The 230,686-nt window shown below is 47.0% G+C and carries 191 protein-coding genes (2 of these 191 only partly in view); 133 read left to right on the top strand and 58 right to left on the bottom strand.

The window, feature by feature from the left end; all coding sequences use genetic code 11:
• Window positions 1–789, top strand: the 3' portion of a protein-coding gene (locus tag MHI52_RS30565) for a malate:quinone oxidoreductase (protein WP_076252082.1). 717 nt of this gene lie to the left of the window's left edge; only the last 789 of its 1,506 coding nucleotides appear in the window; the start codon falls outside the window, past its left edge; the stop codon is at window positions 787–789.
• A 241-nt stretch (window positions 790–1,030) separates the two neighbouring features.
• Here the strand turns inward: MHI52_RS30565 and MHI52_RS30560 are convergent, their stop codons facing one another.
• Window positions 1,031–4,111, bottom strand: coding sequence for an ATP-binding protein (locus tag MHI52_RS30560; protein ID WP_164783232.1), 3,081 nt, complete (start codon window positions 4,109–4,111; stop codon window positions 1,031–1,033).
• A 177-nt stretch (window positions 4,112–4,288) separates the two neighbouring features.
• Here MHI52_RS30560 and MHI52_RS30555 point away from each other — a divergent pair, with 177 nt between their 5' ends.
• The 8 genes from MHI52_RS30555 to MHI52_RS30520 all read left to right on the top strand — a co-directional run bounded on the left by MHI52_RS30555 (window position 4,289) and on the right by MHI52_RS30520 (window position 17,491).
• Window positions 4,289–5,425 carry a response regulator gene (locus MHI52_RS30555; RefSeq protein ID WP_076320146.1) on the top strand — a complete coding sequence of 379 codons (1,137 nt, stop codon included), beginning with the start codon at window positions 4,289–4,291 and terminating at the stop codon, window positions 5,423–5,425.
• A 177-nt stretch (window positions 5,426–5,602) separates the two neighbouring features.
• Window positions 5,603–9,859, top strand: a complete 4,257-nt coding sequence (locus MHI52_RS30550; protein ID WP_405158201.1) for an S-layer homology domain-containing protein — start codon at window positions 5,603–5,605, stop codon at window positions 9,857–9,859.
• Between the two features lie 339 nt (window positions 9,860–10,198).
• On the top strand, window positions 10,199–12,307 hold the full coding sequence (locus MHI52_RS30545; protein WP_405158200.1) for a TerD family protein: 2,109 nt from the start codon (window positions 10,199–10,201) through the stop codon (window positions 12,305–12,307).
• Between the two features lie 169 nt (window positions 12,308–12,476).
• Window positions 12,477–13,349, top strand: coding sequence for an AraC family transcriptional regulator (locus MHI52_RS30540; RefSeq protein ID WP_340028022.1), 873 nt, complete (start codon window positions 12,477–12,479; stop codon window positions 13,347–13,349).
• Between the two features lie 353 nt (window positions 13,350–13,702).
• The gene (locus MHI52_RS30535; RefSeq protein WP_405158199.1) at window positions 13,703–15,328 is read left to right on the top strand and encodes a rhamnogalacturonan lyase B N-terminal domain-containing protein; all 1,626 of its coding nucleotides are present in this window, start codon (window positions 13,703–13,705) and stop codon (window positions 15,326–15,328) included.
• 32 nt (window positions 15,329–15,360) lie between these two features.
• Window positions 15,361–15,870, top strand: a complete 510-nt coding sequence (locus MHI52_RS30530) for a hypothetical protein (protein ID WP_339284866.1) — start codon at window positions 15,361–15,363, stop codon at window positions 15,868–15,870.
• Between the two features lie 211 nt (window positions 15,871–16,081).
• Window positions 16,082–17,032 (top strand): SMI1/KNR4 family protein, encoded by a 951-nt coding sequence (locus tag MHI52_RS30525; protein ID WP_405158198.1) that lies wholly within the window; start codon window positions 16,082–16,084, stop codon window positions 17,030–17,032.
• An 84-nt stretch (window positions 17,033–17,116) separates the two neighbouring features.
• On the top strand, window positions 17,117–17,491 hold the full coding sequence (locus MHI52_RS30520) for a helix-turn-helix domain-containing protein (RefSeq protein WP_047840975.1): 375 nt from the start codon (window positions 17,117–17,119) through the stop codon (window positions 17,489–17,491).
• Window positions 17,492–17,551: 60 nt separating this feature from the next.
• Here MHI52_RS30520 and MHI52_RS30515 read toward each other — a convergent pair whose 3' ends face one another.
• A complete protein-coding gene (locus tag MHI52_RS30515) occupies window positions 17,552–18,622 on the bottom strand; it encodes an SDR family oxidoreductase (protein WP_405158197.1) in 1,071 nt (356 codons plus the stop codon).
• A gap of 248 nt (window positions 18,623–18,870) precedes the next feature.
• Complete coding sequence (locus tag MHI52_RS30510) at window positions 18,871–19,368, bottom strand: DinB family protein (protein WP_036671799.1); 498 nt, start codon at window positions 19,366–19,368, stop codon at window positions 18,871–18,873.
• Window positions 19,369–19,543: 175 nt separating this feature from the next.
• Between MHI52_RS30510 and MHI52_RS30505 the strand changes: the two genes are divergently transcribed.
• From MHI52_RS30505 to MHI52_RS30490, 4 genes are all read left to right on the top strand, one after another.
• Window positions 19,544–20,701 carry a response regulator gene (locus tag MHI52_RS30505; RefSeq protein ID WP_036671798.1) on the top strand — a complete coding sequence of 386 codons (1,158 nt, stop codon included), beginning with the start codon at window positions 19,544–19,546 and terminating at the stop codon, window positions 20,699–20,701.
• Between the two features lie 3 nt (window positions 20,702–20,704).
• Window positions 20,705–23,842: an ATP-binding protein gene (locus tag MHI52_RS30500; protein WP_405158196.1), complete on the top strand. Its 3,138-nt coding sequence runs from the start codon at window positions 20,705–20,707 to the stop codon at window positions 23,840–23,842.
• Between the two features lie 168 nt (window positions 23,843–24,010).
• The gene (locus tag MHI52_RS30495) at window positions 24,011–25,330 is read left to right on the top strand and encodes an ATP-binding protein (RefSeq protein ID WP_405158195.1); all 1,320 of its coding nucleotides are present in this window, start codon (window positions 24,011–24,013) and stop codon (window positions 25,328–25,330) included.
• A complete protein-coding gene (locus tag MHI52_RS30490; RefSeq protein WP_405158194.1) occupies window positions 25,302–26,195 on the top strand; it encodes a response regulator in 894 nt (297 codons plus the stop codon). Before MHI52_RS30495 ends, MHI52_RS30490 begins: the two co-directional genes overlap by 29 nt.
• Window positions 26,196–26,303: 108 nt before the next feature.
• On the opposite strand, the gene MHI52_RS30485 is transcribed toward MHI52_RS30490, so the two are convergent.
• Window positions 26,304–26,921, bottom strand: coding sequence for an NUDIX hydrolase (locus tag MHI52_RS30485; RefSeq protein ID WP_405158193.1), 618 nt, complete (start codon window positions 26,919–26,921; stop codon window positions 26,304–26,306).
• Window positions 26,922–27,133: 212 nt separating this feature from the next.
• On the opposite strand from MHI52_RS30485, the gene MHI52_RS30480 reads away from it, so the two are divergent.
• Window positions 27,134–27,502 carry a DUF4180 domain-containing protein gene (locus MHI52_RS30480; protein ID WP_127550181.1) on the top strand — a complete coding sequence of 123 codons (369 nt, stop codon included), beginning with the start codon at window positions 27,134–27,136 and terminating at the stop codon, window positions 27,500–27,502.
• A gap of 64 nt (window positions 27,503–27,566) precedes the next feature.
• A complete protein-coding gene (locus tag MHI52_RS30475; protein WP_405158192.1) occupies window positions 27,567–28,691 on the top strand; it encodes an SGNH/GDSL hydrolase family protein in 1,125 nt (374 codons plus the stop codon).
• Between the two features lie 139 nt (window positions 28,692–28,830).
• On the opposite strand, the gene MHI52_RS30470 is transcribed toward MHI52_RS30475, so the two are convergent.
• Window positions 28,831–29,397, bottom strand: coding sequence for a dihydrofolate reductase family protein (locus tag MHI52_RS30470; RefSeq protein ID WP_036671789.1), 567 nt, complete (start codon window positions 29,395–29,397; stop codon window positions 28,831–28,833).
• 69 nt (window positions 29,398–29,466) lie between these two features.
• Here MHI52_RS30470 and MHI52_RS30465 point away from each other — a divergent pair, with 69 nt between their 5' ends.
• The 4 genes from MHI52_RS30465 (at window position 29,467) to MHI52_RS30450 (ending at window position 32,643) form a co-directional block, all read left to right on the top strand.
• Window positions 29,467–30,375: a YafY family protein gene (locus MHI52_RS30465; RefSeq protein ID WP_036671788.1), complete on the top strand. Its 909-nt coding sequence runs from the start codon at window positions 29,467–29,469 to the stop codon at window positions 30,373–30,375.
• A 60-nt stretch (window positions 30,376–30,435) separates the two neighbouring features.
• Entirely contained in the window at window positions 30,436–31,362 is a 927-nt protein-coding gene (locus MHI52_RS30460) for an oxidoreductase (RefSeq protein WP_405158191.1), read from the top strand.
• 271 nt (window positions 31,363–31,633) lie between these two features.
• The gene (locus MHI52_RS30455) at window positions 31,634–31,903 is read left to right on the top strand and encodes a CD3324 family protein (RefSeq protein ID WP_076252047.1); all 270 of its coding nucleotides are present in this window, start codon (window positions 31,634–31,636) and stop codon (window positions 31,901–31,903) included.
• A gap of 185 nt (window positions 31,904–32,088) precedes the next feature.
• A complete protein-coding gene (locus MHI52_RS30450) occupies window positions 32,089–32,643 on the top strand; it encodes a hypothetical protein (protein WP_339284849.1) in 555 nt (184 codons plus the stop codon).
• A gap of 49 nt (window positions 32,644–32,692) precedes the next feature.
• On the opposite strand, the gene MHI52_RS30445 is transcribed toward MHI52_RS30450, so the two are convergent.
• Complete coding sequence (locus MHI52_RS30445; RefSeq protein ID WP_405158190.1) at window positions 32,693–33,553, bottom strand: GNAT family N-acetyltransferase; 861 nt, start codon at window positions 33,551–33,553, stop codon at window positions 32,693–32,695.
• Between the two features lie 288 nt (window positions 33,554–33,841).
• Here MHI52_RS30445 and MHI52_RS30440 point away from each other — a divergent pair, with 288 nt between their 5' ends.
• From MHI52_RS30440 to MHI52_RS30420, 5 genes are all read left to right on the top strand, one after another.
• Window positions 33,842–34,414, top strand: coding sequence for a hypothetical protein (locus MHI52_RS30440; protein WP_340983875.1), 573 nt, complete (start codon window positions 33,842–33,844; stop codon window positions 34,412–34,414).
• A gap of 265 nt (window positions 34,415–34,679) precedes the next feature.
• Window positions 34,680–36,821, top strand: a complete 2,142-nt coding sequence (locus tag MHI52_RS30435) for an ATP-binding protein (protein ID WP_405158189.1) — start codon at window positions 34,680–34,682, stop codon at window positions 36,819–36,821.
• Between the two features lie 4 nt (window positions 36,822–36,825).
• Window positions 36,826–37,524, top strand: coding sequence for a response regulator transcription factor (locus MHI52_RS30430; RefSeq protein ID WP_036611725.1), 699 nt, complete (start codon window positions 36,826–36,828; stop codon window positions 37,522–37,524).
• A gap of 409 nt (window positions 37,525–37,933) precedes the next feature.
• On the top strand, window positions 37,934–38,743 hold the full coding sequence (minD, locus tag MHI52_RS30425) for a septum site-determining protein MinD (protein ID WP_036611723.1): 810 nt from the start codon (window positions 37,934–37,936) through the stop codon (window positions 38,741–38,743).
• 464 nt (window positions 38,744–39,207) lie between these two features.
• The gene (locus tag MHI52_RS30420; protein WP_405158188.1) at window positions 39,208–46,287 is read left to right on the top strand and encodes an InlB B-repeat-containing protein; all 7,080 of its coding nucleotides are present in this window, start codon (window positions 39,208–39,210) and stop codon (window positions 46,285–46,287) included.
• Between the two features lie 72 nt (window positions 46,288–46,359).
• Here MHI52_RS30420 and MHI52_RS30415 read toward each other — a convergent pair whose 3' ends face one another.
• On the bottom strand, window positions 46,360–46,509 hold the full coding sequence (locus MHI52_RS30415; RefSeq protein WP_127550199.1) for a helix-turn-helix domain-containing protein: 150 nt from the start codon (window positions 46,507–46,509) through the stop codon (window positions 46,360–46,362).
• A 106-nt stretch (window positions 46,510–46,615) separates the two neighbouring features.
• Window positions 46,616–48,484, bottom strand: coding sequence for an AbfB domain-containing protein (locus MHI52_RS30410; RefSeq protein ID WP_340983879.1), 1,869 nt, complete (start codon window positions 48,482–48,484; stop codon window positions 46,616–46,618).
• Window positions 48,485–48,729: 245 nt separating this feature from the next.
• Between MHI52_RS30410 and MHI52_RS30405 the strand changes: the two genes are divergently transcribed.
• On the top strand, window positions 48,730–50,142 hold the full coding sequence (locus tag MHI52_RS30405) for a DKNYY domain-containing protein (RefSeq protein WP_340983880.1): 1,413 nt from the start codon (window positions 48,730–48,732) through the stop codon (window positions 50,140–50,142).
• A gap of 79 nt (window positions 50,143–50,221) precedes the next feature.
• Here MHI52_RS30405 and MHI52_RS30400 read toward each other — a convergent pair whose 3' ends face one another.
• Both MHI52_RS30400 and MHI52_RS30395 read right to left on the bottom strand, forming a co-directional pair.
• Complete coding sequence (locus MHI52_RS30400) at window positions 50,222–51,667, bottom strand: DEAD/DEAH box helicase (RefSeq protein ID WP_127550206.1); 1,446 nt, start codon at window positions 51,665–51,667, stop codon at window positions 50,222–50,224.
• A 222-nt stretch (window positions 51,668–51,889) separates the two neighbouring features.
• Window positions 51,890–52,246 carry a hypothetical protein gene (locus MHI52_RS30395; RefSeq protein ID WP_340983881.1) on the bottom strand — a complete coding sequence of 119 codons (357 nt, stop codon included), beginning with the start codon at window positions 52,244–52,246 and terminating at the stop codon, window positions 51,890–51,892.
• Between the two features lie 337 nt (window positions 52,247–52,583).
• On the opposite strand from MHI52_RS30395, the gene MHI52_RS30390 reads away from it, so the two are divergent.
• A complete protein-coding gene (locus tag MHI52_RS30390) occupies window positions 52,584–53,273 on the top strand; it encodes a hypothetical protein (RefSeq protein WP_340983882.1) in 690 nt (229 codons plus the stop codon).
• A gap of 144 nt (window positions 53,274–53,417) precedes the next feature.
• Here the strand turns inward: MHI52_RS30390 and MHI52_RS30385 are convergent, their stop codons facing one another.
• Window positions 53,418–55,712: a 5'-nucleotidase C-terminal domain-containing protein gene (locus MHI52_RS30385; protein WP_340983883.1), complete on the bottom strand. Its 2,295-nt coding sequence runs from the start codon at window positions 55,710–55,712 to the stop codon at window positions 53,418–53,420.
• A gap of 261 nt (window positions 55,713–55,973) precedes the next feature.
• Between MHI52_RS30385 and MHI52_RS30380 the strand changes: the two genes are divergently transcribed.
• A complete protein-coding gene (locus tag MHI52_RS30380; protein ID WP_036611704.1) occupies window positions 55,974–56,936 on the top strand; it encodes an endo-1,4-beta-xylanase in 963 nt (320 codons plus the stop codon).
• A gap of 137 nt (window positions 56,937–57,073) precedes the next feature.
• On the opposite strand, the gene MHI52_RS30375 is transcribed toward MHI52_RS30380, so the two are convergent.
• The 3 genes from MHI52_RS30375 to MHI52_RS30365 all read right to left on the bottom strand — a co-directional run bounded on the left by MHI52_RS30375 (window position 57,074) and on the right by MHI52_RS30365 (window position 61,715).
• Window positions 57,074–58,234, bottom strand: coding sequence for an MFS transporter (locus MHI52_RS30375; protein ID WP_036671768.1), 1,161 nt, complete (start codon window positions 58,232–58,234; stop codon window positions 57,074–57,076).
• Between the two features lie 312 nt (window positions 58,235–58,546).
• Window positions 58,547–59,887: a glycoside hydrolase family 30 protein gene (locus tag MHI52_RS30370; RefSeq protein ID WP_340983884.1), complete on the bottom strand. Its 1,341-nt coding sequence runs from the start codon at window positions 59,885–59,887 to the stop codon at window positions 58,547–58,549.
• Window positions 59,888–60,197: 310 nt separating this feature from the next.
• Entirely contained in the window at window positions 60,198–61,715 is a 1,518-nt protein-coding gene (locus MHI52_RS30365; RefSeq protein WP_340983885.1) for a leucine-rich repeat domain-containing protein, read from the bottom strand.
• 380 nt (window positions 61,716–62,095) lie between these two features.
• On the opposite strand from MHI52_RS30365, the gene MHI52_RS30360 reads away from it, so the two are divergent.
• The 7 genes from MHI52_RS30360 to MHI52_RS30330 all read left to right on the top strand — a co-directional run bounded on the left by MHI52_RS30360 (window position 62,096) and on the right by MHI52_RS30330 (window position 68,167).
• On the top strand, window positions 62,096–62,986 hold the full coding sequence (locus MHI52_RS30360; RefSeq protein WP_036611691.1) for a diacylglycerol kinase family protein: 891 nt from the start codon (window positions 62,096–62,098) through the stop codon (window positions 62,984–62,986).
• Between the two features lie 147 nt (window positions 62,987–63,133).
• Window positions 63,134–64,051 (top strand): aldo/keto reductase family oxidoreductase, encoded by a 918-nt coding sequence (locus tag MHI52_RS30355; protein ID WP_076213731.1) that lies wholly within the window; start codon window positions 63,134–63,136, stop codon window positions 64,049–64,051.
• 272 nt (window positions 64,052–64,323) lie between these two features.
• A complete protein-coding gene (locus MHI52_RS30350; protein ID WP_091012369.1) occupies window positions 64,324–65,706 on the top strand; it encodes a transcriptional regulator in 1,383 nt (460 codons plus the stop codon).
• A 243-nt stretch (window positions 65,707–65,949) separates the two neighbouring features.
• The gene (locus MHI52_RS30345) at window positions 65,950–66,120 is read left to right on the top strand and encodes an aspartyl-phosphate phosphatase Spo0E family protein (protein ID WP_017691550.1); all 171 of its coding nucleotides are present in this window, start codon (window positions 65,950–65,952) and stop codon (window positions 66,118–66,120) included.
• 99 nt (window positions 66,121–66,219) lie between these two features.
• Complete coding sequence (locus MHI52_RS30340; protein ID WP_036611682.1) at window positions 66,220–66,600, top strand: GntR family transcriptional regulator; 381 nt, start codon at window positions 66,220–66,222, stop codon at window positions 66,598–66,600.
• The gene (locus MHI52_RS30335; RefSeq protein WP_405158187.1) at window positions 66,597–67,472 is read left to right on the top strand and encodes an ATP-binding cassette domain-containing protein; all 876 of its coding nucleotides are present in this window, start codon (window positions 66,597–66,599) and stop codon (window positions 67,470–67,472) included. Before MHI52_RS30340 ends, MHI52_RS30335 begins: the two co-directional genes overlap by 4 nt.
• Window positions 67,469–68,167, top strand: coding sequence for a hypothetical protein (locus MHI52_RS30330; protein ID WP_405158186.1), 699 nt, complete (start codon window positions 67,469–67,471; stop codon window positions 68,165–68,167). The genes MHI52_RS30335 and MHI52_RS30330 overlap by 4 nt, the downstream gene beginning before the upstream one ends.
• A 161-nt stretch (window positions 68,168–68,328) precedes the next feature.
• On the opposite strand, the gene MHI52_RS30325 is transcribed toward MHI52_RS30330, so the two are convergent.
• The 3 genes from MHI52_RS30325 to MHI52_RS30315 form a co-directional block, all read right to left on the bottom strand.
• Window positions 68,329–68,847 (bottom strand): hypothetical protein, encoded by a 519-nt coding sequence (locus MHI52_RS30325; protein WP_405158185.1) that lies wholly within the window; start codon window positions 68,845–68,847, stop codon window positions 68,329–68,331.
• Window positions 68,848–68,897: 50 nt separating this feature from the next.
• Complete coding sequence (locus MHI52_RS30320; protein WP_405158184.1) at window positions 68,898–69,671, bottom strand: isocitrate lyase/phosphoenolpyruvate mutase family protein; 774 nt, start codon at window positions 69,669–69,671, stop codon at window positions 68,898–68,900.
• A 78-nt stretch (window positions 69,672–69,749) separates the two neighbouring features.
• Window positions 69,750–70,802, bottom strand: coding sequence for a bifunctional transcriptional activator/DNA repair enzyme AdaA (locus MHI52_RS30315; RefSeq protein ID WP_133386327.1), 1,053 nt, complete (start codon window positions 70,800–70,802; stop codon window positions 69,750–69,752).
• Window positions 70,803–71,106: 304 nt separating this feature from the next.
• Between MHI52_RS30315 and MHI52_RS30310 the strand changes: the two genes are divergently transcribed.
• Together MHI52_RS30310 and MHI52_RS30305 are read left to right on the top strand one after the other, a co-directional pair.
• Window positions 71,107–71,484 (top strand): LysM peptidoglycan-binding domain-containing protein, encoded by a 378-nt coding sequence (locus MHI52_RS30310; protein ID WP_340983888.1) that lies wholly within the window; start codon window positions 71,107–71,109, stop codon window positions 71,482–71,484.
• A 405-nt stretch (window positions 71,485–71,889) separates the two neighbouring features.
• Entirely contained in the window at window positions 71,890–72,462 is a 573-nt protein-coding gene (locus MHI52_RS30305) for a hypothetical protein (RefSeq protein ID WP_143781493.1), read from the top strand.
• A gap of 354 nt (window positions 72,463–72,816) precedes the next feature.
• On the opposite strand, the gene MHI52_RS30300 is transcribed toward MHI52_RS30305, so the two are convergent.
• Window positions 72,817–73,734, bottom strand: coding sequence for a phosphatidate cytidylyltransferase (locus MHI52_RS30300; protein WP_076252010.1), 918 nt, complete (start codon window positions 73,732–73,734; stop codon window positions 72,817–72,819).
• A gap of 96 nt (window positions 73,735–73,830) precedes the next feature.
• Here MHI52_RS30300 and MHI52_RS30295 point away from each other — a divergent pair, with 96 nt between their 5' ends.
• Window positions 73,831–74,385: a hypothetical protein gene (locus MHI52_RS30295; protein ID WP_076252008.1), complete on the top strand. Its 555-nt coding sequence runs from the start codon at window positions 73,831–73,833 to the stop codon at window positions 74,383–74,385.
• A 91-nt stretch (window positions 74,386–74,476) separates the two neighbouring features.
• Here the strand turns inward: MHI52_RS30295 and MHI52_RS30290 are convergent, their stop codons facing one another.
• Window positions 74,477–74,938, bottom strand: a complete 462-nt coding sequence (locus tag MHI52_RS30290) for a VOC family protein (protein WP_340388083.1) — start codon at window positions 74,936–74,938, stop codon at window positions 74,477–74,479.
• A 161-nt stretch (window positions 74,939–75,099) separates the two neighbouring features.
• Here MHI52_RS30290 and MHI52_RS30285 point away from each other — a divergent pair, with 161 nt between their 5' ends.
• From MHI52_RS30285 to MHI52_RS30270, 4 genes are all read left to right on the top strand, one after another.
• Window positions 75,100–75,534: an Lrp/AsnC family transcriptional regulator gene (locus MHI52_RS30285; protein ID WP_036671743.1), complete on the top strand. Its 435-nt coding sequence runs from the start codon at window positions 75,100–75,102 to the stop codon at window positions 75,532–75,534.
• A gap of 3 nt (window positions 75,535–75,537) precedes the next feature.
• Window positions 75,538–76,695 carry a glycerate kinase gene (locus MHI52_RS30280; protein WP_405158183.1) on the top strand — a complete coding sequence of 386 codons (1,158 nt, stop codon included), beginning with the start codon at window positions 75,538–75,540 and terminating at the stop codon, window positions 76,693–76,695.
• Window positions 76,696–77,200: 505 nt separating this feature from the next.
• The gene (locus tag MHI52_RS30275) at window positions 77,201–80,800 is read left to right on the top strand and encodes an S-layer homology domain-containing protein (protein ID WP_405158182.1); all 3,600 of its coding nucleotides are present in this window, start codon (window positions 77,201–77,203) and stop codon (window positions 80,798–80,800) included.
• A 354-nt stretch (window positions 80,801–81,154) separates the two neighbouring features.
• A complete protein-coding gene (locus MHI52_RS30270; protein WP_405158181.1) occupies window positions 81,155–84,697 on the top strand; it encodes a DUF4073 domain-containing protein in 3,543 nt (1,180 codons plus the stop codon).
• Between the two features lie 226 nt (window positions 84,698–84,923).
• Here MHI52_RS30270 and MHI52_RS30265 read toward each other — a convergent pair whose 3' ends face one another.
• The gene (locus tag MHI52_RS30265; protein ID WP_076320388.1) at window positions 84,924–85,496 is read right to left on the bottom strand and encodes a GbsR/MarR family transcriptional regulator; all 573 of its coding nucleotides are present in this window, start codon (window positions 85,494–85,496) and stop codon (window positions 84,924–84,926) included.
• Window positions 85,497–85,694: 198 nt separating this feature from the next.
• On the opposite strand from MHI52_RS30265, the gene MHI52_RS30260 reads away from it, so the two are divergent.
• The 7 genes from MHI52_RS30260 (at window position 85,695) to MHI52_RS30230 (ending at window position 92,919) form a co-directional block, all read left to right on the top strand.
• Window positions 85,695–86,570, top strand: coding sequence for a carbohydrate ABC transporter permease (locus MHI52_RS30260; protein ID WP_036671737.1), 876 nt, complete (start codon window positions 85,695–85,697; stop codon window positions 86,568–86,570).
• 113 nt (window positions 86,571–86,683) lie between these two features.
• The gene (locus tag MHI52_RS30255) at window positions 86,684–87,475 is read left to right on the top strand and encodes a carbohydrate ABC transporter permease (protein WP_235431493.1); all 792 of its coding nucleotides are present in this window, start codon (window positions 86,684–86,686) and stop codon (window positions 87,473–87,475) included.
• Between the two features lie 37 nt (window positions 87,476–87,512).
• Window positions 87,513–88,886 (top strand): ABC transporter substrate-binding protein, encoded by a 1,374-nt coding sequence (locus tag MHI52_RS30250; protein WP_340983892.1) that lies wholly within the window; start codon window positions 87,513–87,515, stop codon window positions 88,884–88,886.
• A 95-nt stretch (window positions 88,887–88,981) separates the two neighbouring features.
• Window positions 88,982–89,752 (top strand): HAD family hydrolase, encoded by a 771-nt coding sequence (locus tag MHI52_RS30245; RefSeq protein WP_405158180.1) that lies wholly within the window; start codon window positions 88,982–88,984, stop codon window positions 89,750–89,752.
• Window positions 89,749–90,087, top strand: coding sequence for a multidrug efflux SMR transporter (locus MHI52_RS30240; protein WP_083684565.1), 339 nt, complete (start codon window positions 89,749–89,751; stop codon window positions 90,085–90,087). Before MHI52_RS30245 ends, MHI52_RS30240 begins: the two co-directional genes overlap by 4 nt.
• Window positions 90,087–91,181, top strand: coding sequence for a metallophosphoesterase family protein (locus MHI52_RS30235; RefSeq protein ID WP_405158179.1), 1,095 nt, complete (start codon window positions 90,087–90,089; stop codon window positions 91,179–91,181). The genes MHI52_RS30240 and MHI52_RS30235 overlap by 1 nt, the downstream gene beginning before the upstream one ends.
• 280 nt (window positions 91,182–91,461) lie before the next feature.
• Window positions 91,462–92,919: a carboxylesterase/lipase family protein gene (locus tag MHI52_RS30230; RefSeq protein ID WP_405158178.1), complete on the top strand. Its 1,458-nt coding sequence runs from the start codon at window positions 91,462–91,464 to the stop codon at window positions 92,917–92,919.
• A 161-nt stretch (window positions 92,920–93,080) separates the two neighbouring features.
• Here MHI52_RS30230 and MHI52_RS30225 read toward each other — a convergent pair whose 3' ends face one another.
• Window positions 93,081–94,232: a VanZ family protein gene (locus MHI52_RS30225; RefSeq protein ID WP_339190609.1), complete on the bottom strand. Its 1,152-nt coding sequence runs from the start codon at window positions 94,230–94,232 to the stop codon at window positions 93,081–93,083.
• Between the two features lie 235 nt (window positions 94,233–94,467).
• Between MHI52_RS30225 and MHI52_RS30220 the strand changes: the two genes are divergently transcribed.
• The 3 genes from MHI52_RS30220 (at window position 94,468) to MHI52_RS30210 (ending at window position 96,978) form a co-directional block, all read left to right on the top strand.
• Window positions 94,468–94,809, top strand: a complete 342-nt coding sequence (locus MHI52_RS30220; protein WP_017691576.1) for a zinc ribbon domain-containing protein YjdM — start codon at window positions 94,468–94,470, stop codon at window positions 94,807–94,809.
• 153 nt (window positions 94,810–94,962) lie between these two features.
• On the top strand, window positions 94,963–95,775 hold the full coding sequence (locus tag MHI52_RS30215) for a class I SAM-dependent methyltransferase (RefSeq protein ID WP_405158177.1): 813 nt from the start codon (window positions 94,963–94,965) through the stop codon (window positions 95,773–95,775).
• Between the two features lie 141 nt (window positions 95,776–95,916).
• Window positions 95,917–96,978, top strand: a complete 1,062-nt coding sequence (locus MHI52_RS30210) for an LLM class flavin-dependent oxidoreductase (protein WP_017691578.1) — start codon at window positions 95,917–95,919, stop codon at window positions 96,976–96,978.
• Window positions 96,979–97,110: 132 nt separating this feature from the next.
• Here MHI52_RS30210 and MHI52_RS30205 read toward each other — a convergent pair whose 3' ends face one another.
• Window positions 97,111–97,770, bottom strand: a complete 660-nt coding sequence (locus tag MHI52_RS30205; RefSeq protein ID WP_405158176.1) for a TetR/AcrR family transcriptional regulator — start codon at window positions 97,768–97,770, stop codon at window positions 97,111–97,113.
• Window positions 97,771–98,019: 249 nt separating this feature from the next.
• On the opposite strand from MHI52_RS30205, the gene MHI52_RS30200 reads away from it, so the two are divergent.
• Window positions 98,020–98,835: an SDR family oxidoreductase gene (locus MHI52_RS30200; RefSeq protein ID WP_074092771.1), complete on the top strand. Its 816-nt coding sequence runs from the start codon at window positions 98,020–98,022 to the stop codon at window positions 98,833–98,835.
• A 22-nt stretch (window positions 98,836–98,857) separates the two neighbouring features.
• On the opposite strand, the gene MHI52_RS30195 is transcribed toward MHI52_RS30200, so the two are convergent.
• Both MHI52_RS30195 and MHI52_RS30190 read right to left on the bottom strand, forming a co-directional pair.
• A complete protein-coding gene (locus tag MHI52_RS30195) occupies window positions 98,858–100,165 on the bottom strand; it encodes a VWA domain-containing protein (RefSeq protein ID WP_405158175.1) in 1,308 nt (435 codons plus the stop codon).
• A gap of 104 nt (window positions 100,166–100,269) precedes the next feature.
• The gene (locus tag MHI52_RS30190) at window positions 100,270–100,734 is read right to left on the bottom strand and encodes a DUF4385 domain-containing protein (RefSeq protein WP_036612288.1); all 465 of its coding nucleotides are present in this window, start codon (window positions 100,732–100,734) and stop codon (window positions 100,270–100,272) included.
• 96 nt (window positions 100,735–100,830) lie between these two features.
• On the opposite strand from MHI52_RS30190, the gene MHI52_RS30185 reads away from it, so the two are divergent.
• From MHI52_RS30185 to MHI52_RS30170, 4 genes are all read left to right on the top strand, one after another.
• Window positions 100,831–101,298 carry a DUF1877 family protein gene (locus MHI52_RS30185; protein WP_036612285.1) on the top strand — a complete coding sequence of 156 codons (468 nt, stop codon included), beginning with the start codon at window positions 100,831–100,833 and terminating at the stop codon, window positions 101,296–101,298.
• A 135-nt stretch (window positions 101,299–101,433) separates the two neighbouring features.
• Complete coding sequence (locus MHI52_RS30180; protein ID WP_268745229.1) at window positions 101,434–101,562, top strand: hypothetical protein; 129 nt, start codon at window positions 101,434–101,436, stop codon at window positions 101,560–101,562.
• Window positions 101,563–101,770: 208 nt separating this feature from the next.
• Window positions 101,771–103,279 carry a copper amine oxidase N-terminal domain-containing protein gene (locus tag MHI52_RS30175; protein WP_340907489.1) on the top strand — a complete coding sequence of 503 codons (1,509 nt, stop codon included), beginning with the start codon at window positions 101,771–101,773 and terminating at the stop codon, window positions 103,277–103,279.
• Window positions 103,280–103,503: 224 nt separating this feature from the next.
• Entirely contained in the window at window positions 103,504–104,289 is a 786-nt protein-coding gene (locus MHI52_RS30170; RefSeq protein ID WP_076251972.1) for a glucose 1-dehydrogenase, read from the top strand.
• A gap of 131 nt (window positions 104,290–104,420) precedes the next feature.
• On the opposite strand, the gene MHI52_RS30165 is transcribed toward MHI52_RS30170, so the two are convergent.
• From MHI52_RS30165 to MHI52_RS30155, 3 genes are read right to left on the bottom strand one after another with little or no spacing between them, the layout of a single operon-like run.
• Complete coding sequence (locus MHI52_RS30165; protein ID WP_235193849.1) at window positions 104,421–104,879, bottom strand: GNAT family N-acetyltransferase; 459 nt, start codon at window positions 104,877–104,879, stop codon at window positions 104,421–104,423.
• The gene (locus tag MHI52_RS30160) at window positions 104,876–105,796 is read right to left on the bottom strand and encodes a D-alanine--D-alanine ligase (RefSeq protein WP_340907487.1); all 921 of its coding nucleotides are present in this window, start codon (window positions 105,794–105,796) and stop codon (window positions 104,876–104,878) included. Before MHI52_RS30160 ends, MHI52_RS30165 begins: the two co-directional genes overlap by 4 nt.
• Window positions 105,797–105,808: 12 nt before the next feature.
• Window positions 105,809–107,260 carry a PLP-dependent aminotransferase family protein gene (locus tag MHI52_RS30155; RefSeq protein WP_340907486.1) on the bottom strand — a complete coding sequence of 484 codons (1,452 nt, stop codon included), beginning with the start codon at window positions 107,258–107,260 and terminating at the stop codon, window positions 105,809–105,811.
• A 672-nt stretch (window positions 107,261–107,932) separates the two neighbouring features.
• Between MHI52_RS30155 and MHI52_RS30150 the strand changes: the two genes are divergently transcribed.
• Window positions 107,933–108,289 (top strand): nucleotide excision repair endonuclease, encoded by a 357-nt coding sequence (locus MHI52_RS30150; RefSeq protein WP_036612270.1) that lies wholly within the window; start codon window positions 107,933–107,935, stop codon window positions 108,287–108,289.
• Between the two features lie 208 nt (window positions 108,290–108,497).
• Window positions 108,498–109,244, top strand: coding sequence for a Bax inhibitor-1/YccA family protein (locus tag MHI52_RS30145; protein ID WP_036612268.1), 747 nt, complete (start codon window positions 108,498–108,500; stop codon window positions 109,242–109,244).
• A gap of 167 nt (window positions 109,245–109,411) precedes the next feature.
• On the opposite strand, the gene MHI52_RS30140 is transcribed toward MHI52_RS30145, so the two are convergent.
• Window positions 109,412–110,098: a 4'-phosphopantetheinyl transferase family protein gene (locus tag MHI52_RS30140; RefSeq protein WP_405158174.1), complete on the bottom strand. Its 687-nt coding sequence runs from the start codon at window positions 110,096–110,098 to the stop codon at window positions 109,412–109,414.
• An 81-nt stretch (window positions 110,099–110,179) separates the two neighbouring features.
• Window positions 110,180–111,049 (bottom strand): arylamine N-acetyltransferase, encoded by an 870-nt coding sequence (locus MHI52_RS30135; protein WP_405159436.1) that lies wholly within the window; start codon window positions 111,047–111,049, stop codon window positions 110,180–110,182.
• 286 nt (window positions 111,050–111,335) lie between these two features.
• Here MHI52_RS30135 and greA point away from each other — a divergent pair, with 286 nt between their 5' ends.
• From greA to rlmN, 3 genes are all read left to right on the top strand, one after another.
• Entirely contained in the window at window positions 111,336–111,812 is a 477-nt protein-coding gene (gene greA, locus MHI52_RS30130) for a transcription elongation factor GreA (RefSeq protein WP_047840913.1), read from the top strand.
• Between the two features lie 283 nt (window positions 111,813–112,095).
• A complete protein-coding gene (locus tag MHI52_RS30125; RefSeq protein ID WP_405158173.1) occupies window positions 112,096–113,451 on the top strand; it encodes a sodium-dependent transporter in 1,356 nt (451 codons plus the stop codon).
• A gap of 179 nt (window positions 113,452–113,630) precedes the next feature.
• A complete protein-coding gene (gene rlmN / locus MHI52_RS30120) occupies window positions 113,631–114,725 on the top strand; it encodes a 23S rRNA (adenine(2503)-C(2))-methyltransferase RlmN (protein WP_405158172.1) in 1,095 nt (364 codons plus the stop codon).
• A gap of 169 nt (window positions 114,726–114,894) precedes the next feature.
• Here the strand turns inward: rlmN and MHI52_RS30115 are convergent, their stop codons facing one another.
• The gene (locus MHI52_RS30115) at window positions 114,895–115,335 is read right to left on the bottom strand and encodes a GNAT family N-acetyltransferase (RefSeq protein WP_405158171.1); all 441 of its coding nucleotides are present in this window, start codon (window positions 115,333–115,335) and stop codon (window positions 114,895–114,897) included.
• Window positions 115,336–115,520: 185 nt separating this feature from the next.
• On the opposite strand from MHI52_RS30115, the gene MHI52_RS30110 reads away from it, so the two are divergent.
• The 5 genes from MHI52_RS30110 (at window position 115,521) to MHI52_RS30090 (ending at window position 120,509) form a co-directional block, all read left to right on the top strand.
• Window positions 115,521–115,961 carry a MarR family transcriptional regulator gene (locus tag MHI52_RS30110; RefSeq protein ID WP_339807184.1) on the top strand — a complete coding sequence of 147 codons (441 nt, stop codon included), beginning with the start codon at window positions 115,521–115,523 and terminating at the stop codon, window positions 115,959–115,961.
• Between the two features lie 101 nt (window positions 115,962–116,062).
• A complete protein-coding gene (locus MHI52_RS30105; protein ID WP_405158170.1) occupies window positions 116,063–117,172 on the top strand; it encodes a glycosyl hydrolase family 8 in 1,110 nt (369 codons plus the stop codon).
• A 128-nt stretch (window positions 117,173–117,300) separates the two neighbouring features.
• Entirely contained in the window at window positions 117,301–118,176 is an 876-nt protein-coding gene (locus MHI52_RS30100) for a diguanylate cyclase domain-containing protein (RefSeq protein WP_405158169.1), read from the top strand.
• A 155-nt stretch (window positions 118,177–118,331) separates the two neighbouring features.
• On the top strand, window positions 118,332–119,627 hold the full coding sequence (locus MHI52_RS30095; protein ID WP_405158168.1) for a glycosyltransferase: 1,296 nt from the start codon (window positions 118,332–118,334) through the stop codon (window positions 119,625–119,627).
• A gap of 153 nt (window positions 119,628–119,780) precedes the next feature.
• Window positions 119,781–120,509 (top strand): class I SAM-dependent DNA methyltransferase, encoded by a 729-nt coding sequence (locus MHI52_RS30090; RefSeq protein WP_405158167.1) that lies wholly within the window; start codon window positions 119,781–119,783, stop codon window positions 120,507–120,509.
• 198 nt (window positions 120,510–120,707) lie between these two features.
• Here the strand turns inward: MHI52_RS30090 and MHI52_RS30085 are convergent, their stop codons facing one another.
• Window positions 120,708–121,490 carry an ABC transporter ATP-binding protein gene (locus tag MHI52_RS30085; RefSeq protein ID WP_307415615.1) on the bottom strand — a complete coding sequence of 261 codons (783 nt, stop codon included), beginning with the start codon at window positions 121,488–121,490 and terminating at the stop codon, window positions 120,708–120,710.
• A 78-nt stretch (window positions 121,491–121,568) separates the two neighbouring features.
• Window positions 121,569–122,792: an MFS transporter gene (locus MHI52_RS30080; protein WP_405158166.1), complete on the bottom strand. Its 1,224-nt coding sequence runs from the start codon at window positions 122,790–122,792 to the stop codon at window positions 121,569–121,571.
• Between the two features lie 117 nt (window positions 122,793–122,909).
• Between MHI52_RS30080 and MHI52_RS30075 the strand changes: the two genes are divergently transcribed.
• From MHI52_RS30075 to MHI52_RS30035, 9 genes are all read left to right on the top strand, one after another.
• Entirely contained in the window at window positions 122,910–123,713 is an 804-nt protein-coding gene (locus MHI52_RS30075) for a helix-turn-helix domain-containing protein (protein ID WP_036612226.1), read from the top strand.
• Window positions 123,714–124,070: 357 nt separating this feature from the next.
• Window positions 124,071–124,988, top strand: a complete 918-nt coding sequence (locus tag MHI52_RS30070; RefSeq protein WP_036612224.1) for a sugar ABC transporter permease — start codon at window positions 124,071–124,073, stop codon at window positions 124,986–124,988.
• A gap of 29 nt (window positions 124,989–125,017) precedes the next feature.
• The gene (locus tag MHI52_RS30065; protein ID WP_036612222.1) at window positions 125,018–125,899 is read left to right on the top strand and encodes a carbohydrate ABC transporter permease; all 882 of its coding nucleotides are present in this window, start codon (window positions 125,018–125,020) and stop codon (window positions 125,897–125,899) included.
• A 68-nt stretch (window positions 125,900–125,967) separates the two neighbouring features.
• Entirely contained in the window at window positions 125,968–127,563 is a 1,596-nt protein-coding gene (locus tag MHI52_RS30060) for an extracellular solute-binding protein (protein WP_036612220.1), read from the top strand.
• Between the two features lie 40 nt (window positions 127,564–127,603).
• Window positions 127,604–128,572, top strand: a complete 969-nt coding sequence (locus MHI52_RS30055; RefSeq protein ID WP_405158165.1) for a LacI family DNA-binding transcriptional regulator — start codon at window positions 127,604–127,606, stop codon at window positions 128,570–128,572.
• Between the two features lie 84 nt (window positions 128,573–128,656).
• Entirely contained in the window at window positions 128,657–129,769 is a 1,113-nt protein-coding gene (locus MHI52_RS30050) for a glycoside hydrolase family 88 protein (RefSeq protein WP_339196075.1), read from the top strand.
• The gene (locus MHI52_RS30045) at window positions 129,766–130,830 is read left to right on the top strand and encodes a pectinesterase family protein (RefSeq protein WP_155985090.1); all 1,065 of its coding nucleotides are present in this window, start codon (window positions 129,766–129,768) and stop codon (window positions 130,828–130,830) included. Before MHI52_RS30050 ends, MHI52_RS30045 begins: the two co-directional genes overlap by 4 nt.
• Window positions 130,831–131,207: 377 nt before the next feature.
• Window positions 131,208–132,779, top strand: coding sequence for a chitinase (locus MHI52_RS30040; RefSeq protein WP_036612215.1), 1,572 nt, complete (start codon window positions 131,208–131,210; stop codon window positions 132,777–132,779).
• 1 nt (window position 132,780) lies between these two features.
• A complete protein-coding gene (locus tag MHI52_RS30035) occupies window positions 132,781–134,880 on the top strand; it encodes a glycosyl hydrolase family 18 protein (protein ID WP_036612212.1) in 2,100 nt (699 codons plus the stop codon).
• A gap of 154 nt (window positions 134,881–135,034) precedes the next feature.
• Here MHI52_RS30035 and MHI52_RS30030 read toward each other — a convergent pair whose 3' ends face one another.
• Both MHI52_RS30030 and MHI52_RS30025 read right to left on the bottom strand, forming a co-directional pair.
• Window positions 135,035–135,892 (bottom strand): aldo/keto reductase, encoded by an 858-nt coding sequence (locus MHI52_RS30030; RefSeq protein WP_405158164.1) that lies wholly within the window; start codon window positions 135,890–135,892, stop codon window positions 135,035–135,037.
• A gap of 196 nt (window positions 135,893–136,088) precedes the next feature.
• Window positions 136,089–137,303, bottom strand: coding sequence for an MFS transporter (locus tag MHI52_RS30025; RefSeq protein ID WP_405158163.1), 1,215 nt, complete (start codon window positions 137,301–137,303; stop codon window positions 136,089–136,091).
• Window positions 137,304–137,467: 164 nt separating this feature from the next.
• On the opposite strand from MHI52_RS30025, the gene MHI52_RS30020 reads away from it, so the two are divergent.
• From MHI52_RS30020 to MHI52_RS30010, 3 genes are all read left to right on the top strand, one after another.
• On the top strand, window positions 137,468–137,863 hold the full coding sequence (locus tag MHI52_RS30020) for a helix-turn-helix domain-containing protein (protein ID WP_017691613.1): 396 nt from the start codon (window positions 137,468–137,470) through the stop codon (window positions 137,861–137,863).
• Complete coding sequence (locus tag MHI52_RS30015; protein ID WP_017691614.1) at window positions 137,860–138,537, top strand: TIGR00266 family protein; 678 nt, start codon at window positions 137,860–137,862, stop codon at window positions 138,535–138,537. The genes MHI52_RS30020 and MHI52_RS30015 overlap by 4 nt, the downstream gene beginning before the upstream one ends.
• Before the next feature lie 134 nt (window positions 138,538–138,671).
• Entirely contained in the window at window positions 138,672–139,133 is a 462-nt protein-coding gene (locus tag MHI52_RS30010) for a MarR family winged helix-turn-helix transcriptional regulator (protein ID WP_036612197.1), read from the top strand.
• 144 nt (window positions 139,134–139,277) lie between these two features.
• Here MHI52_RS30010 and MHI52_RS30005 read toward each other — a convergent pair whose 3' ends face one another.
• Window positions 139,278–140,252 (bottom strand): aldo/keto reductase, encoded by a 975-nt coding sequence (locus MHI52_RS30005; RefSeq protein WP_405159435.1) that lies wholly within the window; start codon window positions 140,250–140,252, stop codon window positions 139,278–139,280.
• Between the two features lie 112 nt (window positions 140,253–140,364).
• On the opposite strand from MHI52_RS30005, the gene MHI52_RS30000 reads away from it, so the two are divergent.
• Both MHI52_RS30000 and MHI52_RS29995 read left to right on the top strand, forming a co-directional pair.
• A complete protein-coding gene (locus MHI52_RS30000) occupies window positions 140,365–141,408 on the top strand; it encodes an LCP family protein (RefSeq protein ID WP_315370848.1) in 1,044 nt (347 codons plus the stop codon).
• A gap of 189 nt (window positions 141,409–141,597) precedes the next feature.
• Window positions 141,598–144,186, top strand: coding sequence for a DUF2339 domain-containing protein (locus MHI52_RS29995; protein WP_405158162.1), 2,589 nt, complete (start codon window positions 141,598–141,600; stop codon window positions 144,184–144,186).
• A gap of 379 nt (window positions 144,187–144,565) precedes the next feature.
• Here the strand turns inward: MHI52_RS29995 and MHI52_RS29990 are convergent, their stop codons facing one another.
• A complete protein-coding gene (locus MHI52_RS29990; protein WP_165980318.1) occupies window positions 144,566–144,721 on the bottom strand; it encodes a hypothetical protein in 156 nt (51 codons plus the stop codon).
• A 233-nt stretch (window positions 144,722–144,954) separates the two neighbouring features.
• Here MHI52_RS29990 and MHI52_RS29985 point away from each other — a divergent pair, with 233 nt between their 5' ends.
• On the top strand, window positions 144,955–145,626 hold the full coding sequence (locus tag MHI52_RS29985; RefSeq protein WP_047840896.1) for an FHA domain-containing protein: 672 nt from the start codon (window positions 144,955–144,957) through the stop codon (window positions 145,624–145,626).
• Between the two features lie 26 nt (window positions 145,627–145,652).
• Window positions 145,653–146,231, top strand: a complete 579-nt coding sequence (locus MHI52_RS29980) for a class I SAM-dependent methyltransferase (protein ID WP_405158161.1) — start codon at window positions 145,653–145,655, stop codon at window positions 146,229–146,231.
• A gap of 231 nt (window positions 146,232–146,462) precedes the next feature.
• On the opposite strand, the gene MHI52_RS29975 is transcribed toward MHI52_RS29980, so the two are convergent.
• The 3 genes from MHI52_RS29975 to MHI52_RS29965 are packed head-to-tail and all read right to left on the bottom strand — an operon-like array spanning window position 146,463 to window position 150,303.
• Entirely contained in the window at window positions 146,463–148,784 is a 2,322-nt protein-coding gene (locus MHI52_RS29975) for a carbohydrate-binding domain-containing protein (protein WP_405158160.1), read from the bottom strand.
• A gap of 27 nt (window positions 148,785–148,811) precedes the next feature.
• Window positions 148,812–149,492, bottom strand: a complete 681-nt coding sequence (locus MHI52_RS29970) for a DUF4956 domain-containing protein (protein ID WP_100528189.1) — start codon at window positions 149,490–149,492, stop codon at window positions 148,812–148,814.
• Window positions 149,485–150,303 carry a polyphosphate polymerase domain-containing protein gene (locus tag MHI52_RS29965; protein ID WP_253504198.1) on the bottom strand — a complete coding sequence of 273 codons (819 nt, stop codon included), beginning with the start codon at window positions 150,301–150,303 and terminating at the stop codon, window positions 149,485–149,487. The genes MHI52_RS29970 and MHI52_RS29965 overlap by 8 nt, the downstream gene beginning before the upstream one ends.
• 253 nt (window positions 150,304–150,556) lie before the next feature.
• Between MHI52_RS29965 and MHI52_RS29960 the strand changes: the two genes are divergently transcribed.
• From MHI52_RS29960 to MHI52_RS29950, 3 genes are all read left to right on the top strand, one after another.
• Entirely contained in the window at window positions 150,557–151,234 is a 678-nt protein-coding gene (locus tag MHI52_RS29960; protein WP_036612327.1) for a response regulator transcription factor, read from the top strand.
• Complete coding sequence (locus MHI52_RS29955) at window positions 151,234–152,583, top strand: sensor histidine kinase (RefSeq protein ID WP_405158159.1); 1,350 nt, start codon at window positions 151,234–151,236, stop codon at window positions 152,581–152,583. The genes MHI52_RS29960 and MHI52_RS29955 overlap by 1 nt, the downstream gene beginning before the upstream one ends.
• 114 nt (window positions 152,584–152,697) lie before the next feature.
• Window positions 152,698–153,009 carry a hypothetical protein gene (locus MHI52_RS29950; RefSeq protein WP_051447261.1) on the top strand — a complete coding sequence of 104 codons (312 nt, stop codon included), beginning with the start codon at window positions 152,698–152,700 and terminating at the stop codon, window positions 153,007–153,009.
• 741 nt (window positions 153,010–153,750) lie between these two features.
• On the opposite strand, the gene MHI52_RS29945 is transcribed toward MHI52_RS29950, so the two are convergent.
• A complete protein-coding gene (locus MHI52_RS29945; RefSeq protein WP_036612166.1) occupies window positions 153,751–154,518 on the bottom strand; it encodes an SDR family NAD(P)-dependent oxidoreductase in 768 nt (255 codons plus the stop codon).
• A 195-nt stretch (window positions 154,519–154,713) separates the two neighbouring features.
• Between MHI52_RS29945 and MHI52_RS29940 the strand changes: the two genes are divergently transcribed.
• Window positions 154,714–155,352, top strand: a complete 639-nt coding sequence (locus tag MHI52_RS29940; protein WP_036612163.1) for a TetR/AcrR family transcriptional regulator — start codon at window positions 154,714–154,716, stop codon at window positions 155,350–155,352.
• Window positions 155,353–155,585: 233 nt separating this feature from the next.
• Here MHI52_RS29940 and cobA read toward each other — a convergent pair whose 3' ends face one another.
• From cobA to nirB, 4 genes are read right to left on the bottom strand one after another with little or no spacing between them, the layout of a single operon-like run.
• Entirely contained in the window at window positions 155,586–156,356 is a 771-nt protein-coding gene (cobA, locus tag MHI52_RS29935; protein ID WP_405158158.1) for a uroporphyrinogen-III C-methyltransferase, read from the bottom strand.
• Window positions 156,353–157,234, bottom strand: a complete 882-nt coding sequence (locus MHI52_RS29930; protein ID WP_405158157.1) for a formate/nitrite transporter family protein — start codon at window positions 157,232–157,234, stop codon at window positions 156,353–156,355. Before MHI52_RS29930 ends, cobA begins: the two co-directional genes overlap by 4 nt.
• A 37-nt stretch (window positions 157,235–157,271) precedes the next feature.
• Window positions 157,272–157,589, bottom strand: coding sequence for a nitrite reductase small subunit NirD (nirD, locus tag MHI52_RS29925; protein ID WP_036612155.1), 318 nt, complete (start codon window positions 157,587–157,589; stop codon window positions 157,272–157,274).
• Between the two features lie 16 nt (window positions 157,590–157,605).
• Window positions 157,606–160,047 carry a nitrite reductase large subunit NirB gene (gene nirB / locus MHI52_RS29920; protein WP_253504183.1) on the bottom strand — a complete coding sequence of 814 codons (2,442 nt, stop codon included), beginning with the start codon at window positions 160,045–160,047 and terminating at the stop codon, window positions 157,606–157,608.
• A 590-nt stretch (window positions 160,048–160,637) separates the two neighbouring features.
• Here nirB and MHI52_RS29915 point away from each other — a divergent pair.
• The gene (locus MHI52_RS29915) at window positions 160,638–161,231 is read left to right on the top strand and encodes an ANTAR domain-containing response regulator (RefSeq protein ID WP_100528196.1); all 594 of its coding nucleotides are present in this window, start codon (window positions 160,638–160,640) and stop codon (window positions 161,229–161,231) included.
• 18 nt (window positions 161,232–161,249) lie between these two features.
• The gene (locus MHI52_RS29910; protein WP_405158156.1) at window positions 161,250–162,326 is read left to right on the top strand and encodes an anthranilate phosphoribosyltransferase; all 1,077 of its coding nucleotides are present in this window, start codon (window positions 161,250–161,252) and stop codon (window positions 162,324–162,326) included.
• Between the two features lie 41 nt (window positions 162,327–162,367).
• On the opposite strand, the gene MHI52_RS29905 is transcribed toward MHI52_RS29910, so the two are convergent.
• Together MHI52_RS29905 and MHI52_RS29900 are read right to left on the bottom strand one after the other, a co-directional pair.
• Entirely contained in the window at window positions 162,368–162,880 is a 513-nt protein-coding gene (locus MHI52_RS29905; RefSeq protein WP_026081401.1) for an acyl-CoA thioesterase, read from the bottom strand.
• Window positions 162,881–163,090: 210 nt separating this feature from the next.
• Window positions 163,091–163,714, bottom strand: coding sequence for an acetate uptake transporter (locus tag MHI52_RS29900; RefSeq protein ID WP_036671640.1), 624 nt, complete (start codon window positions 163,712–163,714; stop codon window positions 163,091–163,093).
• Window positions 163,715–164,149: 435 nt separating this feature from the next.
• Here MHI52_RS29900 and MHI52_RS29895 point away from each other — a divergent pair, with 435 nt between their 5' ends.
• Entirely contained in the window at window positions 164,150–164,326 is a 177-nt protein-coding gene (locus MHI52_RS29895) for an aspartyl-phosphate phosphatase Spo0E family protein (RefSeq protein WP_017691636.1), read from the top strand.
• Window positions 164,327–164,499: 173 nt separating this feature from the next.
• On the opposite strand, the gene MHI52_RS29890 is transcribed toward MHI52_RS29895, so the two are convergent.
• A complete protein-coding gene (locus tag MHI52_RS29890) occupies window positions 164,500–165,429 on the bottom strand; it encodes a response regulator (RefSeq protein WP_405158155.1) in 930 nt (309 codons plus the stop codon).
• Window positions 165,430–165,758: 329 nt separating this feature from the next.
• Between MHI52_RS29890 and MHI52_RS29885 the strand changes: the two genes are divergently transcribed.
• Window positions 165,759–167,195 (top strand): alanine/glycine:cation symporter family protein, encoded by a 1,437-nt coding sequence (locus MHI52_RS29885; protein ID WP_405158154.1) that lies wholly within the window; start codon window positions 165,759–165,761, stop codon window positions 167,193–167,195.
• 145 nt (window positions 167,196–167,340) lie between these two features.
• On the opposite strand, the gene MHI52_RS29880 is transcribed toward MHI52_RS29885, so the two are convergent.
• Window positions 167,341–167,799 carry a methyl-accepting chemotaxis protein gene (locus MHI52_RS29880; RefSeq protein WP_223200021.1) on the bottom strand — a complete coding sequence of 153 codons (459 nt, stop codon included), beginning with the start codon at window positions 167,797–167,799 and terminating at the stop codon, window positions 167,341–167,343.
• A gap of 662 nt (window positions 167,800–168,461) precedes the next feature.
• On the opposite strand from MHI52_RS29880, the gene MHI52_RS29875 reads away from it, so the two are divergent.
• Window positions 168,462–169,154 carry a Crp/Fnr family transcriptional regulator gene (locus MHI52_RS29875; RefSeq protein ID WP_047840885.1) on the top strand — a complete coding sequence of 231 codons (693 nt, stop codon included), beginning with the start codon at window positions 168,462–168,464 and terminating at the stop codon, window positions 169,152–169,154.
• Window positions 169,155–169,290: 136 nt separating this feature from the next.
• On the opposite strand, the gene pepT is transcribed toward MHI52_RS29875, so the two are convergent.
• The gene (pepT, locus tag MHI52_RS29870; RefSeq protein ID WP_405158153.1) at window positions 169,291–170,529 is read right to left on the bottom strand and encodes a peptidase T; all 1,239 of its coding nucleotides are present in this window, start codon (window positions 170,527–170,529) and stop codon (window positions 169,291–169,293) included.
• A gap of 488 nt (window positions 170,530–171,017) precedes the next feature.
• Here pepT and MHI52_RS29865 point away from each other — a divergent pair, with 488 nt between their 5' ends.
• A complete protein-coding gene (locus MHI52_RS29865) occupies window positions 171,018–171,209 on the top strand; it encodes a 2-hydroxymuconate tautomerase family protein (protein WP_017691642.1) in 192 nt (63 codons plus the stop codon).
• A 48-nt stretch (window positions 171,210–171,257) separates the two neighbouring features.
• On the top strand, window positions 171,258–172,292 hold the full coding sequence (locus MHI52_RS29860; RefSeq protein ID WP_017691643.1) for an NADH:flavin oxidoreductase/NADH oxidase: 1,035 nt from the start codon (window positions 171,258–171,260) through the stop codon (window positions 172,290–172,292).
• 310 nt (window positions 172,293–172,602) lie between these two features.
• Here MHI52_RS29860 and MHI52_RS29855 read toward each other — a convergent pair whose 3' ends face one another.
• The gene (locus MHI52_RS29855) at window positions 172,603–173,370 is read right to left on the bottom strand and encodes a class I SAM-dependent methyltransferase (RefSeq protein ID WP_405158152.1); all 768 of its coding nucleotides are present in this window, start codon (window positions 173,368–173,370) and stop codon (window positions 172,603–172,605) included.
• 227 nt (window positions 173,371–173,597) lie between these two features.
• Between MHI52_RS29855 and MHI52_RS29850 the strand changes: the two genes are divergently transcribed.
• The 8 genes from MHI52_RS29850 to MHI52_RS29815 all read left to right on the top strand — a co-directional run bounded on the left by MHI52_RS29850 (window position 173,598) and on the right by MHI52_RS29815 (window position 185,506).
• Window positions 173,598–174,026, top strand: a complete 429-nt coding sequence (locus tag MHI52_RS29850) for an SRPBCC domain-containing protein (protein WP_405158151.1) — start codon at window positions 173,598–173,600, stop codon at window positions 174,024–174,026.
• Window positions 174,027–174,263: 237 nt separating this feature from the next.
• The gene (locus MHI52_RS29845) at window positions 174,264–177,359 is read left to right on the top strand and encodes an ATP-binding protein (protein ID WP_405158150.1); all 3,096 of its coding nucleotides are present in this window, start codon (window positions 174,264–174,266) and stop codon (window positions 177,357–177,359) included.
• A gap of 95 nt (window positions 177,360–177,454) precedes the next feature.
• A complete protein-coding gene (locus tag MHI52_RS29840; RefSeq protein WP_405158149.1) occupies window positions 177,455–178,618 on the top strand; it encodes a response regulator in 1,164 nt (387 codons plus the stop codon).
• 27 nt (window positions 178,619–178,645) lie between these two features.
• A complete protein-coding gene (locus MHI52_RS29835) occupies window positions 178,646–179,992 on the top strand; it encodes a cryptochrome/photolyase family protein (protein WP_405158148.1) in 1,347 nt (448 codons plus the stop codon).
• 281 nt (window positions 179,993–180,273) lie between these two features.
• Window positions 180,274–181,446, top strand: a complete 1,173-nt coding sequence (locus MHI52_RS29830) for an acyltransferase (RefSeq protein WP_405158147.1) — start codon at window positions 180,274–180,276, stop codon at window positions 181,444–181,446.
• Window positions 181,447–181,829: 383 nt separating this feature from the next.
• The gene (locus tag MHI52_RS29825; protein WP_405158146.1) at window positions 181,830–183,431 is read left to right on the top strand and encodes an HNH endonuclease; all 1,602 of its coding nucleotides are present in this window, start codon (window positions 181,830–181,832) and stop codon (window positions 183,429–183,431) included.
• A gap of 292 nt (window positions 183,432–183,723) precedes the next feature.
• The gene (locus tag MHI52_RS29820) at window positions 183,724–184,359 is read left to right on the top strand and encodes a TVP38/TMEM64 family protein (protein WP_245838419.1); all 636 of its coding nucleotides are present in this window, start codon (window positions 183,724–183,726) and stop codon (window positions 184,357–184,359) included.
• 67 nt (window positions 184,360–184,426) lie between these two features.
• The gene (locus tag MHI52_RS29815) at window positions 184,427–185,506 is read left to right on the top strand and encodes a DUF1835 domain-containing protein (RefSeq protein WP_340983952.1); all 1,080 of its coding nucleotides are present in this window, start codon (window positions 184,427–184,429) and stop codon (window positions 185,504–185,506) included.
• A gap of 277 nt (window positions 185,507–185,783) precedes the next feature.
• Here MHI52_RS29815 and MHI52_RS29810 read toward each other — a convergent pair whose 3' ends face one another.
• A complete protein-coding gene (locus MHI52_RS29810; protein ID WP_340983953.1) occupies window positions 185,784–186,302 on the bottom strand; it encodes a cupin domain-containing protein in 519 nt (172 codons plus the stop codon).
• A 152-nt stretch (window positions 186,303–186,454) separates the two neighbouring features.
• On the opposite strand from MHI52_RS29810, the gene MHI52_RS29805 reads away from it, so the two are divergent.
• Window positions 186,455–187,456 (top strand): NAD-dependent epimerase/dehydratase family protein, encoded by a 1,002-nt coding sequence (locus MHI52_RS29805; protein ID WP_340983954.1) that lies wholly within the window; start codon window positions 186,455–186,457, stop codon window positions 187,454–187,456.
• Window positions 187,457–187,621: 165 nt separating this feature from the next.
• On the opposite strand, the gene MHI52_RS29800 is transcribed toward MHI52_RS29805, so the two are convergent.
• Window positions 187,622–187,798, bottom strand: a complete 177-nt coding sequence (locus MHI52_RS29800) for a CsbD family protein (protein ID WP_074092719.1) — start codon at window positions 187,796–187,798, stop codon at window positions 187,622–187,624.
• 192 nt (window positions 187,799–187,990) lie between these two features.
• On the opposite strand from MHI52_RS29800, the gene MHI52_RS29795 reads away from it, so the two are divergent.
• The 12 genes from MHI52_RS29795 (at window position 187,991) to MHI52_RS29740 (ending at window position 202,553) form a co-directional block, all read left to right on the top strand.
• Complete coding sequence (locus tag MHI52_RS29795; RefSeq protein WP_405158145.1) at window positions 187,991–188,923, top strand: hypothetical protein; 933 nt, start codon at window positions 187,991–187,993, stop codon at window positions 188,921–188,923.
• A gap of 37 nt (window positions 188,924–188,960) precedes the next feature.
• Window positions 188,961–190,760 (top strand): RNA polymerase sigma factor, encoded by a 1,800-nt coding sequence (locus MHI52_RS29790; RefSeq protein WP_405158144.1) that lies wholly within the window; start codon window positions 188,961–188,963, stop codon window positions 190,758–190,760.
• A 690-nt stretch (window positions 190,761–191,450) separates the two neighbouring features.
• Window positions 191,451–191,897, top strand: a complete 447-nt coding sequence (locus MHI52_RS29785; protein ID WP_017691658.1) for a DUF1641 domain-containing protein — start codon at window positions 191,451–191,453, stop codon at window positions 191,895–191,897.
• A gap of 24 nt (window positions 191,898–191,921) precedes the next feature.
• Window positions 191,922–193,103: an NAD(P)/FAD-dependent oxidoreductase gene (locus MHI52_RS29780; protein ID WP_036606574.1), complete on the top strand. Its 1,182-nt coding sequence runs from the start codon at window positions 191,922–191,924 to the stop codon at window positions 193,101–193,103.
• A 317-nt stretch (window positions 193,104–193,420) separates the two neighbouring features.
• On the top strand, window positions 193,421–194,065 hold the full coding sequence (locus tag MHI52_RS29775) for an SDR family oxidoreductase (protein WP_127550365.1): 645 nt from the start codon (window positions 193,421–193,423) through the stop codon (window positions 194,063–194,065).
• A gap of 55 nt (window positions 194,066–194,120) precedes the next feature.
• Window positions 194,121–194,876, top strand: coding sequence for a response regulator transcription factor (locus MHI52_RS29770; protein WP_074092716.1), 756 nt, complete (start codon window positions 194,121–194,123; stop codon window positions 194,874–194,876).
• Window positions 194,873–196,249, top strand: a complete 1,377-nt coding sequence (locus MHI52_RS29765; RefSeq protein WP_405158143.1) for an ATP-binding protein — start codon at window positions 194,873–194,875, stop codon at window positions 196,247–196,249. Before MHI52_RS29770 ends, MHI52_RS29765 begins: the two co-directional genes overlap by 4 nt.
• A 78-nt stretch (window positions 196,250–196,327) precedes the next feature.
• Window positions 196,328–197,128, top strand: coding sequence for a PepSY domain-containing protein (locus MHI52_RS29760; protein ID WP_405158142.1), 801 nt, complete (start codon window positions 196,328–196,330; stop codon window positions 197,126–197,128).
• 232 nt (window positions 197,129–197,360) lie between these two features.
• Window positions 197,361–197,996, top strand: a complete 636-nt coding sequence (locus MHI52_RS29755; protein WP_084650299.1) for a PepSY domain-containing protein — start codon at window positions 197,361–197,363, stop codon at window positions 197,994–197,996.
• Window positions 197,997–198,356: 360 nt separating this feature from the next.
• Complete coding sequence (locus MHI52_RS29750; protein WP_405158141.1) at window positions 198,357–199,865, top strand: RICIN domain-containing protein; 1,509 nt, start codon at window positions 198,357–198,359, stop codon at window positions 199,863–199,865.
• 233 nt (window positions 199,866–200,098) lie between these two features.
• The gene (locus MHI52_RS29745; protein ID WP_036606587.1) at window positions 200,099–200,884 is read left to right on the top strand and encodes an ABC transporter ATP-binding protein; all 786 of its coding nucleotides are present in this window, start codon (window positions 200,099–200,101) and stop codon (window positions 200,882–200,884) included.
• 1 nt (window position 200,885) lies between these two features.
• A complete protein-coding gene (locus tag MHI52_RS29740) occupies window positions 200,886–202,553 on the top strand; it encodes a hypothetical protein (RefSeq protein WP_405158140.1) in 1,668 nt (555 codons plus the stop codon).
• A 630-nt stretch (window positions 202,554–203,183) separates the two neighbouring features.
• On the opposite strand, the gene MHI52_RS29735 is transcribed toward MHI52_RS29740, so the two are convergent.
• Window positions 203,184–204,398, bottom strand: a complete 1,215-nt coding sequence (locus tag MHI52_RS29735) for a Leu/Phe/Val dehydrogenase (RefSeq protein ID WP_405158139.1) — start codon at window positions 204,396–204,398, stop codon at window positions 203,184–203,186.
• 346 nt (window positions 204,399–204,744) lie between these two features.
• Here MHI52_RS29735 and MHI52_RS29730 point away from each other — a divergent pair, with 346 nt between their 5' ends.
• The 3 genes from MHI52_RS29730 (at window position 204,745) to MHI52_RS29720 (ending at window position 207,980) form a co-directional block, all read left to right on the top strand.
• Window positions 204,745–205,260, top strand: a complete 516-nt coding sequence (locus MHI52_RS29730; RefSeq protein WP_101313505.1) for a DUF2179 domain-containing protein — start codon at window positions 204,745–204,747, stop codon at window positions 205,258–205,260.
• 289 nt (window positions 205,261–205,549) lie between these two features.
• Complete coding sequence (locus MHI52_RS29725; protein ID WP_076251881.1) at window positions 205,550–206,977, top strand: hypothetical protein; 1,428 nt, start codon at window positions 205,550–205,552, stop codon at window positions 206,975–206,977.
• 325 nt (window positions 206,978–207,302) lie between these two features.
• Window positions 207,303–207,980, top strand: a complete 678-nt coding sequence (locus MHI52_RS29720; protein ID WP_076251879.1) for a hypothetical protein — start codon at window positions 207,303–207,305, stop codon at window positions 207,978–207,980.
• A gap of 75 nt (window positions 207,981–208,055) precedes the next feature.
• Here the strand turns inward: MHI52_RS29720 and MHI52_RS29715 are convergent, their stop codons facing one another.
• The 3 genes from MHI52_RS29715 to MHI52_RS29705 form a co-directional block, all read right to left on the bottom strand.
• Window positions 208,056–209,132, bottom strand: coding sequence for a substrate-binding domain-containing protein (locus tag MHI52_RS29715; protein WP_076251877.1), 1,077 nt, complete (start codon window positions 209,130–209,132; stop codon window positions 208,056–208,058).
• Window positions 209,133–209,270: 138 nt separating this feature from the next.
• Window positions 209,271–210,455: a glycosidase gene (locus tag MHI52_RS29710; protein ID WP_076251875.1), complete on the bottom strand. Its 1,185-nt coding sequence runs from the start codon at window positions 210,453–210,455 to the stop codon at window positions 209,271–209,273.
• Window positions 210,452–211,642, bottom strand: a complete 1,191-nt coding sequence (locus MHI52_RS29705) for an AGE family epimerase/isomerase (protein WP_076251873.1) — start codon at window positions 211,640–211,642, stop codon at window positions 210,452–210,454. The genes MHI52_RS29710 and MHI52_RS29705 overlap by 4 nt, the downstream gene beginning before the upstream one ends.
• 224 nt (window positions 211,643–211,866) lie before the next feature.
• Here MHI52_RS29705 and MHI52_RS29700 point away from each other — a divergent pair, with 224 nt between their 5' ends.
• The 10 genes from MHI52_RS29700 (at window position 211,867) to nikE (ending at window position 222,934) form a co-directional block, all read left to right on the top strand.
• Window positions 211,867–213,180: an ABC transporter substrate-binding protein gene (locus MHI52_RS29700; RefSeq protein WP_047840861.1), complete on the top strand. Its 1,314-nt coding sequence runs from the start codon at window positions 211,867–211,869 to the stop codon at window positions 213,178–213,180.
• Window positions 213,181–213,375: 195 nt separating this feature from the next.
• Complete coding sequence (locus MHI52_RS29695; RefSeq protein ID WP_017691677.1) at window positions 213,376–214,263, top strand: carbohydrate ABC transporter permease; 888 nt, start codon at window positions 213,376–213,378, stop codon at window positions 214,261–214,263.
• A 2-nt stretch (window positions 214,264–214,265) separates the two neighbouring features.
• The gene (locus MHI52_RS29690) at window positions 214,266–215,099 is read left to right on the top strand and encodes a carbohydrate ABC transporter permease (protein WP_076251871.1); all 834 of its coding nucleotides are present in this window, start codon (window positions 214,266–214,268) and stop codon (window positions 215,097–215,099) included.
• A gap of 268 nt (window positions 215,100–215,367) precedes the next feature.
• A complete protein-coding gene (locus tag MHI52_RS29685) occupies window positions 215,368–216,405 on the top strand; it encodes a glycoside hydrolase family 130 protein (RefSeq protein ID WP_076251869.1) in 1,038 nt (345 codons plus the stop codon).
• Window positions 216,406–216,410: 5 nt separating this feature from the next.
• Complete coding sequence (locus MHI52_RS29680; protein WP_101313569.1) at window positions 216,411–217,352, top strand: glycoside hydrolase family 113; 942 nt, start codon at window positions 216,411–216,413, stop codon at window positions 217,350–217,352.
• 293 nt (window positions 217,353–217,645) lie between these two features.
• Window positions 217,646–219,280, top strand: a complete 1,635-nt coding sequence (nikA, locus tag MHI52_RS29675; RefSeq protein WP_076252219.1) for a nickel ABC transporter substrate-binding protein — start codon at window positions 217,646–217,648, stop codon at window positions 219,278–219,280.
• A gap of 75 nt (window positions 219,281–219,355) precedes the next feature.
• Complete coding sequence (nikB, locus tag MHI52_RS29670) at window positions 219,356–220,300, top strand: nickel ABC transporter permease subunit NikB (protein WP_076251867.1); 945 nt, start codon at window positions 219,356–219,358, stop codon at window positions 220,298–220,300.
• Window positions 220,297–221,127 (top strand): nickel ABC transporter permease subunit NikC, encoded by an 831-nt coding sequence (nikC, locus tag MHI52_RS29665; RefSeq protein ID WP_036606611.1) that lies wholly within the window; start codon window positions 220,297–220,299, stop codon window positions 221,125–221,127. The genes nikB and nikC overlap by 4 nt, the downstream gene beginning before the upstream one ends.
• A gap of 39 nt (window positions 221,128–221,166) precedes the next feature.
• Entirely contained in the window at window positions 221,167–221,973 is an 807-nt protein-coding gene (gene nikD, locus MHI52_RS29660; RefSeq protein ID WP_405159434.1) for a nickel import ATP-binding protein NikD, read from the top strand.
• Between the two features lie 160 nt (window positions 221,974–222,133).
• Window positions 222,134–222,934: a nickel import ATP-binding protein NikE gene (nikE, locus tag MHI52_RS29655; RefSeq protein ID WP_405158138.1), complete on the top strand. Its 801-nt coding sequence runs from the start codon at window positions 222,134–222,136 to the stop codon at window positions 222,932–222,934.
• 477 nt (window positions 222,935–223,411) lie between these two features.
• On the opposite strand, the gene MHI52_RS29650 is transcribed toward nikE, so the two are convergent.
• Both MHI52_RS29650 and MHI52_RS29645 read right to left on the bottom strand, forming a co-directional pair.
• Complete coding sequence (locus MHI52_RS29650; RefSeq protein ID WP_405158137.1) at window positions 223,412–223,990, bottom strand: NAD(P)H-dependent oxidoreductase; 579 nt, start codon at window positions 223,988–223,990, stop codon at window positions 223,412–223,414.
• A 311-nt stretch (window positions 223,991–224,301) separates the two neighbouring features.
• A complete protein-coding gene (locus tag MHI52_RS29645; RefSeq protein ID WP_405158136.1) occupies window positions 224,302–224,892 on the bottom strand; it encodes a TetR/AcrR family transcriptional regulator in 591 nt (196 codons plus the stop codon).
• Between the two features lie 172 nt (window positions 224,893–225,064).
• Between MHI52_RS29645 and MHI52_RS29640 the strand changes: the two genes are divergently transcribed.
• From MHI52_RS29640 to MHI52_RS29615, 6 genes are all read left to right on the top strand, one after another.
• On the top strand, window positions 225,065–226,036 hold the full coding sequence (locus MHI52_RS29640; RefSeq protein WP_405158135.1) for a phosphotransferase family protein: 972 nt from the start codon (window positions 225,065–225,067) through the stop codon (window positions 226,034–226,036).
• Window positions 226,037–226,054: 18 nt separating this feature from the next.
• A complete protein-coding gene (locus MHI52_RS29635) occupies window positions 226,055–227,053 on the top strand; it encodes a glycosyltransferase (protein WP_282319943.1) in 999 nt (332 codons plus the stop codon).
• 53 nt (window positions 227,054–227,106) lie between these two features.
• The gene (locus MHI52_RS29630; protein WP_074092695.1) at window positions 227,107–227,391 is read left to right on the top strand and encodes a hypothetical protein; all 285 of its coding nucleotides are present in this window, start codon (window positions 227,107–227,109) and stop codon (window positions 227,389–227,391) included.
• Window positions 227,392–227,504: 113 nt separating this feature from the next.
• Window positions 227,505–227,666, top strand: a complete 162-nt coding sequence (locus MHI52_RS29625; RefSeq protein ID WP_405158134.1) for a hypothetical protein — start codon at window positions 227,505–227,507, stop codon at window positions 227,664–227,666.
• A gap of 98 nt (window positions 227,667–227,764) precedes the next feature.
• Window positions 227,765–229,846, top strand: a complete 2,082-nt coding sequence (gene abc-f, locus MHI52_RS29620) for a ribosomal protection-like ABC-F family protein (RefSeq protein ID WP_405158133.1) — start codon at window positions 227,765–227,767, stop codon at window positions 229,844–229,846.
• A 392-nt stretch (window positions 229,847–230,238) separates the two neighbouring features.
• Window positions 230,239–230,686, top strand: the 5' portion of a protein-coding gene (locus MHI52_RS29615) for a hypothetical protein (RefSeq protein WP_127551550.1). The gene runs 20 nt beyond the window's last position; 448 of the gene's 468 nt are visible here — the first part of the coding sequence; its start codon is at window positions 230,239–230,241; its stop codon lies off the right edge, out of view.

The raw sequence follows: 230,686 nt of genomic DNA, 5'->3' as shown, positions 1-230,686 counted from the left end.
TTCATCGGCGCGGGCGGCGGAAGTCTGCATTTGCTCCAGAAGACGGGCATTCCGGAAGGTAAACATATCGGCGGATTCCCGGTCAGTGGGATCTTTATGGTGTGCAAAAATCAAAAAGTCGTGGAACAGCATCACGCCAAAGTATATGGCAAGGCTTCGGTAGGGGCTCCGCCGATGTCGGTTCCACATCTGGATACTCGTTTTATCGACAATAAAAAGTCGCTGTTATTCGGGCCGTTTGCGGGATTCTCACCGAAGTTCCTGAAGACGGGTTCCAATGCCGACTTAATCACGTCTGTTAAGATGCATAATCTGCTTACGATGCTCGCAGCAGGTGTCAAAGAAATCTCTTTGACCAAGTACCTGATCCAACAACTGATGTTATCCAAAGAACAACGTATGGCAGAATTGCGTGACTTTGTTCCGGGTGCGAAGAGCGAGGATTGGGATATGGTTCTGGCGGGGCAGCGTGTGCAGGTGATCAAGGATACCGTTCAAGGTGGCAAGGGAACGTTGCAATTTGGTACGGAAGTGGTCACGTCTGCAGATGGAACGATTGCTGCTTTGTTAGGTGCATCACCAGGTGCATCCACCGCGGTTCAGGTCATGCTTGAGATTCTTCAGCGGTGCTTCCCGCAGCATATGGAGGCATGGGAGCCAAAGATCAAGGAAATGATTCCTTCCTACGGCATATCCCTTGTGGAGAACTTGGATCTTCTCAAAGAGGTTCATTCTTCAACAGCCAAGGCACTGGGATTATCGGATGAAAAACATGTCCTGCACGTATAACGTTTAGCTTATTGTGTTAGATCATAATGAAGTCATAGAAAAGAGAGCTAAGCCGGGTCGAAACCCGTGCTTAGCTCTCTTTTGGTTTATTTGGTATGTCAGAACCTGAACTTGAGCTTGAACTTGAACTTGAACATATCCGCTATCACAGCGCTCCCCGTAGACCTTACACAGAGCAAACGGATATGGATCGAATAATATGCCGCTGTAGAGTTATAGAACGATCTTAATGCTCAGGCTCTCAACTGCGGTCCAAAGGGATGACAAAGGAAACTTTCGTACCTTGGCCCGGCGAGCTGACGATGGTCAAACCTTGTCCGTACATCTGGGTCAACCGGCGATGTGTATTGGTTAATCCAATGCCTCCAGTTCCACCGGGACCTTTCTTGGGCCACGCTAGTGCCCGTTCGATCTGCTCGGGCTGCATCCCCACACCGTCATCCTCGATCTCAATCAAGGTGGACGCTGTTTGGTTGATGATTCGGATATGCACGGTTCCACCCTCAACTTTGCTGAGAATACCATGTCGAACAGCATTCTCAATGAGCGGTTGAATGGTGAGTGGCGGCAGTGATAGATCAAGATCATCGGGAATATCCCAGATGACGTTCAACCGATGCATGAATCGTTCTTTCTCAATGTAGAGATAGGCGCGGGAGAGATCCAACTCATGAGTGACCTCAACCATTTTCTCCGAATTAACAAAATGAAAACTGGTCTGAAGGTACTCGATAAAAGCATCGCCCAGTTTCTGCATTCGCTCCGTGTCCATCTCACTAAGAACCATGATTGAATTGAGCGTATTAAAAAGAAAATGGGGCTGAATCTGTGCTTGTAAGTAAGCAGCCTCCATGCGCAGTCGCTCATCAATGGATTGTTTCAGTACGATCAGAGAACCGATGCGATGCCTTAATTCAACGGCATCCACGGGCTTGGTGACATAGTCCGTAGCACCGGCCATGAATCCGGCGTATACATCCGCTGGCTCGTTACGGGCCGTCAGCAACAGGATGGGAAGCTCGGATACCGAATAACGCTTGCGTACGTTCTCGGTCAGTTCATAACCGGACATATGAGGCATCATGACATCGGCAATCAGTAAGTCCCAAGGCTCCTTATCCAATAATTCAAGTGCCTCAAGCGCCGAGGCCGCGGGTTGAATATGATACGGTTCATTCGCAAGCATGGAGATCAGTACTCGCAGGTTTACAGGATCATCATCGACGGCAAGAATTCTTGCGGCAGTCTTATCTTGAGAGACGGTCTGCTGCTGCGGCTCTGCAATCGCAATTTCATCGAAGCTGTGAGCGTCCCATTGCTGCTCAGTCTGGTCCGATAACGATGCGGTGTCTTCCCGTGGAAGCGAGATCTGGAAGGTCGATCCTTGCCCAGGTACGGATTGCACGGTGAGTTGGCCGCCATGGAGTTCGGTGAGCTGCCTGCTGATATTGAGACCGAGGCCGATTCCTCCGCTTAAACGGGCCTCTGGGGTCCCTTGTTCATACGCCTCGAATATTCGCTGTTGTATCTCCTCACTCATACCAACACCTGTATCTGAAACTTGAATCAAGACGTACTCTCCATGTTCCCGAACGGACACGGTAATGGTACCCTCATCGGTAAATTTGAGCGCATTATGCAACAGGTTGTAGAGCACCTGAACAAGTCTTCTCTCATCGGCTTGAATCAACGGCAGTGATTCTGGAATATCCACCTGCATATGGATGGGCTTGCCCTCTGCCATGAATCGGAACATACCGATCACGCCTGGAATGACAGATGCAAGAGATAAAGGTTTCTTCTGAAGCGTAATACGTTTTTCCTTCAAACGAATGACATCCAGGAGGTCATCCACCAGTTGGGACATGCGTCGGCCGATGGTAACTAACAGCTTCATGTCTTCTGCCTGCTGCCCACCTGATTTACGACGTTCACGAACCGCGATGCTCTCGGCGATATTGATGATCCCGTGCAGCGGTGTACGCAATTCATGAGCCGTATTCACAAGAAACTGATCCTTCTGGCGATCCTCTTCTTTGAGCTGTTCGTACAACTTCTCGATCTCACTTGAATTGCGGAAGTATTTTCTGAACCAATAGGCGGAGAAGCCAAACATGGCCGCAATCACATCGATCGGATAATACACGTTGGTAATTTCGCTATGTGAGTTCACAATTCCCCATAACACGCTTGATAGGCTGCTAGTAGCCGCAAAGAGCAAAAAGCTTGCGTCCCTTCGTTTCTCGGCTGCCATTCGGAAGAATAGGTACACAGACCAGCCGATGGCAAACAGATAAAGGAAATCAGAGAGCCCAATCTCAAGTACATGATAGATCAGGGTCACTGGTGCGACTAGCAAAAATAAACAGTAAACGCCAAGCACGCTGGCATAGATGCGGAACAGTTTACGCCATTGTAGACTATGGGAGAAGCTTTTAGCCATTTGTAAAAGAAAGAATGCGAACAACGGATAGGACAACGCTTTGGCCTTAACGATCCAAGTGAAGTTGAGTGGAATCCAACTTAATAACAGATTGTCATGGTCGGAAGCGACCGTTAGGGCAGCTACCAGCGTTAGCATCGAGAACGTCAGAAGAGCTCGTTCCTTTCGGATAAATAGAAACATGACAAAAGCGTATAGGCTGTGCAAAAGCAGTATAGCGAATGTAATCTTTTGCAAGTCAATGGATAGTCCTCGTTCACTTCCAATGGCTTCTGGAGAACCAAAATAGAGAGAGCGTGTGATCCCTCCGCTATAAGGATCGTCAAAATTGGCTGTCTGCACCAAAAGATTGAGTTCGGTAGAACCGTCAAGCACATAGGAAGTTGTAAATGCAGTCCTTTCTGGTCGATAGGCTTCGGCATGAGTGGCAGGTTGGCCGAATTCGGCAACAATGGTCCCGTTCATCTCGATAATCGATGATGTCTGGATTTTCTGAGCCCAGAGAGAGACTTCCTCCACAGATGGATCTAAAAGTATGCGAAGATGGTATGTCCCATATCCAAACGACGATGAGGATTGTGGTAATGCATCACGCCAGTCACCGGGAACTTGAATCGGTGTGGATGGGTTATCCGCTATTTTCGCGTCACGATTAGAGATTAACGTCTGGGGATAAAACTCCCATTCTCCATCCAGGGATATGGGTGAAGTGTTGGCGAGGTCCCAGCCTCGAAGGTCTAACAAGCCTTCAATGGGTTCAGGATGTGCGGGTATAGTGAAAGTCTCGGACCATATCCAGCGAAAGCCAAGCAAAATAGTCAGGAATAGAATCGACAGCACTACATATCGGGGTATCTTTTTATAGGTTATTGGTTTCATGGCAGACTTTAGTTTTCGACAGTTTACTTCAAATTCCTGCATGCCCTCTGCCAAAGATGAACATTTTTTTGAATACCGGAACATAGATTCTATATTTAAATGATAGCGGTCCCACGTCAGGATTTATGGTAAAATTATAGATTAAAGGGTGATCAGTGAGCCAGAGGAGTTGTGCATATGAGAGTGATTTTGGTAGATGATGAATATCTCGCTCTGAGCAGGTTGAACAAACTGTTGCAAGAGAGAGAGGATTGCGAAGTTATCGGCTCTTTTCTGACGGCACAGGAAGCCATAGATCAGATCGAAATTCATCTGCCGGAAATCGTCTTCATGGACGTTCAAATGCCGGGGATGAACGGGATCGAGGCGACCGAACGTATCCATGAGGTTTCTCCTGGAACAGAAGTTATTTTCACAACCGCATATAACGAACATGCACTGACAGCCTATGGGCTTGAAGTGCTGGACTATATTATGAAGCCTGTAACGCGTGACCGTTTGGAAAAAACGATGAAGATGTATCAACGCCGAACGGTGTCAGCAAGTCTGAATATAACAGAAGGGCCATCCATGTTGATCCGTTGTCTGGGGATGCTCCAAGTCCAAGTGCACCCAAATGAGCCGCCAAAACATATGAAGTTCAGAACAACCAAGATTAGAGAGTTATTCGCCTATTTGCTCCACCATCGGAACAAACCGATTAAGCGGGATACGCTACTTGAACTGTTGTGGCCAGAGTTGGATGAGCGGAGAGGTATATCCAATCTGCACAGTGGGATCCATCGCTTACGCAGCATGATGAACGAATTCATGGGTGAGGACAAGATGGTCATTCGTTATCAACAGTTTGGTTATCTATTGGAAACGGGTGAATTCAGGATTGATGCGGAAGAATGGGAGAGCCGTCTTAACCGATTGCCTCTATTATCTTCGTCTACAATAACTGAACATCGGCAGACCTCAGATCAATATGAAGGCAAATATTATGGCGAGGACGATTATGTATGGGCTGAGTTGGAGCGCCAGCGATTGCATGCACTCTGGCGTAACCATGCCATGCAACTCGCACAATATTACATTGATCTAGGGCAGAATACGGAAGCACTAACGCTATATTACCGGGTACAGCAATTCGAACCATCATTGGAGGAAGTCGGACTGGCCTTAATGAAGACCTACGATCGATTAGGCAATAAAGATCCTGTGGTCGCTCAATATAATCAGTTGGTTATCGCTTTAGAACAAGAGGCAGGTATACGCCCTGGCCTAGAAGTTGAGTTATGGTACCAACAATGGAAAAATTCGAATAGTTAATTGGAAATATACAGCCTTGCAGCTTCATTTGCAAGGCTGTTTTTTGTTGTATTTGTTAGCGAGGAGTCTGGTAAGAGTTTGGTAAGAGGCTATGTGTAGAATAAGCAAGATGAGGGTAGATATGATGTTTTGAGTCAGTAAGCAGTCCAAAAATAACATATTAAGTAGGAGGAAACTATGTACACAGCAAAAATCCGGAAGAAACCATGGCAAAGAATTTCCATGCTGGTTCTTTCCTTTATTCTAGCGATTGGAACGTTGCCCATGAGTTTGGCTCAAGCGGAGGCGACTAACCAGACTCCTGTTGGTCCGGGCGGAGTTGGATCCCCTTCACTATGGCTACGACCAGAGCGGGTAAGCGGAGTTGCCAGCGGCGAAAAGGTGAGTATCTGGGAAGATCAAGGCAGTAAAATAAACAACGCAACCCAAAGTACGGAAGCTAATCAACCGACCTATTGGGATGATAAAAATCATAATATCAATTTCAATCCGGTATTGGAATATAACGGCACGAGTAGTTTTATGAATCTGGATGTAAGTAAGCTTCCTCAAGGGAAGAGCCCCAGATCGATCATTACCGTTAGCAAAACCAATAAAACGGGAGGCCTCAATTATATTATTTCATGGGGAGTACAAACAACGAATGCTTATACGGGTATGGGGATGCTTCAAGTTGACGCAAGGGGCGGCTTGACGACATTTAACAGTGACAGTAATCAGACTTTATACACTCCCGACAAGTTTATGGGAACGACATTCCCGACCGAGCTATTTGTTACTTGGACAGGTGGGGACACTGGAACGAATATAGCTAGATTGTACAGTAAAATGGAGCAGGTACAGGAACTGGGTGGTTGGGGAAAAGATAATGCTAAGGCATGGAATACTGGTAACTCGGACGGAGCTTTAGTTGGTAAGCTAATTCCGGCAACTGTGGAGAATAGTGGATATTGGCAGGGTACGATTGAAGAAATCATCGTATTTGACCATGCTCTGACGGACGCAGAACGCCAAAAAGTCAGCACATATTTGGCGATCAAATACGGCTATACGCTTGATCAGACGACAGCAAATTCATATGTCGATTCAAACATGGCTACGATCTGGGATGCCCAGGAGAACGAAGTCTATACCCATCGGATTACAAGCATCGGTCGAGATGATCAGAGCGGATTGATGCAGAAACAAGCCAAAGCGCAGGAAGAAGATTCGATATTGACGATTGCATTAGGCAACAGTATCGAGGATACGAATTCTGCTAATGAAAATAAAATAACAGAAAATTCTTCTTTCTTTACATTCGGTGACAATGGGGAGAAAAATACCGATTTCGTAACACCGATTACTAATGATAAAGAAAAACTGCTTATGATGAAGCGTATCTACAAAATACAGAAATTAAACTGGACTGAAACACAGATTACACTTCAACTAGACAAAAAAGGTGGCTCGACGGAGTTGCCTCGATATCTAGTAATTAGTGATGATGCAAAATTTGATGCTCCAAAATCGTTCTATTTAATTGAAAATGGCCAAGTAAGCATAAATACCTCCAATTTTGGTCTGAATTCATACTTTACGATAGCAGAAGTTGCTGCTCCTTTGACGGCGCCAGACATCACACTGATCGACGATGAGTTGAAATGGGAAGCAGTTGAGCATGCAGATAAATATGAAGTAACGATTGAACTGGAAGACGGCAGGAAGCGGACGGTGGAAGTAACCGAAAAGGCGCTTAACCTGTCGCAATTGGTACCATCGCTAGAAGTTGGCACCTACAAAGTGACAGTAACAGCGAAGACGAACAATCCAGCCTACTCAGATTCAGAAGCATCAAATTCGAAAAGTTATGTTGTTATTGATAAGGCGAAATTGAAAGCCAAAATCGATGAGATTAACGGTAAGATCGAAACAGGCGAACTGGACGAAGAGGAGTACACACCAGCGAGCTGGACAGCACTGGATAATGCAATGAATGAAGCAGAGCGAGTGTTGAATGAACCGACAGCGACTCAAGCGCAGGTAGACAAGGCGCTTTTGGATCTGACAGATGCAAGAACGGGCCTAATCCCTACAACATCTGTACCCGTTGTAGATAAATCAGTTTTGCAAGCGAAAGTAACTGAAATTACAGGTGAAAGCCTGGAAGAATCAGCTTACACGCCAGCGAGCTGGACAGCACTGGAAGAGGCAAGGAACGAAGCAAATCGAGTGTTGAATGAACCGACAGCGACTCAAGCGCAGGTAGACAAGGCACTTCAGGATCTGACAGATGCAAGAACAGGCCTAATCCCTACAACATCTGTACCCGTTGTAGATAAATCAGCTTTGCAAGCGAAAGTAACTGAAATTACAGGTGAAAGCCTGGAAGAATCAGCTTACACGCCAGCGAGCTGGGTAACACTCAAAGATGCGATGAATGAAGCAGAGCGAGTGTTGAATGAACCGACAGCGACTCAAGCGCAGGTAGATAAGGCACTTTTGGATCTGACAGATGCAAGAACGGGCCTAATCCCTACAACATCTGTACCCGTTGTAGATAAATCAGTTTTGCAGGCGAAATTAACTGAAATTACAGGTGAAAGCCTGGAAGAGTCAGCGTACACACCAGCGAGCTGGGAAGCACTCAAAGATGCGATGAATGAAGCAAATCGAGTGCTTAATGATCTGACAGCGAATCAAGCGCAGGTAGACAAGGCACTTCAGGATCTGACTAACGCTAGAACGGGACTTACCAAAGTAATTGGTACAGATGAGTCTACGTTGCAAACACTGGTCCCTTCCGTGGGAAGCTTGTCTCCGGCTTTTGATCCGGCGAAAGACACGTACACCATCTCTGTGCCGAATAGCGTATATCAATTCCAGCTCACGCCAACGGCACTTGATCCACATGCGAAGATTGAAATAGCTGTTGGAGATGGAGAATGGAACGAGGTTTCAAGTGGCAGTGTAAGTGAGAATCTACCGCTTCAAGTCGGTGGGAATAAGATCGTTGTTAGAGTAACCGATTCACTTGGAAATGTTACGGCGTATAAAATCAACGTGACTAGAGCATCCAGTGACAATGGTAACAATGGTGGAGGCAACAATGGCGGCGGTGGAAATACGGGAGGTAACGGCGGAAGTACACCAGCACCAGCACCTACACCTGCGCCAGTACCAACGCCAACTCCGGCACCCGTGAAGGATAATTTGGAAACAACTCGGGATGGTAACCATCAACCATTTGCTACATCCAAACCATCTGACAACAAAGAAACATTGGTTCAAGTTGATCCAGCCAAGCTGAATGTTGCCATGTCACAAGGCACAGGCCAGCAGTTCGCCATTCATTCACCGAATGATGGGGATATGAAGGTGGACGGTTTAACCCTCGATACACTGAAACAATTGGTGGATCAAGGTTCCAAACTAAACATTAGCAATCCGCTGGCAATCTATCCGGTACCTGGCGGTAAAATGGACGTGAATGGTGTGTCCAGACAGCTTGGTAATGCAGCGTTGAATGATATTGATGTCCATGTTGATATCGCACGTTCCTCGGATGCTTTGATTGACAGCGCTGAGACAAGAGCCGCATCCCAAGGATACGAGCTACTTGTCACACCGGTTGATCTGGATCTGACGTTTACGAAAGATGGACAGACCGTGCGATCCGGCCAGCTGAACGGTTATGCACCGAAGTATATTGCACTTCCGGAAGGTATCGATCCGAACCGGATTACTACAGGCGTAATCATTAATCCGGACGGTAGCATCTTCCATGTACCAACGGTTGTCACTAAGATCAGTAGTCGTTACTACGCACTCATTAATGACTTGCGTAGCAGCGGAAGTTACTCGGTCATCTGGAACCCGCAGGATTTTGAAGATGCCAGATCCCATTGGGGTAAAATTGATGTGAACAACATTGCTGCAAGACTGGATTTGCAGGGTAACGGAGATAACACATTCTCACCGAACCGTCAGGTTACTCGTTCTGAGTTTGCCGAGATTGTTGTGCTTGGACTGGGCTTAATGCGTCAGGATGCACCACAGAATCTATTCCCTGACGTTAACGATTCGGCATGGTTCCGCTCTGCGGTAGCCCTTGCAAACGAATTCGGTATCGTTCGCGGTTACGATAATGGGAACTTCAACGGTAATCAGGAAATCACACGTGAGCAAGGATTTGCTATGGTTGCTCGTGCCTACCGTCTGATTGAGCCGGAAGCGGTAATCAGCCCGGATCAGATGAACTCTGAACTGGAACGTTACAGTGATGCAACGGATGTATCGAATTGGGCCAAAGAAGATGTAGCCCAGTTGATTGCAGCCGGAATCATCCAAGGTAATGGGCCGGAGGTGCTGAGTCCAAAGACCACGATGACTCGTGCCGAGGTTACTGCATTGATTGCAAGAATGTTGAAAGTAACAAACTTGATTGATCAATAAACACAATCTAAAATGAAAAGCCTTTGCTGACATTGGGGGTCGGCAAAGGCTTTTTTCTATTTTTATTAAATTCTTAAATCCATGTCGTAATACTTTCGCCCTGTTGGCAGATCGTGGAATCTGAGATGATGGGTTCACCAGAGGTTCGGGTGACAAACTTTGAACTGCTGGCCTTCAGGCTATTGCGATCCTTCCTTCTACAATCATTGGAGATCATAGGGTCGCAGCTCTCCTGAAGATTTTATTTCAGAGAGGAGGCGTCCAGGCTATCACATTCCTTCCTTCTAACCCTAACCTTCCACGTTATATAGGGATGTGGCTTTCCTGGACTCTTTTATCATGAACAATACAATCTATTTGCGCAGAGCAAACAAACTCATTATCGAATCAAACGAAGGGAAGCAACAGTTGCCGAAGACATATCTGGCGACTGTCCTCAAAAATATTGAAGCACTCGGATACACCTTCTCGGATGAGCTAATGCAGGCGATGCGGCAGCTGTCCAAGGAACAATTTGAAGCAACATATATTCAACTGGTGGCTGATCTAAGAGTCATGGTCGGCGCACATGTGAAGTACACACCGATGTATGCAGGATTCCCAATGCAGGTGATGCAAGCAGATGAGGCCGAGTTATATCTCAATGCGATTATTCATTATCTGACCAACCTGACTGTGGTCTATCCGGATCAACCATCTGTGGAGCGAATGCCTTTGCTGGAGAAGACGGACTTGAAAGTCATTGGACTGGGAAACCAGCAAGCATTCCAGACACTCATCCGTCAGATCATTGAAGCAAAAGGTTCCATCTCGGAAACAGACAAGGCCGATATCGACACGGTATTGGAGCATGCAGACCCGGAAGACGTGGATGCGCTATTACCCACTGAGATTCCGTTCAAAGAAAATGTGGGCTTTGTGGTCGCCTCGCTGTTGAAGCATGAAAAAGCGAACATCGACCGGATCGGTCCGTATTTCAAAACGGCAAGTGATGTCCTGCGTCTGGCTGTTGCCTGGTCCGATGGTGATGTTAGCCTCGCTGCGGCTTCTCCCTTCCGGAAATTCAAACGCCGCGAGAGACGCCTTTTGCTCGGATTATTGGAGCAGTGTGGCTCCATGACGGAGGATATGCTCCGCTATAAAGATCGCTGGATTCGCCTTGGCGAAATTCTGCATCCTTCGGAATATAAGCTTCGGTATCCGCGATGCGAAGAAGCCTTTGATATTTTGCGTAATAATAAGCCTTACTCGACCTTCAACGGAAGTGTGGAGCTTGCCTTCCAATATCGGAATGTCTGGAGTCTGATTGATCTGTTGTCACAGCATCCAGGTGAATTTGCGAGAAGATTGGATCACTTGCTGCGGATGACCGAAGATGAAGCGTATGTACTGCTGGCATTTGGTGAGGTACTGGAGCAAGTATCTACCCCGGTGTTATTGCAGGTAAGACAGCATTTTGCCCACCGTAATGAACCGCAGGATTTGCGTGTCTTTTTCCCGAAAGGCAATGTAGCCAAAGCTTTTGCTGTTCCGAATGAGCTGCCAGAGATCAATGAAGCCACGTGTCAGAATGTCGTGCAATTGTGCGAACAGGCATTGGTAGAGCGCTTCGCTGCCCTTGCCCCGCTTGGAAAGACTTATGTCGATCCGCAGCTTCATGATTATCTGGTGCCCTTTTCCCAGAGATCGGCGAGCAAGGCTCTGCATACTATCGTTCGTGGAAGCCGTGTGCCGATGGCAGAGGGTGATACCATTCGTTTCTTCAACTGGTGGAGAGAGGGGGACGTGGATGGAAAGTCTACAGGGCGTGTGGACATTGACTTGTCTGCGGTGATGTACGATAAGGACTGGAACTATGTGGAGCATATTTCCTATACGAATCTGCGATCCTCTAACTATAAGGCTGTCCATAGCGGAGATATCGTGACTGCACCTAACGGAGCAAGTGAGTTTATTGATCTGCATATTCCATCCATCGTGGCTTATGGTGGACGATATGTGGTGGCAACACTGCTTTCGTTCACCAGTCATCCGTATTGTGATCTGCCGGAATGTTTTGTAGGGTGGATGATGCGGAAGAAGCCGGGGTCTGGCGAGATTTTCGAACCGTCTACCGTAGCGAACAAAATCGATATTACCGCGGATACGCAGATTGCGATCCCTGTCATTATGGACCTGGTTGAACGTACCGTCATCTGGACAGACCTGGCGCTGACAAGCCATCCGGATTACTACAATAATGTGGAAGGCAATCAAAAAGGTATGGTCCTGATGGGCAAAGCACTAACGACTTTACGCAAACCCGATCTGCATGACTTGTTCATGCTCCATGCCAAAGCTAGAGGAGAGCTGGTGGATACAATGGATCAGGCGGATACAATCTATTCGGTCGATCAAGGTATTACACCCTATGATATCGAGCAGATTATGGCGGAGTATCTGGTTTGACCTGTTTGACTTGACTACTGGTGATATGTGAATATCAAGGTTAGAAAAGAGTAGCTGATGCTGCTCTTTTTTTCTGGTTTAAATGCAAAGAGCCTACAGAATGGTGCAGGTAATGTCGGATGCAAAGAGAATGACTTTGCTAAGCTTAAATTAACGTGGGAGGGATGATATGGATACGCTGAGGCGGTTAAATGAAGCCTTGAATTATATTGAGGAGCATCTGATGGATGTCGTGGACATGAAGGAGATTTCCCGGATTGCCTGCTGCTCGGAGTATCATTTTACACGCATGTTCTCTTTTCTTAGTGGTGTAACACTCTCGGAATATATTCGACGTCGCCGCTTGACATTTGCAGCCATGGAGTTAAGCCACAGTGACAGCAAAATCATTGATATTGCACTAAAGTACGGGTATACATCGCCGGATTCTTTCTCGCGTGCTTTTCAAAGCATGCATGGCACTACGCCCTCCGAAGCGCGTAACCATGGTCCATCCCTTAAAGCCTTCCCACGGATGACATTTCAACTGACCATTCAAGGAGGAAGCGAAATGAACTACCGTATTGAAGATAAAGAGGCGTTTCGAATCGTGGGTATTCGTAAAAGGGTGCCAATCGTATTCAACGGGGTAAATCCGGAGATCGCGGCGATGTACCAGAGCCTTACACTGGAATTGATTGATTCGATCAAGGGGGCATCAAACGTCCAACCTCTGGGCTTAATCAGTGCTTCAGCCCATTTCAGTGAGGGACGGATGGCGGAACAGGGAGAACTGGATCATTACATTGGTGCAGCTACGACAAAAGAGACGCCTGAAGGACTGGAACAGCTGGAGGTTCCTGCTTCAACGTGGGCTGTATTTACTGTCGTTGGCCCGTTTCCAGGCACGCTTCAGGAGGTGTGGGGCCGGATCTACGCGGAATGGTTTCCTTCATCGGACTATGAGCTGAGTGAGGGCCCGGAAATGTTATGGAATGAGCACAAGGATGTTACTGTAGAGCAATATAGAAGTGAGATATGGATACCTATTCGGAAGAGATGATACTGTCTCTAGCTTAGTATCTGCGGGCGCAGCTTTTTGAAGCTGCGTTTTTTGTTTTCAGAATTTGCTATCGGATGTACGAGCCGTTTTCATTGCAAATATATGTAATATAATGGTATTATTTTATTGGAATTGTAAGAATACTTGGATGTAGAAGAGTGATTTAAAAAGGGGGTGGCGAGATCAGGTTTACATGAAGTGATGACTCTATTCTATACGCACGCAGACATAAACATTCCATTGATTATGGACGGGCTCACATAGCAGACATATCGATATGAGACGGAAGTGTCAGTTATTATACATTATTATGTAAGCGCTTTATTAAATGAGTTCCAAGGAGGGAATTACTCATGACCAAAAGTATAGTGAGAAAGGCGCTTGGTTTGTTTTTAATCATCGTTATGATCGCAACAGCTGTTGTATACCCTGCATCTACTGGACACGCGGCAACCATTAATGTGACCGATAACGGCTCCAGAATTGAAGTAAACACCGGATCAGGATTAGTCTATGTGGTGAACAAAACCAATGGGGATATTATATCGGCCAAAATGAACGGTACAGAGCTGAACAGCAACAAAGGATCACATATCGGCTCAGGTTTGGGCTCCTCTGCCAATGTGACGTGGAATACCTCTCCTTCAGGATCAACCGTGTTAATTACGGTATCCACAAGCACACTAACTCACTATTATGCTTCACGTGGTGGGGAGAATATCATATACATGGCCACGCATATCACGGCTCAACCTTCGATCGGGGAGCTGCGATACATTTTCCGTGGTAATGGTAGTGTTTTGACAGGTGTTCCGGCGAATTCAAACAACAGGGGTAACACCGGAGCGATTGAAAGTCAGGATGTGTTCGGGTTTGCCAATGGACAGTCGGCCTCCAAATATTATGGTAATGATCAGGCCAAAGATTTATCCGTTCGTGGAGTTACGGGGAATGGCGTCGGTGTATTTATGGCCTACGGCAATCGGGAAAAAAGCTCTGGTGGTCCATTCTTCCGCGACATCCAGTTCCAAAGTGGAACAGAGACGGAAGTATATAACTATATGAACTCGGGACATGCACAGACGGAGAATTGGCGCCTGGGTCTACATGGGCCGTACGCTTTGATCTTTACAACCGGAGGTACGCCAAGTGTACCCGATTTCAGCTGGATGTCTGGTCTGAATCTGCAGGGTTGGGTATCCAGTCGGGGGAACGTAGTGCTTAATGGCCTCTCCGGGATGGATACAGGATATGCTTACACAATTGGGTTCGCTAATAGCAATGCCCAGTATTGGGTGGGGACGTCTTCAAGTGGGGCGGCCGCCAAATACAGCATGATCCCGGGCACGTACACTATGACAGCTTATAAGGGAGAACTGGCCGTATATACGGAAACGGTTAATGTCACGGCAGGGCAAACGACGACACTGAATACACGTACGATCAACAATGACCCAAGTAAAGCCTCTAACATCTGGCGAATCGGCAACTGGGATGGTACACCACGGGAGTTGCTGAATGGACAGACGATTCCGATCCGTCACCCTTCCGATAGTCGCAACCCAAGCTGGGGACCTGTCACCTATGCTACCGGTAGCGCGACCAATCGATTCCCGGCAATCCAGTTCCGTGGTCAGAATTCTCCAACCACAATAACGTTTAATTTGAATGCATCTCAAGCGGCATCTTCTCATACGCTCAACATCGGTATTACCGCAGCTTACAATAATGGCAGACCGAGTGTAACGGTTAATGGACATGCTTTAACCAATCCTGCTGCATCTTCACAGCCCAAATCTCGTAGCTTCACCATTGGTACGTATCGTGGGAACAACACAACCTTTAGCTGGAATGTTCCAGCATCCTACTTCGTCAATGGTTCCAACACTATCACGATTACGCCGATCAGTGGTTCCAGTGACTTGGGTAACTGGTTAAGTGCAGGTTGGGTCTACGATTGTGTTGAGTTGTTGAATTAAATTGCGAATGCAATGTAAGAGCAGGTGAAGATATGATCCGTAATAAAACATATTGGATGGTACCGGTCTTCATAGGGTTGATTATTTTCTTAATGGGATGTACTTCCTATTCTAATGTTTCATCTGCTTCAATTAAGGCGTATAAGCAAAACATCAAGCAGGAGTTTCCGAAAATTCGAGAGACGAAGATTCGTTATTCCACTCCACGGGTGGAATTTGCCTACATTGTGAAAAAGCAGTTGGGAGAAAATGAGGTAGGACGTCTGTTTGTTCAGACCCGAGATTTCATGACCAGCCCATCATTTCAAAATGAAGTAGTCAATGGAGAGTATAAGGACGAAAATCCGAGTTGGGGCGATCCGGAACTGGCGATTACAATTACCGTTCGTGGTAATGATGTGACAGCCTATCAGTTTACGTGTAAACCGACGGAATCAGATTCCGACACAGGTGCAGCAGAGTATACGGAATGGTACGTCCAGACAGCAGGTGATCCAGAAAGTAGGCCTTATTCAGTCCCGAACAACGAGGACGACACATAAATATTATTAATTTTCTGCCAATGATTCTTAGGTAAAGTAGTCCGAGTTGCATGATCAAACATAGTGGGTGTCATCCAAGTCGTCTGAATGAACTTGGATGACACCTATTTGATTTAAATTTGCAGGCAGTCCATTGCTGGAGATGGTGATCCGGATAGTGGTATAATTTTCAATACGTAATCATGAGTGAATGAACGGGGAGGAAAAGAGAATGAGAGACGATCTGTTGGTTCAATTGCAAGAGTGGCATGAAGAAGATGAGTTTCAGGAAATTGTAGATGCAATTCAAGCAATTCCTGTGAAAGAAAGGGATTATGAGCTGGTTAACCATTTGGGAAGAGCGCTAAATAACCTGGAAAGGTATGAAGAAGCGGTTGAACAATTCCTGACGGTTGCTAAAGAGGGCACAGGCGACCCACTTTGGCATTATCGGATTGGACTGGCTTATTATTATCTGGAGCAATATGCGCATGCCCAGCAAGCGTTCGAAAGAGCGGATCAATTGGAGCCTGAGGATGAAGATACGCTGGAGTTTCTGGAATGGATTCGAAGCAAAATGGAGGAGCCATCCGAATCTGAATCTGAAGTTGAAACGGATCCAGAGGCTAGTGAAGAATTCCGTGTACCCGTTGACGTTGCAGCGACCCTTCCAACGGTTCCCAGACCGGAATCAGGCAAATTCTGGAACGATAGTGAGCAGGCACTGGAGCATTATGTGTCCAATCCGCCAAGTGATGGTCTCATTGACTCTGTGGAGGAGCAATTGGTGTTCCGACTCCCTGTCTCCTACATTGAGATGATGAAGCTACATAACGGTGGCGTTCCGTACAATCGTTATTTCCCTGTAGCGAATACAGATACAGGAGCTACGGATTATGTTGAAATTGAAGGCATACTGGGCATTGGCCGTGAGAAGCCTCGCACATTAGCCGGTGCACAAGGTAGCTGGACTTTGATTGAACGTGAAGGCTATCCGGAGATTGGTGTAGTCATCGCAGTTTCTCCTTCGGAGTCGGGGGTTGTCATGCTCGATTATCGTTCATTCGGTAATGATGGAGAACCTGAGGTCGTTTATGTGAAGAGGGAGAATCCCAAAGAGACCATTCTGCTGGCACCGAACTTTGAGACGTTTATCCAGGGATTAATGACCCCGGAGGTTTAGAATTCGAATTCCTTAAACTGTTTGTGCAAAAACACATCATTCGTTTAGGAGGTACTTTTGTCTGGAAGGGAGACAGAAGGTGATATGGAGGAACCGCTCAAAGTATATAACACCGCAGTGGAAGCTTTTCTTGAAGTAATCGGGGGGAAGTGGAAGCCTGTTATTCTATTCCATCTTACCTTTGGCAAGAAACGTAATGGTGAGCTGATGAAACTGATCCCTGCGATCACTCAGAAAGTGTTGACTCAGCAACTTGGTGAACTAACGGAGGCGGGGGTTATTGTCCGTATTTCCCATCACCAGGTCCCACCTAAAGTGGAGTATGAGTTAACAGCGTATGGATGGAGTCTTAAAGAGATTCTTCATCTGATGTGTAGGTGGGGCGATATACACGTGGAGAATGTATATGGTGATCGAGGAAAAATTCTGTTTAAGCCGCCAACTACTACTGACCGTTGAGGGACTTATATTAGCCGATTCTGGAATTCAGGAATCGGCTTATTTTGCATTTTATTTACTTTACGGAAGGATTTTGCGATCACGTAGATTTCTGAAAATATCCATAAACATAGTCTCAGTGTCAATGAAATCATGGAATCCGAAGCGGCGAGCTTTGGAACCATCTGCGAAGAAATCGTAATCCCACGAGAAGACAAAGTCACCAAATGCCCATGAAGAGACATCGTCATAAGGGGTGTTTATCAAACCATACTTTTCAATCATGGAATTCCAAAGATTTTTTTTATCTGCCATCACTGTTGCAAGTGAAAGGGGCAGTGGAGGTGCTGGTTCCAATTCGAAAAACGCAGCGATTTTGGGCCATAGCTCATTCCAGCGAAACAGATCACCATTGGTGATATTAAATGCCTGATTGGCACATTGCGGATCGGTTGCTGCCCATACGGTTGCATGAGCCAGCAATGTTGCATCAGTCATTTCAAGAAGCGAATGATACGCTCCTGGTTTCCCAGGGAATCGAAGTGGCAAGCCAAGCTCCTTGGAGATAGCCGCATACACGCCAATAACCATGGCAAGATTCATTGGATTACCCAGGGCGAATCCACATACCACAGACGGGCGAAGGGCTGACCAGGTCCAGCTGCTTCCGGGTTGCCGATCTTCGAGAAACTGTTGCTGATCGACATTAAATTCAGGGGGCATATGATATGCGTCCGTTTCTTTGGCAGGTGTTTTGAAAGGACCCAGATGTGCGCCGTACACTTTATAACCTTGCATTAGGCTAATATGTTGGAGATTTGGAGCGATCGGTTCGATGGTATTCACCACATTGGCGAGCATCGCCAGGTTGGGCTGTACCAATTCGGCCCAAGTTGGGCGATCCTGATATGCGGCGTAGAAAATATGCGTAACGGTCGTTAAATGACTCAGTTTGTCTTGTGTGTCTACTTCGTTCAGTAAATCAGCTGATATATAACGTAACCTAGGGGCATCTTCCCCTCCGCGGCGAGATACACCAATGACATTCCATTGCGGAAGTGTCATCAGATAATCAATAAGGTTCCTTCCAATGACGCCTCCAGCACCAATGACAAGTGCGGTGTAACGGGTAACGGATTGTTCGGGTTTCAATGGACATGCTCCTCTCTTCTTCTGTTCATATTGTGGGTCAGAAAAAGAAGGATGAGAAGTACGCACCTCAAAGTCATATACGTACTTTGAAGTAATATATGAGCCTGGAGCAGGATATGAGCGTTATAATTGGCACTTCAAAGGAGGTTAATTACCTATAACCACAAGAAGCTGTAAAAGGAACAATTGTCCTTTCACAGCTTAGATGTGTCTGTATATTCGTTCAATAGATCTGTTGAAAATATGGTTTACGCCGGATATCCGCCACCTGGAGGCGGCCATGCGCCGTAGAAGCGACGTAGCAGAACAATCTCCCCTAGATGGTACGAGTTATGGGAGGCGATATTGCGCAGAAGTCCTGCTTTAGTTTCACCCGGGAAATAGAGCAGTGGATCATCTAATTGTGCAGTTTCTGCAATGGCTACGGCTTGATCAACTCCATCCAAGAATGCCTGAATATCTGCCTTCCACGTCGCTTCGTCCTGTGGACCCTTCTCTTCAGGCCAGCTTTCACTCACGTTAGCAGGGAGCTGTGGCTTGCGTCCTTCCAAGTGTTCGAGCATGAATTGCTGCCAATAATGCATATGCTTCACCAACTGATAGATCGTATATGGCATGGCATCGTGCGTACGAGCAGCAAGTGTGACATCGATATCGGGTAGAGCACGGGCGATGCGGATATGACCGCGTTCCCCCACTAATGATTTGACAAGGGCTTGCCCAAAGCTTTGATTAACATCTGACATATGGAACCTTCCTCTCTTCCAAGACCGGATCTGATAACCTGTCTTCTATTTAGTATTATACAATTAAATTGCTAAAAATTAAAAATGGATAACGAAGAACGCTAAATACTTAAAATGCCTATGATATAATAGTGAAAATAAATCTCAAGACCTCAGGGTCGAGGAGGAAGCTCCTGTGAAAGTGATATTGGTTGACGACGAACGTCTAGCGTTGATAGGCCTTCAAAAATCACTAGAAAAAGAAGTAAGCGGCATTGAAATTATCGCTACATATATGAATCCAACAGAGGCTGTGGCGGGTATTGTGGAGCACCGTCCTGATGTTGTATTTCTGGATATTCATATGCCGGAGATGGATGGTATGGATCTGGGAAGACAGATTCAGGCGGCAACACCGGGCACCGAAATTATATTTGTGACCAGTTACGATCAATATGCGGTGCATGCTTTCGAATTACAGGCTTTGGACTATGTGATGAAGCCGATCCAAAAGGATCGATTGAAGCAGACGGTGAGCCGCGTAAGAGAGAAACTGAGCGTAAAACGCGAGCAGCGGTCAAAGGATACAAACGTACCTTTAATTTGCTGTTTTAATCAGATTCAGTTTAAGCTTCCAGGCAAGGATGTTCAGGTGGCCAAATGGCGTACAAGCAAGGCGCAGGAGCTGTTTGCATACTTGCTTCACCACCGGAACCAGGTCATCCATCGCAGTGTTCTGCTGGAGCTTCTGTGGCCGGGAATGGAAGAGGAGAAGACGACACATCAACTCTACACTGCAATGTATCATGTCCGCCAAACCCTGAAAACTTGCAATATGGATATGATCACGATTCAGAGCGGGCACCTGGAGGCAGGCTATCGACTCGAATTGGGTGAGGCTCAGTTGGATAGTGAGCAGTGGGAACGGGAAATCAGGCAATGGAAAGTCATAGACGCAAGTACCGTTCATGCCTATGAGCAAGCGCTTCATCTATATAAGGGTACCTATCTTGGCAATTATGAATACATGTGGGCTGAACCTGAGCGGGAAAGATTACGCTATCTGTGGCTATATCATATGAGACAACTAAGTCTGTATTACCAGCAGCATGGGCTGGCGGAGAAAGTGGTCGAGAGTACACAACGTATCCAGCATATGCTTCCGGATGAAGAAGAAAGTTATTTTATGCTAATGAAGTTATATGATGAAATGCACAACGATCTCGGTGTGGAGGAGCAGTATCGTCTCTTAACCACCAGAATGGAGCAAGATTTGGAGATACCGATCAGTGAGGATATTACTGAATGGTATCAGGACTGGAAGCTCGGTTTAACCAAAGTCATGAAAAAATAATTAATGAAATTACTTCAAACGAAACGTATGGACCGTTACAAATATTTGATCATCATGCTAATCATTTTTGGAGTGTTAATTGGCATGCGCTCGGTATGGTCGGAGCTATTCCACACAGTAGATGAGCATCGCGCCGTTAACGGGGTGCTTGATTTGAGAGATGTGGATCTGGATCAGTCCCCTGTCATGTACTTGAATGGGGAATGGGAACTTTACCCGGATGAGTTGCTGACCCAACAAGATATTGCGAAGAAGAATGGCGGTGCGAAGAGTGTTCAGGTCCCAGGAGACTGGGGGAGTGCACAGAATCAGGAACAAGAGAGTTCGTACGGTTACGGAACATATCGATTGCGCATTTTGACAGATCCACTTCAGACGCCGGTAACCTTCTGGTTCAAGGGAATCCGAAGTTCATCCGAGATCGAGTTGAATGGAGACGCGGACGGGGGTATGGGTGAGGTCTCCGCGGATAGCAGTACATATATACCCCGAAGCACTTCATATACAGCGACCTATGATCAGGAAGGAACAACCTCCATTGAACTATTGGTTCGTGTAGCCAATTACGATAGCCCGTATATGGGCGGAATTAGCAAACCTGTTCGCTTTGGTTCACAGGCAGCCGTTGATTTTTCGCGTTGGTATTCCATTGGTTTTCAGATGCTCACCTTTCTGGTTCTGCTCCTCCACGGCATGTATGCCTGTATTCTTTACGCATTTAATCGACAGGAACGTTCCTTGCTGGTTGGAGCCGTATTAACTTTATCTGTTGGCATCACGGTTACGATGGGTCATGACAATATATTGATGTTATGGCTTCCTATTAATTATACCTGGGGCATTAAAATTCGATTGATCTCATTGTTGCTGCAAAATGCTTGTATCCTTCTGTTATTCCAGAGATTAACGATGGTTCATGTACGAAAGGCATGGCTACAGTGGCATGTTGTCATGACCTTGATCTATACGGCCGTGATTGTGGTGATGCCCATTCATATTACATATGCCATGATCCATTACAACGTCATTAACCTATTCTTTCTTGTCTCCATGATCTGGTTTCTATACATCGTCGGAACGATGATCTTCAGGAAACAGGCGGACCGGGATATTGTTTTTCTGCTGCTTACTGCAGGAGGCATTACATCCAACCTGATATGGAGTGTGGCCGAGACAGCCAAAGATGTGACAACTGTCTATTATCCTATCGACATCATCTTTGCGATTACGGGCTTCTCTGCCTATTGGTTCAAGAAATACTTCAGGAATGTCAGGGAGAATATGAAGCTGAATACAGAGCTGCAGAAGGGCGACAAAATTAAAGATCAGTTCTTGGCGAATACATCGCATGAACTGCGGACCCCGTTGCACGGGATCATTAACATCGCTCACAACGTGATCACCCGAGAGAAAAACAGGTTGGATGAACGGAGCCTGGAGGATATGGAGTTGCTGATTACGATCGGTCGACGGATGTCACATCTCCTTGGTGATCTACTGGATGTAGTCCGGCTGAAGGAGCACCGCATTGAGTTACGTCAGGGGCCTCTTTCCATACAGTCGGTTGTGCCTGGCGTTATCGCCATGCTGCAATTCATGGCAGAACGAAAACCGGTTTGCCTTCATATGGAGATTCCAGAATCGTTCCCTCAGGTCATGGCTGATGAAGAAAGGCTTGTTCAGATTTTGTATAATCTACTGCATAACGCGCTTAAACATACAGAGGAAGGAACGATATCCGTAAGTGCCGAAATTCGTGAAGGACATGCTCTGATTCATGTGACGGATACAGGCATTGGCATGGATGAGGATACACGGATGCGCATTTTCCTCCCGTATGAACAAGGGTCGTATGGAATCAGTGATGGACAAGGCATCGGGCTTGGACTGAACATCTGCAAAGAGCTCGTAGAACTGCACGACGGGGCACTTACGGTTCACTCGGAACTCGGAAAGGGCTCGGTATTCAGCTTCGATCTACCACTCGCGGATGAAGCCGCCGATCAGGCTCAGTCGCAGCTACCTCTAATTTGGGAACAGGCCGCGGAGATGATGGAAGATGCACCTAGCGGATTCCTGTTACCCCGCCAAGGTATGGGGGACGCGGAAGCCTTGGCGACAGCAGAGATGGCTCCGTTGTTAAAAGAGGGAAGAGCTACCATTCTGGCTGTGGATGATGATCCGGTGAATCTGGATGTGTTGGTCAGCATCCTTTCGACGGAACCATATGATATAACTACAGCAGGTTCGGGTCAGGAAGCGATGGAATTGCTCGGCACACGTCAGTGGGATCTGCTCATTACAGATGTGATGATGCCTAATATGTCCGGATATGAGTTAACCCAGAAGGTGAGGGAACAATTCTCAATGTCTGAGCTTCCTGTGCTGCTGTTGACGGCACGAAGTCAGCCGCCAGATATCTACACGGGGTTTGCATCGGGGGCCAATGATTATGTCACGAAGCCTGTAGATGCGGTGGAACTAAAATATCGGATACGTGCATTGACCATGCTAAATCAGTCTATCCAAGAGCGCCTGCGCATGGAGGCCGCGTATTTACAGGCTCAGATTCAGCCTCACTTCCTATTCAATACGTTGAATTCACTTATGGTTTTAAGTGATATTGATACAGAGCATATGCGGAAGCTTGGCGATGCTTTTTCATCTTATTTACGGATCAGCTTCAACTATCTCAACACAGGGGAACTGGTGAAATTATCATATGAGCTGGAACTCGTTGAAGCCTATCTTTTTATTGAAAAAACACGATTTGAAGATCGATTATCGGTGGTATTAAACGTAGAGCCGGACCTTCCGTTGCTTCTCCCGCCGCTATCCATTCAGCCTTTAATTGAAAATGCCGTCAGACACGGACTATTAAGCCGCAATGTAGGCGGTACGTTATGCCTATCCATCACTCGTCATGAGGGTTATACCCGTATTGAGGTGAAGGATAATGGCAAAGGCATCGAACCGGAGAAGGTTGCAGAGCTGCTACATGCTACCCCAGGAGGAAAAGGTGGAATAGGCATTGTGAATACAAACCGCAGATTGCTTCAACGGTATGGTCAGGGATTATCGATCGTAAGTGAGCCGGGTGAGGGAACGATGGTATCATTTGATATTCCGGATGAGGTATAAGGAAAAGGCCGCAGAAGTGAAAACTTCCGGCCTTTTTGTTTTGCTTGCGTGTTCATTCCCTGATTTTAATTATTTCTAATGCTTCTTTCATATGTTAGTATATTTAACATTAGAAGCGCGGGTTCCGGCATTGGGCGCTAAACGTTGTTATAGTGGGTGAAGAGATCGATGCGCAATTGGGTCAAAAATGAGAATGTGCAGATGACGGCCATTGCCTTTACCACTGCGGTAGGGGCGCAATTCAAGATAAATCCATTCCGGGAAGATTACTTCCGAATCGGGCTGGGGGTTAGCATCCTTTTATTTCTGCTGATGATCATGCCACACTTGTCTTATGTGAAGACAGGAATCCTGACAGGCATCGCGAATTTGCTGTTTCAGTCAGCAGATCTCATCAATCATGTACAGACGGTGTCTATACTGGAAAGCATGCGGGACAATCTGGGGGCAGGTGTGTATTATGTGGTCTTTGCCTATGGGCTTAGCAAATTCAAGCATCGATTCCATGAGATGCAGCCTCTTCTGCTCGGCGGGTTAATTACATGTATCGATTTCTCCTCTAATCTTGTTGAGCTGCTTTTTCGCGGAATGTTAAGCGGGACCAATATCTTTTATATGAAAGAATGGTTGTATCTGCTTGTGGTAGGTGGTCTGCGAAGTTACTTTGTGATTGGGCTATATAACAGCATTGCGGTGAGGCAGATGCGGCTCTTACATGCAGAGCAGGAGAAGCGGATGGAGCAGATGCTGAGTGTGAACTCGGGTCTGTATGGCGAGGTCTTTTACCTGAAGAAAGCGATGAATACGATCGAAGGCATTACAGCTGACAGCTATGATCTATATCGCGATCTCCGGGAGCAGGACATGAACCAATACAGTCAGCGCACGCTGGGCATCGCTCAGCAGATTCATGAAGTAAAGAAGGATTCACAACGCATTCTGGCAGGTCTGCTGAAGCTGTATGATAATGAAAAAGCGGTCAACATGAGCCTGTCTGAAGTGCTGAACTTTGCCAGCAAAGCAAACCGAAAATATAGCGAAATGCTTCATAAGCAGGTCGAGATCGATATTGAGCAACAGTATGATTGTGAGTCTCCGTATTACATTCCTCTTCTCACGGTAATGAATAACCTGATTGCCAATGCGGTAGAGGCGATTGAGCATGATGGGACGATTCGAATTCGTGTGTATGAGCAGGAAGGGGACGTACATTTCGTCGTTATAGATAATGGCAAAGGCGTACCCGAAGCCAAACGGGATATCATCTTTGAACCGGGCTACACAACGAAGTTCAATGAAGTCGGCATTGCCGCGACGGGCATTGGCCTGTCCCATGTACGTGATATCGTTCAGTCGTTGACGGGACAGATCACAGTGGAATCGGCGCCTCTGGGAGCGAGAGGGGCTACATTTCGTATAGCTATTCCCAAGATGAATTTAATAAAGGGGGCCGATGTCGATGACACTTTCTATCATGATCGTGGATGATGATGTGGTGAGTCGTAGCATGCTGCATGATATCATTGAATCCTGTGGTATCGGTGAGCTTGCGGGCATGGCTGAGGGCGGTATAGAAGGCGCACGGATGATCATGGATCTGCGTCCTGATGTGGTGTTGATTGATCTGCTGATGCCGGATCAGGACGGAATTGAGACGGTAGCGAAGCTGAAGCAATGCGGTTATACCGGTAAATTCATCATGATCTCTCAGGTGGAGAACAAGGAGATGGTAGGGGAGGCCTACCAGAACGGCATTGAATTCTTCATTCATAAACCGATTAATCGGGTGGAAGTGGAGCATGTGCTCAGCAAAGTGAATGACCAGTGGAAGTATGAACGTTACGTGCTGGAGATCAAGCAGTCGATGGCCCGACTGAATCTGGTGGAAGCGCCGGCCCCTGCCCAAGGTCGTACGGTGCGAGATGCGGCACGAAGCATTCTAATGGATCTGGGGATCATCGGAGAAAGTGGTAGCAAGGACATCATTGCGCTCATGGAGTATGCGATTGATCAGAAGCAGGTCGCGGAGTGGCCGCCGCTGAAGGAGTCCTATGAAGCGGTTGCCCAGACTTATAAGTCTACGCCCAAAGACGTGGAGAAAGAGAGCAAGGCGATGGAACAGCGCATTCGCAGAACGGTAATTGCCGCGTTAACAAACATGGCCTCGATTGGACTCAACGATTATAGCAACCACAAGTTTGAGCATTATGCGCCCCTCTACTTTGACTTCCAGGATGTTCGAATGAAGATGAGAGCCATGGAAGAAGATCAGGCAGGCGACAAAGGCAAGGTTAATATCAAAAAGTTCCTGCATGTGTTCTACATGGAGACGCTTGAAAAGATGAATAACTGAGGCATCATATGCCTCTGTCTGTTGGAGGATATGAAAACCCGGGAAGGTGACCATCGGCGGTGTCGAGGTCACTTCACCAAAGACGGGCAAGCTGAAGGGGTTATTATTTTAATCCATAATGACTTCTTTATCTGGCTGTTCAAGAAATTTGAACATGATTTTAATTTGTTCCAGCGTATTTCTTTCCAATGATAATTCAGGTAAAGCGTCGATAGCAAAAAAATCAACTGCGCTGGTTTCTACACCTGTTTCCGCATGCCCTCCCACAATGTCACAGCGGATAAACATCTTATATACGTGATAAGGCTCAGGTGGGTGTCCATGGAATTTTTTGTCCAATACCGCTAACAACCGCATCGGCACAACATCAAAACCGGATTCTTCTTTAATTTCTTTCACAGCTACTTCTGATGGTGATAGGCCGATGTCACTCCATCCCCCTGGTAATGCCCATGCGCCATCTATTTTCTCTCGAACCAAAAGCACTTTGTTTTCCCTGAAAACAACACCGCGAATATCGACTTTAGGCGTTGCGTAACCTGAATCACTTGCAAATGTAAGTGATATTTTCTCTTTGTTAACAGAAGTATAGTTACTTAAGATATCAATACTAATGCGCCTCAATTCCTCATATCGCTCGATATCATAAACATCCTTGGCATAGGTTAAACCTGTTTGTGAGATAGCTTGAATCTGTTTTGCCCATTCTAGCCACTTTGTGTCCATGGACACCTCTTTTCTTCGCAAGTCACGAGATTTAGTTCAGTTAGGAAATAACCCCATTATATCATATGAATTACAGTCCATAACTACTAAGAAAGGACAACTCGAGGTTAGGGAATCACGCTAATGATTGAACGCACTTTACGATTATTGCTTTTTATTATAAAACTGCGAGATATTATAAAGAAACGATGTCCAGAGGAGGAGAAAGTGAAATGAACATAACTATTGATCAGCAAGGTAATTCCAAGGTCGCCATAATTGAAAGTAATGGCATCGTCATCAACAATGCTCAAGATGCACTGGATTTGATGGCTTCGGTAAGGTATAGCGATGATGCTGATAAACTCATTATCGACAAATCGAACATCACGGAAGAGTTCTTCGAACTGAAAACCAAGCTTGCAGGTGAGATTTTGCAGAAGTACGTGAACTATCATGTTAAGCTTGCTATTGTGGGAGATTTCGAAGGACATAACAGCAAGAGCCTGAGAGATTTCATCTATGAGTGTAACAATGGCAAGCATGTTTTCTTTTTGAAAAACAAAGATGAAGCGCTTCAAAAGTTGCATAATATCAGTTAAGCGTACATCCGAGGCATGTAGAGAGCCTGCTTATAATCTGAACCAAACGTAGGAGGTTTGCACCGTGATATCTAATGAGAATTTAAAGGTATATGCTCTGCCTGAGATCGGAAATCTTAAAGTGCATGGCAGAACAACTGGAGAGCGATCGCCGTTGACGTTATTTTGGACGGGGAGTGCAGTTGAACTCAATGTACAGGGCTCCGAACTATGGGTTGAAGTAGAGTCGCAGTATGACATGTATGAGTCATGGATCAGCATTCTGATCAATGGTGTTCCGGTGAGCAGACAGATGTTAACGGCGGAAAGGTACTGGGTCTGTGTATTCCGAGGTATGAACGCAGATGTTGTGAAGAATGTACGGATCGTCAAAGATGTTCAAGCGATGAGTGGTGACCCGGGTTGTGCCTTGCAGATTCATGCGTTGAAATCCGATGGAGCGTTCCTGCCTGTGCAGGAAAAACCGTACAAGATCGAGTTCATTGGTGACAGTATTACATCTGGCGAAGGTGCGATCGGAGCGAAAGCGGAGGAAGATTGGATTCCGATGTGGTTCAGCGCCATACATAATTATACGTTTATGACAGCAGAGGCATTGAATGCGGAGTATCGGGTCATCTCGCAAAGTGGCTGGGGTGTGCTGACAAGTTGGGATAACAATCCAAAGGGGAACATCCCCGAGTATTACGAACAGGTCTGTGGCTTACTTACTGGTGAACGTAACGATGCGCTAGGCGCAGGAGATCAGCATGATTTTAGTTCCTGGCAGCCGGATGTGGTAGTCGTGAATCTGGGTAGCAATGATGGGGGTGCATTTCAGTCACCGGAGTGGAAAGCCCCCGAAACGGGCAAGGTGTACAAGCAGCGTTTGAATGAAGATGGTACTTATCATGAAGAGGATCTGGCTACTTTTGAGAAAGCGGTGGAACAGTTCCTGTTCAAACTTCGGAAAAACAATCCGGCGGCACATCTCGTATGGGCTTATGGCATGCTGGGTTTTCCTATGATGCCTGCCATCTACCGCGCGGTTGATACGTATACAAAGGGGGCAGGAGATCGTAAGGTCTCAATCATCCAGCTTCCTGATACAACCGAAGAGACGGTAGGTGCGCGCACCCATCCAGGCGAGTTATCTCACCGTAGGACGGCAGAGGTGTTAGCGGAATATGTACGAGGAATGATAGGATAACTTGATACTTGATACTTGATACTTGATACATGGTAATGGAAAGACCACTCTTTCATGAACGGGTACCCCAATGGTTAGATGGTGTCTAACTTGATGAGGTCCCTTCATCATAAGAATGGTCTTTTCCCTTTCTACTTATCTAGACATTCGAAGCTGTATCCGCTGTGCCGCTGTTCTGTACCTCATAACGAATCGAAATGATCTGTCCAAGTGTCTGGGTTCGGACCATTTTGAATTGACTTGGCACAGTGCCTGTCGGGAATAAGGGGATGCCTTCGCCAAGAATCTTGGGAATGATGGCGACTTCAATCTCGTCCAGTAATTTTTTTGCTAACACAGCTTGAACCAATATGCCGCCACCCACAATCCACACATCTCCATCAGAAGTTTGTTTTAACCGGGGAATGAGCGTATCTACCTCCTCGGTTGTAAACTGTACATGCGGAGCGGGCGGCTGTTCCGAGCGGGAAAGCACATACGTTGGGCGATCCGCATAGGGAAATTCTTCGGAAAGTGTGAGCACCTCTTCATACGTATAACGTCCCATAACAACGCTACCGATTGTTTTATAAAATGCAGCATACCCGTTGTCTCCACCATCACCCTCCACATCAAATAACCAATCGACCGAACCGTCCAGTCTTGCGATATATCCATCCAAACTCATAGCAATGTACAAAATTGTTTTGTTATCAGACATGTTCATCGCTCCCTTCTAAAATGTATGATACACTTTAACTATGACAAAAGTTGACGTAGTTAGGATGTTGAATAAATGAATCATCGGAAATTGGCGATCATGCGCCTGATGGATTCCAGACAAAAGTTCACTGCCCGGGAATTGGCAGAACGGTTCGACGTATCGATTCGTACGATCCAGCGAGATCTGGATGCATTGCAGGCGCTGGGTTTCCCTTTGTACACAGAAGTTGGCGTGAACGGAGGATACCGGGTGTTGCCCAATCGGATTTTGCCACCTCTTCAACTGACACAGCAGGAGGCATTAGGGCTGTTTATGATGCTGGAATATCTACAGCAAGTACCGGATTTTCCATATGGATCAATGCGTGAGCATCTGGCTGAGCAATACTTCTCTACTTTACCCGAAGATGTACAGGATCTCATTATGCGAATGAGAGAGCATATCACCTTTGTCCAGCACCCCGGTGGGCATTCCGAGCCTTTAACAACAGTAATATTGGGTGCAGCGGTAGAAAAGAGAGAAATCGAATTTATGTATCATGCCCGCAGTGGCCCTAAAAAAGTACAGGTCTTTCCCTATGGCATCTACTATGAGCAGGGACATTGGTACATGCCAGCCCGGAATAAGGATCGTGTATTGTTGTATCGGGTGGATCGCATGCAGCAGTTGGTTGTTATGGAATCAGTGGATAAATCTGTTCCAAGTCTAAAGGCATGGCTAGCTGCCAAAGAAGATAGAGCAAGCGTAGAAGTGGTGCTGCAATTCACGGAATTTGGAGCAAGGATTGCTGCGTCAGATGTGTTGTTCAAGTCAGTTGAAGGCCATGAGTGGCGCGGACTGATTCCGCCTGAAGAGTTTTCTTTTACAGCACGAAAGTTACTCTCCTATGGGCCGGAAGTGAAGGTGGTGTCTCCGCTCGAACTGCAGCAGCAGGTTAGAGGGATGCTGGAACGGAGTTTAAGCCAGTATGGTGGGGGATAAGAGCTTTCAAACGCTGGATATTAGGGTATCAAGGAAGAGATAAGAAAGGTGTGTAGACAAATGAGCGAAGTTTGGACTAAAGACATCATCCCGACTGTATCCGATAAAGTAGTGATTGTGACAGGTTCGAACGGCGGGTTAGGGTATGAAACGGCATTAGCGTTAGCTGAAAAAGGCGCAAAGGTTATCATTGCAGTTCGTAATATGGAAAAAGGTGAAAAGGCAGCTAATAAAATAAAGTCGTCTGTGCATGTAGCTGGAGAGGTAATCGTTATGCAGCTTGACCTTAGCGATTTAGCTAGTATCCGTAAGTTCGCAGCCGCTTTTCTTGAGCAATACGATTCGTTGTCCATTCTCGTTAATAATGCAGGAATTATGAACCCTCCATTCCAGTTGACGAAAGATGGCTTTGAATTGCAGTTTGGTAGTAATCATCTAGGCCATTTTGCGCTTACGGGTCTACTATTGCCTCGATTGATCTCTACTCCGAAATCGAGAGTTGTCACTGTAAGTAGTATGGCAGCTCATAATGGTGCGATTGATTTTAATAATTTAGATGGCTCCAAAGGATATAATCCCATGAAGTTCTACAGTCAAAGCAAGCTAGCCAATCTGATGTTTGCGAGAGAGCTGCAGAATAAATTTAATTCCGCCCATATTGATTCCATGAGTATCGCCGCTCATCCAGGAATTTCGCATACCAATCTATTTTCCTTCGGTTCGGGGAAACAGACCAATATATTCATGCGCAGTCTTTTGAAAATCATTAGTCAACCGGCACATATGGGGGCATTACCTACCTTATATGCTGCAGCAGATCCGACGATCACGGGAGGGGAGTATATTGCTCCCAGTGGTATGGGCGGCACCAAGGGCTATCCCAAGAGCGCTAAGATCATCGAAAAATTATATGACGCTAACATTTCAAACAAGCTATGGAGCGTATCAGAAGAATTAACAGGGGTATATTACAGATTCAACGTGTAGATTTTGCTATTAAGGAAAGTAAACCTTATTATGGTATAGACAGTTAAAAGTTCTTCAGCACGAATAAGATTAACTGAATGGGGGGCTACCATGATTCGATTCATAAAAGGTTTCACGACCCGCTCTATGCAGAGTCCATGTGATGAACAACGGCGGTTGTTTGCATAGAGCCTGAAATCCACTTCCGCCATATCATTATAGTGCATATCCAATGCGTTCATCGTACGACTCTGCTGCCTTAAAGATTTTAACTTTTAAGGAGTGGAGCAACGTGAAATATATTAATGCGGATACAATCTTCCCGGAAGAATTACTCAAAGAAATACAGCGTCATATCTCCGGAGGCCTGATCTATATTCCAAGGCCCAAGGATGCTCATAAGAAGTGGGGCGAGAATTCGGGTGGCAGAAGGGTTGTCCAGGAGCGGAACGACGAGATCCGCCAGCTTTTTGCTGCCGGAACAACCATCGATCAGCTTGCGGACCAATACTGTTTATCCATCGATAGCATCAAGAAAATTGTGTATTGCAAAAAGGGATGAAACTATAAAAGCCATGTTCGAGCAATCGAATGTGGCTTTTTCCTGTAAGAATAAAGAATAGTTATTAAAGCTTTTTTACATATTCGAGGTTGTTAATTACGCGTACAATTCATTTGACGGTACAAGGATATGCGTTGAGAGTTCTTGAAAATAACTCCTTAAATCATCTGGTAAGGTTGGTGAATATGAATAATATGAATATAGAAGTGAAATTAACGAATAAAGACGAGGCGTATGTGATTAAAAATATGTACCCGCTATACCTTCATGATCTATCCGGACATTATGGTCTGGGTGGAGAGCATACCCCGAACGAACATGGCATTTTTGAGCCAAGTCCTGATTACAAAACGTTACAGGATCAGTATGATGTACAGAATATTTGGTGGGAAAAACCGGAGTGTCTTTATCCGTTCCTTATGATTGTGGATGGCATACCGGCAGGTTTTGCGTTCATAGCTACTCCGCCATATTGTTCACAAGGCACGAATTTCTTTGTACATGACTTCTTTCTGATGCAGCCATTTCGAGGTGTAGGCGTTGCTGAACACGCGGCATCGACGATCTTCGGCATGTTTAGAGGAAACTGGGAGTTGTTCACCAATCCATCGGAGAACAATAAGATTGGCCAATCTTTCTGGCGGAAAACAGTGAATAATTATACCAAAGGTAACTATCGGGAGATGTACGGGCAAACGTTCGATGGTTATAAATTGATTTTTCAATTCTCCAATATATAAAAAGAGAGACCGTCTCCCTTTGCGGAAAACGATCTCTCTCTACTGCCTTTTATAAACTACCGTTGAAATAGTGATACTCAGAATTTACTTCAAAACCAACACTGCGGTACAGATTCAAAGCACGTTTGTTCTCGGTAACAACGGATAAGCGAATATCTGTGTAACTTTGTTTCCTTAGGAGATCAACCAGGATGCTAAGCGCAGTGCGCCCCAGTTTCTGTCCCTGATAAGCAGGCAAGATACAGAAGTTATGAATAAATGCGGTTGTTGCATTAATGGAGTTGACCCGTACCAGCCCAACAGGCAGTTGATTCTGCCATGCAATATAGGTGACTCGGCTGGGTTCATTCGTTTGCATAAAGTACTCGCGTGTCCAGTCCTCCGAATCTCCAAAGGCTTGGGAGGAGCAAGTGACCATAAATTCCATATCCTCGGCTTCTGCCAAGGACAACGTTAGTTCAGGAGGCTCCACAACCGAAAGGACCTCATTCACAAGTTGCATCGAGTACTCCGCACGATCATAAATGGCTCCGAGGGATTGGGCAGTATGAACACCCGGAGATAATCCCTGAGGAACGCGATAACTGAGTTGGTTGATTCCCTGTGGTTGCATGTCTAGGAGGGCTCGTTTCAGTAAGTGGCGAAACACACCTTGGCGACGAAAATGCGGATGTACGATGGCATTAATATTCCCGGTTACGCCGTCGGATGGATACCAACTGAGGAGTCCTACCAAATCACCGTGGTGATAACAGAGGAGTGCATGGTCTCCGTCTTTTTTGCTAATATGGTCAAGGTCTGCCTTTAGATGGACGGAATCCAGTTGTTTACATTGTTGTTCGAGCAAAATAATAGTATCAATCTGTTCCTTGGAATCATAGATCATAGGAACGACTTGATAAGTTGACATAGCTTTCACACCTTCATTGTTGAAGGAAACACGCAGTTATTGGACCCGCAGGCGCTATCCTTCGAGAGTTGGTCCAGTTGTAATTTTGATCATCATTATTATCTCCTCCAAATCAGTTCACGTTGACTATAACACAACCTATGATGAAGATGACACCCAATGGATGTAATTCACTGGGTGTCTGTTCAGATACGCCCAATAACTGGACATTATATCCTATTGAAGGGATAATTGAGAGTAATACTGACGAGAAAGGAGTTGATCACCTCGCGTAAGTTAGCTTATGTGATGAGTACGTTGTTTCTTTCATCTGTCATGATAATGGGGTGCACCCCATCTGAGTCAGCCGAGAACGTTAAAGAGACCATTCCACCAGCGACGAATCAGCCGAGTATTGTGAGCAATCAGAAGGCGTCAGCCATAGATGAGCAGCAGGCCCTCGAAATGTCGCTGGATTATAAAACAACCGAACTGACTGTTGATTATAAGGACTATGAAGATACGTTAACTGTGGAGGGTCTGCTGGCTAGAGCAGAAGTAATCAGACCATTTTTGACAGAAAGGAATTTCGAATCCAATATAGATGCGCGATTTAACAAGATTCCTTTACGTGTAGCAGACAAAGAGAAGGCTCTGCTGCATCCTGAAAATATACAAACCAAGATCAAAGATAGCAAGAGTGACTGGATTCTGGTGGAGTACACGCTAGATCTGAAATTTACAGACGAGAACGGCAAGGAGTTCAAGTCCATTCCGCTATCGGGCGATATCACCTTTTTGCAGGATCAGGGAGAATGGCGCATTCAGGATGATACGTACAACATGAAGCCCTTCACAGAAATCATTAATAATTCACTATAATGCATGAGTCACCTGTGAATCTGGCACATACAGATTGTGCTCGAATTATCCATTGCGAATAAGATCCTTCATATCAGTATGCACTTCAAAGTGCGTACTTTTTTTGTGGTGGCTTGCCCAGCTAAGTGCGCGCCAAAAGGGTCTCATCGTGATGTTAGCTATTGACTCCTGCTAGAAATTTGCAGGGTAAATTTCCTGTAATGATGATATTATTTGGATGATCAACTTACTTATTGCGCTCTTGTAGAATGGGGTTGGGTTCATCATGAGGGAGATTCTCCGAGTCGGTTCTCGTAAGGTTTGGTTGTATATCATTGCTGCTGTTGTTGGTTTGGTTACAGGCTATGTCGTCCTCTCTTCGCCGGACTCTCCTAGACTCCAAAGTGAAGAAGGTATTCTGGATTTAACGCAGGCTCAACTTAGTACGAATCCGCAAAAACTAACAGGGAAGTGGGCGTTCTATTGGCAAGAACTGCTGTCGCCTGAGGATATGCGGGTTCGTTCGGCAAGGGAAGGAAATCAGGACCACTGGATTAACATCCCAAGCTCCTGGCTGGGCTACCCGTTAGAAGGTCAGCGGCTGAGCGGTACAGGCTATGCAACCTTTGGACTGGTCGTTCATCTAAGCGAACAGGATCGAGATGAGATGCTTGCTCTGCGGCTGCCTAGCATTTTTAATGCGTACAAATTATGGGTCAATGGCGAGCTGCTGGCAGAAGTTGGTGAGGTTGGTCAGGACAAGCACAGCATGACCCCGCAACTGGAAACAAAGCTGGTGTATTTTCAGCCTGAAAGCGACACGTTAGAGCTGGTCATGCAAGTCTCCAACTTCCAACATCATCGGGGCGGCATTACCAAGAATATCGAGCTGGGTGGCAGTAACGTACTAACGACCAAGACCAATCTGAATCTTGCCAGGGATATGTTCATCACGGCAAGTTTGCTAGTGATCGGTTTGTATAATCTGCTGTTGTTCATGCTGCGACGTAAGGATAAAGCTCCGTTATATTTTGGCCTGTTTACTGTACTGCTTGGTATTCGATCCTTGTTCAACGGCGAGCTTATCTTTACACAATGGTTGCCTCATTTTCCTTGGGAATTGCAGTTCAAGATCGAATATCTGATTCTTTGCCTCAGCGGTTATATCATCACCATGTATTTTGATTGTATTTTTCCGAATTATGTGTCGCGATGGTTTCGTCTTGGCACCCGGATCGTAACTGGTGCATTCTGTATCCTTGTAGTGGTAACCCCTGCAATTATATATACAAAATTTTTGCTGGTAATCGGTGTGATGGTAGTTCTACATATGATTTATCTGATGATCGGGCTGGTTCAGGCGGCTGTGCGACGTATGGAGGGAGCGCTGATCTTCCTGCTGGTGTCGGTGGTTACTTTGGTCACGGTTGTCAACGATTTTTTGTATTTTAACGGATGGTCGCTAGTTGGAAATACATCTCCGCTTGGCTTATTGATATTTACGATCGCGCAGCTGATTCTGCTGTCTTCGCGATCTACGAGGACGGCATCGAACGAAGAGAGAATTACACGTGAATTACAGGACGTTAATGACAAGCTGATTGAAATGAATATGAATCTGGAACAGACCGTTCAGGAGCGAACACAGGCCTTATCTACAGTGCATGATGATCTCCAAACCTCGTATGACCGACTGCTTCACTCCGAGCAAGGGAGGAAGAAGCTTCTTGCTTATATTACGCATGATCTGCGTATGCCGTTGTCCAGCATGCTTGGATATGTAGAAGCTATACAGGACAGGGTCAAGCCGGAACGCAATGAGCAATATCTGAAGTACATCCGGGAGAACACGATAAGGATTAACCGTATGATCGAGGAGTTATCCTTCTTGTCGCATTTGGAGACCGGACAGGTCTCGTACCGAATGGAGCCGATTCAGATGATTCCTTTCTTGCATGGTTTTTTTGAACAATATGAGTTGGTAGTGCGAGACGCAGGATTAGACTTCATACTGGATATCGGAGATACCGAGGATAGACGATCTATTTTGCCAGTTGTCGAGATGGATGCGAAAAGAATAGAACAGGCCTTATTTAATCTAGTATCCAACGCCATGAAGTTCACCTCCAGCGGGGGGCTGGTGCGTATTGCACTAGTTGTGGAAGTGATGAATCATGCTCGCTATGCGACCATTAGCATACAGGATTCTGGCATGGGGATTCCTCCGGATCAGCTTGAGCAAATCTTCGAACGTAATTACAGATATGATCGGCCGGGAATGGGCATAGAGGGCAGTGGACTGGGGCTTGCAATTTGCAGGGAAATCGTACAAGCGCACGGAGGCATGGTTCGAGCGGAGAGCGACGGCAAGATGGGGGCGACATTCTATGTAACGTTTCCTTGTACGGTGATTGAAGGAAAGGGGTGATGAGATGGACACGCACAAAATCATGATCGTTGATGATGATCCTCATATATGCGAGATTGTGCAGGTGTATTGTGATAGGGAGGGATTTGTCTCCACCTGCAGTCATAGCGGGTCAGAAGCGATGGAGCTGCTTACATCGTTTGAGCCGGATTTAATTATACTGGATATATTGCTGGCTAATGAAAACGGTATTGACTGGTGCAGGAATGCGCGTAATCTCACCAGTGCGCCGATTGTGTTTCTGAGCAGTCAAGAGGAAGACGAAATAAAAATTAGCGCATTATCCTATGGCGGGGACGATTATGTGACCAAACCGTTCAGTCCGGGAGTGCTCATGGCCAAGATCAAGGCTCACCTTCGCAGAGTGTCGACGGGTAGAAGGGAACAACTGCTGGAGTTACCGGGTTTGACACTGGATTTCTACACGCAGTCCGTCAACATGGGGAGCATACCTATCTCTTTATCGAAAAAAGAATTCAGTCTGCTGTCCTATATGGCACAAAACGTAAATCGTGTCGTCAGTGTTGATACGTTGTTTCAAATCATCTGGGGAATGGAAAGTCTGGAGGATACAAGAACGGTTGCTGTACATATCAGTAATTTACGCAAAAAAATTGAGTCTGACCCTGCCGACCCCGAGCGAATCATTACGGTTCGGGGGAGCGGATATATGCTGGTTTCTAACAGTACGTCACAAGCATGAATATAGCAGTAAGGGTGGTAGTCTATTATAAATGGGAAAATGGCGTTGGAGCAGTACCTGACGCTATTGGCCCATTTTTTGTTTTTTCCACTAGCTTCATAATCGACTCAAGATATTGAATTCCTCAACACCAGTCTGCGCTTCTCCATCCTCGTCAAAATGATGTGCCATCTCTCCGAAGAATTAAACGATCCAATACGCACGGATTTAAAGTTTTCTTTAGGTTTCTCAAGTAGGATAATCCATCATGATAAAATCACTGTGGTCGATATAACGACATATTTCATCAAATTGTACCTGATTATTAGCTACGAGGACGTTACATTCAAGCCGGATCAAACGATAATACGTGAAGAAATGGTTGTCTTGCTGTCCCGCATTAGTACTTGAAGAGAAGGAAGTGGCTCCGATGGCACGAGTTATATGTATCACATCAGGGAAAGGTGGAGTTGGCAAGACAACGGTCACGGCTAATCTCGGGACTGCCCTTGCCTTATCGGGGAGCAGCGTTTGCCTGATCGATGCTGATTTTGGATTGAGAAATCTGGATATTCCGCTTGGTTTGAGTAATAGGGTAAGGTATCATATTTCTGATTTTCTGACGGGTCAATGTGCTTTACATCAAGTGATCGTCAAAGATAAGCGAATCAGTACCTTGTCCTTTATCTCCTGTAGTAACGACGCGGTGCATCACGATGATCCGCAAGTTTTTGGCGAGGTTGTACAGCAAATAGCCCAGGGCTATGATTATGTGCTGATCGATTCGCCGGCAGGCATTGAAAATGGATTCTGGAATGCGGCTTTGGCAGCAGATGAGGCTATTGTCGTTACTACACCTCATCGTACATCGCTTCAGGACGCGGATCGCGTAATCGGATTATTAGAAGATATGATTCCGGCTCCGCCACAGCTCATCATTAATATGGCCGACGGACAGGAAGCCCGTTCGGCAACGGTAAAGATGCAGGATATTATCGATATTCTCAATATCGGTGTGATTGGCGTGATCCATGCCGATGTAGAAATTATACGTTCCGTACATAAGGGCATTCCGATTGCGCTTAATCCCGAGTTTGAAAGCGGGCTGCGCTTCAGGCATATCGCCCACAATGTGGCGAAGAATCAGCAGGAGCCTTTTATCTCATTGAAACCCAAGAGGCATATTAGTGTTTTTTCACTTCCTCCAAGACTGCGTTGGGGGAAGAACAGTTCGTTATAGTCGCTTCTGGTAGATGAATCGTTGAGAAGAGAATCATCTGGAATGGATTGCAGACTAGCTTAAGAATTCATGAAAAATAGTGGTGTGGGAGTTACCTTCCCTACGCCGCTATTTTTTGATGTCATTGATGTTCTCACTTGCGAGTGGTTGCTTACTTAAAGTTTTCTTTATAATTCACAAGCGCCCCTATCTCGCATGATAAAATACGGAAGAAAAAACGACATAATTTGCTGTGTCGGTGTCACAATTCGACTGTAACTGATCAGAAAGGTCGGTGAACGAATTCAATCTGTAAATTTTTTTCGCTTGATCTCCGCGTGTCGAGCGAACTGACTTGCAGGAGACCAATGATCCCGATCTGGGTCAGTGGTATCCGCTATTAGTCTGGCTTTGTTGATTAGCTTGATTAGAAACCAATTTTGGATGGTCTTAGTTTGATCTATACATAGAAGGGATGAATGAAAGTGAAGAAAGTAAGACAGGGATGGAAGGTGAGCCGGCAGATCCTAATGTGGATGCTGGTGATCAGCTTAATAGTTTCTGCCGTGCCCCTATTACCAGCGCAATCGGCAGTAGCGGCTGAACTGCCGATGCAGAAGACAAAAGTAATCACATCCACTGGATTCCAGGATGTGAGTCACACCGACTGGTTCTATGATGCAGTCGTCCATGTGCAGGAGAAGGGCATATTCAGCGGAACGAACGCGAGTAGCTTCTCTCCTAAGGGGACAATGACACGTGCCATGTATGTAACGGCACTTGGACGGATGGCCGGAGTCGATGTGGGGGCGTACTCCACTTCGAGCTTTGCCGATGTACAGGCGGGCAGCTGGTATGCGCCATATGTCGAATGGGCGGTTAAGAAGGGAATTACCGATGGCACGGGGGATCGGAAATATTCGCCGGATGCTACCGTATCTCGGGAGCAAATGGCGACGATGACGTTGCGGTATTTCGAAAGCGAACAGATCCCTTATCAGACCGAGAATCCGGTCACGACAGAGCCGGGCGATCTCTCGGATGTATCGCCTTGGGCGGCTGACGCGGTCATCAAGCTGTGGCAAGCCGGTGTGTTCACCGGGGACGAAAAGGTTAACTTCAATCCGCGTGCGCAAGCGACTCGCGCGGAAGCAGCGGTTCTCTTCATGCGCAACAACGCGGTTGTAGAGGCGTGGAAAAATCAGAATCAAAAGCCGGTGACACCGACATCGCCAGTGACACCAACACCGACATCGCCGGTGACATCAACGCCAACACCGTCACCCGGCAGTAATAGCGGTGGCGGAACGCCTGGAGACAACGAAAGTAGCCCTGGCGCCGGTTCCACTGCGTATACGCTCACGTTTGAGAGCAACGGAGGCACGGCAGTTGCTGCGCAGACGGTACGAAAAGGCCAGGTGCTAAATAATCTACCTGCTCCAACAAAAGAAGGATATATATTTCAAGGGTGGTTTGTGGATAGTGATCTTTCACTCATCTTCGCAAGTGGCACTACCTTGACTGCGGATACGAAGTTGTATGCGAAGTATACTGATAGCATAGATCGTGCCGTACAGAGCGTACCAAGCTATTCGGTACTGGATGTCGCGCCGAACTTCACCATTAAGGTGCAGGATTCATCGGGCAGTCTAACGGAATCCCAGGTCAAAGAGGGGATGAACTTCGTGGATACGGCGAATCCCGAATTCGAAGGGGTTACCGTCTCTGGCGGGAACGGAGTTTTCACGGTATCGTCAGCAGCCGAAAATGGCAAGTTCGTTGAAGGTAACACATATCAACTTACGTTGACGGATGACAGTTTGTCCTTCCAAGGCCAAGACGCGACGACAAGTATTTATGTATTTAGCGTTGCTAAACAAGAAGTCATGAATGTTCCGCTCAATCCGAACATGATCTACATTCCGTTCACGGATGTCACGGATATGGTGATAAATGGAGCAGATGTCGATTCGCCCGCGATTTCAGTCGTTACTACGACGGTAGGCGGCGAAAATGCACTCGCCGAAGTGAATGCGAGTAGTGGAACGTTCAAGTACACCGGAAGCACTGGCACGGTGATTCAAGTCGGTGATACCGTAGCCATCTATGAGGGAGTTAGTCCCAAACTGCGCACAGTCGAAACGACTGGTGAAGACGATGGTGATGTGGCCTATGTCCAGATCACGTCAGTAGATGCAAGTGTCTACACTTATGATCACGCAGATGCCAAACAAGTGTTGCTCAAGCCAGATGTGCTACCGGTGAGCGTAGAGGCAGATACGGATGGAGATCCCAGTAACCATTCCATCACGGTCGATCATACCGCGATGAACTACAGCGACGGCCTGTACGAGCCCTTTGGTTTGGATCAACTGACCACGGTCGATGTGGGAGACTTTATCGGGTTCTATGAAGGTGAATTCGCCGAAGAAGGTTCTAAGGTAACCGGTTATGGACGTATTACGTCGATTACGCCTGAGGCAGAGATGGACGTCATTACGTATACCGATGCCACCATTGAAGATATTGAAAATGTCTTCAACATCTATCAGAAGCAAGCAATTGATGGCGAAGATCTGTTTTCGAAAGAACAGATTGCACAGCTCGAAGAGCAAATTGAGCAGCAAGCGAGAGACAGCGGATTCGTCAATGAAGCCGCGGATTATCTGTCTGACATCGCCATGGAGACAAAGGAAATTCAGGAGATCAAGGCTCAGTCCTCCCTAGCGTCCGGTAAAGGGAGCCGGGTAAGTGTGGAGAAGCTGACCGTTGTTGCTTCACTCGGCACGAGGCTGAAGAATATTGACGGCCGAACCTCAGGCGTAAGCGCTACATTACAAGTGGGTGCCGATATTGTTGTCAATATCAATGAAGACAGCGATCTTGTCATTCATATGACGGGTACATTCGTGCAGGAGATGAGCCTAGACCTCGGTATCAATGGGGATATGAAAGGGCACTGGCTGAAAAAGTGGGGAATTCCTTACTGGTACAGCATTGATGATTATGTAATTACGGCGAATCTGGATGCTTATAGCTATACCGGGATGAACATCACCGCAGAGATAGCTCTTGTTGAACACGATAAGTTAAATGATGCACTGAATGACTGGGTGGGCGAGAAGAACGCAGGCAGGTTGGGAAAGGTTCAGAACATTGCGACACAGATTAAAGCGGTAATGGCGGGTGTGCAGGATACTGCCGTAGATGCGGAATCATTGAAGGAAAAGTATCAAGAGATGTTGGAGCAAGACACGGAGTGGGTTCCGTTAATCAAGAAAGAGCTTTTTGAAAAGAGCGTACGCGTGGCTTTAGGTATTGTGGAAGTCAAATTTGAAGCGGAGTTTGTGGTCAGCGCCCAGGTGAACCTGACGGTGGGGGCAGATTTCTACTATAAGATGGCCAAGCGCTACTCGGTTAGCTTGCGCGTATTGAGTTTCAGTGGTTCGAGCAATACGGTCAGCTTGCCGGGAGACGGAGATTACCAATTTACCTTCTATGTGATGGGGACGATCGGTTTACGAGCTGGTATTCATATGGAGGTCAAAGCGGGGATTGGAAGCGTCAAGTTGAATAGTATCGGGCTTGCTGTAGAACCCGGTGTGTATGTGAATCTTTGGGGCTACTTCTATTATCAATTGAAGAATATTAGCGGGGTGAAGACCACGAAGTCTTTAGGTGCCCTGTTCGTCGAGATTGGCATCTATTTGGAGGTCGAACTCGGCGCTCAATTAGGAGATGGAGCGCTCTCAGGTGGAGTGGAGCTGGTCGATGAAGAGTGGCCACTGTATACGATTGGAGAAGAACAGAACGTCTACGACTTCGCCTATCCACAGGATAAGTCGCTCAAAGTGAACATGGCGGGTTCTGCTTCATCCATCGCTGTACCGGAGTTGTGGGTCACGATGAATACCTTTGATTTGAAGACAGGCGATACGGATGAACAGGCGTATGATCGCTCGAATTTCGATATTCAGGTGGACAATCCAAACTTCAAGTATGACGCAGCAAACGGGATGATTGAAGTGGTGGACAAGAACATTCAGGTGAGTGATGGCAATCTGGTTATCACCTGGAAGGGGGCACCGGCGTCGTTCATGTCCGAGCCACTCAAGCGTACGATTCAGTTAAGCTGGCTTGCCAGAGTGGGTGACTACATCCTTCAGCTGGATCCACAGAACAGCGGAGTGACCCAGGTTGTGGCGGCTCCTTATAACGCGCCAATCAGCGTGGTCACCCCGGTATATCCAGGATACACCTTTGACGGCTGGTATACGGCCGCTTCCGGCGGCACGAAGATCACGATTCCGAACCGAATGGCTGCGGAGGATCGGAAACTGTACGCGCACTGGATTGCGAACAAGAATACGCCGTATACGGTTGAGTATTATGTGCTAGACCCGAACAGCAGAATACAGGCTCCGCCTGTGGATACTGAAAATAGGACTGGAACAACGGACACAGAGATTCGAATTAGCTCCGACAGGTTTAAGGAGCAGGGCTATGCGACCGGAACGGTAAGCGGCGTATTAATCAAGGGAGACGGCTCGACAGTCGTAAGAGTTAATTACTATCCCGAGAATCGAAAGATGACCTTCGTTGGGGGTTATGCCGGTGCGCCCCAAATCTCGCTAACGGAAGCCGTTGGCAAGAACATTGCTGCTCGTATACCTGTGCCGACAAGGCAGGGATATACGTTTGCCGGTTGGTCGCCAGAAGCTCCAAGTACAATGCCGATTGAGGATACTACGTATACAGCGAAGTGGACGGGGAGAGAGGGTACGCCTTATCAGGTCGTGTACTTGCTGCAAAATATCGGAAGTGACACCTATACGGTTGCAGATACGGAATCGTATCGTGGAGTTACGGGTACCGAGGCGAATTTGGCGGATGTCAAGCCGAGATCCTATGATGGCTTCGTGCGGGACGACAGCATTTCGGTACTGACGGATCTAATCACGAGCAACGGCAAAACGGCGTTGAAGGTATATTATAAGCGTGATGTATACCAAATGACGGTTGATTATAACGGTTCTGGGGCAACAAATAAAACGGATAATGTTCCTTTCGGAGCGACGATGCTGTTGCGTCTAGGCACTCCGACATGGCAGGGATATAGCTTTACGGGTTGGTCGCCAACGCCTCCGACCACGATGCCTGCTGAAGATGTCCAGTTTACCGCTCAGTGGGCAATTAACGACTACACTGTAAATTTCGACAGTAACGGTGGGTCCGAAGAAGTGCCGGCTCAGACTGTAGGGTTTGGCGCCACGATTAGTACGCCGACTGAACCGACGAAAGATGGTTATGTATTCGGCGGTTGGTACAGTGATAACACGTTGACGAATGCTTACGACTTCGCTGCAGCGGTGACGGCGGATCTCACACTGTATGCGAAGTGGCTGATCCCTTACACGATAAGCTTCGAGAGTAATGAAGGATCGGTAGTAGATGCCCAAACAGTGAATGAAGGCGTCAAGGCTATGGCTCCTGCCCCTCCGACGAAAGACGGCTATGTGTTTAGCGGCTGGTACAGCGATAGTGAGCTAATGAACGCCTACAATTTCACGACTATGGTGGTTACGGGAGACCTGACATTGTACGCGAAGTGGACGGTATATGTACCGATTACCTACACTGTAACTTTCGAGAGTAACGGCGGATCGTTGGTCACAGAACAGACTGTGAATGAAGGTGCCGTGGCTACTGCTCCTGGCGCTCCGATGCTGGAAGGGTATACGTTCGATGGCTGGTATAGCGATAGCGAATTGATAATACCTTATGGTTTCACGGAAGGTGTAATGGCGAATGTGATGCTGTACGCGAAGTGGACGAAGAACAGCTACACAGTGAGCTTCAACAGTAACAACGGATCATCGGTGAGCAGTCAGTCCGTGAGTGAAGGTGACACGGCAACAGTTCCTGACGCACCGACCCGTGCAGGGCATGTATTTGAAGGTTGGTATAGTGAAGCAGGTCTGAATGAAGCCTACAGCTTCACGACACCTGTGATGAATAACCTCACATTGTATGCGAAATGGACGGCTATTTACACGGTCACCTTCAACAGTAACGGCGGATCACTGGTGGCTGAACAGAATATGCAAACCGGCGGTAATGCTACGGAGCCTGCCGTACCGACGAGGGACGGTTACGTGTTTAACGGTTGGTACAGCGACGCTGGACTGAATGAAGCCTACAGCTTCACGACATCGGTGACGGGTAACCTCACGCTGTACGCGAAGTGGACATTTAACAGCCGCACGGTGGACTTTGACAGTAACGGTGGAGCAGCAGTAGGTAGTCAGACGGTGGTTACTGGCGACAAAGCTGTGGCACCTGCTGCGCTGAAGTGGGCAGGGTATCGATTTGAAGGTTGGTATAGCGATCGCGATCTGGAGAGCGCCTACGACTTCATGACGCCGGTGACGTCAAACATCACGCTGTACGCGAAGTGGACGATGACATCTTGGCTGCAAGTGGGTGACGAGCTGGAATTGAATAGCAAATCCAATATCGTCTTCGACAGTCAAGGGACGCCTTACATGGCTTATATAAAGGACAATAACGAAGTATCTGTGGTGCAATATAAGGGAGGCACGTGGCAGCCCGTTGGCAATCAAAGCGATCTTGAAAAAGCGGGAGGATTGGGGAGCTCAGCTATATCTATCGGAATAGACAGTAAGGACAAGATTTATGTTGGTTATAAGAATAGCTCAGGTAAAGTAAGCTTTAAGAATTACAATGATGAACATAAGTGGTGGAGACCATTAACTGCTTACCCTGATTTTTATTGGAATGACGGAAAGAACAGTAGAAAAGTGGATACAGTTAAAGACAGCTTCTTCATTACCTTTGATAAGGATGATAATCCTTTTCTGATGTTTAGAGGTGTTTTGGTCGGTAACGCTGCAGAACCGTCAATGCTCATGTCATGGAGTTATCATCAAGGTAGTGGATGGAAACAAGAAGCGAGACTAGAGGCATTCGCAGGTCTAAGAGCCTTCCTCGCACCATTACCAAACAACGGCATGTATTTATTTGCTCCATTCAGGTCATCTAGTATCCCTGTGGCAACAGGATATAGCTTGGCAGATGGATCATGGAAACAATTAGATCCTAAATTATATTCATATCGAATAACTCCGAATATGGATGCTGCATCTGCGCTTGATCCATCTGGCGTACCTTATATGATCTATCTTAGCAACTCCAATGGTGTTGAAATGTGGAAATATCCGCACTCGACTCCGTCAGAAGATACGACATGGGAAAAGGTGAATACTTCCGGATTCTCGGTCGGTACATCTCAAGAAGGAAGCATGGATATGGCCTTTGACAGCGAAGGAACGCCTTACGTTGCTTATCGAGATGCAGCAGACGGCAACAGGGTGACTGTGTTGAAATATGAGAACATGGATTGGAGACCGGTAGGGTCTGCCGGATTCTCCAATGATGACGCTCTGGAGCTAGATATTTTCATAGACAGCACTGACCACGTTTATGTGAGTTATAAGGAACAAGGTAAAATGAACGTGATGAAGTTTGATCCTAATTTCAAATAACTTTTATAGATCAACTGGCAGAAGAGCCTACTCCCATCGGAGTAGGCTTTTTTGCATATATTACATAACTCACTATATTTCATGCAGCGTTTGTGTCTCTGGGAAGTTATGCACACCCCATTTGCAGATTTCCTCCAGAATGGGCATTAGACTTTTATCTCGGTGGGTTAAGTAATACTCCACTTTGGGCGGGGGTTGATCGTACTTGACTCGTTTTATCACACCTTCACGTTAACCGCTTCTTCAGTTCTGAACCCTGAAAAAACGGCCTTTCCCAAGATTTAAATTGTAGGTGTAGGTGGCTAATCCTCATCTCCAATTATTTTGCTTAGAAATTGGTTCGCCCAAACGTGGCATCACTCTTCACTGTTGAGCTGCTGGATGCATTGATGGCATCGAGCTGTAACACGTAGTCATAATGACGGATGTAATATCCGGGCTGACTGTACGATTGAAGGGATACTTTGGTGCTATCAGCCCAACCAGGACTGCTTAGGAACGTAGCATCTCCCTTATAGGCGGAGGTGTCGGCATAAGCTTCAAGTACAATTTTATTGCTGGTGTTGCGCTTCAAGAAGTAGCCTGGGAAGTTGATGGACTCCAGTGAAATTCCCGTGGAGCTGGCAAGGCCTGGTACGACGCGGAACTGTGAATCCAGAACAGGAGAGACGTTGGCATCCACGCGAGCGGTGTAATTGGCATGGCGGATGTATCGATCCGGAACGTTGTGTGAACTGAACCGGCTGTAACCTGTGGCTTCAGGTGTTGCAGGGCCCAACATTTTGACCTCGTGCAGGGTTGGGGTGTACCAGTTCCCCGGATTATTCCACAAGACGGCGTTCACTATATTGATCCGTACATAACGGGCAGTGAAATGCACGGCATCCGTGGTGAAGCCATAGGTCAGATTATTGGTGCGATCCAAGGTGGAGTAATTAACTCCATCTTTGCTAATTTCAATTTTGTATTTGTAGTACCCTTCGGAACCTTTATACATAAACCAGGACGTGTCGATCTCGGTGATCGTCTTTGGTGCGCCGAAGTCCACCTGCCACCAGGCAGGCCAGCTATTGGAGGAAGCCACCCATGAAGTCTGGTAGTTGCCATCATTGACGTTGGATGCAGACGAGCCGGAGGCTGTGGAGCTGGCGGTAGCTGTTTTGCCTTGTGCATGATTGACGAGAGCAGGCGGTGTTACCGCACCCGTTACTGCGTCGATATTCCACGTTGTATACCACTCCAGTGATGCGGTTCCGTTCGAATCATTCAAGGTTAGCGGCAGCCAGATATGTTTGTGCTCTCCGAGGTTCATCGGATTCCAGCGATCCCCCATGTAGATGTAGGATGTGGTGTTGCTGCCTGTAATCGTGGCAATATCATGAATCTGCGAGCCGAAGGCAGATGGATTGCCATATGGCGTAAGCGCAGTCCATGGACCCGTCATGGAAGTTGCTGTAGCATAAGCACCCTGATTCGGATACCAGCCAGCGGCTTGGGAGGTGAAGAGGTAGTAACGGTTTCCTTTTTTCACAACAGCAGGTGCTTCACGGTAGGCGTTCTCGAACAGCCAGCCCTCGAAGGACTGTATTCCGGTGTAACTTGCATTCATTTTAAAAATAGCCATCGTATCATTGGCACCGCCATTTTTGCGTGAAGCAGTAACCAGATAACCTGTGCCATCTGTATCAACAAAGACGGTCATGTCACGGGATTCATAATTCAGCGGGCGGAAGCTGCCCTCATAGGTGAATTTGCCATTCGGGGTATTGCTTGTTGCGACCGCTACACGCCCGAGGTTGTAGTCTGTACCGTTCTCATAGTGTGCCCAGAGCACATACTGATTGGTGGAGGCGTTATAGATGACTTTGGGGCGTTCGATCTTACTGGAGGCCAGCTCGGTTGCGGAATCTTTCGTCAGGATGGCATTGCTGAAAGTCCAGTTCTTCAGATCAGTGGAGGTGTAGACGTTCACGCTGTCAAACCTGCCGCCCACCGCATGTTCACCGTACAGATAATACGTCGAGCCTACCTGCAGAATGTTGCCACTATTCGCATGGATGGGGTTGCCTGCGGTATCGAGCCAATCGGTACCGTTGGTTATTGTGACACTTGCTGCGCTTGTCCGTTCAGGATGAAGTCCAAACAGGGTGAACGTGAGTGCAAAGACCAGAAACCAGACCGCTTTCCTGTTACCCATTACATACACCTCCCGAAAGATATCAGATTAAATGTAGCGCTTTCATTTATATTGTAGTTGGGTCAGACTCTTTTTCAAGTGAACAATCCATCCATTGCTGAACAAACCTTCATTTCATCGTGGCTGAGCGGTGAGAGCGGAGGAAATGTTCCTAAATATCAAGTACGATGATGTGGAGAGGATCAGGTACACACGTTAAAATAAAGCTAGACTGAATTCACATCATGGTTGGAGGGTGGACCGTCATGAACAAGTTTATTGTAGATGAAGACCTTCAGGTGATATTGCATAATGACGAGGATGGAACGAACACTCCGATTAAGGGAGGCATTACTGCTCAGGATTTTGAAGTCATCTCTACGTATCAAAAGGGATGGTTGACCTTCGCCTATCTGCGTGATCGTCAGGGAATATGGTGGTTCAATGCTCGCAAGAACAAGGCGAGTTTGTTCAGCAAGGATACGGAAGCTTTCCGTGTGATCGATGAAGATTACTGCTGCGACTCACAGTACGTATATCTGGAAGATCAGGTCGTGCCTGACTCCGATCCGGAAAGCTTTCGGCTATTGCCGGATACGCCCTACTTTGCTCAGGACCAACATTATTTATATGTGAAGAGCAACACGCATTTTCATCTATTTGAGGATATAGATACGAATGCTGTAATTGCTCATCATGACTATTGCACCGATAAAGACCATTTGTTCCATATGTCCAGTTCTCTTCGCTATGCAAATGGGGAAAAGGATGAGGTGAGGGCATGGCTGCAAGAACATCATCCCGACGTACCTGGCTGGTGGCATGATCATTATGCCCACAGTGCAGAAGGTGCTACGCTGCTCAAAGGCAATTGGGTTGAGACGCAGTCGTCCATTTTTTATAGAACAGAATGGGGCGATACGTATCGTCGAGAAGCGAAAGGTGTATTCAACCTTGTTCGTGGAGCAGACGGGTCTACCTTTGAACCGTTGGACGAGCAGTTTGCACGGGACCGGGAACGTGTTTATTTTCAGTGGCGTACTGTAAAAGGAGCAAACCCGGATACGTTCCAGTCACTAGGTGGACCCTTTGGTCGTGATGGCAAACATGTGTATTACAATGGTTACCGTGTGGATGGAGCTGACGCTCAGCATTTTGAAGCTTATGCCGGGACGGAGCATCTTGGACTTTCCAAGGATCAGCAACATGTGTATCGTGCCGAGGTTGTTCGGACAAGTCAGCCCTTCGGTCATCCGGACGATGTGCTTCAGATCATTAAGGGGGGAGACGCAGCGACTTTTGAGTTAATAACGCCTTCCGGCAGTTGGGCGGTGGATGCCAATCGTGTGTATCTATGGGGTAAACCAAATAAACATATGGATCGAGTCAGCTTTACACATCTATTTGATGCGGATCCCCAGAGTTGGGCCACGGATCAGAATGGTCTGTATAATGCCAATGGAAACCGCACGGTAAAGGGTATGAGCGGTAGTACATTTGTCATGCTGAATCAATATTGGGGTAAAGATGAGCGTGTGGTGTTCAGCTTTGTGACGGGTGGGGTTTATAAGTCGGGAGATGCAGCGACGTTTATGGTTACGGATGATATCGGGGGCGCCGAAGATGCGCTATTTCGGTATACGGTGGAAGGCGGTACAGTGCGGAAAAAGAAGAGGTAATGAAAAAAGGGATGGTAGACTTAGAAAAGAGTCCACTATCCCTGTTTGAATTTCTAGTTATTTGACCGTGTTTAGCAAACTATTTATGACCTTTGCGAACCTTAAGCTGCATCTTTTTGATCGTTATGTTTTGCATGAGCTCCAGTACGAGAGGGCCTTTGCCGTTCAGGATCTCTACATCCGTTACATTGTCCTGAATGGTAATGATCCCGATGTCTTCTGCGGTTACCCCTTCGAGCTTGGCGATGGTACCTACAAAGTCAACGGCACGAAGTTTCTTCTTCTTGCCTCCGTTGAAGTTCAGCTTCATGATCTGTTGGTTCAGCTGTTCACGCTTGTCTTTTTTGCGTTCAGGCACAATCTTCAATCGTTTCTCAAAATCTTCTCTGCGGCGATCTACAGCTTCTTCAGAAGGTGCTTTTACAACAGGGATTTCGAATCCAATATAGGATTCAATCTCGGCGAGACGTCTGCCATCTTTCGGTGTAATCAACGTAATGGCTTTACCTGTTTTGCCTGCGCGACCCGTACGGCCTGTACGGTGAACATATCCCTCTTTTTCCAAAGGAATATCGTAGTTGATGACATGGGTAATATTCGTGATATCAATACCACGTGCGGCTACATCCGTCGCGATCAGATAGCGGAATTGTCCGCGTCGGAATGCGTTCATTACTTCGATCCGCTCATCCTGCTCCATACCACCATGGATACGATCTGCTGGGTAGTCAAGATCAGCCATAACCCGGAACAGTTTATCCACATTCTCCTGCGTACGGCAGAACACAATGCAGCTATCCGGATTTTCCACAATGAACAAGTCTTGAAGCAGTGCGGTTTTGTTCACCTCGGGTACGTTAATCACAGCATGTTCAATCGTGGCTGTTGTCAGTCCACTTGCCTTGATCTCGATCTCTACCGGTTTGTTCATGTATTTGCGTGACAGCTTGGCTACATCTTCAGGGAATGTAGCGGAGAACAACATCGTTACTCGCTCCTGCGGCAGTTTCTGAATGATGGACTGTACCGTCTCAATAAAGCCCATATTCAGCATCTCATCGGCTTCGTCAATGACGAGATACGCGATCCGTTCGAGTGGTAGCGTGCCTCGTTCGATATGATCCAGTACCCGACCTGGTGTACCAACAGCCACGTGGGTTCTTTGTTTTAACTCTGCTTTTTGGATATGAAAAGGGGACTGTCCGTATAGTGCGGTTGCTTTAATACGCTTAAAGCGGCCGATATTCGTAATATCTTCGTTAACCTGCAAAGCCAGTTCCCGGGTTGGTGTAAGAATCAAAGCCTGTGGCTTATTCTCATTCCAATCCACCAGCTCACAGAGCGGAATGCCGTAAGCAGCTGTTTTACCACTACCTGTCTGTGATTTGACCACAAGATCCTGATTCTCTAGTGCTACCGGAATAACTTTGGTTTGAACCTCGGTTGGTGTCTCATAGCCCAGACTGTCCAGTGCTTTTACGATCTCTTCACCAAGTCCATAATCTTTAAATTGTTGCTCGCTCATCGTTTACCTCTTTTGCGTTAGTTTTTGTACAATTATTGCACCGTACATTTATCGTATACCTCTTCATTATACTCTATATGCAGGCAGGCTAACGGAGTAAATGCTTCAAGTGTGTAAATTGTTTTCATCATTTCCGATTTTAGTAGCAACCACCCGTTGCTGTTCGTATGTGTATCATAACGTTCCACGTGAAACGAAATGTATCGGCGTATATGCTTGGTGTTAATGAATGACCATCTTCACAGCCGTGGTTTGGGGAGGGTAAGATTGATTGATAAATCCACCGATCCACACTTCTGCACTTCGACCAACGAGTGTCTCATCCAAAGAGACGGTGACAATCTCTTCTTCGATGATGAGTTCGGCGTCCTTGCTGAGCGAGACCCAAATCGGTCCAGAATCAACACCGCCATCTTCTTTATTCTCGATGAGTACCTGACCTCTTTCTTCCTCAAAATCCGTAATAATTCCTCGTACATGTGGCTTCTCTTTCCCTTGTTCCTCGGATTTATCTGCGCATCCGAGCGTTAGCAGAAGCAAGATAAACGGGAATACGAATAATCTTCGTAAAATGGACATCGAGTTGCTCACCTCCTTTTTAATACATCTATAAGTATGGACGGTCTTAGAGACATCAAAGTTCCTTTACATCAATGGAATAAAGAACAAAAATCACTCCATTGAGGCTGGAACTGGAAAATGGGATATGGTAGCATATGGGTACCCGTAAAAAAGCTATAGGATAATCAATCGTATATTACACGTATGTCGCTAGTCATGAAAGAATTTTTATAATAGTGGTACTTTTATATACTACGTATTACCCGGCCGGAGCGAGTACAACCGAAATTTTAATGGACTGCACAGACATGGATGTCTGTGTTTTATTTTTTTATCAGGAAAAGGGGGATAAGATATGCCGCGAGTCAAGATGACATGTTGGTTGTTAAGTATCGTACTGGCTCTGGTCAGCCTATCCGGGTGCTCGTCCCCTTTTTACGAATCGTTTAATGCCGCAGGGAGCAGGTTATCCTCTGATCGAATGAATGAACTCCGCAAGGAATATCCGCTATCCACTGGCGTCCCCGCGACGATTAACATGAGAGAAGTTAGCTTCAATGAGGTCATGGCGTTTGGGGATGGGATCGTTGTGGCGGAGGTCGTGAAGGTGTTGCCGAGTTTTCGTGTGGAGCTATCGACTAAACCCGGTACGCCTGAACGAAAGGTGGCTGATAAGGATAGGGCTAATGGAATCACATCCTACCAACCTGAATTCATCTCTTATCAGGTGAAGGTAAATGAAGTAGTAACAGGAGATGATGTACCCGAGGATACTTTTTTATTTTACAACGCTGACTTCGCAGGTGTGGAGCCTGAACTTAAACCAGGTATGAAGATTATCGCTGTAGTCAAAAAGGGGACGACCGGAGAACAGCAGGGAGGATATTCATTCACTCGCTACGGCACGTACTATATTGTCGATGATGACTACGTACTTGCCGCCTACGAGGGGGAATCGGAGGAATTGCGTGATTTTATGGAACAAACGAATGGCATCCAGCTGGACGCTTTTATGGATAAAATCAAGAACCAACCACAAGGCTAAATGACTTCATTCCCCTAGAGCAGTAGAGGAAGGGCCATACGCATAACCATTCGTTTAACATAACAAAGGGCGATCCCGACCATGATATTCATGGGAGAATCGCCCTTTTTCTTTTTCGTTAAGCGTGGTGCGTCACGATTGTATCTATTTCAAAATACTTACATATTTCCCATATACAAATGCTACACGTCCATCCAGCTTCACTTTTACCCAGCCATACTTGTCTGTACTGATCACCTCAAGCAGGGTGCCCTTTGGTACCGCAGCAACGACCTTCGCTTTGGATGAAGCGCCAGTGCGTACGTTCAGGTAAGACGCTGTAACCTTGGCTTGTTTGCCTTTGGTGACAGTTCCTGGTTTACCCGTGCTTGGTGTGGATGGTTTACCAGGTTTCGACGTGCCTGGAGTTGGTGTTGGTTTTGGTACTGTTGGCGTTGTCGGCTTCTCAGGTGTAGGAGTAGTTGCTCCCTCACCACTACCTACTGCTTTGCGAGCCTTGTTCAGCTGTTGATAGAATGCTCCCTTGTTTTTCACGCCTGCGAATTGTGTTGCACTCACATCTGCTTTGGCAGATAGTGTATCAATCTCTTCTTGAGTCACCGCATCCAAAATGTTAATGGAGGCAATGTTGGTGTACTTGCCATCTTCCGTTGTTGGCACAGACATGATGCCATCGTTAACTAACTCCACCACATCTGCACGTTCCGGTGCAGTCAGGTCTACGCCGGTGATTTTCCAGTTGCGTTGAATCTTCGGTTCGTAGACACCTTCCATGACATCTTTCAGATAGGCGATGGACAGGTTGCGAATCGTACCTTGAATCTCACCAAATGCCGAGGCGTCCTTGGAGGACCAGAGTTGCTTGAACTTACGCCCTTCCATGGCGCCACCTTTGGCAATCAGCGCTTCCATCCGGTAGGCATTCATACCGAGCTTCAGCGTATCGTCTTCTTTGACAACTGATCCATTGCTGTACTTGAGATTTGTAATCCGACTACCGTATGGCTTGGTCAGGTCAATCTCATATGTTACGCCGCCGAAGAAATCATCGGTGCTGTATTTGGAAGCACGTCGTTTCGGATCAAAGCTGACGGTCACATCACCCGGGCGTGTGGAGTTGAAGTACCCCGCAGACCACTCCATATAATCCATTAGATCGCGTCCGGTTACTTCATATACGGTCACTTCACCAAAGGTGTATTGGTAGTTGAATGCAATATCCTTTTTCTTGATCGGGCCTACATCCAGCTTGGCTTTGTCGTTATCAATCTGATGCGCGACCACATCGGCATCACTGTAATGCAACATCACTTCGGTGAAAAAATCAGACAAAGGTGTTTCCTGGATCTGCACCGCAGGTATACCCTTAATCTCATCAGCAGGGACCAGGTTCGTTCCTTTCAGTTCAGCCACTTCAATGTTGGCATCGGCACGAGCGAACTCGTGGAATGGGTGCAAAGTCTCTTCCAGCGCAGGATCGGAGACTTCATACGTTCCGTCTGCTGCTTTTACAGCGAGTGCTTGAGCTTCTTTGCTTTTCAGCACAACTTTGTCGCCGTCTTTTTCAAATGTCAGATCGATTCGTGAAATATGTGAGCCATATTTATTCGGTTCGGAGATCAATACGCCGTTAACCGTTTGGGATTCAATCAAAGTATGCATGTGTCCGGCAAAAATGGCAGCCAGCTCCGGGTTGGCATTGGCGATATCCGTCACTCCGGTTCCCGGATTACCGTTCTCGTTGTCCAATCCCATATGCATGAGTCCAACCATGACATCGACTTTGCCTTTCAGCTCAGCAATAGCCTTCTTGGTCTCTTCCACAGGATCTTTGACGATGATGCCGTCCAGGTGATCCGTACCTTTTTCAAATTCGGTAATCATAGGTGTGTTCATTCCGATAACACCCACTTTGATTCCGTCTTTCTCGATAATCGTATAGGCAGGCATGTAGCGGTCGCCGTTTTCTTTGAAAATATTACCCACGAGAGGCTGTCCATTGAATTGGGAAGAGATTTTCTCCAGTACGTCCAGTCCAAAGTTAAACTCATGGTTACCCATAACCCATGCGTCATATTTCATTTCGTTCATTGCAACCATCATGGGAGATTGAGGTTGATCATTAAACAACTCAGCCGAGTTATCCTGAATCATGTCTCCTGCATCCAGCAGGATCGTATTGGGATTCTCCGCACGGACTTTTTTCACAATGGTGTAGAGCTGTGTCATGCTACCGGTTGGGTTTGGACCGTCCAGAGCATAGTCCCACGGCATGAATCGACCATGTATATCCGATGTACCCAGCAACGTAATCTTGGTCTCCTTGTCTGCCTCAGTAGCCTGAACCGGAGTGGAAGCAAAAGGGGCGAACAAAATGGAGGCACATAAGAGGAAAGATAAAGGCCATCCGGCGAAATGTTTCGTTGAAATTTTGCGCATGTTGTAATCTCCCTTGTTATCTAGTGTGTGTAAAGATATGTATCATTTCATACTAGATAAACATCTGGTGAATGTAAACTCCAATGTAAGAGTTATGTTGGATTTAAGAGAGTGAATCTATGAATAACTTCAGAAAAAGCATTTAAATCTATTTTTTTACAATAAAATACTATAATTTGACAGGTGTTAAAAACCAAAATTATCCAGTAAAATGATGTTTGTAAGCGCTTTACAAAAAATGAATTCTAAGGAGGAAAATCATTGATTAAGTCTAAGTGGTTCAAAACAGTCGGCTCACTGGCATTGGTAGGGATTCTCGCTGCTTCTGTTGCGGTTGGTAGTGTGAGCGCTGGTCTGGCGAAAGGTAGCAAATTTCTGGGCAATATTATTGCCAACCAGGTTCCTTCGAATTTTAGTCCATATTGGAATCAGGTAACTCCGGAGAACTCTACCAAGTGGGATGCTGTTGAAGGCACACGCAACGTGATGAACTGGGGCCAGGCGGACATGGCCTACAACTATGCTAACAACAACGGATTTCCGTTCAAGTTCCATACGCTCGTATGGGGAAATCAACAGCCAAATTGGATTAACAGTCTCTCAGCCGCAGATCAGAAGGCTGAAGTGACACAATGGATTAAAGCGGCAGGACAGCGGTATTCGAAGTCTGCCTTCGTTGATGTGGTGAATGAACCTCTGCATGCGAAACCATCCTATCGCAATGCTATTGGTGGAGATGGGGCAACGGGTTGGGATTGGGTTATCTGGTCATTCCAACAGGCGAGACAAGCCTTCCCTAACTCCAAATTGTTAATTAATGAATATGGTATTATCGGTGATCCTGCTAAAGCGGACCAATATATCCAGATTATCAACCTTTTGAAAAACAGAGGTCTAGTTGATGGTATTGGAATCCAGGCGCATTACTTCAATATGGACAACGTTTCTGTGAACACAATGAACACGGTACTGAACAAGCTTGCGGCTACAGGGCTACCAATCTATGTATCCGAGCTGGATATGACAGGTGACGATAATACACAATTGCAACGTTATCAGCAGAAATTCCCTGTGCTGTGGAAACACTCTGCTGTTAAAGGTGTGACGCTGTGGGGTTACAACCAGAATCAAACCTGGCAGGCTGGCTCTCACTTGGTCAATAGCAACGGTACAGAACGTCCGGCTATGCAATGGCTGAGAAATTACCTGGCGAACAATCCTTAAGCGTGCGTTTTGACGAGTCGGAGCATCCTTTGTAAATCCGGTAATCATATAACACCAAATAGCGCCTGTTCCACATGTTAAGCATGGGAACATGGCGCTTTTTGTGTTAATGCTTTGTCTCAACAGTGTTCGGCAATTTATGGTGCAGGGAAACATTTAATTTTAATCCAAATCAAGACAAAAGCGATCAGCGCAAATATCATTCCGCTCCAGATCAGTTGATGTATTCCCAGGTTTGCGATGAACCATCCGCCGATAGCAGTACCCAGGGTAATACCGAGGTTGGAAAAGGATACATACAAGCTGTTGCCGAATTCAGGCGCGTCCTGCGCTTCAGCGGTTAACCAGGTTTGGCTTACAATTAATCCTCCTGAATGCACGGATGCCCAGAGGATGACTACAATAACCATCCACATGAAGTGGGGACCGGCCCAATAGACGAGTGCGTAAGCTGCTACATACAGAAGGGGGAACATGAGGACAGTGCGGACCACGCTCTTACGCAGAAACTGTCCAAACCCCAAATTTCCGATGATCATGACGACACCAAAGACGGTCAGCATGACACTGATCCATGATCCGCTCATGTGGGTGACCTGTCCAAGATACTCGGCGAAATAGCTGTACACGGAGAACATGGCGGCGAATATAAAAATGACTGCGGCAACATTCAGCCATAATCCAGGTTTGCGCAGAATACCGAGCTGCTGGCCATAGGACATCTTTTCCTTCACGGGCATCGAGGGTAGCCAGATCCATATGCCGATCAAAGCGACCACACTGACCATCGCTCCAAACAGGAAGGCGATTTCGAGGGATAGGCGTTCAGCAAGATACGATGTGAGTGGCACGCCAAAGGCAAAGCCCGCGGTAACTCCGGTGAATACTTTGGCGACGGCCTGACTGCTTTTCTCTGCTGGTACGAGTTGGGCACTGGTGACCAGGGCTACGGAAAAGAAGACGGGATGGAATAACGCGGGAATGATACGGAAGATAAGCATGGTATCAAATGTTGTGGCGTAGGCATAGACCACGTTTGAAATGGCAAACATCAGCACAGCGGCTAAAAGGATAATTTTGCGATTCATCCCGGATGCCAGCAAGGTGAGAAAAGGGCCTGCTATGGCTACAACCAGCGCAAATATACTGACCAGCCAACCTGCCTGTGCAGCCGAGATGCCGAATTTATGCGCAACCTGAGGAAGTACCCCCACGATTCCCATTTCTGTTGTAATAATCCCGAATACCCCGAGTGCCAGCATCAAGATAAGGAGTGGATTGACCTGTTGTGATTTCATGCAAAGCGTACCTCCATTAAATTTAAATATACAGAAAAGTAGATATAATATGCTGAAATGAGCCTGCCTTGCCTCCTATAATATGATGGACATGAGAGTAAGTTCTCTGGATTACATTATATCTAGATTTATAGATTTGTAAATATAAAAAGTGAAACATCATATCTTTAAGTCGTCTTCTGCTTGTGTTCTACAGGAGTAATCATGCTGACAATAAGCATGGTCTGGCCCATAAAAAAATAGCGACGGCCCGGGGAATCCTTGGGGCCTGACGCTATTGATATCCGCGTTTTTAACGATGTGTTGGATTAGTTATTTCGGTTGAATAACCATGCTGTTGAATGAATCGGCTTCCAGCTCCATGTGTAGGGTCTGTCCTTCTTCAAGGGTTAGATACAGGTCACGACGGTCCTGGAATGGATTGTTGATGACAATCACGAGACTGTTATCCGGGTTGCGGAAAGCAACGGATTTCCCGCTCCATGCGCCAGACAGGCCGACTCTTCGAGCACCAGGAACAATATGATGCGCGAAGTGTTTCATCACATAATACTCGGGGTTCCGAGTAACCTCCCTATTGTCCGGATCTACAGTGATCATGGAGTTCTGCTCCCAGCCCCATGTGCTGCGGCCTTTGGGTTCCAGAACCATGTTCCAGTAGATGTACGCGTTCACTCCGTTGCTGAAGTAGTGCTGGTAGAGGTTATATACATATTTGGCATAGTTCCATGAGTTGTTGCCATCACCGCATTCGTTCTCAGTCTGCATATAACGTAGCTCCGGATAACTCGCTGAGGTACGTTGAATCGCATTTTTGCCTGCCCACTGATATCCAACACCTTTGATATAGGAATAGGCTTTTGGATCACTCAGGACAAGCCCGGCGTACTCATCGAAGTCATTTGTTTTTTTCTTGATTAATTCCTCCCATGGATCAGGGGCATTGATCGTTCCGAGCCAGATTTCCGTATCCAGACCGTGTTGGTCAAAAGCCGGGCCCAGATAATCGCCGATAAACTCACGAAGCTGCTCGCCTGTCCACATGCAAGAAGGAAATTTCTGATCTGCAATCACTTCGTTCTGTACATGCACCTGATGGATCGTAATGCCTGCGTCACGGTAAGCCTGTACAAACTTTACGAAATACAGGGCGTAGGCCTCCAGAATATCTTTCTCCCAGCGCAGTGTCCCATAGTTATAGGCTTTGGGCGACTTCATCCACGTTGGCGGACTCCATGGCGAGGCGAAGAATTGCAGGTTCGGGTTATAAGTCAGAGCTTCCTTGATGTAGGGAATCAGGTATTTGAAATCACGTTTGATCGAAAAATGTTCCATGGCCACGTCGCCGTCTACCTCGTTGTGGCTATACCACTGCTCTGCATAATCATTTGCGCCGATCGGCAGGCGACAGATGTTAAACTTGTGCTCGCCCTCGGGATGGAAAAGAGAGTGAAATACCTCATGGCGCTGCTCCTCATTCAAATGGGACAGAGCCATATAACCAAGCTCGTTGAAACATCCGCCAAACCCTTCCACAAGTTGGTGCTGTTCACCCGTCATTTTTAAGTTAGCGCTTTCATTAGTTGGCACAAAAGGCAGCTCTCTCCACGGGCTGTCTTGGGTTGTGGAATAACCAGTGAGCGTGAATGTCATGTGAATTTCCTCCTCGCTTGAACCTCAGTTGTCATATATATTACGTTCAGTATAACAACTCCCACGGCAAAAGAAGATATGCTAAACCGTGTGAAATTTACCCTAATCGAAGATGGAGTATCACGAGTTCGTATTCGCATAGACAGATCGTATGCTGTATTTGCTTGTGATCGGCGATGTCCATATACCATTATCCAATGTCTTAACACAACTGTCATAACACAACAAAATCCCCGCTGATTATTCAGACGGGGACTTGCGCTATGTTTCTCATATTCTCTTATGGCTGTAAATGAACGTGAGACACAACTTAAGGCTGTACACTCTCACCATGCTGTTTATTTTCAAAAATCAGAATCGTTTTGCTGCTTCCGATGTAACCAACAGAGGTATTGAATTGCTCCGAGATGAAGCGAACCGGTACAAAAGCTTTACCATCTTTCATCAGAAGAGGAGCATCATTGATCGCAAGTGTATCATTCACGACAACTTGTTTGTTACCCACGCTCCAGCGGATGGTCTTATCATTCTGTGTGATCACAGCTTCGCGCGTACCGCTGTTCCAGTTCACACGGGCGTTTAACTGCTCCGAGACAAAACGCAGAGGCACATAGGTCCGGCCTTCATCGATAAAAGGTGCAGCATCCAGTGCGTAAGCACGATCCCCAACATAGGCGGTGGTAGACCCTTCGATTAGACGCTGAAAGCTGCCCTGGGGCGTTCGTTTCTGCTCCCGCACATTCATCCGATTCAGAAGCTGCATTGTATGACTGCCACTCACAACATCCAGATAATTGTTCTGCACCGTGAGTCCGGCAGGCTCAACCTCTGAGACAGACGTCTGAATAGCCGAGGATAACGAGGTAGACGCCGAGATATCCTGTATAACATTTGTCGCTGACTGATCACGGGTAAACGTAAAACCTGCGATCGGTGTCAGATCCCACACCCGGTTGTTGGATAATTTCAACACGTCCAGGCTGGAAAGCTGCCGTAAAGGTTCCAGATCATAGATCTGATTGGACTCTGCATTCAGCTCTGTCAGCCCAGTCAGTTCCTCAAGCCCCTTGAGATGCTGTACTTGGTTACCAGAGATATCAAGTGTCCGAAGGCGTGTCATATGCTCCAGTGGTGTCAGATCCGTGATTTGATTACCTGCCACATTCAGATTCCGCAGTGTATTTGGCAATTCAGCCAGTACGTCCAGCGTCTGAACCTGGTTGTTTGCTACATTGAGTTGTTGGAGCCGGGTTTTACCCATGAGCGGTGTCAGATCGTTAATCGTATTGTTCGAGATCTCAAGCCACTTCAGTGCATCCGCATCCGAGAGGGCCGCAAGACTGGCAATCTGGTTACCACTGGCGTGGAACGTATGTAATCGGTTGAACCCACGTACAACCTCTATGGAAGAAATGGAATTGTTGCTGATATACAGCCGTCCCAAGTCTTTTAATTCAGTAAGTGCATCTATGGATGTAATGTAATTATTGCGAACATCGATCTCGCGAAGCTGGGTTAGGTGCGCCAGCGGTGTGAGATCCTCAATCTCATTCCCATATAATCGGAGGTGAGTCAAATTGGTTGCATATTCGAGACCGGACAGGCTGTGAATACCTGCATTGCTCAGATCTACCACCTCAAGCTGCTCCAGATCCGTTGAAGTTAATGGCATATCCAGAGGTTTGTTCAGGATTAACTTCAGTCCGTCTTCCAAAGCGGGATCTTCAATGATTCCCTCGCCCAAGTCCGTAGTTGTGTAAGCCATGGCTTGCCCCGATGCCCCGAGACTCAGGATGAATACTAGAAATAATAGCGTCATTCTTCTCATTGCATGCATTCCCTCCGATTTTTAGAATTATAAAATAATCCGAACAGATTGAGTTAGTTAAGTATAGTATCTACACGATAACAGCGACCGGAAGGTTGTTCTGCCCACGGAGTGTTCAGTGTGAATTGAAGAGTTTAACATATACAGGTTCGGCTCAAAGCACATCTATAGTTATTAACCCGTCAACGGGAAAAAGGAACAAGGAATTTCGTAATGGGTATTTCTCTACTTCTATTCTATATGAAACAAACCCTGCTCTGCACTCTTCAGAGACATGTTTATCAAAAAAAATAAAACATCTCCCGCAGACCCTATTCAACCCACCCTTGAAAAGGGTAAAGATGAAGTAAAGATGCCAATTTGGAGGGGAAGATGTGAGTATGCGCCAAGCCATGATCATTAGTAATCCATCGTCAGGTAAGGAAGAGGCCGAGCAGTATGTGTCCCAAGTCAGAGAAATTCTGGAGTCACAGCAGTATGAGGTGGTGGTTAATGAGACGGCCGGGGAAGGTGATGCCACCAACTACTGTCTGAGCGCCTGCAAAGACGGCTGTGATCTGGTCATCTCCATCGGAGGCGACGGTACGCTGCATGAGACGATTAACGGCATGATGGATCAGGATCATCGTCCCCGATTAGGCGTTATACCGCTAGGTACGGTGAATGATTTTGCGCGTGCGCTGAATATCTCGCTTGACCCGGAAGAAGCCATTAGGCAGTTACGTTCGAATCAGACCCATATCGTGGATCTGGGGAAAATCAATGATCGCCTGTTTGCCAACGTTGTGGCTGCAGGTTCTTTGGCAGAAGCTTTGTTCTCCGTATCCTCGGAAGAAAAGTCGAAGTTGGGATCATTCGCATATCTCAAAGAAGGCTTGAAAGACCTGGTGAATACACCAGCCAATCATCTAACCATCGAATATGACGGACAGCTCTGGGAGGGGGAATCGCCACTTTTTCTGGCGGCGCTGACCAACTCGGTCGGAGGATTCGAGAAGTTGTCCCCGGATGCAGAGGTGGACGATGGTCTGATACATTGTTTTGTTGTTCGTAATATCAGTGTGTTCAACAGTCTGACCCTGGGCACCTCCCTGTTATTTGGTAGTCTGAAAGACCATAAGGACGTGGACTATTTTACAGCCAAAGAAGTTCATGTTCGCTCAGACGAAGCCATTCGCACTAATGTAGATGGGGAAGAAGGTCCTGCCCTGCCGATTCATATCCGTGTCCTGCCAAGGCATATTGAGGTCATTATACCGGAAGAAGTATAGTTTATTCTTTTGGATCTATAGGCTGGAATGAAGAACCTATCATTTCTCCATATGAATGTAGGATAAAGCTATTGAAACCGATTGCAGATATATGTCACAATCAAAGGTAAGATACACGATAATATTCGAATATGGAGGGAAAACATCTTGAGAACGATTAAATTGGGCAGCAGTGCACTAGAAGTACCTGTAGTCGCGGTGGGCTGCATGCGGATTAATTCACTAGACGGTAAGGAAGCCGAACATTTTGTTCGTTCTGCAATGGAGGTTGGCGCAAATTTCTTTGACCATGCCGACATTTATGGTACAGGAACATGTGAGGAGATCTTCGCCGAAGCAGTACAGATGAATCCCCAAGTTCGTGAAAATATGATTCTTCAATCCAAATGCGGTATCCGCAAAGGCATGTTTGATTTCTCCAAAGAGCACATCCTGAATTCGGTGGATGGTATCCTTCAACGTCTGAAAACGGAATATCTTGACGTTCTGCTGCTGCACCGTCCTGATGCATTGGTTGAGCCGGAGGAAGTGGCTGAAGCCTTTGATCAACTGGAGCGCGAAGGTAAAGTGCGTCACTTCGGGGTATCCAACCAGAATCCGAACCAGATCGAATTGTTGAAAAAATACGTGAAACAGCCACTGGTAGCCAACCAGTTGCAGATGAGTATTACCAATACCACGATGATTGACAGTGGCATTAATGTGAACATGGAGAACGATGCCGCGGTTAACCGTGACGGTAGCATTCTTGATTACTGTCGTCTGCATGATATCACCATTCAGCCGTGGTCTCCGTTCCAGTACGGATTCTTCGAAGGTGTATTCCTGGGTAGCGACAAGTTCCCGGAATTAAATGCAAAGATCGACGAGATTGCTGCGAAGTATGACGTGAGCAATACAACGATTGCAATCGCATGGTTGCTTCGTCACCCTGCGCAGATGCAACCTGTGACAGGCACGATGAATATTGAACGTCTGCAAGACTGTGTAAAAGCAGGAGATGTTCATCTCACGCGTCCAGAGTGGTATGAAATTTACCGTGCGGCAGGTAATATACTGCCTTAAATTCAAGTTATAGTGAGCATGATGACTGCTGAGTCAGTTGAGAACACGAGCCCGTAGATGGCTCGTGTTTTTTGTCTATTTTCAGGTTTGATGCCAGACGTGTTTCCGATATAAAATAAGGATAGGATTGTCCGTTTTAAAAAAGGATTAAAATGGTTTTAATACAAATTAGTTGAAAATATTATATTGACCGATACTTTCTAATTACATATAATTACTTTTGCATACCGATAATCCCGTTTATGTTTTTTATTTTGGAGGGTGGTGTTCGTTTGGAGTCGACAACCACGATACGCGATCACTTGGAAAGTTATCTGAAGCGTGAACAGATGTCCATTAGTCATTTTTCGGAAACGTCAGGGATTAATTCGGGTACGCTCAGCAATATTTTGAATAAAAATCGGCCTATTGCCATGCAGCAGTTGGATCGCATTACTTCCGCCATGAGACTGGAAGAAGGTTACTTCTATGAGTTATACATAGACGAGTGTTTTGTACACGCGACCCCGGACTGGCGAAGACTGGGACCCTTCCTTCATCGCTGTGCCGAGTTGGACAAGTTGGACTGTATTGAAGAGGTTATTCGTCTGATGATGGATAATCTATCCTATATTCCTTTGTTATTTGATGTGGCTGAAGAGTTCTACCAAGCGGGTAAATTCAAACCGGCCATTCTTCTATATGAAAACATTGCTGAAAGCGAGAAAATGCAACATTCCGAGCGGCTTGCACTCTGTCAGTATCGACTGTTCCGGTTGGGACTGACTAATGATCAGCAGCGGAATCTGATTATCGCAGCCCGGTTCGAATATTATGTGGATCGGCTGGATGAGCGCTATCAATTGGATGCGCTTAACGAACTAATTAATGCATTTGCATCACTTCACAGATGGAGTAAAGTTCAGGAACTATCTGAAAAGCTGAAGGTGAAAGCAGCCATCCATTATGAGATGAATGGCCGAAGGAAACAAGAAGAGACCAAACGACCTATCGTTTTTTATATTATGTATGCGTATTTAGCCTGTGGAAGTGCCCACTTCCACTTGAACAACTATGAAATGGCATTGAAGTATGTTGCATTATACTCCGATTACAGTTGGGTGAAAGAGCCTGAACCTGAAGAAAAAGTGGTTATTCATCAGTTTCAGGAATGGGCTGAGGGTAATCGTTATATATATCAATTAATGGCTGGGCAGTTTGAAGTATTACCTGACTACCTCGCGTATATCTCAACGAAGGAAAATGAGATATTTCCAGCGCTTTGTGATATTGTAACGGCTGCTAACCGTTATGATATGAACATAGATCATGTACTCAATCAATATGAGCCATACTTCACTTATCATGAACAGAGAAATCGGATTGGGAAAGTAAGCAAGCAGGTAACCGATGATCGCTACGTTCGTCTTTTAGCTGGATTAGGCACGTATTGTCTTAAAAAAGACAGGTTTGTGGAGGGGTTAGATTTTGTACTGAACAGCTTGAGATTTTCTATTGAAATTAGCGATGGACGAGGTATGCTTAGAGGTGTCGGACTGTTTGAGCAATACAGGGAATATGCGTCTGACACAGCTATACAGCAGTACAAAATCTTGATTGGTGAGGTGCAGAAACTCAATGAAGAGAAAGCTGGCTTTGCTGATAGTTACATGTAGTATAGTGGTGAGCATTGTAGCTCCTGTTACTGGACCTGTCCCGACTGTGGAGAATCCAGACCCTTCAATTTACCGAACAAATGATCACGGTTTAGGGACATAAGCCTGAACCACTGGACGCTTCTGAATTCATTTCAGAAGCGTTCTTTTTTGTGTATCAAAGTGGAAGAATAAGTATGTCGTATCTCACATGCGCTTATGATTGGCATAATACACTAAAATATGACAAAAAGGAGGAATACTATGGATCGCCTGGATTTGATATCACGGATCGAAGATGCCAGACAGTTGTTATATCGCATGCATATGGAATACGGCAGTCTGCTTCATCCGGAAGTGATCCAGCAATCCGTAGTCCTGGACGGTCTTATTAATCAATACAACAGAGCCAAGGTAGGAAAGGCGATGAATTAAGTTCGCCTATTTACATTTGCGTCTTTGTATACTATAGTTAGTTACATGAGTAACTAACCGACTAACTGACTAATGAATACGTATGAAAGTTGGAAGCACATGAAATCGACTTTGGATGAATCTCAGCCTATTTTTCATCAGATTGCCACGATGATTATGGACGATATTGTGGAAGGCAGATTGAAGGTGGAAGAACAGGTTCCCTCAACCAATGAACTGTCACGCTTCTACAATATCAATCCGGCTACAGCCCGCAAAGGACTGCAGGAACTCGTGGACAAGGGGATTATATACAAACAGCGAGGTGTTGGAATGTTTGTTGCAAAGGGAGCAAGAGAAGCATTGCTCGTTGAACGGAAGCAAGATTTTTATGAAGAATACATCAAGCCTTTACTTGAAGAAGCCAGACGGATTCACATGAATGAAGACATGATCATTGATCTGATTCGCGGCAAGAAGGATAAGGAGAGTGAGTTATGATTCATATGGAGCAGGTCAACTACAGCTACCAGAAGACGCCCGTTCTGAACCAGGTTACGCTACATGAGAGTGAGCCAATCATTAGTGCGATCTGGGGAAGAAATGGAGCGGGGAAAACAACACTGATGAGTTTACTTGCAGGGCATAACCGCCCGGACAGTGGAACCGTTCAGATCATGGGTCAAGACCCCTATAATAATCTGGTTGCCCAAGAGCATCTGTGTTACATCCAGGAGAATCATCCCCTGGGGAAAAACTGGACAGTTAGTGACATGGTTCAAATGGGACAATATTTTCATCCGCAGTGGAATCAGGATTTGGCGGAACGTTTAATCGATGTGTTCGAACTACCGACGAAGAAAAAGATCATTAAATTTTCGAAAGGCATGAAGACTGCTGCCCAGATTATATTGGGTCTTGCCAGTAATGCAAAGATAACCATTCTGGATGAGCCCACCAATGGGCTCGATGCTGAGAAGCGTAAATTCTTCTATAGTGCGCTACTGGAAAGTTATGAAGATAACCCGCGTCTGATTCTGATATCCAGTCATCATATTGAGGAGATTCAGCCTTTATGTGAGTCCCTTATCGTTTTGCAAGCCGGAGAGGTGTTGTTAAATCAACCGATGGAAGAGATACGCGAAAAAGGAGTTCTTCTAACAGGGGGAATTGATGATATTAACCGAGTTACAGCAGGTGTTAAAGTTATAGAGTCTTCCCAGATGGGATCGACTGTAAAAGTGATGATTGATGAGCCCTACTCGAAAATGTGGAAGGATATCGCTCATTCACAGGGGCTTTCCATTGAGAAAGCGACATTACAAGATTATTTGGTTAACAGGACCCGTAATCAAGAGGGGGTTAAACCATGAACGCAGTAAAAGGTACGAACCGACTGATTCGCGATGATATGCGTTTGTTTCTGAGCATATTTTCATCCATCGCTCTAATGCTCGCCGTTGTATATCTGGCCATTGGCTTCATATTTGATGTCTCGTATGCTACGCAACTGTTTGGTCCCATGTACGGAGGGATATGTGCGTTTGCCATCGGGGGAATTATTACACTGTTTCCGGTTGCGATTGGTATGGGCAGTACACGAATTCAATTCATGAAATCCTTCTATATGAACTCGGTATGGATGGTTGCAGGCACCATGGTCATTCTGCATGTGGCGTATTTCCTCATACACCTGCTTCAGGAAAAAGGAATTGTTGACGTAACCCTTTATCAACCAGGCATGTTGTATTCAAACAAATATCATTTTTTATCCTACCTGTGGATCGATCTGATGTGCGGCTTTCTCGTACTGGGAATCTCTGTCTTCCCAACGGTTTGTTGGATGCGCTTAGGGATGCGTAACTTCTTCATTATGTTCTTCGGGGTTGGCTTGGTCTTTACGCTGATAATTACATTGGGCGATCTTGGTGAGTTGATGTTGTGGATTGCTAGGATCAATCGCATGACATTGTTCACCGTTCTGGGATGCATTGGTGGTGCGCTACTTCTATCTACGTACCCGATGATGAAGAATGCGCCGCTTACCATGAAATCCAAAAAAGACTGACAGGAAACAGTTATAAAGGAACTGGGCAAGGAATCTAAGCGAAATCTCCGAAATTAGAAAACACGAGTGCGAACACGCCTCGTGTTTTTTGTATCATCCTAAATCATTGGATTTACCTATTCAACAATCTTTATACGCAATTCCAAATGAAGGTGCATCCCTTAAGCTTGAGCCTGCGGTTTGAATCCTTCGTCTTTGAGGTACTCGCCGGCTTCGCTACGTGACTCAAAAGCCATATCCAGATTATCACCGGAATACACATACCACATGTCATCTTCGTATTTTAAAGTCAGCGTATGTCCATCTTCATCGATCCACGTTCCGCCACCCGTAGAGATTGTAGACAATGCAGGAGCAGCAGCCTTTACTTGTACTGGCTCTTGGAATTCAACTGCGTTGGGATTGTGAGACATCGCTTGGATCGTTTCATCTAACAAGGTGCGCAGATCTGCTTCGGAGTAATCACGAATATTGACGAATCCTTTAGCATCGGTCTCATAGTTAGGCAGTAGTCCTGCATAGATATAACCGTTTCCGTTAGGGTGAATATGGAGAGCAACAATTTTTTTATCATACGCACTATCCTCGTAGTGGAAATTAACTCGACCGAGAGAAACATCTTTGCGTTGCAGTTGGGGATACGATTGTAACACTTCTAGCTTTTGTTCCACGTTAAGCATAATTGCCTCCTGTAAATGTTCAATAGAGGTGATTATAACATGCCCTCCTGTTAATTTCCCGATAAAATGTTTCTCCCCAGTTCTTTTAGGTGTTCCATAACTTGCAGATAGGGATATGGCCCGTAACTTACACGTGCTACACCCAGTGTGGCAAGCTGTTTTGGTGAAGGCTCAAGAGACGTAACCATGACGTTAATTGGCAGCGGTGAACGCTCACACAATTCCTGAATCAGTTGGTGATCCTGCAAACCGGGTACAAACAGACCACTGGCTCCTGCATCTGCATAATGGCTCGAACGTATAAGTGCTTCCTCCAGGAGAGAGTGGTTATGGTGTTCAGGTGCATGTTGCAGAAAAATATCTGTGCGGGCGTTAATGAACAACGGGATGCCTGCCTGCTGCGCAGCTTCCCGGGCGGCGGACAATCTCGGGCATTGCTCCTCCACAGTGTACAATCCCAAGCCAGCGGGAAGTTGATCTTCCATGTTGATTCCTACAGCACCATGATCGATGACTTGCAGGATATTTCGCTTCACTTCTGACACAGACCTCCCATACCCTCCCTCTATATCGATCGTTACAGGCAGATCCACGCTCGCTGTAATCCGTGAGAGATTGGCAAGCACCAGATGGAATGGCATGGCTTCACCATCGCGTTCACCGTGGGCCGCAGCAACGGACCAGCTTCCGGTAGCAATGGCCGTTGCTCCAGCGGATTGGATGGCTTGTGCGCTTCCGGCATCCCATACATTGACCAGAACAAGTGGTTTTCCTTTCACATGGTATTGTTGGAACAACGCTGCTTTTTCTTCTAAGGTACTCATATTATGTTGACTCTCCTTTGTTATATCATGCATTCCTTTGGACATTTGATACGTACTTCATTACTTCATTTCTGTTTTTCAGCTACCCTGTTTTTGTTTCTCGTGAGTCAACAGCCAGTTTTTGCGAGTTAATCCTCCGCCGTATCCGCCCAACTCACCACTGGCATTGATTACACGGTGACATGGAATCACAATCGCAAGCTGATTGGCCCCATTCGCCTGTGCCACAGCTCGGCAAGCAGTCGGTTTTCCCAGTGCATTTGCAATCTCTTGATATGACCTCGTTTCACCAGCCGGAATGGCCAGCAACTCGTCCCACACACGCTTTTGGAATGGTGTTCCTAAACAGAACAACGGTGTGTCGAATGCTGTCCGAATACCTTGAAAGTACTCGTTTAGTTCACGCTCAATGGACTGGATGGGAGCTGTAGTGCCGGGTACAATCGCTGATTTGGTTCGTTTGCGCAGACGCTCAACTTCGCGTTCCAGACCTCTGCGGTCCACAAATTCCAGTAAATATAGCGACTCCTCATCAGCAATAGCCATCATCGGGCCGAGGCGGGTGTCAATCCAGGACGCTTTTAGGATATGTCCTTCATCGACTTGTGTAGGGGCGGCACCCATGATCCGCGAAAAGGCATCGCGGAAGCCGCTACTTGATTCATATCCAGTAGATAATTGGCTATCAATCACGGTGCGGCCGGAGCGAATATTTTTCAGGGCAAGACCCATGCGTCGGGCGCGAGCATATTCGACAAAGGTCATGCCGAACCGCTTCTTGAACTGACGGCGCGCCGTGGATTCATCGATGGAGAGGGCCTTGAAATCCTGTCCTTTCCAGCGTTTCTCCGGATTTTTCTCCACAGCTTCCACTAATATGCGAACGACATCGGATACTTGGTTAGGGTGAGAAAGTGGACGACAGCGCTGGCAAGGGCGATAAGAGGCCAGAAGTGCCTGTTGAGCCGTCTCATAGAATTCGCAGTTTTCGAATTTTGGCTTTCGCGCAGGGCATGTGGGACGACAGAACACACCTGTGGTTCGGACTCCAACATAGAATAAACCCTCGTATTCCGAATCCTTGGCCACAAGCGCCTCGTAATATTGTTCCTTCAGATCAGCAGAAATCATGGGGGCACGTCCTTACTCATTAGAATCTTTATCTATACCTATTATAGAAAAACGTTGCAGCAAGCATCGCCGAAAATCAGGCATGAATATTGGATAAATTGAATCTGATATAACATTGAAATTCGGTTGTTCAGAATTTGTTTAGAGTTCACTGGTAGTATAGACCTATCAGGATAGGGTGACTTAGGCAAAGATACCTATATAGTGAAAAAGTGAGTTATTGATCATTCATTGTTATAGGAAAAATACATAGGTAAACATGAAATTAAAGATTAGCGGAATGAAAGTCTGGAGGTCGACTAGAATGAGATATTCTACGTACAAAAGTATTTATGAATCCGTTTATACCAAAACGTCCGAGTCCCGCACCATGTATGTTAAAGGTCAATTCATGCAGCGTGTGAAGACGCCAACCTGGCTAATGAAGATCGTCACTATAACTCTAATTATAATCATAGGGTGTAGTGCTGTATTCACTGCATTTGCCGGGGATGAGCAATTGTTGTCGGGGGACCAGATCGTTGTATCTCAGGGAGATACACTGTGGGGCATTTCATTGGTACATAAACCTCAGCAGATGGACACTCGTGTGTATGTAGAAGCGATCAAGAAAGTGAACAAAATCGAGCATAACGCCATTCAGATTGGACAAGTGTTGGTCTTACCTGGGTTTGATCGATAAAATAAACGGTGCATGACGTCATGAACAGAGTTCCTTTTTTACTCATCGAGGTGCAGTTACATGCTGAATTTATTAATCATTTACATATAATGGAGCTTCATGTGGGACGATATGGTGTAGTGATTAATAAGTGGCGTGCTATATAAGTTGAACTAAAGAATATTTACACTGACACTACGATGACAGAATAACCTTCCAATCGCTGTTATCCCCAGATTTTTTGATTCCCTTTTCTTAAAGGGAAAATCCGGGGATAGCGTATGCTTCCGATGCAGCTTTCTTTTAGAAAGCTTTTAGGCGAACGCTTCGCTTTTTCAGGTTTTTTCTGTCCTCTCCGTTATCGTGTAAATGATTAGTTCAACTGATATAGATATATGTGCTGTAGATAGATGAAGGGAGAATTAGATGATGAAAATAAATATAAAGAAATCTGCACTTTGCATGTCTGTGCTCTGTATTTCGCTATTCGTCAGTGCCTGTGGCACTAGTGGTGAATCGGTTCAGGAACATGCCTATCCGCAATCGAAGCAACCCGTAGAGGAAGCTGGAGAAAACTCTGTACCGAATGCGGATGCGAAGAATAACAATAGCCAAGGCAGTGCCAGTGGTGATGAGGGCAAGCCTACAGCTCAATCGGAATCCACTGAACCGTCTGAGAAGATTGATATCGTCATTGACCAGTCGGAGAAACCGAGCGAGGGTAACAGCTTTGATTTTGGAATTAAACAGGTTCCGAAGGGGTATACACTAACGGAGATGCGGTGGACGTCTAACACGGTGACGATTGTGAATTCACTACAGGAAGCCATTGAACATGGTGGAAATGGAGAAGATGGCTTTTACTTTAGCGGCAATGGACAATTCTCCGGCTTTATCTATTCGGATGAGATGAAGGGCGAGCGGGGCAAAGCGACATTTGTCTTCACAAATGATGAGGGGAACGAAATCATGTCCGAAAAAGAAATTACGTTGAAGTAGCGTAGGCATATCATGAAGGCTCCATCTAGAGCCTGTTGAACAGGAAAAGCAGCCACTTGGGCTGCTTTTTTTGACATACATAATTACAAGATCACCGATCTATCTGTCGCTACATCTATAAAGATTGAACTGAAGATTTACACGAGAACGTAGAGGACAGAAACAATCGGAAGAAGCGGAGCTAAATGCTTTCTAAAGGAAAGCTGCTTCGGAAGCATATACTTCGCCTTTATCCCCGGATTTTCACCTTTATAAAAGTAATTAAAAAAATCGGGGGTAACAGCGATCTGAAGGTTGTTCTGTCATCGGAGTGGCAAGTGTAAAAATTACTTTTTAGTTCAATTTATATAGTTGCTACATAAAGTCAAAGAAATAACGGACCACGTGGAACATAACCGGCGAGGTATAGGTCAGGCTATCGACCCGGCTCAGGTAGCTTTTTTTGAGCGAATCGAACTTGTTGTCATCTCCAATTAACAGATCGCGCTTCAGTACAGACACCGTCAGACTACCGAAGAATCCAGCCAAACTGATCAACACCCCGATGAACAGCGAGAATTTCCAATCAAATGGCGTCAGGTAGGGATGGATGAAATAAGACGTAGCTGTCGTTACAATAAACGCACACGCGAACCCTTCCCAGGTGACAAATGGATTGGCGGTAGGCACCACTTTTCGTTTGCCCAGATAGAGAGAGACCAGATAGTGCACCACATCATTAAGCTGTGTTAGCACGACCAAGAACAGCACCAGCTTGGAGCCGTACTCCGGTGAGGCAAATGGGAAATAGGCCAGGTGGCTCAGCCCAAACACCATCAGCATTAGTCCCCATTGTGTGGAGCTGACACTGCGCAGGAAACCGACCGTACCTTTGTTGATCAGACGTGGCAGGGGCAGCACCAGGAACACATATAGGGGAATAAACACGATAAACATGCCATACCATCCAATATAGATCCAGTAGAACTGAACCGGAATCGCCAGATACGCCCATAGGAACAGCCTGCGGTCGGCTTTGCGTGTACTGCGAATCATGGAGAAGTATTCTTTGAGTGAGAAGAATGCAAGCACCATGAGGGAGATGAGGGACACAATGGGGTTAAAAAGGGTGGCGAGGCAGAAAATCACAAACATACCCCACCAGGTTTTGATTTTTTGGCCGATGCCTGAATAGTCTTTGCTTGGCTGAAGCTTTGCAATAATTTTGTACACGATATGTATCACAAGTAAAGCTGTGAAGATTAACGTTAGTGTAAAGAGTGAACTGCTCACGTACCAATCACCTGCTTATTCAAAGTAAGATTCCATTGTAGGGTACCTATGTTATTATGAAGGAATAGTGCCAACTTGATAAGGGGAAATTTTGCTATGACAGATGAACGCTCCATCTATATCCTGCTTACGAATACAGGAACGCTGTTTACCAAGGTTATTCAGAGCTATACCCGAGCGCCATATAATCACGCATCGATCTCATTTGACCGGGAGTTAACCGAGCTGTACAGCTTCGGCCGCAAGCATCCGAGCAATCCGCTGAATGGCGGGTTTGTGAAGGAAAATATTCAGACAGGTACATACAGCAAGTATCCCAATACCACATGTGTCATATACAAGCTTCAGGTGACGGATCGTGAAGTGGAAAAGATGAAACGTGTGCTGCACATCTTCATCCGAAGCCGCCAGAAATATATGTACAATCTGCTCGGCGTGATCGGCATTACACTCAAGGAACCGGTGGAGTTCAGCAACTCCTACTTCTGCTCCCAATTTGTAGCTGAGATTCTGCAGCGTTCGGGAATCAAACTGTGGAACAAGCTGCCTGCGCTGGTGACACCGGATGATTTTCGCCAGAGTGAACGATTGCAACTGGTTTATGAAGGGAAACTAAGTGAGTATACGCTGGGGAATGCAGAGCAAGAGTAGGGTAGGTGTGTGTGCTGGTGCTTGCCAAGCAAATCCAATCATGAAATAGCCTGCTGCCACGGATAACGAGGCAACAGGCTGTTTGTGTACTTCATGTAGATGATGGTGAGGATCGGTCGAAATTAACCTCTTCAAGGAATTCGATCACTTCACCATTCGGACTGTGGACGAGCGCATTTCTAACCCGAAGTGCAGGTTCGCCAAGCGATATCCAATCCGGTTCAACGTAAGCCTTGGCTCCATAGGCGAGCGCTCGCTGATAGATATCTTCTACATCATGCACGTAAAAGGCGAAATGTAACAGTGCGCCGTGCCGGACCGCTTCAGGCGAGGTGGCAGGTTCACCCTCGGCGGGAATGACGGCTTTTGGATCAAATACCTCAATACAGGTGCGCTGATCCGGAGAGATCAGCATACATGCCTCGGTAATGTGGAAGGAAGGCAAACTCCAGGAGTGACCGACCTTGAATCCCAATACTTTTGTATAAAACGCCAGAGTATCTTCGTAATTACGAGCCTGAATGGCTACATGTGCAAGTCCAATAACACTCACATTACATCGCTCCTTCTTCAGATTGTATTCTAAATTATAGGGTTGATAACGCATTGGAACCATACAATATCAAAGGATATAATGAGATAAAATCTAACTATTTTTAGCTAATTTATCAGGGAAACCTTATTAAATAAGTCGACGACTCGGAGGTCTTGCAAATGGAACACATGATAGATGAAATCGATCAGCAGATTATGCGCTTGTTGCAACATCATGCACGTATCCCCGTTGCACAGATAAGCAAAGAAATTAACATGTCCCAACCTTCGGTTAAGGAAAGAATTCTGAAACTGGAGGAGAGAGGTGTAATAACGGGATATTCGACCATCTATAATCTAGCCCAATTAAACCGTGGAACGACGACGTTTATTTTGCTTAAAACAGAGCATTGCGACGAGTTGGTCCAGTTCTGTGAACAGGCCATCGAAGTCACGGACGTTTATCGGATTAGCGGTGAGTATAACTACCTGATCAAGGTACAGACGGCGTCCATTGAAGAACTTGCCGAATTTCAGGATTCACTGGTGAAGCTGGGACCCTCCAAATCCCATATCAGCATGAAAAATATTATGGAAAACCGTGTTCTCCTTTAAGATATGAGAGAGACAAGAGAGAAGACATTTGTTCTGGCACCGGATTCGTTCAAAGAAAGCATGACAGCAAAAGAAGTATGTATGGCGATGGAAAAAGGTTTGCGTAAAATATATCCGACGGCACGCTATATTCATGTACCTATGGCAGATGGTGGGGAAGGTACGGTGCAGTCCCTTGTGGACGCTTCCGGCGGCGTCCTTCACCAGCACGAGGTGAGCGGACCATTGGGGCAGACAGTCACTGCACAGTATGGCATTCTGGGTGGCGGAACAACGGCGGCCATCGAGATGGCATCGGCCAGCGGCATCCACTTGGTTACCAAGGAGACCCGGGACACGCTCCGGACGACAACTTATGGAACAGGCGAGTTGATTCGCGCATGTCTTGACCTTGGCATACGCAAGATCATCATTGGCATTGGTGGTAGTGCGACCAACGATGGTGGGGCTGGCATGGCTGAAGCGCTTGGTGCGAAGTTTCTGGATGCAGAGGGTCGTCCACTTGCGCGTGGTGGCGGGGTTCTGGATCAACTGGCTCAGATTGATGTATCTGGTCTGGATGAGCGTTTGCAGGAAGTGGAGTTCATTGTGGCCTGTGATGTGACCAATCCCCTATGTGGGGAGTATGGCGCATCAAGGGTGTTTGGACCACAAAAAGGGGCTACCCCAGAGATGGTTGAACAGCTGGATGCGAATCTGTCCCATTATGCAGATGTAGTGAAACGGCAGCTACACAAAGATATCCGAGATGTACAAGGAGCGGGAGCGGCTGGTGGATTGGGCGCAGGACTCTTGATTTTTACACAGGCTGTATTACGTAAAGGGATTGAGATTGTCATTGAATATACTGAGTTGCGTAAAAAGTTGATTGCTGCGGATGTGGTATTTACGGGTGAAGGCGGTATCGACTTCCAAACGAAATTTGGCAAGACCCCCTATGGTGTTGCTCGGGCAGCCAAGGAAGCAGGTAAACCTGTGATTGCCCTTGCAGGTTGTGTGGGCGAAGGGATTGACACCCTCTACGCGGAAGGCATCGATGCCATATTTGGTATTGTGCCTGGGGCAGCAGATCTGGATCGACTATTGCGAGAAGGCCCGGAGAATGTGGAACGTACCGCCGAGAATATTGCAAGAGTACTGAAGCTGGGGTTGCTTTCTTAGGTCAGTGACCATCTGGATCGTATAGGGTCGGATTGCGGATTGAAATGTGATGTGACAAAGACGGGATACGGATATGCCTGATATCAGGTGATCTGTCTCTCGTCTTTTTTGCTGTGAAGTTCCATTGTATAGTTGTCGTTCAAGTCGCGTCGTTCGCGTTATTTTTACCCTTGAAGGCACAATGAAGAAATTGCACATACAGTTACGTATCTGATGACCAATACGTTCACGACGGGCAGCACATTGTATGTGGATGGCGGGTACACCTTGATTTAAGAGTCGGAGCTATATAGGTCCCGAAGAATACTTTTTTTAAAATAAAATGATGAATTTTGGCGAAAAAAAATTGAGATCTATCCTATTTTTGTACTACAGGGTGGATCTTTTTCCTTTTATTTGCTCTTTTTGTTTAGATTCTGTTTATCGCAGTGCACTACAATAGGCCTTACGTATCAGATGGATTGAATTTATATGTAAAAAACATGAGACAGGGAGGATCAAGTACATGAATTACAGGAAAATAATTAGTTTGATGCTCATTATGGTGTTAATAGCTCCATGGTTGGCACCAGCAGGGAAGGTTAGTGCAGGTGGCTCAAGCCCTGTGCCAGGCAAAAATGGATTAATTACTGTCAAGCTTACTGATGATAATAACATAGAGGTGCGTTGGGGCGCTGGTTTCTCTGACACCACTGAAACTCGTAACCTAAAATATCAGGTCTTTGTTTCTAATACTTCTAATCTGAACAACATGACAGAGATCAGGGACAATCTAGAGTATGGAGATGAGGATTGGGTGTTGGGTTCAACATCTAATGACGATACGTTCTTCAAAATATTTCAAGGTTTAGATACCAGCGAAACGCTCTATTATAATGTGATGGTTGTAGATCAAGATGATATGGAAGCCTCCTATCAGATGAAATCATTCAATCCGAATACACTGCTGAGTCCGTTGGAGCAATTCAACGATGTTAAAGAGAGAAAAGTTTTGGATAATTACACCGATTTTATACCAGAAGTAATGGAGCTGTTTAGTAACAAAGACTTCTTAGCTGATCCCGATTTTGAATCGTTGTCTGAGGATGAGCAATATGAGATTGCAGAGTACATGTTAAAGGAGTCAAGCCCACCAGCATCTAGTAGATATGAGAGTAAGGAACAAGTCCAATATGTAGTGCAATTAGCCTTGCAAGCTCGGAATCTTCCTCGAGAAATTGGTGGACTTGACTCCAGAGAAGTCCTTGATGCATTTTTTAATAAACAAGCAGAGAGACTACAGCTACAATTTCATAACCAGGAAGAAGATAATGAGTACTATGAACGTATCCACTATTATCTTGATTCCTCTGAAATTGAAAGACGTATGGCAGCTTTCAGATATGAGGGTAAACTCACCAGAAATCTTGATATTTCACAAATACTCGATTATACAAAATCTGCATTGGAAGACACCCCTTTTATTAACAAGGTAACAACAGTAGAAGAGATGGTGAACAAGTTAATAAATATGTTAGAAATTCAAGAAGATATTGAATCGTATAATTCCAAAGAAGAAAACCAAGAAAAACCACTTGGAAAATTCCCTTTGGATGTTAGCAAATTGAATGATCTTACTTCCGAAGAACAACAAGAATTGGCAGAATATATGCTTAGTGAAAGACCACTTGGTGGATATGCAAGTTTTGAAGAAATTCAGACTGCATTTAATAAATTTTTCCCTGATGATAACGAAAGCGATCCATTGACTGTCTTAAATACTGCAAAAACTAATGGTAATATAGCGGCTATGCGTGTAGCTATGGAAGATCCTGAACTGGGTATTACTCTGCCTAACGGATACGGTGCTTTGTCTTTGCAGGTTAGAGATTTCATTGCGGGATTCCTGATCGACTATGTAAATAAAGATTACAAAAACAAAGAACAGGTCCAATATATGATTGAACTTGGTGTATTGGCACAATCTGTTTGGGAGCAGAGGGAACTCAGTGTTCTTAGGAATAAGCTGGATCTGCTCGCTCAGCAATTAGTAAATGGACCTAATCACTTTAATGACCAACAGACATATGTGTTACGTAGCATTGGACAACAACATTTGGAACGTAGCAAAGTAGATAAAGGTGTACTGGCATTCAATTACTTGCATCTAGTTGCATTCGAAAGGTTGGAAGGAGTGTCTAAAGGGGATATTGTTGAGCCTGATATTGTCCTGAATCTCCTCTCTATGCCTATCGATTCATTTGAGCAAGCTACCTCTATACCGCGAATGGATCAATGGCTTGATAAGGCAATGAAAGATCAGATTAAAGGTGAAGCGTTCTTCAGCAAGTACAAATTTAATCTTAGAGGCGCTCTTGATTTATCCAAAAGAGCAGAACTTAGTCCTGAAGGCCAGAAGGAATTGGCTGAATGGGTCCTAAATGAACAAGACAGTTACGAGGATGTTGGGAATCTACAAAATGTATTTAATCGATTCTTTACGGCTCCTAATGTGAAGGGGAATGACATCAATAACACCCTAACGGGCTTGGACAGCACGATGGAGATTTCTTTTGACAATAAGCTGCACTGGATTGATGTTGCCTTCATTCAAAAAATGGACCTTAGCGGCAACAAAACGGTATGGGTTCGTTACAAAGCAATCAGCGATGAACTGCCAGGCCGCGCCGTGAAGTTTGTCTTTACACAGAATGGTGATAGCAGCACAGATAATGGCAATACGCCAACGCCTAACCCGGGTGGTAGCATAGGTGGAGGTTCGTCCACGACTACACCAGTAACGTCTACACCTGCACCAACAACGAAACAAGAGCAGATCGTGGTTGATGTTAATGGAACAAACGGTACCAACCTGACCAAAACGCCAATCACACGTACAACCGAAACCAACGGCACGATCAAAGATCTTGTGAAAATGACCGAAGCCATTGCCAAGGAATCGGTGGAAAAAGCGAAGCAATTGAATATGAACACCGCACGCATTGTTATTCCAGACACTAAAGATTCCGTGTCCGAGACACGTATTGAACTTCCTAAAGCAGCGGTAAAAGAACTAAATGATGGTTCACTGAAACTTGAAATCTCCACTGAAAATGTAGTGATCTCCGTTCCGACGAATTCCATCGCCGGATTCGATCAAGACTTATACTTCCGCGTTGTACCTTTGAAAAAAGAATCGGAGCGCAAAGAAGTCGAAGAACGTGCGAAGAAAGAGCAATTGATTCAACAAGTTGCTCCGAATACGAATGTTCGTGTACTGGCTCGTCCGGTAGAGATCGACACGAATATGCAGAGCCGCGAAGTGACACTCACGCTGCCACTGCGTGACAGTCTGCCAACCGATCCGGCTGCTCGTCAGCAAGCATTGGACAACCTGGCGATCTATATCGAACACAGTGACGGCACAAAAGAATTGATCCAAGGCAAATTGGTGAAACTCACGGATAATAGCGAAGGCATCGAATTTACCGTAACCAAATTCAGTACGTTCACCCTCGTTGTTGTGGATGGACTGAAAGCTTCACAAAGTACACATCAACCGTACATCCAAGGTTTTGGTGCAGATTTCCGCCCGGATGCATTCGTAACACGTGCACAGATGGCAGCCATGCTGGCTCGCAATCTTCCAACTGAAGCGGCAGCAGGTTCCGTGAGTAGCGTGAGCTACAAGGATGTATCTGCGACACACTGGGCAACAAGTGAGATTCAAAAAGCGCAATCCGCTGGCATCATGAACGGCATGAGCAACATTCAATTTGCACCGGAAGGCTCGATCACCCGTGCACAGATGGCAACGATTGCGTATCGGTGGATGCAGCAACAAGTGAGTGCAACGACCGTGAATGGTCCAGCAGTTTCCTTCACAGATGTATCCGCAGACCTGTGGGCAGCAGATGCGATTGCATACGTGCAATCTGCTGGCCTGATGGTTGGTTACAACGATGGTACATTCAAACCCGATAGCAAGCTGACGCGTGCTGAAGCGGTGAAAGTGTTGAACGTACTGTTCAACCGCCCCCCACTAACTGGCGCAGCTACGCCAACGTTCAGTGATGTACCAGATACACACTGGGCATATGCAGATATTGAAGCTGCAGCGCAGTAATAATATCTTTGCAAGATTAAGAGGCTTACAGCAGGCAGTTTAGTTATGAGCAAGCTAATAAAGTAGAACAAAGAAGGCCACCCCAAATAGGGTGGTCTTCTTTGTTCTACTGAAATTCAGGGGAGTATATTCTAAGATTTGATTAAACTCGCGGTATATATTTTTATAGGTCTTAGATAATATATCTCAAAATAAAAATGTTGAATAATGACGAGAAAAATGAGTATTTTTACTAATTATATCTAAATAAATGGTTTTAAACCCTTTTATTTGCTCTGTTGTTCAGAATCCGTTCAGAGTTGTGTACTACAATAGGCCTATCTTAGAGAAGCGAGATTAGGGAGGAAAGAAAAGATGCAATACAGAAAAATAATGAGCATGTTGCTCATTTTGGTGTTGGTAGCTCCATGGCTGGCACCAGCAGGAAAGGTAAGTGCAGGAGGATATACCAATCCAGGGAACAATGGCCTAATTACAGTGAAAGGTGTAGATGACAACTCGGTTGAAATTAGTTGGACATACGCCTATTCCGATTCTACTTCCCCGCCTGATTTATATTATCGGGTTTTCTTATCTGACGAACCGAATCTAATAGACGCTGCTACAATTAACGGTCACACAACCGATTATTCCTATAACCGTTGGATTCAGGGTTCGGAATCTACAGATGGTACTTTTCACCAACAAATTACGGGTTTAAGCGATGGTGAGACCTATTATTTCAATGTAATTGTTCAGGATAGATACAGTATGGAAACTGCTTATCAGATGCAATCCATTAAATTTACTACACCGCTGAATGGATTCAATAACTCTATTGGTCAAAACTTTGATGCAGCTAAAATAACTGAACTGTTCGAAAATGAAAATTTTATCACTACGACGCCGGATTTTGAATCTCTTCCCCTGGAAGAACAGAATGCACTGGTAACATTAGCGGGACATATGAATGAGCCTGTTAATGCGTATCAGAGTAACAGTGAGGTTCAATTTTTGGTAGATTATATTCAACAAGGCATTTCAGTATCGAAAGTAAATGAATTGTCCGATGTCCAAGAAAGACTGACTGCTTATTACGACAAATCTCTTATTTTTGCAGCGGCGGTTAGTCCTGAATATCTGAATATGATGAAACCGATGCTAGATCGATATCTTCTAGCTTCTGATCTGGAACAGAATGTATTGGCATTCAAAATTAAACTACAACGAATTGCTAATAATTCATCCCTTGAAGAATCAGTTATGAATCTTTCTATGGCATCGAGCCAAATTATCAATTTCACGAATGCCTCAACACAAAGTGAAATGATTAATGCGCTAATGGATTTATATCAGCTACAAGAACAAGCAGAGGCGTTTAAAGGCACAGATAAAGAGACCCTCGTTGGTACATTCCCGCTTGATTTTAGTAAAATGAAAAGCATTTCCTCCAACATGACTGAAATGGAAAAGCTTACTGACTGGATGCTGTTGAAAAAGCCGGGTAATGGCTATTTAACATATAAATCCGCGCAAGAAGCATTTGATGAGTTCTTTGGCACTCCTGAGAAGCAATCGCTGAAGCAGCTGAACGCAGCGATAGTTCTCAAGGATAAAGTTACAGTGTTATCCATATTAAAAAATACAGATCTGCTCAATCATCCTGGAGCGTTTAGTGAGCTAACAGATCAAGAACAAAAGACAGTTGCTGCTACGTTAGTGCAGTTGACTCCGAGATCGGGATCTTACAATGGAGATCAGGTTCAATTTATTGTAGATATAAGTATCAATATCCTTTTGGGGTATCGGTTAGATTACCGAGATATGGCTTCTGCATTAAATAACATTTACGATCAGGTCATTGCAAAGGGTGCTAATCTGTTTTCTGAAGAAGAGTTTGAACAGTTCAAGAGAGCAGCAGATTTTTATCTGAAAGCTAACCAGGCGGATCAGCAGTTAATTGCTTATATTGCGAAGTTCACTTCTGTTGCAATGGACACTGAATCGTCTGTAGGTCTAATGTTTACGCTATCTGAAGAGTTCCCTTCAATTAACCAAGCAGAGACAGCGAGTGAGATATTAAATAACTTGAATTTGTACCAAATGCTTCAAATGCAGTACCAAATACTTTTAGCCAACAATCCAGAATTAAGTCTTCAGGAATCCCCTCTGAAGTTTGACCAGATAGTAACATTATCAACGAATGCGGAACAGCAACAACTCGCAGAGTGGATGCTTAGTGAACGACCTGATGGAGGATATGAAAAAATTAAAGATATTCAAAGAGCATTTGACTTGTTCTTTGCTCCCCCAGCGCCTAAAGTGACTGCTGATGATACAGCCAATGTGGTTATCGGTGCAGATGAAACGATGGAATATTCCAAAGATAATGGGGAGACTTGGAATAAATTTACCAATACAGATCGATTTGAGGGCAACCAAATAATTGTGGTTCGTGTAAGAGCCAAAGGCAACACACCGGCATGGAAATGGACAACACTTACGTTTACATCCAATACTCCAACACCTAATCCTGGCGGAAACACTGGTGGCGGCGGCGGATCTACGGCGCCTGTAACAACTACACCAGTAACCTCTACACCTGCTCCAACAACGAAACAAGAGCAGATCGTGGTTGACGTTAATGGAACAAACGGTACCAACCTGACCAAAACGCCAATTACCCGTACAACCGAAACCAACGGCACGATCAAAGACCTGGTGAAAATGACCGAAGCGATTGCCAAGGAATCTGTTGAAAAAGCGAAGCAATTGAACATGAACACCGCACGCATTGTCATCCCAGACACCAAAGATGCCGTGTCCGAGACACGTATTGAACTGCCTAAGGCAGCGGTGAAAGAACTGAATGATGGTTCACTGAAACTTGAAATCTCCACTGAAAATGTAGTGATCTCCGTTCCGACGAATTCCATCGCAGGATTCGATCAAGATTTGTACTTCCGCGTCGTTCCACTGAAACAGGAATCGGAACGTAAAGAAGTCGAAGAACGTGCGAAGAAAGAACAGTTGATTCAACAAGTTGCTCCGAATACGAATGTTCGTGTATTGGCTCGTCCTGTAGAGATCGACACGAATATGCAGAGCCGCGAAGTGACACTCACATTGCCACTGCGTGACAGTCTGCCAACCGATCCGACTGTGCGTCAGCAAGCATTGGACAACCTGGCGATCTATATCGAACACAGTGACGGCACAAAAGAATTGATTCAAGGCAAATTGGTGCAACTCGCGGATAACAGCGAAGGCATCGAATTTACCGTAACAAAATTCAGCACGTTCACCCTCGTTGTTGTGGATGGACTGAAAGCTTCACAAAGTACACACCAACCGTACATCCAAGGATTTGGTACAGATTTCCGTCCAGATGCATTCGTAACGCGTGCACAAATGGCAGCGATGCTGGCTCGTAATCTTCCAACTGAAGCAGCAAGTTCCACGAATAGCGTGAGCTACAAGGATGTATCTGCGACACACTGGGCAACAAGTGAAATTCAAAAAGCGCAATCCGCTGGCATCATGAACGGCATGAGTAACACCCAATTTGCACCGGAAGGCTCGATCACCCGTGCACAGATGGCAACGATTGCGTATCGCTGGACGCAGCAACAAGCGAGTGCAACAACCGTGAATGGTCCAGCAGTTTCCTTCACAGACGTATCCGCAGACCTGTGGGCAGCAGATGCGATTGCATACGTGCAATCGGCTGGCTTGATGGTTGGATACAACGATGGCACATTCAAACCGGATAGCAAGCTGACACGTGCGGAAGCCGTGAAAGTGTTGAATGTATTGTTCAACCGCACACCCCTAACTGGCACAGTTACGCCAACGTTCAGTGATGTACCAGATACACACTGGGCATATGCAGATATCGAAGCCGCAGCGCAAAAGTAATATTTTTAAAAGAAAAAAGGGGTCATTAACGCAGTAGCATATGGAAAAGAGAACCCCTAATGACGGATAGGATATGACGATACAATAGATAGAATAAAAAAAGAGCTGTTCCAAAAGCCATACATTGGCTAGGAACAGCTCCTTTTTGCGCTTTAGTGTGACTTAACATTGGTCTAGGTTGGTTAGCGCTTGATCACCCATTAGTTATTCTGTTTACGCAGTTGTACTACTCTTTATCGGGCGTGTGTGAAGCATTCTCGTAAAACTTACCATCCCGCAACTGATCCACGAATCCTTGTAACCAGACGTAGTATTGCTCCGCATGTTGGAGTTTGTGCAGATCACGCAGTGCATCATCTCGATCTTCAGAAGAGGTATGTTCCGAAAGGATCATTGCCGACAGGTCAGGAATGACCTCACGAATGCCTTCTAACATGACATCTACTTCCCGTTGGAGCTTGGCCCCGAAGAAATTCTGGAACGTACGATAGAAGTCGGTCTCAGCCAGATATTGATCCTGGCGCTCCTTCTTTTCCTCCAGTTTATAGATCATCTGTGATTCTGTAAGCGAACGAACCGCATAGCTCATGTTGCTCTTGCTCATATTCATCGAGTTTTTCATCTCTTCAAGTGTCATCGGTCGATCCTCAAAATACATGATGCCGTACAATTTGCCAAACGTATGATTAACCCCATATAGATCCATCGTATTGGCGATGGCCTCAATGACTCTCTCCCTCAGCGCATGCCGATCAGGTAACGAAGAATGATTCGGGTTCCCGGCGGTTTCTTTTCCCACAATGTCACCTCTGGTTTATGATAGCGTTCCCACTAGCTGCCTCATATTTTACATGACTTGCTCCAATTTTAACATAAGCCGGAATTAGAATTTTCAATACGAGTGTACAATCAATTTTGTACAGAATAAATATAAAGCTGATTATACTCAAAAATTCCCAATCATTAAAGAAAAATTGGACAGTAAGGAGTGGGGGATTTGCGTTTAAAACTATGGAGGGAGTCTGAGGCGGTACTATTCACGCTGCCAGCTCTAATCCCATTGCTGATCTTCTGGCTGGGACCTCTGGGATATATCGTTTATCTCAGTTTCACCGATTGGGACTTCATGAGCCCGGACAAGTTGTTTGTTGGTTTGGACAATTACAGTTATCTGCTGACAAACTCTGAATTCTATCGATCATTGAAAGTCACCTTGTTATTCGGACTTGGAAGTGTAATCCCAACTATTGTGGGCGGATTGGCACTTGCGATGCTCATGAATAGCAAGATCAAATCATCCGGCATCTTCCGGACGTTACTGTTCTCACCTTGGGTCACCCCGACAGTTGCGGTGTCCATTGCGTGGTCCTGGATCTTTGAGCCCGAAGTGGGACTCGCTAATCTTATGCTGGGCTGGGTAGGCGTATCTCCGATCGGCTGGTTGCGTGACGCGGACTGGGCATTGGTTGCTGTTCTGATCGTCACGCTCTGGAAGTCGATTGGGTGGGCAATGGTATTTTATCTCGTTGCGCTACGAAATCTACCTTCCGATCTGCTCGAAGCAGCTTCAATCGATGGTGCAAACGGTTGGGATAAGTTCAGAAGTATCACATTGCCGCTGATCTCACCAACAACATTTTTTCTCTCGATTATTCTTACAATCCAGTCCTTGCAAGCCTATGACCAGATCAATGTCATGACGCAGGGTGGACCGGCGGGATCAACGAGAACGTTACTGTACATGTATTACCAGTCTGCATTCGAATCCTTTAACGTAGGTGAAGCTTCGTCCATCGCCGTTGTGATCATTCTGATCTGCGTGTTGCTGTCGGGAGTATCCTTCCTGCTTGGCAGACGTCTGGTGCACTACTAATGACAATGACATTGCCCAACAAAAAGTCTAAACGGATGAAGCGCAAGGAGTTGCAGAACGTGTCACAACCGAATTTTAAAATAAGTAAATTAATCCGCTACCTTCTGTTAGCCATGATCGCGCTGGGTACAGCCTTTCCTTTCTATTGGATGGTCATTAGCGGGTTCAAAACCAATGATGAGATCTGGCAGTTTCCGCCGACCTTCTGGCCGGAGACGTTCCTGTGGAGCAACTATGTGGATGCCTGGAATGCGGCACCATTTGCCCGTTACATCCTGAACAGTACCGGGGTAGCCTTAGCCATCTGTTTATTTCAGATCGTCAACTCCAGTATGATGGCGTACGCCCTGACACATATGAAATTCCGTCTCAAAGGTGTACTGACATCCCTGATTCTGGTGGGTTATATGATACCGAGTACGGCTGTGTATCTGCCTAGTTACTTGGTGCTTAGTGAGCTTAATCTGCTGGATTCCTACACCGGCTTGATTGTATCCAACTGTGTCAGCGTGTTCTCGATCTTCCTGATCCGGCAGGCGTTCATGCAGGTATCTCATGAATTGGTGGAAGCCGGACAACTGGACGGTGCATCCCACTTCCGGATTCTCTGGACGATTATTACGCCGCTTGTTCGCTCAAGCTTCGCCGTGATGGTGCTGATTACGTTTATTGAACAGTACAACAACTATTTCTGGCCTATGCTCATCACCAAAGACCCTGATTTACAGCTGGTATCGGCGGGTCTGCGTAGCTTCTTTGTAGAAGGCGGGGCATATGGACTTGCTTGGCCACAGATTATGGCTGCGAGTGCCTTCACCATCGCACCTCTACTTATTCTCTTCCTGTTCACCCAGAAGACGATCATGCAGAGCGTGAATATTACGGCTGGTGTGAACAAGAACTGATATGCACTACCATTCAACTAAAACGGGAGGAACAACAATGAATTGGAGTCAGACAAGCATGACATGGAAGAAGAGATTGAGGTTGAACTGGAAGGGTGGCATGTCGCTGGTACTCGCGACCAGCTTTGCGCTACTGACAGCTTGTGGAACACAAGCACCCGCAGAATCAGGCACGACGGCTGCTGCCAGTGGAACCGAAGCTCAGGCGAAAGATCCGGTGGAGATTGAGTTCTGGTATGGTCTGGGTGGTAATCTGGGCGATAACATGAAAAAGACGATTGATGCGTTCAACGCCTCCCAGAACGAAGTCGTTGTAAAAGGGATTGTACAAGCAGATTACACGGAAACGGAACAGAAGCTGCAAGCAGCAATTGCTTCCAAGAAGGTTCCAGCCGCTGTACTCAGCTCCAATATAGACTGGGCACGCAAAGGATATTATGCACCCATGGATGAGATGATTGCAGCTGATCCGAATTTTAAGAAAGACGATTTCATTCAGACATTCCTGAACCAGGGACAGGTGGATGGAAAGCAATACTTTTTGCCAATGTACGGTACAACTCAGATCATGTATTACCGTATGGATACGTTCAAGGAGAACGGAATCGACCCAGCAACTCTGACGACATGGGAGAAGCTGGCTGAGGCGGCTGCGAAGATGAGCAAACAAGAAAATGGCAAGACCACCTTCTACGGTTGGGAACCGATGTGGGGTAGAGACAATATGATTGATGCCGTGCTGGGTAAGGGCGGACAGATTCTTAGCGACGATGGCAAAACCGTTATGATCGACTCTCCGGAATGGATCGAGACATGGGACTTGTTCCGTAAATGGATTAACGAAGACAAGATTATGGGCATTCATTATGGAGGTCAGGGCTGGGAGTACTGGTACAAAACGATTGATGATGTGATGAAAAATAAAGCAGCAGGTTATACCGGATCTAGTGGTGACCAAGGCGACTTGGACTTTAGCGTAGTCGCTGCGATGCAACAACCAGGCTGGGAAGGTATTGGTGAAGGAAAACCGGTAGCAAGTGCCATTTCGGCAGGTATTCCGTCAGCTGCAACGCCTGAACAACAACAGGCAGCATACAAATGGCTTACGTATTTCTCTGAAACTTCGAACACAGCTTCATGGTCCATGAACACCGGATATATCGCAGTACGTCAATCGGCCCAACAAGATCCAGAGTTCATGAAATTCAGTGAGGAAAATCCACAGATCACCGTACCACTGCAACAGGCAGCTCACGCTTCGGCTCCATTCCAGGATCCAACGGGTGGCAAGATCAATGATGCATTGAAAGATGCAGCTGATCAGGTACAGATCAATAATATGCCAGCAGAACAAGCGCTGAAGGAAGCGAAAGAGAAAGCACAGAAGGAACTGGATAGGGTAACGAAATAAGAAACGTATATAGGCAATTGACTCACGCGATAAGGGCGGTACATGCTGTACCGTCCTTTCCGTTCATACAAGATCGCAGACAAGGAGTTTAACCAATGCAAGATGAAACGTATGTGGATGGATTACCCAATCCGATTAAAGCCGTTTTGTTCGACAAGGACGGGACATTACTTGATTTTACGGGCATGTGGGGGTTCTGGACCGATTGTGTGTTGAACGATTTCAGAGAACAGTTAGCGACCAGAGGACTCCGTATCGACACAGATGAATTCCCACAGATCTGGGGTACATTCCACGATGATCAAGGCCGAATGAATGGGTATGATGTGCGGGGCCCGCTTGCGATGGGCACGATGGATGAAGTGTATGCCGTGCTGACGTGGCATGGATATCGTGCGGGTCTCAGCTGGGCGGAATCCAAGATTATGGTCCGGGAGTGTTTGGCGCGAGCGGAGGAAGAGATGGAGCAGCATCGTCCGGCACATCCGTTACCGGGTGTTCGAGAATTCCTTGAACAGTGTCGTACCAAAGGCATGGTTATGGGTGTAGTGACGGCAGATGATACACCAAGTGCAATTAAACATTTACAGTGGATGGGACTGGATTCCTTTTTTGACGTGGTGATGGGTACAGATCTGGTGGAACGGGGCAAACCTTTTCCCGATATGCTTCTGCTTGCCTGTGAACGGTTAGGTGTATCTGTACAGCATACTGTGGTCATTGGAGATACGGACGGAGACATGGAGATGGCACGAACCGCTGGTGCGGGGTACAGAATTGGGATTGGAGAACCGGGAAAAATCCGCTTGGCGGATAGAACGATTCAATCCTTCCATGAATTGCTGAATGGTGGGCTGAATCGATGACGAACAGTCACGCCTACTTGGGCTGGGTACTGTTGGCACTGGCTATCGGGCTGGAGCTGAGCGCTACCATTTTGCTAAAAGTATCGGATGGGTTCTCGCGGTTATGGCCTTCGGTGTTGATGTTTGTCTGTTATGGCGCAAGCTTTACGTTTCTTAACTTTGCAGTGAAGTATATGCCGCTGGCTGTAGCTTATGCGATCTGGTCTGGCGTGGGCATTACGCTTATTGGTGTTGTAGGGCATTACTTTTTTGGTGAACGTCTACGGCTCACGTCGATGGTATGGATCGGTTTTATTCTGATTGGCATTATTGGACTGAAATGGAGTGATTCTTGATGAAAAATGAACATACACCGGAGCAACCTATTGTTAGCTTCCAGGTCATTACGGACACACATGTGCGAGATGAGGCAGACCATATCCATAACCAGCATCTGGATCAAGCATTAGCCGACATAGCTACATTCAGTCAGGGAAGCAGCGGGATTATGCATGTGGGCGATGTGACGGATCGGGGGCTGCCGAGCGAATATCGTGAGTTGCAACGCATATGGAAGCAACATGCGGAGAGTTTGCCGGACATCCGGTACACGGTAGGTAACCATGATATTGGAGCCGTGGTATGGCAAGATCCGCCGATCGTTTTGCTAGAGATGAAAGAAGGTGAAGTAGCCGAGTTGTTGGAGCAGGAAGCAGATATGGAGCTGGTCATAAAACAAACGGCTGCTGAATCAGCTGCACTGATTGAGCAACTATCCGGCGGCACATATACGTTGTCTGCTGTAACTTCAGAGCAGGAGGGCCAAGACGGGGGACCGATCTCTTCAAGAGTGGACCCCATTACAGTCGCAGGGTTATGGCAGCGTCGATTAAGTGATTTTGAAGGGACAACAGGCATGAAGGGCGCATACCACGATCACTGGATTGATGGGTATCATTATATTTTCCTGGGCACCGAGCAACCTCACCCGAAGGATTGTGATATGTCGGCTGAACAATTGGAGTGGCTGGATGCGAAATTGTCTGAGCGTGCAACACTAGATCATCCCATCTTCCTTTTCTTACACCAGCCGCTTATGGATACGGTAGCAGGATCGATGAAGGAACAAGGCTGGTATGGTGTGAATCAGGATGCGGAACTCAAGGCCGTTCTGGCCAATTACCCGCAAGTGATTCTCTTCTCCGGTCATACCCATTGGCAACTGGAAGCACAGCATACGATGTACGATGGTGCAGGCCACATGCCAACCATGTTCAATGCGTCGTCTGTAGGTTATCTATGGACGGATCAGGATGAACATCTGGAGGGCAGCGAAGGTCTTCATGTGGAGGTTTATAAGGATCGAGTGGTTGTAAAGGGGCGGAACTTTGTTACGAGCGAATGGATTGAGGGTGCTGAATTTACGGTAAGTTATCCTGTAGAAGGGTAGTTATTTGGGTGGTAAAAAGGAAAGGGTTACTCTAAGGGTCAATGCCATTAAGACAAGTTAAACCTGATGACATTGCTCAAAGGGTGGCCTTTTTGGTGTCCATCTTAAGGATATGTATCAGATCATCCACCTCATAAAGTTCCACGTGAAACGTAGCAGGGGAGGCTAGAGTTGGGTAAAGTTGTAAATAGGTATGACTACAAACTATACTCAAATAAGTACACATGATATGCACGTACTCGTTAATTTAACCTATTTACGGAGAGGAAGTAGAAGCGGCATGAGAGAACTTCACGTTCAAACGACATATGGTACCGTTCAAGGCGAACTTTTGCACGATGCAAGCGTATGGAAAGGCATTCCCTATGCGAAACCCCCGGTAGGTGAGCTGCGTTTCAAGGCTCCGGTACAGCCCGAGTCATGGGATGGAATCAGACAGGCCAATCAATTTGGACCTGAGAATATACAACCACGAAATCATCAACCAGAAGGCCAGACAGAAATTCCGAATGAGTCAGAAGATAGTTTATATCTGAACATCTGGGCACCTAAGGAAAAAAGAGCAACACCACTGCCGGTCATGGTATGGATTCACGGTGGTTCCTTTGTAACAGGTTCAGGTAGCCAACCGATGTATGATGGTACACAGTTAGCGGTTCGGGGGGACGTCATCGTTGTGACGATCAACTACCGATTAGGACCTTTGGGTTTCCTGCATATGGCTCCATTAGGTGATTCATACGTATCCAATGCAGGTCTGCTGGATCAAGTTGCGGCATTACAGTGGGTGAAGGATAATATCTCTGCTTTTGGTGGTAACCCGGATCAAGTTACGGTGTTCGGCGAATCAGCAGGTAGCATGAGTATTGCAGCACTGATGGCGATGCCAGCGGCCAAAGGACTGTTCCAACGTGCCATTATGGAGAGTGGTGCATCCCAGTTCATGCCGGCAGAGCAAGCCTCAGCGTTGCGGGAAGGGATGCTGAAGATTCTTGGGGTGGATCGGGACAACCTGCAGAAGTTAAATACAATTCCTGTAGAGCAGATTATTGCAGCGGGTGAAACGGTCAAACAGCAGAGCGGTGCAGGCATGGCAATGTTGTTCCAACCTGTGTTGGATGGTAATACACTACCACAGATGCCACTTCAGGCAGTGAGTGAAGGCTCAGCGCAGGATATTCCGGTGCTGATTGGTACGACATTACACGAGGGTGCACTGTTCATCCAGCCACATGTGCCTTTTTCAAAAGAAATCGATATGGTTCAGGGCGTAGACTTTATGACACCAGATCTGGAGAACCGGGTAGCCATCGCGGATAGTTATCCAAAAACGGCAGATGGACAAGCCCAAGTCATGACCGATATGTTCTTCTGGCGTTCAGCGCTGCAATATGCTGCGGCACAGCAGAAATATGCCCCGGTGTGGATGTATCGATTTGATTGGGTGATGCCGGAACATCCCTTGTTAAAAAGAGCGATTCATAGCATCGAAATGTTCTTTGTGTTTAATACACTGCATGTCCTCAAATTCATGAATGCAGAGCCGGATGAAGCTGCGGCGGCACTTGCCCTCAAGGTACAGGATGCCTGGATTTCCTTTGCCAAGAATGGTCAACCTGAAGTTGCAGGTGTGAACTGGCCTGAATATGAGCAGGATCGTGCGACACTAATCTTCAACCATGAGATTGAGATCGTACATGATCCGGATGCAGCCAAGCGAGAGCTGTTAGGGTTATAATCCAGGTGGGTTAATGTGTATAAATACTCTGAAAAACTGCTATGCGCCCGATCAAAAGAGGACGTTCATCTCATAATGAACGTCCTCTTTTTGTAATCCGGCTGAATAATAAGCAGAACGTAAGCACTGAAGAGGTACATTGTGCCGTTATACTCCAAACATTATTTACGAGAGGCACGTGTGCGGGACACCTCATCGAAGTAGAAGGAACGTTTTCCACGGGAGAAGAGCACGATCAAGACATGAACAAAGAGCACGGCGTAGACTAACATATAGATACCGAATGTCCCCAAGGAGATCCACATTTGATAAGGCTGAAGCATAACATCCTGATGACCTGAAAAAGCATAATCGTTGACCAAGCGAATGATCGTAACGAGCAGCCATGGAACATAGAGTGCGGCAAATCTTTTGAATAACGATTCACTTGTAGGTGTGCCGGTCTGACGATTCACATAGCGGAATCGCAAGATGGCCGAGCCTGGAGTTACCCCATTTCGCACCCAAGGTATGAAGAACAGTACAATGACCATAGCAATGGATGTACTTAGGGCATCACTGATCACATCAGACGCTGTGAAGATCGATATCAAATTCGAAAGGAAGACAACAATGATTCCATCAATAATTAACGCGAGCAATTGAGGCATAGTATACACTCGGTTTTGCTCCACGATCTGTTCACTCTTCGCCTGAATGCTTGCACGTGATGGGAATAAAGCAAGCAGGATGGGCGCTGTGAAAAATCCAATGACTGCTCCCGAAGTATTCAATAACAGATCATCTACATCGAAGAGGCGGTAAGGACAATTATAATACCCGTAGAAGCCGGTGATTTGAGTGATCTCGAAGAATAAGGAAAGCCCGAATCCGCCAAGCAGGGCGTACTTCCAGAATGATCTCTTTTGAAAAAAATAACGAATATATACACCCAGCGGCATAAGAAGCAGGACGTTAAATAGAACTTGCAGAAAGGCTCTGCCCTGAATCATGCTGAGATAGCTGGAAGGCTGGGTCCATACAATGGGTGTTTCCTTCATGATGTCTTTGACAAAAGTGAATGGAACCAGATTGTAGTAGATCGTGTCAGCGGCTTGCTGCGCACAGGTATCTCGCGTAGTCGGAAACGGCAGAATGACGAGGCAATAGGCGGCCAGAATATAAAAGATAAACGAAAAGCTGATACCAAACCGTGACCAGCTGAAGAAACCGTCTTTACGATACCCATAGATCAACCACGGCACCAGCAAAAACATGGCCGCAACAACAAAGATCAAAAAAGCCATTTGCACAGGGAAAACATATGAGGACATGAGTAGGAACTCCTTTGGTATTAAATATAATAACATTCATAGAGACATTAAAATTCATGTATGTGTAGTGCGTATCTATTAGTTACATCATAAGTAGTTACCCTTAAAGTGAGGGATGCATGAACCTTAAATTTGGTTTAAATCCATCCATGCAGTGACCAAGCGTATGGAATATACCGTCGAAATCCCGTATACTTGCGGGAATGCCAATCGTAGAATGGAGAGTTTAATACATATGTCTAATTTGCCTAACTGCCCCAAATGTAATTCAGAGTACACGTACGAGGATGGTAACCTGCTGGTTTGCCCGGAGTGCGCGCATGAATGGTCTTTGGAAGCAGACAATGATAACGCAGAGGATGCAAAAGTAATCCGCGATGCCAACGGAAATGTGCTAAGTGATGGCGATACCGTTACCGTCATTAAAGATCTGAAGGTAAAAGGTAGCTCGCTCGTGGTCAAACAGGGCACGAAGGTAAAGAATATCCGCCTGATTGATGGGGATCATGATATTGATTGCAAGATCGACAGCTTGGGTGCGATGAAGTTGAAGTCTGAGTTTGTGAAAAAGATATAAGATCAGATTGAGAAACGTTCTGTTCCGCATTCAATGGGAATTGAACGTTTTTTGTTTGACAGGGAATATTTAGTAGATATATACTGGTTGGAATTTAATTTTTTTGAACATGGATGAGTAGTCTACATATAAGAAAAGGCAGGTGTCAGAGCGATGAAAAGAGATCACATTATTGAATATTATTCCGGGTTTGATGAGTGGGGCAGACTGGAGCGGGAACCAATTGAATTCATCATTAACATGCATTACATCAGGGAACATCTCCCCGCTACTGGTTGTATTCTGGATAATGGCGCAGGACCAGGAAAGTATGCCATGGAGCTTGCGAAGCTGGGGTACAAGGTCACTTTATCGGATCTGACACCTTCCTCTGTGGATACTGCGAGGCAAAAGGCTCAGGAGTTTGGTTTGACACAACAATTCGATGGATTCCATGTTCTCGATGCCACTTCGCTCTTCGGTATGGCTGACGAGACGTACGATGCGTCCCTCATGCTGGGGCCGTTATATCATCTGCAGACAGACGAAGAGCGCACGGCTGCTGTACAGGAGTTGTACCGTGTGACCAAGCGAGGGGGCGTGGTGTTTGTAGCCTTGCAAAGCCGAATGCGCATGAGTATCAATTCGTTACAATCTCCGCAGCATTGGAAACCAAATGATAACATGGCAGCCATCCGTTCTTTTGTAGAAAAGGGTATATTCGATCATCAGGATCAAGGACGATTTACGGGAGCATACTATTTTAATATTCAGGACGTTACACCCTTCATGGAGCAACATGGATTTGAAACCGTTGATTTGATTGGTTCATCCAGCCTTAGAGCGATGTTTACGGACGAGCAGCAGCAATACTGGAAAGAGCGTGGCGAGTATGATGAACTTATGCAATATATGATTGAAGCCGCCAAAGACCCTTCCATATTGGGAATCTCGTCTCATTTGCTGTACATCGGGAGGAAGAAATAAACATAAATGTGCCCTCTGGAAACAGGGGGTACTTGTGTTTTTCATCAAAATAGTTCAATATTAAGATACATAACAAAAGGTGATCTACTTACAATAGGTAAGATGAACGACGGATCGCTTCATAACAGGGAGGAACAGACAATGGAAATCGGAATTAGTACATTTGTGGAGACGAATCCGGATGTAAAAACAGGAGAACTTATCAGTCATGCGCAGCGTATTCGGGATGTTGTTGAAGAGATTGTTTTGGCAGATCAGGTGGGTCTGGATGTATATGGCGTGGGAGAACATCATCGTGCTGACTACGCCGCTTCATCACCAGCTGTCATTCTGGCGGCCGCAGCTTCACAGACCAAGAATATTCGCTTGACGAGTGCGGTAACCGTGCTGTCATCGCATGATCCGGTACGGGTATATCAAGATTTCGCGACACTGGACGGCATTTCGAACGGACGTGCAGAGATTATGGCAGGGCGGGGATCATTTATCGAATCGTTCCCATTGTTTGGCTATGATCTGAACGACTACGATGAGTTATTCGATGAGAAACTGGACTTGCTGCTCAAGCTGCGTGATTCGGAAAAAGTAACCTGGGAAGGCAAACACCGTCCTTCCTTTAACAATCTGGGCATCTACCCACGCCCGGTACAGGAAAAGCTTCCGGTATGGATTGGCAGTGGTGGTAATCAGGAATCCGTCGTTCGTGCAGGATTGCTCGGTTTGCCATTGGTGCTTGCCATTATCGGTGGTCGTCCGGTGCAATTCGCACCACTGGTGGAGCTGTACAAGAAAGCAGCTGCACATGCGGGACATGATGCTTCCAAGCTGACTGTTGCTTCTCACTCTCACGGCTTCATTGCCGATACAACAGACGAAGCTGTGGAGAAATTCTTCCCGCCAGCGCAAGCGGTCATGAACATACTGGGTCGTGAACGTGGATGGGGACACTACAGCCGTGCGACATTTGATGCGGCGCGCAGCCTGGAAGGTGCATTGTATGTAGGTGATGTGGATACCGTAGCTCAGAAAATTATTTACCTACGCAAAGAAGTTGGGATTACACGCTTCATGTTACACACTCCCCTCGGCACCATGCCGCACAACGAGGTCATGAGAGCGATCGAACTGCTTGGTAAAGAAGTCGCTCCAATCGTGCGTAAAGAAATTGCACGTTGGGAAGCTGAGAACGAAGAGGCACGTTAATCGACTGAAACCGTTACGGAACTAGATAAAGTCAACCAAATAAAGGAGCATGCCCTAGGCGTATTACGCCAATGGGGCTGCTCCTTTTTCGTTTATCTTCTGAAAGTATCTAAAACAGCACAGATGTAATGCTTATCCATTCGCAGATGTACTCACAAGGGAGTGTATAACCATCGACAACGTATGATCATAGAGGGTTTTGGCAGCTTCTTCGCTCTCAATATGGCCTCCCAAATACAGATGAATAACACCGTGTAAGGGAGCCCAGATCATCCGAACCGCAAGCAGGGGATCTTGCACCTGAAGCATTCCCTGTTCAATCGCCATCTCCACCAAAGCGGACACTTGCTTCAGTGCAGTTGCTGTTCCCTGTAAGGTCTCTCCATCTGGTTTGAATTCGGAAAAAGATCCTCCAAACATCAGCTGATAGAAGCTGGATTGAGAAATGCCGAAGTCCCAGTAGACGTAGGCCAGATCACGGAAATATTGTTCGAACGATGCCTGCCGGGGGATAGTTTCAAATCGCTGGGCCATGAGGGAGCATCCCTCTAGATACAGATGTTTTGCTAACCCTTCTTTTTTTCCGAAGAGGTTATATATGATTTTGGTGGAGCACTCCATGCGTTCAGCTACACGGCGTACCGTGACGGCTTCTGGTCCATGCTCTTGCAGTAAAGCAGCAGCAGCATGCACAATATTTTGCCGCAGATTATCCGAGTGCTGCAGTCTGGCTTCCTGAAAGGTTGTTACCGTATGTGCAGATTCCGTGGAACCCGAATTAAGATCCTTCATTGATTTCATCCTCGTAACCGTATTGTTGTTGAACAGAAACTACGTTTCCTTTTCTTAAGGTCATTCTACTGTTTTACGCCAGACAACGTCAATTTAATCCGAGTTTAGTAAGTAAGCACCCCGTTCTAGATTCAAATCTAACAAATGTATTTGACAGCGTCATGGGTTTTGGTTACGATGATTCTATACAGAAACAGTGTTTCCTAATGAAAACGAGTGTTTAAATTATACACAGAGGATGGATGAGAGATGATAAAGGAACAGCATCAATGGGTACTTATTACAGGTGCTTCTTCAGGTATTGGGGAAATTTTTGCCCTCGAGATGGCTTCCAAGGGTAAAAATATTGTGCTGGTGGCCAGAACAGAATCCAAACTGAATCAATTGGCAGAACGTATAGAACGTACATATCAAGTAAGGGCTGAGGTAATCGTATCGGATCTTTCCGAAGTAGAGGCACCTCAGAACGTATATGAGGAATGTCAGAATCGGGGAATACACATCGATATGCTGATCAACAATGCGGGATTTGCTACCCATGGATGTTTTGAACAACTGGATGGTTCCCGGCAACAGGAGGAGATTATGTTGAACGTGCTCGCCTTGACAAACATGACACATCTTTTCTTGCCAGGTATGTTACAGAAGAAAAATGGTGCTGTCATTAATGTATCGTCGACGGCTGCCTTTCAACCTGATCCGTATATGGCTGTGTATGGAGCGACAAAGGCATTTGTACTTTCTTTTACAGAGGCATTATACGAAGAAAACAGGAAGCGTGGCGTTCAGTTTTTGGCACTATGCCCAGGCTCAACCGAGACTTCGTTCTTTGATGTGGTGGGTGCTGATGAAGCCTCGGTGGGCAAACGTGATACACCTGAGCATGTCGTGGCCGTAGCCATGAGAGCACTGGAGTCAGGCAAACCTTATGCTGTGCCAGGGGCCAGGAATTATTGGACAGCACAGTTCACCCGCCTCATACCACGCAAGTCCATGTTGCGAATCGTAGGAAGTATGCTCCGTCCACGTTCCGAGGGTGTTAAACCAGAAAAAGTACAAGCCTGATTAGGGGTATAGGGTAAAAGCTTTAGGCCAAAATGCCTTTGGCCTGAGCTTCCTTTATCCAACCTGGAAATTCAGTGAGGAGACGATCGTACAATTCTTCATCGCTGATCTTGGAGATATCGTCGAGAGCAAAAAAGTCAGCATTATCGATGAAACGTCCAGTCATGTCATCGAGTTTCTCAAGGATACCGTAATTGGCTTGTCCCAGGCCAACAAATTGCCAGAACAGGTTTTTGGTTGAACTTTCGGTAATAAGCCGTATGATTTTCCCTTTTTGACTGACTCCACCATCGCTAAAAAAGATAATATACGTTGGAATCTTCACATCGGGTTCCTCGATCGTGTATTTGCGAATGACATCCTGCATCACAGGGGGTTCGTTATTGGTACCGCCTTTGCTTCCCAGCGTATATGTGCGTTCAATATAATTCTCGAAATCCCTGGCGGTGACGCTAGGTGCACGCAAGAAGTCTTTGGCGAAGAACCAGACGTCCAACTCTTCGTTATCATCAAAAGCGGATGCAATCGCCAGGATACGCTCGAAGGCTTCTTGCACGATGCCTTTACGATACAGATGGTACATGGAGCCTGATGCATCAAATACGACAGCAACACGTGCCTGTATAGGTTCGATCTTTTTCTTTTGCAGAGACAGGTTTACTTTACGCTTGAGGAGATCGATCTTGGTCAGGTTAAGCGGCGGATGAATCGTGTTTGGTGCAGCAACAGGTGCCAAGACTTCTGGAGAGGCGGCTGCCACTTCAGCTTGTGCCGTGAGAAGAACTTGTTCGGCTTCCGAGGTGTCGTTACTCTCAATTTCAACACCGAAGGACTCTGCCAGCGGCTGCAATCCACCAAAGAAACCTCGTCCAATCGCACGAACTTTGAACCCGTCACGATACTTATAGATTTCAATGAAAATAAGTGCTGTTTCCGCAGTGACCTGGGTGATCTCATAGGTGATCTGCTGGGAACCCGCTTGTACAATCGCCTGACATGCCTGAACATCGGCGAAAGTCCCTCCCGCATCCAGAGTAGCCGTAAACACACATTTTTCCACAGGGGCCTGCCGTAATTTATTCGTATCCAGTACAAAAGAGGATTTCAGTTCCTCTGCCTGTTGCAGAAGTACACTTTGATGGGGATCGGCCGTCTGATTATAAAATACAAAATAGTCGTCAGATGGGACTTTTCCCTCTTCATTCACCATAAAGCAGCTAACATCCAAGGGAGAAGGAGATGATGTACATTGAATGGTTACCTGAAGTTGGGTGGATTCGTTGATACTGATATTCTGGCCTGTGTTTAAGTGGATGAACGAGTCTGTCATAATCGGATGCGCCTCTCTTCTCCAATATAATGGTTGAAAATGTACAGTAACAAGATCGATTCTGAGACAAATGTTTCCATAAGTCAATCTTTTCACCGTTGATCCTACGCCTCATCAGACTCGTACTTTTCACGATGTTCCTTCTTCATCCTCACATAGTCCGGATCGGTCTTGGCGATCTCCCATTGCGCTTTGAATATGGCCGCGGCTTCTGCCTTCACCTTATCATTCTGATAGGGCAAGATTGAGCCATCCTCCTTTGAGTATTTGCGTCCTCCTTTGTGATTTGTATACCGTCTGGCCCGTGTATAACCCATCTGGAGAAATTTGCGTGCCATATCCATACCCACGAAATCTCCCTTTTTCTTATAGTCCAAAAATAGCTCATAGATCTTCTCCGATGACTCCGTCGCAATCTCGGGTGTTTTGAACCGCCAGTGTGGCAGAATCTCGCCTTTGTACGGCTCTACCATCAGCACACCCTGCTCGCCCCGGCCTACGGTGTACAGCTCAGGATGTTTGCGCAGATCCAACTCATCATAATTGAGACTGTAATCAAATTTTTTCATGTATACACCCTCCTTGATAGGGATTACCCCGATTCTGAACCAACAAGCACGGTTAATGGGGAACAATAGAAGGAATTACACAGGAGGGGTAGCGGTATGGGAATGTCCGGCAGATATCTTGTGGTAACTGAGGAGCTAGTTGAATTCATCAAGTCAGGTGAGGTTAGTGTGCATGATTGTGCAGTGGATCTGGATATCGATAAAACGTGGCAAATGCTGCAGTTCACGCTGAACGGTAACTTGGTAGAAGGGGAGCCGCCCCTGGGATATGTTGTGCCTCTCGCAGGTGAGCAATACGTGGGAAACTATTCGGATATGGATCTGTTTTTGCTTAGTAACGAGCAGGTGCTGGAAGCCTACATGGCACTGGAACAGCTCACACCGGAAGAATTAAAGGAGCGGTATAGCCTTGACCATATGATCGCTGAAGGCGTCTATCCTGTCATGGAAGATTGGGACGCGGAAGAGACATTTCAGGAGATCGTTCAGACTGTGGATGATGTCCAGGCCTTGTTTCAGGCCACGGCTGCAAGTGGGAACGGGATCATCTTTTATGTTTTCTAAATGAGCACTAAAATTATGATGGGAATTCTATGGCCGACACTGAGGCAGGTTTGAACTACGCCTATTCGGGTTATTGATAGACACAAGGCTCAGGCCTTGATGACATGACAATCCGGTAGAGAGAGGGAATGCGATATGACACAGGATCAGAACGAAGAGAACAAAGCGATTCAAGAGGACGAGCCGGATCAATTCGAGACTCCCGCAACTGCGGAAGATGAAGAAACGGATGAGAAACTTGCAGAAGATCAGGAGAAAGAATAACTCCCAGCATTGCACAATGAAGCAGGATGTTTTATCGAAACATACGATATGCTGAAATATAGATAGACCAGAGGTCGGACATGTTCCGGCCTTTTGGTTTATTTTTTTGCGTATCCGTTTACAAGAATTACCTATACCTTCATAATGGAAATGAACCATATTTTTCTAAGGAGGAGTTCATATTACGAATCGGAAGTTAGTCCAATGGATGGCAGTGCCACTAGTACTTTTAATGGTTGTTCTTACAGGATGTCAGGCTGTGGGTGGAGTAGACGTTGGCAAAGCAATGGCCAATGGCGCGAGTATCAAGTCCGGTGAATCCAGACAATCCATGAATATAAACATAGAACCGGCTAAGGAATTTGCTACAGAAAAAGACCTTGAAATGATCGAACTTATTAACTCCATATCCCTGGATATTGATCAAGCCAAAATGAAAGATGCGAAGACAGCATCGATCAAAGGTACACTGAGCATGGAGGGAACAAAGTTACCTTTCCACGTGTCCATGAATGAGTCCCAATTGGTCATTGATCTGGACGGAGCCCAAAAACCGCTGTACATGTCTCTGGATACGTTCCAGGATGCACAGGCGCTTCCGATGGTAGATACGAAGGCTCTGGAGAAACAACTCGAGGAAATTTCCCCGAAACTGTTCTCTTTTGTCCTGAAGCATCTGTCCAATCCGAAGAACATCTCCGTAACACCGGTACAGGAATCCGTGAATGGCGAAGCACTTAGCCTCTCCAAGCTGCATCTGGAAGTTAGTGGTGAAGAGATGCTTGCCATGGTTAAACCGTTCCTGACGAGTATTTCGAAGGATGAGCAAGGACTGAAAGATCTGATTGGCGATCTGTACGATGTGTTCTACCCTGTACTGGAAGCAGTGAATGAGGTAGAAGGTGGGGGAGACGACACGCTGAATTCGATCGTTCCTGAATCGAAAGATGAAGCCGTTGCGTCTCTGTATGCCATCATCAAAGTAGGACTGGACAGTATGCTGGTCAATTATGATCAGGAGCTGAACAACCTGTTGAATGAGACCCCTGAATTCAAAACGGTCTTTGGCACAGAAACCAAACTGAAATTGGACTTCTATCTCGACAGCAAACTGGATATTCGCAAGCAAAACTTTGAACTGAAAGTAGCGCTGCCTGCTTCTGAGGATCTGCCGGTAAAATCTGTAACCGTAAGTGGAGACAGTGAACAGTGGAATATCGGTGGCACAGTTGCAGTTGATGAAGTGGATGTATCGGGTGGCGTTATGGATCTGATGAAGGATGATATTACGCCTGGACAGATGCTGCGCAATTTTGATTCCAATTCACTCGCATACCAATTGCTGAAAGATGAGGCTGGGATCACGAGTAAAAGTGTAGTGCTCTTCCCGGATGATGAATACGCTGGGGCGATCACTGTGAAGAACACAACATTTGTACCGCTTCGCTACGTGTCTGAAGAATTGGATGCTGAAGTGAAATGGACCAAAGGCTCGAACCAAATCGTTGTCATTGACGACATCACTGGTGATGAGATTGTCCTGACCGTAGGTTCCAAGAAGGCAACCGTTGCTGGTAAAGAAGTGACTATGGTGGAATCCGCCTATGTAGGCAAGGACGGCAAGACGTATGTGCCGCTGCGCTTTGTGGCTGAATCCCTTGGAGCTACTGTAGATAAGGAACAAGAAACAGGCTGGATCTACATTGACCGTCCTTAATTTCTTATGACTTAAAATAATGAAATGCATGGGGAGTGCCTCTAGTAGAGGTGCTCCTCTTTGTCATTTCGTACCAGGTCAGAGGAATGGCAGGGCCCATACGGAAGAATACTAATCCGGTTGAGATGATGGTTGTAACAGATCCCCGTTAGATTAGAGCAAATGAAGAAATGGGTATTTACGTATGGAGGATGTCAAAAACAGCAAAGGGAGGTCTATGGATTATGACTGAACGATTTGCGGGTAAAGTGGTACTGATTACAGGCGGTGGCTCCGGTCTTGGACGATCAGCTGCTGTGGAAGTTGCACGTGAAGGGGCGAAGCTTGCCCTAGTGGATGTGAACATGAAGGCGCTGGAAGAGACCAAGCGTGTGATCTCGGAAGAGGTACAGCATGCCGAGTTTCTGTTAATTGAAGGTGACGTATCGGACGAAGAAGCTGTGAAGAAGTATGTTAGTGATACGGTCAATGAATTTGGGCGTATCGATGCATTTTTCAACAATGCAGGCATTGAAGGCAAGCAAAACCTGATCGAGAACTACGAGACGGAGATGTTCAATAAAGTTATCGATATCAATCTGAAGGGTGTATTTTTTGGGTTGAAGCACGTTCTACCTGTGATGAAAAAACAGGGAGAAGGCTACATCGTGAACGCGTCCTCTGTTGGAGGGATTCGCGCCGTGCCAAACCTGGTTGCCTACGGAGCGAGCAAACATGCCGTAGCCGGCATGACCAAAGATGCAGCGATTGAATACGCCGAGCATGGGATCAGCGTTAATGCAATTGCACCCGGAGCCATTCTGACAGATATGGTTATCGGCTCGTTCAAACAGATCAATCCGAATGACTGGGAGTCAGCATCCAAAGAGTTCGTGAAGGACAACCCGGCGAAGCGCTTGGGTGAACCGAAGGAAGTAGGGCGTCTCGTTGCCTTCCTGCTGTCCGGTGAAGCACCGTTTATCAATGGAGCCATTATTCCGATTGATGGTGCGCAGTCAGCCAAATATTGATCCCATAATCATCAACAGCACATCAATGCGACATAGATATATACTGAAGAACGCCCTTTTTCGCCAATGTGCGGATTGGGGCGTTCTTTTTTTGGTTTGATATTCAAGGGGCGTATCCCGTATCCGGCAGGTTAAGTGTGCTGTAGAATCTGCGGCTTTTTGCTAAAGCCGGTACTCCCGGCTGTAAAGCCCATCTGGCGATAGAATTCATGTGCAGCTTCACGTTCTGGGCGATTGCCACTGTTCAGAGACAAGGAATCCACGTTATGCGTGGCTGCCCATTGTTCGGCTTCAAGAATGAGCTGACGGCCGATGCCTGAGCCCCTGAACTGGTCGTGTACAACCAATGCCAAGATGCGGCAGTGTCTTCCGTTTTTTTCATACATATAAGAAGTCTGTAATCCGATCAGTCCAACTACGCGGCCTCGTGCTTCAGCAACCAGTGTAGTAAAGTTTGCGTCCGCAGAGATATGGGTATAGCGCTCTTCCATCTCGGCGTACGTGGTGGGATAACCAAGTTGGTCCATCAGAATGACCATATCTTGCAGATCGGTAGTGGAGCTATGTCTAATCGTTACATCCAGGCTCATAATGTTGTATCCTCCTTGGGTCTTTCCTTCAACGAAAGTTCAATAATGGTATCCAGCAGCTCTGCAAAAGAAATGCCTGCAGCAGCTGCACTTTTGGGCAGCAGACTGTTACGGGTAAGACCCGGCAGCGTGTTCACTTCAAGCACATACGGCATGCCCTCCCGAATCATCATATCCACGCGAGCGTAGACGCTACATTTGAGCACCTGATAACAGGCCAAGGCCGCAGCTTCGACGCGATGGTGAAGGTCCATAGGTAATTGCACAACCTTCTCATCGGCCCCGTGGTCATCATATTTGGAGGCATAATCGAAAAACTCGGCGCTCGAACGAATGGAGATCACCGGCAGCATCTTACCATCCAGAATGGCACAGGTAATCTCCTCACCTTCGATATACTGTTCAATCATGACCGTATCATCCCAGGCGAGGGCAGCCTCTACAGCAGTTGGCAGGGCGGAAGCTTCCTTCACCACTTGGGTACCGATGCTGGAACCGCCTGAATTGGGTTTGACCACCACGGGGTACGTTAATTGTTGAACAGCAATAGAGGACAGTTCCTCCATATGGCTCACTCGCAGCCATTCTCCAGTAAGTACACCTGCATGCTGCATGAGCTGTTTGGACATGTCTTTATCCATACATACACTACTTGCCAGCACACCACAGCCTGTGTAGGGAATACCCAGAGATTCTAATGTGCCTTGGACCGTACCGTCTTCGCCGTATTTTCCATGCAGGGCAAGCAGTGCCACATCGATCCCCGCTGACTTGTCGATTAGATCGCGCTTGGTATTCAGCTCGATGGGTACAACCTCGTATTTGTCTTTATTCAGGTTTGCAATCATCTCCTGTCCGGTGAGCAGGGAAATATCCCGCTCTGAAGATGTACCGCCCATAATCACGCCAACTTTCATGTGAAATCCTCCTTATCTCATTTGAGCTGCTGTCTCGCCAATGATGCGAATGCCTTTACGTATATTCTCATCGCTGACTCTGGAGAAACCCAGACGCATCGTGTTTACACCCTGACCGGGTTCCAGATAAAAGGTATCCCCAGGTGTGAACGTTACACCTTTCACTTTACAGGCTTCCAGCAGTTCACGGGTTCTGTATTCGGACGGGAACTGCACGAACAGATGCAGACCACCCGCACCGGAAATCCGGCACATTGGCAGATGCTGCTTCAGGCAACGCACAACCAATTCATATTTTCGCTTATACTCCGTGCGAGCACGCTTCAAATATTTCTCGAAATTACCGTTGCTCAGATATTGATACAATAATGATTGGTCCAGCGTGGAGGTATGGATGCTGCGTGCCCGTTTCATACTCTCCAGATAATCAATCAGCGCCGCATCCGCAATAATCCAACCAACTCGTAGGCCTGGAAACAGGACTTTGGAGAAGCTGCCCAGATACACCAGTCCATTGCCTTTGCCCATGCTGGCGATCAGGGGAGAGACATGCGAACCGGAATATCGCAATTCTTCGTTAAAACCGTCTTCAATGATCGGTACCTGATACTTGTTCATCAACCGGATGATCTCTACCCGTTTCGCAGGGGACGTCACAATCCCGGTTGGATTGTGATAAGATGGCACGAGATATGCCAGATCATATGGACTTGCCTCAAGTTCATGTTCCAGTTGCTTCAAGTCCAGGCCATCCGGCTCCATGTTCACACCGGTCAGTTGAAACTGGTGCAATTTTAGATTTTTAATCGCCGTGTGGTGCGTTGGATTCTCGCATAGCGCTTTTCCGCTTTTTTTGCGCAACGCTCCAAGCACCAGGTCGAAACCTTCCGTGAATCCGTTGGTGATCAGAATGTCCTTGCCACGGAGGTCAACACCTTTGTTCTCCATATAACGTAGTAAATAGTTCATCAGCGGTCTGTATCCTTGCGCATATCCGTAATTCAGCAGTACTTCGCCCTCAAGTGACATGCGATCCAGAAAAGCCCGTTTCACGTTGTGCAGATCAAACAGCTTTTCATCCGGTGCTATGCTGGTAAACGATATCTCACCGCGCTCTGCTCCGGAGCCATGCTTCATCAGATCGTACTGCTCTGCCTGAATTGCATACTCGCTTACCTCTGTCGTCCAGTCCAGTTCCCAGCTCGCCGCTGCCTCAGGTGTTTTGATGGAGGCACTGACGTAATTGCCCTTGCCTTTGACTGCATAGATCAGACCTTCATCTTCAAGCTCGGCATAAGCGAGCAGGACCGTGCTGCGACTAACCTTCATGAGTGTACTGAGTTCACGGGTCGAGGGCAGCTTTTGTTTGGCTTGCAGGCCGCCTTTGAGCATCAATCGCTTCATATAATCTTTGACTTGTATATATACAGGGCGGTCCTCCGTCAGTTGCAGATCGGAATACATCCCATCACTCCCTCTACTGGTATCTTGCCATATTATAAACCCCGCAGAAAGAACCACGATACCTCTGTTTCCCTGAGCGTGTGGTTGGTTGTTCGCACAAACGCAAAAAAGCCCTGGCAGTATGCCGGGGCCTGGTGGTGAAACTTGATCCATTTTCTATAGTACTGCTGCTATAATTTCTACAGTTGTATTGCATGACTAGTCTCTCTAGGATCGATAGCTATCTGACCTTCTACGTGTGTCTATTAACTTCAGTACGACTATAATTGCAGGCTTTCTAGGTGATACATAAAACTACAGTGAATCATGAATCTAGGTCTTTCTAGGTTTGCTTGCTGCAAGGGTCGATTAGATGATGAATCCACAATCTATAAGCTAGGGTTCTTGCTAACTGTACTCTTGTCGTGATCACGTAACAGAATTCAGCATGAAAAAGATATTCAATCATAGGGTACAATAGACGGAGGTAGATATAAAGACGTATGTCTCAGTGCCCAATTTCTTCCTCATACCCCTATAGTACCACTTTGAATCAGGGAAGTTAACCTTTTTTTTGAAATATTTGTCGTAATAGCGAAAATTGCGTGAATTGTACTTCATATAGATTGAAATGGTGTCCCTTTATAATATGTGATAGGATGAAAACCTATAGATAATGAGGAAGTGAGCCTATTGATTAATATTACCGTGCCAACACCGGATGTAACCATCACAAAGCAGGCTGATCCACAGCTTAGCCACATTTATGGATTTACTGATTTTCACCTGATTACCCGGGAACTAGGCGGGATTTTCATGTTTTACAATGCCGCTGGAGAATTGTTATTTGTCGGGAAAGCACGAAAATTAAGACCCCGCATCAAAAAGCATTTTGAAGATACCGTATCACCAATCAAGAATCACCGCGAAGAAGTAACGAAGATTGAAGTATGCCTGGTTGAAGATCCAGTAGATCGTGAAATTTACGAGACGTATATCATCAACACGATGCGTGCGAAATACAATGTAGATAAAGTCTTGTACAAATAAGACGCTTAAAAAGCACATGAACATGCAATGTCTGGGACATATGTCCTAAGTGTTGCGCCAGTGGGTAAGGATGTAATCGAAGGATTGCATCCGATTCCTTCTGGTGCCATCCCGATCTTTTTGAGGGAGTAGCTTGTAGAATTTGAAACGTAGTAAACCCAAGCTTAGTATCATAGATATACCAAATACATATGAAGAGGTGATTGTGTTGATCGGTCGTAGCGGTAACCCTACACTTAAAGACAGCACGTTTGAAAACAGAGGATATGGAGAAGATCGGTATCAGAATTACATGACGATCAACGGCACGGTGAATAAAGCGTTTATTACGCTTGTGATCCTGCTGGGCAGTGCGTTTGCAACCTGGATGATGTTCTTTAACGGACAACAAGTGATGCCGCTTGCTTATGGCGGATTAATCGTTGGTTTCATTCTGGCACTTGTGATTTCGTTCAAACCTGTAGCGGCACCTTATCTCGTACCTGTCTATGCCGTGGCAGAAGGACTGTTCTTGGGAGCACTCTCTGCAACCTATGAGTCCCTGTATAACGGAATTACCTTGCAGGCGGCTCTGTTGACCATGGCTGTATTCATCGCTCTGCTGGTGGCATACAAAACCAGATTGATCAAAGCTACGGAGAACTTCAAGTTGGGCGTTGTTGCTGCAACTGGCGGCATCATGATCATGTATCTGTTGAGCTTTGTACTGGGTTTCTTCGGCATTTCAATTCCTTATCTGCATGATAACAGCTTGATCGGCATCGGTATTTCGGTCGTTATCGTCATTGTGGCTGCCCTCAATCTGGTCCTTGATTTCGACTTCATCGAGGGTGGTGCTGAACGTGGTGCGCCCAAGTATATGGAGTGGTACGGTGCATTTGGATTGATGGTGACGCTGGTATGGTTGTACATTGAGATCATCCGCCTGCTTGGCAAATTGCGGAGTCGGGACTAGTCCTATCCATACGTCAGAGACGTAAACGGAGTGTGAATATAAAGCCCAAAAAGCTAACGCGTGATACTCACGTCGTTAGCTTTTTTGATTAACATTAGCAGGATTATCTTAATGGCGGCCTCTTACAAAACTCAACTGATTCCAACTCGTTGAGGCCCAGCACCACTCTATACTAAATCCGGATACAGATCCTCTAAGGTTATGATTTCCGGCTTGCTCGGCAGCTCTCCCCCAGCCGAACAGGCTGCAAGCATATGTCCATCATCCAGTCGCTGACTGAGAAAGAGATATGTCCCGGCCTGTTTGCAATGCCAATCTTCCCGCTCATTGGGAAGGATGGCGAAGGAATCCAGTGGCATGGACAACCCCATACCCACTGCCTTGATATAACTTTCCTTCAGCGTCCATAGACGGTAGAAGGTTTCCAGCCGACGATCATCAGGCTCGGCGGCCAAGAACTGGCTTTCCTTAGGGGAGAAGAAACGCTCTGCAATCTGCATGTCAATTGGAGCTATTTTTTCCACATCCACGCCAAGTTCATCTGTACTGCCAGAGATCAGAGCAATCCAATCACCAGAATGGGAGACGTTGAATTGTACATCCGAATGGTGACTGAGCGAAGGTTTGCCGTAGGAATTACGGGTAAATGAAAGCTCAGCAGGTCTCAGTCCAGTTAACATGCTCAAAGTCACACGAGTCAATATCTCTCCCAGCACGGAGCGATACGCGTCAGCCTGACGCACAAAACGCGAAGCCTGAGCACGTCGCTCCGCAGAAACTTGCGATAGCAATTGGTTCCAGTTCGCCTCGGGCAATACTTCTGGAACTTGGAGTACACGAATAGTTATCATCATTAATCACCTGAATACGTATTCGGCGCAGTTCAGTAACTTTCCTTTATATGGAACGTCCCCTCAACTCTTCCTCCCAAATCATTATGCTTCCTGTACTCGTTTCCATTCTGTATGCGCAGCCTTTATTCGATCCCACATATCTAGGCATTCCAGTTCGCTGTAATTCACCAAGGGTTCATGGAATATTTCCGTTAATACGTTACGCCACTCGGTATAATTCCCGATCTCTGTTTTCTGGATTCCTTCGATATCATGTGTTCGGAGCATACATCCACGTAATTCATGACTGCGATTCTCATCCCGCTGACGAAGTAAAAATACGTTATGCCAAGGTGATTCGACCGCCTGGCTGTAGAATTCATGTTTGGGAATGAACTCTTCCAGACTGGAGAGTGCTTCAGGAGCATAGTCGACTCCTTCACTTGGCCCATTTGGCTCGTACTCAAGCCGCCATCCCCCAGCCACAACAGATGATGGCATCAATTGGTATGTGAATGGAGCTGAACCATAGGTTCCATAACGAAGTGGCAGAGGTTCAAAGGGCATTCCGCCGAGACCTACATCTACAATCCAGCGTTCAACTGTCGGGTCAGCATCCGGCAGAAGCACGGACAGACCGAGATGAAATGAGTTCACACGGGGTTGTTCCCCATGAGGCTGTACTCCACCGCGATGCCAATCAACCGTATAACCCAGTGATCGGAGAAGAACACTAAATGCACCATTTAGATGAAAGCAGTAGCCGCTGCGTCCTTGTAATATAAGCTGAATTGAATCTTGAAGACTGAATCCCGCAGGACGACCTGCAAAAATATCGACCGTTTGCCAGGATAAATATTGCACATGTGCTCGCTGGAGTTCAAATAAGAATTCCAGTGTAGGTTCCTTTATATCATCTATGCCGATCCGTTTCAGATAGGCCTGTATTTCAGCTGTATTCAAAAGTTCAATCATTCTTATCACCTCACGTCATATAGTGGGCTGCATGTGGTAGTTATAAAGCTGCCCTGAGTTCATTGTAAAAGTGAACGGATGAAAACAACATCATCAGTTAAGCAGATTGTAACGGTACAATTATTGAACAAAGCCTTGAAATTCATCTCAAGAGATGGACATGGTTCTGATTTCATTGGAATACAATATATGGATGAGCTATTTCTTTTTCCGGGGTATGCTAACCCTTTGGAGTGGATATAGGTTAGAATATAGATAGATAGCAGGATTAGGAGATGGAAAAATGGCTAATGATGAAGTGATTTTGACACAGGAAGGCTTGGAAAAGCTGGAGGACGAACTGAAGGATTTGAAGACGGTGAAGCGTAAGGAATTGGCAGCTCGTCTGAAACTCGCGATCAGTTACGGTGACCTGAAGGAAAATAGTGAGTATCATTCAGCCAAAGATGATCAGGCCTTTATGGAGACCCGAATTTTGATCTTGGAGAAGATGCTGACAAAAGCAAGAGTCATTTCTTCAGATAATATAGACTCCAACAAAGTGAGCATCGGATCGACGGTGTTGCTTAATGACATTGAGTTCGCCGAGAAGATTGAATATAAAGTGGTTGGCCCTGCCGAGGCCGATGTTGCGAATAATAAAATTTCGTACGAGAGCCCGCTGGGCAAGGAGATAATGGGCAAAGAAGTGGGCAGCGTCATTCATGTCAATGCTCCGATGGGCGTTATCAAGTACGAGTTACTTCAAATTAAAGTGTAATTCAAAAAGTGAGGTGCTTCGCAGTCATCCAAATGGCTGAGGGGACACCTCTTTTTGATTCTGTTGGGCTTTGAATGGTTGGGAATACAGATTTGTTGAAACTTCATGCGGTTGGACTAACGGACTTTATCACATACTGTGTTTAAGGAACTTATGAGATGAAGATTTCCGCATGTTTTTTATGTAAAAAAATAACATTTCGACAAATTTCGAATTTCGAATGACCTGACAAGGTGAGTAGTATATAATTACGGGAAAACTTTAAAGTGATGGAGTAGATACGATGAATTTTAGTAAGCCTAATCTAGATCAAGACAACGCTGGCAAAGGAGAACGTTTCTCCCAAGCTGGATTTATCCTGGCGGCCATTGGTAGTTCGGTTGGTCTGGGCAACATGTGGAAATTCCCGTACATTACGGGTGAGAACGGAGGGGCTGCGTTTTTCCTGCTCTTCATCGTCTGTTTGCTGCTCATCGGTCTGCCAGTTCTTCTCGCTGAACTTGCGATTGGTCGCAGTGGCAGAGGTAGTGCAGCTACGGCTTTTATCAAAGCAGGTGGACATAAAGGTTGGCTCGCAGCCGGATTGCTGCAAGTACTGACGCCTTTTATCATCCTTTCTTTTTATGTCATTATTGCTGGCTGGACCTTGCAATATGCAATTACGTCATTCAGTGGAACATTGTTTAACAATCCGGATTATGCGGGACAATTCAATTCCTTCATAGGCGGTTATATGCCGATTGTGTGGCAACTGGTTTCGGTTCTGATCACAGGCTGGATTGTAGCCAAAGGAGTATCCAACGGAATCGAAAAGTTCAACAAGATACTGATTCCGGCGATGTTGGTACTGCTCATTATCCTGATGATTCGTGCAGTTACATTGCCGGGTGCAGGTGCTGGGGTATCCTTCTTCCTGAATCCGGACTTCTCGCAGCTTACAACGGAATCCGCACTGGTAGCGCTTGGACATGCCTTCTTCTCCCTGTCACTGGGGATGGGTATTCTTGTAACCTACGGTTCGTATGTGGATAAAAATCAATCTCTCGGTGCGGCAACCGTCGCCGTTGGTGCAGGTGACCTGATCTATGCATTCATTGCGGGTCTAATCATCTTCCCAACAACATTCTCGTTTGGTATTGCACCGGACCAAGGACCGTCACTGATCTTTGTGGCACTTCCGGCGGCCTTCTCGGCGATGCCACTTGGTTTCTTGTTTGGTGGCCTGTTCTTCATCCTATTGGCTATTGCGGCATTAACGTCAGCAGTATCCTTGCTGGAAGTTCCGGTGAAATATTTCATGGAACGTTTGTCCTGGAGCCGAAGTCGTGCGGTATGGGTTATATCACTCGCGGTCTTCATCGTGGGACTTCCTTCGGTATTGTCGCTCGGCTTGCTGCCTGAATGGACGATTGGATCGAAGAGTGTGTTCGACTGGATGGACTTTGTAGCATCCAACATCCTGTTGCCTGTCGGTGGACTGCTTGTAACGATTTTTGCCGGATACTTCTGGAAAACGGCTGCGGAAGCTTCCGGCCTGCGTTCCGGATGGTTCCGGGTGTGGCTGTTCATGCTGCGTTACGTAGCTCCGATCCTGGTTCTGCTGGTTCTACTGCACACATCCGGCATCATTCACTTCTAATGGTGAAGACCCGATAGGGTGAAATATGGTCTGTTGTGCAGATTTACCATGGATAAAACCTCTTGGAAGAAATGCAAAAGCCCTTGTTTTCCCTCGTCAATTTTGGGACAATACGGAGTAGAGGTTTTTTGGGTAGGACCGATAAGCCATATGCTTTTTTGCGAAAAGAGGATTATACAATGAACAAATCATCCATATATGGATTAACATTAGAGCAATTACGTTCCTGGCTACCGGAGCATGGGCAGAAAAAATCCCGTGCATCCCGGATCTGGGAATGGTTATATCAAGAGCGTGTTCACGATTTCCCTGCGATGACCGATGTCCGTCAGGAATGTCTGGACGTTCTCTCCGAGCATTTCACCATGAACTCGCTGAGCGAACATGTGAAGCAGGAATCGGCAGATGGTACCGTGAAGTTTCTGCTTCGGATGCAGGACGGCAACCTGATTGAGACGGTATTAATGCGGCAGAAATACGGACTTACCGTCTGTGTGACCACACAAGTGGGCTGTAACATTGGCTGTAGCTTCTGTGCGAGCGGTCTGATCAAGAAGAGCCGAGACCTGACCGCTGGAGAGATTGTGGAACAGATTATGCATGTGCAGCGACATCTGGATGCAGCGGGTCAAGATGAGCGAGTAACCAACGTGGTTGTGATGGGGATTGGTGAACCATTCGACAACTTCCAGCACATGAGTGATTTCATCGAAGTTATCAAGGATCGCAAAGGATTGGCACTTGCCGCCAAACGGATAACTGTATCCACGAGCGGCCTTCCGGACAAAATCAAGGAATTTGCAGACAGCAGTCTGCAGGTTAACCTGGCGATCTCTCTGCATGCACCTAATAATGAACTGCGTACACATATCATGAAGATCAACCGGGCTTTCCCGATTGAGCAATTGATGGATGCGGTGGATTATTATCTGGCTAAAACGAACAAACGCATCATGTTTGAGTACATCTTGCTACGTGATGTTAACGATCAACGTGAGCATGCCGCGGAGCTCGCTGAACTGTTGTCCAGTCGCAGAAGTATGGTCAGTGTGAATCTGATTCCATACAACCCGGTGGATGAGCACAGTCAGTATCAACGGAGTACAGAAGAGTCGATTCTGGGCTTCTATGATACACTCAAAAAGAACAATATCAACTCCACTGTACGTATGGAACATGGTACGGATATCGATGCTGCCTGCGGACAGTTGCGCAGTAAACAAATGAAGAACAACACCGCCGAATCCGAGCCAGGCCGTCTGGCACTGGGATAAGATAAAGCGCGGATCTGGCAAGTAAGTTAGGATACTTGGTTGTTATAATCAGTGCCTGAACTTTGTACGTGCCACCTACCGTTGTTGAGTTCGCAAATGCGTTGCCTGAATGCAAAACGCCTCTGTATATCACTGAAAAGTGATAACGGAGGCGTTTTTTGGAGTTTCATTATTTCAGTTTTTTGGTCATCAGCAGATGGGGGATGCCGTCTTCCATAAATACTTCCGACGCGGGTGCGTATCCGAGACGTTCGTAGAACCCGGAAGCTTGTACCTGTGCGTGCAGCTTGGCTTTCTCAAGACCATCAGCAACAGCCATCTGCTCCAGCTTGTCGATCAGCACACGGCCCAGGCCGTGTTTGCGGTAATCAAGCATGACACAGATCCGTTCCAATTTGGCGACTTGTTCCACAATGCGCAGTCTGGAGGAGGCAGCAGGTACACCGTCTACGTAGAGCAGAATGTGGCGCGCCTCCGCGTTTAATGTATCATAAGCATCGAATTCATCCGCTGCGGGTACGCCTTGTTCTTCGACGAAAATAGCCGTACGAATGGCGATGCAGGCATCGAGCAATTCCTGATTAGTAACTTCAACAATCGTTGTATTCATGAATGTTTCTCCTTTGGGTGATCGTAATGTTATCCTGACGTGATAAACTGGTACATAACAGGAATATGGAACGAAACTCGTTCTTTTCAACAGTAGTTATACCATCAATTATGTTGCGAATGCAACAATTTTATAGGGGCGTGAGTGTGTTGACTGAGAAAAAAGAAGTGCTGCGTGAAATTGGTATGATTGCCCGCTGTCTGGATTCAATCAGTAATGTCGAGTTTCAGCATCTGAACCTGTCCCGTGGACAATATCTATATCTGTATCGAATCTGTGAGAATCCGGGCATTATTCCGAATCAGCTTGCTGAACTGATCAAAGTGGATCGCACGACGGCGGCCAGAGCTATTAGCAAACTCGAATCCGATGGGTTCATTATTAAACAGCCAGCAATGGGTAATAAAAAGAATAAGGTGTTGTATCCCACCAAAGCTGGGCTTGAAGCATGGGAATTCATTCGTAAAGAGGGCGTGCATTCGGATCAGGTGACTCTGGATGGTCTGACGGAGGAAGAGATCGAGACCGCGGTCATGCTTCTCCGTCGAATGCGACATAATATCGAGGTGGACTGGAAATTTGTCAAAAAGGGTGGACGAAGATCCTACATGGATATTTCGGAATGAACAGAGGAACGATCCTTGACCCCTGCATCCCAGACTCTAGCCGGACCTATCTAAAGGAGAAGAGCCATTATGCCAGAGAAGCTTCAGTACAGGAGGGAGTCATGAAACGGGTAAACCGGAAAAGGCTAACGTGGTGGATCATATTGGCAGTCAGTATCACGGCAGCGTTAATTATTTTTGTGAAGGAGCGGTTTGTGATGAATGAATCATCCCCTACGGTATCCTTTGTTCAAGATCATATGACTAATCCCAATGGTACAATTGCGACCTATTTGCAAGATGCTACCTCAGAGAGAGCGGACATCGTTGCAGGCAGAGAGGCTTTATCTGAATCACTTGGTCTTTGGATGCAATATGCTGTTGCCAAGAATGATCAGGCGTTATTCGAGGAAAGCTATGAACTGTTGACCACCTATTTCCTCATGCCGCAAAAATATATTGCCTGGAAGCTGGATGCCAAAGGTGAATCTCAAGTGACAACCAACGCGCTTGGCGATGATTTTCGAATTGTTGGTGCTTTATTAAAGGCAGCAGATCAATGGAAACAAGGAAGAGAAGATAAACTGGAAACGGCTTCGAAAATATCCCGTACACTTTCGCAATCGGTTCAGAATAAAGGATATTATGTGGATTTTCACGATTTTGCGAGTGGTCACTCCACAGATACATTAAGCCTGGTTTATGTTGATCTCCCGTCTCTACAATTGATGGAAAAACATCAGTTGGTGGAACCGGGAACCTATGCCAAGTACGAAGCTTTGCTGAAGAAGATGCCTGACGATGGATTGTTCTATCCGAAGACCTTCGATGTAGTCCGTAAAAAATTTACGTATGATGATACGGTGAATCTGATTGACCAGTTGATCGTGGCGAATCATCTAACCGTGACCGACCGCAAACCGGACAAGCTCATTTCTTTTTTGAAAAAAGAGTTCAACACCCGGCATCAGCTGCCCGGACAGTATAAGCGAGAATCACGCACACCTGCGGTATCTTATGAATCTTCCTCGGTATATGGCCTCGCCATTTTACTCGCTGTTCGTTCAGGTGATCCAAAATGGGCCAAACAGTTGCATAACCATATGACTACGTTGCGTGGTCAGGACTCTCGTTATCCAGGTGGATATGTATTTGACGGTAACACACATCTGTTTGATAATCTTTTTCCTTTATTGGGAGAAGTTAATTTACAGATAAGTATTAAAAAGTAAGGATTTTGTCATTTGATGAATTCTACAATGTGTTAGCATAGTTTTGTCTAATCATGTCATAAATTGTTGCGATATAAAAGAAGTGAGGTTGAACAAGCGTCCTATAAATTCAACGGAGAGAAGGATCTATGAGGAATAAAGCACCTACCCGCCGTATTGCATGGGGATATGCCCTTTTAATTGGACTAGCCCTCATGCAGCAACTGATGATTTATCTTAAAGTGTACATGGATCAGAGCTACATTACAGGGGATTTGATTTTTAGTATCGTGTCGCTGGGTGCCTTGGTTTTTGGTCTTTTTCTGCCTGTTGGTGTATCCGTCGTGACGGGGTTTGTATATCTGGTTTCTTATTTTGTGTGGCTTGTTACTTATGCTGATGCAAATGTGCTTGTGTTCTCCTGGTGGTTGCTCATCCCTGCCAACGTTGCCGTGGCTGCGTTCATCAAGGCAAGTCTGCTGCGCAGTGCGCGTGTAGTGGAACGTCTCCAGGATATGCAGGACCGTAACCCGGAAATCGATCTGGATACCACGCTTGGTAATAAGGGAGCGCTGGCAGATACGTTAATCAAACATAGTAACCTTGCGCGTCGGTACTCCGAAAAGTATGGATTCAGCATTGCCATGTTCAAGATTGAATTTTTGCCACTGGTGATGGAATCCCTCGGTTCTGTCCGGTATGCACAGTTCCTGCTTGAAATCTCGGGTACGATTCAGAAGCAGATTCGGTATGAGGACTATAAATTTTTCGTGGATCGTGGGCGATTTGTCATCATATGTCCGATGGTGAATGTGGAATATCTTCCACTTCTTACACAGCGGATCAAAAAGGCCATCATGGATCTTCATATTATCGATAAAAAGGGAAATGAGCTGCAAACGGTGATACGCTCTGGTGCTCTGGTATTCCAAAAGGAGCAATTCAGCAAGTACGAGGACATTGACGCGGTTATTGCTGCCCTTGAACGAAACACAGAGACCGATCTCATCGGAGAATATATATAACGGGAAGGAGAGAGGCGCTGTGGACTATATGTCCTGGTTCATCCCGATCTGTATCGCCGTCAGTTCTTTATTTGCGGTAATCACGATTTGGTTAACAATTGCAACCCTTCGTTTTCGGTCAAAAGTCAATCGCAAGTACGATCGGAGGAAATTAATTGACTGATTTTATTCTGCTGTTATCGATATTCAGCATCTGGATTGCCGTATTCGAGTCGATTGTTATTATGGCAGGTGCGATTCGTTTTATTAATAAACAGGACAAAAAAGGGATTCAGATCCCTGAAAATATGGATCATTATCCAACAGTCACGGTCATGGTACCTGCGCATAACGAGGGTCTAGTCATTATTGCGACAGTAGAGCATATTCTGTGCCTGAATTATCCGGAGGATAAAGTTCAGGTCATCGTGATCGCTGATAACTGTACAGATGATACCGCAGAGAAGCTGAGATCATTCCTCAGTCAGACCAGTTATAGGCATCGCAATGTGACGGTAATGGAGCGAAAAGGAACCGGTGGCAAGTCCGGGGCATTAAATGACGGACTGGAAATTGCCACGGGCGACTGGATCTGTATCTTCGATGCAGATGCCGCACCTGAACGGAATTCATTAATGTTTTTGACGCAAAAATCGCTGGAGAACCCTGAACAATATGGCGTGGTTTTTGGCAGAAACAAAGCACGCAACAGAGGACAGAATTTCCTCTCCAAATGCATCAATCTGGAGATTATCACTTCGCAACGTGTGTATCACACGGGTATGTGGGAATTGTTCCAGCTTGGTTCCATCCCGGGAACGAATTATATTATCAAAACCGAGTTGATCCGGGAGATTGGCGGCTGGGATGTGACAGCTATTACAGAAGATACGGCGCTATCATTCGAGATTTTGAATCGCGGACAGTTTGTGGCGCTTGCGCCGCAAGCGGAAGCCTATCAGCAGGAGCCGGAACAGCTTAGTGTATACATGAAGCAGCGCGAACGCTGGGCCAAGGGGAACTACCAGGTGGTACTGGATAATATCCATAACCTGTTTAACCGTTCCAGTTGGCGTAATAAGTTGCTGGTCATCTATTATGCCGTCAGTTATTTCTGGTTTATGCTTGCGATCATTGTATCGGATATTATATTTCTCGTGAATCTGGTCTATCAGGTCATTGCCATATTTAAACCAGAGGTAAGTTCACCGTTCCAGTTTGCCGGCGATGCATATGTGTTCCTGGTCATTGGTTGGGCACTTATGTACTTTATTTACGTGTTACAGATCAATCTGGCACTTGCCGCAGATATTGGACAAAGCAATACCCGTAATTTCATCTATGCCTGCGTGTCCTACTTCACGTATGCACAGTTGTTCATCCTGATCTCGATCAAGGCTTTCTACTCCTTAATTATGGACAAGATTCGAAAACGCGAAAGCAAATGGTACAAAACAGAACGTTTTGGCTAAGCGGCGTAAATGTTATAAGTGTAAGGCAGAAAGGCTGTTTGCTGGATAACTCCAGTAAACAGTCTTTTTGTTATAGCCAGACACATCCATATTCTGTATACTCTTACAGGCTGTAAATAGGAAGCATGCTTATCCGAAATGGAGGGTCACGGAATGAAGAACAGAGGATCAGACTTTTACGATGATGAGGCGAACTTTGAGAAGTATATGGAACGTCGCAAGTGGCAGGAGAACGCCAATGATACATTGGAGAAGCCGGTGATGCTGGAGTTGATTGGAGATGTTGCCGGCAAGAACATACTGGACCTTGGTTGTGGAGATGCAAGGTTCGCCGCAGAATTGCTGAGTGGGGAGCACGAAGGTGCGACGTATATGGGGATTGAGGGTTCTGTGAATATGATTCAGGCAGCTAACAAATCGGTAAAAGGATTAAATGCCCGGATTGAGCGAGCGTTCATGGAAGACTGGACCTATCCGGCCGGATTGTACGATCTGGTTATATCAAGACTGGCTGTTCACTATATTGAAGATGTGGAGAGCCTGTTCCGCAACATATACAATACTTTGAAAGAGAACGGGACATTTGTATTCTCGGTAGAACATCCTGTGATCACGTCTACACTGCAACCCTCCGGGACTCGAACAGATTGGGTGGTTGATCAGTATTTTGTAGAAGGATATCGGGAGCAGCAGTGGCTGGGCGGTTCTGTGAAAAAGATGCATCGTTCCATTGAATCGTATTTTATGGCATTGCAGCGTGCAGGGTTCCGTGTAGAGCATTTACGCGAGTCGGCACCACAACGTGCCTATTTTGTAAACGAGGAAACCTATCTGCGCAGGCAACGCATTCCATTGTTTCTGTTTTTAAGTGCCCGGAAATAGGATATTGGTAAACGTATAGATAAATAGATGAAACCGTAAAGTTATACTCATAAATTAGAAAGTTCTACACAGAAAACGGTGGATAACACTAGATATAGGAGTAAAAAGCCCGAAATCTATCCACATGTGGATAAGATATTGGGCTTTTACTGTTAAGTTTCTTCACCTATGTTACGTTTGCTGTGTATAACCCCGCAATTATGAATCCGCCGCTGCTCTGACATAGACACGTTCTCCGTGCCGATCAACTTCCACAGGTGCCTCGAAGAAGTTACTCAGCACTTCGGTGTTCATCAGATTGTTAGTTAATCCGCTATGGACTATTTCACCCCGGCGAAGCAGGAGGCTGTGACTAAAGACAGGCAATATTTCTTCGGTATGATGGGTGACATAGATGAGTGACGGGGTATCTGGACGCTGTGATAATTCACGGATGCTATCCAGCAGTCGCTCTCTTGAGAACAGATCCAGTCCATTGCAAGGCTCGTCCAGAATGAGTACCCGCGGATTGGCCATCAGTGCTCGGGCAATGAGAAGTTTCTGTTTCTCGCCTTGAGAGCAGGTACGATATTCGCGATCCCACAGGTGCTGACAACCCAGCGTTTGCATCAATTCCTGTGCCTGATCCAGATCATCATCTGACAGCTTGTCGTACAAGCCAATGGTGGCGTGTTTACCGCTGATCACGACATACTGCGTGCGGTCTGTACCGTGCAATTTCTCTTGGAGAGATGAACTGACCCAGCCAATGGATTTGCGAAGCTGTCTCAGATCCACATCCCCATATTCATGGCCTAACACGGATATCTTGCCTTCGGTCGGCCAGAGATACCCGGTGATCATGTTCAGGAGTGTTGTTTTGCCGGAGCCATTCAGGCCAAGCAACGCCCAGTGTTCACCGTCATTAACCTGCCAGTTCACATCGTTCAATAGGGTAAGTGGTCCCCTTTTCCAAGTAACATGCTGTACATCAATAATCATGCGTTATTCCTCCCTTCTGTTATCCTCGAGTGTCCTAGATGTATTGTAGTCACAAAACGAAAGAGGTTTCAACGGTTATCACGCTGTTCTTGGTTGGTCCTTGCGCAGAAATACAGCACACACACCAAGCAGTGGCAAAAACGAACATAACTTTATAACAAACGAAATGCTGGTCACGTCAATTAAGGAACCTAACACAACTGAGCCAAGCCCAGCCATTCCAAACGACAGGCCAAAAAACAATCCGGATACCGTTCCAATATGACGAGGAAGCAATTCCTGTGCATAAACAATGATGACGCTGAAGCCGGACATCAGGATGAGTCCAATCATCCCGCATAATACCATGGACAAGACGGGGCCCGCATAAGGTAGCATCAGGGAAAACGGTGCAGTGCCTGCAATGGAGAACCAGATCATCGGTTTGCGTCCGTAGCGGTCAGCGAGTGGGCCGCCGAGCAAGGTCCCGACCATACCTGCAAATTGCAATATAAAAAGACAAATCTGTGCCTGGGAGAGAGGCAAGCCATATGCATCGGCGTAATAGAAGGCGTAATACCCGGTCATGCCTGCAATATAAACGAATTTAGAGAACAGCAGCAGGATGAGAATTCCCATTGTAAAAGCGATGAATCCCCGGCTCACAGGCCGAGCTGCTGGCCCTGCACCGCTTGATTTTAGAGGGAGTTGCTGACGAATGCGAGTCTCGGCAAGCTTGTCTCTGTACCAACGACTGACCATAGACTGAATGAAGATGCCGATCAGGGCAAAGCCCATCAGCCATAGAAAACTACGCTGCCCATGTGGCAGCAGGATGAAGGCGACCAGTAATGGAGCAATAGCCTGTCCTGTGTTGCCTCCCACCTGGAAGATCGACTGTGCCATTCCTCGTCCACGGCCGGCTGCCATATGAGCCACGCGTGAGGATTCGGGGTGGAGGATGGATGAGCCTATGCCAATCAATGCTGCCGAAACAAGCAGCATCCATAACTCGGAAGACAAAGCTAAACCGAGAACACCGATCAGGGAGAATAACATACCTCCGGGAAGCAGGATCGGCATGGGCTTGCGGTCTGACATATAACCGACCAGTGGCTGAAGGACGGATGCGGTAATATTCAGGGTGAAGGCAATCCAGCCCATCTGGGCGAAACTGAGCTGCATGGTCTGCTGGAATAACGGGAAAGCAGACGGAACCACTGTCTGCATCGCATCATTCAGCAGATGGGCGAAGCTGACTCCGGCAAGTGCCCAATTGGCGGAGGAGTTGATTTGCATTTTGCTTAAAGTGGCCTGAGCCATGGGAGATCACCTCGAATTATTTTTTTCTATGATAAAAGATGGGGGCAGATCATGTCTTTGTGAAAAGTGCTTGGAAAGTGAGCACGATTTGCTATAATGTCAGCAGGTGAGCAAACGATGGAATTAAACATGACGCTAAATGGGTTGGAATTATGGAAAGCTACCGGAGGGTTTGCGAATGAGCCGCATGTACATGACGACTGGTATCAGCTAACGCTGCCGGTCAGAGGTCAATGTCATCTGGTACAGGAACGGCATGCATACCCGCTAAAAGCAGGCATAGGGATTATTGCTCATCCCCAGACTGAGCATTATTTTGAGATAGGGTCGGATTCGGCTGTCATTGTGATCAAGTTCCGTAAACCGCCATTAGGCAGTTTCGAAGGTGCGGAGTTAAGTGGGGGGCGAGCTGAGTTTCGACCTACCCAGAATTTTGATCCTGTTGAGATCAGCAGTCTGTTTCGAGTCTGGAATTCCATTTTGTTAGATGATGTGCCCGAAATGCTGCAAGTGCAGGAAACAGAACTAGCCATCGAGACGTATCTAAGACGTGTGTTGACGGGGCAGGAAAATGGAAAAAGAACTGTAAATCCCGGTACATTCATGGATCCTCATCTCCAACGAGTGCTGGATTACATTCACAGTGCCTATACAGGCCCAATGGATATTGATTCGATGGCGATGGTTGCACATCAGAGCCGATATCATTTTATGCGTTCTTTCAAGGCTCTTACGGGAACAACACCGTATCAATATCTGCTGAATTTGCGCGTAGAAGAAGCGTCCAGGAGGCTCCGCCTTACAACGGATTCAGTAACAACAATCAGTTATGAACTGGGATTTTCCAGTGTCAGTCAGTTTTACAGAGCCTTTCAGCGAGTGTATGTTATGACACCGATGGAATATCGGAATCATGTGTAGATTTTAACGGGCAGTCTCGCATATGCGAGACTGTATTTTAGTACGTTACAGCATGCCACTCATTTTTGTTGTTGCCAAACATTGAAGAGTTTGCTAAGATGGGAAAAAGTTTATGTAAGCGTATACATTTAGATTAAAATTACAACGTTGTAATTATGGTTATGGCAAGTATTTAAAAGAAAGAAATACGGTGTAAGGAGGACTATTTCAAATTAGTTATCTCGTTATTACGCAGAATGATATAGGTTGTTACAAAATGTGAATGAGATAAATAACAAATACGTCAGTGAAATGACGGTTCCTTTTTATTCAAAAATTCAAACGTTGTAATTATGTAGCGAAGGGGAGTGTTTCACGTTGAAAAAACGCATGTCCACGCTGTTCAGCCTGATCAGACGGGATAAATATTTGCTACTGATGTTTTCGCCTATCTTTCTGTATTACCTCATCTTCATGTACCTTCCGATGCCTGGCGTGCTGTTGGCATTTCGTAATTTCTTGCCGGGTCAGGGCATGCTCAGCGGGGAGTGGGTGGGACTGCGCTGGTTCGAACAGTTCGTGAATTCCATCTACTTCTGGCGACTGCTGCGTAACACATTTTTGCTCGCCTTCCTGCCGCTCCTGTTTGGTTTCTCCATTCCGATTTTATTCGCTGTCTGCATCGTGGAGATCAAGAACCGGACATTCAAGCGATTTGCCCAGACCGTTACGTACCTTCCTCACTTCATCTCCACTGTTGTTGTAGCTGGCATGATTATTAACTTCCTGTCACCAACAGACGGTATTGTGAACACCCTCATCGCGAGTCTTGGCATGGAAAAAGTGAACTTCATGATGGATGCGAGCTGGTTCCGTACCATCTTCACAAGTTCCGACATCTGGCAAAGCTTTGGCTTCAGCTCCATCATCTACATTGCAGCCATTATGGGGATCGACCCCGAGATGTATGATTCCGGCAAAATTGATGGCGTCAACAAATTCCAGGAGCTATGGCACCTGACCCTACCCAGTATCAAACCAACCATCGTCATTCTTCTGCTTCTGTCGCTTGGCGGCATTATGAGTGTAGGTTTCGAGAAAGTATATCTGCTCTACAACGGAGCCACCTACGAAACGGCAGATGTCCTGTCCACCTATGTATACCGGATGGGGATTGAGGGCCAGAATTACGGCTTCGCCACAGCGGTCGGCTTGTTTAACTCTATTATCACATTTGTGCTTGTCTTTGCTGCCAATTCCATGACCCGCCGCCTGACCAAGATGTCACTCTGGTAAGACTATACCCCGGACCAAAGGAGACCTGTATGCAAAAATCGAGAAGTGACCGTTTGTTCTACGGATGTGTCTACCTGCTGACCATACTGGCGGTTGTTGTCACGTTGTATCCCTTTCTGTACGTCATTAGTATTTCATTCAGCTCGGTGGATGCCATCGACAAACAAAAAGTTGTATTGTGGCCCGTTGGATTTACCCTGTCAGGTTACCAAATGGTACTGCAATACAAGGAGTTATGGGTTTCGTTCTACAACACCCTCTGGTACACCGTGGTAGGCACACTGCTGAACATTGTGGCAACATGTCTTGCGGCGTTTCCATTATCCAGACAGCAGTTTTTCTTACGTCGCAAGCTGAATTTCTTCATCGCCTTCACCATGTATTTCTCGGGTGGACTCATTCCGGTCTACATGCTGATTACCTCGCTTGGGCTGTACAACACCCGCTGGGTTATGGTGCTGCCTGTGCTGGTGATTACGTTTAACGTCATGATCTGCCGCTCAGCTTTCGAAGGCATTCCGAATGAAATTTTCGAAAGTGCCAGTATAGACGGGGCTAACGAGATGACGATGCTGTATCGTCTGGCGGTTCCGATCATCAAGCCAACACTGGCTGTGCTCACGCTGTACTACGCGGTATTCCACTGGAACAACTTTTTCACGGCCCTATTATATCTGGGCAAACAGGATATGCAGCCCTTACAGATGTTCCTGCGAAGAGTGCTGATCATGGCTTCGCCGGAAGTGATGCAGAAGATGGGCGGTACGATGACATCCGGTGCGCTGGCGGTCTCCTCCCTTCAGGTTCGTTATGTATCCATTGTGGTCAGCATTCTGCCTATTGTTACGATCTACCCGTTTATCCAACGGTACTTCGTTAAGGGGATCACCCTCGGAGCCGTGAAAGGATAGCTTTACTTACTTAAGTGTCATGTCATTCAAAGGAGTTCAAAATGGTTCATACCAAGGAGGAATGATGGATGAGATTTAAAGGGGCAGGAAGAAAAAGTGTAATCGCAGCGATACTGGCAATCAGCCTGGCGGGATGTAGCGGCGGAACAGGGGCGGGAACCGATGCGGGGAGCACCCCGTCCAGTTCGGAGCCAGCCTTCAATTATACCGGAGCAGGGCCGGTGACGGATCAACCGGATGCCAAACTGTCTATTCTCGGCACCAACGCTTGGACGACCAATGTGGACTTGTCCACCGCAGCCATCGTGAAGAAAATTGAGAGCAACGCTGGTGTGACGGTGGATTGGGATCTGATTCCGCCGCAGAACTATGCGGATGCCGTCAATCCGAGGCTGGCTGCTGGTACCGGCTTGCCCGATATCGTGTACCTGCCGGATCAGGATCAGCTGATGAAGTACATTAACAGCGGTCTATTCATTCCGATTAATGAACTGGTAGAGAAATACGGCGTGAATCTCAAAAAAATATATGAAAAGTCACCTTCGGTCAAAGCCAGTTTAACAACGCCAGATGGTAAAATGTATTATATCCCACAGCAGACGTTAACCCGCAACTACATGCCGGTATTTATGGTCAATGTGCGCTGGCTTGATAAACTGGGATTAAGCGAGCCGACCACGCTGGATGAATTCACGGCGATGCTGCGCAAATTCAAGACAGATGACCCGAACGGCAACGGAAAAGCCGATGAGATTCCGCTGTCCATGGAAGCAAAATTTGTGTCAATGGCCTTTGGCCCGGCATTTGGACTTGATCTGTCCAACCAGTTCTATGCAGACGATCAGGGCAAAGTACATTTCAGCTATTATGAGCCTGCCTACAAGGAGTACTTGACCTATCTGAACGGACTGTACAAGGAAGGTCTGCTTGGGGTGGATTATGCGAGTACTACGAGTGATCAGGTCACGTCGCGCATCTCTCAGGATGTGACGGGAGCAACGTTTAATTTTAGCTGGTATATGTCGATGGTCTACAGTCCGTTATTCAAGGATTACAATCCGGAAGAGCCAATCATCAAAGGCATTTTACCACTGAAAGGACCGCATGGGGATCAGTTCTATGTAGGACGTACACCAGTGAGTGGCATCTTTGGCATTACACGTGATAGTAAAAATCCGGAACTTGCTTTCCGTTTCCTGGACTATGCCGTAAGTGAGGAAGCACAGACGTATTATACGTGGGGCATCAAGGATGACACGTATACGGAAGAGAATGGCGTGAAGACATTTACGGACAAAGGCAAGGACAATGAATACATCCAGAAGCTTGGCATTGGTCCGGTGAATCTGCCGAACATCCAATCCACCGATTCTGCTGATTCCGTCGTAGCCCCTTGGCATGCGAAGATGGATAAGGAACTGGAGCCGTATGTGCGCGAACCGTTCCCGTTTGTCTATGCCCTGCCGGATGAAGCGAGTGTGGAAAGCATGGCGATGCCTGACATCACCACATATGTGGAAGAGATGAACTTTAAGTTTATTAGCGGGGATGCCAGTCTGGACCAGTTTGACAGTTATATTGAGACGTTGAAGAAGATGAATATAGAGCAGGTTATTGCGGGCAGACAGGCACAATATGATCGTTATAAATCTGCACAGAAATAGGAAATTAGGGTTTTAGGCGTATGAGAGGTGTTGATTGATTTTGATAACCATTAAAGACATTGCCAAACTGGCGGGGGTGAGCTATAGCACGGTATCGAAGGCGCTGAATGATGATCCCCGAATCAAACCGGCAACAAAGCAGAAGGTGCTTGCGGTCGCAGAGAAACATCAATATCGGAAAAACATGCTGGCCCGGCAGCTCTCCACCGGCAGAAGCAACATCATCGGTTTTGTGCTGGATGAGCTGAGCAATCCGTTATTCTCCAACATCTCCGGCCGTCTGCACACCGAGCTGAAGAAGCGGGGATATCAGATGATCCTGGTTGTGGCGGATGATGGCGTGGATGTCTTCAGCCAGCTGCGCGTGGACGGATGTATTCTGTGGGACTATGCACTGGACAATCGGGAGATGTTCTGGAAAAAGTTCGCAACACTCAACATGCCATGTTTTGTGCTGGGTACTGATGAAGCGCCGAACTCTCCTTACATCAAGATTGATCGCAAAGAAGGGTTGTTCAAAGCAGTGGAGCATCTGAAATCGCTGGGCCACAGCCGAATCGGATTCATCGGCAACTCCCAGAATATTAAACTGGAGGGATACCGGGAAGCGTTGCAGCGTACGGGTCTGGATTTTAACGAAGACCATGTGCTGCCAGCGCATTCCTCCTGGGAAGACGGGTATTTTGCCATACGTAATCATGCGTTTGGGGCGGATTCGCCAACAGCTTTTATTGGACTGAACAACCTGGTCACCCGAGGTGCGCTCCGGGCTTTGCTTGAGGCAGGTTACAGCGTTCCAAGCGATATCTCGTTAATCGGGTATGATGATCTGCCGGATATGCAATATGCCGAAGTGGCCTTGACTACAATTGGCCCGCCTCTGGATGAACTGGCCGTGCAGGCAGCAGAGTTGATTGTCTCGTTGATCCGTGATGAACAGGTCGATGTTCCGGTAGTTATTCAGCCCAAGCTGAACCTTCGCAATTCAACGGCAATGTGCCGGCAATAAAGACAGCAACCTATGAAGAGTGAAGCGGTTATCCTTTAATCATACATGTATTAGGTGAGTACAACATTCAAGGAGGAATTGCTTATGCAGGTACAGACACAGTTATCCTGGTCTGAGCGAATTGCAGCAACGATCATCCAGCAATGTGACGGGGACGGTTATCATGCGTTCCCGTCGGGACGATGGGCATACGTGGAAGGCATGACCTTGATGGCGATGGCACGAACCGGGCAGTATTATGGCAAGCAAGAGTTTGTTGATTTTATGAAAAAACATATGGACCTGTATATCCAGCCGGACGGCTCTATTGGCACCTATACTTTGGAAGAATATAATCTGGATCAGATTAATCAGGGGAAAAACCTGTTTGCTTTACTGGATGGTGCTGAAGATCAGCGTTACGCAGAAGCGGCGCATCTTTTGGCAGCACAGCTCGTAGGGCAACCCCGCACGTCGGAGGGCGGTTTCTGGCACAAAAAAATCTATCCATTCCAGATGTGGCTGGACGGCCTGTATATGTCCTCTCCCTTTTTGTCCGAGTATGCGAAGACATTTCATCGTCCCGAGTTATGGGATGAAGTTGCACATCAGATTCTGCTGATCGAGCGCCAGACCCGTGATCCGCGGACCGGGCTGCTCTATCATGGCTGGGATGAATCGAAGGAGCAGGTCTGGGCAGATTCATCGACAGGGTGCTCACCACACTTCTGGAGCCGGGCGATGGGCTGGTATGCCATGGCGATTGTAGACAGCGTGGAGCATTTCCCCGTGAATCATCCAAAGCGCGGAACCATCATCGGCATCTTCGAACGGATGTGTCATGCTCTGGTACGCGTGCAGGAGCAGGAGAGCGGGTTATGGTTCCAGGTGCTGGATCAGGGCTTCCGCAAAGGCAACTATCTGGAAGCATCCGGGTCAAGCATGTTTGTATATGCACTTGCGAAGGGTGTGCGACTAAGGTATCTGGAGCCGCATTTCAGAGCTGCGGCGGAGAAGGGATGGCAGGGGCTCTCCTCCCGATTGGTGGAGGAGACGGCTGACGGCGTTCGGTTAAACGGGATCTGTCATGGCGCAGGACTAAGCCTGGATCGGGATGGCTCGTACAACTACTATGTAACCGAAGCGGTTGTAAGCGATTCCTTTATGGGTGTGGCTCCGCTTCTGCTGGCAGCACTGGAAATGGAGCGACTGCCATGATGCAGCAGAGATTGCCAAATACAGCATTGGAACCATCAGCTCCCTGTCTGACTGTTGCTTCAGATGGGACAGGGGATTATGTGACGATTCAGGCCGCAGTTGATGCGCTGCCGGAGAATGGCATCGGAACCGTTCCAATTCGAGTGAAGGCTGGTGTCTATCATGAGAAGCTGCATATGGAGAAGCCGGGCATCCACTTGATTGGTGAGGGGGCGGAGCAGACGATCATTACGTATGATGATCATGCACTCAAGAAGTTCCCGGACGGGTCGCCATATCATACGTTTCATTCCTATACGGCTTTCATTGGTGCTGATGATTTCACGGCAGAGGGAATTACCTTCGTAAATGCTGCCGGGCCGGGCAAGCAGGTTGGTCAGGCGCTGGCCGTTTATGTGGATGGAGACCGGGCTGCCTTTCGCCGCTGTCGTTTGATCGGTCACCAGGATACGATCTTCACCGGCCCGCTGCCGGAGCAGCCCATGGATCGCAGTTATTTTGGCGGGCCACGCGATGGTGCCGAGCGGCGCAAACTGCGGCAGTATTTCGAGGACTGTTACATCGAAGGTGATATCGATTTTATTTTCGGTTCGGCTACGGTGGTGTTTAAGGGCTGCGAGATCTTTACGAAGAATCACCTGACTGAAGCGGAGGCTGCGGATGGACAAGTGAACGGTTGGATTACCGCAGCCTCTACGCCGGAGGATGTGCGTTACGGCTATGTGTTTCTGGACTGTGATCTGACCAGCAATGCTCCGCCGCAGTCGGTGTATCTGGGCAGACCGTGGCGTCATCATGCCAAAGTCTGTTTTCTGAACTGCTGGATCGGTGCTCATGTGAAGCGGGAGGGATGGCACAACTGGAACAAGACAGATGCAGAGCAGACCGTTCAGTATGCGGAATACAACAGCGCAGGGCCTGGTGCCGGATGTGCTGCTGATCGTGTGCCTTGGGCCAAAATACTGACCGAACAGGAAGCGGCCGAGTACACTATACCTCTGATTCTGTCCGGCGTGGATGAGTGGCAGCCTTTGGAAGGGAGAGGGGAGCAGCGGCAGTAAGATACGCCCTCTTCTCTGCGCAATATCTAACACAGGTTTTCTTTCAAGTCTCCTAAGGAGTTGAAAGAAAACCTTTTTTGTGCGCTATATTACATTTTTCGCCCCCAATAGAACTATTTTATCCCTTATCTCTTTTGCAGTTTACTGATTAAATACAGGGTGAGGATCTGTAAATTCCCTGTAAAATTTGGATGGTGCCTGCAAAAAAAAGAACACGAGAGGGAAGGTCCATTTTGGTAAGGGAAGGGAGTGAAGTGACACGCAAAATCAGATGGCTGAATGAGGCTGGCTCTAATCGATCACAGATCAGATGCAGGTGGACTATTAAAGCTTTTGTTTGCAAGGTGAACGTATCCTTAGTACAGGAGGGATTTTGCTTGAATCAAGCTGTTCGATTCCGCCCGGTCATTACATTTGCTTTGACATTTCTTCTACTTATTTCGTGGTTTGCACCGAGAGCCGATGCCGCCGCCCAATGGCAGGCAGGCACCGCATACAAGAAAGGAGACCTCGTAACATATCAAAATAAAGATTATGAGTGTATTCAGGCCCACACGGCGTTGACCGGATGGGAGCCCTCTGTTGTGCCCGCGTTGTGGAAATACGTCGGGGAAGGTTCGGGAGGGGAAACGCCGACGCCAGATACGGCACCACCTTCTGTTCCTGCGGGTCTGACTTCATCCTCCATCACGAACACCTCCGTGAGTCTTTCCTGGAATGCATCCACGGATAATGTGGGCGTGGCGGGGTATGAGGTGTACCGGAACGGCGTTCTTGTGACAAGTACTTCAACTACAACAGCTGTAGTCACTGGACTGACAGCTAGCACGACTTATGCTTTTACGGTAAAAGCCAAAGATGCCGCAGGCAATATATCCGCTGCGAGCACCTCCCTCAGTGTGACAACTTCCAATGGATCTTCCAATCCTGGGCCAACCGGCGGCAAATGGCTGATCGGCTACTGGCATAACTTCGACAATGGTTCAACCAATATCAGACTTCGTAACGTATCAACAGCCTATGACGTCATTAATGTCTCCTTTGCCGAACCGATTTCACATGGCAGCGGAACGCTTGCTTTTACTCCATACAATGCAACGGTAGCCGAATTCAAATCCGATATTGCCTACCTTCAAAGCCAAGGGAAAAAAGTACTGCTTTCCATGGGTGGAGCCAACGGTACCATTGAGCTCACCGATGCGACCAAGAGACAGCAGTTCGAAGATTCGTTAAAATCAATCATTTCCACGTATGGTTTCAATGGTCTAGATATCGATCTGGAAGGAAGTTCCCTGTCTCTGAATGCAGGGGATACCGATTTCCGTAGTCCAACTACACCGAAAATTGTTAACCTCATCCAAGGCGTGAAAGCGGTTAAGTCACACTTCGGCGCCAATTTCATCCTGACGGCTGCGCCGGAGACGGCCTATGTACAGGGTGGATATCTGAGCTACGGCGGTCCTTGGGGAGCATACTTGCCAGTCATCCATGCCTTGCGTAATGACCTGACCCTGCTTCATGTACAGCACTATAACACGGGCTCCATGGTAGGGCTGGATGGACGCTCTTACGCCCAAGGAACAGCTGATTTCCATGTGGCCATGGCGGAGATGCTGCTTCAAGGCTTTCATGTAGGCGGTACCACAGGCCCATTCTTTAGTCCGTTGCGACCGGACCAGATTGCCATCGGTGTGCCGGCTTCCCAACAGGCTGCCGGAGGTGGTTATACAACGCCAGCCGAGCTGCAAAAGGCACTGAATTACCTAATCAAAGGTGTGTCATACGGCGGTTCCTATACCTTGCTCCAGCCTGCGGGCTATGCGGGGATAAAAGGGATTATGACCTGGTCAATCAACTGGGATGCATATACGAATAACCAGTTTTCGAGCGCAAATCGTCCGTTCCTGAACGGGCTGAGTACGCAAACGACAAAGGAGGTTGTGTATTAAGATGATACATTTAAATAAACACACTGCTTTCAAGAAAACCGCAAAGTTTCTCCTGGGTCTATCCCTGCTCTTATCCGTCATTATTCCTTCTTTTGTGCTCCAACCCGCTACGGGAGCAGCTGCAGATTCTTATAAAATTGTTGGTTACTACCCGTCCTGGGCTGCGTATGGGAGAAACTATAATGTAACGGACATCGACCCAACCAAAGTCACGCATATCAACTATGCGTTTGCCGATATTTGCTGGAACGGTATTCATGGAAATCCGGACCCTTCGGGCCCTAACCCGGTGACCTGGACGTGTCAGAATGAGAAGAGCCAGACAATCAATGTACCGAATGGAACGATTGTGCTTGGCGATCCATGGATCGATACCGGAAAGACATTTGCAGGGGATACGTGGGATCAGCCCATTGCAGGCAATATCAATCAGCTTAACAAGCTGAAACAGATCAATCCTAATCTTAAGACAATCATCTCCGTGGGAGGATGGACATGGTCCAACCGCTTCTCTGATGTAGCTGCGACTGCTGCAACGCGAGAGGTATTTGCAAACTCTGCCGTCGACTTCCTGCGGAAATACAATTTTGACGGGGTAGATCTGGACTGGGAGTACCCGGTATCAGGCGGACTTGATGGTAACAGCAAACGTCCTGAGGATAAGCAAAATTACACGCTGCTTCTGAGCAAAATCCGTGAGAAGCTGGATGCTGCCGGAGCTGTGGACGGCAAGAAGTATCTGCTTACGATTGCAAGCGGTGCATCGACGACCTATGCTGCGAATACTGAGCTTGCCAATATAGCTGCCATCGTCGACTGGATTAATATTATGACATACGATTTTAACGGGGCCTGGCAAAAAGTCAGCGCGCATAACGCGCCGTTGAACTATGACCCTGCGGCTTCGGCTGCTGGGGTGCCGGATGCCAATACATTTAATGTGGCTGCTGGAGCACAAGGGCATTTGAATGCAGGCGTACCAGCCGCTAAACTTGTGCTTGGTGTTCCGTTCTATGGCCGCGGCTGGGATGGATGCGCACAGACGGGAAATGGCCAGTATCAGACCTGTGCGGGAGGTTCTTCCGTTGGAACATGGGAAGCAGGCTCCTTTGATTTTTATGATCTGGAGACCAACTACATTAACAAAAACGGGTACACGCGTTACTGGAATGACACGGCCAAGGTGCCATATCTCTATAATGCGACCAATAAGCGATTTATTAGTTATGACGATGCGGAGTCTATTGGATATAAAACGGCTTATATCAAAAGCAAAGGACTCGGCGGAGCGATGTTCTGGGAACTTAGCGGTGACCGGAACAAAACACTTCAAAATAAACTGAAAGCCGATCTGCCTACCGGAGGTACAGTGCCTCCAGCAGATACGACGGCGCCAAGCGTACCCGGTAATGCCCGTTCGACAGGCGTGACGGCCAACTCGGTTACGCTAGCTTGGAATGCTTCAACAGATAATGTGGGTGTTACCGGTTATAACGTCTACAATGGTGCCAATCTTGTGACCTCCGTCAACGGGACGACCGCAACAATCAGCGGACTGTCAGCGGGTACATCCTATAGCTTTACGGTAAAAGCAAAGGATGCGGCAGGTAATCTGTCTGCAGCCAGTAATGCTGTAACTGTAAGCACGACAGCTCAGCCGGGTGGAGATACGCAGGCGCCAACTGCGCCAACGAACCTCGCATCAACCGCGCAAACAACATCCAGTATAACGCTGAGCTGGGCGGCATCCACGGATAACGTGGGTGTAACGGGTTATGATGTGTACAATGGAGCGGCTCTGGCGACATCCGTGACCGGAACGACAGCAACGATCAGCGGGCTTGCAGCGGATACCTCGTATACATTTACGGTAAAAGCAAAGGATGCGGCGGGGAATGGTTCTGCTGCGAGCAATGCGGTGACTGTGAAAACAACAGCAGGAACGACAAATCCGGGCGTTTCCGCCTGGCAGGCGAATACAGCCTATACTGTAGGACAGCTGGTCACCTATAGCGGTAAGACGTATAAATGTTTGCAATCCCACACATCCTTGTCTGGGTGGGAACCATCCAATGTCCCTGCATTGTGGCAGGTTCAATAGTTAAAAAATGGATTACAACATTTTGAATTGAAACGTGCAGTGTTAGCGAGGCTTGGTTATAGGGAAGAGAACATAACGAAAAAACACCGGATACTGGTCCGGTGTTTTTTCGTTATGTTATGTCAAACCAATCAGGCTCCAAAAAGGTTATTCATTAGAAATCGAAGTTGTCCGGATCAGGTCCAACGCGTATATCTTCGTTCAGAGCACTGATCAGATCCATCTCTTCATTTGAAAGTTCAAAGTCGAAGATGGAGGAGTTCTCGATAATCCGGTTTTCCTTGGTGGACTTCGGAATGGTAATGACTCCATTTTGCAGATCCCAACGCAGGATGACTTGTGCAACCGATTTGCCTTTGGCTGAAGCAATAGCCGTGAGTACTGGATTGTCCAACAGCTGACCTTGCATCAGAGGCGACCAAGCTTCAAGCTGGATACCATGTTTTTCACAGAAAGCCTTAAGCTCAACCTGAGTCAGGCGAGGGTGGTATTCCACCTGATTGATCATTGGTTTCACTTTGACATCCTGCATCAAGTCTTCGAGATGATGAATCTGGAAGTTGCTTACGCCAATCGCCTTAATACGGCCGGCTGCGTACAGTTCCTCGATTGCTTTCCAGGCTGCTTTGTATTTGCCTGCCTTAGGCCAGTGAATCAGATACAGGTCAAGGTATTCCAGTCCCAGTTTGTTCAATGTGGTATCAAAAGCGGCAAGTGTCTCTTCATATCCAAGGTCTGCATTCCATACTTTAGATGTAACAAACAGTTCTTCGCGTTTGAGGTTGTTTTCTTGCAAAGCTTCTGCAATCGCTTGGCCAACACCAGCTTCATTGCCGTATATTGCAGCAGTATCAATGCTGCGGTATCCATGTTTAATCGCATTTTTCACGGCTTCAATCAGTTCAGATCCTTCTTCTACCTTAAATACCCCAAGTCCGAACCAAGGCATAGAAACACCGTTATGCAGAGTTACTGTGGATTGTAAATGTTGTGCGGTTTGAGTTGTTGTCATGAGATTTCCTCCTTAAAGTGTGTAAAAATCAGTCATATTAAGCTGAATTTTTGTTGTTTTATCATACAAAATTAAATCATAGTAGATCAAATTGGGTTCAACGTATTATAGTATAATAAAATACCATGTGAAACCGGTTCCCCTCGAAGGCTGGAACTGATATATATAAGAGTGAGACCCATGGTCGGAATGGAAATTAGAACGAAGCTTTCTCCATTTCGACTGATGCATGTTGATCTTTGCTTTCCAGCATTTTAGCCCATGCGGTCAGGATTACAGCTACGAGAACCATCAAGGCTCCGACCCATGTCGTGTGAATCAAACCGATGGAATCATTGATCACTCCACCCAAATAGGCACCTATAGCGATCCCTGCATTAAATGCGGCGATGTTAAAGGCTGAGGCTACATCCTTGGCCTGTGGTGCATATCGTTCAGCCAAGGTTACAACGTACATCTGAAGACCAGGCACATTCATGAAGGCGAGCAGGCCCATACCCATAATGGTGAGCAGTGCTGCCAACTTAAACGGGACGGTGAAGTACATCACGCCGAGAATGATGGTCTGAATGATGAACATGTAGAAGAGCGCCTTGAGCGGGTTGCGATTGGCTGCTCTGCCGCCGATGATGTTGCCAACAGCAATGGCGATTCCGTACAACAACAGAATGAACGCTACTGTTTTCTCGGAATATCCGCTAATATCATGCAACAACGGGGACAGATACGTAAAGACAACAAACGTTCCTCCGTACCCAACAGCAGTGATGGCAAAAGCAAGCAGCAAGCGTCCTCCTGTAACGAGCTTCAGCTGCTCCCGAAATGCCGTTCGTGTTCCTCGCTTCAACGTGGATGGCACGAGTATCAGGTTCCCGATCATCGCAACGATGCCAACCCCAACAATCAGGATAAAGGCAGCACGCCAGCCCCAATGTTGGCCGATGAGTGTACCGAGAGGTACACCGGTTACTGTGGCAATGGTAAGACCGGAGAACATGATGGCAATAGCACTCGCCCTACGGTTGGCAGGCACCAGATCGGCTGCAATCGTGGAGCCAATGGACATGAACACCCCGTGTGCCAGAGCGGATACTACTCGTGCAATGAGTAACATGATGATGCCCGTCGATAGTGCAGCCATCGTGTTACCCGCAATGAAGACAATCATGATGGCAAGCAGTAGCGTTTTGCGTGATATGGTAGACGTCAGTGAGGTCAGAACAGGAGCCCCAAAGGTAACGCCTAATGCATATAAAGTAACGGTCAGTCCCGCTGTAGTTACGGAAATGCCCAGGTCATCTGCAATGAGGGGCAGTAGCCCAACGCTGATAAACTCTGTGGTACCAATCGCGAATGCACTAATGGCCAGCGCAAGCAATGCCCATGTGCTGCGTTTTGAATCTTGTAACATTTCTTGCTCCACTCCCCAGAATGTAGATTTACGTACCGGCAAATGCTATTATGAATTACTCGGTATACAATGAACAGTACGTACTTTTTAGTACCCTACGTACTTTTTGGTGCCTATACAGCATGCGACGGATGTAATTCAATTCATCAGGGAGGAAGCAAGTTATGGTTAGAAAAAAATATAACATCTCGGTTGAAGCTACCTTAGAAGTGATCGGTGGCAAGTGGAAATGCGTAATTCTCTGTCATCTGACACATGGAAAAAGACGAACCAGTGATCTTAAGCGTATTATGCCCGCAATTACACAAAAAATGTTAACACAGCAACTCAGAGAGCTTGAAAACGACGGGATCGTGAATCGAATCGTATATAATCAGGTCCCTCCCAAAGTAGAATACGAATTGAGTGATTACGGGAGAAGTCTCGAACCGATTCTCAATGCGCTCTGTAATTGGGGAGATCAACATATTGTGAAGGAATACGGAGACAAATCAGCAGTTCTGGAAGATAATGGACTCAATGATTTTAACTCTGACAATAGGGAGCTGGTGCAACCGTGAACTATGAGATTTTATATGATGGTGCTTTTGCGATGCTCAAAGTACATTTGCAACGGGGAGAGCGGTTCAAGGCCGAGAGTGGTGCGATGGTATCTATGACTCCTACGGTTGAACTAAAGGGTTCAGCAGAAGGTGGGATGTTTGCCGGGTTCGGTCGGATGCTGAGCGGGGAGAAGTTTTTCTTTCAGGAACTGACGGCTGCGGGCGGGTCGGCAGAGATTCTGCTCTCACCTTCAAGTATGGGCGATGTAGAAGCTGTTGAATTGGACGGTTCCTATTCACTCTATGTGCAGAAAGACGGGTTTCTGGCAGGAACCGAGGGCATTCAGGTGAATACCAAAATGCAAAACCTGAAAAAAGGTCTCTTTTCGGGAGAAGGTTTCTTCATTATTGAGATCAGCGGACGTGGAACTGTATTTCTGTCTTCCTATGGTGCCATCCATGCGATTAATCTGGCAGCAGGTGAAGAAATGATCGTCGATAACGCCCATTTGGTGGCTTGGCCTCATTATGTAGATTACCGTATTGAGAAAGCTTCACAGGGCTGGTTATCCAGTGTTACAAGTGGAGAAGGACTGGTATGTAGGTTCCGGGGAGAAGGAACTATTCTTATACAGAGCCGCAATCCGCAAGGATTCGGACAATGGGTGAAGCAGTTTATCCCTGCGCGCTAATTATTTTTTTGAGAAAGAACACACAGAGTTGCAACGGATATGTTTCCATCATCGTTATATGAATAATGGATTTACTTCATTGACTGACGGGTATATATTCTGTTGCATAAGGTCGCACATCATGGAGGTATGAGATGACAAGCTCACGGTATAAAAACGCACAAGAAAGTCCGGGATATCTGTTATGGCAGGTTACAGCCATGTGGCAAAAGGAAGTACGCAGGGTGCTGGAGCCCCTCGAACTGACACAACCTCAATTTGTATTATTGCACGCCTGTTTATGGCTCAATGAACACGATGAGGAAGGCAAGGGAGTGACTCAGGTTCAAATTGCTCAGTTTGCCAAGGTGGATGTTAACGTGACTTCTCAGGTTCTACGTGCGCTTGAAAAAAGGGGATTAATTACCCGCGCTCGTCATCAGACAGATACGCGTGCCAATATTATCACAACAACGGAAGAAGGAACCCGATTGGCTGTGGAGGGAATCCATCTGGTCGAGGAATCGGACAAGGCATTTTTCGAAACTTTGGATGAACGTAAGGGAGAGTATTTGGAAATCATGCAGGAGTTTCTTCGCCAAAAAACAGAGAGTTGATCCGTAATATATCTTTTTTTAATGTATTAAACTACAGAATGTAGTGGAACTGGAAAATTTTCTGATTATTAATAATTATAGCACCTCTGTAAAATACAAATAGACCTCCTGACTTCAACTTGTCGGAAGGTCTATTTGGGTTGCTCAATCGATTCGATAGGACGCAAACGGCTCGCGGCGACGGAAAGAGTCACTAATCTGGTCCAGATCGGCCAACAGCTCATCGGGCAGTGACATGTCCAGACTAGCCAGATTATGTTCCAGCTGTTCGGTGCGTGTAGCGCCCACAATTACTGTGGATACAGCTGGACGTGTCAGTAGCCATGCGAGTGACAGCACACTCGGGGAGCATCCATATGAGGCAGCTTTAGCACTCACTTGTTCACTCAGTTGGATATTATGCTCCAGCAGGAAACGGTTGAAGGACGGATCGGTGTCTGCTCTGGAACCAGAAGGCACACGGGTCTGTCCGTTATATTTACCTGTCAGAATACCACCTGCCAGCGGGAAATACGGGATAATGCCTACACCCTGATCGAGACACATCGGCACCAGTTCCAACTCAGGCGTACGGTCTGCCAGGGAGTAGCTGGTTTGGGTGGAGATGAAGCGCACATAACCTTTCTGTTCACTGATGCCCAGAGCTTTCATCAGCTCCCAGGCTGCGTAGTTGGAGGCTCCGATGTAACGGACTTTGCCGGAAGTGACCATATCATCCAGTGTGCGCAGTGTCTCATCCAGTGGTGTATGCGGATCAAAAGTATGGATCTGGTACAGATCCACATAATCCGTTTGCAGGCGACGCAGGCTATGTTCCAGCTCTTGTTGCAGATGGTAGCGGGAGGAACCCCGCCCATGAGGACCATCATGCCGGGGTAATCCGGCTTTGGTAGCAAGCACCGCGTTTTCCCGTCGACCTGTGAGGGCCTGTCCAATGATGCGTTCCGATTCCGTGCCTGCGTAGATATTGGCGGTATCGATAAAGTTGATGCCCTGATCCATCGCTGCATGAATAATGCGGGTAGAAGCTGCTTCATCCGCGCGTTTGCCAAACGCATTGGTGCCGAGCCCCAGTGCCGACACACGCAAACCACTATGGCCCAAACGTCGATATTCCATCATTCATCGCTCCTTCTCTATTCATTTATGTATAGCAGATTATAACGTAATCTATTGAAAACGTGTTATTAATATAGTTAAATGAATCTAAGAACCCGTTATTAAAGGAGATATGATGGAAAACAGTGCTGCACATTTAACAAGACGGAAGCCGAAGAACCCGAAGAAGAAATGGAAGAAACCATTGATCATCACCCTAAGTGTGCTGCTTGTGTTGGGAGGACTCGGATTTATCTATCGAAAGCAACTCGTCGTGTTTGCCTTTAATTTGTTCGCTTCAGCTACGGTGAGGGAAGCCTTGGATGACTCCTTTGTACCAGCTGGCGATAAGGATGCTCCTGTCGTGGAACATACGGACCCATTCTCGTTGTTACTGCTAGGGATTGACCAACGGGATAACGAACCAAGCCGTTCGGATACCATCATCTATTCCGTCGTGCGTCCAGAAGACAATAAAGTGCTACTGCTGTCCATTCCACGTGATTCCTATACCGAGATTGTCGGCCGGGATGTGAAGTCAAAGATTAACTCAGCGTATGCCCATGGTGAAGCCAAGATGGCAATGGATACGGTGGAGAATTTGCTGGGGAACAAAGTGAATTTCTATGCCGCGATTAATTTTAACGGGCTCAAGGATATTGTTGATGCGGTTGGTGGTGTGGAACTGCCGATCAAAAAGAATATTGAGAACAAACTCAAAATTCATGAGAAGCTGTTTGTTGAAGCGAATAAACCGATCTATAGCGGTGAAGAAGCGCTTGGATATGTGCGTTACCGGGAAGATTCCGATTTCAATCGGACGATGCGTCACCGGATTTTCCTAAGTGCCTTCATGAATCGTGCACTGGAAGTGAAAAATCTGACCAAGATCCCGGACGTAATCCAGATTGCCGGATCGAATTTTACAACCAACATGACCTCAGACTTTATCGTGAAATTTGCCGAGTCCTTATATATGAAAGATAGCATACCAACGATCAGCAATTACATGCTGAAGGGTGAGGGTGCAACGCGCAGTGGCACATGGTACTACGATCTGTCGGAGGACGATCTGCAATATGTGCGTGGCATGATCGCCAGTTGGCTGGACCCAGATGCGACCGAGATAATTGAGCCCGAGTCAGCGGACCAATCGGAGACGAGTGATGCGGCATAAGCATCGATTCTTGTGCAAATGCTCATATGAATATAAGTCCGGCGAAGCAGTTGCTTCCCGGCTTTTTTGCGTTTTAGATCCTACGGATGAAATATTGCACAGATATATCTAATGTTTAAACCTCTTTTTATGGCATACATATAGTAAAATATAGGGAAAAGATTAAACATCAACCAACGGAGGAAGCTCATGAAGGAGTTTAAGGATCGGCTTCAACAGGTTCAGGAGCAACAGAAACAGCTGGCGAAGGAGTATCACGCCTTGCTCCAGGAGTACCAGTCCGATGACCTGATCGTTAAGAATGAACAGTTACAGGAACAGTATGAAGCTCACAAGCTCAAGCTGCAACAGCTCGAACTTCGCTCACGCAAGATGGAAGAAGAGAATGCACGTCTTCGCATGGCGTTATCCGAACAGATGCTGGATGAGAAGCTGAATCTGATCCGGGTATCGCGGGAGAAGATGGAGACCTATTTTCAAGGGAAAACAGCAGTACATAATGATCGAATTGCATTCCATGAGCATCGAACCAAATCCAATCTAAACGCGCTGTACAACCAGGCAGCACAGGAGTTGCAAGAGGAATCCGATGAGGTGAAGGAGAGGATTGCTTACCTTGCGGCAGAGGTGAATGAGCGTATTGAATCGCACAGACGAGCCGTACGGGAGAGAGAAGAGGCTCTGCGTGGGCACATGGAACGTAGATATGAGCATATGGCGGAGGAAGGGTTGAGCGAAGAGACTATTCAACGCCGAATCAAGCAGAATCGCATGGAGATGAAGATTGGACTCAGCTGGATCAACAAAGTAGCCATCTTGCTCCTCATTCTGGGGGTTGGAGCAGCGTTTCAATACTCGTACTCGACCTGGTTCAATGACGAGATGAAGAGCGGAGCCTTTTTCCTGCTCGGTGCACTGATGCTCGCTGGAGGAGAGTGGCTGTTCCGCCGCAAAAGGCAGACGTTTGCGATGGGGCTGCTCGGCGGTGGGATATCCGTGTTGTTCGGCTCCGTCTTCTATAGTTACTTTTTACTGCATATTATTGGGTTATACACGGGACTTGCCCTGTCTGTATTGGTATCGGCAATCTCCGTATTGTTGTCCTTGAGATACCAGTCGAAGACCATCTGTTCACTAGGTTTGGTGGGTGGATATCTTCCGTTATTCTCCTACATGTTCTCGTTCGGGCTTGAGGGCCCTGCTGTCTATGTAGCTATGATCTACCTGTTGCTCTTAAACGGCATTATTGTGTTCATTTCGTTTGGCAAACGGTGGCCGGTGGTGCACTATATCAGTTTCCTGTTCAATACACCATCCATGCTCATCCTCTTATGGCTGTCGCCAAGTGAGAAGATTGGCATGTTGTATTCCATTGTGACGTTTGCATTATATCTGGGCATTACGCTGGCATATCCGTTCAAACACCGAATGAAGTTAACCTGGTGGGATTTCGCTCTACTCGCCATGAATACGAGCATGAGCTGTCTGATGTTATACGTATTATTTGATGTGGCGGGTTGGAATGATGCTCAGGGCTTGCTGGCGTTGATCTTCTGCGTGGTGTATCTGGGCCTCGCACGATTCGTCCAGCGCCATATGGCTCAGGAGAAACAGACGATATTACTCTTCTATGTCACTTCCCTGACCTTTGCCATTCTGATTATTCCGTTCCAATTCGGGGCCAAGTGGTTATCGATGGGCTGGTTGATCGAAGGAGTTTTGTTGGTTACGCTTGGACATCTGAAACGGCTCAAGTCGGTGGAACGTGCCGGATGGGGTATCGTGCTTCTATGTCTAATCACTTTTGTGTACTACGATCTGCTGGCGCTATTCTTCATCGGGGAACGTTCTTACTTTATGTTAAAATACACCAGCATCACGCTGGGAACTGTGCTTATTACACTGTATTATGCCTGGGCAGTTCACAGCAACTCATCTTCCAGAGAGAGATTTAATTACAGCCCGCTGGAGCTGGGTTTCCTGAACGGATTCAAGTATGTGACACTTGCGAATCTGTGGTTATACGTGCTGTATGAGTCGAATGAATTGTATACCAGAGCTGTCGATGGGACGTTCCTGTTATACATGTTCTACAAGTTACTCATGTTTGCAGCGCTCACCATTGCGTTGGCCTATGGACTGAACAAGGTGAAGCTACTGCGTGATCAATACGTGCAGGTGTATACCACCTTCTTGCATGCTATTGGCTGCTGTATTGCACTGGCCGTAACCTTAACCATGCCAGCGCTTCAGCCGGAAGTTCAGCAGCATACAGCGGCAGAAGTTGTTGGTTTGCTGGTGCTGATTATCTTTAACGTAGGGGTATTCTTTGCAGGAAGGGATCTGCTAATTGCAGGCATCCGCGGGCAGTTCAAGAGCATTGAATGGTACCCGGTTATCGCAGGGGTGTATCTGCTGGGTGTCATCACCGTCTTCCTGACGATTCAGTTCCAATGGGGCGATGTGGGGCTGATGTTCAGCCTGATCTATCTGCTGCTCGCGATTCTCTATATTGCCTATGGATTCCGTAGAAAATATGTCATGATTCGGCGTCTCGGCCTTGGCCTAACGTTGTTCGCTACGGGGAAGATGGTGTTCTATGATGTGGGGATGCTCACCTCGGGCAGCAAAATCTTTGCCTATTTCAGCTTCGGCGTTCTATTGCTTGGGATCTCTTACCTGTATCAGAAGGTGTCCAGCCGGATGGAGGAAGTACAGTCCAGAGTGACAGCGAAGCCTGACGACGAGCCGACTGTCCCGGAGGAAGACCAAGATTAATTTGGGTTTTGAACGACTGTAGTGACCTTTGGGATCATATGGGGAGGGATTCTTAAGATGGGATTCGACCTGAAAGTTATGCTTTGGCAACTGTTATGGCTTGCTGGCCCTATAGCTCTTGTCGTGCATGGCTGGAGGAAATTCGGCGCGAGAAAGAAGCGGCAATGACGTGAGTGTGGGTGAGATGGCGGGAATGTCCGCTGTCCACTTCACTTCGCTTTGGGAAATAAGTCGTGTAATATAGATTTTTTGGATTAAAATGAGGCTCCGGGCTGCTGTGAACAGCAATCTGGGGCCTTATTGATGTTAGTCTATGGCTTAGCCTAATATGACATTCGTGAAACGTTTTACGCAGAGATCACGTTATAATAGAGTAGACTTAGGGTTGGATCTTCATTTGTAACCATGAGGTTTCGGAAGCCGATGTGCCTTTCAGTGATTCTCCGCCATCATCATTCATACGGGAGAGCACGGTTAATGTCATGGACAGGGCAAAGGCGAGCAACACGTATATGAAAATATTTTTTTTGTTCATAGGAAGGTACCTCTCTTGTTGAATGAGCTAAAGTAGACATCCGGCCGTCATGAGAAAAAAAGCACAACGTCTGGTATAGTAGAGTAAGTAGAACCGAACATAAATCGTTCCTGTATACCACTATATTGAACTATAGCGGTGCAAACAATGGAACAAATCTGATGAATTTATCATTATTGTTATGAAATGTTTATAGAGATCGAGTGAGTGATCATTGAAGGTGGGAGAATAACATGCGGGAGACGGCAAAAATCGTCATTCGTACGCCAGGACAGGAAAGTGACGGCTCATTCGCTTATGTAAGCCAAGGTCGCTCCATTACGGTGGGACGTTACACAGGCGGAAGTGAATTGGACTTGTCTGTTTATAATCAGATGATATCGAAGCGGCATTGCCGCATTCATTATGATGTACAGCAACAGTTATGGATCGAAGATCTGGATAGCAAAAATGGAACCGAACTGAACGGGCAGCGCCTCGTTCCCTATGAGAAATATCCGTTTAGCGAGGGCGATAGCCTGACGTTGGTCAACGGCCTGATCCAGCTTCGCACGGAAGGTGATCTTGGAGAGACGAGGGAATATCGGGTGTCGGACTTGCTGGGTGAGGGCGTACGTTTACTGGATCACCTGCAAACCGTACAAATCGGTGAAGTGGAGATTCCGCTGTCCAAGAAAGAGTATCAGCTGTTCAAGCTGCTGTATAGTCAACTGGACCACTTTGTGACAAGGGAACAAATTGTGGCTCAGGTGTGGCCAGAGCGGAGTATGCTGGAGAGTGAAGCAGTAGGGATCGACGAGATTAACTCGCTAATTTATCGGACGAATCGCAAGCTGGGTGTACACTTTACCATCAAGTCCGTTTATAAAAAAGGTGTATATATGAAGTCTCATGTGCCGGAATGAATGAGTGATAACAAAGGGATGAGTTCATGTTCATCATTTACCTGATTCCATGGCTTATTGCCGTGGTGACATTGATATGTGTCATATCCATCGTACTTGTCAGTTGGAAAAACGGGATTTCCCCGATGCCCACATCCGGCCACGTCAGACAGGTGGTCATTCAAGAGGTGAACCGCATTCCAGGTTACGGGGATGTGCTCGAAGCAGGCTCTGGATGGGGCACACTGGGATTGGATGTTGTAAGGCATTGCCCAGGCAAAAGGCTGACCGGGATTGAGAATTCGAGAATTCCCTTATGGTCTTCCCAAATAATTGCCTATCTCAGTGTTCGCTTACGTCGAGCCAAGGGAAACAAGCTCTCTCTCAAGGGAAGGCTGCGCTTCATGCGCGGAGACATCTACACCAGTTCCTATGAACATGCAGATTGTGTAATTTGTTATCTGTTCCCGGGAGCCATGACCCGGCTTCTGGACAAGTTCAGTCGAGAGCTTCCGCCGGGTGCCAAGGTGATTAGTGTCTGTTTTGCGCTGCCAGGAAAAGAACCGCTACGTACCATTACATGCCGGGATGCCTTGCGCACCAAGGTGTATGTGTATTCCTTTTAAAGAAAAGAACAGGAAAGTGATCACCAGGTTTTTGCTCAGCTGGAGTGCTGTAAGCCTTCTGCCATAACGTTAATGGATGAAAGAGTGTGCTCCATATCATAGTAATGCAGATACCACGTAAGAACGCGGGTGCGAAAAAGGCCCCGAACTCACTATGAAGTGATTCGGGGCCTTTTTGTCTCGCCTTTGAGTTGGGGCAAGAGATTGCTTGATTATTGCTTACCGCACGTATTACTTTGCAGAATCAGTAGTAACTGTGCTGTCGGATGTTGTACCGGATTGCGATCTGTTTCTGCCGCCTCCAAATCCGCCTTGTCCACCGCCACCAGGACCGCCCATACCTGTATTGGCAGTGGTTACACCAGATTCATTCACCCAAGTCACATTACTAGTCGATTGGAAGGCAACCACTTGAGTTCCACCACTATAGGTACCGTCTGTATAGAGTCCATCCACCGCTTTACCTGTAGACGTACCACCGGAGTAAATCACGTATGAACCATCTTTCGCAAGATCCGGGGAGCTGACAACCACGGTTTGATAATCTTTTGCTGGTGCAAACGTCAGAATGTTGTTGCCTTCGCTATCTTGTACATGTACAAGTGTTCCAGCTTTTTGCGTTGCAGGGAATGTCATCACAATGGTATTTTGCGTAGACGCATCGGATGTTCCTTGTGCCATACCCGAGCTGCCAGCAGCTACCAAGTATCCACCACTGATTTCAAATGTGCCGTCATAATCCAATGCTCCGTTGCCGCTATTCGTCGGTCCGTTCACAATAACCGTTCCGCCAGTCATGTTAATGGAACCATTGGAATCCAGCCCGTCACCACCTGCGTTCACGGTGAGGGAACCGCCGTTAATGTGGAACTCGTTATTGCTTGCTGCTGCACCACCCATACCGCCCGGTCCACGTCCTTGCTGATTAGCAGCTGTACCTTGGGATGCCTGATCGGTAGTTGATGTTGTGCCTGTCGTTTCGGTTACAGAGATGTTGGATGTCGTTGTTGCATCGGTTGCTGTAGTCACGCTATCTGTACTTGCCGCTGGATTCGTAGCTGTTTCCGTCTCGCCACCTGCAGCATTTACGCCATCATCGGATGCCGTTACATCTACATCCCCATCGTTCAGGGTGATCATTGCACCTTCAAGTCCTTCATAGCTCTTCGCAATGGTGATGGTTCCACCGTTGATCGTAAGGGCCTGATCGGCATGAATGCCGTCATCACCAGATTCAATGTTGAATGTTCCGTCGTTAACCGTGACGTTATTGTTGCTGTGCAGGGAATCATCCATGGAATCAATGGTATACGTACCGCCATTAACCGTAAGATCTGTACCTGCTTTGAGCGCTTTGGCACTTGTGGACTCCGTTGCTGTTGTAGCTGTGTCAGCATCGGCATTGTTATCCGTTGTTGTTGTTGTTGTTGTTGCTGTTGTGTTGGCAGAGTTGGATGCTGCTACGCCGTTTGTATTAGCACCTGCATTCGTACCGCTGTTATTAGGCATCTCTGGCATATCTGCAGGAGGTTCGCCATCTGGTGGTGTGCCCATATCCGTTGGAGGTGTGCCGCCACCCCATCCACCGCCACCGCCGCCGCCAAATGGACCTTCTTCTACTTTGGCTGGTGCATTGACGCTACCGCCGCCCGTTACAATGTTGTATGTGCCGCCATCCGCAACAAGTGCGGTTTCAGCTTGAATACCGTCGTTGCCACTTTGGATATCAAAGGTACCTCCTGCGATGGCAACGAAGCCTTTGGTGGTATCCGTGTCATTGGTTGATTTAATGCCGTCGCCTTCGGCTTCAATGGTAATCGTACCCGCTTGGATGGCGACCATATCCTTACCTTTGATGCCGTCATCGGCTGCTTTGACACGGATGTTACCACTAATGATTTTCAGATCATCCTTGCTCGTAATACCTTCATTATAGTTACCTGTGACGGTCAATTGACCTGCACCGTTGAATGTAAGATCTGCTTTGCTGAAGATTGCAGCATCGGGCTCGTCTGTTGTAGCATCGGCGTACACATATGTTTTACCATCGGAAACGGTATTCTTGGTTCCTTTTTCGAGCGTAATCACCGCTTTACCAGCCTTCTGAATGTAGATTGCGGCGCTGTCGTTATCATGAATGGTTGCTCCATTTAATACGAGATGTACGGTACCCTTATCGGCAACGTTAACCACGATCTGTCCATCCGTTAGCTCACCGCTAAGTACATAAGTGCCTGCTTCAGAGATGGTTACCGAACCATTCGTTGCTTTGGCACCCGAACCGGTTACCGTTGCAGTTGTTCCGTTCAGCTTAATCGCTGTGGAATCTGCCTCACTCCAGCTAATATTGGTATCGTCAGCATCCAGAGAGACCAGATCGGCGTATTTTACAGAAGTTTGCTCGCTGACAGATACCGTTTTGGTTGTTCCTGTCGTTGAAGTTGCGGCATTGGCCGTTGTGCTTGTGGTTGCTGGTGAACTGCATGCGGCGAGTAGGCTGGTAATCATGGCGATGGACCAAAGTTTGCTACCTGTTATTATGTTTTTCTTCATATTAGATCGTTCCCTTCGAATTATAAATTAATATTCCGTTGTTGGACTCATGGTTAATGAGATATCCAGGTTGCCGTTCCGTGTGCGGATCGCATCGAGGAATTCCTTTTGGCTAACACTTTCGTGAATGGTTACACTGTAGACCAGCTCATACAGACTGCCGAGTTCGGTCGTTCTGATTTTTTTCAGATCAAAAGGTACGTTGAATGTATGGAACACTTCATTAAGAGCTTCTTCATAACTCAAGTTTTCGGGAATGGTGACTTTCAGCGTTTTCAGCTGACTTTTCTTGCCACCAAAGTTGAAGCGACTCAGAACAAACATGAGTACACACAGGATAATGGTGAACAGCACCGCGTATCCAAAAGCGCCTACACCGCAGGCAAGACCGGAAGCCATCGTGAACAATACGTAAGCAATGTCTTTTGGATCGCCAGGGGCACTTCGGAATCGGATGATCGAGAAGGCACCTGCCAAGCTGAATGCTCGAGCGATGTTGCTGCCGATGAGCAGGATGATAATGGCGACAATAACGGGCAGAACAACCATCGTTAAGGTGAAGCTCTGGGAGTATGTGCTTTGGTTAGTCTTCATGTACGTGAGGCTGATGATTAATCCCAGAATAATGGCAAGACCAATGGTTATGACTGCGTTGTTAAACGTCAGGTTGGTATCGGTTAGGGCTGAACTGAACAGTGAATCAAGCATATAGGACACGCTCTCTTTCTATAATCGTTTTATCTTGTTCTATGGATGGGTTGAAATCGGTACCTGGTACAAGAATGCGCTCCGTCTGGTAATTCAGGTTGGTTGTTCTCGCGAGATGTCTGAACTCGTTGCCGTATTTGGAGAATCCGGTACGATACAGCCCATGTTCGGACAGCAGTTGTGACAGCCACATCGGAACGGTTTTCTCGGCTTTCACTTCCATCAGCCATCGACCGTCCTTCACCAGCGGTTCACCGTAATCTCCCTGTTCCAGCTTCAGATCGTATCTGCGGCTGCGGATGTTGGTGTCAAAGGTAATGCGAAGATCGCGGCTGTTCTTGTCGAAAAGCGCTTTGCGTTCATACGCCAGATACACTTTCGGTTCCAGATCGTATACCCGAAGGAAATATTTGATCTCTTCGACAACTTGTTTGTTCATGTAATCCGCGAGCTCTGGCGCCTGTCCCGAACGGACGAATTCATATGCTTCATCCAGCTTCAAAGCTGTTCTGCGCTTGTTCACCAGGCCAAATACTTTCTTTTTGATCTCCAGATACACTCTGGCATTCTCTTCAGGGATTCCATAAGCTCGCAGTCTCAGCTTCTCCTTGTATTTTGGTTTGGAGAGACTGGCGCGGATCAGCGAATCTTGTGGAGTGTCGAAGTACAGGTTACTGATGGAGTAGTACTCATGTTTCTTGTTGTAGGCATCCAGCTCCATGTATTTCAGCAGGTCATTGTAGAAATGCGCGTACTGCTCATCCGTCAGAAGGTACTTGCTCTCATATCGGTTGAATACTTCAATAGCCATGTGGGACTCATTCCTTTCGTTGGTGGGTTGTATGTTTTGTTGCATCGTGTATTGCTTCCATGTCTGTATCTTAGAGCCCCAACCTTGAATGAATCTTAAATGGTTTTACATTGCGTTAACATTTTTTTACCTTCCTATAATAGTGCGCATACACATAATGAATTAAGATTGATTCAAGGTTTGATTGATAGAATAGGTACATCATAAAGAGTTTAATGAAGACGAATAATTCAAGCAGAGGAATGAATAGATGATGAGAATATTAATTGCGGAAGATGAGGTTCATTTGGCAGAGGCTGTATCGCAGATTTTGAAAAAGAACAACTACTCCGTGGACATGGTCCACGACGGCAGGTCAGGACTCGATTATGCGCAGAGCGGTATCTACGACCTGTTACTACTCGACATCATGATGCCGGAGATGGACGGGATCACCGTCCTGAAGAAACTTCGCAGTGAAGGCAATCATACGCCTGTCATTCTGCTTACGGCGAAAGGTGAACTATCGGACAAAGTCACAGGCCTCGATTATGGTGCCGATGATTATATCGCCAAGCCGTTTGCCACAGAGGAATTGCTGGCCCGGATTCGTGCAGCCTTACGACGGAAGGGCGAAGTGGTTCCCGAGGATGGGCTGAAGTTTGGCGACATTGAGCTGAATACAACTCAACTGAAGCTGAGCGTACAGGGTAAGGAGATTAAGCTGAATCTGAAGGAGAATGAACTGCTGGAGCTGTTGATTGCCCGCAAACAGGCGATTACCTCCAAAGAGCAGATTATTGAGAAGTTATGGGGATTTGATTCGGAAGTGGAGTATAACAATGTGGAAGTATATATCTCTTTTTTACGCAAAAAATTAACCTTCCTGAACTCTGCCGTCCGCATTAACACGATTCGGGGTGTGGGGTATGTACTTGAGGTGACGTCCTGATGTTCAAGAAACTTCGAAATCGATTCTTGATCGTGAATCTGGTGTCCATCTCCATTATGATGCTGGTGGCATTTGCGACGATCTATACGATTACTTATCAGAATGTGCAACGTGAGACCAATATGGAGTTGTACAAGGTGTCTGATTTCTATCACAGTCCTTATAATTCATCCAAGATGCCGCGCGGGGAAGGGCAGGGTTCCGGTACAGGGGGTAGTACAGGCTCTGGTTCAAGTTCTGGTTCAGATTCGTTTCCTTCCGATACCATGGGTGGTGATAATGGAGGACCGGGAGGTGATCCCAACTCACCTCCGGCACGTTCCGTTTCGTTCATGATTAAGACGGATGAACAGTGGAAGATTACGGATACACATTCCCGATTTGATATGGAAGATACGTTCTACACCGAGGCGTTACAAAAGGTTGACCAGAATAAAGTTGGTGATTCGGAACGGCAGACGGGGCAATTTGCGCTGGATGGAACGGACTGGGCCTATGTGGTTGATCCGAGCGGTGCCGGGCACATGATCGTATTCATTGATGTGACGGCGCAACAAGGTATTCTGACGAATCTGATCTATACCTTTGCAGTTGTCGGACTGGTGATGCTGATTGTGATCTACTTCCTGAGCCGTTATTTTGCGAATCGTTCTATTGCACCGGTCAGAGAAGCGTTTGAGAAGCAAAAACAATTCATCGGTGATGCTTCTCATGAGTTGAAAACACCTCTGGCGATCATCAATACCAATGCCGACGTACTGCTTGCGAATCAGGAGGATACCATAGCAAACCAGGCGAAGTGGCTTCACTATATTAAGTCTGAAACTGAGCGTATGACCGGACTTACGAATGATCTGCTCTATCTGACACAGATGGATGACTCACGCTCAACGATGATTCATGCGAAGTTTAATATGAGTGATGCGGTGGAGAGTATTATTTTGCCGATGGAAGCCGTTATATTTGAAAAAAACATTTCCCTCGATTACAACATTGAGCCGAATCTTACGGTTCATGGGAACAGTGAGCAGATCAAACAGGTCATTCTGATCCTGCTCGATAATGCGGTGAAGTATTCCGGTCCAAAAGGCGCCGTAAACGTCACCCTTCAGAAACAGAATAATGATGTCATGCTGGCCGTATCCAACACAGGTGAAGGCATTGCACCCGAACATCTGGATCGGATCTTCGATCGATTCTATCGTACGGATTCTTCAAGAGCCCGCAAACATGGTGGGCATGGTCTGGGTCTGGCGATTGCTCGTTCCATTGTGGATCAGCACAAAGGAGAGGTGTATGCTCGAAGTGTAGTTGGAGAGGGTGCTACATTTTACGTGCGGTTGTCGTAGGGGCGGAGTGATGAGCGAGCTCCACACTAATCCTTCGCTCCCGCTCTATAATCGTTCTCAGGCATAAGTTCTGCCTGTAATGGGTTAACCTATGCTACAATGGCAACAGTATGTATGAATCAAGGAGATGAACTGAACGTGGCAGAAGCAAACGCAATTAATGAACAAGAAATGATGCAATATATTGCAGATAAAACGAAGGCAAGCCAGGAGAATATCGCCCTTGTGTTGAAGCATGAGCAAGCGTACATCAACAAGGCGCACGAAAATTCCAAAGGTAACGATGTGGATATTGACGGCGATGATCTGGCTGACTATATCCTTAGTCGTAAAGATGTGAAGCTGGATGAGTTGACCGTGGAAAGCATCCTGGATGCTGAGATGGACTACTTGATGGACAAGGGTCACGCGGGATACGTGGATTAAGTTCTGCGTGGATTTGGAGCTTGAACTGTGGCGTGAGGTTTAATGAGATTTGTATCAATGATCGGCGCATGAGGGGCTAGATTATTGGTGTGCGTAGGTTGTTCAGTCCAGCGATTAAGCCTTTCTGTGATCCGGGCAAAATCTAACGAACCTGATACGCCTTATGAGGGTATTTCTCGCTCGTTTGGGAATGTAACGAATCTCAGACACGTTATTCTCTGGATTTTAGGACTTTCCCATGCAGTTAAAGCATTTCCGCGGAATTAGCGTGTCTGAGATTCGTTAGATCGGGAAATAAGCGCTTTTTGCCGAAATAAGGTGCCCTAGGTTCGTTAGAGTAACTTAGAGTGATCACATGGTGCAACGAGGCGTTAAATGGCTGTTTCAAAAGTGAAATCTCACAGATGAAGCCTAATGCATGGCAAGTGTTGAACTGTCAAAAAGACCTCAACTCCACAATACTGTGGTGTTGAGGCCTTTTTTAGATTGTAGCGACCAGGCATTCCTTCGGGAATACCTGTCGGTATAACTTTTCTAAGAATGGACTTGAAGTTCTATCGGACCTGACCACTATATCGGATCATTTGTCGAGTCTCGCTATGAGTACAGTTCGATGAGTGTTGACCTATCGGACAACCTCACCGCATCACTCATCTGTTTGCCCTACAGTCGTCCTTATTGGACATCGCTGTAAGGTGAGATTTTTAGGAAATCCCTATCAATCCCACCGTTTATAGCTTCTTATTGACCAACCATACCGCCATCTACGGTGTAAAGGGAAGCTGTTACATAAGATGCTTCTTCGGACAACAGGAAGTTCATTACCGCAGCGACTTCTTCCGGTTCGCCGTAACGGCCCATTGGAATGCTAGACACGGTTGCTGATTGATAATCTTCCACGTTACCGGAATTAGCTTCGATCTGACGCATCATGCGTGTATTGATTGTACCGGGCAATACAGCGTTAACCCGGATATTATAAGGTGCCAATTCATTTGCAGCGGTACGCGTGAGACCAACTACGGCATGTTTGGACATAATATATGGAGATACAGCAGGTGCACCCATCAGACCCGCGAGGGAAGAGGTATTAAGAATCGCACCGGATTTTTGTTTTTTCATCACTGGAATGACATTTTGCAGACCCAGGAATACTCCACGAATGTTGACGTTATATACGGTGTCGAGTGCTTCAACACTCAGGTCTTCGATCAGCCCTGTTGGACCTTCAATTCCGGCATTGTTGGCAAAATAATCGATTCGACCAAAAGCATCCAATGCTTTTTGCACATAGTTTTTCACGTCTGCTTCTTGGGATACGTTCGCTTTTACGGCGATGACGTGCTCTTTGTCGAGGTTCAGATCAGTAATCGTCTGTTGGATGGCTTCTTCATTCAGGTCCACCAGCACCAAGTTGATTTTGCGCTCAGCAAGGCGGCGTGCCAATTCTTTACCAATGCCTCCAGCTGCTCCTGTAATTACGGCTGTATGTGTATAAGATGTACTCATGAACTATCCGCTCCTTATTCATTATTGGCAGGTATTTCTCAAAAAAAGTTTCAACCTGTCGTCTATCTTTCCTGTCTCAATGTTAAGATATACATAGCAATGTGACAATAATCATTGACAGCGCATATGTCAGCTATCGGACAGAGGTGTAAGCGGTGTTCATTTATATTACAATAATGAACAAAGGAGGCGAAAATGTTGATCATTGAACATCCTCAGGACCGGAGAGCACGAAGAACGCAGGATGCGATCATCGCTGCGGCGGTTTCTTTGATATTAGAGAAGGGAGCGGATGCCCTCACAATCCGGGATATTACGGAACGGGCGGATTACAACCGTGGAACCTTCTATTTACATTTTCCCGGCAAACCGGAGTTGTTGCAGTTCATTCTGGATGATTTCATGCAGGGAGTGGGGCGAGCTTATGCAGAACCATACGCACAGCTCAAAGAAGTGGACATGACTGCATTGCTACCATCCACGATGCCTGTATTCGAATATATTGAAGCCCATCAGGATATCTTTCGTGCGTTAATAACAATGCATTCAGATATGAGCTCCCGGCTGTGCAATATGTTTAGAACGTATCTAACCGAAGATTTTGTATTGGTGACCGAGGATAGTGAGTGGACGATTAATTACGACATCATGTTAAGTTATCTGGTATCTGCAACAGTAGGGGTAATCATGCATTGGGCGGAGATTGGATTCAAGTATTCTGCGCATTATATGGGAGAGCAGCTTACGGCGCTGATTAACATCAAACCGACCCGTCTGCTGATTGAACCAGGGCAGAAGGGTCGGACTATTCACGAGCGTATGCTGTTAGATTAAAGGTCGAATGAGAGTTTTGTTCTATATCAATCGAACTAAAGAATATTTACACTGCACACTCCGATGACAGAACAACCTTCCGATCGCTGTTATCCCCAGATTTTTTTGATTCCTTTTATAAAGGGTAAATCCGGGGATAAAGGCGAACGCTCCGCTTCTTCAGGTCGTTTCTGTCCTCTCCGTTTTGTGTAAATGTTTAGTTCAATTGATATAGATGAAGAAATCCAATTCGATTATCCGGTCATGGAGGCGTTCGCGGCCTGTTGCATCTGAAGCAGTTGTTCGCGGATCAGGACGGACTCGCCGATCATGATTAATGCCGGATTATTCACTTGATGCGACTTGGCGAGGGAATGGAGTTCGGCAAGTGTGCCGGTAATAATCCGTTCCTCCGAGGTGGTTCCCCGTTCGATTAAAGCCGCAGGGGTGTGTCCACTTTTGCCATGGTGAAGCAATTCATTTTGAATCTGGGGCAGTTGGCTAATGCCCATGTAGATGACCAGTGTATCCACACTATGGGCGAGCAGATCCCAGCGGACCGAAGATACACTTCCATCACTGCCGGTTCCGGTGACACATGCGAAGGATGAAGCAATCCCGCGATGAGTTAACGGAATAAGGGATGAAGCGGATGTACCTACAGCTGAAGTGATGCCAGGAATGATCTCAAATGCAATCCCTGCTTCCGCCAGCACAAGCGCTTCTTCACCACCACGGCCAAAGATGAACGGATCGCCACCCTTGAGTCTTACGACTTGTTTGCCTTCCGCCGCATGTGCAGCAAGCATCCGTCCAATCATCTCCTGACTCATGGAATGAAGGCCTGGAGCCTTGCCGCAGTAGATGCGGAGTGCTCCTTCGCGAGCCTCAGCGAGCAATTGATCATTCACAAGCCGATCATACATAATGACATCTGCGGACTGAATACGTTTCAGGGCTTTTACCGTAATCAGATCCGGATCTCCAGGACCAGCGCCAACAATACTAACCAGGCCCCGACTCATGATCGTGTCCCCAATTTCGGTGCAGCATCAGAACTTGCCAATCCTGAACGACCACCCTGAATGGATGCCAGTTTGGACGAGAGCTTTACTGGATTTCCCCAGTGGTGGGCGGCATATAGACCGAGGCCTGTAAATACAGCTCCGCCAATGAGATTGCCCAGCAATACCGGAATCTGATTCCACAGCCACCAGTCAGCCATACTAACCTGTGCACCGAGCATCATGCCTGCCGGGATGACAAACATATTTACCACAGCATGCTCAAATCCCTGAGCGAAAAATATGGTAATGGGCAGCCACATCGCTACGATTTTGCCCAGTGTAGAAGTGGACGTCATTGCCATCACTGCCCCCAGTGTGACCATCCAGTTACATAGAATGGCTTTGATGGTGACCAGTACAATGCCAGCCCCACCCAAGTGCTGATATCCCAATGTTTTGGTTTCACTGGTCTGGATCAGCGTTTGAATTAGAGGGTTGCTCATATCCGTACCCATCTTGGTAATGGTCAGGCCGTATAAGAGAGCATAGAATGCACATCCGAGCAGATGTCCTGTGATCACCCAAAAATAATTTCGGAGCATATCCATCCATGTAATTCTACGTTTCAACACTGCGAGTGGAAGCATCGCAAAGTTTCCTGTCACCAATTCGAGACCCAGCAGAATAATGATGACAAATCCCGCCGGGAATATCAGTGCACCTGCCAAACCAACGGAAGTTTGAGATACAGCGGTATATGCCAGTGTGGTTGCAAAGGCAAGGATAGCCCCCGCCAGAAAACCGCGGATCAGCATCTGTACCCGATTCATTCTGGCTTTGCTCTCACCAGCTTCGACCATCGATTGCAGCACTTCTGCAGGTTTAACAAAATCCATAGCGCACGCCTCCTTGATGTCAGGGTATCTCTAGCCTTTAACCCGCAATTGTGATGAAGATTTCTCCGCTGTTGCCGTCTACTTCTGTTTTGTAGGTATTCAAGCAGCCTTCGTCCGGCTCGTGTACCTTACCGTTACGCAGATCAATCTTCCAATCATGCAAAGGACAATGAACCGCTGTCCCGCACACCATGCCTTCCGACAGCTTGCCGCCCTTGTGAGGGCAGCGATTCTCGACGGCGTGCAGACTTCCGTCGCTCAGTTTGAAGACTGCAATTTCGGTATCCTGTATCAGGAAGGTCCGTGCTCCCTTTTCATCAATATCTGCAAGGTGTCCAATCCGGAATTTGTTCATCGCTGTTCCTCCTCTTCTAGTGGGTTACCGGCTCGGCACCGGACAGTGGGGTGAAGTTTTTACGTAATTTCTCGTCTTGTATGATTTCTTTCCAAGGATCAACCGTGTGACCCAGTGTAACTTCCAGACGTTCAACCAGAGCGAGACGTACATCCCGATCCGCCAATGCTTCCTTCACATGATCCAGACCAACCCGTTCAATCCAAGCCGCTGTTCTCTCATTCCATTTTGCATTCTCTCTATAATATTGCAGGTAAGAGTAAGTCCACTCTTCCACTTCCGCATCGGTCTTCACCGTACACAGCAACTCGGCTGCACGAACCTTGACTCCCGCGTTACCGCCCACATGAATCTCCCAAGCGCCATCAATGGCGACAACACCCAGATCCTTGATGGTCGCTTCAGCACAGTTCCGCGGACATCCGGAGACAGCGAGTTTCACTTTGGCTGGAGCCACCATCTTGTCGAGTTTTTTCTCCAGACGAATACCCATCTCAATGGAATCTTGTGTGCCGAATCGGCAGAACGTATTACCTACACAAGTCTTCACCGTACGAAGCGCCTTGCCATAACCAAAACCGGAAGGCATATCGAGTTCCTCCCAGATCTTCGGCAAATTCTCTTTCTGTACACCGAGCAGATCGAGTCGTTGCCCACCCGTGAATTTCACCAACGGCACATCGTATTTCTCTGCGACAGTTGCAATCTTGATCAATTCCGCCGGGGAAGTGACACCACCATAGATCCGTGGAATAACGGAGTAGGTACCGTCTTTCTGGATATTGGCGTGATAACGTTCATTGGTGAATTTGGATACACGCTCATCTGTGTATTCAGCCGGCCAGATCATCCCGAGATAATAGTTGAGGGAAGGGCGGCACTTGGAGCAACCTTCCGGTTCATTCCAACCGAGAACATTCATGACTTCCTTGACGCTTTTGAGTCCCATCTCCTTGATCTGTGCAACAATCTCATCCCGATCATAGGATGTACAGCCACAGATGCCTTCTTTAGTCTGTTCACCTACATTATCACCGGCATAATATGTGAGCAGGTTTTCGATAATAGGTTTGCACCCACCGCAAGAAGCGGAAGCTTTGGTACAGGATTTGATTGCACCCAGTGTATTACAGCCTTTATTCAGAACGGCGTCTCCAATGGAAGCTTTGGTCACACCGTTACAACCACAGACGATCTCGTCATCCGGCATACTCGCCATTCGTTCTGCGACAGATGGACCCGAGCCTGAACCACCGGAAGGTACACCGAGCAAAATTTCTTTCTCCCGACCACTGATGTTCTCACCACTCTTAATGAGGGAAAACAGCGATGCGCCATCCGTGGTATCCCCGAACAATACAGCTCCGATCAGCTGTCCGTCTTTGATCACCATCTTTTTGTACACACCATCAACGTCATCCTGAATACGAATGCTGCGAGTGTCCGCAGCGTCTTTGAATTGTCCGGCAGAGAATACGTCCACACCGGATACTTTCAGTTTGGTAGAAGTGACTGAACCTTCGTATCCTTCGGTTGCCGCGCCAGCCAGGCGTTTTGCGAGCACCATACCTTGTTCATATAATGGAGCAACCAGTCCGTAGGCAATACCGCGGTGTTCTGCACATTCGCCGACGGCAGATATACTAGGGATGCTGGTATGCATATAATCATCTACAATGACTCCACGATTCACATCGAGGCCGGTATTGCGAGCCAGTTCAATCTGAGGGCGAATCCCGACAGCCATGACAACCAGATCCGCTTCAAGCACCGTTTGATCAGTAAAACGAATGGCTTTTACTCGTTGTTTGCCTGTGATTTCTTCGGTATGTTTGTTCAAAAGGAACTTCATGCCCTGTTCTTCAAGCTCACGCTGGAGCATCAGACCTGCCGGCAAATCTAGGTTCCGGTCCATCAGATGACCGTTAATATGGATGACTGTGACGTCCATGCCCAGATTGAGCAACCCCCGCGCTGCTTCCAGTCCAAGCAATCCGCCTCCGATGACGGCAGCTTTACGATACTTTTGTGATGCTACCATCATCGTTTCACAGTCTTTAATATCTCGGAATCCGATAACGCCTTCCTTGTTAGCACCGGGAAGAGGGAGGATGAAGGCCTGTGAACCGGTTGCCATAATCAGCTCATCATAGGCTGCGCGTACACCATTTTGAGATACAACTTCCTTGCGCTTGGTATCGATCTGAACGACCGGGTCACCCGGGTACACCCGAATGCCGTTATCTTCGTACCAGCTCCACTCATTGATTACGATATCTTCGATGGATGTTCCGCCAGCCAGTACGGAAGATAACATGATCCGGTTGTAGTTGGGATGCGGCTCTGCGCCGAAGACTGTAATTTCATAAGCGTGTGGAGCAAGCTTAAGGATATGTTCGATTGTGCGGATTCCCGCCATGCCATTGCCGACCAGCACCAGTTTTTTCGTTGTACTCATTATGATTAGCCCCCTTAGGTCCATTCTGCAAAATGCCTCAAAACCTTGTCTCTAAAATCGAAAAAGCCTGTTATGCCTCGGAGGACTGCGCATATACATACGCATCCCTTGCTCCGAGATTGCAAAACAGGCTTCATTGCCGTTTCAACCAGCTACGCCGTTGTAACTGTGATCGATTCAAATATGGAGTTGTTATGGCTTAACTATAAAAGATCGATCTAATCATGTCAAGATAGTTAACATAAAAAAGTATTTGAAATTTAAAGTTAATTATGTTTACATGAGTTTATTGGAATATCGAATGGACGACGAAGTTTTACGAGTATATCTTCTTAGTTTAAAGGCTTCTAGATAACGTTAGCACGCTGGATACGATAAATACTGTAGAAAAGGTGCCATGTATAGTGTTTCACCCTTTTTAATTGCAACATGATGAGGCATGAAAAGATCATTCTAATGTTAAAAATAAGACGCATAATCGTCACTACTTAATTTTTGTTAGGTAATGTAACATGTTTATTGCTTTCATGTATTAACGTCTTAAATGATGTGGGCTCTGATTATAGCAATAGGGGAGGGATTGATCCATCATGCGATCTTTATTGGTCATCCGTGTTCAACCAACGATAGCTGCCTCATCCGATGCAATCCCTCTGACACCGGAGAGGCTGCTGGGAGCAAACGGGTACCATGTACAGGTGGCGGGCAGTGAAGCGGAAGCGGTGAAGCTAGCTCGTGCGGCCGAAGCGTCCATTTTGCATCTGTCGCTGGCTGATGTGGAGTACTGGGTGAACTGCCTGGGAAAGGGGAAGTCGGATTCACCGCTACTTTGGTGGTGCGCGCCAGATACAGCCTCTTCCTCCGCAGAATCCTGCGAGGTCGAAACATCATTTGATGGAATACTTACACCATCCATGACTGGGTCCGAGATTCACTGGACTCTTCACTTTGCAGCCCGACGCTACATGGAACGCAAACAGTGGGAGCAGGAACGGAAGCAGTTGCAATCCAGGCTGGAGGATCGGAAGTGGATTGATATGGCGAAGGCTATCCTTAGTGATCTGAAGCAGATCTCGGAGGCCGAAGCCTATGACCTGTTACGCAAGAAAGCGATGGATGAACGAAAACGAATGGTCGATGTAGCCACAGCGATTGTGAAGGCCCATCAACTGCTCCAGTCTTAATTGGAAGGAGGATTCTCCATGGATATGTCTCAGATACTCCGAGAAGTCGGACGTGGGAAACGAGGCTCACGTGATCTGAATTATGCAGAAGCACTGACCGTAGCAGAGAAAATCCTGAAACAGGAAGTTTCCCCTGCCCAGACGGCTGCGTTCCTAATGGCTGAACGTATGAAAATGGAAAACGTCGAGGAACTGGAAGCTTTTGTTCATGCTTGTCGTAACAGTGCGGAACGTTTCTCCATATTTCAGGATGGATTGGACTGTGCGGGTCCCTATGATGGACGAACAAAGTCGTTCATGGCCACGTTTCCGGTTGCATTTGTACTCGCGGCGGCCGGGTTGCCGGTGACTCTACATGGGAGTGACCCTTTACCACCCAAATGGGGCGTCACGTTGTCGGTACTTTTGAAGGAAGTGGGCATTGATACACACAAGATGGATCGGGAAGATGCCCGAAGCGCTGCATTGCGTTCGGGTGTCATGTACGTGTCCTCCGAGGACTGGTGCGAGCCTCTTCGTAAGCTTCGTCCGTTACGGGAAGAGTTGGGTTTTCGAACGGTGTTTAACACAGCAGAGAAACTGATTGATTATAACCATTCACCGTATTTGGTGTTTGGTGTGTTTCATAATACCTTTCTGGATCGGATTGCGAAGTTGCTCACCCGGTTTAACTACCGTCGTGCTTATGTTGTACAGGGGATGGAAGGTTCTGAGGATCTGTATATTGATCGGCCAACCCGCGTATACGCCGTGGAAGACGGTGATATGAAGCTGGAACTGGTTGATCCTGCAGCCTATGAACTGGATATGCCCGTGCCGGAGCTGGTCTGGACGGCTGCGAAGCAGCTTGAAGTGGCGGAAAGCGTGTTAAGCGGTGAGGGTCATATTGCTTTTGTGAATCAGGTCTTGTTAAATGGAGGTTTCCGCTTGTATGCGGCGGGGCGTGTCAATTCCATCGAAGAGGGCATATACACGTGTCAGGGATTACTGGAGAGTGGTGCAGCGTATCGCATCTATCAGCAGTGGTGTGTCTCCATGGGTGGTGAACTGCCGGATAGCAGAGAGGTGTCCATCTATCCGGCATCTTCCAGATAATGTAATGCTAGTGTTCAATCTTGTTATTGTTTAGCGTGTTTTTATTCCCAAGGATAAGTAACGGTCAGGAAGTCAGCGAATTTCTTGCTCTCTTCCCGCCGTTGTTTCCTCATGGCCGCCCGATCCGGAGCGGTCTCGTATAGTTTCTTCTCTTCTTCCGTCTCCGGGATAATGCGGGGTACGATCAGTTTGCGATTATTTTCGTCCAAGGCCACAAAGGTCAGAAATGCAGTCGCCGCAATTTTCTTCTCTCCGGTCTTCAGATCCTCTCGAATCACTTTCACAAAAATCTCCATGGAACTTCGTCCTGTCCAGGACGCGAACGATTCAAGTGTAACCGAATCCGTTGGATTAATCGGGTACAGGAAATCGACAGAGTCGGTTGAAGCCGTTACAGTATTGACCCGGCATAGCTTGGAAGCGGCAATGGATGCAATATCATCGATGTAGGACATCAGCTTGCCACCGAACAGTGTATTATGATTGTTGACATCGGTTGGGAACACCCGTGCCGTCTTGAAACAACGTGTTTCGCGTACATATTTTTTCTCCACCTGATCCATCTCCGTTGGTTTCGGTATCTCTCTCATGCTTTTTTCCTCCTTACAGTATGGCTGCTGTGACATTTTATTTCATGTGTTGCAGGGTCTTTTTTGATCTATTATCCCTAGTATAGGTGTCGGTCAGATACATATTCAAATGAAGTTGGACTGCAAAAAAACCGCCAGGCGCGGACCGGCGCGCTGGCGGTTTACTGCTGTATATTAAGCCTTGGGTTTGAAAATGCCGGACGGTTTGCCGATCGGCAAGAACGCATAACCGAAGTGAGCGTTCAGTACCGAAGCACCTGTACCATACAGGGACACAATTCCGATCGCCAGTTCAGCGTATGCTGCAATGGTGTGGAAAATGTGAGGAGCTACGCCGAAAGCGTCAAAGGTCAAGCCAAGGAACAGGAAGTCAATCAGAATGAAGATGATAAGCAATACTTTATTCGCTTCAATAGCACCAATCGTCATGAACAGGGTGAATACGAGGTATCCGGCAAAAGCAAATCCGAGTTGCTTGCCATCGGCCTGTTCAGCGAGAGTGGAGCCAAATACGCCCATTTTGATCATCCAGTTGGCAGCCATGGCAAACCAGAAGAATGCGTACGCGCCAAAAGCTGTTGTGCCAAAGGTATTGTTGCGTTTGGAATCTTGAATACATGCGAATAGCTGGGCAAAAGCACCCAGGAAGATCGCCCAAGGAATAGCGTAGCTAAGTCCTTCTGTAATGCCAAGCTTTTGGGAAGAAGCGACCAGGGTTACGATAGCCAACCCAAATAATCCCATTGCGCTGGGATCGGCGTTAACAATTTTGACTTTAGTCTGTGAATCGGTCTGCATGGTGATGATAAGCCTCCAATAATATCAAATCAGGATCAATGGCCGTCGTTGGCCGTCCTCTACATTACATCATTTGCATCCGCCGGGTCCGGACACACACATCGCCCTATTGTACCTGAATGACCCCATTATGGAAAGGGATTTTATTACCTTTTGAACCAATAGACTTTTTGTTTTTTCAATATACACATTTACGACACAATCCGTTCTGGCCGTGAATGATGAGGCCAGACGTTAGAATCCAACCCTCGGTGTTACCACTAAAATTGCGTCATATCAGCCATTTTCGGATAAGCTCTAGTGTGATAAAATAATCTTTATCAAAATTTGGAGAAGAATACAAAACATCCTTGTCTCCTATGCCATATGTTAATCCAACTATAGATTGACAGGAAAAACTAAAATGGTTCACAGAATAAGGAGGTATCAGGGGTCATGGTTATGAGTTTGGATTTGAAAAATAAAATAGAGAAGGCCAGACATAACCTTCATATGCTGGTAGAGCATAACAAGGGTGGTCTTGGGCATCCCGATGTGATTCGGCAGTCTATGGCATTGGACGAATTGATTAATGAGTATAACCGAATTAGCCGAAACCATTCACGGGCCTAAACCCAAAGCGATTTTAATTTTATACACGGAACAAATCACATAGATTGTAACGCTTGATCGTACAGACGGGCATGAATATAGCCGGTATGGACAGCCTCAGTTGAAGAGGCGGTATCCTACCGGTGTAATATTCATGCCCGTTTGTTTTTGCATCTTATCCATCATGCATCTGTTTAATGCAGTAATCGTTTGGCTTCCAAATAAAGGACCTGTACGAACTTTTTTGTATTAATGCGTGTCTGGGACAAGGAAGGCTCCACATTGTTTTGCAGCTCCAGCATTTTCTTGCGAATTTCGGTAAAATCGAAAAATTTGGATGCATAGTTCTCGAACTTGGGATGTGTATAATCGGTTAATCCCAGAGAAACCACATGGCTCAGAGTCTGGAAGATGGCCCGGCGAACACGTTGTTCCGATGCCTTGATCTCCTTGTTCACCTCTGCGAGAGAGGCGTCTTCTCCCAGTTTACGTATCGCTACATTCTGGAAGATGTCTTTGAGGGATGGGAACGTATAGGGGGACAGCTTATGTTCATCTGTCTCTACCTGTTCCAGATATTCCAGCATGTCCAGCAGATCCCTGCTGCCCGCTTCACCGATCATGCCCATCTCGGACAGCAGGAAATGTCCTGCAGTCGTAATTGTTTTGTCCGGAACCGGAGCCGCAGCACGTTCGGTAGAATTCAAACCGGATAATCCCTGCAATGTCCGTTGAATATCTGCGATGGATTGCTGCATCCGAAGCCTTTCGCTCACCAGCCGCAGAACAGATAGAATCTCCAACCGGTTAATCGGCTTCGTAATATAATATTCAATGCCTAGTGAATAGGCTTCACCGATCATATTTTTCGACTCGATCTGAGAGATCATGACGATCTTGCCCTCGAACCTTCCTTCAAGCGCTCGCACAGTCTGAATCCCGTCTCGTTGGGGCATCAGCAGATCAATCAGCAGGATATCCACCTTATGCAGTTCCAACAGTTCCGCGTGAATATGTGCTCCGTCCTCAGCTTCCCCGGCAATATCGCCAAGGCCTTCATCCTCAATAATATCCATCAACATGGAACGAACGCCAGGATCATCATCCACGATAAAATAACGCATGTCAGTCATTCCCTTTCTCTGCGAATGGTGTGATTGATAAATCTATGGTAAAGGCGGTTAACGCCGCGATGAACTCTCGTTCCAATGTAATCGTTCCTTTCCTTCTTGCATAGAACCTGACATGTCAGGTTAAATGACAATGATTGGGCGGTCAAAGCCCATTTTTAAAATAAATGTAGGAATTGCATGTAGGTATTTGTCGTTTTTCGTAGATGTTCTTGTAGTATAAGTAACATCCCGAAGTCCGGGGCTAGTGTTGTGCAGAATGGTACAAACTTATCGCGTAACCATCTCTGTGCTTGAAATACACCATAAAAAGGGGCATACCGATGGAGCAAACAATACAAGATATTGTCGTCATTTTCAATGATTTTCTATGGTCCAAAGTGTTAATTATATTATTGGTAGTATGTGGTATATACTTCACCACCAAGACCCGATTCATGCAATTCCGCATGATTGGAGATATGGTGAAGGTGCTTCGAGAGCCAAAAAGCAAGGAACCAGGCAAAATTTCACCATTTCAGGCGTTCTGTATTAGTATGGCGGCCCGTGTAGGTACAGGGAATATTACCGGTATTGCACTGGCTATCGCACTGGGTGGACCTGGGGCTATATTCTGGATGTGGATCATTGCAATTATCGGGTCAGCCTCCAGTTTTGTGGAGAGTACGTTGGCTCAGATCTATAAAGTGAAGGATAAGGGCGGATTCCGCGGCGGTCCGGCGTATTATATGGAACGTGGGTTGGGCAAACGCTGGATGGGGATTTTATTTGCCATTCTCATTACGCTTTCATTTGGTTTGGTCTTTAATGCGGTGCAGTCTAACACGATTACCGTTGCATTTGAGAACTCATTTGGCACGGATCGGTTAACGGTGGGTATCATTATGGCTGTGATATTTGCAGGAATTATTATGGGCGGTATCAAACGGATTGCAAAAGCATCGGAATACATCGTTGTTGTACTGGCCGTATTGTACATTGGGGTAGCGGCTTTTGTGGTGCTGGCGAATATTACCCAGCTTCCGGCCATGATTGCGTTGATTGTCAAAAATGCCTTCGGCATCGAACAGGTGGCTGGCGGAACGTTGGGCGCTGCACTGATGAACGGTGTGAAACGCGGATTGTTCTCCAATGAGGCGGGCATGGGTAGCGCCCCGAATGCTGCTGCAACGGCGGATACAACACATCCGGTGAAACAGGGACTTATTCAGGCGTTTGGCGTGCTGACAGATACGTTAGTGATATGTACGAGCACAGCTATGATTATTTTGCTATCCGGGGTATACAAAGGTTCCAATCTCGGAGGCATTGAATTAACTCAGGCTGCATTAAGTGTACATATTGGTTCATGGGCATCGGGATTCCTGGCGGTTATGGTGTTCCTGTTTGCCTTCAGTACACTAATCGGAAATTATTATTACGGGGAAACCAACATTGAGTTTATCAAATCCAACAAAGTTTGGCTGTGGGTGTACCGCATTTGCGTTATCGCGATGGTGGTGTTTGGAGCGGTAGCCAAAGTACAGCTGGTATGGGATTTGGCTGACCTGTTCATGGGGCTCATGGTGGTGGTGAACCTGATTGCAATTTTGATGCTGTCCAAGGTGACTTTCGAAGCGTTGAAGGACTACAAGAAACAGAAGGCTGAAGGTCGTGATCCCGTCTTTACCCGGGACCGGATTCATATTCCGGGTGAAGTGGAATGCTGGCAGTCGGAAGAAGAAGTGATTGGAGATAAATCAATACATGTAGCCAATTAAGGTTTTATCTGAACGTAGTTGGTTATATAAAATGGGCACAACAAACAACAGGACTTGGATTATCCATCATGGGCAACCCGAGTCCTGTTTGTTGCATATAAAATGTATCTTTGCACTAGCCAAAGTTCATCAAAGATATATTTGATTAATTTTTAACGGAATAGCTGATCAGTTGCTCGGACAGAGCTTTCATTCGTTCGCCTGTTTCATTAAGCTGTTCAATTACATCCGTAAAGGAGGATACAAGCGTTGCTTGTTCCTGTGAAGAGGCTGCAATCTGGGAGACTTCAACTTCCATCTGTTTGATGACTTGTTGTACATCTCTCAGACTGGTATCGATGTCACTTGTAGCTTGTTTGGCATCCACAGAGAGTTTGCGTACTTCGGAAGCAACCACACCGAAGCCGGCACCAGCTTCACCAACACGAGCGGCTTCAATAGCGGCATTCAGGCCAAGCAAGTTGGTTTGCTCAGAGATTTCACGAATGAACCCGGCTACTTTGTTGATTTGGGAAGAGTTCTGAACAGCAAGTCTGGTGTTCTGCAAGATCTGCTCACTGGTAGCTTGCAATTCTTCGGCATGAGCGGCGACATGTTGCACCATATCAACGAGGTTACCATTGATGGTTTGATTTTCTTGTATAATGTCTTCAAGTTGGTTCTGGTTAGATTGGTCGTAAGATACACAGAAAACAGCAACAACTTTTTGGTGATCATCAAAGATCGGAATGTTCAGAATATCCAGTTCGATACCATAAACTTCCTTAGAGAGAGTAGCAAGGGTCGCTTCTCTTCCATTTTTTAAGATGGCAAAGTTTTGATACGATTCCAAGAGTGACATTCCTTTTTCAAAACCAAGATCAAATTTATCTGTCATAATGACATCTAATACTTTTTCGTGATCGTAAAGAGTTAAACTAGCTGGTTCTCTGAGGATCAGGCTGATATAAGGCATTACTTTAAGCAGGGCATCTACAACGTTCATGGAGAGGACCATCCTTTCAATATTTGAATGTATTATTTTTAACGATCTATGGAATGCTCTATCTTTCATCGGACGGAAATGGCTTTTCGTGAACGGCATTTTGCATGAAAGAATGAACATTTTATGATTAAATTTTAAAATATTTCCCATCTAAAATGATTTATTGGATATAAGTGTTAGTTGTAACTATTTTTATATCAAGATATTTGTACGGATGTATATCAAATATAGGACATGTGTCCTTATGTGTACATTATATAGGGCAACGGAGGGAAGTCGGAATGAAAGAAATTATGGACTTTGGACTTGTGCGGCAACTCGCCCGTGAGCATGGGTTGGATCAGGTGCTGGACGAGCCTGCGCTCGCTGAGTTGCGACTACTTGAGGCTGCAAAGGGCGAGATGATATGTGCCAAAGGTGAACGACCCGAGCGGTTATATTTTCTCGTGCAGGGCAAGCTCAAGATCTATACCACCCTGCCTAACGGCAAGTCTCTGTTACTTCGTTTCAGTACACCACTTGCGCTTGTGGGAGATTTGGAACTGGTAAATGGCAAGGAGGCTATGAATACGGTAGAGTCTGTGAGCAAAAGCCTGTTGCTGGGTATCAGCTATCGCGCTCTCCAGAATACGTATGCAGAGAACCCTAAGTTTCTCCACTTTATGCTGAGTCAAGTTACGCACAAATTGTATACCTTTTCCAACCTGTCGAGTCTGAATATGTTATATCCGGTCGAGAGCCGATTTGCCAGCTATCTGTTGTCCACAATGGGCCAGGACGAGTCTTCTTCGGAAGAGATCCAGACCTCCAAGCTCACCGAACTGGCCGATATGCTGGGCACCAGCTATAGACATCTTAATAGAGTTGTTCAAGATCTGTGTAATCGAGATATTATTCGCAAAGTGCAGCGAAAGCTAGTGATCTGTGATCTGGAACAGTTGCGTGTCATCGCAGGAGGCAATATATATGAGTGATTGTATTTTAAAAGTAAGACCAAGTCTGCATATCTAAGCGACATGACGCGACACAATAAAATACAATACGGCACAACAAAGAGCACCCTCCCGAATATACCGAGGGGTGCTCTTTTTGCTCTGCACTTCAAGTGGATTAGATATCTCCGTGTTGCTCAAACAATTGAGCGATCTCTACAATGACACGGGTTGCTTTCACCATATTGTCTACCGATACATACTCGAATTTGCCGTGGTAGTTCTCACCACCAGTGAAGATATTTGGTGTTGGCATGCCCATATAGGATAGCTGGGAACCGTCTGTTCCTCCCCGGATGGGGCGAATAACAGGTTCGATGTCCAGTCGGGTCATGGCTTCATGAGCAATGTCGACGATCTGGCGTACGGGTTCAATTTTCTCGCGCATGTTATAGTACTGGTCATTCAATTCAACCGTGATGCTTTTCTCTCCATACTTGGTCTTCAGTTCGTTTGCGATATGGAGCAGATTTGTTTTGCGCTCTTCAAACTTCTCCCGGTCGAAATCACGGATGATGTAACTCATCTTTGTCAGCTCAACGTCACCCTCCAGAGACAATAGATGGTAGAAGCCATCATAACCGTCCGTGAATTCAGGAGCCTCCTCCACAGGCAGGCGTCGATTCAATTCCATCGCAATTTTCAGGGAGTTCACCATCTTATCCTTCGCTGTTCCGGGATGCACATTGGTGCCTCGTACGGTAATTTTGGCGGCAGCTGCGTTAAAGCTCTCGTATTCCAGCTCGCCAAGTGGTCCGCCATCAACTGTGTAAGCATATTTGGCTCCAAAAGCAGCTACGTCAAACTTGTGCGGTCCACGGCCAATCTCTTCATCCGGGGTAAAAGCAACCCGAATCTTACCGTGTTTCACTTCCGGGTGTTCAATCAGATAGGCCATCGCCGTCATGATCTCGGCTATACCTGCCTTATTATCTGCACCAAGCAATGTTGTACCATCGGTTGTGATCAGGGTGTGGCCTTTATACTCGTGCAGTTCTGGGAAATCCTTGTTGGACAGTACGACATCCAGTTCCGAGTTCAGCACAATGTCAGCACCATCATAGTTATCGATAACCTGTGGTTTGACATTTTTGCCAGTAAAGTCGGTCGCTGTATCGAGGTGAGCCAGGAAACCAATTACGGGAACATCCTTGTCGGTATTGGATGGCAGTGTAGCCATGACATAACCGTTCTCATCCATCGTCACATCTTGCAGACCAATGAAGGTACATTCTTCAACGAGCAGTTTGCCCAAGGCCAATTGGCCGGGTGTGGAAGGGCATGTCTCGCTATTTTCATCGGATTGGGTATCCATCTGAACATAAGTACTCAGTCTTTGAATTAAAATATCTTTCATCTATTATCGCTCCCTAGCTTGAGTAGTATATAAGTTGAGCAACTTGTTTTACACTGATCCACTACGAGGCCAGAATAACCTTCTGATCGCTGTTATCCCCAAATTTTTTGATCCATTTTTACAAAGGTGAAAATCTGAGGATAGCGTATGCTTTCGATGCAGCTTTCTTTCAGAAAACTTTTAGGCGAAGTGTATGCTTTCGAAGTAGCTTTCTTGGAGAAAGCTTTTAGCTTCGCTTCTACAGGTTATTTCTGCCCTCTCCGTTATCGTGTAACCGTTAGTCACAACTTATGTAAATTGGGTATAGTAATTATTGTGGTTCTCTCCGGTTATCATATCATGTTTTGCAGTCATTTCCAGAATGGGGCAGATCCGAAATATGAGGATTTCTAGGTATCAAAAAGGGTACTAGGTCACAAAAATGTACGTACTTGTATTTCTATAACTGAGGTTCATAATAAATGATGAAGAAAGGATGTGTTCAAGACATGCCATTTATCACGGTTAAGGTACTGGAAGGCAAGTCGGTCGAGCAGAAACGTCAGTTGATTGAACGTATGACTCAGGTGGCCTGTGAGACACTGGATGTTGATCCGAGCAAAGTCTTTATCTTCATTGAGGATTTGGAGAAGGACAATTACGGCAAGAACGGAAAACTGTTTTCGGACTTAGACAAATAAGTAAGGGTTCATATATATCATGATCATGGAACAGGAGATGTAACATCAATGACTGAACAATTATTTTCCCCTTATCAATTCAAGAGTCTGCAATTAAATAACCGTGTCGTCATGGCACCCATGTGCCAATATTCTGTCACTGCGAAGGATGGTATTCCGAACGATTGGCATCAGGTTCACTATGTGAGCCGTGCGGTTGGAGGAACAGGACTGATTGTAATCGAGATGACCGATGTAGATCCGGATGGACGTATTACGGATAATGACTTGGGGATATGGTCAGATGAGCATGTGCCGGCCTTCACCAAACTTGTAGATGGAATTCATGCCTACGGCTCCAAAGTAGCTATTCAGATCGCACATGCAGGACGAAAAGCAGAGGATGCTCCGCAGCCGGTTGCCCCATCGGTAGTTACATTCCCGGGAGAAAAGTACAAGGAACCACGTGCGTTAAGTACGGAAGAAGTAGAAGCTATGGTGCAAAAGTTCGCAGACGGTGTTCGCCGCGCAGTGCAGGCTGGAGTAGATACCATTGAGCTGCACGGTGCACATGGATACCTGATCCACCAGTTCCATTCCCCGCTGATGAACCATCGTGAGGATGTATATGGGCAGGATCTGTCCCGTTTTGGCGTTGAGGTCATTCGTGCAGTGAAAAAAGAAATGCCAGCAGATATGCCGCTGATTTTGCGGATTTCGGCTGTAGAATACGCGGATGGTGGATACGATATCGACCACACCATCAATATCGCTCGTGCCTACCAAGATGCAGGCGTGGACATGTTCCATATCAGTTCAGGTGGCGAAGGTCCTTCCGGACAGCGGAAACCGGGGAACTATCCGGGGTATCAGGTACCGTTTGCCCGTCGTTTCCGTGAAGAACTGAACGTTCCTGTAATCGCAGTAGGTATGCTGGAGGATGCAGCGCTGGCTCAAGCGGTTATTGGCAACGGCGATGCGGATCTGGTCGCGGTTGGTAGAGGAATGCTGCGTGACCCGTACTGGGCGAACCATGCCGCTCTGGAACTGGGTGTCAGCAAGGATCAAGCTGCCATTGCAGAGCAATATTCTCGTGGATACTAATCTGCTCCAAATTATACTTACACTTGCCACTCCGATGACAGAATAACCTTCCGATCGCTGTTATCCTCAGATTTTTTGATTCACTTTTTCAAAGGTGAAAATCTGATGATAGCGTAAGCTTCCGATGTAGCTTTCTTTCAGAAAGCTTTTAGGCGAACGCTCCGCTTCTTCAAGTTATTTCTGTCCTCTTCGTTTTCGTGTAAATGTTAGTGCAAATTTTATATAGTAAAAAAGGCCACAGCATGGGTTAAACCTCATGCTGTGGCCTGATTTTGTATGATGAGAAGCATGTAGACTCAATTACGGATGACTACGCTCTTCGAGTCGCTTCATAGACGAATTTTTGATTGGACTGCGTGGGTGGTTGATCCGGGTTAAAGTCGGCGTATACTTTAATGTCAGAGAAACCAATGTGTTCGAGAATTAGGCGTAACTCTTCTATGCCGTACCAACGCAAGGTAAGTTGTTGCAGCTCCGTAGCAACAAGAGCACCCTGATGCCATTGTTCGTAGCGGATCAGACTCACTTTGTACTGTTGTAGAAGGTTCACCTCAATGGTTTTCACTTCTACCGTGATCGTATCACCATCGGGTATTGAAACAGTTGATGTTTCTACAGAAGAGGGTTGTGTCACATCGGGCAGAAACAGATCAAACACGAGCCTGCCGCCGGGTTCTAAATGCTGAAATAGATTACGTAATACGTTAATCGACGCCTGTCTGTCTTGGATGAGGAGCAGAGAACCTCCGGGAATGATAATTGCCTCGTATCGATATGGAAGGTCAAGCTTCTCCAGATCGGCAACGAACAGCTCAGGCATGGGTAATGCCCGCTCCATACAACGAGAACGGCAAGAGTCAATCATATCCATTGAATAATCAATTCCATCCACCTTCAAGCCTGCTTCAAGCAAAGGAATGAGCACTCGGCCTGATCCTGACATGGCTTCAAGGATACGTCCATTGCAGCGCTGAAGATAATGGCGATAGAATTCAATGTCTCCTCCCAAGGAGTGTCCCACAGGTTTCGTGAGATCATAAACGGCGGTACATAATGGACCGTAATAACTGAATGACATAGTATAGATGTCCCCCACATTCAAATGTATTAAAATGAAAAAGTGGAAGGGAAGTCAGCAGGATTATCCCTTCCGGCAACGGTTGGAATTGGATTTTTCAGAGCAGACTATCATAGGAATCACGCACCTTTTATGTAATATGTTCCAATTATAGGGTGGGGATAAAGCGGAGGTCAACTTCTATTCGGGTAGTCATACGAAATGAAATGTATAAGGAGGTAATTCGAATGGATTCATCATCAAGTTCATCAAGCGCACTGCCTGATATCCGGCAGGAACTGGTACTCCATGCACCTGTAGATAAGGTGTGGGAGATGGTCTCGACCGAGCAGGGACTGAGAACCTGGTTCATGCCAGGCAATCTGGAACCCGTGGAAGGTCACGAGTTTATATTGGAAGCAGGCCCCTTCGGCCAATCACCATGTCAGGTGACGGAAGTTCTTCCGCTACACAAGCTGTCATTCCGCTGGGGTAAGGACTGGACGTTGACGTTCCAACTGAATGAACAGCCCGAAGGTACGGATTTCACACTGATTCACAGCGGTTGGGATGCGGATAAACTGACCGAGTTTGGACAGGCCCACGCTATCGTACGCGAACGTATGGAACAGGGATGGGCCGGAATCGTTCAGAAGCTTGCCCAAGTTGTTAAATAAATCTTCATTCAATCAACCCCAGGTCATTTCGCCCGTTCTTTCCGGTGAAATTCGGCCTGGGGTTCCTTGGTGTACCAAGAGCTGGTGGAAAAGATAGAAATCGGTCAAATATAACGAATTTGACCGATTATGATACGGAAACTATTTCCGTGAGCACCAGAAACGTGTAACATGAATTATAGTGTAAATCGACAAAATTAGACGTCTCTCGCCATTGTGGATGGAAGGAATACATAGATGAGAAAACACTGGATTATGCTGACCATAAGTTTCATATGTATTGTCATTGTTCCACTGGGTTGGATCGCCCAGACGTTAATTAGCGAGCGGATTAACCCTCAAGCTTCAGAGGGGAAAATTGACCTGACCCAATGGGACTTTGATCGCAAGGGTGCAGCGTCTCTAAAGGGTATCTGGGATTTCTACCCTGGGCAGTTGCTGAGCCCGGCAGATATTGAAGCAAGTGTATCCGGTCGCAAGCCTTTGCCGGCTTCGTCGGGCACTCAAGTTCCTGCCCGATGGAACAAATCTTTGGGGCAGGCCCATGGGTATGGAACCTATCATTTGCAAGTTCAGCTTACACCCCGGACGATGAAAAATGATTATGGTATACGCACACAGAATATACGCATGGCCCACCGGGTATTTATCGATGGGAAAGAGATTGGTGGCAAAGGCCTGCCAGGAAAGACTAGGGCAACAGATATACAATTAAATCTGCCCTTTACAGGATTCACGTCCATTGAGGGCAATACGGCTGACATTATCATTCAAGTATCAAATTATAGTTACTCGTCCGGGGGCATAGTAGCGCCCATTTTGTTTGGAGACGAGCATAGTATTCTGAAAAGTCAGCAACAAGATTGGCTCAGGGATCTGATGGCCTTATTCGGTTTTATCTTGCCAGCCGCCTTTTTTCTACTTCTGTTCAGATTACGACGTACGGAGAAGGAGCTTCGTTTTCTCGGATTATTCAGCCTTTCTGGTGCGGTGTACGCTCTGACACATGGGGAGAAGTTACTGGGTACGTTTGTACCGTTCCTGACCAATAATGAGATACTTCGGATTCAGCTCCTTAGTTCAGCCTTTGCCTATTATTTTTTGCTTCGGTATATGGATGCCCGTGTACCAGGAGCAGTTCATCAGTGGTTTGTTCGTCTGGCTGTAGTGCTAATCGTTACCCAGACTATTGTGGGTCTTACGCTTCCTCCAACGCTTTTCTCGTCTCTTGAGCTTCCCATGTTGCTGATCTCACTTGTTGTCATGTTCTATACGCTGCGAGCCATTTTCTATTGGTTGAAAGGACGGCCGAATGACAGCCACTTTGCACTGGTGAGTATGATGAGCATACTCATGGTTGTTGTGTTATATACGCTTGGTGCGTTCACTACCCTAGACACAGCGTTCTTTGCGCTGATTGAACTTTTATTATTTGTATTTGCCCAGATGATTGTGACCGCAATCCGCTTTGCACAATCATTCCGAGACGTGGAAGCTCTGTCGGAGCGTTTGCTGGCCATCGACAGCCTGAAGGACGAGTTCATGGCGAATACGTCTCATGAGCTACGAACTCCCCTGCATGGCATCATTAATATTGCACAATCCATGCTGGAAGGGGCGGCTGGAGCAGTCACGCCCAAGCAAGCGAAAAATCTCTCCATGATTACTTCAACCGGGAAGCGCCTTTCACTGCTGGTTAACGATATTTTGGATTTTGCCAAATTAAAAAATAGTGAGATCGAGTTAAAACGGGTAGCTGTCGATCTGGAATCCGTTGCTCGTACTGTGGTTGAAGTCTCGGGTTTCACGTTTGAGGACAAGCCGGTTATATTGATTCAACAATGGCCCCAGTCCTTGCCACTTGTTGAGGCAGACGAAGATCGCCTAAGGCAAGTTCTGTATAACTTGCTGGGTAACGCCTATAAGTACACTGAGCAGGGTGAGATTCGATTGTACGCCAGCGTTGAAGGGGACTGGGTGAAGGTATCGGTCGCTGATACAGGGGTAGGCATTGCCTTGGACAAACAGGAGGATATCTTCCAGGCGTATGAGCAGAGTAACGGCACGATTGAGCGATTGAATAATGGAACCGGACTGGGTCTGAGTATTACGCGAAAACTCGTTGAGCTTGGCGGTGGTGAGATCTGGGTTGAATCGGAGCCGGGGCAAGGTTCGACCTTTCATTTCACCCTGCCTGTTATGAAAATGCCACTTTTGCAAACTCATTCGAAACCAGCTGCCGCCCGATATGTTGCTGCACAGGGGGCAGGGGCGAAGGAGCTTGTGACAAGAGAGTCAGATGAGCAGGATGATCTTACGGAAGCGGAGCATACGATTCTGATTGTAGACGATGATCCCGTCAATCGACAGGTATTGCTTAACCTATTGTCGACGGAGCGGTATCGTGTGATTGCAGCGGACAGCGGGTCCACTGCATTGAAACTCCGTGAGGAGTTCCCGTCCATTGATCTTGTTATTACGGACTGGATGATGCCTAAGATGTCCGGACTTGAGTTATGTCGCAAACTGCGCGAGCACAGTTCCTTGTCTGAGTTACCGATTCTGATGCTGACCGCCCGTGGGTTGCCTGAGGATATCAAACACGGATTCCAAGCGGGAGCCAATGACTTCCTGAGCAAACCGGTGGATGCCGGTGAATTGCGCGCCAGAGTTCGGACGTTAATTGAGATGCGGAGTTCTGTGCAGGAGGCTATTCGGACCGAAATGGCCTTTTTGCAGGCCCAGATCAAGCCACACTTTCTATATAATGCACTCAATGTTATTATCGCAACCTGTGCAGTGAATCCGGACAAAGCAACCGATCTGCTGATTGAATTGAGTCATTACCTGCGCGGAAGTTTTGACTTCCAGAACAGGGAGCAGCTTGTTCCTTTGACCAAAGAGCTGGAATTGGTGGAGTCTTATGTGCATCTGGAACAGGCGAGATTTGAGGAAAGACTGGTGGTTGAGTATGAGGTGGAATCGGACGTACATCTGTATCTGCCACCTCTCAGTATTCAGCCTCTTGTGGAGAACGCCATTCGCCACGGCGTGATGGAGCGGGCAGCCGGCGGGACAGTTCATCTTAGGATTTTCCAAGAGAGCGAGCATGTAGTCGTACAGGTCCAAGATGATGGTGTAGGTATCCCTCCTGAGCGTATGGCTCAGGTCAAGTCTGGGCGTACGGAAGGTCCGGGAGGTGTGGGGCTGCAAAATATAAACCGTCGCCTGATGTCTCTCTATGGTCAGGGGCTGGAGATTCATAGCCATGTGGGTAAAGGCACGCAGATCCGATTCCGTATCCCCGTGCAAAAGGTGGATTATTCCAATTAGTGTGCCAAGTGAAGCAATTATGGTTAACAGACTAGGGGGTGCCGATAAAATCGGTATTCCTATTGAATCTTTCATGGCAGGAGGCTGAAAGAACGGTGAGAGCCATTGTGATCGATGATGAGAAGCCAGCGCAGCTTCATCTGGAGCGACTACTACGAACGGACGGACGAATTACACCCGTGCAATGTTTTTCAACAGTTCGTGATGGTCTCCATTTTCTGGCAAAGGAGCGTGTAGATGTTGTATTTTTGGACATTGGAATGCCCGAGATGAATGGCCTGGAAGCGGCTGAATATATACAGCAATTGGATCAGAGTATTCGTATTATCTTTGTTACGGCTTATGCGGACCATGCAGTGGAAGCATTTGAGCTGCATGCACTGGATTATGTACTGAAACCGGTCAGCTCGACCCGATTGGCCAAAACCGTTGATCGAATTGCGGGCATAATGTCGCATAATTCCCAAGTTACAGCCACCGCCGAGGTACAGGGATCGGAACCTGTACCTGTGGAGTTGGATACTGAAGTTCCGGGGCTGCTTACGTTCAAACATCTGGATATCTACAGAAGCTTGGATCAGGGTGCCAAGAAACATAAGTGGCGCACAACCAAATCACAGGAATTGTTTGCTTTTTTGTTTCATCACAGGGAAGAATGGGTAAGCAAGGAGATTCTGCTGGATAAGCTATGGGGCGATGTTTCCCAGGAAAAGGGATTAACCCATCTACATACTTCCGTGTACCAGATTCGAAAGCTGCTTAAGGAATGGAACATGACAGGCAAGCTGGAGTACAATATGAACCGTTATCGTCTGTTATCAGGCAATCTGGTAAGTGATGTGGATCAATTTGAAAAATCGATGGTTTACCATGTCATCACATCCGACAATGTCGATGACTTGAGGCATATGATTCCGCTTTATCGTGGCGATTATCTGGAAGAGCATGATTATCATTGGGCACAGGCGAAAGCAAGGGAACTCAGACGCAAGTATACAGCGCTGGTTATGGATATCGCGAGATGGGACATGGAGCATGGTCGTGGCAAGGAAGCGATTGAGCAATTAACGATATTACAGGAACGGGAGCCTTATTCGGAAGAGATCTGCCGACTCATGATGGAAGTGTATGCATCCATGGATGATCAGCAAGGCATACTTCGTTTATATCATTCATTTACATTGACATTAAATGAAGATCTGGGGTATCAGCCGGAGCCCGAAACAAGCAGGTTATATAAGAACCTGACGGACAAATAAACGTAAGTTCAGACAGGAGGATGAGGCATGAAGCTATTCATACACCGCAAAGATTTGCGTACGGATGATCTGGCCGCATTCGATTATTTGCGGGAACATCAAGAAGAGAGTGTGCATGTTCTCATCTATGATTCATTCCTCCTGCGGCAAGGCCGAGAGAAGGAACACAGCGGTGTGAATTTCAGGCAGCACGCAGCGGAATTAGGCAGACAGTATCTTGAAGCCAAACGAAAACTGCATGTTGCTTATGGCAAACCGGCTGAAGTGGTTGAATTCATCCTGAACGAATTCAAAGGTGAGATTGACGAAATTGTGGTCCATCGGGACATGACGCCATATGCAATCGAGCGGGATAGGGCCATACGCAAAGTCAGTGAGGCGCATGAGGTTTCGTTCACACAACTGCCGGATCATCTGTTGATGGATCTGAATGGATTTGCCAATTTTACAGGCAAGTCGGAGCCATATAAAGTATTTGCGGCTTTTCATCGGCGTTGGGTGGAATTCATGAATGAACATCCCAACCCTCCTTCGGCAACAACGGTTGCAGCGTTGAAGGTGAGTGATCGTCAGATTGAATGGCCGGATGCAATGCAGGTACCTCCGGAGTTGCTGGAGGGCAGTGGTTCGAATGACGAGGACCCGCATCTGCTGTTGGATCAATTTTTGTCGGATCGAATTGCTGAATACGGGGATCATCGGGATGAATATGAGGCGTACGAGCCGAGTCATCTCAGTTCTTACGTAGCTGTGGGAGCTGTATCCATTCGCAAAATGTATGATGCGGCGAGTCGCACGGCTGAGGCTGGGGAATGGATCAGGCAGTTGTGCTTCCGCGACTTCTATCTGTATCGGGCGGTCTATGAGAGTCACTATTTTACATATGAAAAGGTGTACGATCTCTCGGCTCTCCATGATGATTACTTTGAACGGTGGTGCAAGGCGGAGACAGGCATTCCGATTATTGATGCAGCGATGACGGAACTGAATGAAACCGGACATATGCCAAACCGGCTGCGGATTCTCACGGCGATGTTTCTCACCAAAAACCTGCAATGCCCATTCACCCTGGGGGAAGCTTATTTCAGACGCAAGCTGAGTGACTATGATAACATTCAAAACCGTGGTAACTGGTTATGGTGTGCCTCGCTTGGTGAGAATGCGGCTCCGTATTTTCGCGTGAACAATCCGGTAACACAATCCGAGAAGTATGATCCGCAAGGTGATTATATTCGCAAGTGGTTGCCTGAATTGAAGGATCTGCATAGCAAGGACATCCATAAGCCGCGCAAGGATGCCATTGTTGATCTGAAGGCATCGAGACAGGCAGCTATCGACGTGTATAAACAGATTCTGGCGAGTCGTGCGAAGTAGACTCAGTCAGGGGCGTGATCATGCCCAAACCCAAATTTACCATTCTCATCCGGTTGATCCAATATTCATTTGGTTGAGAGCAGGATGTTCCACAGACCGCGTACTCGCGGTCTTTTTTACATATATAGACATGAAAATAGTGTGAAATGTGTTGAAAATTTAGGAATTGTTAAGAAAATAGACTATCCATCTTAAGCATTATGGCTTTTAATAGATAGAGAGCTTTATTGTATTAAGTCATATCTGACATATTGACGAACACATTAAGGAGAAACGTAAACATGAGTGAAACACTGAAAAGAGAGCGAATTCCAGAGCTGAATCTGGTGCGTGCCATGGCAATTATCGGCGTACTGTGCGTGCATTCCACGTCCTATGCAACGGTGGACATGACGGGTTCAGGCTACTACTGGCTGTACAACTTTATTAATATCTTTATGAAATATGGTACGCCAACCTTTATTTTTATGAGCAGTTTTGTACTGTTCTATAACTATTATTCCCGTCCGCTGGATAAGAAACTCGTGAGTAACTTCTACAAGAAAAGATTTGTGTATATTTTGCTTCCGTATTTCCTTTTTTCATTAATGTATTTTGTATTGCTGCATTTCACGCATTATCAGGGCCGACCTTTCGGCGAATCGGCAGTAAGTTTTATCACGAAATTGTTTACAGGTAAGGCCTATACACATCTGTACTTTGTGTTTATTAACATGCAATTTTATCTGTTATTCCCATTGGTGTTATGGTTGCTTAAGAAATATCCTTCTGTGGTGAAATGGTCTGTTCCGATTGGACTATTGATTCAATGGGCATTCATCGTAAGTAATAAATATGGATTCCAGGTGCCCAACAAGGGAAGCTGGGCGTTTTCGTACTTCTCCTATTTCATGCTAGGTGCTTTTATCGGAGTGTACTTCCCTAAAATCAAGCAATGGTTTGTTATCAGTCGAGCCAATGCAACCAAAGGACGCGTAGCTTCATGGATTCTGCTCTGGGCGGTATGGATCATTGCTGGGTTTGGCCATGTGTATATCTATTACCTGCTGCGTCTGAAGATCGCAACGTATAACACACTGTGGTATGAATTCTTCTGGAATGTGCATACCTTTGCTTGTGCACTGGTGCTTATCCAGATTGCCTATCTGCTCTATCGCAAAGGGCCTTCACTCATCGTCAAGCCGCTGAATCGGCTTGGGGCATTGTCCTTTGGCATCTATCTGATCCATCCCTTCTTCCTGCTGGTGTATCGTGAATTTCCACCGCAAACAGGTGTTTCTTGGTTAGTGCATCTGTGGTATGCCGGAGGATTCGGTGTAGCTCTGATCGCTTCGTGGATCGTCGTTGGATTGACGGCAAGGTTTGTTCCATATGCATGGGTCATCTTTGGCAATCTGCCAAAACCCAAACCACGTCTGGTCCCACAACAGAACTCGGGCCAACTGGACGTTTGATAAGATGTATTTCCAACACAGGAATAATAAACCGTTTCTTGGTCGACCTTAGGGGAGAGCAGGAAGCGGTTTTTTTGATGTATGCAGATATGTGTAATATGGGGAACGAGTGTTTCTTTTTCATGTATGAGGGGTAATCATAAGGCGGAACGATAATACATTATGGATAACAGGATTAAGGTGAATATAATGACAACATGCGAAAAATGCGGGAGACCGATGCAGGATATATTGGAATATGTGGAACACATTCTTCACGAATGCAGTGAACAGACACAGGAGTACAACTCGAAAGATTATCAGGCCTATGGCCATGAGGGTGTTCACGAGCAGATGTGATACAATAGAAAGAAACCGGATTCATACGGAACCGAGGTGACAACATGGAGACGGGTCCAGCCCCTTTCCGGCAAGGAAAGACGGAACAAGAAGCGCGACTGAGCAAAACGTGTATGTATTGCGGACAACAGCGGCCGATGTCCGAATTCCGGCGCAGAACCGGAAAGCGGGCAGGTCCCGGAGCCAGGCGGGGAGCCTGCCGCAGCTGTCGCCAACTTGGTGGACAAGCTGACCACGAGTCAGGTTCAAGCGTGAGCGGACGAACGAATGAACGGATCGAGCATCAACGGGATGGCTTGGAGACACGTGCTGTTACTGCCAGACGCTCTGCATCTGCGAGAGATGAGGTAGGTCGTACCTCCCATGGTATGGAGCAAGGATCTGCTACGTTGGCTGAGTCTGACAGAATTCTGGTGTCTCAACCATCAGTAGACTCAAGTTCTTCGAATGACGATGAACGCGCTGAGTTGGTGGCTTCGCCACCCTCTTCTTCGGGTATACGGAAGAAGAGGAGAAGACGGAGGAAGAGCAAGCGATCAGAGAGCATAACGGGCAATGAGCTGAGAGAGACGAGTCTGGAGCATGATGGTTTGGCAGGTGAAGTAGGAGATGAGCCACAGCCAGGCGAGCGCTGGCGTGGGGAAGAAGGGCATTCGCAGGGGCATGCTGCTGCGAATGAGAAGGGCAGTGCACAGCGGGCAGGCGCGCGAGCTGCCGCTGCAGTGCAGGCCGCCGAGCAAGCTGCGGCAGCAGAGCCCATGGCTGCGGATCAACCGACCGCAGCCAAACGCAAGCGCAAGCGGCGCCGCAAGCGTGTTGCCGCGCTCGCGCCCGGCGCAGGGCAGGCCCGCAGCGTAGCTGCTGAGGCCCATGCGCCGGCACTGAGCGACCGTGGCGATGCCACCACGGTCGCTGCACCTTCGGCGGCGGAGGCACAGCCTGCCGCCACCAGGCGCGAGCCTGGGCAAGCGCCGGGGGCTGCTGCGGAGGCAGGGCCTCCTGCGCCCGTGCGCCAGCCTGGCTCGCCAGGGTCCAAGCCGCGCCAGGCGCGCAAAGAGCGTGCGCCCAAGGCGAGCGGCGAAGACGCTGCCCGCGTTGCATCCGGGCAGCGACCCGCGCATGCCAGCCGCAGCCACGGGGCTGGCACGGATGGCCGTCCCCGCCGCCAGACACCGTCGGCCCCGGTTGCTATCGACCCGGAAGATCCGGCTTCGCTCCGGACCAACCGACAAGGCATGGTACGGATGAGAGGTAAGACGGACAAAGGCAGACGCTGGCATCAGGAAGTGGACATGGAGCTTGCGGTCACGCTGGTGAAGGAAAAAGCCGCTGTGGTGGTCAATCGGTACACGATTCGCCGATTGTTCAGCAACAAGGATTTCAAGCGGTATATTTTAACCCGGGATCACTACACCTGTTACTTCTGTGGATCGTACGGAGATACGATTGACCATCTGCTGCCGCGTGCTAAAGGTGGACATACCACTCCGCTCAACTGTGTCTGCGCCTGTAATCTGTGCAACCAGTCCAAAGCAGCGATGGATGCCGAAGAGTTCATGCGTTCCGGTATTCCCGAATGGAATGCTGCCCATCAGGCAGAATTGATTGAACTGGCCATGCAGGAAGCGCAGCTGGAAGAAGGATAATATGCCCCCGAAGATGGATCGGGGTTTCGATATGAAGAGCACACCAAGACCACAGAGGTCGAGGTGTGCTTTTTTGATTTAATTCTGATTTGGGTGGGAAGTCAGTTCGCTGTGCAATAATTTCTTCAAATTGACAACGGTGTTCATCGAAGATGTACGTTATACTGGGAGGGAGTTACTAAAGAAGCTTCATCATCCATATGAATGATGAAATGTATAGTGAACATCAAACCTGAGAACTTAGACTGTATAGATTGGATGGATGCAGATGACCCCGGCAGCATTGGACATTATGTCATATATTACGGAAGAAAATATTCGTTTCTGGCTGGAGAAGTTTCGCTCCCTGGGCCCGTTACCGGGAATTTTGCTTACGTTTATGAAATCATTTGTACCACCGCTTCCAACGCTGTTGATTGTGGGCGTAAACGGTGCGGTATACGGTCTGTGGGCAGGATTTATATATTCATGGATCGGTATGGTCCTCGGTTGTACCGTTACGTTCCTGATTGTACGGGAGATTGGGAAATCCGCTTTTGTAGAGCGATGGGCACGCAAACCTCGTGTGCAACGCAGCATGGTATGGATTCGAAGGAATGCATTCAGTTATGTTTTTCTGCTGAGTATCTTCCCGGTAGGTCCGTTTGTCATTATTAATGTGGCGGCAGGTATCGCGCGAATGCGATTATTATCTTTCCTGCTTGCGGTGGGCTGTGGTAAAGCGATCATGATCTTCTCTGTTACGTATATCGGTTCCAATGTGGAACAATTTCTGGAGCACCCAATACGCTGGGTAGGCGTATTACTGTTCATTGCGGTATCCCTGTGGGCAAGCCGCAAACTGGAGCGACACTTTACCCGGTCATCGTCAGATGGTGAAGATCTACATGATCTGAATCAACCCGCTGGAAAATCGATTTCTTCATGAATAAAAGAATGATCAGTGCGAAGATATAGGATTTCAGTAATCTCGTTAGCTCGAAGGAGGACCCAGCATGAATGATAATATCTATGCATTCAGCCGAACGATAAATCGTATGAGTGAAGATGAACTTCGTTCAGTACTGCGTGTGCTCTATATGAAATCAGCACAAGTGGTCAAGCGGCAGGAAGAGCAAGGCGAAAAGGTGGATTTTGCGGAAGCGGTACAGTCACTGTTTCGGAATATGGATATCCCTTTTGATCTGGGGCGTCTGGAACAACAAGCTCTCTCCGAGGTCGAGAAGCCAAATGAAATTCATATCACGTTTGGAGACTCACCTCTAGGTAGTCTGAAAATGGGGATGAGTACATTACCTGATCAGGAAAAACGGAGTTTTTTTTCTATAGATGATAATTATGCGGTAGGGCCGTTAGGTGATCTGACCCGGCGTGCAGACTTGCAACGCAGGCATCTCTGGCTGACCGAACGAATGTGTCTCAATGACCGTGAGGCATATGGCATGCATGAACTGGAATCATTATTTGAGCTCAACGCCACAATACAGTCCTTTGATTCCAAGACGTCGATCATTATCTGGTATGCGAATAATGCACGGGAGAAGACGGGACTACTCTATGCCATGTATCTATTGCGGAACACCGAGAGTCCCATATATCTTATCGAAACGAGTGGCTTATATAAGCAATTATTTGATAGACCTGACGTTCAATACGATGTGCTCCACACAGGCGAGATTCTTCCGGAAAAGCTTCTGGCGATGTGGCACGTCTGCTCTGAGCAAGAGCCGCTGTCCAAGGGAGAACGCCGCCAACTGGAACAGGATTGGCTGGAACTTTCGGTACAGCCTGGGCTATTACGTATGATGGAGAATGGCGTGATTCGGAGCTTAACTGAAGATGCTTTGGACGAGTACATTATGCAGAAGGTGAGGGAACTGACACCGAACTGGGAGCCAGGCAAGTATATCCGAGCAGCTCGTATTGTGGGTGAAGTGATTGGTACAAGTAGCCAGCATATAAGTGATGCGTTCGTGGAGTACCGTCTACGACAACTGGTGCTGCAAGGCCAACTTGAAATGGATGGAAAGCCACTTGCAATGAGGTATTACAGTATTCGGCTTGCCGAGCGCTGAAAGGGACTAAGGCTGAAACGCACGGATAGAAAAACAAGCGACGAGATCGCGAAGTTTGAAATAAGACGGAAGATTTGAGCAGTTCCTTGCCCATATAGTAAGATGATCACGAAGTGTTCCCGATACCAGCTGTTCAGACTTAACACTTAAATAGACTGTTCCATCGGTGAGTAACTCCTACTTTTCCGGGGAACAGTCTATTTTTTCTCGTTAAGTACCGAACCAGCTTCGCTAGTGCATTGTCCAATAACATTCATCTTTATGATCTTCATTTGTATTATGATTTCTTCCCATTCCACATTTCTAGTAGCGGTCCGTGCTGTCCATAGACCGGATCGGTAACCGGGATCGGAACCTTTCGAATTTCCTGAAGAGCCTTGGCACGATCGTCTTCCTCACCTGTGCGTGTGTTGTAACTCATGCCGCCCGGATAAGCACCGGCAATACGAAAATCAGTGCTGGACTCCAGACGTTTATGCCCTGTTCCAGCGGGAAGCACGACAACGTCGCCTGTTTGAAGGTAAACTTTCTGACCATTTTCTCCGCCTAAAATCAGTTTCACGAATCCACTCACCACAGCAAGAGCCTCATGAGCATTACTATGATAATGATGATAATTGAACACACCATTCAACCAGCTATTTCCCCATCCATTACGGTTCAGCAACGATTCTGCGTGAAGGGCCTCTTCAGCCCATACGTTCTTATACAAAAGAACAGGCAGGGTCGGATGATTGGGAATTACACCGTCATCCTGAAGGAATAACGTCTCTATGTCCTTTTTCCGTTCATTCATCTCACATCACCTCACTATAAATTACCCGATAAACTCAAGGACGAACAAAAAACAATTGTAAAATGATACAAAATGTATCATTTTAAGGTTATACTCAGTACATATACTCTCTTCATTGCACTCGTTGTATAAATCGCAAGGGGGAATCGTGTGTGAACATTGTTATTACAGGGGCTTCTGGATTTGTGGGATTTAATCTTTCACAGTATTTGGCGCAAAAGGGGCATCAAATTACCCTTCTGGATCGGGATGATTATTGTCAGAGGCTTGTTCATGTCTCTCCTCTGCATGAGATGCCGTTCATCTGTTGTGACCTTGCATCGGACCGGATTCATCTACCTCCAGGAACAGATTACATTATCCATCTGGCTGCCATGCCACACGTGGATTATTCGTATCATCAGCCAGGGGAAGTTTTCCGCAATAATACACTCAGCACACAGTCTATCCTGCAATATGCTACGGAACATCACATTCCAGTCTTGCTGGCTTCATCCGTTGAAGTGTATGGCGGCGATTGGGGCAGAGTCTATCATGAATCAGATCCGTATGCACCCGTCTCTCCTTATTCCGCGTCCAAAGTTGCGTGTGAAATGCTGGCTCACTCCTATGCTCAATGTTACCAGCTTCCAGTCAAACTCTTTCGTTTGACCAACCTCTATGGTCCATGGCAGTTGCCAGACCGTATTATTCCCCGAAATTTTGGTCGGATGTTGGACGGACTGCCTCTGGATATTCAGGGATCGGCAGTGCGTGATTTCTTGTATGTAGATGATGCCCTCCGGGCCATTGAACAGATCATGCTGAAAGGCAAAGACGGACAGGTCTACAACATATCAACAGGGCTTGGAACAACCATGCAGGAGATCGGGGAGATATTGAAACCAATGGATCGATCCGTAGCTGCTGTAGAGATTCGGGAGCAAGAACCAACCCAGTCCAGAGGGTCCAGTCTGGTCGTACATTCAGGCAGATTGCGAGCGGAATTGGGTTGGTTACCACAAACCACGTTGGAAAAGGGATTGGAAAAAACCTTCCGTTGGTATCGGGAACATCCCGAATGGGTCAGACAGTTCAGCCGTGAATACCATACAACAAGGGAAACGCGCAGTTTCATTATCGATATGGCAAGATACGCAGTTCCAGCAGTATAAAATGCACAAAAAAAGCCAGGGAAGGGTGTATTGAGTAACACCTTCCTTGGCTTTTTTGCGCCTCCGTCTCATTTTCGAATTTCATCCGAACACGGACGGTCAGGCTATTTTAAAACGATCTATTGCACGAAATCTTCGTGCTGTTGGACCTCACATTAAAAGGATCTAGTGATGATCTTTTTTAATGTCGGCAATTTTATCCTGTACAGCACCTTTGGCTTTGTCTTTTTTACCCTCAGCCTGAAGGGATCTGTTGTTGGTTGCATTACCGATCTGATCCTTCACTTCGCCTTTGGCTTTATTTACGCCTGCTTTGATTTTGTCGCCAGTTGAATTACTCATATCGAACATCTCCTTCGTTTCTGGTGTAGTCCTTATTAACCGGGATGTCCGTATTCTAAACGTTCACTATTTCGTGGCGGTCAGAAATTTGTTCTGGATATTCTGTCAGAAATGATCTGTACGAAGAGTCAGTATAAGTATAGGCATTGCATAATTGCGTGCTTCATTAAAGGAATGAGAGGATGTTATGATATGAGCAATTATATTGGAAATGGTGCGTATTGTTACGCCAATTCAGCTTCAATGCTGCTGTCGTCCATTGGAGAAAAGATAGATCCCGGTCTGCTTGAAACCATCGGTGGCTTTTCACTAGGGGCCTTTCGAACGCAGGAAGATATGCTTTTTTTTGATAACTGTACCTCCAGTCCTGATCTGGCCATCAGCAAGGCGATGAGCATTCTGGGATTTAGTGTGCGCGAAAGTGTGCAAGCACGGGGTACAGAGATGCCTGTAGATGAGCTAAGAGAGGCTTTGAAGCAGGGCCCTGTGATGATGGGGCCGCTGGATATGGGCAAACTCGTCTACAATCCCAACTCTCCCAACCTGGGTGGTTGCGATCATTATGTAGTTGCGCTCAATATGATGGGCGATGAAATATGTCTGCATGACCCGGCTGGATTTCCGAATGTCTTCCTGACACTGGATAAACTTGAGGAAGCATGGAAGTCTGAATTCCCATGGAGTAGTGGTGTGTATCGACGATGGTGGAGTCCTGAACGCATTGAACATCCTGATCTGGAGGAGATTAACCGCCGGGCTTTCACTTGGTTCAAATCAACCCTTACAGAACAGACCCATGATATTGCTGCACGGGAAGGACGAACCGGAGCTTCAGCCATTCTGCATAAGGCGGAACAGGTTCGTACTGGAGCAATCGATGGTAATGAGTGGGCTCATTATGTGTATTTTGCTCTGCCAGTAGGCGCGCGTCGTGCCCATGATTATGGTTTGTTTTTTAACACAATCCATCCTGACCTTTCTGCTTTGAAATACGCACAATCCCGCCAATTCGGGGAATGCCAATCCCGTCTTGTCTCTCGGAACTGGGAGGCTGCTGCGACAATCATGGTGGCACTCGCGGAGACGGAAGCCATGATCGAAGCTTCTATTTTGAAGATGGAGTAATGAAAGTGAAGCGGCGCTATAAGAAAGGGAGATATACATGGATGGATTAACTAACAATCGCCATATCAGGCCAGGGGAAGATGAGATATTAGAGGATCGGCAAAAGGAACCGGATATCGCGCTTATCCAACGAGCCCAAACGGGGGATACAGAGGCCTTTGGAGAGTTGATTCACCGTTACCGTGGGCAATTGTTTCGTTATGTGCGAGCGCTTACGTATGATTCTTATCTCGCAGAAGACATTTTACAGGATGGGCTTATTCGTGCGTTCATTCATATGGGACAGCTTCAGAATGCTGAGCGTTTTATGGCCTGGATGCAGCGTATTGTACGTAATCAGGCGTACTCACATATGCAGCGCCAAAAGCAGCAGAGGGAACAACATTTTTCTTCGTTCTTTGCATTTGGATTTGGAGCCGATGATGCCTCATGGAGCGATCAAGACTCGCTCGACATGACGCTGAATCATCTTTTGAATGACACAGATTGGAGATCGCAGGAGACAGGCTATGATCCGTATCAAGCTGTTGCTCAGCAGGAAATGAGGAACAATCTCCACAGGCTGTTGGGTTGTCTGAATGAAAGAGAACAACAGGTCTTCACATCATATTGGATGGAGCAGCTGTCAACGCAAGAAATAGCCTGCAAATTCAACCTGACAAGTGCCAATGTGTATCAAATTCTGTCCCGTTCACGTAAAAAAGTGTCTCAGCTTCATATTCATTTATCTGTAGAAGAAATGCTGGTAGAGTGGAATTCACTCGGGCAAAATCGAGTGACTCTGGAGGAACCCCTTTCGTTTCGGACTCCCCAAACCTGGAACTCGGCAGTAGCATCCATTCACGAGATGTTAGGTTATATCGGTCCATCTCCGTCTCTCCCCATGGTTATGGGGATGAGTGGACTTTCTTTTCGTTTGACCATCCTGCCTCAGGACATACATATTGCTGGACCTACCGCCTATAACTTCAAAGAGGTGCTTACAAGAGGATTGCAACATATGGGTTATCGTTCCCATGCGGTTGAGGCTTTGGCGAGCGAAGCGGGACTCAATGCCAATCTGGTCGATCCTTCAATGCTAGAGGAGAAAGCGAAGGGGAAAAGGTTGCTTAATCCAAGACTTGTTCAGGCCCTCTCCCTGATACGTTACGCCATTCATCGTGGAGTTCCGGCCGTCGTGTGGGACCTGAATATTCCTGAATTCGGGTTGATCTATGGCTATGATGATGCAGCCCGGACCCTATACGGTACCGATTTCACTAAATCAGGAATAATTCCCTATGATCATGTAGGCCGGGGTGTGAATCAGGAAGTATTTGTACTGGTAGCCGAATCAGATGGAATGATACGAGAAATGAACTTGCACGCGGCACTGACAGCTGCGTTGGCTCATTATCGTGGGGAGGACCCGTATACCCTGCCGAACACAGTCAGTGGCGTGGCTGCCTATGCAGTCTGGAGAGAAGCCCTTGAATACAGACGGGTAGAACCGAATGGTCACGCCTATAACATTGCGGTTTTGTGGGATGCAAGGCGTTATGCAAGCGAGTTTTTCAAAGAACTTTCACTAAAGTGGGCTTCGACTGCCTGCTATTCCAACTTGATTCCATTCTGTCTTCTTGCAGAAGAGTTATATCGAAACATGTCTCAAAAGTTAAATACACTCGCAGAATTATTTCCTTTTCCAGATGGAGGACTGCCTAATGAGAAGCTTCATGCCGATCAGGCTATCTCGATACTGCTGGAAGTGGAGGAATTGGAGCGAGCCGGCATCGTTGCAATAAAAGCATTGCTTGAAGAAATGGATCAGTATTCCCCAGAAATAGTTATGGTTTGACCTAATTGTACCGATCAGATCGGGCAAAAAGTGAAAACAAGTATCAGGAGGCAGGGCGATCCGTCAGGCCTTCTTTCTGTCTTTTTTTTGCATTCGTGACGCAAGAGGTTCATACTTGAAATAGAAAAGATGTCTCAATGTTGGAATAAGGCTGAGCCCAACGCTGCATAATAACGACAGTGACCAATTTCGTTGCATGAAAATTGTGATATTGGAAAACAATTCCTGAACATTTGGATAAACAAATCCTTCCTTGTGTACATATCGCACATCTGGTCATATGTGATCTTGTCTTAATACCACATGTGGTAGGAATACGGATCTTGGACAGGAGGATCGGCGGGGTTAGCTTGCCTTCATGGGTTGACAAAAAAATCGATTTTGTTACAATGTTCACAATATCTTCACAAGTGTAAAAAATTTCTTTTTCATGTTCATGTGTAAGAGGTGTAATATAAGGGTATAGAGTTCGGTTTCGGCCTGCTTGTCGTTTTGTGCGTCAACACATGTTGTCCGCAATAGATCCAAGATACAATGCATGATATGGGAGTGGCCCTGAGCTACGCTCATCCTATTGTGTGAAATTTGGTACATTTAAATGTATTCGATGTATTTTGTGGTTCGGCTCTGCTTGACAGGCATCATGAAAGTCGCGGACTTCTATCCCAAAGTAAAGGAGGACTTTCTCTTATGTCACAATCGCCTACTCAACAAGAGGTGCCAGTTACAGAAGGTGCCAACGTTTCCGAGCGCCAGTCCTTGGACGTTCTGGATCAACTGATGAAGCCTGAGGTACAGGAGTCTTTAACCGTTCTGGTGGAGAACCTGCCTAAATTGGCTGAAATGGTTACTGCTATGACAAAAGCTTATGACTTTGCACAAAGTGTAGCAACAGACAAAGTTCTGATCAGCGACACAATGAGCGCAATGGGCGAGTTCGCTAAGCCTGTTGTAGACAAAGCTAAAGGTGTAGCTTCTGCTGCCATCGAAGCCAATGACCGTGCGCAAACAGAGCAAACTTCAGTTGGCTTGTTCGCTATGCTGAAAATGCTTAAAGATCCAAACGTACAACAATCGCTTCGTTTTGCTCAATCTTTCTTGAGCATCTTGAACGAGCGTCAACAACCGAAACGTTAAGACTTAGAAGAACGGAGGATGGATATGTCGAAGCAAATTTTGATCTTGGGTGGAGGATACGGCGGTCTGTTGACTGCATTGACTGCACGTCAATACTTGTCTCCGGAAGAAGCGACAATTACTGTCGTGAACCGTTACCCTACACACCAAATTATCACGGAACTGCACCGTCTTGCAGCGGGAAGCATTGCTGAACAAGCAGTTGCTCTTCCACTTGAAAAATTGCTGCGTGGCAAAAACGTGAACTTGAAAATCGATACGGTGGATACAATCAAGCCGGACGAGAAAAAAGTTCTGATGACCAGCGGCTCCACATACTCTTACGATGCACTTGTCGTTGCCTTGGGCAGCGAAACGGCATTCTTCGGAATTCCGGGATTGCAAGAGTACAGCTTCACGCTCAAATCGGTTAGCGATGCAAACCGTATTCGTGCACACGTTGAAGCACGTCTTGATGCTTACAAACAGTCCGGCAACAAAGCAGACGCTACGTTTGTTATTGGTGGCGGCGGCTTGACAGGTATTGAGCTTGTTGGCGAATTCGCTGACCTGCTTCCTGCTGTATGTCAAGAAAAAGGCATCGACTTCAAAGAAGTATCCCTGTACACAGTTGAAGCAGGTCCTTCCATCCTGGCAGGATTCCCGCCAGAGCTGGTTGAGCGTGCTAAATCAAGTCTTGAGAAACGTGGTGTTAACTTCATCGTTGGCGTAGCGATTACCGAGATGAAAGAAAACGAAGTTCTGCTGAAAGACGGCAGCTCCATCCCTACGAACACACTCGTATGGACAGGTGGCGTACAAGGCAACGCGGTTGTTGCTAACAGCGGAATTGAAGTGGATCGTGGCCGTGCGAAAGTTACGGAAGTTCTGCAATCTACTTCTCACAAAGACGTGTTTGTTGCTGGTGACAGCGCAGTGGTCTTCCCTAGCGAAGGCGCTCGCCCTTACCCTCCAACAGCACAATTGGCTTGGCAAATGGGTGAGACTATTGGTCACAACTTGGGCGTTATGTTCAAAGGTGGCGCAATGGAATCCTTCACACCAGTATTCTCCGGTACGCTGGGAAGTCTGGGTCGTAAAGATGCTGTCGGCATGATCGGTGGCAACCAGACTCGTCTGAAAGGTCTGCCTGCAACCATGATGAAAGAAGCAAGTAACATCCGTTACCTGGCTCACATTCACGGTTTGTTCGCACTGGCTTACTAATCTTAATGCCATTCAAGGGCGCCCTTTTGGGCGTCCTTTTTGGTTGTCACCATTACAAAGAATAACAGATATTCAGATGAAAAAGGTGCGGCAGAAGTGGTCAATGTGAGGTGGTCGCGTATAAAGTACCTAGGGGATATGGCATATTAAAGGAACGATGGAATCCTTCACATTTCATAGAGGTACTGAACGGGCATGGACATGAAGCCGGCGCTTAGAAGCGCCGGCTTTCGTTTAAATTATAGGATGAGTATCTTTAAATAAAAAGAACGGGGAGCAGCAACAAGCCATCCGTTCAACTGAGAGGAGAATGACGTATGAACGTTTTAGTTATAGGAGCAAATGGACAAATCGGAAAGTTTGTGGTGGAGCAGCTGGCACAGGAAGGCAAACATAAAGTAACGGCTATGATCCGCAAACCGGAGCAGGCGGATGCACTGAAGGAACTCGGTGCAGATGTGGTAATTGGTGACCTGGAGGGTAGTGTAGAGGATTTGGCTGAGGCAATGAAGGATCATAATGCCATTGTGTTTACGGCGGGTTCTGGCGGATCTACCGGTCAGGACAAAACACTGCTTATTGATCTCGACGGTGCGGTGAAAACGATGGAAGCCGCAGAGCAGCAAGGAATCTCCAGATATATTCTGGTCAGTGCGTATGGCGCAGATCAACGGGAGAAATGGTCTGAGTCCATTAAGCCTTATTACGTGGCGAAACATTATGCGGATCGTGTGTTGTTTGCAAGTGATCTCAATTACACGATTATACGTCCAGGTGGTCTCAAGAATGAACCGGGCACAGGCAAGATTGCAGTTGGAACCGATCTGGAGCCGGGAAGCATCCCGCGTGAAGATGTAGCCCGCGTAATCGTGGCTTCTTTGCAGGAAGAGAAGACGTACCGGATGGCCTTTGATCTAATTGCCGGGGAGCATCCGGTTGAAGATGCCTTGGGCAAATTGTAGATGTTATTGTAAGATAACGGGAGAATGAAATGATGGGGATGAGGGGGAGCGCTGCATGAACGAAGCCGTGCTGGTCATAGAGGATGAGCCCAAAATAGCACGTCTGCTGGAACTGGAACTACAGTATGAGGGGTATCAGGTGGGCAAGGCTGGTAGTGGAACAGAAGGACTGGAGAAGTATGCTGAAGGACAGTGGGATCTGATTCTGCTGGATGTGATGTTGCCTGGTCTGAGTGGAATTGAAGTGTTGCGGCGAGTTCGTGCCAAAGATGCTACGGTTCCGATCATTATGCTCACTGCCAAAGATTCCGTGGAAGACAAAGTATCCGGCCTGGATCTAGGAGCCAATGACTACATCACCAAGCCGTTCCAGATTGAAGAGCTACTTGCCAGAGTTCGGGCTGCATTGCGGCTTAGTGCAGTGGCGTCTGTTGTTTCTTCCGCTTCTTCGTCTACACCTGCTGATACGGGGAATGACTCTTCTGGGCATCAGGCCGAAGCTGAGGCGGGCTGGTTGACGGCTGCCGGGTTGAAACTAAATGAAGGAACGCGAGAGGTATCCCGAGATGGTGTGGCCATTGAGCTTACTCCACGTGAGTTCGACCTGCTCGTGTATCTGCTTCAGAATCAACGTCAGGTGCTCAGTCGTGATCAGATTGTGCAGGCCGTGTGGGGATACGATTATTATGGAGATACTAATGTGGTGGATGTGTACATCCGTTATGTGCGCAAAAAGGTGGATAACGGATTCACACCACCCTTAATACATACCGTAAGGGGCGTAGGATACGTCCTGAAGGAACAGTTATGAGCCTGCGCAGTAAAATCTACGGATATTCGTCTGTATTATTTGCTGTGCTGTTAATCGCGGTGAACCTGTCGGTCTACATCGTGTTTGAACGGATGTCGATTGATAACGAGGTTAATCGGGTGGAAGCGGAAGCGGAGTCTATTGTCAAAGGAGTGCGTCAGTCTGCCGGCTCCATTCCGCCGGATGACTTGTTACGGGCCTACGCGCCTGTGAACGGCATGCTCCGGATTGTTAATGAAGACGGCACCAGTTCCCCAGTGACAACAACAGCAGCTTCCGAGCAGCTGAGCAAGCTGCCTTATAAGTACGAAAGTGAGAAGAAATCGGAGTATACCCAAGTTGAACAGATTGGTTATGTGTGGGTATCAGTCCCGGTCATCTGGCCTGATGGCGAGGTAGTGAATGTACAGGTCACCGAGAGCATTGCAGAGACGGAGAATCGTCTGTCTGTACTGCGAACTGTGCTTGTGGCGGTCACGATTATTGCTCTCATTCCAGCCATTATCTCCAGCCGGATTCTGGCGAATCGAATGACCAGACCGATTCAGCAGATGACACGCACGATGACTGATATCCAGTCCAGCGGCCAATTCAAGCGTCTTCCACTGGAGGAAGGGTCGAAGGATGAACTGAAAACGATGGGACAAACTTTTAACCGGATGATGGATCTGCTCGAATCCAACTTTGAGCGACAGGAGCGATTTGTATCCGATGCATCTCATGAGCTCAAAACACCGCTAACCATTATTGAGAGCTACGCCAGTCTGCTACAGCGGCGAGGAAAAGAGCGGCCCGAGGTATTTGATGAAGCGGTGGAAGCGATTCTGTCCGAATCGGTTCGCATGCGAGAGATGACCGAGCAACTGTTACTGCTCGCGAAGCAGCCAGAGCAGTGGAATGTACAGTTGGAGCGTGTGGATATCACGAGACTGGCTACAGACTCGACACGTGCATTTCGCGAAGCCTATCACCGTGAAGTCCGGTGTGAAGACCCAGGTTCAATCTGGGCGATCAGCGATGAGAGCAAGCTGAAGCAACTGTTGTTTATTTTGCTGGATAATGCCCGAAAGTATAGTGAAGATGCAATTGAAATCAGGCTGGAAGCCAAGGGACAAGAGTGCCGTATTCGAATCGTGGATACCGGGATTGGTATGCGGGAGGACGAGCTGGAGAAGGTATTTGACCGATTCTACCGGGTTGATCCGGCCAGGACACGCAGCTTAGGCGCAAGCGGTTCAGGTCTGGGATTGTCACTTGCCAAAGAGCTTGCAGGGGCAGTTGGAGCACGGATCGAACTGACCAGCACCGAGGGTGAAGGCACCGAGGCTTCGATTATTTTGCCTTTATCGGTTCAGAACGGGCCGCTCTCATGAAATTCTCATTCTTCTCTTATATACTGATAAGCATCAGATCAACTGGGGATGATAAGAGAGTGCATAGGGGGAAACGTGATGACAGAACATGAGCAGCGACCACCGGAGATGAAACGGCATGAACAAGGGAACAGTGGATGGGCGAAATCGCGAAGGTCACTCTGGTGGGGTACAGGGCTTCTCGTTGTGCTGATTGTGGCAGTTGTGGTGTGGTGGAAGCCTTGGCAATCGACGGGTGCGGTACTTACGGCAGATGCGGCAGCACAATCGGTGCTTGATCAATATCCAGGTGAGATTGTGAATTCCACGTTGAAGGACGGGACGTATATCATGCAGCTCCGTTCGGAGACCGGCCTATATGATGTGCAAGTGGATGCCGTTACAGCTGCTGTGAATTCCATTAAACGGCTGGAGTCGAACCCGCAAGCGGAAGAGAAGACGTTATGGAGCCGCGAGCAGATCAAGACGGCGTTGTTAAAACAAAAAACAGATAACCAATTGGTCTCGCTTGAACTTGTGGAGCAGCAAGGCAGTCCGATATACACCGCGGTAGTGAAGGCAAAGGATAACAGTCGTGAAGAACTCACGATTGATCCATACACGGGAGAGACGATAGCTTCCAAAACAATAGCAGCCCCGACAACTGAACCAACCAAGGATGATCCCAAACCTCAGTTTCTGAGCGAGAAACAAGCCAAACAGAAGGCACTTGCGGAGGTTCCGGGGGAAGTGGACGACATCGAACTGCGTGGAACCAACAGCGGGAATCCATATTATCTGGTTGAAATTGATTTGGAGGATGGCCGGGAGGCTATTGTGCAAGTGAATGCCATCTCAGGAGCAATTCGTTCGGTGACTTGGGATGAGGACGATGATTAACATTTGTACAGGAATCCATTGAATATAGAGTTACACCTTGTTGGATAGATGATTCCTAATGTTGGGGTCATCTTTTTCATTTCTTTTAGATTACATACATAATGAACACTCACTAAATGAGCATTCTCTTCATTTTCTCATCAAATTCTAATCTAACTCTCGCTGATCTCTCATTCCTGCAGGTTATTCTATAAATGTAGACGAGAACGAAACAACAACAACGAGGAGATGAATGATGATGATGAACAAACATAAACTTTGGATTGGTAGCTTGTCAGCAGCAGTATTACTTGGTGGATCGGCCGTAGCGGCTAGCGGGAATGTGAACGGACAATCAGTGCAAACTACACCAACGTCAACAACACAATCTGCAACACAGAATCAGAACAGCACAGGTAAAATGCTGAATGCATCCCAAGCGAAAGCGTTGGCGTTAAAAGCAGCCGATGGTAAAGTGGATGACGTGGATCTGGAGCGTAGAAACGGCCAAACGTTCTATGAAGTTGAGATCGACAGAAAAGGAACCAATGATGTTGTCGTTCGTCTGGATGCTTATACAGGCAAAATCCTTGCTGTCGTGAATGATGAAGACTACGATGATGACGACGATTATAAAGGTACTGTAACAGGCAACACATCTAATAACTCTACTTCCAAGCAGGTCAAATTGACGGCATCCCAGGCTTCAAACATTGCGTTGAAACAAGTTACGGGTGGTAAAGTAACCAAAGTCGAGCTGGATCATGATGATGGTCGCTATGTGTATGAGATCGAACTGAGAACTGCTCAAGGTGAAGCAGATGTAGATATCGATGCCAACACAGGTAAAGTGTTATCGTTTGACCAGGATTTTGACGACCAAGATTAAGCAATAAGGGCGAGTATACGCCGATAAAACATCATATAAAAACCTGCCTATGAACAGCCGCACACAGCTAGAGATCGTTACATCATGGAGGGGCAGGGCAGGTATAGCAGAGGACGCTTCGGGGGAAGCGTCTTTTTGTTGTTGATCGAGAGAGCGGAGTATAAAATTGTACATCTTCCGCCGGATTGTTCACTATTCGAGCAGGAACGTGGCGGATACAATCGGAATCAGGGAGGTGAACGCCAGCCAGTATTGCCAAGAATTCTAATGCTAAAATGCATCATCGATCGGAGGCAGATAAGACATATCGATTTTATTTTATGTAAGCGCTTCACAAAAAACATGGAGGTGCATTACGATATGGCTATGAACGATGGATGGTTGAAAAAGAATACACATTCACGTCGCTTTACCCGTCGCTTGAGTTATCTGCTTGCTTTGGTTTTGGCGCTGCAATCCATAGGTATGCTGCTTGCACCCGGACCGAATGCTTCAGCTGCTCCACTTAGTGTAACGAACGGGATACAGTTCAAGGATACCAATGGCAATGTCGTTCATGCTCATGGGGGCGGGATGATCAAGGCAAATGGGTATTATTACTGGTTTGGGGAGAATCGTAATACGAATGGAACGTTCAAGGCGGTATCGGTGTATCGTTCATCGGATCTGAAGAACTGGGAGTATCGCAATGATGTGCTCACCAGCAGTTCGGCAGCCGAGTTAAATATCTCTAACATTGAACGCCCAAAGGTCATCTACAACAGTGCTACCGGCAAATATGTGCTGTGGATGCACAAGGAGAATGGTCTGGATTATGGCGAGGCCCGAGTGGCGGTAGCTACTTCGAATACGGTGGATGGCAATTACACATATGTGGGCAGTTATCGTCCACTTGGGTATGATTCCAGAGACATGACGGTATACAACGATAACGGAACCGCTTATCTGATCTCTGCGACCCGAGTGAATGCTGATCTGAATATATATAAGCTGACCCCGGATTTTCTGGGTGTGGAATCCCTAGTCACAACGCTGTGGCCTGGACAATATCGTGAAGCACCAGCCCTATTCAAAAAAGACGGCGTCTACTTCCTGATTACCTCAGGTGCGACCGGCTGGAATCCAAATCAGGCCAAATATGCGACAGCCTCCAGCATTACAGGCACATGGAGCGGGCTTAGCAATTTTGGAGACAGCACAACGTATGGTTCCCAATCCACCTATGTCGTTCCTATAGAAGGTTCACAGACCACATCCTATCTCTACATGGGTGACCGCTGGGCTGGTGCATGGAGCGGACCGGTGCAGGATTCCAAGTATGTTTGGCTGCCCCTATCGTTCCCTAGTGGAACTAGTCTGGCGATGAACTGGGCCAGCAGTATTACGATTGATACAGCAACAGGGACTGTGACCGGAGTGAGTACACCGGATGTCTGGGACCCGAATGTTTCATATCAGCTGATTAGTCGTAAGAGTAACAAATTGCTAAATGTCATTGGGGGTTCTTCCGCCAACGGTGCGGACCTGGAGCAGCGAGCAGATGGGGGGATGACAAGTCAACAGTGGCAGATTACCGATGCGGGTGGCGGTTATGTCAAAATCATCAACCGTTCCAGTGGCAAGCTGATCGGTGTGGAGAATGGTGCCACGACGGATGGGGCTGTCATTGAACAGTGGAATGATGGTGGCTGGGCCAGCCAGCAATGGCAGCTCGTCCATGTAGGTGGTGGTTATTATAAACTGAAGAACCGCAGTACAGGCAAAGTATTGGATATCTCCAGTCAATCCCTGGCAGATGGGGCTGCGGCCATCCAGTGGACGGATAATGGCGGCACGAATCAACATTTTCAGATTGTTAAGGTGCAGTAAGACTTTTAGATATTAGAAAATAAGATTCAACATAAAGTGGAAGCCCTTGTCTCTTACCATAAGGTGGGATAGGGGCTTTGTGATGTATTCACGCATGTTACGTGATGCTTTTACTCGAAAGGAATATCCAGATGATGGCTCAAATCGTGACCTATTTCCGATCATTACCATCCCAATCTGTGGTAAACTAGTAGAATTGTAGAAAAAGATAGAGACAGGAGCTGGATAACGAAGTGAGTGAACAACAAGTGCTATCAATTGAAAGCTTGCGTATGAGATACAACGGACGTTATGTGCTGAACGGCATCGATCTGGAAGTAAATCGCGGTGAGATGATTGGATATATTGGCCCAAACGGGGCTGGCAAAAGTACGACGGTTAAGATTTTACTCGGGCTGGTTGAAGGATATGTAGGCACGGTGCGAATCTTTGGTAAAGATATTGCGGATGGCGATGTAGAGTATAAACGCAGAATCGGTTATGTTCCGGAGGTGGCGGAATTGTACGAACAATTAACGCCTGCGGAGTATCTGACTTTTACGGGAGAGTTATACGGTATGTCCTATGAGGATGCGGATTACAAAGCCAAGCTATTGATGGATTGTTTTGGAATGGAAAAATCATATCATTCCCGCATTGCCTCTTTTTCCAAAGGTATGCGTCAGAAAGTGCTGTTGATCTCTGCGCTGCTGCATGACCCGGATCTGTTGTTCCTGGATGAACCACTCAGCGGATTGGATGCCAATAGTGTGATGGTGGTCAAAGAGATTTTGTCACAATTGTCAGCCAAAGGCACAACGATCTTCTATTCGTCACACATCATGGATGTGGTGGAGAAGATCAGCAGTCGAATTGTACTGATTGCTGAAGGGCGCGTAGTGGCAGACGGTACATTCAAGCAGCTCCAACAGCAATCCATGGAAGGCACGCTGGAAGAAGTGTTCAATCAATTGACAGGCTTCAATGAACATAAAGCCATTGCGGAGCGTTTTGTATCCATTGTGCAGGAGGTGTACTGATATGGAGGAATCCTCCGACTTCCGCACACTCAAGATTCTGGATCGCTTTCGTCCGCTCATCGCCAGAACAGGGGCGGATTATGATGTGCTGCGCCTGATCTTGCGAGTGAAGTTCCAGATGGATCAACGCAGAGTACCTACCATTTTGTCCAACAATTCAGGGAAAAAAGAGCGCAAGGAAGGTAATCAGTTTCTTCGATCCCTGTGGTTGTATGGATTAATGGGACTGATGATGGTTCCCTTCATCGTCTGGGATACGGGGCATTTCATGCTTCAGATGGGCCTTGTGTTTGGCATCTTAATGTTTATGATCATGACGTCCATGATCTCGGATTTTTCCTCTGTGCTGCTGGACATCCGGGATCGTAATATTATTATGACCAAGCCCGTTAATGGACGAACGGTGGGGATGGCCCGAGCCATCCATGCGGGCGTATACCTGCTATTACTGACAGGTTCATTAACCGGTATACCGCTAATTGCCGCGTTAGTAACGCATGGGATCGGATTCTTTCTGATTTTCCTTGTGGAACTGATTCTGATCAATATGCTGATTCTGGTGACAACGTCTCTGATCTATCTGTTCATGATGAAGTTTCTGGATGGTGAGAAGCTGAAGGATATGATCAATATGGTGCAGATTCTGCTTTCCGTGGGGATTGCGATCGGTTATCAGCTGGTCATTCGTTCGTTCAGCATTATTGACTTTGGTATGGTATTTACCCCGGCATGGTGGCAGTTGCTGTTACCTCCGTTATGGTATGCGGCCGCATATGAATGGTTATTTGCAGGGGGCGGGAATGTGTGGATCTATACCTTCACAGCACTTGCAGTCTTGGTTCCTGTGGTGAGTATGATCGTATATGTGAAGCTTATGCCTTCCTTTGAATTGTATCTGGAAAAAATGGCACATTCGGGTCAGTCCTCCGGACGCAGACGTGGACGATGGGATCGGTTGATCTCCAAGGTGGTCAGTCGTTCGAGAGAGGAGCAGGCTTGCTTCCGTCTGTCAGCCAGCATGATGCGTAATGAACGGGAATTCAAGCTGAAGGTGTATCCATCGCTTGGTTTATCATTTGTTTTACCTTATGTATTTTGGTTTACTGAATTGCAATCCTCCTCCTGGGCGGAGTTTAGACAAAGTTCGTTCGTATACACCTTTTACATCGTGCTGATGCTGGTTGTAACGGTTGTAGTCATGCTGAAATTTTCAGGACAATATAAGGCATTCTGGACTTTTCGCGTTGCACCGATGGCGAATGATAGCGCGTTATATAAAGGCGCTCTAAAGGCATTCTTATGCAACATGTTCCTGCCTATATTTCTGGCAAATGCCGTTTTGTTCACCTGGACATTTGGATTACGGATACTGCCGGATATTGCAATTATTATGCTGACAGCTACGGCGCTTGTCCCACTGGCAGGCAAATTGTTGCTGCGTAAGCCGCCGTTCTCCCAATCCTTCAGTATGGCACAGCAAAGTGATGGTTGGTATGTATTCGCCGCCCTTCCTGTGCTTGCTATGTTATGGGGAGTCCATGTCTTTTTCCGTTCGGTGTCAGGGGGCGTATGGATCTATGGTGCGCTACTGATCGTAGCGAATGTGTTGCTGTGGACGCTACTGTTTCGAGAGAAGAAGACAGCGAAGAAGAGGTCGGTTGCAGTTTGAGAAGTTGCAGCAGAACTGAAGAATAAAAGAGTAAAAGAAGGACTGAAGTAAAGTAGTAAAAGAAGGAAAGAAAAGAGGGTGGATTACGTTGAGAGGGACGGTTTACAAGAAAACTTAATGTAATCCGTACAGAGAGCGATTGGAAAAAAATGAGCCAAAGAATCAAGGAATCAAGGAATCAAGAGCAAGAGCAAGAGCAAGAGCAAGAGCAAGAGCAAAAGCGATAAGGGATTAGAAAGTAGAAGGACGAAGTGATAAGAGCCTAGAAGAGTTAAGAGTGCTAAGAAGAACTAAGAAGGGCTAAAAAGAGCTAAAAAGAGCTAACCGGGACACTTACGTCTAGGTTAGCTCTTTTTGTTAGGTGATACTACCCCAAGGAAACCTTCGCCGCAGCGCTAACGAACCTGAGACAACCTATTCAGGGTGAAAATCTGAAATATAAATTCTAACGAACCTCAGGAACGCTATCCTTCGGAAAAGTAGCTATTTAGCTTGAAAAAGAACCAAACTAGGCACAATAACGTGCCTAAGATTCGTTAGATATTAGATTCATGCTAAAAGGACCAAATAGCGTGTATCAGGTTCGTTAGAATGAAGTAAAGCAGTGGAGGCTCCCCAGGAGGGGGCGCCCTATTTCTTATGGCCTGAGCGGAGGATGGATTCGGCTAGCCGATCGGCTGCATCGGCTGTGGAGATCGCAGATTGCGTAGCCTCTGCGTATACCTTGCTCAGCGTGCCTGCAATCCCCGCCACTTTTTGGCGGATCAGGTCAGGCCCGGCGCCTTCCAGCTCGTAGGCGGTGGAGATGATTCCGCCTGCGTTGAGCACATAATCAGGCGCGTACAGGATGCCGCGCGCCTGCATGCGGCCTGCAACCAGCTGTCGTTCACTCAGCTGGTTGTTGGCCGCCCCGGCAACGATGGAGCAGCGCAGCTCCTCCACCGTTGCCGGGGTCAGTACGCCCCCTAGGGCACAGGGGGCGAAGACCTTGCAGTCAGCGGCGTGAATATGGGCCGGATCGGCCGAGATGGCGCCGCTGAACTGCACAAGGGCACGTTGTACACGCTCCGGTACAACGTCTGCCACAATGAGCCGTGCCCCGGCTGCATGCAGGTAACGGCACAGGGCATACCCGACCTTGCCCAGTCCCTGGACGGCAACGGGAATGCCCTGCAAATATGCAATGCCTTGCTGGCGCAGCGAGGTCACAATGCCGATGTGTACGCCGTAGGCGGTCATCTCGGCAGTGAAGTCATCCTGCGCCCCAAGCGAACCCGTGGTGTCCGTCACATGTGCGGTCTCCAGCCGGATCTGGTCCATGTCTGTCGCCGTGGTACCCAGATCAAGACCGGTCACGTACCGTCCATTTAGCCGCTCTAGACAACGACCCAGTGCGCGAAAGCGCTGCGCCCGCTTGGATACGTAAGTATCCCGATTTTTATCTTGTGGATGTGTCATCTCATCAGCGGCGACTTTCCGTTCAGCGGCAGCGCCCTTTTGCTGCTCTACCCCTAGATCTCCAGCGACCTGCTCAACACTTTGAGATCCGCAACCATCCTCATCCGGTTTTGTATTCTTGGCAAAAGGTACATCCCATATGACCACTTTCCCGCCACCATACGGTAGTCCAGAGATTGCATTTTTGTACGTCATGCCTTTGGCAAGCTTCACAGCATCCCGAACAGCTTCTTCCTCGGATGCATACGTCCAGTAGCGGCATCCGCCGAGCGCAGGTCCAAGGACCGTGTTATGAATGGCAATGACCGCCCTCAATCCACTATCTGCATCATGGCAAAAAATGAGTTCCTCCATGCCTTCCCGCTCCATCTCCTGCCATAACTGCATGACGGTACCCCCTTTTTGTTTTGACCCATCCATCCTGGTTTTGACCTGATATCCTGTGCCAGCGTGCTTGGCTTTATGATGATACAGCATATTCAAAGACTCCCATTTTCGACCCTGGGACCTCCGCCGGGTTGATAATCGGTACAAACGGTTCTATAATTGCAGTTCCGGCATGCCAGAGAGCAGAAAATGCCTACGGATTTACATTCAACCGTTTAGAATGAGGGCATAACGTCCAATGATGGAGATAGAGCAAACATACAGGAAGCATAGATGAAACGAAATCGTCGAGTATATGCAGCAAAGGGCCAATTCCGTTGCGAAGGCCAGGAAAGAGGGATTGTGATTGTTTAAAATATTGGTATTTATCTTTTTGATCCAGATTGTATATGTATCCGCTTATACACTCCGGATGATTCTGACACTCAAAGGACAGAAATACATCGCTGCACTGATCAGCATGGGTGAGATTGTGATCTATGTGCTCGGTCTGAATCTGGTGTTAAACTATCTTAAACAACCGGAGGCCCTGATTGTATATGCGGTAGGTTACGGATTGGGTGTGCTGCTCGGAGCGTGGATTGAAGAAAAGATTGCGCTCGGTTATATCACCGTTAAAGTAATCTGTAATCAGCTGGATGGAAGCGTCGCGAATGCCCTGCGGGATAAAGGGTACGGTGTTACTGCATGGGTGGGCAGTGGACGTGATGGGGATCGGCTTGTGATGGAGATTCTGGCAAAACGAAAAAACCAGAAACTGCTCTACCAGACAATTCTCGATCTGGACCCCAAAGCATTTGTTATTACCGTGGAGCCCAAACAGTTCCATGGCGGCTTCTGGACACGTTCCATCAAAAAGTAAAATCGAGCAGGTCTGCGGCAGATGCAGTCCTGCTTTTTTAATTTCATCCCATCTGGAATGTTCTTGTTACCACGATATATTCCTGAAACCTTACTCCCCAAGTTAACTCTGTACGATTCAAGGTTGCTTACAGTACAAACCCTTACCTTACCAGCCTTTCCTAACCACATGTGAGATAGGGATTATTGTTGTAATCGCTTTCATAACCTACATTGAGAACATGTCCTTCGTACCTGGCATGGCAGCGATGGACGAATGTCATCATCATATATTGGGAGGAATGGAATCGATGAAAAGCAAATTTCGAAGCTTATGCAGCACAGCTCTGGCTCTAACGTTAGGGTTAACTTTATTGTCCGGCCCGGCAAGTGTGCAGGCAGCGGGTAACGCAGACTACAATCTAACAGGCTTCTCCCAAGGGAATGCGGGCGGCGGCATCATTAGCGAATCAAACACAGCCACGTATAAGAAAGTGTATAATGCGACCGATCTGGCATTGGCGCTGAAAAAGAACTCCGGTGTCAAAGTTGTTGAGATCATGAACGATCTGAATCTGGGATGGAATGAAATTCCGAGCGCAGCGCAGACTTCTCCTTTTGCCAAGCATAATGATGCGCTGACACATCCCGTATTAAAACAGACCGGTGTCAGCAAGCTCACGATTGACGGTTTCAATGGACTCACGATTTTCTCCGCCAATGGTTCCAAGATCAAACACGCTGCGATCAGCGTGAAACGAAGCTCAAATGTCATCATCCGCAATCTGGAATTTGATGAGTTATGGGAATGGGATGAATCCACCAAAGGTGATTACGACAAGAACGATTGGGATTACATCACCCTGGAGGAGAACAGCAACGTATGGATTGATCACTGCACATTTAATAAAGCCTATGACGGACTCGTCGATTCGAAAAAAGGAACCAGCGGCGTGACCATCTCCTGGTCCCTCTTCAAAGGGGATGACGGCAGCTCGAACAGCTGGGTTACCCAGCAGATTAACGAATTGGAAGCAAACAAGGCTTCCTATCCCATGTATAACTACCTGCGCAGCAGTGCTGTAGGTCTCAGCAAAGCCGATATTATCGCCATCTCGGGACCACAAAAGAAAGGACATCTGGTCGGTTCGACCAGCCTGGAATCGGCTAATGCCAACCTGTCCATGACGCTGCACCATAATCTCTACAAAGATATTCAGGACCGGATGCCACGCCTGCGTGGAGGCAACGCACATGCGTACAACATCGTAATGGATGCAACAGGGGCACGTGCCGCTAAAGCCAAAATTACAACGGCGATGGCAACAGCGATTGCGTCCAAAGGTTATAAGTTCGATATCATTGGCAACGGAGCGATTTCTACGGAAAGCGGAGCTGTATTGGTTGAGAAATCAGTCATTAAGGACGTGCTGTATCCTGTTCGTAACAATCAGACCGATCCGGCAGATCCAACCTATACCGGCAAAATCAGAGTGACCGATACCATGTACTCCCTGGATGGAAGCTCATTCCGGGGCAGCAGTGATACGTCTGGCAGTCCGCTGGCGCCAATTCCGGCGGTGGTAAAATCGTTCTCCTGGAACGGTTTCTCGACACTTCCTTACAGCTACACCACGGATGATCCATCCACGTTGAATGCACGCCTCACGGCTTCCAATGGCGCGGGTTCGGGTAAATTGACCTGGTCCAAGGATAATTGGTTGAAGACAAGTTATTGATATCAGAGTAACCTGTTGCTTTTACGTTCTTCAAATAAGGAAAAGAGTGCTCCTGCAGCTACGATAGCCGGGGGTGCTCTTTTTATATAATTTAGCTCCATATACAGTTTGCGGGTTGTTTGAATAATGATTCCTCGTAAGGGTGAATTATCTCGAGCTAAAGCATGTGTTAGTCTTCCGGGTAAACGTTATATATCGATATTCATCTTCATTACATCAGTGAGTAATTTATGACAAATTAACCATTTATGCAAGTACGCCTTGTAATTTTACTTACCGGTAAATATAATTTATTAGAATTGACCAATAAGGATGGTGAAGCAGCTTGGATGTATGGATATACTCCGCACTTACTCTTGTTTATTTGATACTTGTTGTTTGGATGGCCGTCGATTTAACCCATAGGAAGCAATGGCTCGAGTATTCCAGTTTTCAGCTATTCGTAGCGTTCAGCTTGGCATATGACAATGGAATTATTGCTATAGGTAATTTGATAGGGGATGGGGAAGTGTTAATGGTTCTCAGTAGCCTTCGATTTTGGCTACATGCCTTTGCTACCCCTACCCTTATTCTTGTTGGCTACCATATCTTGCGCAGCTCAGGTGCCAAGTTTGCCAATAGAAGTATAACGAGTGTGGTAGCATGGCTGATAACTTTAGGTCTGGTTGTCTACCAGATTGTAGGCTTTACTTTATCCGAGGTTAAAAATCTCAGGGTTATAGAAGAGTATGGAGTACTGAGATATATGGCAGAAGCTCATGGAGGTCCGCCGATGATGGTGATCATCGTGGGGCTTGTACTCTTATTTGTTAGCCTGATCGTTCTTTTCAAACATAAATGGGTTTGGCTGTTTGTTGGAACTGCCTTGTTGTTTGTAGGGCAGTTAATCTCCCTGCCAGTGGAAACCGGTACTTTAACCAATGTGTATGAGCTGATCCTCATCCTCTCGATTTGGAGAACGACTACATTTTTGAAGGATTCAACAGATCGTCGCCGTCGTTAAGCTCCGATGCATCAGAAAAGACTGGCCAGTAAGATAAAGGCCAGTCATCTGTGTTCGTTGATTTCATTTTTTTATTCAAATATCCATAGTATCTGATGAGGCAGACACAGCACTTACCGATTCACGATAGATGATGTTGCCTTTCACGTGTACACGGCCGAAACTGCGGTTTGGGTTGTCGACCTTTTTGAGCATGGACTGAACTGCCGTGCGTGCCATCTGTTCCACATCCACTTCGACGGTTGTGAGCTTGGGATCGGAGAGCGTGGCATAGATATCATTATCAAAACCAACAACAGAGCATTGGCCAGGCACCTGAATATCCATTGAAGTCAGTTTCTGAACGAGCAGATGAGCGACCTGATCACAGTTGCATACAAAAGCGGTTGGCAGCTGTTCCGGAAGATCAATCTCAATAAACGTACCCCGTTCATCCCGATCATTCAGAACCAGATCTGGATTCATCGGCAAGCGATGTTCCAGCAAGGATTTGTAGTACCCGAGGAATCGGTCTTGGATACTGCTCGTGGAATACAAGTTTCCTACATAAGCAATGTTCCGGTGGCCCTGCTGAACCAGATAGTTTGTCAGCTCATAGGCAGCGTAGAAGTTATCGGTAACGACGGAATCGATGTCCGAATGTTCATCGTAGAAGTCGAGAAACATTTTGGGAACCTCCATCGATCTCACCAGTTCAATATACTCTTTACTGATCTGTCCGAGCACGATGAAACCATCGACCTTGTTGTCGCTGTACAGCTTGGGCAACGTTAATTCTTCCTCATCCTCCACATTCAGAATGTGCAGAATGCCGTAGTAGCCTTGTTCCTCCAGATGTTTGGTGATGCGCTGGAACACGCGTACATAGAACGACTGCGTAGGCCCGGTAAAACGCTCCGGGATAATTACGCCAATATTATGGGTTAAGCCTTCCTTCATCGAACGGGCAGCGGCATTATACCGATAGCCCATTTCGACAGCAAGTACTTTAATTTTTTCCTTTAATTCGCCACTCACGCCATCTTTATCATTCAATGCTTTCGAGACGGTCACACTGCTGACCCCGAGCCTGTCGGCGATATCCCGCATGGTGATATTGTTCTTCAGTATGGTCGCCTCCTTCAAGCCGGTATAGGCACAATGTGCTGTCATTATGATGAGCGCTTTCTCCGCACATAATAACAATCCATATCAGTATACATCGTTACCAACTTGGAATAAAGCAATTCTGGCTGTTGTTCGCTATTTTCAGCATATTTCAGGCTTGCATGAGAGGACGCTCTACCGATGTTATGTCAATTGTTTCTGTAAAAGCTTCTCATTCTGTTCTATCAGCTGACCCCGCTGGCTGGCACAGTCCAGGGAACGATAAGGATCAGCCGGTGTATTGAACGTATAATCGACCAGTTTCTCCAGAGTGGTTGTTGCCACATGACAGCGAGTATCACTGGATGCGTAATAGATAAAGACTTCTTCTTTCTCATTGACCACAGCACCATTGCAGAAAATAACATTGGACACATCGCCTACCCGCTCATCGTCATAAGGGGCAATGAAGTGGCCGCCCGGTTTGGCAATCACATGCGTTGGATCATTCAGATCCGTAGCGAATGTGTATAACACGTAACGCAGGCCTGCTGCAGTGTTCCGAACCCCGTGAGCAATGTGAATCCAGCCACGATCCGTTTTGAGCGGAGCAGGGCCTTGGCCGTTTTTGACCTCATATACCGTATGATATTGCCGTTCATCAATAACCGTCTCTTCATGAATGACCGGGTTCAAGATATCCTCACACAGTCCGAAGGCGATTCCGCCGCCACTGCCTGTTGAGATGAATCCGTCCTGTGGACGGGTGTAGAAGGCATACTTTCTATCCACGAATTCCGGGTGCAAAACTACATTGCGCTGTTGAGGGGAATTCGTTGTGATGTTGGGCAACCGTTCCCAGCTTGTGAGATCCCGTGTCCGAACCAGTCCTGCCTGTGCCACTGCGCTGGACGTATCAAATGCAGGAGCCTCCGGGTCTTTGCGTTCCGAGCAATAGATGCCATAGATCCAGCCATCTTCATGTTGAACGAGGCGCATATCATACTGATTGGTTTCATCCGCATCGATATCTTCCCAGACCAATGGTTTACCCGTGAAACGGAATCCGTCGATACCATTATCGCTCTCGGCGAGCGCGAAGATTGATTTGCGATCCAATCCTTCCGTACGAATGACCATGACGTATTTGCCATTGAAATAGATGGCTCCCGGATTCAGTGTAGCGTTGATACCGAGACGCTCCATAAAATGCGGGTTCGTCGTCTCATCCAAATCGAATCTCCAATGCAGCGGTACATGATGACGAGTGATAACCGGATATTGGTACCGATCGTATATGCCGTTGTAGAAGGAAGAATTGATCTCATTAGGGCGACTAAGTAACTGCTCCTGTTTCTCCAGTAACTCCTTGTATTTCGGGTGTATCATTCTGATCCCATCCTCTCGATTAGTTCAATACAGAATCTGCTATTGTGATACGGGCATTTCCACGGTCCGGCAATTTCGCTCTGATCCGGTGTTCCGTTGCCGTCAACCGACCAGTACCATTCCCCGCCAGCGCGCTGATCAATGATGTTTTCTTTTGTATAGGTCCACAAGCGTTCCACTCTCTCCAGAAACAATGGATCACCTGTACGCTGATATGCATTATAGAAGCCCACCATCGCCTCGGCCTGAACCCACCAAATTCGCTTCTCATCGATATGTTCACCTTCTTGTTCATTTAACAGGGAACCATCCGCATTCACGGCTACATTGGAGATGTTATAGGCAATATCCGTAACCATCGCTGCATACTCCGGATGTTGTTCCATCCCCAGAACTTTCAGTGCTTCGTCGATCAGCCAGCTGGCTTCAATGTCATGTCCGAACGAGCGCAGATCGATGATGGATTCCCACTGTTTGTTGAAAAATACCCCGAGAAACTTGGTGTCTTGGTCATACACCCGTTCATATAGAATTCCGAGCAGGCGTTCCAGCGCCGCCTTCACTTGTTGATCCGGCCACACGCGATAGAGCGTGGTGTAGGCTTCCAGCACATGGATATGCGTATTCATTGTGTAATCCGCAATAACCCCATTTTCGCTCAGCATTTCATTGGGCTGTTCCCTCCATGTGCGATCAAATTGTTCCTTGTACGCAGGTAGTTCGGCATCCAGACCTTTGTCCTCGATTAGAGCAAAAAGCGTTTTCGCAAGTTCCAATGCAGAAGCATCCCCGGTAGCGCGATAGTACTCACTGAGTGAATACACGCCGAATGATTGCGTATACACATGTTTGCTCGTATCCAGTGCTTCCCCTGTGTAATCTACCATCCAGTACATGCCGCCATATTCGGTATCCATCACATGATCGGCGAGAAAACGGTATGCATGTTCAGCATGCTCACGCCATCTCTCGTTTCCGGTAACCCGATACGCTGCTGCAAAAGACCAGAGTTGCCGTGCCGTGGCGATCCCGCCTTTGGGTGCCTGTTGATTAACCTGAAGATCGTTGCCAACCCAGCCGTAGAATCCACCGTGGGTTGTATCTTTTAGGTTGGACCAGAAGGGTAAAATCTGCTTCTCCCAATGCTCCTTAATCTCAGATTGAAGTTCGGTTGTTTTTGTATTCATAAATGAGCGCTCCTTCAAAATAGTGCATCAATCTAATTAAATTAAGTTAACGGTAACTTTATTAAATAATATTAGTGCCCTGAAAAACAGATGTCAACGAATTAACTCGCAATTTTTCTTGTTAAGTTATAAATAATTTAATTGACAGGTAAGCGTTACCATAATAGAATTCATTTTGTAACCTTAACGATAACTTAATTAACTTAAGAGAGGGGTCGAAACAATTGAAAAAAAACAAAGGTTGGATGATGTTGCTGACGATGTTGCTCATCACTTCGCTACTTGCTGCATGTTCATCCGGAGGTGGATCTTCGCAGGCAGGGGAGGAGATCAGCACAGATCCGGCAGATATCAAAGGTGAAATAACCGTTCTGACGCAACGTACAGATATTGTTGATACCGTATTCAAAGACTACGCAGCAGAGTTCAACAAGGAATATCCTGATGTCAAAGTTAACTTTCAGGCGCTGGCCGACTACGAAGGACAAGTTAAAATCCGTATGAGCACCAAGGATTATGGTGATGTACTGATGATCCCGACCAGTGTTCCGATCGCGGATATCCCGGACTTCTTCGAGCCGCTTGGCACGTACGATGAACTGAAAGACAAATACACGGCTATTGAAGAACGCATGGTGGATGGTCAGGTATACGGTATCCCTACCGTGATTACGTTCTCCGGAATCATTTATAACAAACAGGTCTTCAAAGACGCAGGCATTATGGAAGTTCCCAAAACACCGGAGCAATTCCAGGCTGCGCTTCAACTGGTCAAAGACAATACAGATGCGGTTCCGCTCTACACCAACTATGCATCCGGCTGGGCTCTCACCCAATGGGAATCGGATCTGCCAACCGTTGCAGGCAGTGTGGATTACGTTAACGTGGACCAACCGAACACAGATGAGAACTTTGTGCCTGGTCAGCCGCATTATGAACTATATAAAGTGCTCTTTGATGCAGCCAAGAACGGTCTAATCGAGAAAGATCCAACAACAACCGACTGGGAAAGCTCCAAAGCAGATCTTGCCAAAGGCAAAATTGCCACAATGGCACTGGGCTCTTGGGCCATCACACAGATCCAAGGTATGACGGATACCCCGGACGACATTGGATTCTTACCATTCCCAACCAATGCTAGTGAGGTTGTGGTTCCGCTCTCCGCCGACTATAACATCGGCATGAACGTAAACAGTGAGAATAAACCTGCTGCCAAAGCCTGGATTGACTGGTTCCTGGCGAAATCGAACTATGCAGTTGAACAGGGCGGCGGTATGGATGCAGACAAAAACGCGGAATTACCACCAATTTTGGATCAATATAAAGATGTGAAATTCTCCACGCTTACACCTGCCAAAGAAGGTCAGGAAGGTCTGGTTGACAAGATTGATAACGAAGGCGAAATCGGTCTCTGGCAGCCTGACTTCAAGAAACGCATTATCGAAGCAGGTATTGGGAACCGCAAGGAATCGTATGACGACATCATGAAAGATCTGAACGACAAGTGGGTCAAAGCAAGAGCAGAACTCACGAAATAATTGGATTAACGTAAGTGGATCAGGTGATGAATGGACTGCGGGGATATAGGAATCCATATATGAATGGAGCATGGAATATGTGGTATTTGAAAGCATGGTACCCATGCTCTTCCCCGGCAGTTATTCCGCAGGAATTCCATTGGACGGGAGTCTTTCGATATATAGGCGGGAGAACCGCTTGGAGGTGTGGAGAGCATGAAGTACTTAAAACTTTCGAATTGGGGCTACTCAGCGCAACGCATATTTATTATCTGTGCCTTCTCAATTATTCCGCTGGCGTTGCTGTTCACGTTTGCATACTTACCGGTCATCAACATGTTCAAATACAGTTTCACCGATTGGAACGGATACAGTAAAAGGTTCGATTATGTTGGCTTTGAGAACTACACGCGCATATTCAGTGATCCCGAATACTTCAAAGTATTTATTGTCAGCTTGTATTACTTCGTGGCTACGTTCTTACAGATGGGCTTGGCGCTTTACTTTGCCACCATTCTGAGTTTCAAAGTTCGAGGCAAAAACTTCTTCAAAGGCATACTGTTTTTCCCTTATTTGCTGAATGGGGTAGCCATCGGTTTTATCTTCCTCTTTTTCTTCAAACCGGACGGTACACTCGATATGCTCATGCATGCTGTAGGGCTGGGACAATACACGCAGCTCTGGCTCGGTAATCCGAATATTATCAACGTGTCACTCGCAGGTGCATCAGTATGGAGATACATGGGCTTCAACTTTATCATTTTCCTGGGTGCAATCTCTTCCATTCCGAAGGATGTGTATGAAGCATCCGATATTGATGGCGCCAATCGCTGGCAGCAATTCCGCCACATCATCCTGCCAAGCATTACACGTATCCTGCAGCTCAACCTGATCTTGGCGATTAGCGGCGCAATTAGTGCGTTCGATATTCCATATATCATGACCGATGGTTCCAACGGCAGTATGACATTTGTAATCCAGACGGTTCATTTGGCGTTTAAATATGGCAAGCTGGGACTGGCATCCGCCATGGCTGTGGTGCTGCTCTTGATCGTTATTCTCGTTACGCTTGTGCAGCGCGTCACCATGAAAGGGGAGGAATAAACGTGACACAACTCAAATACACCCTTGCGAGCGTGGTTAAATATGCTTCCCTGGTGCTTGCGGCGTTTATCGCGCTGTTACCGATCGTGGTCATCCTGTTTGCATCTCTCAAAACGAATGCGGAATACGCTACCAGCAGCCCGCTTGCCCCGCCAGCCAACTGGCTGAACTTCGCGAACTATGCGAAGGCTTTTGTGGATGGCAACATGCTGGTTGGTTTCAAAAATACAATTATTATCCTGATCATCTCTATTATAGGAGCGACCTTAACGGGCTCCATGATCGCGTATGTGCTGGATCGGTTCAAATTCAAAGGTAAGAAAATCATGGTCGCGGCATTCCTGCTCGCTACCCTGATTCCAAGTGTTACGACACAGGTCGCCACATTCCAGATCATCAACGCGCTCGACCTGTTCAACACACGCTGGGCGGCCATCGTGATGTATCTGGGTACAGATATCATCGCGGTTTATATTTTCTTGCAGTTCCTGTGCTCCATCTCAAGTGCACTGGATGAATCCGCCATGCTGGACGGCGCTTCGTACTTCACGATCTACTGGAAAATCATTCTGCCACTGCTGAAACCGGCCATTGTAACGGTCATTATCGTGAAGGGTGTGAACATCTATAACGACTTCTACACACCGTTCCTGTACATGCCAAAGACCGATCTACAGGTCATATCCACCGCCTTGTTCAAATTCAAGGGACCGTTTGGATCGCAGTGGGAAGTCATCAGCGCCGGCATCATGATCGCCATTATTCCAACGATGATCATCTTCCTGCTGTTACAGAAGTACATCTACAATGGCTTCGCGCAAGGCTCAGTTAAATAAAAAAACGAAAGGCTATATGAAATGCATATGAGAATACACAGGAACGAAGAGGACAGAAAAAAGCTGGAGAAACGGAGGGGACGCTAAAAGCTTTCTGAAAGAAAGCGCGCTCCGTAAGCATACGCTATAACCGGATTTTTCCCTTTTATAAGGGGATCAAAAAAAATCTGGGGATAACGGCGATCGGAAGGTTGTTCTGTCATCAAAGTGGTCTAGTGCAATTTTAAGTATTCATTTCATAAAGCCTAACCGAAGGGAGAAATGAAAAATGTCAGTTGCCGAAACGAAAAACGTACACATTGTTGGGGATGCTTTGCTGAATATGCCGTGGGAGAACAAACCGGAGGGAACGGAAGGCCCGGTATGGAGACATTCGGCGAACCCGGTGGTTCCGCGTAATCCGGTCAAAGGTATTGCCCGCATTTTCAACAGTGCTGTTGTACCATATGAAGGAAAATTCATTGGTGTATTCCGCGCCGAAACCGTTAATGGACGTCCACACCTTCACATGGGCGCAAGCGAAGATGGTCTGGAGTGGACAATTGAAGAGGAACGCATTGCATTTGTAGATGAAAATGGCGATCCGTTTATGCCGAACTATGCGTACGATCCACGTTTGGTCAAAGTCGAGGACACGTATTACATCATCTGGTGTACAGACTTCTACGGCGCAGCACTGGGCCTGGCCAAAACAGATGACTTCAAAACATTTGTCCGCCTCGAAAATCCAATGCTGCCGTTTAACCGTAATGGCGTGTTATTCCCACGCAAAATCAACGATAACTATGTAATGTTGTCCAGACCAAGTGACAGTGGACACACGCCATTCGGGGACATTTTCCTGAGTGAAAGCCCGGATCTCGTGTATTGGGGCAAGCATCGTCATGTGATGAGCAAGGGCGGCCAAGGCTGGTGGCAATCGGTAAAAATTGGCGGCGGGCCTGCTCCGATCGAAACGTCCGAAGGCTGGCTGATGTTCTACCATGGCGTCACTGGGACCTGTAATGGTTTTGTCTATAGCATGGGTGCGGTCATTCTGGATCTGGATGAGCCCTCCAAAGTAAAATATCGTTCCTCCAACTTTGTGCTGACACCGGAAAAATGGTACGAAGAACAAGGTTTCGTTGATAACGTCATCTTCCCGTGTGCAACACTGCATGATGCCGAGACCGGACGTATCGCTATCTATTACGGCGCCGCCGACACGTATGTGGGCGTGGCTTACACAACCATCGAAGAGATCGTGAACTATGTGATCGAGACGGATGAAGTCATCGCCGGAGATCATGAAGAGGGCAAGCTGTAATGCATATGGATTATATCAAGGGATTTACATTTGGCTGGATAAGTGGCAAGGGTGACTTCCGTAAGCCGGAAGCCAAAGAATCTTTGCGCCTGATGGCAGAACGTACAGGCAGTTCTCATGTTATTTTTGCACTGGCGGCACATCAGGATCATCCGCAGGCGGTAGAGGTCAAGTATCGGGGCACACATCTGGTGGAGGATGATGAACTGGTGGACATGATGCGTTATGCCCGTACACTCGGGCTGCGTGTCATTCTGAAACCAACCGTCAATTGTACCGATGGCACATGGCGTGCACATATTAACTTTTTTGATATCGATGTACCTTGTGAGCCGAAGTGGAAGGATTGGTTCCGTAGCTACACAGCATTTCAGAAGCATTATGCAGCGATTGCAGAGCAGGAAAAGTGTGAGATGTTCATTGTTGGCTGTGAGATGGTGCAATCCGAGCGTCGGGATGAAGAGTGGCGCCAGGTGATCGCCGGTGTGCGTGAAGTGTATACTGGGCTGGTGTCATACAACACGGACAAATATCAGGAAGGTCATGTGAAATGGTGGGATGCCGTGGATGTCATCTCTTCCAGTGGTTACTATCCCATCGGAGATTGGGAGGCACAGCTGGATCGCATTGAACAGGCGATTGCTCCCTATGGCAAACCCTTTTTCTTCGCGGAAGCAGGCTGTCCCAGCCGCAACGGATCGGCCCAGGTTCCAAACGATTGGGGGCTGGAAGGCGAAGTCAGCGCGGAGGAACAGGAGCGTTTCTATGAAGCGATGTTCCGGCATGTCAGTCAGCGTGACTGGGTGCGCGGATTCGGTCTATGGGATTGGAGCGCACATCTGCATGCGGAGAAGGATGCGCTGACCGATGACGGATACGGGGTGTATGGTAAGCCCGCGGAGAAGGTTATTCGTCGGTTCTATGAGGGCATCGCTGTAGAAGTTTAAATGAGAAACAAGAAGGCGTATGAAGATGGATTTCAGTGATATATCTGCATATGTACTTTCGTGATTTCCATGCTGTGAGCAAGGAATAACAGATTATGATGGAGCTTATTTTTTTAGTTGTAATTCACATTCATGTCAAGAAGCCTTTACTCCCACAGGAAAGGTTTTTTGGCTATTTTAGTAACAACACATACCATGTCGAATTTTGTTGACAAAAGGAGGGCTCCTGCCTATTCTTAATGGATGAATATGATAATCATTATCATAAAATAGAGAAAAGGGGTTCAACATTCATGTCTGTACAACATCGCAAATCTTCGGCCCTCACGCTGGCAACTATGCTCTTGTTGCTACTCGTTATTGTGGGTTGCAGCAATACAGGAAGTGGAGATGAATCCTCATCTGCTGCTTCGGATCAAACATCTACGAAGTCGATTACGATGTCATGGCCACGTGATATCGGTACAATGAATCCGCACACGTACAATCCTTCGCAATTATTTGCCCAATCCATGCTCTATGAGCCACTGATCAGTTACCAGAAGGACGGAAAACTGGAACCTGCGCTGGCAGAATCATGGACCATCTCCGATGACGGCAAAGTATATACATTTAAGCTTCGCCAAGGTGTGAAATTCTCAGATGGTACACCATTTAATGCTGAGATTGTGAAAAAGAATTTTGATGCTGTGATGAAAAATAAAGCTACACATAGCTGGCTGGGCATTGTAGGTGTGCTCGACAAGACAGAGGTTGTGGACGACCACACGTTCCGGTTGACACTCACAGAGCCGTACTATCCTGTTCTTCAGGATTTGTCTGTGGTTCGTCCTTTCCGCTTCCTGGGTGAAGCCGGATTCCCGGATGACGGAGATACATCCCAAGGCATCAAAGAGCCAGTTGGAACGGGCCCGTGGATGCTGGCTGATTACAAGCAGGACGAATATGCTGTTTTCAAACGCAACCCGAATTATTGGGGAACCGCACCGAAGGTGGATCAGATTACGGTTAAGATCATCCCTGATGCAGAAACCCGCGTGCTTGCTTTTGAAAAAGGTGATCTCGACCTGATCTATGGTGAAGGTATGATCAGTCTGGATGCGTTCCAACAGCTTCGTGACAACGATAAATATGTGAGTCAGCTGTCTGATCCGGTAGGTACGCGAGATCTGCTGCTGAATTCCTCCAATCCGAAGCTGTCTGATCTCAGAGTACGGATGGCGCTCCAGCAAGGATTTAACAAAAAAGCGATGGTGGAAGGCATCACTCTGGGTCTGGAAGAACCGGCAGATACGGCACTATCCAAAAACTACCCATACACCAATGTTGACCTGAAACCGATCGAATATAATGTGGAACAATCCAAAGCTTTATTGGATGAAGCGGGTTGGAAGATGCCTGCGAATGGTAGCGTTCGTGAGAAAGACGGCCAACAGCTTGAATTCGAAATGATTTTTGACAAGACGGACCCGATTCAGAAAGCGATGGCTGAGACCATTCAGGCGGAATGGAGCGAGCTTGGGGTTAAAGTAAACCTCACTGGGCTGGAACTGACGGTACAGATCAAACGTTTGAAAGCCAATGATTTTGACCTGTATTTCTGGTACAACTATGGTGCTCCGTATGATCCACATTCCTTCATTAACGTTGTAGCGAGCCCAGGATTTGGTATCTCTGAGACGCTCAGTGCCTTGCCGATGAAAAAGGAACTGGACGAGCAGGTACATGCCGCACTATCATCAACAGATGAGACGAAACGTCAGGAGCTGTATGGCTCCATCCTGACAACACTTCAGGAACAATCGGCGATTGTCCCCATCTCGTATGTTAAGAAAACGGCGGTATATCAGAAGAAAATTTCCAACTTTATTTTCCCGGCAAACCGTGATGAGAATCCGTTTGTAGGCATTGAATTGGGCAACCAATAAGTTGTATTTACTTTAATTTCGGAGTGGTAAGGCCTTGGCAAGGTCATGTAGCTTGATAAAAGGGAGGAAGTTTTGTTGATCAGTTATATCGGTAAACGAATGATCGCGATCATTCCTATCGTATTTATCGCTACACTTGTTACCTTTGCGCTTATTCATATATCGCCAGTTGATCCAGCCGAGGCTTATCTGACAGCCGCTCATATCTATCCAACACCGGAGCTGCTTGCGCAAAAGCGGCATGAGTTCGGTCTGGATCAGTCTTTATTAACCCAGTATGTGCATACGATTCAGAAGATTGCCAAGCTCGACTTTGGCACCTCATATCTCACCAACAAACCCGTATGGGATGAAGTGAAACTAAGGATTCCCGCTACGGCTGAACTAGCCTTCTGGAGTATATTGTTATCGGCTTTGGTGAGTATTCCCTTGGGAATACTGGCGGCGGTGTATAAGAATAGCTGGATTGACATGGTCAGTCGTGCGATTTCCTATTTAGGAGCATCTATTCCGCAATTCTGGCTCGGTTACTTGCTGATCTTCTTTTTCTCAGTGAAATTGGACTGGCTGCCTGTGGAGGGGCGTGGATCGTGGGAGAATCTGGTTCTGCCTACGATTACTCTCTCCTTGATTCTTATTGCGGTCTACACCCGATTGTTACGTTCCAGTGTACTGGAGCAATTGCAGGAGACATATGTACAGTATGCGAGAACACGCGGAATTCGCGAAAGAGTGATTATGCTCAAGCATGTCCTGAAAATCGCCATATCGCCCCTTATTACAGGAATGGGGATGAGTATGGGCAAGCTGCTCACAGGCACCATTATTGTAGAGCAGGTGTTTTCCTGGCCTGGGTTCGGACGTTATTTTGTCGATGCGATATTTAATCGGGATATTCCCGTTATTCAATGTTATGTCTTCCTGGCGGCCTGCCTGTTCATCGTATGCAATCTGCTCGTTGATCTGGTGCAGCTCGTTATGGACCCACGGATTTCAGCGAAAGGACGGGCAGAACATTGATAAACAAATGGCGTGCGGTATTTAAAGGGCAGAGAGCCATCCAGATCTGCTCGGTGATCATATTGCTTTTCTTCGTGATCGCGTTATTAGCCCCATGGATTGCTCCTCATGACCCGGTGAAGGTGAATCTGTTGCAGAAGCTGGCGAGTCCATCGCTTGAGCATTGGCTCGGAACGGATCATCTGGGACGCGACAATCTCACTAGGCTGATGTATGGAGCGAGAGTGTCGCTTGGATTTGCTACCCTGATCTTCCTGTCATCTTTGCTCATAGGTGTCATTGTAGGTTCAATCTCCGGTTACCTTGGTGGTTGGGTGGACAGTCTGTTGATGCGCTTGTGTGAAGGCATTATGGCGTTTCCGAATCTGGTGCTGGTACTCGGTATTGTAGGGATCTTTGGTCCAGGTTTGATGCAGGTGCTTCTAGCACTCATGATGGTACAGTGGGTGTATTATGCACGTATCTGCCGGAACATGGTCGTTAGTCTGAAAGAACGGAACTTCATCGCAGCGGCGCGGATTAGCGGCTCCTCTTCGTGGACGATTATTCGGAAACATATCATCCCCAACGTGCAGCGTCCGATCGTTGTGATGGGTACTCTGGAGATGGGGTGGGCGATTATGGATATATCTGCTCTGTCTTTCCTGGGACTCGGTATTCAACCACCGAATGCAGAATGGGGCGCTATGATTCATGAGGGGACAGGTTATATTCGCAGTCATCCGGAGTTGATGATCTACCCGGGGGCATTGATTCTGCTCGTAGTCATTACGTTCAACATTTTGGGAGAAGCGTTATCCGAGCGTTATGGCATTGCAAAAAGGTAGTGGTTCGGAATCGAAGGCATATGAGGGGTGAACGTAACGATGGATGATGCAGCGAAGGTACTCGAAGTTCGTGGTCTGCAAGTGAATCTAAGAACAGCGGAGGGTTCAGTCCCGTTACTGGAGCCCATTGATTTTGAATTAAAAAAAGGTCGTGTCTTCGGTCTCGTCGGTGAGAGTGGCAGTGGTAAGACCGTTACATGTAACGCGTTGCTCCATCTGCTTGATCCGCGCAGGATGGAAGTGTCGGGCAGCATCCACCTGAATGGACGGGAGCTTGGCTCGTTGTCAGGTGAGGAGATGCGGCGCATCCGCGGCAAGGAAATCGGATTTATTATGCAGAATCCGATGAATGCTTTTACACCCGTATATACGATTGGATCTCAATTCATTGAAACCTTGCGTACGCATACGGGAATGTCCAGAGCAGCTGCCCGAGAGCGGGCCATTGCTGCCTTGGCAGATATGAACTTACCCGAACCAGCTAAACTGATGAAGCGATATCCCTTCCAACTGAGTGGCGGTATGTTGCAGCGTGTGATGATCGCCATATCGATGTGCCTGCGACCGGCTTTGGTTATTGCTGATGAACCAACGACGGCACTGGATGTCGTGAATCAGTTCAAGGTGCTTCAGGAATTGGATCGGCTACGTACGGAGTATGGCACATCCATCTTGCTCATCTCCCACGATCTGGGCGTGATCTCGCAAATGGCGGATGAAGTCGCGGTCATGCAGAAGGGGCGAATTGTGGAGCAGGCGGATGTGTACCAACTGTTCGATCACCCGCAGCATGAGTATACACGGATGTTGTTAAATGCCAGACCCAGTATGTATTTAGGACGATAGCGAATGACAGATGAGTTGAATTGTTCAGTGAGTGTATGTGTAGAGCGGGTATGAATTGATTTTGAGTGGGTAGGCGTAGGGTTGGAATAGACATGGTGATGTGTAATTTCGGCTTCTTCGGAGATTGCTTCTGCCAAGTACAAGAGAGGAGGATGACCTGATGCTTCAGGTACGTGAAGTAAGCCATAGCTATGGCAAACGCAACTGGCTGGATCGTTCGGGAGCGCGTCCTCCTGTGCTGGCAGATATCTCACTTACGATCGAAAAGGGTGTGTGTCTGGGGCTCCTGGGTACGAGCGGGGCAGGTAAAAGTACCTTGGGTAAAATCATTCTTGGTCTGGAGAAGCCCAGCCAGGGTCAGGTTTTATTTCAGGGTCAGGATATCTATCGATCCAGCAAACCCGTGCTTAAGGGATTACGGCGCGATCTGCAGGTCGTGTTCCAGGACTGTTATTCGGCTGTGAATCCACTCATGACTGCCGCGCAGATCATCGGTGAGCCACTGGATAATTACGAGCGATTTTCGGCAAAAGAACAACTTCGTGTGGTCGGACAACTGCTTGAGCAGGTTGGGCTTACACCTGAGGATGGGAGCAAGCTTCCGCACCAGTTCAGCGGTGGGCAATTACAGCGAGTTAACATCGCACGAGCCATTGCGCTCAAGCCAAAGTTAATCGTACTGGACGAATCAATCAGCAGCCTGGATATGGTGCACCAGACGCAAATCCTATCCTTACTGGGAGAGTTAAGAGCATCCTACGGGTTGTCTTACCTTTTTATCACACATGACATTCGAGCTGCCATGACGATCTGTGACCGCATTGCCGTGATGGATCAGGGAAAGCTGGTATATAGCGGTGATGCCGGGGATTCGGTAATGCAGTCTGATCATCCGGCTGTGCAGCAGTTGGTTACAGCTATTTTGCCTGAGCATCCATCAGGTCGTATTTCGTTTAGGTAATGCGTTGTTTGTATTTGTAGATGGGCAAGTCGCTAACGAACCGAGTCAGTGTTAAATGGCGATTTAGCGTGGAATGCAAAATGTAACGAACCTCAGTGAAGTTATTCCGGTGCAAACTAGTTTAAAATCATTAAATGATACACAGATCGAGGATATAACGCGTCTACGATTCGTTAAACCTCAGACTTATCGGAAATGGCGCTAATAACGTGTTTACGGTTCGTTAGATCATAATGAATACTAAAAGGGTTGTCCCCTACGTCTTGTTCAAGACGTAGGGGACAACCCTTTTTTTGTAACTGGGAATAGGCACATTTCTGCTTTCTGTTATAAGTCAGACTATAATTACAATTGTGCCACTTGCAGATTACAGGACTACCTTCAAATTGCGCGTATCCACAGATTTTTGATTTAACTTACAACGTGAAAATCTGGAGAGAAGTATATACTTCCCATGAGGCTTTCTTGCAGAAATCTTTACCCCATCTTCCGCCCAAGCTGCTCAATCTTATCAAGCCAATTCTTTCTCTGTTCATCTGACTTTTTACCAACTTGATCTACAGGTGTTATCCGCACAGGTTTGATGCCAGTCAGTGCAAATGTGGAGATTTTCATCATTTTATGTGCAGGCTCACCTTGGAACCATTTGAAGTACCAGCTCGGACCATCCATCGTGGTGATCATGCGAGCGGTGCGGCCTTTGAGCAGTTGATCCGGGAATGGTTTTCCTTTCTGATACTTGAAGGCGTAACCTGGCATAAAGATTCGGTCAACGAAACCTTTCAGCAGGGCAGGTGGTCCTCCCCACCAGATTGGGAATACCCATACAAGATGCTCAGCCCACTTAATCGCTTCTTGAGCTTGTAGCAAATCCGGTTCGAGCGGAAGTTTATTACGATATCCTCCTTCCAGATTCATGTTGAATGTCAGCTCGTTCAGGGTAATCATGCGGACGTCGGCACCCGCCTGCACCGCACCTTTACGGTAAGCTTCGGCTAGTGCGCCGTTGTAACTGGGGGAGACGGGATTGCCTTGAATAATTAATATTTTTTTCATGGAAGATGACACGTCCTGACTATTTTAGTTAATGAACACTAACCTCATGTGCAAAAAGAAAAGGTCACGTGTGACCCGGTAATCCATTCTTATATCCTAATGGTATGCTGACGATTCTCTTTTAGAAGTTGTTCAAAAAGTCCGCTTTTGATTACGAATCATGCCTAGCGGTATCATCTGCATCGAATATGGGATTCAGCCGAAATAAGCGGATGTTTACGAAGGTTGTTTCCTTCGGAAACAATGTAGTTGCTCACGTCGTTTTCCCTACGCTCCGCTAATCCATTTCTAGCTTCATCCCATCTCGATTGTTACTCCTGAGGTGCCTGCCCTAACATCGATGCAAGTCTGTGAACCGTTTCCCCCGTATAAGGTACCAACAGCTCCGGTAGTTCACCTTGCATACTGGAGACCGCCATACGTGTAATTGCACCGATCACCAGCACGGCTGTGAGCCGTGAATCCTGCTGAGGCAGTTCGCCCCGCATCATTCCCTGATCGATCAGATCCATTAACGCATCCAATGGCTGACGGTAATCCTCGCTACTTCCGGCTTCAATGAATATTTCATGATTCTGTGAAATCAGCAGTAGCCCGTAGGGATCTTCATCATGCAGATGGAGAACCTCGGTAACCAGTTGCTTGAAGCGTTCCAACACCGGACCTTCCTGTCGAACATACCCATCAATGAGTGCAGTATAGTCGACACAGTATTGGGTGAAGGCTTCCAGGGCAACGGCATCTTTGTTTTTAAAATGTTTGTAGATCGCCGCATCGGTTACTCCGGCGGCGTCACCGATCTCTTTGACGGATATGCCGTCAACGCCTTTGGTTGCGAACAAGCGCATCGCCGCTTGTAGGATATCTTTCTTTTTGCTATCCACATGAGATTTGTTCTTCATGATTGTATAGTAAGTGATTACTAACCAAAATGCAATAAGCAATTTTGAAACTCTGAATTGAGACACTGAATAAGCGCTTACGACCAAAGCTTGCAGGCTTGTGAGCGGCAACGTATGATGAATAGAAATCAACATCGGAGTAGCAGGGAGAACGAAATGGATGGTGGGTAGCGTGAACGAAGAGTTGGATGCATACAGCTGGGTGACGCCCGAAGGAATGCTGAATGATCAATATATAACAAGCCGTGAACAGTTGTATAAAGGAATGAACGGACGATATGTGGAGCGATTCACTGTTCCTACCGGTGAAAGTTATATTTTCAAACCGTTGACGAATCCTGTACAGCATGGACGGGAACGATGGATGTACGAGCGTGTGATGTCTGGCTTACCACCAATCTATCCGCAACTCATTGCATCGTCGGATCTTAACATTGCTCCAGCAAAGAGCTGGATGATCTACGAGGATCTGGGGCAACTGGTGCATGATTCGCAAGAAGCGACGATGCTCGGCGCAGTGGCACATATGGCAGCATGGCATGCATTGCCTGTTACGGATTGGAGTGAGCTACCTCGCGTGGGTCAGAAACCGTCCATTCGCACAATGTTGGATGAGTTGCAAATGCATAGGCAATCTACCGATGAACTGTTATCCAGATTGGATATGCAACTATCCACATCCGATTGGGATAAGATCACCAGGTTGATCCTCACGGCAGAGGAAGAACTTCCTACTGTTTTGTGTCACGGAGACCTGCATCCAGGTAACATGGCGGAGGTGGACGGCAGACTGGTCATCTTGGATTGGGAGCATGCCCATCTGAATACGCCACTGTGGGATATATATCACCTAGTTGATCTCTCGCATCCGCTGTTTCCCAGAACGGTTACGCCTGCATTGCGAGAGCGGGTTATGGATGTTTATTTGGACAAACTGGGGAGCCTGGGCGTGCAGATTGAACGGGTTTCTTTTGCAGAATGGTACGACGCTTATGCTATTGTATTCTCACTCTGGATGCTGCGTTTAATTGATGGTGACCTGAGAAGTGAGGAATGTGTGTGGCCGAAGGAACAGTTGCGTAACCAGTGGCATGAGACGGCAGCGACGCTGGAACAGTGCATGAAGCACTTGGCTGAGGAATAGAAATGAGGGGTGAGAAGCTTGCGTAAAGTCGGACTTGTTATGCGTAAAATTCAATTCACGGAAGCACAGGGGCCACGCGTATTTGCGGATCGGCTGAAGCAGATTGGTCTGGAGTTGGGTGTTGATATCGTGTTCATCTCGCCGGAGCGTCATGTCAGCGGATACGACTGGTTGCCGGGTTATGAGCATGAGAAAGGTGACCTGGTGAACTACGATATCGTGCTGGATCAGATTCATAGCCAGAATATAGAGCATGTTATCTACACCGTATCCGGGTTTACATTTTTGAAGATGTTCTTACCGAAAAGTGTATTGTTCCCGCACAGTTTCCCCGATCCCGCGCTAACGGGATATGAGATGATGAAGCCATTTTATACGATGGTGGATAAAGCCATTGTACAGACGGAGTTTTTGAAAACAGAACTGGGCCGCAATTTCGGCGTACATGACGTGAACGTCATCCCGATTGGCTTTAGCGAAGAGCTGGCGAACCGGTACTATGATCCGAGTCAGGTTGTGCATAATCGGGTGCTCTGGATCGGTAGGGATGAAGCGAATCGTCGCCCGGATCTGGTGCTGGAATACGCTCGGCAGAACCCGGACAAGGAAGTATATATGGTGTTTGGCGGTGTACGCTATAAGGAAACCATGAAGAAGTACGACATTCCTTCCAACGTGAAGCTGAAGTTTGCGCTCACGCAGGATGAGATATTTACGTTGATGAACTCATCCAAGGTGTATTGGAACTGTTCGGCCTTTGATACGTTTGCGATGCCGCTAACGGAAGCGATGGCGATGGGCAAAATGGTCGTGAAGCCGGAGCATGCCTGCTACGGTCACATTCGATCCACGCATGCCTTTGCAGGCAATGAGGATAACTGGTTTGAACTGGTTAATATGGCTGCGGCTGCGCCTCGTAGTGTGTCAGAAGACAACCGGGAGTATGCTTTTGGTGCTTTTTCGCGCACGAAGATGAAAGAAGGGTACCGACACTTTTTCTCGGATTGGTTGAAGTAACGAAAGGTCTGTAACAAAGGGCTTAATCCATCCAACAACAGGAGGGGAACCTTATGGAAGTACTGATCTTGTGGACATTGGGAATGTGGGCGGTACAGCTGCTGATTGAATGGCTTATTTACCGATTGCAAGGACGACGAATGACGTGGGTACAATATATATTGCCATGTGTGGCCTTGCTTGGCGGTGCCGTTGTAATCATGATCAGCATCGATATTGGCGGGTGGAACGGCATCGGATATGCCCTGCTCGGCGCATCACTGGGTACCTCGGGAATGTTAACACTTATTACGGTGGCGATCAGGGATGTAATGCTTCGGCGACGGGGCAGGAATTAAGCGTAAGAATGAAACTACTGTACAGTATGATTGAATTGGGCGATGGGATGGTTGCAGGAACGCATCCGTCTGTGATATATTGACATTAATTATGACAAGGGAGGTGAAGACAGGTGAATCACGAGATGCTTAACAACCGTATTAGCCAGCTGCCGATTGCTATGGCTGGCATTGTTCATACTTTTCTGACCAACGGGAGAAGTCTGTCCAATTTTGAATATACGGAAGTTTACATTTGCGAGAAGATGCCTGCCTTGACCTCATTCGGACGATAAGCGATATTGCTTGAATTCTGAAGGGCCGCGGAGCTAACCTCCTGCGGCTCTTTTTGTGTTGCGGTCAGGATCTTCCATACCATAGGAGGAACCTTATTATGATAATGATTAGCGCGCAACAACTGACTCAATACCACGGAGCACATCTGGTGCTGGACGGCATTACGTTTGAAATTATGGAAGGTGACAAGGTCGCCCTGATTGGCCGCAACGGAAGCGGCAAGACCACACTTATGCGCCTGATGGCAAGACTGAACAAGCCGGATGAAGGGCAATTGATGATCAAGAAAGATACACGAATGGGATATGTGGCTCAGGTTCCAGAAGGATTGGATGACCATACCGTACTGGATGTACTGAGTCTTGGATTCAAGGAGCTTATGATATGTCGCACGCAAATGAAGGAAATGGAGCAGCAGATGTCCGATCCGGCATGTGCAGCAGACCCTAATCAATTGGAGCGCCTGCTGAAACGCTACGCGGCACTGCAAGACCAGTTCGAGCGTGAGGGTGGATATGAAATGGATGCCCGGATCGATCAGGTGGCGGACGGTTTGGATATCGCCAAGGCACACTATGGTTGGCGCTTTGGTTCCCTGTCTGGTGGGGAGCAGACTCGGGTGGTGCTGGCTTCACAGCTAATCGTAAGACCCGACCTGTTATTGCTGGATGAGCCGACAAACCATCTTGATCTGGAGCGGGTTGAGTGGCTGGAAGGATTTTTACGAGAATATCCCGGCACCATTGTCCTGATCTCGCATGATCGCTATTTTCTGGATCGGGTCGTGAATCGAACACTGGAGCTGGAGGATGGAGAAGCGGAAACATCTGCTGGCGGTTATACGGAATATATGAAAGTGAAGGAACAACGGCTGTTGCAGCAATTCGAGGAGTTCAAGGAGCAGCAGAAGGTAATCAAAAAAATGAAGGAAACGATCCGCCAGTTAGAGGAGTGGGGCCGAGTTGGTGGGAATGAAAAGTTCTTCAGACGGGCGGCTTCTATGCGTAAAGCCATCGAGCGGATGGAACAGGTGAAGCGTCCTGTACTGGAGCGCCGAAATGCCGAGTTCGATGTGCGTCCTACGGATCGAACGGGTAAACGGGTAGCGGTATTGGAACAGGTCGAGAAGAGCTATGGTGAGCGTGAAATCCTGCACGGGGTCTCGGGTCTGCTGGAATATGGAGATAAAATTGCACTCATTGGCCGCAATGGCTCCGGCAAGACGACACTGTTCAAGCTGTTGCTTGGTGACGAGCAGCCCAATGCGGGCAAGCTGGAGTGGGGGGCGCGTGTGGATGTCGGGTATCTGGCTCAACAGGAGGAACCTACGAATCCAAAGCTGAATGTGCTCGAATACTTCCGTCTAGAAGCAGGCGTGGAAGAGGGAGAGGCTCGCGGAATTCTGGCACGATATTTGTTCTATGGAGCGGATGTATTCCGCTCTGTCGGGCAATTATCTGGCGGGGAATGGACGCGTCTGCGTTTGGCTCTGCTGGTGCAACGTAAACCCAATGTACTGTTGCTCGATGAGCCAACCAACCATCTGGATATCGCATCGAGAGAAGCGCTGGAAGAGTCACTGGTTGATTTTGAAGGAACCGTACTTGCCATCTCGCATGATCGGTACTTCGTCAATCGCCTCGCTTCCCGTGTCTGGGAACTGGAGGACGGTCAGATGACCGCTTATCTGGGAGACTATGAGGCGTATCGTGAGAAGAAGCTTGATTTGCAAGCTCGTGCGGCGGCGACAACTCAGGCTACAGCAGGCGTGGGCGTTTCTTCTCGTGGGAACACCAAGTCAGAGATGAAGTCAGGTTTAACGTCCGCGCCCGGCGGGACTGCCAGATCAGGGAAGAAGCCAGGAGCAACCTCGACAATGAACGGATCCACTGTTGTAGCTGCCGGTGGAAGTCATGATCATAAAGCTTCTACTGAATCAGGTAAGGCGTTGACTCCTTCGGCAGCAACTGCATCGAAACATAGAAGTGGCAGTGGCAACCAACAATCTGCGGAGAAGCTGGAACAGACGTTGGCTCGTCTTGAGGCAGAGATTCAGGTGCTGGATCAACAGTTGGAAATGGTGCAGAACAATCCGCTTGAACTGGAACAAATCTGGAATGATCGCGAGCAATTGTCCGCTGAATATAATGATGTATTGGCACAGTGGGCTGAGTTATAAGTCAGAATGGCATGAGCATAAGATGGAACAAACGAGGTCGGAGAATTTTCTCCGGCCTTTTTGAACTGGATTGCGTACCAAAAGTAGAAAACAGTATGTTATTTCCTGCAGGGTTAATCGGAGAACGAAGGTAGCCAACATGTTCTTTATTACATGTCATGGTGAATAGAATCAATTTCATAAATCACTAAAAATGGAGTTTTGTAACTAGACATAGACAAATTAAACCATTTTGATCTATGTCTAGCCTTGATTTGAAGCAGCTAAAGGTACTATGAAATTGATTCACTAGTGTAACTTTTTTCCTTCTGATGCGTTAAATACGTTTGTATGAATTGAAACGGCTCACCTAAGAGCTCGCAAAAAGGGAGGTTATCGGTATCTATTATTCATTGACGTATCGGAGTTGGTCGGATGATCGACAGGCGGAGACGGGAGTGCTGGAACAGGCTTCAGTCACACGAGATGAACTGTTCATGCGCAAACTGGTGGATGCCACCTTGGTGAAAAACAAACTCTGGGCGCATCTGTCCAATGAATGCCAGGATGGGCGGGAACATGCAGTATATGTAACGCCATATGACCAACAGATGCCGGACGAGTACGGTGCAGCCATTGCGGATGCTGCGCTGGCGATGTGCAAAATGTCTTCCATGTACAGCGCAGAGTATATGCTCTGGAATGGAAGTTCGTTTCAGGAGTTGGAGCTCACAGCTTCATCCACCTATACAATGGAGCTTGCCGAGCAACTGTTGGACCATTACATGGTTCGCGGTGGCAAGACGTATGAGTTCATGTATTCCGTGCTGGATGCGGATCGCAAGAAAGTGTTGTTTTATA

Source organism: Paenibacillus sp. FSL H8-0283, from assembly GCF_045040675.1.
In the GTDB taxonomy this organism is placed as follows: domain Bacteria; phylum Bacillota; class Bacilli; order Paenibacillales; family Paenibacillaceae; genus Paenibacillus; species Paenibacillus amylolyticus.
This window is presented reverse-complemented; position numbering and strand designations above follow the sequence as displayed.

What these genes read in the sequence shown, in the direction of transcription:
- MHI52_RS30320 (WP_405158184.1), bottom strand. Translation starts at nt 69,671, where the DNA reads ATGAGTACCTTAGAAGAAAAAGCAGCGTTGTTCCAACAATACCATGTG.
- MHI52_RS30250 (WP_340983892.1), top strand. Translation starts at nt 87,513, where the DNA reads ATGAATTGGAGTCAGACAAGCATGACATGGAAGAAGAGATTGAGGTTG.
- MHI52_RS30230 (WP_405158178.1), top strand. Translation starts at nt 91,462, where the DNA reads ATGAGAGAACTTCACGTTCAAACGACATATGGTACCGTTCAAGGCGAA.
- MHI52_RS30330 (WP_405158186.1), top strand. Translation starts at nt 67,469, where the DNA reads ATGAACGCAGTAAAAGGTACGAACCGACTGATTCGCGATGATATGCGT.
- pepT (WP_405158153.1), bottom strand. Translation starts at nt 170,529, where the DNA reads ATGAAAGATATTTTAATTCAAAGACTGAGTACTTATGTTCAGATGGAT.
- MHI52_RS30030 (WP_405158164.1), bottom strand. Translation starts at nt 135,892, where the DNA reads ATGACAACAACTCAAACCGCACAACATTTACAATCCACAGTAACTCTG.
- MHI52_RS30390 (WP_340983882.1), top strand. Translation starts at nt 52,584, where the DNA reads ATGCCGCGAGTCAAGATGACATGTTGGTTGTTAAGTATCGTACTGGCT.
- MHI52_RS30000 (WP_315370848.1), top strand. Translation starts at nt 140,365, where the DNA reads ATGATGGAAAACAGTGCTGCACATTTAACAAGACGGAAGCCGAAGAAC.
- MHI52_RS30025 (WP_405158163.1), bottom strand. Translation starts at nt 137,303, where the DNA reads ATGTTACAAGATTCAAAACGCAGCACATGGGCATTGCTTGCGCTGGCC.
- MHI52_RS30285 (WP_036671743.1), top strand. Translation starts at nt 75,100, where the DNA reads ATGGAACACATGATAGATGAAATCGATCAGCAGATTATGCGCTTGTTG.
- MHI52_RS30485 (WP_405158193.1), bottom strand. Translation starts at nt 26,921, where the DNA reads ATGGACACAAAGTGGCTAGAATGGGCAAAACAGATTCAAGCTATCTCA.
- greA (WP_047840913.1), top strand. Translation starts at nt 111,336, where the DNA reads ATGGCTAATGATGAAGTGATTTTGACACAGGAAGGCTTGGAAAAGCTG.
- MHI52_RS30400 (WP_127550206.1), bottom strand. Translation starts at nt 51,667, where the DNA reads ATGAGCGAGCAACAATTTAAAGATTATGGACTTGGTGAAGAGATCGTA.
- MHI52_RS30060 (WP_036612220.1), top strand. Translation starts at nt 125,968, where the DNA reads ATGAGATTTAAAGGGGCAGGAAGAAAAAGTGTAATCGCAGCGATACTG.
- MHI52_RS29865 (WP_017691642.1), top strand. Translation starts at nt 171,018, where the DNA reads ATGCCATTTATCACGGTTAAGGTACTGGAAGGCAAGTCGGTCGAGCAG.
- MHI52_RS29685 (WP_076251869.1), top strand. Translation starts at nt 215,368, where the DNA reads ATGTCAGTTGCCGAAACGAAAAACGTACACATTGTTGGGGATGCTTTG.
- MHI52_RS29885 (WP_405158154.1), top strand. Translation starts at nt 165,759, where the DNA reads ATGGAGCAAACAATACAAGATATTGTCGTCATTTTCAATGATTTTCTA.
- MHI52_RS29890 (WP_405158155.1), bottom strand. Translation starts at nt 165,429, where the DNA reads ATGCGTTATTTTATCGTGGATGATGATCCTGGCGTTCGTTCCATGTTG.
- MHI52_RS30525 (WP_405158198.1), top strand. Translation starts at nt 16,082, where the DNA reads ATGAGAGACGATCTGTTGGTTCAATTGCAAGAGTGGCATGAAGAAGAT.
- MHI52_RS30520 (WP_047840975.1), top strand. Translation starts at nt 17,117, where the DNA reads ATGGAGGAACCGCTCAAAGTATATAACACCGCAGTGGAAGCTTTTCTT.
- MHI52_RS30500 (WP_405158196.1), top strand. Translation starts at nt 20,705, where the DNA reads ATGAAATTACTTCAAACGAAACGTATGGACCGTTACAAATATTTGATC.
- MHI52_RS29775 (WP_127550365.1), top strand. Translation starts at nt 193,421, where the DNA reads ATGAACGTTTTAGTTATAGGAGCAAATGGACAAATCGGAAAGTTTGTG.
- MHI52_RS30045 (WP_155985090.1), top strand. Translation starts at nt 129,766, where the DNA reads ATGATGCAGCAGAGATTGCCAAATACAGCATTGGAACCATCAGCTCCC.
- MHI52_RS30100 (WP_405158169.1), top strand. Translation starts at nt 117,301, where the DNA reads ATGAGGAATAAAGCACCTACCCGCCGTATTGCATGGGGATATGCCCTT.
- MHI52_RS30160 (WP_340907487.1), bottom strand. Translation starts at nt 105,796, where the DNA reads ATGAAAGTTGGCGTGATTATGGGCGGTACATCTTCAGAGCGGGATATT.
- MHI52_RS30360 (WP_036611691.1), top strand. Translation starts at nt 62,096, where the DNA reads ATGCGCCAAGCCATGATCATTAGTAATCCATCGTCAGGTAAGGAAGAG.
- MHI52_RS29760 (WP_405158142.1), top strand. Translation starts at nt 196,328, where the DNA reads ATGACAGAACATGAGCAGCGACCACCGGAGATGAAACGGCATGAACAA.
- MHI52_RS29770 (WP_074092716.1), top strand. Translation starts at nt 194,121, where the DNA reads ATGAACGAAGCCGTGCTGGTCATAGAGGATGAGCCCAAAATAGCACGT.
- MHI52_RS30435 (WP_405158189.1), top strand. Translation starts at nt 34,680, where the DNA reads ATGAGGGAGATTCTCCGAGTCGGTTCTCGTAAGGTTTGGTTGTATATC.
- MHI52_RS30270 (WP_405158181.1), top strand. Translation starts at nt 81,155, where the DNA reads ATGCAATACAGAAAAATAATGAGCATGTTGCTCATTTTGGTGTTGGTA.
- MHI52_RS30105 (WP_405158170.1), top strand. Translation starts at nt 116,063, where the DNA reads ATGAAACGGGTAAACCGGAAAAGGCTAACGTGGTGGATCATATTGGCA.
- MHI52_RS30555 (WP_076320146.1), top strand. Translation starts at nt 4,289, where the DNA reads ATGAGAGTGATTTTGGTAGATGATGAATATCTCGCTCTGAGCAGGTTG.
- MHI52_RS29945 (WP_036612166.1), bottom strand. Translation starts at nt 154,518, where the DNA reads ATGAGTACATCTTATACACATACAGCCGTAATTACAGGAGCAGCTGGA.
- MHI52_RS29710 (WP_076251875.1), bottom strand. Translation starts at nt 210,455, where the DNA reads ATGATACACCCGAAATACAAGGAGTTACTGGAGAAACAGGAGCAGTTA.
- MHI52_RS30310 (WP_340983888.1), top strand. Translation starts at nt 71,107, where the DNA reads ATGAGATATTCTACGTACAAAAGTATTTATGAATCCGTTTATACCAAA.
- MHI52_RS30335 (WP_405158187.1), top strand. Translation starts at nt 66,597, where the DNA reads ATGATTCATATGGAGCAGGTCAACTACAGCTACCAGAAGACGCCCGTT.
- MHI52_RS29855 (WP_405158152.1), bottom strand. Translation starts at nt 173,370, where the DNA reads ATGTCATTCAGTTATTACGGTCCATTATGTACCGCCGTTTATGATCTC.
- MHI52_RS30440 (WP_340983875.1), top strand. Translation starts at nt 33,842, where the DNA reads ATGAGTACGTTGTTTCTTTCATCTGTCATGATAATGGGGTGCACCCCA.
- cobA (WP_405158158.1), bottom strand. Translation starts at nt 156,356, where the DNA reads ATGAGTCGGGGCCTGGTTAGTATTGTTGGCGCTGGTCCTGGAGATCCG.
- MHI52_RS30445 (WP_405158190.1), bottom strand. Translation starts at nt 33,553, where the DNA reads ATGTCAACTTATCAAGTCGTTCCTATGATCTATGATTCCAAGGAACAG.
- MHI52_RS30495 (WP_405158195.1), top strand. Translation starts at nt 24,011, where the DNA reads ATGCGCAATTGGGTCAAAAATGAGAATGTGCAGATGACGGCCATTGCC.
- MHI52_RS29960 (WP_036612327.1), top strand. Translation starts at nt 150,557, where the DNA reads ATGAGAATATTAATTGCGGAAGATGAGGTTCATTTGGCAGAGGCTGTA.
- MHI52_RS29725 (WP_076251881.1), top strand. Translation starts at nt 205,550, where the DNA reads ATGAAAAGCAAATTTCGAAGCTTATGCAGCACAGCTCTGGCTCTAACG.
- MHI52_RS30240 (WP_083684565.1), top strand. Translation starts at nt 89,749, where the DNA reads ATGACGAACAGTCACGCCTACTTGGGCTGGGTACTGTTGGCACTGGCT.
- MHI52_RS30220 (WP_017691576.1), top strand. Translation starts at nt 94,468, where the DNA reads ATGTCTAATTTGCCTAACTGCCCCAAATGTAATTCAGAGTACACGTAC.
- MHI52_RS29780 (WP_036606574.1), top strand. Translation starts at nt 191,922, where the DNA reads ATGTCGAAGCAAATTTTGATCTTGGGTGGAGGATACGGCGGTCTGTTG.
- MHI52_RS29850 (WP_405158151.1), top strand. Translation starts at nt 173,598, where the DNA reads ATGGATTCATCATCAAGTTCATCAAGCGCACTGCCTGATATCCGGCAG.
- MHI52_RS30345 (WP_017691550.1), top strand. Translation starts at nt 65,950, where the DNA reads ATGGATCGCCTGGATTTGATATCACGGATCGAAGATGCCAGACAGTTG.
- MHI52_RS29915 (WP_100528196.1), top strand. Translation starts at nt 160,638, where the DNA reads ATGCGATCTTTATTGGTCATCCGTGTTCAACCAACGATAGCTGCCTCA.
- MHI52_RS30035 (WP_036612212.1), top strand. Translation starts at nt 132,781, where the DNA reads ATGATACATTTAAATAAACACACTGCTTTCAAGAAAACCGCAAAGTTT.
- MHI52_RS30430 (WP_036611725.1), top strand. Translation starts at nt 36,826, where the DNA reads ATGGACACGCACAAAATCATGATCGTTGATGATGATCCTCATATATGC.
- MHI52_RS30225 (WP_339190609.1), bottom strand. Translation starts at nt 94,232, where the DNA reads ATGTCCTCATATGTTTTCCCTGTGCAAATGGCTTTTTTGATCTTTGTT.
- MHI52_RS30375 (WP_036671768.1), bottom strand. Translation starts at nt 58,234, where the DNA reads ATGAAATCACAACAGGTCAATCCACTCCTTATCTTGATGCTGGCACTC.
- MHI52_RS30190 (WP_036612288.1), bottom strand. Translation starts at nt 100,734, where the DNA reads ATGAAAAAATTTGATTACAGTCTCAATTATGATGAGTTGGATCTGCGC.
- MHI52_RS29750 (WP_405158141.1), top strand. Translation starts at nt 198,357, where the DNA reads ATGGCTATGAACGATGGATGGTTGAAAAAGAATACACATTCACGTCGC.
- MHI52_RS30535 (WP_405158199.1), top strand. Translation starts at nt 13,703, where the DNA reads ATGACCAAAAGTATAGTGAGAAAGGCGCTTGGTTTGTTTTTAATCATC.
- MHI52_RS30245 (WP_405158180.1), top strand. Translation starts at nt 88,982, where the DNA reads ATGCAAGATGAAACGTATGTGGATGGATTACCCAATCCGATTAAAGCC.
- MHI52_RS30465 (WP_036671788.1), top strand. Translation starts at nt 29,467, where the DNA reads ATGAATCATCGGAAATTGGCGATCATGCGCCTGATGGATTCCAGACAA.
- MHI52_RS30545 (WP_405158200.1), top strand. Translation starts at nt 10,199, where the DNA reads ATGAACAATACAATCTATTTGCGCAGAGCAAACAAACTCATTATCGAA.
- MHI52_RS30155 (WP_340907486.1), bottom strand. Translation starts at nt 107,260, where the DNA reads ATGTATTCCGATCTGCAACTGACGGAGGACCGCCCTGTATATATACAA.
- MHI52_RS29830 (WP_405158147.1), top strand. Translation starts at nt 180,274, where the DNA reads ATGAGTGAAACACTGAAAAGAGAGCGAATTCCAGAGCTGAATCTGGTG.
- MHI52_RS30175 (WP_340907489.1), top strand. Translation starts at nt 101,771, where the DNA reads ATGGCAGTGCCACTAGTACTTTTAATGGTTGTTCTTACAGGATGTCAG.
- abc-f (WP_405158133.1), top strand. Translation starts at nt 227,765, where the DNA reads ATGATAATGATTAGCGCGCAACAACTGACTCAATACCACGGAGCACAT.
- nirD (WP_036612155.1), bottom strand. Translation starts at nt 157,589, where the DNA reads ATGAACAAATTCCGGATTGGACACCTTGCAGATATTGATGAAAAGGGA.
- MHI52_RS30010 (WP_036612197.1), top strand. Translation starts at nt 138,672, where the DNA reads ATGACAAGCTCACGGTATAAAAACGCACAAGAAAGTCCGGGATATCTG.
- MHI52_RS29825 (WP_405158146.1), top strand. Translation starts at nt 181,830, where the DNA reads ATGGAGACGGGTCCAGCCCCTTTCCGGCAAGGAAAGACGGAACAAGAA.
- MHI52_RS29810 (WP_340983953.1), bottom strand. Translation starts at nt 186,302, where the DNA reads ATGAATGAACGGAAAAAGGACATAGAGACGTTATTCCTTCAGGATGAC.
- MHI52_RS30065 (WP_036612222.1), top strand. Translation starts at nt 125,018, where the DNA reads ATGCAAAAATCGAGAAGTGACCGTTTGTTCTACGGATGTGTCTACCTG.
- MHI52_RS29650 (WP_405158137.1), bottom strand. Translation starts at nt 223,990, where the DNA reads ATGAAAAAAATATTAATTATTCAAGGCAATCCCGTCTCCCCCAGTTAC.
- MHI52_RS30110 (WP_339807184.1), top strand. Translation starts at nt 115,521, where the DNA reads ATGATTGCCCGCTGTCTGGATTCAATCAGTAATGTCGAGTTTCAGCAT.
- nikE (WP_405158138.1), top strand. Translation starts at nt 222,134, where the DNA reads ATGCTTCAGGTACGTGAAGTAAGCCATAGCTATGGCAAACGCAACTGG.
- MHI52_RS30050 (WP_339196075.1), top strand. Translation starts at nt 128,657, where the DNA reads ATGCAGGTACAGACACAGTTATCCTGGTCTGAGCGAATTGCAGCAACG.
- MHI52_RS29705 (WP_076251873.1), bottom strand. Translation starts at nt 211,642, where the DNA reads ATGAATACAAAAACAACCGAACTTCAATCTGAGATTAAGGAGCATTGG.
- MHI52_RS30075 (WP_036612226.1), top strand. Translation starts at nt 122,910, where the DNA reads ATGGAATTAAACATGACGCTAAATGGGTTGGAATTATGGAAAGCTACC.
- MHI52_RS30295 (WP_076252008.1), top strand. Translation starts at nt 73,831, where the DNA reads ATGACAGATGAACGCTCCATCTATATCCTGCTTACGAATACAGGAACG.
- MHI52_RS29630 (WP_074092695.1), top strand. Translation starts at nt 227,107, where the DNA reads ATGGAAGTACTGATCTTGTGGACATTGGGAATGTGGGCGGTACAGCTG.
- MHI52_RS30080 (WP_405158166.1), bottom strand. Translation starts at nt 122,792, where the DNA reads ATGGCTCAGGCCACTTTAAGCAAAATGCAAATCAACTCCTCCGCCAAT.
- nikA (WP_076252219.1), top strand. Translation starts at nt 217,646, where the DNA reads ATGTCTGTACAACATCGCAAATCTTCGGCCCTCACGCTGGCAACTATG.
- MHI52_RS30530 (WP_339284866.1), top strand. Translation starts at nt 15,361, where the DNA reads ATGATCCGTAATAAAACATATTGGATGGTACCGGTCTTCATAGGGTTG.
- MHI52_RS30340 (WP_036611682.1), top strand. Translation starts at nt 66,220, where the DNA reads ATGAAATCGACTTTGGATGAATCTCAGCCTATTTTTCATCAGATTGCC.
- MHI52_RS30550 (WP_405158201.1), top strand. Translation starts at nt 5,603, where the DNA reads ATGTACACAGCAAAAATCCGGAAGAAACCATGGCAAAGAATTTCCATG.
- MHI52_RS30370 (WP_340983884.1), bottom strand. Translation starts at nt 59,887, where the DNA reads ATGACATTCACGCTCACTGGTTATTCCACAACCCAAGACAGCCCGTGG.
- MHI52_RS29955 (WP_405158159.1), top strand. Translation starts at nt 151,234, where the DNA reads ATGTTCAAGAAACTTCGAAATCGATTCTTGATCGTGAATCTGGTGTCC.
- MHI52_RS30460 (WP_405158191.1), top strand. Translation starts at nt 30,436, where the DNA reads ATGAGCGAAGTTTGGACTAAAGACATCATCCCGACTGTATCCGATAAA.
- MHI52_RS29880 (WP_223200021.1), bottom strand. Translation starts at nt 167,799, where the DNA reads ATGGTGCAACATGTCGCCGCTCATGCCGAAGAATTGCAAGCTACCAGT.
- MHI52_RS30180 (WP_268745229.1), top strand. Translation starts at nt 101,434, where the DNA reads ATGACACAGGATCAGAACGAAGAGAACAAAGCGATTCAAGAGGACGAG.
- MHI52_RS29875 (WP_047840885.1), top strand. Translation starts at nt 168,462, where the DNA reads ATGAAAGAAATTATGGACTTTGGACTTGTGCGGCAACTCGCCCGTGAG.
- MHI52_RS29940 (WP_036612163.1), top strand. Translation starts at nt 154,714, where the DNA reads ATGTTGATCATTGAACATCCTCAGGACCGGAGAGCACGAAGAACGCAG.
- MHI52_RS30170 (WP_076251972.1), top strand. Translation starts at nt 103,504, where the DNA reads ATGACTGAACGATTTGCGGGTAAAGTGGTACTGATTACAGGCGGTGGC.
- MHI52_RS29820 (WP_245838419.1), top strand. Translation starts at nt 183,724, where the DNA reads ATGTCATATATTACGGAAGAAAATATTCGTTTCTGGCTGGAGAAGTTT.
- MHI52_RS29645 (WP_405158136.1), bottom strand. Translation starts at nt 224,892, where the DNA reads ATGAAGAACAAATCTCATGTGGATAGCAAAAAGAAAGATATCCTACAA.
- MHI52_RS29990 (WP_165980318.1), bottom strand. Translation starts at nt 144,721, where the DNA reads ATGAACAAAAAAAATATTTTCATATACGTGTTGCTCGCCTTTGCCCTG.
- MHI52_RS29835 (WP_405158148.1), top strand. Translation starts at nt 178,646, where the DNA reads ATGAAGCTATTCATACACCGCAAAGATTTGCGTACGGATGATCTGGCC.
- MHI52_RS30365 (WP_340983885.1), bottom strand. Translation starts at nt 61,715, where the DNA reads ATGAGAAGAATGACGCTATTATTTCTAGTATTCATCCTGAGTCTCGGG.
- MHI52_RS30395 (WP_340983881.1), bottom strand. Translation starts at nt 52,246, where the DNA reads ATGTCCATTTTACGAAGATTATTCGTATTCCCGTTTATCTTGCTTCTG.
- MHI52_RS29765 (WP_405158143.1), top strand. Translation starts at nt 194,873, where the DNA reads ATGAGCCTGCGCAGTAAAATCTACGGATATTCGTCTGTATTATTTGCT.
- nikD (WP_405159434.1), top strand. Translation starts at nt 221,167, where the DNA reads ATGGATGATGCAGCGAAGGTACTCGAAGTTCGTGGTCTGCAAGTGAAT.
- MHI52_RS30480 (WP_127550181.1), top strand. Translation starts at nt 27,134, where the DNA reads ATGAACATAACTATTGATCAGCAAGGTAATTCCAAGGTCGCCATAATT.
- MHI52_RS29895 (WP_017691636.1), top strand. Translation starts at nt 164,150, where the DNA reads ATGGTTATGAGTTTGGATTTGAAAAATAAAATAGAGAAGGCCAGACAT.
- MHI52_RS29740 (WP_405158140.1), top strand. Translation starts at nt 200,886, where the DNA reads ATGGAGGAATCCTCCGACTTCCGCACACTCAAGATTCTGGATCGCTTT.
- MHI52_RS29680 (WP_101313569.1), top strand. Translation starts at nt 216,411, where the DNA reads ATGGATTATATCAAGGGATTTACATTTGGCTGGATAAGTGGCAAGGGT.
- MHI52_RS30315 (WP_133386327.1), bottom strand. Translation starts at nt 70,802, where the DNA reads ATGATTTCTGCTGATCTGAAGGAACAATATTACGAGGCGCTTGTGGCC.
- MHI52_RS30275 (WP_405158182.1), top strand. Translation starts at nt 77,201, where the DNA reads ATGAATTACAGGAAAATAATTAGTTTGATGCTCATTATGGTGTTAATA.
- MHI52_RS30305 (WP_143781493.1), top strand. Translation starts at nt 71,890, where the DNA reads ATGATGAAAATAAATATAAAGAAATCTGCACTTTGCATGTCTGTGCTC.
- MHI52_RS30125 (WP_405158173.1), top strand. Translation starts at nt 112,096, where the DNA reads ATGAATTTTAGTAAGCCTAATCTAGATCAAGACAACGCTGGCAAAGGA.
- MHI52_RS30405 (WP_340983880.1), top strand. Translation starts at nt 48,730, where the DNA reads ATGAACAAGTTTATTGTAGATGAAGACCTTCAGGTGATATTGCATAAT.
- MHI52_RS29965 (WP_253504198.1), bottom strand. Translation starts at nt 150,303, where the DNA reads ATGGCTATTGAAGTATTCAACCGATATGAGAGCAAGTACCTTCTGACG.
- nirB (WP_253504183.1), bottom strand. Translation starts at nt 160,047, where the DNA reads ATGAGTACAACGAAAAAACTGGTGCTGGTCGGCAATGGCATGGCGGGA.
- MHI52_RS29845 (WP_405158150.1), top strand. Translation starts at nt 174,264, where the DNA reads ATGAGAAAACACTGGATTATGCTGACCATAAGTTTCATATGTATTGTC.
- MHI52_RS29900 (WP_036671640.1), bottom strand. Translation starts at nt 163,714, where the DNA reads ATGCAGACCGATTCACAGACTAAAGTCAAAATTGTTAACGCCGATCCC.
- MHI52_RS29790 (WP_405158144.1), top strand. Translation starts at nt 188,961, where the DNA reads ATGGATGGATTAACTAACAATCGCCATATCAGGCCAGGGGAAGATGAG.
- MHI52_RS30185 (WP_036612285.1), top strand. Translation starts at nt 100,831, where the DNA reads ATGGGAATGTCCGGCAGATATCTTGTGGTAACTGAGGAGCTAGTTGAA.
- MHI52_RS30140 (WP_405158174.1), bottom strand. Translation starts at nt 110,098, where the DNA reads ATGATGATAACTATTCGTGTACTCCAAGTTCCAGAAGTATTGCCCGAG.
- MHI52_RS30115 (WP_405158171.1), bottom strand. Translation starts at nt 115,335, where the DNA reads ATGAATACAACGATTGTTGAAGTTACTAATCAGGAATTGCTCGATGCC.
- MHI52_RS30195 (WP_405158175.1), bottom strand. Translation starts at nt 100,165, where the DNA reads ATGACAGACTCGTTCATCCACTTAAACACAGGCCAGAATATCAGTATC.
- MHI52_RS29980 (WP_405158161.1), top strand. Translation starts at nt 145,653, where the DNA reads ATGTTCATCATTTACCTGATTCCATGGCTTATTGCCGTGGTGACATTG.
- MHI52_RS29930 (WP_405158157.1), bottom strand. Translation starts at nt 157,234, where the DNA reads ATGGATTTTGTTAAACCTGCAGAAGTGCTGCAATCGATGGTCGAAGCT.
- MHI52_RS30235 (WP_405158179.1), top strand. Translation starts at nt 90,087, where the DNA reads ATGAAAAATGAACATACACCGGAGCAACCTATTGTTAGCTTCCAGGTC.
- MHI52_RS29860 (WP_017691643.1), top strand. Translation starts at nt 171,258, where the DNA reads ATGACTGAACAATTATTTTCCCCTTATCAATTCAAGAGTCTGCAATTA.
- MHI52_RS30215 (WP_405158177.1), top strand. Translation starts at nt 94,963, where the DNA reads ATGAAAAGAGATCACATTATTGAATATTATTCCGGGTTTGATGAGTGG.
- MHI52_RS29985 (WP_047840896.1), top strand. Translation starts at nt 144,955, where the DNA reads ATGCGGGAGACGGCAAAAATCGTCATTCGTACGCCAGGACAGGAAAGT.
- MHI52_RS29910 (WP_405158156.1), top strand. Translation starts at nt 161,250, where the DNA reads ATGGATATGTCTCAGATACTCCGAGAAGTCGGACGTGGGAAACGAGGC.
- MHI52_RS30280 (WP_405158183.1), top strand. Translation starts at nt 75,538, where the DNA reads ATGAGAGAGACAAGAGAGAAGACATTTGTTCTGGCACCGGATTCGTTC.
- MHI52_RS30205 (WP_405158176.1), bottom strand. Translation starts at nt 97,770, where the DNA reads ATGAAGGATCTTAATTCGGGTTCCACGGAATCTGCACATACGGTAACA.
- MHI52_RS30165 (WP_235193849.1), bottom strand. Translation starts at nt 104,879, where the DNA reads ATGAGCCTGGATGTAACGATTAGACATAGCTCCACTACCGATCTGCAA.
- MHI52_RS30200 (WP_074092771.1), top strand. Translation starts at nt 98,020, where the DNA reads ATGATAAAGGAACAGCATCAATGGGTACTTATTACAGGTGCTTCTTCA.
- MHI52_RS30510 (WP_036671799.1), bottom strand. Translation starts at nt 19,368, where the DNA reads ATGTCAGATGTTAATCAAAGCTTTGGGCAAGCCCTTGTCAAATCATTA.
- MHI52_RS29785 (WP_017691658.1), top strand. Translation starts at nt 191,451, where the DNA reads ATGTCACAATCGCCTACTCAACAAGAGGTGCCAGTTACAGAAGGTGCC.
- MHI52_RS30410 (WP_340983879.1), bottom strand. Translation starts at nt 48,484, where the DNA reads ATGGGTAACAGGAAAGCGGTCTGGTTTCTGGTCTTTGCACTCACGTTC.
- MHI52_RS30325 (WP_405158185.1), bottom strand. Translation starts at nt 68,847, where the DNA reads ATGCTTAACGTGGAACAAAAGCTAGAAGTGTTACAATCGTATCCCCAA.
- MHI52_RS29755 (WP_084650299.1), top strand. Translation starts at nt 197,361, where the DNA reads ATGATGATGATGAACAAACATAAACTTTGGATTGGTAGCTTGTCAGCA.
- MHI52_RS29735 (WP_405158139.1), bottom strand. Translation starts at nt 204,398, where the DNA reads ATGCAGTTATGGCAGGAGATGGAGCGGGAAGGCATGGAGGAACTCATT.
- MHI52_RS30540 (WP_340028022.1), top strand. Translation starts at nt 12,477, where the DNA reads ATGGATACGCTGAGGCGGTTAAATGAAGCCTTGAATTATATTGAGGAG.
- MHI52_RS30005 (WP_405159435.1), bottom strand. Translation starts at nt 140,252, where the DNA reads ATGGAATATCGACGTTTGGGCCATAGTGGTTTGCGTGTGTCGGCACTG.
- rlmN (WP_405158172.1), top strand. Translation starts at nt 113,631, where the DNA reads ATGAACAAATCATCCATATATGGATTAACATTAGAGCAATTACGTTCC.
- MHI52_RS30085 (WP_307415615.1), bottom strand. Translation starts at nt 121,490, where the DNA reads ATGATTATTGATGTACAGCATGTTACTTGGAAAAGGGGACCACTTACC.
- MHI52_RS30020 (WP_017691613.1), top strand. Translation starts at nt 137,468, where the DNA reads ATGGTTAGAAAAAAATATAACATCTCGGTTGAAGCTACCTTAGAAGTG.
- MHI52_RS30385 (WP_340983883.1), bottom strand. Translation starts at nt 55,712, where the DNA reads ATGCGCAAAATTTCAACGAAACATTTCGCCGGATGGCCTTTATCTTTC.
- MHI52_RS29715 (WP_076251877.1), bottom strand. Translation starts at nt 209,132, where the DNA reads ATGACAGCACATTGTGCCTATACCGGCTTGAAGGAGGCGACCATACTG.
- MHI52_RS29800 (WP_074092719.1), bottom strand. Translation starts at nt 187,798, where the DNA reads ATGAGTAATTCAACTGGCGACAAAATCAAAGCAGGCGTAAATAAAGCC.
- MHI52_RS29815 (WP_340983952.1), top strand. Translation starts at nt 184,427, where the DNA reads ATGAATGATAATATCTATGCATTCAGCCGAACGATAAATCGTATGAGT.
- MHI52_RS30090 (WP_405158167.1), top strand. Translation starts at nt 119,781, where the DNA reads ATGAAGAACAGAGGATCAGACTTTTACGATGATGAGGCGAACTTTGAG.
- MHI52_RS30470 (WP_036671789.1), bottom strand. Translation starts at nt 29,397, where the DNA reads ATGAACATGTCTGATAACAAAACAATTTTGTACATTGCTATGAGTTTG.
- MHI52_RS29795 (WP_405158145.1), top strand. Translation starts at nt 187,991, where the DNA reads ATGAGCAATTATATTGGAAATGGTGCGTATTGTTACGCCAATTCAGCT.
- MHI52_RS30450 (WP_339284849.1), top strand. Translation starts at nt 32,089, where the DNA reads ATGAATAATATGAATATAGAAGTGAAATTAACGAATAAAGACGAGGCG.
- minD (WP_036611723.1), top strand. Translation starts at nt 37,934, where the DNA reads ATGGCACGAGTTATATGTATCACATCAGGGAAAGGTGGAGTTGGCAAG.
- MHI52_RS29970 (WP_100528189.1), bottom strand. Translation starts at nt 149,492, where the DNA reads ATGCTTGATTCACTGTTCAGTTCAGCCCTAACCGATACCAACCTGACG.
- MHI52_RS29695 (WP_017691677.1), top strand. Translation starts at nt 213,376, where the DNA reads ATGAAGTACTTAAAACTTTCGAATTGGGGCTACTCAGCGCAACGCATA.
- MHI52_RS29975 (WP_405158160.1), bottom strand. Translation starts at nt 148,784, where the DNA reads ATGAAGAAAAACATAATAACAGGTAGCAAACTTTGGTCCATCGCCATG.
- MHI52_RS30210 (WP_017691578.1), top strand. Translation starts at nt 95,917, where the DNA reads ATGGAAATCGGAATTAGTACATTTGTGGAGACGAATCCGGATGTAAAA.
- MHI52_RS30560 (WP_164783232.1), bottom strand. Translation starts at nt 4,111, where the DNA reads ATGAAACCAATAACCTATAAAAAGATACCCCGATATGTAGTGCTGTCG.
- MHI52_RS29995 (WP_405158162.1), top strand. Translation starts at nt 141,598, where the DNA reads ATGAAGGAGTTTAAGGATCGGCTTCAACAGGTTCAGGAGCAACAGAAA.
- MHI52_RS30490 (WP_405158194.1), top strand. Translation starts at nt 25,302, where the DNA reads ATGACACTTTCTATCATGATCGTGGATGATGATGTGGTGAGTCGTAGC.
- MHI52_RS29950 (WP_051447261.1), top strand. Translation starts at nt 152,698, where the DNA reads ATGAATCAAGGAGATGAACTGAACGTGGCAGAAGCAAACGCAATTAAT.
- MHI52_RS30255 (WP_235431493.1), top strand. Translation starts at nt 86,684, where the DNA reads ATGATCGCGCTGGGTACAGCCTTTCCTTTCTATTGGATGGTCATTAGC.